The following is a 230,686-nucleotide window of genomic DNA, read 5'->3' as shown; positions in this document are numbered from 1 at the left end:
CAGCGCCTCCGCATGCTCACGGGCCAGTTCGACGACGAGTTCGCGATAGCTCATGCTTACGCTTCTTCCGGTGCGACCTGCTGCTTCTGGGCGAGCCGGTGTTCGAGATAGTGGATGCTGGTGCCGCCTTCGACGAACTTCGAGTCGATCATCAGCTCGCGGTGCAGCGGGATGTTGGTCTGGATGCCTTCGACGACCATCTCCGACAGCGCGATGCGCATCCGGCGGATCGCCTGGTCGCGCGTCGCGCCGTAGGTGATCAGCTTGCCGATCATCGAATCATAGTTCGGCGGCACGAAATAGCCATTGTAGGCGTGCGAGTCGACGCGCACGCCGGGGCCGCCCGGCGTATGCCACGACGTGATCCGACCCGGCGACGGCGTGAACTTGAACGGATCTTCCGCGTTGATCCGGCATTCGATCGCATGTCCGCGGAACTGGATGTCGCGCTGGCGCAGCGCGATCTTCTCGCCGGCCGCGATGCGGATCTGTTCCTGGACGATGTCGACGCCCGTGATCATCTCCGACACCGGGTGCTCGACCTGCACGCGCGTGTTCATCTCGATGAAGTAGAACTCGTTGTTCTCGTACAGGAATTCGAACGTGCCCGCGCCGAGATAGCCCATCTTCTTGCACGCGTCCGCGCAGCGGTCGCCGATGCGCTCGATCAGGCGGCGCGGAATGCCGGGTGCCGGCGCTTCCTCGATCACCTTCTGGTGACGGCGCTGCATCGAGCAGTCGCGCTCGCCGAGCCAGATCGCATTCTTGTGCGCGTCCGACAGCACCTGGATTTCGATGTGGCGCGGGTTCTCGAGGAACTTCTCCATGTACACCTGCGGGTTGCCGAACGCACGGCCGGCTTCCTCGCGGGTCATGTTGACCGCATTGACCAGCGCGGCCTCGGTGTGCACGACGCGCATCCCGCGCCCGCCGCCGCCGCCCGCTGCCTTGATGATGACCGGATAGCCGATCGCGCGGGCAATCTTCACGATCTCCTTCGGATCGTCCGGCAACGCGCCTTCCGAACCCGGCACGCACGGCACGCCGGTCTTGATCATGGTCTGCTTCGCGGTGACCTTGTCGCCCATCAGGCGGATCGTTTCCGGACGCGGGCCGATGAACGTGAAGCCCGACTGCTCGACGCGTTCCGCGAAGTCGGCGTTCTCCGACAGGAAGCCGTAGCCGGGGTGGATCGCCTCGGCATCGGTGACTTCCGCGGCGCTGATCAGCGCCGGCATGTTCAGGTAGCTCAGGTTCGACGGGGCCGGGCCGATACAAACGGCTTCGTCCGCGAGGCGGACGTACTTGGCTTCCTTGTCGGCTTCCGAGTAGACGACCACCGTCTTGACGCCGAGCTCGCGGCACGCGCGCTGGATGCGCAGCGCGATTTCACCGCGGTTGGCAATGAGGATTTTTTCAAACATAGCGAGTATTCGTCTCTTCGAGGGGCGCGCGAACGGCGCCTGGCGAGCATCGGCGGTGCGCGGCCGGACAGGCCGCGCGGCGGGCTTAGCCGATCACGAAAAGCGGCTGGCCGTATTCGACGGCCTGGCCGTTCTCGACGAGGATTTCCTTGATCACGCCGGCCTTGTCCGACTCGATCTCGTTGAGCAGCTTCATCGCTTCGATGATGCAGATGGTCTGGCCTTCCTTGACCGTGTCACCGACCTGGGTGAACGGGTCCGCGCCCGGCGACGGTGCGCGATAGAACGTGCCGACCATCGGCGACGTCACGACGTGGCCTTGCGGCACGGCGGGCGCGGCAGCGGCGCCTGCGGCCGGCGCGGCAGCCGCGCCTTCGGTCGGCAGCGCGACCGCCGGGGCCGGTGCGCTGACCTGCGGGGCAAATCCGCCCGTCGGCTGGACATAGACCGGCGGCGCGTTCTTGACGATACGCACCTTGCCTTCGCCTTCCGTCACTTCCAGCTCGGAGATGCCGGATTCGGAGACGAGGTCGATCAGAGTTTTCAGCTTACGAAGATCCATCGGGAATTCCCCTTTCAATACGTGAAAGCGCCGGTGGGACCGGCGCTGAATCTAGATCGCGAAATCAGCCGCGCGACGTGCCTTGCAGCTTGTCGAGCGCGTACTCGAGCGCGTACAGATAACCTTTCCAGCCGAGCCCGCAGATCACGCCTTCGGCCTGGTCGGAAAAGTAGGAGTGGTGCCTGAACGCTTCGCGGCGGTGCACGTTCGACAGATGAACCTCGACGAACGGGATGCCAACACCGGCGATCGCGTCCCGGATCGCGACGCTCGTGTGCGTATACGCGGCGGGATTGATCAGGATGAAATCGGTCTGTTCCTCCCGCGCGGCCTGGATGCGGTCGACGAGCGCGCCTTCATGGTTGCTCTGGAACGACGACAGTTCGGCGCCGGCTTCCTGCGCCCGCGCGGCAAGCGCCTGATCGATCTGCGCGAGCGTGACGCGGCCGTACACCTCCGGTTCCCGGGTGCCGAGAAGGTTCAGGTTGGGGCCGTGCAGCACCAGCAATCGTGTCATGGTCGCTTCTATTTCTGCGGAATTGCGCGAACTTTAGCGCTATTTAGAGAAATTTGTCTAGTTTTGCCGAACGGCCGCGCGCGCCGGACCTGCAAGAATTACCGGTGCGGCCGCAAAGTATCAGCGAATTCCCGTGAAATTGCGCCGATCGACGCATAAATCGCCGCCAACGCGCAGGCAGCCGTTCAGGGCGATCACAACGCGTCGAGGGTCTTTTTCAGCTCGGCCGGTTGGATTTGTCCCAATTTTGTCTCGCGAATCTTGCCGGTTTCGTCGATGACGACCGTAAACGGCAGCGCGCCGGCGGTATTTCCAAAATTGCGGGCCAGATCAGCGCCCGCATAACCGCTGACGAAAACCGGATAGTCGACCTTCACCTTCTGCAGAAAGTTCTTCACGTTCTGGTCGGAATCGACGCCGATCCCGATGAAACGAATGCCCTTCTGCTTGTATTGGTGCGACAGCGCGACGAGTTCCGGCATCTCTTCGACGCACGGGCCGCACCACGACGCCCAGAAATTGACCACGACCTTCTGGCCCTTGAAGGAAGCGAGCGTCGCCGGCTTGCCGTCGACGCCGGTCAGCGACGCGGCCCACAGCTGGTCGACCGGGCTGCCTTTCGCTGTGGAGGCGGCGACGGCGACGCCGTCATCGGCGCCGCCGCCGCGGAACCAATGGCCGGCGGCGAGCCCGCCGGCGACGGCGGCGGCCGCGACCACCGCGAGCGCCAACATGCGTTTCATCATCATCGTTGAATCATTCCGGTTCGGAAGGGGCGTTGCTGGCCTCGAGCAGCGCGCGCAACACGGTGGCGTCGGCGCGGGCGACCCGGCCGCGGGCGTCGGCCTTGACCGCGCCGCGCAGGTCGTCGCTCGCGTAGAGCGCGACGTGAATGCCGATCGCGTCCACGTCGCGCCGCGGGCGCCACAGGAAGCTGAGCGTCTCGACGTCGGCGCGACCGGCGAAATGCCGCGTTTCGGACACGTCGTACTGAACGTTCTGGTTCAGCAGGTAGATCGCGACGTCCTTCGGGTTGTCGGTGAATATCTGCAAATGGATGTCCGAATGCGCGTTCGCGGTGCCGTTCAGCACCGCGCCCGTCACGTACGGATTGAACTCGGCGAGCCGGCGCATCCAGTCGAGCGCGATCTCGCGCAGGCGGCGCAGTTCGTCCGGCTGCGTGTCGCCCTGGAACAGGGCGAGGTACTCGCGCAGTTCTTCCTCGATCAGGTCGTTATCCGGCAGCCATTCGCCGGCAACGCGCGTATCGCCGAACAGCTGGCGCGCGGCCTTGCGTTTCGCGCCGGCGTAATCGAGGCCGTCTTCCGCGATCAGGCGGGCGGCGGACTGGGCAATTTCCTCGCGGGCGCGCCGCGGGTCGACAAGAGGTTTGCGAGACATGATCCGGCAATCATACTCGATCGCCGCCGCGGCCGAACGCGGTGCGGCCGGGTGCCGCCCGCCGCGCCGCGCGGCGTTCGGATCCATCGTTCGGGCCGCCGGGCAGGGCGGGCCGTCAGTTACAATGACGGTCTTTGTGTCGCGGCGAAAGTCGTTGGCCGGGCGGCCTGTCCGGCGTGCCGCAGACCTTCCTTTCCGAATCGACGGCGCCCGGCGGCGCGAAAGCATTCATCTATGCACATCCACATTCTTGGCATCTGCGGCACCTTCATGGGCGGTCTCGCCGTGCTCGCGCGCGAGGCGGGCCACACGGTGACGGGTTGCGACGCGGGCGTCTATCCGCCGATGAGCACGCAGCTCGAAGCCCAGGGCATCACGCTGATCGAGGGCTACGGCGCCGAGCAGATCGACCTGAAGCCCGACCTGTTCGTGATCGGCAACGTCGTCACGCGCGGCAACCCGCTGATGGAGGCGATCCTCGATCGCGGCCTGCCGTATGTATCGGGCCCGCAATGGCTCGGCGAGCACGTGCTGGCCGGCAAATGGGTGCTGGCGGTCGCGGGCACGCACGGCAAGACGACCACGTCGTCGATGCTCGCGTGGCTGCTGGAAGATGCAGGCCTGAACCCGGGCTTCCTGATCGGCGGCGTGCCGCTGAACTTCGGCGTGTCGGCGCGGCTGACCGATTCGAGTTTCTTCGTGATCGAGGCCGACGAATACGACACGGCGTTCTTCGACAAGCGCTCGAAGTTCGTCCACTACCGGCCGCGCACCGCGGTGCTCAACAATCTCGAATTCGATCACGCCGACATCTTCCCGGATCTCGCCGCGATCGAAACGCAATTCCATCACCTCGTGCGCACCGTGCCGGGCGTCGGCCGGATCGTGACCAACGGCCGCTCGGACGCGCTGGAGCGCGTGCTCGCGCGCGGCTGCTGGAGCGAGGTCGAGCGCTTCGGCGTCGACGGCGGCTGGCAGGCGCTGCCTGCCGAGGACGGCGTGCCGGTCGACGAGCGTTTCGCGGTGTATTTGCAGGCCGAGCGCGTCGGTGAGGTCGCGTGGCAGGTGCAGGGCGACCACAACCGGATGAACGCGCTCGCGGCGATCGCCGCCGCGCGCCACGTCGGCGTACCGCCCGCGCAGGCCGCCGAATCCCTCGCATCGTTCCGCAACGTGAAGCGGCGCATGGAAGTGCGCGGCAGCGTGGACGGCGTGACCGTCTACGACGACTTCGCGCACCATCCGACCGCGATCGAAACGACGATCGCCGGTCTTCGTGCGCGCATCGGCCGTCAAAGTTCCCGCATTCTCGCCGTGCTCGAGCCGCGTTCGAACACGATGAAGCTCGGCGTGATGAAGGCGCAACTGCCGGCAAGCCTCGCCGACGCCGACCTGGTGTTCGGCTACGGTGCCCCGACCGGGCGCGACGCGCTCGGCTGGAACCTCGCCGACGCGCTCGCGCCGCTCGGCGACAAGGCCCGCGCGTTCGACGATCTCCACCTGCTGGTGAAGTCGGTCGTCGAGGCCGCGCGCCCGGGCGACCACGTGCTCGTGATGAGCAATGGCGGCTTCGGCGGCGTGCACCAGAAGCTGCTCGACGCGCTCGGGAGCCGCGCGTGATCCTGTACCTGCACGGATTCCGGTCGTCGCCGGAGTCGCAGAAGTCGCGGCTCCTCGCCGCGCGCATGGCCGAACTCGGCCGCACGCACGAGTGGCGCTGCCCGTCGCTGTCGGTGTCGCCGCTCGAGGCGATCGCCGTCGCGGAAGCCGAGGTGGCCGGTGCGCGCGACGTGACGGTGATCGGCAGCTCGCTCGGCGGCTACTACGCGACCTGGCTCGCCGAAAAGCACGGCTGGAAGGCGGTGGTGCTGAATCCGGCGATCGTGCCGCAACGCGATCTCGAGCAGTATCTGGGCGAACAGCCGCTGTGGCACGGCGGCGGGTCGATCGTCGTCGAACGCCATCACCTGCACGAGCTCGATGCGCTGCGCGTGCCGGCGATTTCGCGGCCCGAACGCTACTATCTGTTCGCGGCGACGGGCGACGAAGTGCTGGACTATCGCGAGATGCTCGCCCATTACCCGGGCGCGAAAACGCGCGTGATCGAAGGCAGCGATCATGGAATCAGCGAATTTGCCGACTATGTCGACGACGTTCTCGCCTTTTGCGACGAAAGAACGTCATGAACCCGGCGTCATGCCGATCGAATTCCCATCATCATGCGGCGCCGCCGATGCGGCGCCCGGCAGTCTGAACGAGAGTACTGAGTGAACGTTTTCTTCGAGGAATCGGGCAGTTTCAAGGCGGGCAGCGTGCTGTCGCGCCAGGGCGACGCATTTCAGGTCGAGTTGCCCGGCGGGCGGCGTGCGAAGGTCCGTGCAAAGGACGTGCTGATCGAATTCGAGAAGCCGGCCGCGAGCGAGCTGATGCAAGAAGCCGATACGGCCGCGCAACAGATCGACCTGGACTTCCTGTGGGAATGCGCGCCGGCCGAGGAATTCGCATATACGGCGCTCGCCTCGGAATATTTCGGCGCGACCTACGGCCCGGTCGAGCGCGCGGCGCTGGTGCTGCGGCTGCACGGCTCGCCCGTCTACTTCCGACGCAAGGGGCGCGGCCAGTATCAGCGCGCGCCGGAAGAGCAGCTCAAGATGGCGCTCGCGTCGCTCGAGCGCAAGCGCCAGCAGGCGCTCGTCCAGGCGCAGTATGAAGAGGAACTGAAGGCCGGCAAGCTGCCGGAGGCATTCGCGGGCAAGGTGCTCGGGCTGCTGACGCGGCCGGACAAGAACGCGATCGAATACAAGGCGATGGAAGCGGCCGCCGGGGCGCGCGGCGTGTCGCCGGCGCGGCTGATGCTCGACTGCGGCGGCATCGCGTCGCCGCGCGCGCTGCACGAGGCGCGCTTCCTCGCGGAATTCTTCCCGCACGGCACGGGCTTTCCCGCCGTCACGGTCGGCCCGCTGCCGGACGACCTGCCGCGCGCGGACGTCGAGGCGTTCTCGATCGACGACATCACGACGACCGAAATCGACGACGCGTTCTCGGTCGAACACCTGTCCGACGGTCGTGTGCGGGTCGGCGTGCACATCGCGGCGCCGGCGCTCGGCATCGTGCGCGGCGACGCGGTCGACGCGATCGCGCGCGCGCGCCTGTCGACCGTCTACATGCCGGGCGACAAGATCACGATGCTGCCGGACGACGTCGTCGACGTGTTCACGCTGAAGGAAGGCGATTACCGCCCGGCGCTGTCGCTGTACATCATCGTCAACCGCGAGACGCAGGAGATCGTCGCGAACGAGACGCGTGCCGAACTCGTGTTCGTGAAGAACAACCTGCGCCACAACACGCTCGACGAGCTCGTCAACGAAGAGACGCTCGCGGCCGGCACCGGCGACTACCCGCACAAGGACGACATCGCCGTGCTGTGGCCGCTCGCGCAGGCGCTGTTCGAGAAGCGCCAGGTCGCGCGCGCGGGCTACGGCCTGAAGCGCGAAGTGCAGCGCAACACCGACTACAACTTCTACGTCGAAGGCGAGCACGTGACGATCACGCCGCGTCGCCGCGGGTCGCCGCTCGACCTGATCGTGTCGGAGCTCGCGATCCTCGCGAACTCGACGTGGGGCGCGTTCCTGCACGATCACACGGTGCCCGGCATCTATCGCTCGCAGCGCGGTTTCGGCGCGCCGGGCCCGAAGCGCACGCGGATGCAGACGACGGCCGCGCCGCACGAAGGCCTCGGCGTCGCGCAGTACGCGTGGAGCACGTCGCCGCTGCGCCGCTACGTCGACCTCGTGAACCAGTGGCAACTGCTCGCGTGCGTGCAGCACGGCGTCACCGCGAAGCTCGCCGCGCCGTTCAAGCCGAAGGACGCCGACCTGTACGCGGTCGTGCAGGGCTTCGACGACACCTATACCGCCTACGCCGATTACCAGCGCCGGATGGAGTACTTCTGGTGCCTGCGCTGGCTCGCGCAGGAGCAGAAGAAGCAGGTCGTCGCGAGCGTCGTGAAGGGCGACCTGGTGCGCCTCGAGGAAATTCCGCTGCTGCTGCACGTGCCGGGGCTCGGCGTGCATGCGCGCGGCACGCGCGTGCTGCTCGACGTGATGTCGCTCGACGAGCTGACGATCGAGGCGTCGGTGCGGCTGCTGAACGTGCTCGACGCGCCGACCGTGACGAGCGGCGACGCGGCTGACGACGAAGACGAGACCGAAGGCGGCGACGACACGCTGGTCGATGCGGAAGACGCGTCGGCGGAGGCCGAGGCCGAGGCACTGGCCGAAGCGGACGGCGCGGCGGTCGAAGGCGGCGAGGCTGCGAGCGGCAACGGCCAGGAAAGCGAAGAGAGCGAAGAGGGACGCGCATCATGAACGCAGCCGCGTCGACGAGCGGCGCCGACCGCTACGTGGTGTTCGGCAATCCGGTGGCGCACAGCAAGTCGCCGTTCATCCACGCGCAGTTCGCCGCGCAGACGGGCGAGGCGATCGTCTACGAGCACAGGCTCGCGCCGCTCGACGGTTTTGAGGCCGCCGTGCGCGCATTCATCGCCGAAGGCGGGCGCGGCGCGAACGTGACGGTGCCGTTCAAGCTCGACGCGCACGCGCTCGCCGACACGCTGTCGCCGCGCGCGGCGGCGGCGGGCGCGGTCAACACGCTGCGCATCGAAGCCGACGGCCGCATCTACGGCGACAACACGGACGGCGTCGGCCTCGTGCGCGACATCGAATCGAATCTCGGCGTGTCGCTCGCGGGCGCGCGCATCCTGCTGCTCGGCGCGGGCGGTGCGGCGCGTGGCGTCGTGTTGCCGATGCTCGAGCGCGCGCCGCTGTCGATCACGATCGTGAACCGCACCGCGAGCAAGGCCGAGGCGCTCGTCGGTCAGTTCACGCAGGCCGCGCACGATGCGGGCTGCGTGCTGTCGGGCGGCGGCCCGGACACCGTGCGTGCGGAACCGTACGACGTGATCGTCAACGCGACGGCCGGCAGCCTCGACGCGGCGCTGCCGGAGTGCGACGCGGCCGCGTTCGGCGCGGGCACGCTCGCGTACGACATGATGTACGGCGCGCAGCCGACCGTGTTCATGCAGCATGCGGCGTCGCTCGGCGCACGCACGGCCGACGGGCTCGGGATGCTGGTCGAGCAGGCGGCCGAATCGTTCTTCATCTGGCGCGGCGTGCGGCCGGACGGCGCACCGGTGCTGGCCGCGCTGCGCCAGGCGCTCGCGGCGGCCTGACCGGAGCGCGGCAGGTGGTGGCGGTAAGCGGTACGCAGCGCACGCGGACGATCAGCCCGACCCGCTGGATCGTCTATGCGGGTTCGGTGTTCGCGGGCGCGTGGCTCGCGACGCAGCTGTTCTATCTCGTGCAGATCGCGCTGTGGTCGTTCATCAATCCGGGTTCCACCGCGTTCATGCGGACCGACGCGTGGTGGCTGTCGCGCGACAATCCGCCCGCGCGGATCCAGCACCAGTGGGTGCCGTACGACCAGATCTCGCGCAACCTGAAGCGCGCGCTGATCGCGTCGGAGGATTCGACCTTCGCGACCAACAACGGCTACGACGTCGACGCGATCCTGCAGGCGTGGGAGAAGAACAAGGCGCGCGGCCGGATCGTCGCGGGCGGTTCGACGATCACGCAGCAACTCGCGCGCAATCTGTTCCTGTCGCGCGAGAAGAGCTACATCCGCAAGGGGCAGGAGCTGATCATCACGTGGATGCTCGAGACGGTGCTCGACAAGGAGCGAATCTTCGAGATCTACCTGAATTCCGTCGAATGGGGCCGCGGCGTGTACGGTGCCGAGGCCGCCGCCCGCTATTACTACAGGATTCCCGCGAGCCGGCTCGGCGCGTGGCAGTCGGCGCGCCTCGCGGTGATGCTGCCGAAGCCGCGCTGGTTCGACGCGCACCGCGGCTCGGCGTACCAGGCGCAGCGCGCGGCCGTGATCGCCCGCCGGATGGGCGCGGCCGAACTTCCGCAATCGCAGTGAGCGGCGCGCCCGCGCCGTCACATTGTCCGTTCCGTCGCCGGCGCGCCATTGGTGCGCTGCAGCGCATTCATGTCGCCCGCATTTCGGGACATATCCATTAGACGAATTCGTCTATTTCGCTTTACTGAGCAATGCCCGCCCGCGCGGGATTTTGTTTGCTGATATGGCACGAAATCCGCGCGGTTTTAGTGTTTCCGGGTAAACGCGAAAGCAGTTGAAAGGCTGCCGAAAAACAATGGTTCGGCAATCGAAGCATTCCTGAAAGGTGTGCACCGCACCGCGCGTCGCTCGAATATTTCCAAATTTTTCAAAGCCGACCCGCTCACGTATATTGGCCAGCGCCTCGGCTTATCGGCCGCAATCGAGGCGGGGGGCGGCTTACCCGGCTGCTCGACACAAAAAACATTCGAGAGAAGGAAAGCAACGATGCCAGCGAGCAAAGCGAAGCTGTTGTTGGGAGTTGTGTTCTCTTCGCTGATTCTGACGGCCTGCAACGACGACGTGACGTCGTCCTCGGCAGCAGGTACCGACAATTCAGCCGATCCCGCCGCTCAGGTGGACAAGCCGTACAACGATCCCAACAGTTATTCGTCGAGCGCGACCGCGTCGCTCGACGCGTCCGCCGCGGTCGAAAAGGCCGCCGTCACCCATCACCAGATCACGCTGAACGGCAAGACGATTCGCTACACGGCCACCGCCGGCCACCTCGTCGCGCGCAATCCGCAGACGGGCGCGCCCGAAGCATCGTTCTTCTACGTCGCGTACACCGCCGACAACCAGCCCGCGGCGAAACGGCCCGTCACGTTCCTGTACAACGGCGGCCCCGGCTCCGCATCGGTGTGGCTCCATCTCGGCTCGTTCGGTCCGAAGCGGATCCAGACGGGCGACCCGAACGCGAACGCGTCGACGTTCCCGTTCGTCGACAACGCGGAAAGCCTGCTCGATACGACCGACCTCGTGTTCGTCGATGCGATCGGCACCGGCTTCTCGGAGGCGATCGCGCCGAACACGAACCAGACGTTCTGGGGCGTCGACCAGGACGGCGGCGCGTTCCGCGACTTCGTGACGCGCTACATCGCCGTGAACCAGCGCGACACTTCGCCGAAATACCTGTTCGGCGAGTCGTACGGCACACCGCGCACCGACGTGCTCGCGAACCTGCTCGAGACGGCCGGCGTGAAGCTCGACGGCATCGTGCTGCAGTCGTCGATCCTGAACTACAACGCGAACTGCGACATGGCGAGCGACTATGTCGGCAACTCGAACAACGGGGCGAGCCCCGTGAGTTGCGCGGGCTTCGTGCCGTCCTACGGCACCGTCGGCGCGTACTACCAGTTCGACAACCCGAACCCGTCGAGCCTGCCGCAATATGCGGACCAGATGCGCCAGCTGACGGCCGGCAGTTACGTGCCCGCCGTGAACGCGTACCTCGCGAGCCACACGCCGCCCCCGCCGACGCTCGTCACGACGATGGTGAATTCGACCGGCGTGAAGCAGTCGCTGTGGAACGCGGACTTCAACGTCGTCCCGACCTTCTTCGACAACAGCTTCCAGGTGTCGCTGATCCCGGGCACGCTGATCGGCCGCTACGACGCGCGCGTGAACGTGCCGTCGTCGAGCCCGCTCGCGGCGGACGGCGACCCGTCGAGCACGTTCATCACGAAGCCGTTCACCGACACGATCGGCAGCTACCTGCCGAACGTGCTGAAGTACAGCGCGCAGTCGGCGTATTCGCTCAGCAGCAATGCGATCCAGACCTGGGACTGGACGCACGACGGCCTCGCGATGCCCGACACGATTCCCGATCTCGCGGCTGCGCTGACGCTGAATCCGTCGCTGAAGGTGCTGTCGCTGAACGGGTATCACGACATCGCGACGCCGTTCTACCAGACCGAGCTCGACCTCGCGCGGCTCGGCTCGCAACCGAACCTGACGATCAAGGACTATCAGGGTGGACACATGGTCTATCTCGACGATACGTCGCGTCCGCAGGAGAAAGCCGACCTCGTGACTTTCTACAACGCGGCCGCGCACTGATGCGATGTGCGGGCCTGGCGACGCGCGCCCGTGGCGGCGCCGTTCGCCGGCTGTCGACGACCTCATTCCAGACTGGAGCCTGACATGAAGAAACGTTTCATCGTCGTTGCCGCCGCGCTCGCGTGCGCCGGCGTTGCAGCATCCGCATCGGTGTCCGCGTTCGCGCAGGCGAGCGACGCCGCCACCCCGGCGCGCGCGCGCCAGGCGCAGCTCGGCGATCCGTACGTGCCGCCGGCCGCGCGCAAGCCGACCGCCGGCACGCAGACGACGGGCGCCGCGCTGCACGCGCAGGTGGTGCGCAAGCTCGCGCGGCAGTTCGGCGCGGCCGATACGCAGAACACCGGCTCGATCACCGAAGCGCAGGCGCGCGCGGCCGGCCTCGGCTATGTCGCGAATCACTTCCGGCAGATCGACGCGAGCGGTAGCGGTCGCGTGTCGTTCTCCGACGTGCAGCGCTACATGCAGGCGCGCAGCACGAACCAGCAGTAAGCGCGGCGCGCGTGACCAACACGGGGGCGGAACCCGCGACGTGTCGGGTTCCGCCCCCGTGCGCATGGCGCGGCCGTTTCGCGACGGCCGCCGCAGCACTTTGCCGGTTTATCTCATTATCTGGACAACGCATTCAAATATTGGAGGCGAATGCGTGCGCTCCTACAATCCGAAGCACATCGACAGCTTCGGACCCACGCACCGCGCGGCGCCCGACGCATACGGAGACACATTCCATGAAGTTCGCCGGGCGCTTTCCTCGGTGCATCGACCGCCGCGTTGCCGCGACGCCCGACCTCGTTCCGGCGTCGCGACAGCGGCTTCACCGATTCCGCTGAAGAAGCACGTTCCATGACCAAGATGCCCGATTCCCTTGCTCTCGAGGCCCGGCGCGCGACGCCGGACGATGCGCCGCTCACCGACACCATCGGCGCGACCAGCACGCCGCTCGACCTCGCCGCGCAGCAGGCCGGCACGCAGACGCTGTTGCGCGGCCTCGCGATCCTCGAAGCGATCGCGAACGGCGCGCGCGACATGCGTGCGATCGGCGCCGCGCTCGGCACGACGCGCAGCACGACGCACCGTCTCGTCAGCAGCCTCGTGCAGGCGCGCTACCTGCGCCAGGTGCAGGGCGGCTATCTGCTCGGACCGAAGCTGATCGAGCTCGGCACGATCGCGCTCGAGCAGATGCCGCTCACGGCGGTCGCGCGGCCGCACCTCGAGGCGCTCGCCGAAGCGACGCTCGACACGATCCACCTCGGCGTGCGCGACGGCGACGACGTGCTGTACATCGACAAGATCCCCGGCACGCGCGGCCTCGAGATGCGCTCGCGTGTCGGCCACCGGATGCCGCTCGCGTCGACCGGCATCGGCAAGGCGATGATGCTCGACCTCGATCCGGACCTGTGGCGCTCGTTGTTCGAAGCCGCGCGGCGCGCGCTGGCCGGCGTCAACTTCAAGCCGGACAACCGGCCCGAGACGAGCGCGTTCCTGCAGCGCATGGCGCATTACGCGGCCGGCGGCTACACGTTCGACCTCGAGGAAAACGAGGCGTCGATCCGCTGCGTGGCCGCGCCGATCCGCGACGCGTCGGGCGCGATCGTCGCGGCCGTATCGGTCGCGAGCACGATTCCGTACATGCCGCACGACCGGATGGACGAACTGATTCCGCTCGTGCAGCGCGAAGCGCGAGCGATTTCCGCGGAACTGGGCTGGAGCCCGCCGCAGGGTACCCGCAGGATCAAACGATGACCAATTCGACCCGGACCGCTCCGGACGCCTCCTGCGCCGCACCGTCGCTGATCGCGCTCGACTGGGGCACGACGTCGCTGCGCGCGTATCTGTTCGACGCGCACGGTGCGCTGCTCGACACGCGCAGCCGTGCCGCGGGCGTGATGCACGTGCCGGCCGGCGGCGCGCGTGCGTTCGACGTCGTGTTCGAGGAAGCGTGCGGCGACTGGCTCGACCGCGCGCCGGGCGTGCCGGTGCTGGCAGCGGGGATGGTCGGCAGCGCGCAGGGCTGGCGCGAGGCGCCGTACGTCCAGGTGCCGGCCGGCGCCGACGCGCTCGTCGCGGGGCTCGTCACGGTGACGACGTCGCGCGGCACGACGGTGTCGATCGTGCCGGGCGTGATCGCGACGGGCGACTTGCCCGACGTGATGCGCGGCGAAGAAACGCAGATATTCGGCGCACTCGCGAACGATCCCTTGCTTGATGCAGATCGTTCAGGCGTACTGATCGGCTTGCCGGGCACGCATGCGAAATGGGCATGGGTGAAGGACGGGCTCATCGAGCGCTTCCAGACTTTCATGACCGGCGAGCTGTTCGCGGCGCTGCGCGATCACACGATCCTCGGCCGCACGATGCGCGCGAGCGAATCGCCCGACCGCGTGGCATTCGCGCGCGGTGTCGCGGTGGCTCGCGGCGCGCAGCGCGCGGGGCTGCTCGCGACGATCTTCAGCACCCGCACGCTCGGCCTGACCGACCGGCTCGCGCCCGATGCGCAGGGCGATTACCTGTCCGGCCTGCTGATCGGCCATGAGCTGAACGCGCTCGACGCGATGCTCGCGGAACGCGGCGTCGCGCTCGCGAACCAGCCGCTGCTGCTGATCGGCGACGACGGATTGTGCGCGCGCTACGTCGACGCGTTGAGCGTGTTCGGCTGCACGCACGCGCGCGTCGTCGCGCAGGCTACGGAGCGCGGCTTGTGGTGGATCGCGTCGCGCGCCGGGCTCGTGCGCGCGGACGGCGAGCCCGTCTGCGCCGACCAGTGAACCGATTGAAGAGGAACCGTCGATGTCGTCCGACCTTACGCTGCCCGCACCGTACACGCCGCACGCCGCGCTGATGCGCGCGTTCGACGCGTGTCCGCTGATCGCGATCATGCGCGGCATCACGCCCGCCGAAGCGGCCGACCACGGCCTTGCGCTGCACGAAGCGGGCTTCCGGATCGTCGAGGTGCCGCTCAACTCGCCGGATCCGTTCGGCAGCATCGCCGCGCTGCGCCGCGCGCTGCCCGACGACATGATCGTCGGCGCCGGCACCGTGCTGCGCGCCGAGCATGTCGACCGCGTGCAGGACGCGGGCGGCACGCTGATCGTGATGCCGCACAGCGACGCGGCCGTGATCCGCCGTGCACGCGAGCGCGGGCTCGCGAGCGCACCGGGCGTCGCGACGCCGACCGAGGCGTTCGCCGCGCTCGCGAACGGCGCCGACGTGCTGAAGATGTTCCCGGCCGAGCAGCTCGGCGTGGCCGTCGTGAAGGCGTGGCGCGCGGTGATCGACCGCGCGGTGCCGCTGATTCCGGTCGGCGGAATTTCCCCGGACAACATGCAGCCGTTTCTCGCGGCCGGCGCCAACGGCTTCGGGCTCGGTTCGGCGCTGTACCGGCCCGGCCAGTCGGCGAACGAGACCGCGGCGAACGCGCGCGCGTTCCAGGCCGGCCTGCGCGCGGCGCGCGGCGGAGCCGCATGATGGGACGTCTCGCGGGCAAGGTCGCGATGGTGACGGGCGCGGGCCGCGGGATCGGCGCCGCGATCGCGCGGGCGTTCGCGCGCGAGGGTGCGGCCGTCGCGCTCGTCGACCTCGACTTCCCGCAAGCGCAGCGCACGGCCGCGGCGATCGCCGACGACATCGACGGCGCGCGCGTGCTGCCGCTGCTTGCGGACGTCACGCGGCAGGATTCGGTGCGCGACGCGCTCGCGCAGACCGAGGCCGCATTCGGCCCGCTCGACGTGCTGGTGAACAACGCCGGCATCAACGTGTTCGCCGATCCGCTGACGATGACGGACGAAGACTGGCGCCGCTGCTTCGCGGTCGACCTCGACGGCGTGTGGCACGGCTGCCGTGCGGCGCTGCCGGGGATGGTCGAGCGCGGTCGCGGCAGCATCGTGAACATCGCGTCGACGCATGCGTTCCGGATCATCCCGGGCTGCTTTCCGTACCCGGTCGCGAAGCACGGCGTGCTGGGCCTCACGCGTGCGCTGGGCATCGAATACGCGGCGCGCAACGTGCGCGTGAACGCGATCGCGCCCGGCTACATCGAGACGCAGCTCACGCGCGACTGGTGGGATGCGCAGGCCGACCCGGCCGCGGCGCGCGCCGAGACGCTCGCGCTGCAGCCGATGAAGCGGATCGGCAAACCGGAGGAAGTCGCGATGACGGCCGTGTTCCTCGCCTCCGACGAGGCGCCGTTCATCAATGCCGCGTGCATCACCGTCGACGGCGGGCGCGCGGCGCTGTACCACGACTGACGCAACGATTCGACAGACCGCACGTGCGACGGCCGCGCGCACGCTGCGTCGAAACCAACAAGCGGCTGCATTCCGTTCGATGAAGACAAGGAGACACTGGAGATGAAACGCAGAACCTTCGTAACGCTGGCCGCGGTGGCGGCAGTGGTGATCGGCAGCCCGGTCGCGCATGCGGCCGACCCGGTCAAGATCGGCTTCCTGGTGAAGCAGCCGGAAGAGCCGTGGTTCCAGGACGAGTGGAAGTTCGCCGAGATCGCGGCGAAGAACAAGGGCTTCACGCTCGTGAAGATCGGCGCGCCGTCGGGCGAGAAGGTGATGAGCGCGATCGACAACCTGTCCGCGCAGAAGGCGCAGGGCTTCATCATCTGCACGCCCGACGTGAAGCTCGGGCCGGGCATCGTCGCGAAGGCGAAGTCGCACAACCTGAAGATGATGACGGTCGACGACCGCCTCGTCGACGGCGCGGGCAAGCCGATCGATGCGGTGCCGCACATGGGGATCTCCGCGTACAACATCGGCAAGCAGGTCGGCGACGGCATCGCGGCCGAGATCAAGAAGCGCGGCTGGGACATGAAGGACGTCGGCGCGATCGACATCACCTACGAGCAGCTGCCGACCGCGCACGACCGCACGAGCGGCGCGACCGACGCGCTGGTGGCGGCCGGCTTCCCGAAGGCGAACGTGATCGCGGCGCCGCAGGCGAAGACCGACACCGAGAACGCGTTCAACGCGGCGAACATCGCGCTCACCAAGAATCCGCAGTTCAAGCACTGGGTCGCGTACGGCCTGAACGACGAGGCCGTGCTCGGCGCGGTGCGCGCGGCGGAAGGACGCGGCTTCAAGGCGGACAACATGATCGGCATCGGCATCGGCGGTTCCGATTCGGCGCTGAACGAGTTCAAGAAGCCGCAGCCGACGGGCTTCTACGGCACCGTGATCATCAGCCCGAAGCGCCACGGCGAGGAAACCTCGGACCTGATGTACGCGTGGATCACGCAGGGCAAGGCACCGCCGGCGCTGACGCTGACGACGGGCATGCTCGCGACGCGCGACAACGTGTCGAAGGTGCGCGAGGAGATGGGGCTCGCATCGAAGTAAGCGGCCCGCCGGCTGCCGCGGCGATGCGGCGGCCGGCGATCGATGGAACTGGAAGCAGGGAGACGACGTGTCAGCGGCACTGCGTTTTGACAATATCGGCAAGGTATTTCCCGGCGTGCGCGCACTCGACGGCATCTCGTTCGACGTGCACGCGGGCGAGGTGCATGGCCTGATGGGCGAGAACGGCGCGGGCAAGTCGACGCTGCTGAAGATTCTCGGCGGCGAATACCAGCCCGATGCGGGCAGCGTGCTGGTCGACGGCCAGCCCGTGCATTTTTCGAGTGCGGCCGCGTCGATCGCGGCCGGCATTGCGGTGATTCACCAGGAGCTGCAGTACGTGCCCGACCTGACGGTCGCGGAGAACCTGCTGCTCGGCCGCCTGCCGAATGCGCTCGGCTGGGTGAGGAAGGGCGAGGCGAAGCGCCATGTGCGCGAGCGGCTTGCCGCGATGGGCGTCGATCTCGATCCCGACGCGAAACTCGGGCGGCTGTCGATCGCGCAGCGGCAGATGGTCGAGATCTGCAAGGCGCTGATGCGCAACGCGCGCGTGATCGCGCTCGACGAACCGACGAGCTCGCTGTCGCATCGCGAGACCGAGGTGCTGTTCAAGCTCGTCGACGACCTGCGCGCGCAGGGCCGCGCGCTGATCTACATCTCGCACCGGATGGACGAGATCTACCGGCTGTGCGATGCGTGCACGATCTTTCGCGACGGGCGCAAGATCGCGTCGCACGAATCGCTCGCCGACGTGCCGCGCGAGCGGCTGGTCGCCGAGATGGTCGGACGCGAGATCGCGGACATTTATCACTACGCGCCGCGTGCGCTCGGCGACGTGCGGTTTTCGGCCGAAGGCGTCGACGGCCCCGCGTTGCGCGAACCCGCGAGCTTCTCGGTGCGCGCGGGCGAGATCGTCGGCTTCTTCGGGCTGGTCGGCGCGGGGCGCAGCGAACTGATGCGGCTCGTGTATGGCGCGGACCGTCGGCGCGCGGGCGCGCTGACGCTCGACGGCAAGCGCATCGACGTGAAGCGCACCGGCGACGCGATCCGTCACGGCATCGTGCTGTGCCCGGAAGACCGCAAGGAGGAAGGGATCATCGCGATGGCGTCGGTCGCGGAGAACATCAACATCAGCTGCCGCCGCCATTCGCTGCGCGCGGGCCTGTTCATCGACCGCAAGACCGAAAGCGAAACGGCCGACCGCTTCATCCAGCGGCTGAAGATCAAGACGCCGAACCGGCGGCAGAAGATCCGCTTCCTGTCCGGCGGCAACCAGCAGAAGGCGATCCTGTCGCGCTGGCTCGCGGAGCCCGACCTCAAGGTCGTGATCCTCGACGAGCCGACGCGCGGCATCGACGTCGGCGCGAAGCACGAGATCTACGACGTGATCTACCGGCTCGCGGAGCGCGGCTGCGCGATCGTGATGGTGTCGTCGGAACTGCCGGAAGTGCTCGGCGTGTCCGACCGCATCGTCGTGATGCGCGAAGGCCGCATCGCGGGCGAGCTGCCGCGCGAGCAGGCGAACGAGCATGCGGTGCTGAGCCTCGCGCTGCCGCAGACGAGCGTCGTCGAGGCGGCTGACGCAGCGTGAGGTCGCCACGGGCGGCGCACGACATTCGAATCGATCAAGCGCGGCGCGGGCCGCGCGATGCAGGAGCAGGAGATACAACCATGCAAGTCAGGGAAAACCTCGCCAGCGCAGCCGTGAAGCCGTCGGCCGACGCGCTGGTCCCCCAGCAGAGCGACCGCCAGAAGTGGTGGCAGCACCTCACCGAATACAGCCTGATCGCGATCTTCGCGGTGATGTTCTTGACGATGTCGCTGACGGTCGATCACTTCTTCTCGATCGACAACATGCTCGGCCTCGCGCTGTCGATCTCGCAGATCGGGATGGTCGCGTGCACGATGATGTTCTGTCTGGCCTCGCGCGACTTCGACCTGTCGATCGGCTCGACCGTCGCGTTCTCGGGCGTGCTGTGCGCGATGGTGCTGAATGCGACCGACAACACGTTCGTCGCGATCGTCGCGGCGGTCGCGGCCGGGGCGGCGATCGGCTTCGTGAACGGCGCGGTGATCGCGTACCTGCGCATCAACGCGCTGATCACGACGCTCGCGACGATGGAAATCGTGCGCGGGCTCGGCTTCATCGTGTCGAAGGGGCAGGCGGTCGGCGTGTCGTCGGATACGTTCATCGCGCTCGGCGGGCTGTCGCTCTTCGGCGTCTCGCTGCCGATCTGGGTCACGCTCATGTGCTTCATCGTGTTCGGCGTGCTGCTGAACCAGACCGTGTACGGCCGCAACACGCTCGCGATCGGCGGCAATCCCGAGGCGTCGCGCCTCGCGGGGATCAACGTCGAACGCACGCGCGTGTACATCTTCCTGATCCAGGGCGCGGTGACGGCGCTCGCCGGCGTGATCCTCGCATCGCGCATCACGTCGGGCCAGCCGAACGCGGCGCAGGGCTTCGAGCTGAACGTGATCTCCGCGTGCGTGCTCGGCGGCGTGTCGCTGATGGGCGGCCGCGCGACGATCTCGGGCGTCGTGATCGGCGTGCTGATCATGGGCACCGTCGAGAACGTGATGAACCTGTTGAACATCGACGCGTTCTACCAGTATCTGGTGCGCGGCGCGATCCTGCTCGCGGCCGTGCTGCTCGACCAGCTGAAGAACCGCGGCGTTCGCGACTGACCGATTCCACGGAGACGATTCGCATGACCAACGAAACTTCCGCGCAGGATCCGCGCGCCGCGAGCGACGCGCGCTATGCGCGCTACCCGAGCCTGGAGGATCGCGCGGTGCTGATCACGGGCGGCGCGACCGGAATCGGCGCGGCGTTCGTCGAGCACTTTGCGCGGCAGGGCGCGCGCGTGGCGTTCGTCGATCTCGACGCGCACGCGGGCCAGGCGCTTGCGGAAAACCTCGCGCAGGCGCCGGACGTGCGCCACGCGCCGCTGTTCATCCCGTGCGATCTGACCGACATCGACGCGCTGCGCCATGCGATCGACGCGATCCGCGCGCGCATCGGCGCGATCGCGGTGCTCGTGAACAACGCGGCGAACGACACGCGCCACGCGATCGGCGACGTGACGCCCGAATCGTTCGACGCGGGCATCGCGGTGAACCTGCGCCATCAGTTCTTCGCCGCGCAGGCGGTGATCGACGACATGAAGCAGCGCGGCGGCGGCGCGATTGTCAATCTCGGTTCGATCAGCTGGATGCTGAAGAACGGCGGCTACCCCGTCTACGTGATGGCGAAGGCGGCCGTGCAGGGCCTCACGCGCGGGCTCGCGCGCGATCTCGGCCCGTTCGGGATCCGCGTGAATTCGCTGGTGCCCGGCTGGGTGATGACCGACAAGCAGCGCAGGCTGTGGCTCGACGATGCGGGCCGCGCGGCGATCAAGGCCGGCCAGTGCATCGACGCCGAGCTGCTGCCGGACGATCTCGCGCGCATGGCGCTGTTTCTCGCGGCCGACGACAGCCGGATGATCACCGCGCAGGACGTGGTGGTCGACGGCGGCTGGGCCTGATTGCCGACGTTCGTGTTCGCGCGGCACCGCGCGACGACCCGTATCGCTTCATCGACGAAGGAAAGGAGCTCACCATGACCGCCACGTCCTCGCGCGCATCGTCGTCGTCCACGAGCCAGTCGCGCCGCGCGCGCCTGGCTGCCGCCGCGCAGCCGGTCAGCGCCGGCCCGCAGACCGCCGCGTTCGCGCAGGGCGTCGGCGCCGCGCATGCGGCGGCCGTCACGCTGTCGAACGCGTCGCTGCGGCTCGACGTGCTGCCGCACCTGGGCGGCGGCATCGCGCGCTTCGACTGGCGCGGCGACCACGGCGCGCTGGTGCCGGTGTTCCGGCGGTGCGAGCACCCGGAAACGGCGACGGATCCGAACGCGCTCGCGTGCTATCCGCTGCTGCCGTACTCGAACCGGATCGGCAACGGCCGCTTCGAATGCGACGGACGCAGCGTCGCGGTGCCGCGCAACCGCCGCGACGAGCCGCTGCCGATTCACGGCGACGGCTGGCTCGCACCGTGGCAGGTGGACGACGCGACCGACACGACGCTGCAGCTGTCGCTCGATCGCGCGAGCGGCGCGCCGTACGCGTTTCGCGCGATCCAGTCGTTCGCGCTCGACGACACGACGCTGTCGATCGCGCTGACGATCGAAAACGCGGGGCGTGCACGGCTGCCGTTCGGGCTCGGCCTGCATCCGTTCCTCGTGCGCGACGACGCGACCGAGCTGGCCGCGGCCGCGGGCGGCCTGTGGCTGTCGGGCACGGATTTTCTGCCGGTGCGGCACGTGAGCGTGCCGCCGGCCTGGCAGTTCGGCGTCGCGTATCCGTTGCCGGCGACGCTCGTCAATCATGCGTTCACCGGCTGGGGCGGCCACGCGACGGTAAGCTGGCCGCGCCGCGGGCTGTTGCTGACGATCGCGGCCGACGCCGATGCGTACGTGCTCTATACGCCGCCCGGCGAGCATTTCTTCTGCTTCGAGCCGGTCGATCATCCGATCAATGCGGTGAACCTGCCGGGCGGCGCGGCCGCGCACGGGATGACGCTGCTCGCGCCGGGCGAGCGGCTCACGCGGCGTTTCGCGTTCACCGTCGAACGGTCCGATGCGCGCATCGACGCCGCCGCGCGCGAAGGACGCCGGCGACGCGGGTAAAATACGCGGTCTACCAACGGTTTGCCGCGAGTATCCGCCATGTCTTCCCCGCTTACTTTCATCGAATCGCTGCGCGCCGCGTGGCAGCGCACGAATTCGCTGCTGTGCGTCGGCCTCGATCCCGAGCCGTCGCGCTTTCCCGTGCAGTTCGACGGCCAGCCCGACGCGATCTTCGAATTCTGCCGGCAGATCGTCGACGCGACCGCGCAGTATGCGAGCGCGTTCAAACCGCAGATCGCGTACTTTGCCGCGCATCGTGCGGAAGATCAGCTCGAGCGCCTGATCGCGCACATCCACCTCCAGCATCCGGGCCTGCCCGTGATCCTCGACGCGAAGCGCGGCGACATCGGCAGCACGGCCGAGCAGTACGCGCGCGAGGCGTTCGAGCGCTATCGCGCGGACGCGGTCACCGTGAACCCGTACATGGGCTACGACTCGGTGGAGCCGTACTTCGAGCATGAAGGCAAGGGCGTGATCGTGCTGTGCCGCACGTCGAACCCGGGCGGGTCGGACCTGCAGTTTCTCGACACCAACGGCCGGCCGCTGTACCAGGTCGTGGCCGACCTCGCGGCGAACAAGTGGAATGCGAAGAACGGCCAGCTCGGCCTGGTGGTCGGCGCGACGTTCCCGAAGGAAATCGAGATCGTGCGCGGGATCGTCGGCGACATGCCGCTCCTGATCCCCGGCATCGGCGCGCAGGGCGGCGACGTGCAGGCGACCGTCAACGCGGGCCGCACCGCCGACGGCACCGGGATGATGATCAACTCGTCGCGCGCGATCCTGTACGCGAGCAAGGGCGAGGATTTCGCCGAAGCCGCCGCGCTCGCCGCGCAGAAGACGCGCGATACGATCAACGCGTATCGCTGAAATATCGCCGAAACACGGGCCGCCTGCGCGGGCGGAGGCCGCCCCTGCCGCTGCGCCGGCAAATCAGCGTTCGCGTTCGTCGAGCAGCTTCAGCAGTCCGCGCAGCGCATGCGTGGCCGCCTGCGTGCGGATCTGCTCGCGGTCGCCCTTGAACACGAGGGTCTCGACGTCGGTATGCAGCCGGTTGCTCCACGCGAACGACACGGTGCCGACTGGCTTCTTCTCGCTGCCGCCCGCCGGGCCGGCGATGCCGGTGACGGACAGCGCGACCTGCGCGCGGCTGTTGCGCAGCGCGCCTTCGGCCATCGCGCGCGCGACCGGCTCGCTGACGGCGCCGTGTTTCTCGATCAGGTCGGACGGCACGCCGATCATGTCGATCTTCGCCTGGTTCGAGTAGGTGACGAAGCCGCGCTCGAACCACTGGCTGCTGCCGGAGATGTCGGTGATCGCGGCGGCGATCATGCCGCCCGTGCAGGATTCGGCGGTGGCGAGCGACAGGTGCTCGTCACGCAGCTTGTTGCCTGCGCGGATCGCAAGCTGATGGACGACGGAATCGGTTGGCATGCGCGTCGGGAAACGGGAGTCGGGAAATCGGTCAGCCGACGACGGAGCGCCAGAACGCGATCACGAGCAGCGTCATGAACGCGGCGATCAGGTCGTCGACCATGATGCCGAGCCCGCCTTTCACGCGACGGTCGAAATAGCGGATCGGCGGCGGCTTGAGCATGTCGAAGAAGCGGAACACGACGAACGCCCACAACTGGCCGATGAAGGTCGCGGGCGTGACGAACAGCATCACGAGCCAGATCGCGACGATCTCGTCCCAGACGACGGCGCCCGGATCGGACGTGCCCATCTTCCGCGCGGTGAAACCGGTGATACACGTGCCCGCCGCGAAACCGACCGCGATCAGCGCCCACCATTCGGGCACCGTCAGGTAGCGGTTGAACACCACGAACGTGAGCCAGCCGAACAGCGAGCCGAACGTGCCGGGCATGAACGGCGCGAGCCCGCTGCCGAAGCCGAGCGACACGATGTGCGCCGGGTGCGACAGCATGAAGCGCGCGGTGGCGCGCTGCGGCACGTGTCGGGCGGCGCCGGGCGCGGCCGCGGATTGCGCGGTCGGATCAGTCTGCATGGAAGTGGTCGAAACCGTGCAACGTGAGAGTCAGGGGGGCGCCGGCGGCGTCGCGCCACGCGATCGCGGGCTGCTCCGACGGCGAGGACAACGCGTGTATTGTACCGACTCGCGTCACCCGAACGCCGGCGCTCGCGCCCGCTGCCTCGATCGCCGCGCGGGCCGCGGCCGGCGCGGTGAAGCATAGTTCGTAATCGTCGCCGCCGGCGAGCGTGCAGCGTCGCTGCACGTCGGGCGGCAGCGTCGCGAGCGCGGCCGAGCGTGGCACCGCGTCCGCGTCGATCTCGGCGCGCACGTTCGAGCGGGTCAGGATGTGCTGCAAGTCGCCGGCGAGGCCGTCCGAGATGTCCAGCGCCGCATGCGCGACGCCGGCGAGCGCAAGCCCGAGCGCGATGCGCGGCTCGGGACGCTCGAGCGCCTGCCGGAACGCGGCGGCTTCGTTCGCGCCGGCGGTCCATTCGCCGCGCGCGAGCCCGAGCCCCGCGCGGGCGTCGCCGAGCGTGCCGGACACCCAGACGTCGTCGCCGTCGCGCGCGGCGTCGCGCCGCAGCGCCGCGTCCGGCGAGACTTCGCCGAACACGGTCACGCACAGGTTCAGCGGCCCGCTCGTCGTGTCGCCGCCGATCAGTTCGCAGCCGAACCGCTCGGCGAGCGCGAAGAGCCCGTTGCTGAACGCCTCGAGCCAAGCCGCGTCGGCCCGCGGCAGCGCGCACGCGAGCGTGAACGCGCGCGGCTCGGCGCCCATCGCCGCGAGATCCGACAGGTTGACCGCGAGCGTCTTGTGGCCGAGCGCGTCGGGCGCGACATCGGGGAAGAAATGGCGGCCTTCGACCAGCATGTCCGTCGAAATGGCCAGCAATTTGCCGGATCGAGGCGCGATCAGCGCGCAATCGTCGCCGATGCCGAGCGTCGACGCACGCGCCCCCCGGGCCGCGCGGCGCGCGAAGAAGCGATCGATCAGCGAAAACTCGGACAAGGCGGCTGGCACGGCGGACGAACCCGGAAGCGGTGAAGGGAACGGCATTGTACGCAGCGAACGGCGCCGTTCCTGCACCGTTCAGTACATTTTTGTCGCGGCTGTTGCACCCGAATCGCCGGTCTGGCGGCCTTCGATTGGCGCTACAATGCCGTCGAACAGTTATTCTAATCCGCACGTCAAGAGACACATGTCGACCCAAGCCTCCTCCAAAGCCAAGCTCCGCGAAGCCGCTCTCGACTATCACGAATTCCCGACCCCGGGGAAAATCGCGATCGCCCCGACCAAGCAGATGATCAACCAGCGCGACCTCGCGCTCGCGTATTCGCCGGGCGTCGCGTACGCGTGCGAGGAGATCGTCGAGAACCCGCTGAACGCCGCGCGCTTCACGGCGCGCAGCAACCTGGTCGGCGTCGTCACGAACGGCACGGCGGTGCTCGGGCTCGGCAACATCGGCCCGCTCGCGTCGAAGCCGGTGATGGAAGGCAAGGCCGTACTGTTCAAGAAGTTTGCCGGCATCGACGTGTTCGACATCGAGCTGAACGAGTCGGACCCGCACAAGCTGGTCGACGTGATCGCCGCGCTGGAGCCGACCTTCGGCGGGATCAACCTGGAAGACATCAAGGCGCCGGACTGCTTCATCGTCGAGCGCGAAGCGCGCAAGCGGATGAAGATTCCGGTGTTCCACGACGACCAGCACGGCACCGCGATCGTCGTGGCCGCGGCCGTCACGAACGGCCTGAAGGTCGTCGGCAAGGACATCAAGAAGGTGAAGCTCGTCGCGTCCGGCGCGGGTGCGGCCGCGCTCGCGTGCCTGGACCTGCTGGTCGACATCGGCCTGCCGCTCGAGAACATCACGGTGACCGACCTGGCCGGCGTGGTCTACAAGGGCCGCACCGAGCTGATGGATCCGGACAAGGAGCGTTTCGCCCGCGAAACCGAAGCCCGCACGCTGGCCGAGGTGATCGACGGCGCGGACATCTTCCTCGGCCTGTCGGCCGCCGGCGTGCTGAAGCCGGAGATGGTGAAGGGCATGGCCGAGCGCCCGCTGATCCTCGCGCTCGCGAACCCGACGCCGGAAATCCTGCCGGAAGCGGCGCTCGAAGTGCGCCCCGACGCGATTCTCGCGACCGGCCGCACCGACTATCCGAACCAGGTCAACAACGTCCTGTGCTTCCCGTTCATCTTCCGCGGCGCGCTCGACGTCGGCGCGACGACGATCACGCGTGAAATGGAGATCGCGGCCGTCAACGCGATCGCCGAACTGGCGCAGCACGAGCAGAGCGACATCGTCGCGACCGCATACGGGATCCAGGACCTGTCGTTCGGGCCCGAATACCTGATTCCGAAGCCGTTCGATCCGCGCCTGATCGTCAAGATCGCGCCGGCCGTCGCGCAGGCCGCGATGGACGGCGGCGTCGCGACGCGCCCGATCGAGGACATGGAGGCGTACCGCGTTCACCTCCAGCAGTTCGTGTACCACAGCGGCACGACGATGAAGCCGATCTTCCAGCTCGCGCGCAGCGCGCCGGCGGAGAAGAAGCGCGTCGTGTTCGCGGAGGGCGAGGAAGAGCGCGTGCTGCGCGCCGTTCAGATCATCGTCGACGAGAAGCTCGCCAAGCCGATCCTGATCGGCCGTCCGTCGGTGATCGAACACCGTATCCAGCGCTACGGCCTGCGTCTCACGCCGGGCACCGACTTCACGGTCGTCAACACCGAGCACGACGAGCGCTACCGCGATTTCTGGCAAACGTACTACAAGATGATGGCGCGCAAGGGCATCAGCGAGCAGCTGGCCCGTGTGGAGATGCGCCGCCGCACGACGCTGATCGGCTCGATGCTGGTGAAGAAGGGCGAAGCGGACGGGATGATCTGCGGCACGATCAGCACCACGCACCGCCACCTGCACTTCATCGACCAGGTGATCGGCAAGCGCCCGGGCTGCAGCGTGTATGCGGCGATGAACGGCCTCGTGCTGCCGGGCCGCCAGATCTTCCTGGTCGACACGCATGTGAACGTCGATCCGACCCCGGAGCAACTTGCCGAGATCACGATCATGGCCGCGGAAGAAGTGCGCCGGTTCGGTATCGAGCCGAAGGTCGCGCTGCTGTCGCACTCGAATTTCGGCACGAGCAACGCGCCTTCGGCGCAGAAGATGCGCGATACGCTCGCGATCCTGCAGGAGCGTGCGCCGGAATTGAAGGTCGACGGCGAAATGCACGGCGACGTCGCGCTCGACGCCGCGCTGCGCAAGGAAATCCTGCCGGAATCGACGCTGGAAGGCGACGCGAACCTGCTGATCCTCCCGAACATCGATGCCGCGAACATCGCGTACAACCTGCTGAAGACGGCGGCCGGCAACAACATCGCGATCGGGCCGATCCTGCTCGGCGCGGCCCAGCCGGTGCACGTGCTGACCGAATCGGCGACCGTTCGCCGCATCGTCAACATGGCGGCGCTGCTGGTCGCCGATGTGAACGCCGCCCGCTGAGCCGGAAAGAATCGCGCGGCAACGGTCGAACCGGTGCCGCGCGGCGGGCGAAATTGTAAACAAAAGCAAAAAGAGGCGTGCCCGCAATGGGCACGCCGTCGGGCAGGGCGCAAACGCGCTTCCCATAAGCAGCAGCAACATCCCTCCACTCCAGGTAGCGAGCGTGGCAAGGAGGCAAAGTCTTGCCATACGAGAGATGCCGCCAATATTCTATCTCATGTAAGATAAATGTAGCCTTATTTCGGTAAAAAATGCGCGATTCCGGGCGGGGCCAGCCTTTCGATTCCCAAACGAACATTGATTCGCGCGGACAATAGCGCTACGCTAACGCCTTTGGTTGGTCGTCAACTACTTGATTTAACAGCGGGAACCCTGGTTCATGGCACGCAAGTGGCTCCGCAACGGCGCGCTCGCGTCCGTCTTCGCGATGTTCGCGATGGGTATCGTCGGTACACCGACGGGCAGTCTGGTTTCCGCAGCTTACGCACGGCAGGCCGCGTCGGCCGACTTGGCCGTCGGCGGGGTCGATACGATCCCGACCGCCCGTCTGCCACGCGAGGCCGTGACCACGCTTGGCCTGATCGGCGCCGGTGGCCCCTATCCGTACGAGAAAGACGGCGTCGTCTTCGGCAACCGCGAGCGGATCCTGCCGAAGGCGAAGCGCGGCTACTACCACGAGTACACGGTGCCGACGCCGCGCGCACGCAATCGCGGCGCGCGCCGGATCGTCTGCGGCGGGCCATTGCGCCGGATCGACAACTGTTATTACACGGACGACCACTACAACAGTTTTAAACGTATTGTTGAATGACTTCGGGATGAACGGAATGAGCGACTCCATCTACGCGCACGATACGGCGGCGGCGGAACTGTTCGCGGCCGGCGACGGCAATCTGTTTCAGCGCGTGATGCAACTCCACGCGGCGGCACAGGCCGGCGGCGCGCCGGAGCAACAGGAAGCCGAGCCCGGGCTTTCATCGAACGAGGAGCCTATGAGCCTTTTCACGACCGTGCGACCCAATCTCGTGCAGTCGATCCGCGCGTTCCGCGTGCAGGATCTCGCCGACGAAGCCAACCGGCTCGGCCAGCATTTCCTGTACGCGCATTGCGGCGCCGCGCAGTCGAAGCAGGAAGTGATGGAGACGATCGCGACGTCGTTCCTGTTTCCGAAACATTTCGGGAAGAACTACGATGCGCTGTACGACTGCCTGACCGACCTGGTCGCAAAGGCCGGCGCGCAGCCTGGTTTCGTGATCGTCCTCGAAGGGCTGCCGATCGCGCAGAAATTCGACAAGGAAGGGCGCGAAACGCTGCTCGACGTGTTCCGCGAAGCCGCCGAATTCTGGGCCGAGCGCAAGGTCGCGTTCCGCGTGTTCTATTCGTTCGCGTAAAGCGCGAACCCGTCGGCCGCCCGAACGCGGCCGATCCGGCAAAAGGCCCGCCTCGCGCGGGCTTTTTTGCGTCCGCGCGACGCATTCGCGTGGCGACCCCGAGAGCCGGCGCGCCGCGTGTCGCGACGCGTCGGGTTCGTCACCAGCCGCCCCAGCGCGCGGCCAGCGCCGCGAGCACAGCCGCGCCGGCCGTCTCCGTGCGCAGCACGCGCGGGCCGAGCGACAACGCGGTGAACCCGCGTGCGCGTGCCGCGTTTTCCTCGTCCGGCGACAGCCCGCCTTCAGGGCCGATCAGCAGCGTGACGGCCGCCGTAGGCGGCGCGTCGGGCAGCGACGCGAACGGAATGCTCGCGCGCGGCGACAGCAGCAGCCGCAGCTCGCCGTCGGCCGGCGTGGCCGACAGCCCATCGAGCCAGGCGCCGAAGCCGCGTACCGGCGCGACGTCGGGCACGCGGTTGCGCCCGCATTGTTCGCACGACGCGCGCACGACGCCGCGCCAGTGCGCGACGCGCTTGTCCGCGCGCTCGCCGGACAGCTTCACGACGCCGCGCGCGGTCGACAGCGGCACGACCGCCGCGACGCCGAGCTCGACGGCCTTCTCGATCACCCAATCCATCTTGTCGCCGCCGGCGATGCCTTGCGCGAGCGTCACGCGATAAGGCGGCTCGGCCTCGGCCGGGTCGAACGCCTCGATCTGCGCGAGCGCGCTGCGCTTGTCGATCTCGACGAGCCGCGCGCGGTACTGGCCGCCGCTGCCGTCGAACAGCGCCAGCGCGTCGCCGGGCTGCAGCCGCAGCACTTGCGCGTGACGCGCGACGTCGGCCGGCAACGCGAGCGTCGCGTCGGTGCGCAGCGCCGCCTCGACGAAAAAGCGCGGCACGGCCGCGGTGGTGGTGGCTTCACTCATGCGTATCGCAGCTCCGTTCATGCGCTCAGACGGCGCGCGAGCGCCCAGCGGTAGCCGTCGAGATCCTCGATCTGCGCGAAGCGGTCGCCCCAGAACTGGTCTTGCGGCGCGGTCAGCGATTTTGCGCCCGCGTCGAGCGCGCGCTGCCAGGTCGCGTCGACGTCGTCGACATACAAATAGAACGATTGCGGGGCGGTTGCGCCCGCACTCTTCGGCGTGAGCGCGGTGGAGCCGAATGCACCTTCGGGCGCGAACATCACGATCAGTTGCCCGCGGTAGGTCATCTCGACGTGCATGATCGCGCCGTCCTCGTCGAGGACGTCGCGCAGCTCGAAGCCGAATGCGGCCTGGAAGAACTCGATGGCCGCATGCGCATTGCGCACGGCCAGGTAAGGCGTCAACCAAGGCACGTTGGCCGGACGTGGATCGGTCATGAAATCTCCTGTCGAACGGTGTTGGCGCTTGAGCGGTTGCTCCGGTCCCATGCTTGGCAGTCCAACGGATATTGGCGCGCGAGTGCCCGGTGCGGTCCCGCGGACATGCCGGCGGGCCGCGTGCATCGTTCCGGGCGTGGGCGTCGCGGGTCGGGCGCGGGAGAACGCGCGACCAACCCGCAGAACGATGCGTCCGCCCGGGACGCTCAGCGACGAACGCCCAGTGTATCGCGCAGCGCGCGCGGCAGGGCAAAGAGGGCCGCATGTAGCCGCGCATCGTAGTAGCGCAGGCCCTGCACGCGGCGCGCGGAGAGACGCTCGTCGATGTCGTGCGCGAACAGCGCGGCGGCATCGAGCGTGTCGCTCGCGATCGCCATCAGCCATTGGGATCCGTACAGCGGCACGTGCGCGGACAACGGATCGACGAACGCGAAGCTCGCGCGCAGGTCGGCGAGCAGCGCGGCAATGCGCGCCGCGTGGAACACCGGCGAGCCGAGATGCAGCGAGATCGCGCCGCACGGCGTGAGGATCCGCTTGAGTCGCGCGTAGAACTCGCGCGTATAGAGGCCGGCCGCCGGCGAATCGGGCGGCGTGAGGTCGAACACGACGAGATCGAAATGCTCGACGGTCGACGTGACGAAATGCGCGGCGTCGCCGATCACGACCTCGACGCGCGGGTCGTCGAGCGCGCCCTGGTGCACGTCGTCGAGATAGCGGCGCGCCATGCCGACCACTTCATCGTCGAGTTCGGCGACGACGATCCGCTCGATGCACGCGTGCTTGAGCAGCTGGCGCGCCGCGCCGCCGTCGCCGCCGCCGAGCACGAGCGCCTTGCGCGGGCACGGATGCGTGAGCGCGGCCGGGTGCGTCATGCACTCGTGGTACACGTATTCGTCGCCGACCGACGTCATCGGCCGTCCGTCCAGCGTGAACAGTCGGCCGAGCTGCGGGGTTTCCCAGACTTCGATGTGCTGGTGCGGCGACGCGACGTGCGCGAGCCGGCGTGCGTTCGGGAAGCCGTACGCGGCGTCGGGCGTGGGATGGAAGAGAAGGGTCGTGTTCACGGGCGGGCCGCTCGGGGCGGGCAGTTCCGACGCCTGAATTATAGGAGGCGTGCGGTTCCGCGGAAAAGCGTGCCGGAACACCGCGCGCCGACAAGGGAAATGTCAGCCCATCTGTTAAAATGTCGAGCTTTGCAGCCCCGTCCGTAGGCTCCGTCCGCTTCGCGTCCGTCAGGCGCCGCACCGCGCGCCGGGAACGATTGACGCTCGAGCTTCCGGATCCGCCGTGCCCCCGTTTCCTCGACTCGTTCTCCGGACTCGACATGACGACTTCGTCTCCCGCCTCCACCACCCTGATGGCCAACGCGATCCGTGCGCTCGCGATGGACGCCGTCCAGCAAGCGAACTCCGGCCACCCCGGCATGCCGATGGGCATGGCCGAAATCGGCGTTGCGCTCTGGTCGCGCCACCTGAAGCACAACCCGACGAACCCGCACTGGGCAGACCGCGACCGCTTCGTGCTGTCGAACGGCCATGGCTCGATGCTGCTGTACTCGCTGCTGCACCTGACCGGCTACGACCTGCCGATGGAAGAGCTGAAGAACTTCCGCCAGCTGCACTCGAAGACGCCGGGCCACCCGGAATACGGCATCACGCCGGGCGTCGAGACGACCACCGGCCCGCTCGGCCAGGGTCTGGCGAACGCGGTCGGCATGGCGCTCGGCGAAGCGTTGATGGCCGACGAGTTCAACCGCGACGGCGCGAAGATCGTCGATCACCACACGTACGTGTTCCTCGGCGACGGCTGCCTGATGGAAGGCATCTCGCACGAAGCCTGCTCGCTCGCGGGCACGCTGAAGCTGAACAAGCTGATCGCGCTGTACGACGACAACGGCATTTCGATCGACGGCGACGTCGTCAACTGGTTCCACGACGACACCCCGAAGCGCTTCGAAGCCTACGGCTGGAACGTGATTCCGAACGTGAACGGCCATGACGTCGACGCGGTCGACGCGGCGATCGCGAAGGCGAAGCTGTCGGACAAGCCGACGCTGATCTGCTGCAAGACGGTGATCGGCAAGGGCGCGGCGACCAAGGCCGGCGGCCACGACGTGCACGGCGCGGCGCTCGGCGCGGAAGAAATCGCGAAGACGCGCGCAGCGCTCGGCTGGAAGTGGGAACCGTTCGTGATCCCGCAGGAAGTCTATGCGGCATGGGACGCGAAGGAAGCCGGCAAGCGTGCCGAATCCGAGTGGGACGCATCGTTCGCGCAATATCGCGCGAAGTTCCCGGCAGAAGCCGCTGAATTCGAGCGCCGGATGGCCAACAAGCTGCCGGCCGACTGGGCCGAGAAGGCCGCGGCGATCATCGCCGGCGCGAACGAGCGCGCCGAGACGGTCGCGACCCGCAAGGCATCGCAGCAGGCGATCGAAGGGCTGGCTGCCGCACTGCCGGAACTGCTCGGCGGCTCGGCCGACCTGACCGGCTCGAACCTGACCAACTGGAAGGCATCGAAGGCGGTCCGCGCGAACCCGGAAGGCGCGGGCGTGCTGCTCGGCAACCACATCAACTACGGCGTGCGCGAATTCGGCATGAGCGCCGCGATCAACGGCCTCGCGCTGCACGGCGGCCACAAGCCGTTCGGCGGCACCTTCCTGACGTTCTCCGACTACAGCCGCAACGCGCTGCGCGTCGCGTCGCTGATGAAGGTCCCGTCGATCTTCGTGTTCACGCACGATTCGATCGGCCTCGGCGAAGACGGCCCGACGCACCAGTCGATCGAGCACGTGTCGAGCCTGCGCCTGATCCCGAACCACGACGTATGGCGTCCGGCCGACACGGTCGAGACGGCCGTCGCATGGACCCACGCGGTTGCCGCAGACCGTCCGTCGAGCCTGATCTTCAGCCGCCAGAACCTCGCGTTCAACCCGCGCACCGACGCGCAGATCGCGAACATCGAGAAGGGCGGCTACGTGCTGAAGGACTGGGACGAAGAGATCGTCGCGCGCAAGATCATCCTGATCGCGACGGGCTCGGAAGTCGAACTCGCGATGAAGGCCGTCGAGCCGCTCGCGCAGCAGGGCATCGCGGCCCGCGTCGTGTCGATGCCGTCGACCAACGTGTTCGACCGCCAGGACGCCGAATACCGTGAACGCGTGCTGCCGCACGGCGTGCGCCGCGTCGCGATCGAAGCGGGCGTGACCGCGTTCTGGCACAAGTACGTCGGCCTCGAAGGCGGCGTCGTCGGGATCGACACGTTCGGCGAATCGGCCCCGGCCGGCGTGCTGTTCAAGTACTTCGGCTTCACCGTCGAGCACGTCGTCGAGACCGCGAAGGCCGTGCTGGCCTAAAAGCATTCGCGACGCGCGCCACCCCCGCGCGCGTCGCACCGTGAAGCTGCACGAAACGAATTTTTTCAGCCATCAGGAGATAGACCATGACGATTCGCGTCGCAATCAACGGCTACGGCCGTATCGGCCGCAATACGCTGCGCGCGTTTTATGAAAACGGCAAGAAGCACGATCTCGAGATCGTCGCGATCAACGACCTGGGCGATGCGAAGACCAACGCGCACCTGACCCAGTACGACACCGCGCACGGCAAGTTCCCGGGCGAAGTGTCGGTCGACGGCGACTACCTCGTCGTGAACGGCGACAAGATCCGCGTGCTGGCCAACCGCAACCCGGCGGAACTGCCGTGGGGCGAGCTGGGCGTCGACGTCGTGATGGAATGCACGGGCTTCTTCACGACGAAGGAAAAGGCGAGCGCGCACCTGAAGGGCGGCGCGAAGAAGGTGATCATCTCGGCGCCGGGCGGCAAGGACGTCGACGCGACGATCGTCTACGGCGTGAACCACGACGTGCTGAAGGCCGAGCACACCGTCATCTCGAACGCATCGTGCACGACGAACTGCCTCGCGCCGCTCGTCAAGCCGCTGAACGACAAGATCGGCCTCGAAACCGGCCTGATGACGACGATCCACGCGTACACGAACGACCAGGTGCTGACGGACGTCTATCACGAAGACCTGCGCCGCGCGCGTTCGGCCACCCACAGCCAGATTCCGACGAAGACGGGTGCTGCATCGGCCGTCGGCCTCGTGCTGCCGGAACTGAACGGCAAGCTCGACGGTTACGCGATCCGCGTCCCGACGATCAACGTGTCGATCGTCGACCTGTCGTTCATCGCGAAGCGCGACACGACGGTCGAGGAAGTCAACGCGATCATGAAGGAAGCATCGGAAGGCGCGCTGAAGGGCATCCTCGGCTACAACGACGCACCGCTGGTGTCGATCGACTTCAACCACAACCCGGCTTCGTCGACGTTCGACGCGACGCTGACCAAGGTGTCGGGCCGCCTCGTCAAGGTGTCGAGCTGGTACGACAACGAGTGGGGTTTCTCGAACCGCATGCTGGATACGGCAATCGCATTCGCGAACGCGAAGTAATCCCGCACGTCGCGCGGCCGCCGCAAGGCGGTCTGCGTGGCGAACGAGCCCGGCCCGGTTTTTCCGGCCGGGCTTTTTTATTGCCCGGCGTTCGCCGTCACGTGTTCGAGCGCGTCGACGAACGCACGCTTCAGCGGGCTGTCGAGGTCGGTCCACGCGAGGCCGATGCCGGTCCGGTGCCCGGCCAGGTCGAGCGGCCGCGCGAGCACGTTCGGCGGCAGGGCGCTCGCGGCTTCCGCCGGGATCAGCCCGATCCCCATCCCGGCCGCGACGAGCGCGAGCATCGTCGTGAATTCGCCGAATTCCTGCGCGATCTCGAGCGTCGTGCCCGCGCGGCTCAGCGCGAGCAGCATGTCGTCGTGAAAGCCGGGCGCGTAGCGGCGCGCGAGCACGAACGCGGGCTGGCCGCGCAACGCTGCCGGCGCGATCGTCTCGTGCGCGGCGAGCGGATGGTCGATCGGCAGCGCGACGACGAAGCCCTCCTCGAGCACCACGCGCGTGTCGATGCCCGCATACGCGGCCGGCAGCCGGATCATTCCGAAATCGATGCGCCGGTCGCGCAGCGCGGCAATCTGGTCGGGTGTCGGCAGATCCTTCAGTTCGAGCGCGATCAGCGGATAGCGCTCGCGCATCATGCGCAGCACGGCCGGCAGCAGCGCCGGCAGCACCGACGACACGAACGCGATGCGCAGCGTGCCGATCTCGCCGCGGCTCGACAGCCGCGCCATCTGCTCCGCACGCGCGGCCTGCTGCAGCGTCGCCCGCGCCTCGGGCAGGAACACGCGCCCGGTATCGCTGAGTTCGACCTTGTGGCGGTCGCGCTCGAACAGGCGCGCGCCCAGATCTTCCTCGAGCGCCTTGATCTGCATGCTCAGCGCGGATTGCACGATGAACAGGCGCCGCGCGGCGCGCCCGAAATGCAGCTCTTCCGCGAGCGTGACGAAGGCGCGCAATTGCTTGAGTTCCATGGTGGGCGGGCGGCAGCAGACGGTGATCGGATTTCATGATAACCGGATCAAAAAAGACCATTGGCGCGACCCCGGCCGAGCGCCGAAGATAAGCTCATCGCGAGACCGGCCGCGACTGGCGGTCGGCTCGATGGCACGAGGAGACACGCATGAGCAACGCGCTTGACCGGTTCCGCCTGGAAGGCCGCCGCGCACTGATTACCGGTTCCGGACGCGGCATCGGGCTGACGCTCGCCCGCGGGCTCGCGGAGGCCGGTGCGGCGATCGTGATCAACGATCGCAATGAGGAGAAGGCCGCGACGCTCGCGCGCCATTTCCGCGACGAAGGTTTCGCGGCCGATCACGCGGTGTTCGACGTCGCCGAGCACGCGCAGGTGCGTGCGGCGATCGACGATGTCGAGGCGCGCGTCGGCGCGATCGACATCCTCGTGAACAACGCGGGCATCCAGCGCCGCGCACCGCTCGATGCATTCGATCCGGACGACTGGCATGCGCTGATGCGCGTGAATCTCGACGGCGTGTTCAACGTCGCGCAGGCGGTGGCGCGCCACATGATCGCGCGCGGTCGCGGCAAGATCATCAACATCTGTTCGGTGCAGAGCGAGCTTGCGCGGCCGACGATCGCGCCGTATGCGGCGACCAAGGGCGCGGTGCGGATGCTGACGAAAGGGATGTGCGCCGACTGGGCGCGTCACGGCATCCAGGCGAACGCCCTCGCGCCAGGCTATTTCGAGACGGAGCTGAACCGCGCGCTGGTCGACGACGCGGCGTTCTCCGACTGGCTGTGCAAGCGCACGCCGGCCGGCCGTTGGGGGCGCGTCGACGAGCTGTGCGGCGCGGCGATCTTCCTGGCGTCGGCCGCATCCGATTTCGTGAACGGCCAGACGCTGTTCGTCGACGGCGGCCTGACCAGCGCGGTATAGGAGAACGTCATGCGTATGCGTTGCATGTGTCTCGTGATCCACGGGCCGAACGACCTGCGGCTCGAAGAGCAGGACGCGGGCGAGATCGGCCCGGGCCAGGTGCGCGTCGATGTCGCGATGGGCGGCATCTGCGGCTCCGATCTCCATTATTTCCGGCATGGCGGCTTCGGCGCGATCCGGCTGCAGCAGCCGATGGTGCTCGGCCATGAAGTGGCCGGCACGGTGGCGGCGGTCGCGCCGGACGTGACGTCGGTGAAGGTCGGCGATCGCGTCGCGGTGAATCCGAGCCGCCCATGCGGCGCGTGCCGCTACTGCCTGGAAGGGCTCCCGAACCAGTGTCTCGACATGCGCTTCTACGGCAGCGCGATGCGCATGCCGCACGTGCAGGGCGCATTTCGCAACGCGCTCGTGTGCGATGCCGCGCAGTGCGTGAAGGTGGCGGACCATGTGCCGCTGTCGCTCGCGGCGCTCGCCGAGCCGTTCGCGGTCGGGCTGCATGCGGTGTCGCGCGCCGGCCCGCTGATCGGCCGCCGCGTGCTCGTGTCGGGGTGCGGGCCCATCGGCGTGCTGGCGGTCGCGGCGGCGCGCGTGCACGGCGCGGCGGAGATCGTCGCGACCGACGTGGTCGATGCGCCGCTCGAGGTTGCCCGCGCGCTTGGCGCGGATCGCGCGATCAACGCGTCGACGGACACCGGCTGGGTCGCGCGCTACGGCGCCGACAAGGGGACGTTCGACGTGATGATCGAGTGTTCGGGCAATGCGCGCGCATTGCGCGACGGCCTCGACGTGATGCGGCCGCGCGGCGTCGTCGTGCAGCTCGGGCTCGGCGGCGACGTCAGCCTGCCGCAGAACGTCGTGGTCGCCAAGGAGCTGTCGATCTGCGGTTCGTTCCGCTTCCATGCGGAATTCGCGCTCGCGGTGCAGTTGATCAATGCGCGGCGCGTCGACCTGAGCCCGGCCGTGACGGGCGTGTTCCCGATGCGCGACGCGAATCGCGCGTTCGAGCTGGCCGGTGACCGGCAGCGTGCGATGAAGGTGCTGATCGATTTCGCGCACGAGGGGGCATGATCGTCTGCTGATGGCGCGGCGGCGCGCATGCAGAAAAGGCACGCCCGCGATTTGCGGAGCGTGCCTTTTTCATTGGCCGGGGCGAAAGCGGGCTATTGCGTGACTTGCCGCGCGCCGACGCGCTGCGACACGAGCCACAGGGCGATCAGCACGCCCGAGAGCGCCGCGCCCGCGATGCAGACGCCACGCCAGCCGTCGACGCCGTACGCGACGCTCGCCGCGAACGACCCGAATGCGCCGCCGATGAAGTAGCTCGTCAGGTAGATCGTCGTCACGCGGCTGCGCGCGTGGCCGGCGAGCGTGTAGATCACGCTCTGGTTCGAGATGTGCATGCCCTGCACGCCCACGTCGAGCAGCAGGATGCCCGCGATCAGCGCGACGAGCGAATGCGCGCCGGCCGCGATCAGTGCGAACGAGGCGAGCACGGCCGCCGCGAACAGGCCGGTCGCCGCGTTGCCGTGGCCGCGATCGACGAGGCGGCCGGCCGACGTCGCCGCGAGCGCGCCCACCGCGCCGACGATCCCGAACAGGCCGATCTGCCCTTCGGAATAGCTGTACGGCGGCTGGCTCAACAGGAACGTGAGGCCGGTCCACAGCAGGCTGAAGCATGCGAACACGAGCGCGCCGTAGGTCGAGCGCAGCGCGATCAGCGGCTGCGCGCGCACCAGTGCGACGAGCGACTTCATCAGCGCCGCGTAGTCGAGCCGTGCGTGGCGGCGATCCTTCGGCAGCTTCGCGGCGAGCACGCCGGTCAGCGCGAGGATCATCGCCGCGGCGATTCCGTACACCGCGCGCCAGCCGAACCCGTCGGCGATCGCGCCGGCCGCGACGCGCGCGAGCAGGATGCCGAGCAGCAGCCCGCTCATCACGGTGCCGACCGCGCGGCCGCGCGTGCGCGCATCGGCGAGCGAGGCGGCGAACGGCACGAGCAGCTGCGTCGAGCACGTGACGAAGCCGAGCGCGACGTTCGCGACGACGAACATCGTGAAGTTCGTGCTGAACGCGACGGCGACCAGCGCGATCACATTGAGCGCGAGCAGCCGCACGATCAGCGTGTGGCGATTGACCGCGTCGCCAAGCGGGACGATCAGCAGCAGGCTCGCCGCATAGCCGAGCTGGGTCAGCGTGACGAGATAGCCGAGTTCGGCGGGCGGGCGGCCGAAGCTGTGCGCGATCGCCGCGAGCAGCGGCTGCGCGTAATAGATGTTGCCGATGACGATGCCGCACGCGCAGGCGAACAGCAGCGTCATCGCGCGGGTCAGGGGAGGATGGTTGTCGTGATGCGGTTCCATGGTCGCGAAAAAACAGCGGCGCCGGCCGGCGGCACGGGCCGTCGGCAACGCGGGGTTGCGGAAGTCGGGGCCGGCTTCAACGGCTCGGCGATGCGCCGATACGCGCCGGGCGGAGCGTGGCCGGCGTCCGGATGAGGTTGGCGGCGGCGCGTCGTGCGGCGGGCGAAGGGAGGGCGGGCCCGGGTGGGCCGCTCCGGTGCGGCGGCCAGGCGCCGTGGGCGGGAGCGGATGTGCGTATGATGCGGAAATCGAACCATAGCGTCCAAGACTGGATTCTTATGGTATTCATTGGCGTTACCAATACATCGCCCACGATGCTACTCCGCCACATCCGCTATTTCCTGGCCGTCGCCGAGCAGCGCAGCTTCACGCGCGCGGCCGATGTGCTGCACGTGTCGCAGCCGACGCTGTCGCAGCAGGTCCGCCAGCTCGAAGACATGCTCGGCGTGCAGTTGTTCGACCGCTCGGGCCGCGCGGTGCAGCTCACCGAATTCGGCGAGGTCTACGCGCGTCACGCGCGCGCGGCGCTGCACGAGCTCGATGCGGGGCAGCGCGCGCTGCACGACGTCGCCGATCTCGGCAGCGGTTCGCTGCGGCTCGCGATGATGCCGACCTTCGCGGCCTACTTGAGCGGCTCGCTGATCGACGCGTTCCATGCGGATTTCCCGAACGTCGCGCTGACGATCGACGCGATGCCGCAGGAGCGCATCGAGGCGCTGCTCGCCGACGACCGGCTCGATGCGGGTTTCGCGTTCGTGCCGCCGCGCGCGCCGGACATCGACGCGCTGCCGCTGTGGGACGAACCGCTCGCGCTCGTGACGGGCCGCACGCACCGCCTTGCCCGCCGCCGGCGCGCGCTGAGCCCGGCCGAGCTCGTCGGCGAGCCGCTGGTGCTGCTGAGCCGCGCGTTCGCGACGCGGGAAAGCATCGACCGGTATTTCATCGAACAGGGCGCGCGGCCGACGATCGCGATCGAGACGAACACGGTCAGCGCGGTGCTGGAGCTCGTGCGCCGCGGGCGGCTCGCGACGGTGCTGCCGGACGCGGTCGCGCGCGAGAGCGGCGACCTGTGCGCGCTGGCGCTCGATCCGCCGCTGCCGTCGCGCACGGCGGCGCTGCTCACGCGCAAGGGCGCGTACCGCAGCGTCGCGGCGCGCGCGTTCATCGCGCGTGCGCTCGCGTATCGCGATCCTTCGGGGGGATGACCGGTACGACCGGCGAATGGCTGCCGCGGCGGCCGGAACCGCCGGCCGACGGCGGCGTCAGGCGCCCGGCGTCGGGAAGAAGATGCCCGCGCGTTGCGCGGCGTTCGCGATGTGCGTCTCGATCGCCGTGCCGGCCGCGGCCGCATCGCGGGCGATCAACGCGTCGACGATCGCGCGGTGCTCGTGCCACGTCGACAGCAGCAGCTCGCGCCGGTAGAACGGCATGCGCTGGCTTTCCTTCATGATGTCCGCGCTGCTGCGCAGCACCGACTCGATCGCCGCGTTGCCCGCGAGATGGATGATCCGCATGTGGAAGTCGAAGTCGAGCCGCGACGCTTCGTCGAGTGCGCTTTCGGTCAGCGCGACGTGCAGGTCGGCAAGGTTGTCCTCGAACCATGCGATGTCGTCGTCGGTGACGACGTGCGCGGCCATCCGCGCGGCGAACCCTTCGAGCGCATAGCGCATCTGGTACGTGTCGGGCGGCGACGACTGCTCGGCGAACTGCCACGGATGGGCGGCCGTCGCCTGGGCGCTTTCGACATACACGCCCTTGCCGGCGCGGATGCGCAGCATCCCGAGCGCCTCGAGCGTGGAGAGCGCCTCACGCAGCGACGCGCGGCTGATTTCCAGCTCCTCGGAGAGCTGGCGCTGGGCCGGCAGCAGGCTGCCGACCGGATACACGCCTGCCTCGATCCGGTCGCGGATCGTCGCGATGGCAGCGTCGGTCACGGTGTGCGGAACGTTTTTCATGATGTGAACGATGGCCGGTCTGACCGGCATTGTAATCCGCCCGCGCGCGATGCATGACCGGCCTACGGGAAAGCCACGATCCGCCCCCGCATGCGCGGGAAATCCCTATTTTGTTCGTCCTTGACGCGACTATATCGGCTTCCTACTATCCACCATAACATCACTGGTCTTACCAGTATGAACAGACGAAACTGCAACCGTTGGATCGGGAGAGCGCCGTGTCGAAATTCCTCAATTCGCTGTTTGGCCGGGTAGTCGTCGCATTAATCCTGGGGGTCGCGCTCGGCGCGTTCTTCCCGCATTTCGCCGAATCGCTGCGACCGCTCGGCGACGGCTTCCTGAAGCTCATCAAGATGGTCATCGGCCCGATCGTGTTCTGCGTCGTGGTCAGCGGGATGGCCAATGCGGGCGACCTGAAGAAGGTCGGCCGGGTCGGCCTGAAGGCGGTCGTCTACTTCGAGGTGATGACGACGATCGCGCTCGGCATCGGGCTCGTCCTCGCGTGGCTGACGCGCCCGGGCGTCGGGATGAATATCGACCTGCGCTCGCTCGACGCGGCCTCGCTCTCGTCGTACGCGAAGAACGCCGAAAGCCTGAAGGACACGGCCGGCTACCTGATGAAGATCATCCCTGAGACCGCGATCGACGCGTTCGCGAAGGGCGACATCCTGCAGATCCTCGTGTTCGCGGTGCTGTTCGGCTCCGCGCTGTCGCTGCTCGGCGACAAGGCGCAGCGCGTGAACAGCCTGATCGAGGAGCTGTCGCACGTGTTCTTCCGCATCATCGGCTTCATCATCAAGCTCGCGCCGCTCGGCGTGCTCGGCGCGATCGCGTTCACGACCGGCAAGTACGGCGTCGCGTCGCTCAAGCAGCTCGGCTACCTCGTCGCCGTGTTCTACCTGAGCTGCATCGTGTTCGTCACGGTCGTGCTCGGCATCGTGATGCGCATCGCGGGCTTCTCGGTGTTCAAGCTGATCCGCTACCTGCGCGAGGAGCTGTCGATCGTGCTCGGCACGGCGTCGTCGGACGCGGTGCTGCCGCAGGTGATGAGCAAGCTCGAATACATGGGCATCAAGGATTCGACGGTCGGCCTGGTGATCCCGACCGGCTATTCGTTCAACCTCGACGGCTTCTCGATCTACCTGACGCTCGCCGTGCTGTTCATCGCGCAGGCCACCAACACGCCGCTGTCCACGCATGACCTGATCGTCGTGCTGCTGGTATCGCTCGTCACGTCGAAGGGTGCGCACGGGATTCCGGGGTCGGCGATCGTGATCCTCGCGGCGACGCTGTCGGCGATTCCCGCGATTCCGGTGCTCGGTCTCGTGCTGATCCTGCCGGTCGACTGGTTCGTGGGCATCGCCCGCGCGCTGACCAACCTGATCGGCAACTGCGTCGCGACGGTGGTCGTCGCCGTGTGGGAGAACGACATCGACCGGGCCCGCGCGACGCGCGTGCTGAACCGCGAACTGCGCTACGTGGCCGACGAGCAGGGCAGCGCCGCACCGGTCGCCGGCGACCAGGCCCACGCGCTCTGAGCGTCCTCGCGCGAAGCGGCTTCCCCGACCGCTTCGCGCGAACGAATTTCCTGCGGCCGGCGCCACGATGCGCCGGCCCTCATCAAGATAATGGAGACGACATGGCAGCCCCCATCCTCGATCCGAACGCGCCGGCCTTCACGCGGCGCTACATGAACCTCGCCGATCCGCGCCTGGGCGCGCAGGCGCTCTTCGCCAGCGACGAATTCTTCGCGCCGAAGGAGCGCATGCTGAATCCCGAGCCGGCCGTTTTCATTCCCGGCAAGTACGACGACCACGGCAAGTGGATGGACGGCTGGGAAACGCGCCGCAAGCGCACCACCGGCCACGACTTCTGCGTGGTCCGGCTCGCGCGGCCGGGCGTGATTCACGGCGTCGATCTCGATACGAGCCACTTCACCGGCAACTTCCCGCCGGCCGCGTCGATCGAGGCATGCGCGGTGGACGGCGACACGCCGCCGGACGACGCCGAATGGCGCACGATCGTGCCCGCGACGACGCTGCAGGGCAATTCGCACCACTACGTGAGCGTCGACGATGCGCAGCCGGTCACGCACCTGCGCGTGAACCTGTATCCGGACGGCGGGCTCGCGCGACTGCGCGTATACGGCCAGCCGCAGCGCGACTGGCGCCACGTGCCGGCCGGCGAACTCGTCGATCTCGCGGCGATCGAGAACGGCGGCTACCTGGTGGCCGCGAACAACCAGCACTTCGGTCCGGCGTCGCAGATGCTGATGCCGGGGCGCGGTGCGAACATGGGCGACGGCTGGGAAACGCGGCGCCGCCGCGAGCCCGGCAACGACTGGGCGATCGTCGCGCTGGCGCGGCCGGGGATCATCCGGCGCGTCGAGGTCGACACGGCGTTCTTCAAGGGCAACTTCCCCGACCGCTGTTCGCTTCAGGCCGCGCGGGTCGCGGGCGGCACCGACGATTCGCTCGTCACGCAGGCGATGTTCTGGGCCGAACTGCTCGGCGAGCAGAAGCTGCAGATGGACCACGTGCATACGTTCGACCAGCTCGCGGCGCTCGGCCCCGTCACGCACGTGCGCTTCAACATCTTCCCGGACGGCGGCGTGTCGCGCCTGCGTCTGTGGGGCGAGCCGGCTTGAGGGAGGAATCGGCATGAGCGGACCACACATCCTGCGCGTCGAGCGCCTGACCCGCGAGGCGTTCGCGCCGTTCGGCGACGTGATCGCGCTCGAAGGCGCGCGGCACTTCCCGATCAACGGCGGCACGACCGAGCGCTTCCACGATCTCGCGACGATCGACGTCTGCGCGGACGGCGGCCGGCCGCTCGTCAGCGTGTTTCGCGCGCAGCCGCGCGCGCTGCCGGTCGCGATCACGCTGATGGAGCGCCATCCGCACGGCAGCCAGGCGTTCATTCCGCTCGCGGCCGTGTCGCGCTACGCGATCGTCGTCGCGCCGGCCGGCGAGTTTCGGCCCGACGCGATGCGTGCGTTTCTCGCCGAAGGCTGGCAGGGCGTGAACTACGCGAAGGGCGTCTGGCACCATCCGCTGCTCGCGCTCGACGCGGTCAGCGACTTCGTGATCGTCGACCGCGGCGGCCCGCAGCCGAACTGCGACGAGATTCCGCTCGACGACGCGTGGGCGCTCGAGTTCGCGCCGGCGTGCGCGAGCGCGGCCTGACGCGCGGCGAAGGCGTCGGGCGTCGCGCACCGCTCACCGCGCGGCGGCGGCACGGCTCGCCGCTCACGATCGGAAACATTCCCGAACCGGCCTGCACGCAACGTGCGGGCCTTTTCCATTCCGATCCCGAAAACGACACGGCCCGGACGGCGAGATGCCGGCCGGGCCGTGGCGCAGGCGTGAAGCGTGCGGATCAGTGCTTGCGGTGCGGGCAGTTCTCGGTCGTGCAGGAGCCGTACATCGCGAGCGAGTGTTCCTGGAGCCGGAAGCCGCGTTCCTTCGCGATCGCCTGCTGGCGGCTTTCGATCTCGGCATCGAAGAATTCCTCGACGCGGCCGCAATCGAGGCAGACGAGGTGATCGTGGTGCGAGCCTTCGTTCAGTTCGAACACGGCCTTGCCGGATTCGAAGTTGCTGCGCGTGAGCAGGCCGGCCTGCTCGAACTGCGTCAGCACGCGGTAAACGGTGGCGAGCCCGATGTCGAGCTGCTCGTTGAGCAGGTTGCGGTAGACGTCTTCGGCCGTCAGGTGACGCACCGGGCTTTGCTGGAAGATCTCGAGAATCTTGAGGCGCGGTAGGGTGGCCTTTAGCCCGATATTCTTGAGATCCGTCGGATTGGTCATGGCTAGGCATCCCTAGAGTACAATGCAGGGCTTCAATGTTACCGGCTTTTCGCCGTTCCAGAAACACGCGCGGCCCGCGACGCGGGCCTGCACGGTGACGGAAATGTTCCCGGAATCTCTTTCGCACCTTCAGAGGAGTCGCATGCGGAGTGCCATCATCGCTGCCGCCGCCGTTGCCGCGCTGGCTGGTTGTTCGTCGTACGACAGCGTGACGCAGCGCATCGCGCAGAGCATCACGCCCTATCGGATCACTGTCGTGCAGGGCAACTTCGTGTCGCAGGAGAAGGCCGCGCAGCTGCAGGCCGGAATGACGCGCGAGCAGGTCCGCGCGCTGCTCGGCACGCCGCTGCTGTCGGACATGTTCCATGCCGACCGCTGGGATTACCTCTTTTACTTCAAGCGCGGCTCGACGTCCGTCGTCCAGCAGCGCGACCTCGTGCTGACGTTCGCGGGCGACCGCCTCGCGAGCTGGACGGGCGCCGAGAACCTGCCGTCCGAACTCGACCTGCTGGCCGATATCGACGGCGATCGCGGCGGCAAGAAGGCGAAGGCCGCGGCCGCGGCGAAGAAGGCGTCAGAAGCCGCTGCTGCCGCGAGCGCCGCGCAGGCGGCCGCTGCCGCGAGCCCGTCCGCCGAGCCGGTTTCGGGCGCGGTCGTCGACCAGGATGCCAATGCCCAGGCGGCGCGCGCGGCGAACCGCGCGACCAACCAGGTGTCGGGGCAGGGCACGACCGCCCGCCGCTTCACGCCGTCCGCGCAGGCCTCGGGTGGCGCGCCGGTGCCGGGCGGCCAGCCGCCGGGCGCCGCGCCGGCGATCCAGCCGCAATTCCAGTTCCATCGCCCGCCGCAGCCGAACGTGTCGAACGAGGCGTCGCCGCCGGTCGGCCCGCGGGGTTCGGACAACCTGCAGAACCAGCCGCTCACCGCGCCGGCCCAGTCGCAGTAAGCGGCCGGCGAGCGGAAACAGGGCGGCATGCGCCGCCCGCCTTTAGACCTGTCGTGTAGAAAGCCATGAAGATTGCGATTGCCGGTGCATCAGGCCGTATGGGCCGGATGCTGATCGAAGCCGTTCTCAACGATTCCGACGCGCAGCTCGTCGGCGCGCTCGACCGCGCCGATTCGCCGTTCCTCGGCCAGGACGCGGGCGCGTTCCTCGGCAAGGAAACCGGGATCAAGCTGACCGACGATCTCGACGCCGTCTTCGCGCAGGCCGACTACCTGATCGACTTCACGCGGCCGGAAGGCACGATCGCGCACGTCGCGGCCGCGCTGCGCCACGACGTGAAGCTCGTGATCGGCACGACCGGCTTCACCGCCGAGCAGAAGGCGGAGCTGCAGGCCGCGGCAGGCAAGATCGGCATCGTGTTCGCGGCGAACATGAGCGTCGGCGTGAACGTCACGCTGAAGCTGCTCGAATTCGCGGCGAAGCATTTCTCGCATGGCTACGACATCGAAATCATCGAGGCGCACCATCGTCACAAGGTCGACGCGCCGTCGGGCACCGCGCTGATGATGGGCGAGGCCGTTGCCGGCGCGCTCGGGCGCTCGCTCGACGAATGCGCGGTGTACGGCCGCCACGGCGTGACGGGCGAACGCGATCCGTCGACGATCGGCTTTGCGGCCGTGCGCGGCGGCGACATCGTCGGCGATCACACCGTGCTGTTCGCCGGGATCGGCGAACGGATCGAGATCACGCACAAGTCGTCGAGCCGCGTGTCGTACGCGCAGGGCGCGCTGCGTGCGGTCCGCTTCCTGTCGGCGCGCGGCGCCGGCCTGTTCGACATGCAGGACGTGCTCGGCCTGCGCTGACCCTCACGGGGAAACTCCGATGGCGATTCCCACCGGCGTTGTCCACTACCTCGAAAGCGGCGATGCGATCACGCACGCCGTCGCCTATGTGCTGCTGGCGATGTCCGTCGCCAGCTGGTGCTTCCTCCTCATGAAAGCCTGGCTGCTGGTCCGCGCGAAGCGGCAGGGGCCGCGGGCGCTCGCCTCGTTCTGGCGCGCGGCGTCGCTCGACGCCGGCATCGCCGCGCTCGCCGATGCCGACCGCGAGCGCGTGTTCGTACCGCTCGCCGAAGCCGCGCGCGATGCGGCCGACGAACACGATCCGGCCGCGCTCGCCGCGCGTGTGGAGCGCAGCGAACGCGTGCTGCGCGCGCTGCGTCACGCGATGCTGCGCTCGCAGCGGCGTCTCGAATTCGGTCAGGTGCTGCTCGCGTCGATCGGCAGCACCGCGCCGTTCGTCGGGCTGCTCGGCACCGTCTGGGGCATCTACCACGCGCTCGGCAGCATCGCCGCGAGCGGGCAGGCGCAGATCGAGAACGTCGCGGGGCCGGTCGGCGAGGCGCTGATCATGACCGCGTTCGGGCTCGTCGTCGCGATCCCCGCGGTGCTCGCCTACAACATCCTCGGGCGGCTCGTGCGCCAGCTCGCGGAGGAACTCGACGGCTTCGCGCGCGACCTTCACGTATTCGTGTGCGCGCAGGGCGCCTGACGCGCGGCCGGGAGGAACGACCATGGCATTCGGCGGACTGGAGCACCACAAGACGTCCGCGCCGATGGCGGAGATCAACATGACGCCGCTGATCGACGTGATGCTCGTGCTGCTCGTCATCTTCATCATCACCGCGCCGCTGATGACGCACGCGATCCGGCTCGACCTGCCGAAGGTCGCGGCCAGCGTTGCGCGCGACACGCCGCAGTCGGTCACGCTGTCGATCGACGACGCCGGCAAACTTTACTGGGACGACGCGCCCGTCGCACTCGACGCGCTGCCGGCGCGTTTCCGGGCCGCCGCCGCGGGCGCTGCGCCGCCCGAGCTGCGGCTGCGCGCATCGCGCGCGACCCGCTACGACGTGATCGCGCAGGTGATGGGCGCCGCGCAGGCCGCGGGCCTCACGCGGATCGGCTTCGTCACCGACATGCCGCCGGCGGGCACCGCCGCGCCGGCTGCCGCGGGCGCGGCACGCTGACGCGCAGGCCGCCCGCGTGCCCGGGCGGGCAAGAATGCATGGCCGGCCCGCGAGACCGGCCGTCCCGCCCGCCACGGACGGTATAATCGTCGTTTCCGCCCGGTTGGCAGGGTTTCGCCGGGTAACCTGGAGACCTTCCGGGTTACCCGGCGAATATCCGGAACCATGAGGCAGGCCCGAGAACCGTGAGCCTGCTCCCGCCGCCGGGCTGCCCGATTTCGTCCACTTCCGCGTGCCCGCCCCGTGGCGCGCCGCTTAAAGCCTAGTCCGAACCACACCATGCACGAGAGATACGTACCCGCCGACGTCGAAGCCGCCGCTCAGGGCGACTGGCGCGCAGCCGATGCCTACAAGACGAAGGAAGATTCGCAGAAGCCGAAGTTCTACTGCGTGTCGATGCTGCCGTACCCGTCCGGCAAGCTGCACATGGGTCACGTGCGCAACTACACGATCAACGACGTGATGTACCGCTATCTGCGGATGAACGGCTACAACACGCTGATGCCGATGGGCTGGGACGCGTTCGGGATGCCGGCCGAGAACGCCGCGATGGCGAACGGCGTGCCGCCCGCGAAGTGGACCTACGACAACATCGACTACATGAAGGGCCAGATGCAGTCGATGGGCCTCGCGATCGACTGGTCGCGCGAGATCGCGACGTGCAAGCCCGACTACTACAAGTGGAACCAGTGGCTGTTCCTGAAGATGCTCGAGAAGGGCATCGCGTACAAGAAGACGGGCACCGTGAACTGGGACCCGGTCGACCAGACCGTGCTCGCGAACGAGCAGGTGATCGACGGCCGCGGCTGGCGCTCGGGCGCGCTCGTCGAGAAGCGCGAGATCCCGATGTACTACCTGCGCATCACGCAGTACGCGGACGAGCTGCTGAACGACCTCGACGGCCTCGGCTGGCCGGAGCGCGTGAAGATCATGCAGCAGAACTGGATCGGCAAGAGCTTCGGCGTGAACTTCGGCTTTCCGTACGAACTCGATGGCGAGAAGGCGCTCCTGCGCGTGTTCACGACGCGTGCCGACACGATCATGGGCGTCACGTTCTGCGCGATCGCGGCCGAGCACCCGCTCGCCACGCGCCTTGCGCAGGGCAAGCCGGAACTGCAGGCGTTCATCGACGAATGCAAGCGCGGCGGCGTCGCCGAGGCCGATGTCGCGACGATGGAGAAGAAGGGCGTCGCGACGGGCTTCACGGTATCGCATCCGCTGACGGGCGAGCCGGTCGAGGTGTGGATCGGCAACTACGTGCTGATGAGCTATGGCGAAGGCGCGGTGATGGGCGTGCCGGCGCACGACGAGCGCGATTTCGCGTTCGCGAAGAAATACGACCTGCCGATCAAGCAGGTGATCGCGGCCGAAGGCCAGACGTACTCGCTGGACGCATGGCAGGAGTGGTACGGCGACAAGGAAGTGGCGGTCTGCGTCAACAGCGGCAAGTACGACGGCATGGCATACGGCGCGGCGGTCGATGCGATCGCGGCCGACCTGAAGGCCGGCGGCTTCGGCGACAAGCAGGTCACGTGGCGCCTGCGTGACTGGGGCGTATCGCGCCAGCGCTACTGGGGCACGCCGATCCCGATCATCCACTGCCCGTCGTGCGGCGACGTGCCGGTGCCGGAGCAGGACCTGCCGGTCGTGCTGCCGGAAGACCTCGTGCCGGACGGCTCGGGCAACCCGCTCGCGAAGTCGGAAGCGTTCCTGAACTGCACGTGCCCGAAGTGCGGCGCGGCCGCGAAGCGCGAAACCGACACGATGGACACGTTCGTCGATTCGTCGTGGTACTTCTCGCGCTACACGGCGCCGGACGCCGAGACGATGGTCGACGCGCGCACCGATTACTGGATGCCGATGGATCAGTACATCGGCGGCATCGAGCACGCGATCCTGCACCTGCTGTATTCGCGCTTCTGGACCAAGGTGATGCGTGACCTCGGCCTCGTGAAGTTCGGCGAGCCGGCGAAGAACCTGCTGACGCAGGGCATGGTGCTGAACGAGACGTTCTACCGCGAAGACGCGGCGGGCAAGAAGACCTGGTACAACCCGGCCGACGTGACGGTCACGCACGACGACAAGGGCCGCCCGGTCGGCGCGACGCTGAACACCGACGGCCAGCCGGTGGTGCTCGGCGGCATCGAGAAGATGTCGAAGTCGAAGAACAACGGCGTCGATCCGCAGGTGCTGATCGACCAGTACGGCGCCGATACCGCGCGCCTGTTCACGATGTTCGCCGCACCGCCCGAGCAGCAGCTCGAGTGGTCGGGCGCGGGCGTCGAAGGCGCGAGCCGCTTCCTGCGTCGCGTGTGGAGCTTCGGCGCGACGAACCGCGAAGCGCTCGCCGCGCGCGCGGGCTTCGACGCGGCCGCGCTCGGCGACGCCGACAAGGCACTGCGCCGCGAGATCTACAGCGTGCTGAAGCAGGCTGATTTCGACTACCAGCGTTTGCAGTACAACACGGTCGTATCGGCCGCGATGAAGATGCTGAACGCGATCGACGGCGCGAAGGGCGCGACGCCCGGCGTGCTGCGCGAGACGTACGGCGTGCTGCTGCGCGTGCTGTACCCTGTCGTGCCGCACGTCACGTTCGAGCTGTGGAAGGCGCTCGGCTACGCGGACGAATTCGGCCCGCTGCTCGACGCCCCGTGGCCGAAGGTCGACGAGGCCGCGCTCGAGCAGGCCGAGATCGAACTCGTGCTGCAGGTGAACGGCAAGGTGCGCGGCGCGCTGAAGGTGGCGAAGGACGCGAGCCGCGAGGCGATCGAAGCGGCGGCGGTGGCCGACGAAGCATTCGCGAAGTTCAGCGACGGCAAGCCGGCGAAGAAGATCGTCGTCGTGCCGGGCCGCCTCGTGAACATCGTCGTCTGACGGCCGCCGGCCGTCGGGCGTACACAGAAGGAGCGAAGGTGATCCGCAGATCGTTTTTGATGCTCGCCGTCGGCAGCGCGGTCGCGTTGTCGGCATGCGGCTTCCAGCTGCGCGGCCAGCAGGACTACGCGTTCAAGCACCTGCTGGTGGCCGGTGCGCCGGCGCCCGTCGAGGCGCGTCTCACGCGCCTCGTCGAGGCCGGCAGCGACACGAAGATCGTCAAGTCGGCGGACGACGCCGACGCCGTGCTGCACATGTGGGAGTCGCGTGGCCAGAACACGCTGACGCTCAACAAGTTCGGCTCGGCGCAGGAATACGCGTTGTTCTATACGCTGAACTACACGCTGACGAGCAAGGACGGCACCGTGCTGATCCCGCCGAGCGCGATCGCGCTGAACCGCGCGATGACATACAGCGATCAGTACACGAACGCGAAGGCGCAGGAAGCCGACATCCTGTACGGCGACATGCAGAACGATGCGGTCGACCAGCTGATGCGGCGTCTCGCGATCGTCCACTCGCTGACGCCGGCGCCGGAGGACGTGGTGCCGGGCGTTGCGCCGCGCGCGCCGCTGCCGCCGCCGCCGCTCTGATCGCCCGCGCACGCACCGATGCAATTGCGACTTGATGCGCTGGAGCCGCACCTCGCGAAGGGGATGGCCGGGCTCTACACCGTCTACGGCGACGAGCCGCTGCTCGCGCAGGAAGCGTGCGACCGCATTCGTGCGGCCGCGCGCGCGGCCGGCTTCACCGAACGTTCGGTGCATACGGTCGAGCGCGGCTTCGACTGGAGCGTGCTGCTCGGCGCGACCCAGGCGATGTCGCTGTTCGGCGAGCGTCAGCTGATCGAGCTGCGCATTCCGTCGGGCAAGCCCGGCAAGGAAGGCGCCGACGCGCTCAAGACGCTCGCGGCGACGCCCAATCCCGACGCGCTGCTGCTCGTCACGTTGCCGCGCCTCGACGCGGCAACGCAGAAATCCGCGTGGTTTACCGCGCTGCAGAACGGCGGCGTCGCGCTGAAGATCGATCCGGTCGACCGCGCGCAGTTGCCGAACTGGATCGGCCAGCGTCTGTCGATGCAGGGCCAGCGCACCGCGCCGGGCGACGATGGCCGGCGCGCGCTGCAGTTCATCGCGGAGCGCGTCGAGGGCAACCTGCTCGCCGCGCACCAGGAAATCCAGAAGCTCGGGCTGCTCTATCCGCAGGGCGTGCTGTCGTTCGAGCAGGTGCACGATGCGGTGTTGAACGTCGCGCGCTACGACGTCTTCAAGCTGAACGAGGCGATGCTCGCGGGCGACGCAGCGCGGCTCGCGCGGATGATCGACGGGTTGAAGGGCGAGGGCGAGGCGATCGTGCTCGTGATGTGGGCCGTCGTCGAGGAGTTGCGCACGCTGTTGCGGATCAAGCGCGGCGCGACGGCCGGCAAGCCGCTCGCCACGCTGCTGCGCGAGAACCGCGTGTGGGGCCCGCGCGAGCGGTTGGTCGGCCCCGCGCTGAACCGCGTGTCGGAAGCGGTTCTCGAGAAAGCGCTCGCGTTCGCCGCGAAGCTCGACCGGCAGGTGAAGGGGCTGTCGGCCGTCACGCCGGGCCGCCGCACGCAGGACGATCCGCCGCCCGATCCGTGGGACGGCCTGTTCCAGCTCGCGATGACGGTGGCGGGCGCCCGCGGCGAGCGACCGCCGACCGCGGGTCGCGTGCGTCGTTAAGCCCTGTCCGGGCCTTCAGCGCACGCATCGCAACCCGCTTACAATGTTTCGATAGCTGGCGCGGCGCGCTTGCCGCCGCGCTCCACGCTTCCCACGAATTCACGCCGCGCCAAGCGGCTCGCTTTTCGAGTCACACGATGGATATCGACCAGTACATGACGGACCTGGGCCGCCGTGCCCGGCACGCTTCCCGCGCGATGGCACGCGCCAGCACGGCCGCGAAGAACGCCGCGCTCGACGCCGTGGCACGCGCGATCGAGCGCGACGCGCAGGCGCTGAAGGATGCGAATGCACGCGACGTCGCCCGTGCCCGTGAAAAGGGGCTCGATGCGGCGTTCATCGACCGCCTGACGCTGTCGGACAAAGCGCTGAAGACGATGGTCGAAGGCCTGCGTCAGGTTGCGTCGCTGGCCGATCCGATCGGCGAGATCAGCAATCTCAAGTACCGCCCGAGCGGGATCCAGGTCGGCCAGATGCGCGTGCCGCTCGGCGTGATCGGCATCATCTACGAGTCGCGCCCGAACGTGACGATCGACGCGGCCGCGCTGTGCCTGAAGTCGGGCAACGCGACGATCCTGCGCGGCGGCTCCGAGGCGCTCGAATCGAACGCGGCGCTCGCGAAGCTGATCGGCGAAGGGCTCGAGGCGGCCGGCCTGCCGCAGGATGCCGTGCAGGTCGTCGCAACAGCCGATCGCGCGGCGGTCGGCAAGCTGATCACGATGACCGAATACGTCGACGTGATCGTGCCGCGCGGCGGCAAGAGCCTGATCGAGCGCCTGATCAACGAGGCGCGCGTGCCGATGATCAAGCACCTCGACGGCATCTGCCACGTGTACGTCGACGATCGTGCCGATCTCGCCAAGGCGCTGACGGTGTGCGACAACGCGAAGACGCACCGCTACGGCACCTGCAACACGATGGAAACGCTGCTCGTTGCGAGCGGCATCGCGGCGTCGCTGTTGCCGCCGCTCGGCAAGCTGTATCGCGACAAGCAGGTCGAGCTGCGCGTCGATGCGGCCGCGCGCGCGGTGCTCGCCGAGGCCGGTATCGGGCCGCTGGTCGACGCCACCGACGAAGACTGGCACACCGAATATCTCGCGCCGGTGCTCGCGATCAAGGTCGTCGACGGCCTCGACGCCGCGATCGAGCACATCAACCACTACGGCTCGCACCACACCGATGCGATCGTCACCGAGGATCACGACCGCGCGATGCGCTTCCTGCGCGAAGTCGACTCGGCGAGCGTGATGGTCAATGCGTCGACGCGCTTCGCGGATGGCTTCGAATTCGGCCTCGGCGCGGAAATCGGTATCTCGAACGACAAGCTGCACGCACGCGGCCCCGTCGGCCTGGAAGGGCTCACGTCGCTGAAGTACGTCGTGCTCGGGCACGGCGAAGGCCGTCAGTAAAGCGAGGCGCACAACCGATGGCAATGCTCTGGGTCAAGACGTTCCATATCGTTCTGATCGCCGCGTGGTTCGCGGGGCTGTTCTACCTGCCGCGCATTTACGTTAACCTGGCCATGGAAACCGATCCGGCCGCGGTGCGGCGCCTGTTGCTGATGGCGCGCAAGCTGTTTCGCTTCATGACGATGATCGCCGTGCCGGCGCTCGCATGCGGGCTGTGGCTCTGGCTCGTGATCGGCATCGGCCAGGGGCAGGGCTGGATCCACGCGAAGGTGACGGTCGTGCTGCTGCTCGTGATCTATCACGCGTACTGCGGGCACCTGCTGAAGGTGTTCGAGCGCGGAGAGAACAAGCGCTCCGACAAGTGGTATCGCGTGTTCAACGAACTGCCGGTGCTCGGCATGCTCGCGGCGGTCGCGCTGGTCGTGATCAAGCCGTTCTGAACTTTCCGGCGGCATGCCGGCAGTCGATCGATGCGCGACGGCGCCCCTCGGGGCGCCGTTTTCATGTGCGCGTCGTACGCGTCATTCCTTCGTCGGGTCGTCGATCCGGCGGCGCGTGATCGCTTCCTTCGCGCGGCCGACGCGTTCCATCAGCGCGGGCCCGCGCGACAGCGCAACGCCGACCGCGAGGATGTCGCCGATCGCGAGATGCGACATCCGCGACGTCATCGGCGAGAACACGTCGGTTTCCTCGGCCACGTTCGACGCGAGGCTCACCGTCGCGAGCTTCGCGAGCGGCGAGTGGCTCTGCGTGATCGCGACGACTTTCGCGCCGCACGCGAGCGCCGAGCGCGCGGCATCGACGATATCGCGCGTGCGGCCGGTATTCGAGATCGCGACGACGACGTCGTGCGGCCCGAGCAGCGCCGACGACATCGAGAACGTGTGCGGGTCCGAATACGCGACGCTCGGCACGCCGAGCCGGAAGAACTTGTGCTGGATATCCTGCGCGGCGATGCCCGAGCCGCCGGCGCCGTAGAACTCGATGCGCGACGCGTTCGACAGCAGCGCGATCGCCTCGGCGACGCTGCCGGCCGACAGGCTGTTGCGCACTTCGATCAGCGCGCCGATCGTGCGGTCGAACACCTTGCCGATGATGCCGGGCGCGGGCTCGTCGGGCTCGACGTCGCGATAGACCGACGACACGCCCGGCGCGACGCTCTGCGCGAGCCGGATCTTGAATTCGCGAAAGCCGCTGCAACCGAGCGCCTGGCAGAAGCGCGCGATGGTCGGCTGGCTGACGCCCGCGCGGGTCGACAGCTCGGTCATCGCGAGGTCGAGCACCTCGCGCGGCGCGGCGAGAATGTAGTCGGCGAGCTTGCGCTCGGACGGGCGCAGGTCGGCGCGGATCGCTTCAATGCGAGGCAGCATGGGACGGCGAATGAAAATCGGGTTCGGATGAGCGAGTGTATCGCAATCGAATTGTAGAAAATCTACATGAAAATGCTAGCTCCATCGCCAAAGATTTCCGCGGCGGCAAATGCTGAAGATTAGGGTTTTCACTAGGTAAAGCCTTGCTGGTGGCGGGAATAAGGGTTGCGCGCATGTGAATCCGCATTGCACGCTTGTAGTTTTTCTACTAGACTGGCTTCGTTCGTTCGACGCACTCGACCGTCCCCACGATTCCAACCGCCGGTGTCGTCCGGCATACAGGAGCGCCCAGCATGACGTCGCTGCACCCCACCCTGGCGAAAGTCACCGAACGCGTGATCGCCCGCAGCCAATCGACCCGTTCCGCCTATCTGCAGCGCATCGACGGCGCGCAGGGCAAGTTCCCGGCGCGTGGCGCGCTGTCGTGCGCGAACCTCGCGCACGGCTTCGCGGGTCTCGAAGGCAGCGACAAATTCCAGATCAAGGCGATCCGCGAGCCGAACATCGGCATCGTGTCCTCGTACAACGAGATGCTGTCCGCGCACGCGCCGTACAAGGATTTCCCCGACATCATCAAGGCCGCCGCACGCGAGAACGGCGGCGTCGCGCAGTTCGCGGGCGGCGTACCCGCGATGTGCGACGGCGTCACGCAGGGCAACCCGGGGATGGAGCTGTCGCTGTTCTCGCGCGAGGCGATCGCGATGGGCACGGCGATCGCGCTCACGCACAACATGTTCGACGCGGCGCTCTGCCTCGGCATCTGCGACAAGATCGTGCCGGGCCTGCTGATCGGCGCGCTGCAGTTCGGCCACCTGCCGACCATATTCGTGCCGGCCGGCCCGATGACGAGCGGCCTGTCGAACGACGACAAGGCGAAGATCCGCCAGCAGTTCGCGACCGGTCAGGTCGGCCGCGACGCACTGCTCGAAGCCGAATCGGCCGCGTATCACGGCCATGGCACCTGCACGTTCTACGGCACCGCGAACAGCAACCAGATGCTGATGGAACTGATGGGCCTGCACCTGCCGGGTTCGGCGTTCGTTCATCCGCACACGCCGCTGCGTACCGCACTGACGGCCGAAGCCGCGCGCCGCGTGCTCGACCTGACGGCCGAGCGCGGCCAGTACACGCCGATCGGCCATGTGATCGACGAGAAGGCGATCGTCAACGGGATCGTCGCGCTGCTCGCGACGGGCGGCTCGACCAACCACACGCTGCACCTCGTCGCGATCGCGCGCGCGGCCGGCATCCTGATCGACTGGAACGATTTCGACGAACTGTCGGCGGTCGTGCCGCTGCTCGCGAAGATCTACCCGAACGGCAAGGCCGACGTGAACCATTTCCACGCGGCCGGCGGCGTCGCGTTCCTGGTGCGCAACCTGCTCGAAGGCGGGCTGCTGCACGAAGACGTGACGACCGTCGCGGGCAAGGGGCTGTCGCACTACACGAAGGAGCCGAAGCTGATCGACGGCAAGCTGACGTGGGTCGACGGCGCGGCCGAGAGCCACGACACGAAGGTGCTGCGCGGCATTCGCGACCCGTTCCAGCCGGACGGCGGCCTGCGCCTGATGCAGGGCCGGCTCGGCCGCGGCGTGATCAAGATTTCGGCGGTCGCGCCCGAGCACCGCAAGGTGACCGCGCCCGCGATCGTGTTCGATTCGCAGGAAGCCGTGCAGGAAGCCTTCGATCGCGGCGAGCTGAAGCGCGATTTCGTCGCGGTCGTGCGCTTCCAGGGCGCGCGCGCCAACGGGATGCCCGAGCTGCACCGTTTGACGCCGCTGCTCGGCGTGCTGCAGGATCAGGGCTTCCACGTCGCGCTCGTGACCGACGGCCGCATGTCCGGTGCGTCGGGCAAGGTGCCGGCCGTGATCCACGTGTCGCCGGAAGCGCTGCTGGCGGGCCCGCTCGGCAAGGTGAAGACGGGCGACACGCTCGTGATCGACGCGGAGGCCGGCATCCTCGACATCGAGGTCGACGACGCCGAGTGGCAGGCTCGCCCGGTCGCGCAGCCGCTGCATCAGGCGGAGAACGAAGTCGGTTTCGGTCGCGAACTGTTCGGCGTGTTCCGCGCGGCGGCCGCGCCGGCCGAGCAGGGCGCATCGGTTTTCGGGGCGCTGGTCGGCGAAGCGGCCGTCCGCGTCTCTGCATGAATTTCAAGGAGCGAATTTGATGAAGACGATTGCTGAAATCGTGAAGCTGGGCCCGGTGATTCCGGTGCTCGCATTCGACTCGGTCGAGCAGGGCGAACACGTGTCGCGCGCGTTGCACGCGGGCGGCGTCAAGGTGCTCGAGATCACGCTGCGTACGCCGGCGGGCCTCGAGGCGATCCAGCGCGCGAGCCAGCTCGCGGACGACATCGTCGTCGGCGTGGGCACGATCACGAAGCCCGAGCACTGCGAGCAGGCGAAGCGCGCGGGGGCGAAGTTCGGCGTGTCGCCGGGCCTGACGAAGGATCTGCACCTCGCGTCGCTCGACGCCGGCCTGCCGCTGCTGCCGGGCGTGATGACGCCGAGCGACATCATTCAGGCGCTCGAATTCGGCTACGAAATCGTCAAGTTCTTCCCCGCGCAGCAGGCCGGCGGCGTGCCGATGCTGCAGGCGTTCCACGGCCCGTTCCCGGCGCTGAAGTTCTGTCCGACGGGCGGCATCACGGTCGACACCGCGCCGAATTTCCTCAAGCTGCCGAACGTCGTGTGCGTCGGCGGTTCGTGGCTCACGCCGAAGGCCGCGCTCGCCGCGCAGGACTGGGCCGAGGTCACGCGTCTCGCGCAAGCCGCAAGCCAGCTTCACCGTTAATACTTGTACGAAATGAAGGTTTGACCCTCGGCAAGCAAGCGCTTAGTGCTTGTTTTACCGAGGGTTTTTGCTGATGGAACCGGTTCTATCCGCGGACCCTAAAGATAAGTAAAATTCAGCGTCCTCACGGGGTGGGTACCCCCCGTGTTTCGGAGACCTGCATAGCCGGGCATACTCGCAACAGCTCGCCCGGTTTCGAACAATTCAAGGAGGAGTGCCACATGGGGGCTGTCCAAGGCAGCATGCTGCTCGTATTCACGCTGATCGCGATCGCCGCGCTGATCCTGATGATCGCGCGCTACAAGATCTACCCGTTCCTGGTGCTGATCATCGTTTCGCTGGGCCTGGGTCTCGTCGTCGGCATGCCGATGGACAAGATCGTCAAGTCGTTCGAAACGGGCACGGGCGGCACGCTCGGCCACATCGCGATCGTCGTCGGTCTCGGCACGATGCTCGGCAAGATGATGGCCGAATCGGGCGGCGCCGAACGGATCGCGACCACGCTGATCGACTGGTTCGGTGAAAAGAACATCCACTGGGCGATGATGTTCGTCGCGATCATCGTCGGTTTGCCGGTGTTCTTCGAAGTCGGCTTCGTGCTGCTGATCCCGATCGCGTTCAACGTCGCGAAGCGCACCGGCAAGTCGCTGCTCGTCGTCGGTCTGCCGATGGTGGCCGGCCTGTCCGTCGTGCACGGGCTGATCCCGCCGCACCCGGCCGCGCTGCTGGCCGTTCAGCAATACGGCGCCGATATCGGCAAGACGATCGCGTTCGGCCTGATCGTCGGTGTGCCGACCGCGATCATCGCCGGTCCGCTGTTCGCGCTGATGATCTCGAAGTTCGTGAAGCTGCCGGAAAACAACCCGCTCGCGGCGCAGTTCGTCGATACGCACACGGACGGTCGCAAGCGCGAACTGCCGAGTTTCGGCATCACGCTGTTCACGATCCTGCTGCCCGTCGTGCTGATGCTCGTCGGCAGCTGGGCCGACCTGGTGTTCGCACCGAAGTCGCTGCCGAACAACCTGCTGCGCTTTGCCGGCAACTCCGACGTCGCGCTGCTGATCGCCGTGCTCGTGAGCTTCTTCACGTTCGGCAAGCTGCAGGGCTTCAACCGCGACCAGATCCAGAAGTTCTGCGGCGAGTGCCTGGCGCCGATCGCCGGCATCACGCTGATCGTCGGTGCGGGCGGCGGCTTCGGCGGCGTCCTGCGCGACAGCGGGATCTCGCAGCAGATCGTCGAGACCGCGAAGCACGCGCACCTGTCGCCGTTGCTGCTCGGCTGGTTCGTCGCGGCGCTGATGCGTCTGGCGACGGGTTCGGCGACGGTCGCGATGACGACGGCCTGCGGCATCGTCGCGCCGATCGCCGCGGCGTCGGGCGCGGCGGTTCGTCCGGAACTGCTCGTGCTCGCGACCGGCTCGGGCTCGCTGATCTTCTCGCACGTGAACGACGGCGGCTTCTGGCTGATCAAGGAATATTTCGGGATGACGGTCGGCCAGACGTTCAAGACCTGGTCGCTGCTTGAAACCATCATCTCGGTGCTCGGTCTGAGCTTTACGCTGTTGCTGAGCGTGGTTTTGTAACAAGGGGTAGTCAATGATTCTGATCGCAATGGGCGTGTCGGGCGCGGGCAAATCGCGAATCGGCGAAATGCTGGCAGAACGCCTGTCGTGCAGCTATACCGACGGCGACGCGTTTCACAGCGCGGCGAACAAGGAAAAGATGCACAACGGCATTCCGCTGACCGACGACGACCGCTGGCCGTGGCTGCGCACGATCCGCGCGGCCATCGAAGAGAAGCAGCGTGCCGGCGAGACCGCCGTGTTCACCTGCTCGTCGCTGAAGCGGTCGTACCGCGACGTGCTGCGCGGCTCCGACACCGACGTGCGGTTCGTGTATCTGAAGGGTTCGTTCGAGGTGTTACACGAGCGCCTGAAGACCCGCACCGGCCATTTCTTCGATCCGTCGCTGCTGAAGAGCCAGCTCGACACGCTCGAGGAACCGGGCCCGGATGAAGCGATCGTGGTCAGCATCGAGCTGACGCCCGAACAGATCGTCGATCAGGTCATGCTGAAGATCGGTATCGCGCAGCAGCACTGAGCGCGGTTCGCGGCAATCGTCATGCAGCAGTGAAAAAGGCGCCCCACGGGGCGCCTTTTTTCGTTCGCGGTGCGTCGCGCCGCTCAGGTCGCGCGGGCGTGCTGCGCGATGCCGTCGAGCAGCACGTCCAGCATCATGTTGTGCACGGCGGCCGGATCGAGCTGCGCATAGAGCGGGGCGGCCGATTTGACGAGCGGGTGCGCGGTATCGGACAACGCATGCATTTCCGCGAGCTCGACCTCGTTCGCGGGCCGCGTGAGGCCGCCGGCCTCGGCGGCGGCGAGTCCGATCACGCTCGCATACCAGCCCACGCACACGGACGGCAGCGCGGTGCGTGGGATGCCGGCATCGGCCAGTGCACGATGCACGGTCTCGATGTGCGCGAGATCGGCCGGCCCGGTGCTCATGTGACGCTGCAGCAGCGCGAACGCGGCGGGGTGGCGCAGCGCGAGCGCGCGATACTGGCGTGCGAGATCGCGCAGCCGCTCGCGCCACGGCAGCGAAGGATCGACCGGCACGAGCGAGCGCGACAGCGCGTTCGCGATCGCACGGCTCAGGCCCTCTTTCGACTTGAAGTGATAGAGCACGCTCATCGGGTCGCAGCCGACCGACTGCGCGAGCTTGCGCACGCTGAATGCGGCTTCGCCGACCTCTTCGAGCAGCGCGAGCGCCGCCGCGACGATCGCATCCTTGTCGAGGCCGCGCGGGCCTTGAGCGGGTTTGTCTTTCATGGAAGCAGGATGACAGCAACTGTAATCTTGACGAAAGCGTATTCTACGCTGTAGAATTATTTCTGCGGTGTAGAAATTGGGTGTCCCGGCACCTTTCAATGCGTGCTTTCGCACGGTCCGGGATCCTGGCAGGCACGAGTGTGTCTGCCGTCAACACGGGCCATCGCGCCCTTTATCTCGTTGACACCCAAGTGGAACCGGCTGCCCCACCCGCGAAGCCAGAACGGCTCTTCGACAGGCGGCCCAAGACCATGCAAGTGCAATCATGACTTCCAATCACAAACCCCTGATCCAGGGCGAATCGCGTTTCGACCGGACGCAACTGAACATCGAAAAGGACAACTGGAACTGGTGCGACCCGTCGCGCTACGACGGCGAGCGTCCGGCCAACTGGTACGAGGCGTCGTTGTCGCGCCATGAAAACGGCGCGCCGCTCGCGCACGACACGGTGTGCGACGTGCTGGTGATCGGCGCGGGGCTGCTCGGTGCATCGGCCGCGCTGCATCTCGCGGAAGCGGGCGTCGACACGATTCTCGTCGACAAGCATCACGTCGGCTCCGCGGCGTCGGGCCGCAACGGCGGCCAGCTCACGCCGGGCCTCGCGCGCTGGGAAGCGGCCGACATGATCGACCATCTGTCGCACGACGACGCGAAGCGGCTGTGGCGTTTCGCGTCGGCCGAATCGATGGACCTGATCGACGCGATCGGCGCGCGTTACGCGCTCGACCTCGACCGCAAGCGCGGCCACATCACGGCGGCGGTGCACCCGGGCCACATGAGCGCGCTGCTCGACGGCGCGGACGCACGCCGCCATCTCGGCGACGCTGGCGTGACGCTCGTCGGTCGCCATCAGCTGCATGACGAATACGTGCGCTCGGGGCTGTATCACGGCGCGGCGATCGACGCGACCGGCGGCCAGCTTCATCCGCTCGCGCTGGTGCGCGGCCTCGTGCACGGCTTCCGGCTGAACGGCGGTGCGCTGTACGAGGGGACCGAGGTGCTGGAGCTCGACGAGACGCCGGCGGGCGTCGTCGCGACGACGCCGGGCGGCACGATTACGGCACGCCGTGGCGTCGTGCTCGCGCTGCACAACACGACGTTCCGGCTGCTGGACGACGGCGGCGCCACCACCGTGCCGTTCTTCACGTACGTGAGCGTGACGGCGCCGCTCGACGTCGACGTCGCGACGCTGATGCCGGCCGGCATGCCGGTGTACGACACGCAGTTCCAGATCGACTATTACCGGCCCGTGCGCGGCAACCGCCTGCTGTTCGGCGGGCAGGGCACCGGCACGTGCTGGGCGCAGCCCGACGTCAACGCGTATCTGCTGACGCGGCTGAACACGGTATTTCCGCAGCACGACGGCCGCTTCGCGCTCGACTACTGCTGGAGCGGCGTCAGCGATTTCACGCTGAACGGCGCGACCGACAGCCGCAAGACCGACGGCCGTGTGCCGATGTACATGGTGCAGGGCTGGAGCGGGCATGGCGTCGCGCAGACGGTGCGGATCGGCAAGGCGATCTGCGACGACTTCGTAGGCCGCAACGACGATTTTTCGATGCTGACCGGCATCGACCACCGCGAGATTCCGCTCGGCCGGCAACTGTCGCCGATCGCGATTCCTGCCGCGAAAGCGGCGATGAGCGTGATGAGCGCGCTCAATCCGGGGCGGATGATTTCGTTCTGATCGCCGGCGCTCCCGCGTTCCGACCGCGCGCGAGCCGCCAATGAAAAAGCCCGATGCGATTGCTCGCATCGGGCTTTTTTCCGTCCGGCGACGGCGGCGCTTACGCGATCCGCTTCGCGAGCTCGACGGCCTTGCCGATGTACGACGCAGGCGTCATCGCGAGCAGGCGGTCCTTCGCGTCCTGCGGGATCGCCAGCGTGCCGACGAATTCCTGCAGCGCTTCGCGCGTGATGCCCTTGCCGCGCGTCAGTTCCTTCAGCTGCTCGTACGGGTTCTCGATGCCGTAGCGGCGCATCACCGTCTGCACCGGCTCCGCGAGCACTTCCCAGCAGTTGTCGAGGTCTTCGTTCAGGCGCAGCGGGTTCACTTCGAGCTTGTCGAGGCCGCGGATCAGCGAGTCGTACGCGAGCAGCGAATAACCGAGTGCCACGCCCATGTTGCGCAGCACCGTCGAGTCGGTCAGGTCGCGCTGCCAGCGCGACACCGGCAGCTTGTCGGCGAGGTGGCGCAGCGTCGCGTTCGCGAGGCCGAGGTTGCCTTCCGAGTTCTCGAAGTCGATCGGGTTGACCTTGTGCGGCATCGTCGACGAACCGATCTCGCCGGCCTTCGTCTTCTGCTTGAAGTAGCCGACCGAGATGTAGCCCCACACGTCGCGGTCGAGGTCGAGCAGGATCGTGTTCGCGCGCGCGACCGCATCGAACAGCTCGGCCATGTAGTCGTGCGGCTCGATCTGGATCGTGTACGGGTTGAAGGTGAGCTTCAGGCGGTTCTCGATCACGTCGCGCGAGAACGCTTCCCAGTCGAATTCCGGATACGCGGAAAGATGCGCGTTGAAGTTGCCGACCGCGCCGTTCATCTTGCCGAGGATCTCGACCTTCTCGATGCGCGTGATCGCGCGCGCGAGGCGGGCGGCGACGTTCGCGAGTTCCTTGCCGAGCGTCGTCGGGCTGGCCGGCTGGCCGTGCGTGCGCGACAGCATCGGCTGCTCGGCAAGCGCGTGCGACAGCGCGACGAGGCGCTGGTGGACCGTGCGCAGCGCCGGCACGATCACGTGCTCGCGCGCGCCGGCGAGCATCATCCCGTGCGACGTGTTGTTGATGTCCTCGGACGTGCACGCGAAGTGGATGAATTCGCTGGCCTTCTCGAGTTCGGCCTGGCCCTTGACCGATTCCTTCAGCCAGTATTCGACGGCCTTCACGTCGTGGTTCGTCACGCGCTCGATTTCCTTGATGCGCGCGGCGTCGTGCGCGGTGAAGCGCTCGGCGAGCTGCAGCAGGAATTGTTCGGAGGCGTCCGAGAAGCGCGGAACTTCCGCGAAGCCGGCGCGCGACAGCGCGATCAGCCAGTGCACCTCGACGGTGACGCGGTGGCGCATGAAGGCGGCTTCGGAGAGCCAGTCGCGCAGCGCTTCGGTCTTGCTGGCGTAGCGGCCGTCGATGGGCGAGAGCGCGGTGAGGGCGAAAAGCGTATCGGGACGAGTGTCGGACATGATCGGGCGTGGCCTTTGGGGCCGGTGCGAACGAGGGGAGGAGAATCCGGCATTTTACCATTGGCGCGGGGCGATTCCGGCCGAACCGGTCCGGCCGCCGCCGCCGTGGGCGATCGGCACGCATGCGGGCGCCCGGGCGGCGCGCAAGCCGTCCGCCGGTCGGCGCCCGGGCCGGCTCGCCGGCTGGCCGCCGCGCCGCCGGGCCGGCCCGCCCGCCGGTAGAATGCAGGCTTCCTCCCGACCGCCGCCCGTCGCGCCCGCCTGCATGGAACTGAAATGGCTCGAAGACTTCGTCTCGCTCGCGGAAACGCGCAGCTTTAGCCGGTCCGCCGAACTGCGGCACGTGTCGCAGCCCGCGTTCTCGCGGCGCATCCAGGCGCTCGAGGCGTGGCTCGCGACCGAACTGATCGATCGTTCGGTTTATCCGACGCGGCTCACGCAGGCCGGCCAGATCTTCTACGAGCAGGCGCTGACGATGCTGTCGCAGGCGCACGAGGCGCGCACGCTGCTGCGCGGCCACGTCGGCGCGCCGGTGCCGACCATCGAGTTCGCGGTGCCGCATACGCTGTCGCTCACGTATTTTCCGCGCTGGCTGCAGCGGATCGAAGCGAAGATGGGGCAGGTCCACACGCGGCTGCGCGCGCTGAACGTGCACGACGCCGTGCTGTCGCTGGTCGAGGGCGGCTGCGATCTCGTGATGGGCTACCACCACCCGAGCCACCCCGTCGCGCTCGATCCGGCCCGCTACGACATGCTGGTCCTCGGCAGCGAGCCGATCAGCGCATTTTCGGCGCCGGGCCGCGCGGGCCGGCCGCGCTACACGCTGCCGGGCACGGCCGAGGCGCGCGTGCCGTACTTGTCGTATACGCCGAACGCGTATCTCGGCCGGATGACCGAAGTCATCGTTGCGAACGCACCGACGTCGCTGTTCCTCGATCGCGTGTACGAAACTGACATGGCCGAAGGACTGAAGGCGATGGCGCTCGCGGGCCACGGCGTCGCGTTCCTGCCGCACAGCGCCGTCGAGGATGCGGTGGCCAGCGGCCGCCTGATCCGGCTCGACCGGTCCGCGCGCGGCGGCACGCACCCGTTCACGCTGACGATGGAGATCCGCCTGTACTGCGACAAGCTCGCGCTGCAGGGCGACGACCCGCATCAGAAGCTCGTGCGCGCGCTGTGGGAAGTCGTGCGCGACGAGTTGCGCGAAACCGCCGGTTAACCGTGGGCGGTTAACCGCGCCAGCCGAGCGCGCGCCGCCGACGACGCGCTTGCCGCACCCGTCCGACGCTTGTCCGGCGGGCGTTCCGCGCATTTTCCCGCCGATTTTTCGCCGACGCGATGCACGACCGATCGCGGGCGTTCTTGCGCAAATCGACCGCGGATTTGCGAAAAATCGCGATCATGCAAGAAACGCATAATCGAATAAGCAAACGGCATTGGATAAAAAAAACGGGTTTTTCGACAATGTGCGCAATCCGTTGAACGTTGGAGCGTCCATGTCTTCGCAACTGCAGTCCATCCCGTCCTACCTTCATGCCGACGATCTCGGCCCGTGGGGCAACTACCTTCAGCAGGTCGATCGCGTCGCACCGTACCTCGGTTCGCTGTCGCGCTGGCTGGAAACGCTGAAGCGTCCGAAGCGCATCCTGATCGTCGACGTGCCCATCGAGCTCGACAACGGTACCGTCGCGCACTTCGAGGGCTATCGCGTGCAGCACAACGTGTCGCGCGGTCCGGGCAAGGGCGGCGTGCGCTACCACCAGGACGTGACGCTGTCGGAAGTGATGGCGCTGTCGGCATGGATGTCGGTGAAGAACGCGGCCGTGAACGTGCCGTACGGCGGTGCGAAGGGCGGCATCCGCGTCGACCCGCGCAAGCTGTCGCGCGGTGAGCTCGAACGCGTGACGCGTCGCTACACCAGCGAAATCGGCATCATCATCGGCCCGAACACCGACATTCCGGCACCGGACGTCAACACCAACGAACAGGTGATGGCGTGGATGATGGACACGTTCTCGATGAACCAGGGCCAGACGTCGACCGGCGTCGTGACCGGCAAGCCGATCTCGCTCGGCGGTTCGCTCGGCCGCAAGGAAGCGACGGGCCGCGGCGTGTTCGTCGTCGGTTGCGAGGCGGCGAAGAAGAAGGGCCTCGAGATCGAAGGCGCGCGCATCGCGGTGCAGGGCTTCGGCAACGTCGGCGGCATCGCGGCGAAGCTGTTCCAGGAAGCGGGTTCGAAGGTGATCGCGGTGCAGGATCACACGGGCACGATCTACCAGCCGGCCGGCCTCGATTCGAACAAGCTGCTCGACCACGTCGCACGCACGGGCGGCGTCGCGGGCTTCGAAGGCGCCGAACCGATGCCGAACGACGAGTTCTGGACGGTCGAGACCGACATCCTGATCCCGGCGGCACTGGAAAACCAGATCACCGAGAAGAACGCATCGAAGATCCGCACGAAGATCATCGTCGAAGGCGCGAACGGCCCGACGACGACGGCGGCCGACGACATCCTGAGCGCGAACGGCGTGCTCGTGATCCCCGACGTGATCGCGAACGCGGGCGGCGTGACCGTGTCGTACTTCGAGTGGGTGCAGGACTTCTCGAGCTTCTTCTGGACGGAAGACGAGATCAACCACCGTCTCGAGCGCGTGATGCGCGAAGCGTTCGCCGGCGTGTGGGCGGTCGCGGAAGAGCACAAGGTGTCGGTGCGTACGGCGGCGTTCATCGTCGCGTGCAAGCGCATCCTGATGGCGCGCGAAATGCGCGGCCTGTATCCCTGATCGGTCATTTCCGAGTCGATCGGATGACTATGACAAAAGCATGACGCAATCCACCCGATTGTGTGCATGAACCCTCGCGGGCGGTGCCGAATCCGGCACCGCCCGCGTGTGCATTCAGGCGCTGCAGGAGGCGCGCGAAGCCGGGAGGACGGCTTCGTACAGGACGATTCGTAGTACGGTAAACAACCAGTACTTTCAAAAATATTACTTTGATACACTGGCGCGGGTTTTAGCCAAGGAGATGACCAAAATGAAATACCAGAAGGCAGTCCTGATGGTCGCGGCGCTGTGCGCGTTCGCGAGCGGCGCGCATGCACAGGAGACCGGCACGCTGAAGAAGATCAAGGACACGGGCGTGATCGCGCTGGGCCACCGCGAATCGTCGATTCCGTTCTCCTACTATGACCAGAACCAGCAGGTCGTCGGTTATTCGCGCGACTTCCAGATGAAGGTCGTGGACGCGGTGAAGAAGAAGCTGAACCTGCCGAACCTGCAGGTCAAGAACATCCCGGTGACGTCGCAGAACCGCATCCCGCTCGTGCAGAACGGCACGGTGGACATCGAGTGCGGCTCGACGACCAACAACACGGAGCGTCAGCAGCAGGCCGCATTCTCCGACACGATCTTCGTGATCGGCACGCGCCTGATGACAAAGAAGGATTCCGGCGTGAAGGACTTCGCGGACCTGAAGGGCAAGACGGTCGTGACCACCGCCGGCACGACGTCCGAGCGCCTGCTGCGCAAGATGAACAACGACAAGCAGCTGGGCATGAACATCATCAGCGCGAAGGACCACGGCGACTCGTTCAACACGCTCGAGTCGGGCCGCGCGGTCGCGTTCATGATGGACGACGCGCTGCTCGCGGGCGAACGCGCGAAGGCGAAGCAGCCGGGCGAGTGGGTGATCGTCGGCACGCCGCAGTCGGAAGAGGCGTACGGCTGCATGATGCGCAAGGGCGATGCGGACTTCAAGAAGGTCGTCGACGACGCGATCTCGCAAGTCGAGAAATCGGGCGAAGCCGCGAAGATCTACGCGAAGTGGTTCGAGAACCCGATCCCGCCGAAGGGGCTGAACCTGAACTTCCCGCTGTCCGATTCGATGAAGAAGCTGTACGCGAACCCGAACGACAAGGCGCTCGACTGACCACGCAGCCGTTGACGCAGAAATGACGCTACTGAAACGGAAGAGGCCTCGCTTCTTCCGTTTCTTTTTGCTGGAGTCTTGCCTATGTCTTACCACTGGAACTGGGGCATCTTCCTGAGCCCCGTCTCGACCGGCGAGCCGACGACTTACTTCGGATGGCTGATGTCCGGATTCTGGGTGACGATCGAGGTGTCGCTCGTCGCCTGGGTCGTCGCGCTGATCGTCGGTTCGCTGTTCGGCGTGCTGCGCACGGTGCCGAACAAATGGCTGTCCGCGATCGGCACCGTCTACGTGTCGATCTTCCGGAACATCCCGCTGATCGTGCAGTTCTTCGTCTGGTACCTCGTCGTGCCCGAACTGCTGCCCGCGTCGATCGGCACCTGGATCAAGCAGTTGCCGCCCGGCACGCAGTTCTTCACCGCGTCGATCATCTGTCTCGGCCTGTTCACGGGCGCGCGCGTGTGCGAACAGGTGCGCTCGGGGATCAACGCGCTGCCGAAGGGCCAGCGCGCGGCCGGCCTCGCGATGGGCTTCACGCAATGGCAGACGTACCGCTACGTGCTGCTGCCGGTTGCATACCGGATCATCGTGCCGCCGCTCACGTCCGAGTTTCTGAACATCTTCAAGAACTCGGCGGTCGCGTCGACGATCGGCCTGCTCGACCTGTCCGCGCAGGCCCGACAGCTCGTCGACTACACCGCGCAGACCTACGAGTCGTTCATCGCGGTGACGCTCGCGTACGTGCTCATCAACCTCGTCGTGATGGCGTTCATGCGCTGGATCGAAGGCCGCACGCGGCTGCCCGGCTACATCGGAGGCAAGTGATGCATCAGTTCGACTGGAGTAGTATTCCCGGCGCGATCCCGACGCTGTGGACGGGGGCGATCGTCACGTTCAAGATCACGCTGATCGCGATCGTCATCGGCATCGTCTGGGGCACGCTGCTGGCGCTGCTGCGGCTGTCCGGCGTGAAGCCGCTCGAGTGGTTCGCGAAGGCATACGTGACGGTGTTCCGCTCCATCCCGCTCGTGATGGTGCTGTTGTGGTTCTTCCTGATCGTGCCGCAGGTGCTGCAGGGCGTGCTCGGGCTGTCGCCGACGATCGACATCCGGCTTGCGTCGGCAATGGTCGCGTTCTCGCTGTTCGAAGCCGCGTATTATTCCGAGATCATCCGCGCCGGTATCCAGGCGGTGCCGCGCGGGCAGGTGAACGCCGCGTTCGCGCTCGGCATGAACTACGCGCAGGCCATGCGCCTCGTGATCCTGCCGCAGGCGTTCCGCGCGATGGTGCCGCTGCTGCTCACGCAGGCGATCGTCCTGTTCCAGGACACGTCGCTCGTGTACGTGATCAGCCTCGCGGACTTCTTCCGCACGGCCGCCAACATCGGCGATCGCGACGGCACGACCGTCGAGATGGTCCTGTTCGCGGGTGCATGCTATTTCGTGATTTGCTCGGTGGCGTCTGCCCTCGTCAAAGGTCTCCAGAAAAAGGTCACAAGATGATTTCCATCAAGAACGTTTCGAAGTGGTACGGCCAGTTTCAGGTCCTCGCCGATTGCACGACCGAGGTGAAGAAAGGCGAAGTGGTCGTGGTGTGCGGCCCGTCGGGCTCGGGCAAGTCGACGCTGATCAAGACCGTGAACGGCCTCGAGCCGTTCCAGCAGGGCGAGATCCTCGTGAACGGCCAGTCGGTCGGCGACAAGAAGACGAACCTGTCGAAGCTGCGCTCGAAGGTCGGGATGGTGTTCCAGCATTTCGAGCTGTTTCCGCATCTGTCGATTACCGAGAACCTGACGCTCGCGCAGATCAAGGTGCTCGGCCGCGGCAAGGACGAAGCGACCGAGAAGGGCATGAAGCTGCTCGATCGCGTCGGCCTGAAGGCGCATGCGCACAAGTTTCCGGGCCAGCTGTCGGGCGGCCAGCAGCAGCGGGTCGCGATCGCGCGCGCGCTGTCGATGGACCCGATCGCGATGCTGTTCGACGAACCGACGTCCGCGCTCGATCCGGAAATGATCAACGAAGTGCTCGACGTGATGGTCGAACTCGCGCAGGAAGGCATGACGATGATGGTCGTCACGCACGAAATGGGCTTCGCGAAGAAGGTCGCCCATCGCGTGATCTTCATGGACAAGGGCGCGATCGTCGAGGACGACCGCAAGGACGATTTCTTCTCGAATCCGAAGTCGGATCGCGCGAAGGACTTCCTCGCGAAGATCCTGCACTGAGCGCTCGTGCGTCGCGCGCTTCGCGCGCGCGGCATGCGCAAACCGCCCGGCCGAACGCCGGGCGGTTTTTTTTCGCCGGTTGCCCGTCGGCCGCCGCCGGCGACGGACGGATTCCGGCAGCGGGCGTCACCAGCTGTAGCGGTAACCGACCTGCCCGGTGACGCCGCGCCGGTAATCGCCGCCGATGTTGCGCGCATATTTCACGTTCGCGTACAACTCGCCCGACTTGCCGAAGCCCGCGGTCACGCCAAGGCCGAGCTCGTACCACGTGCGGCCCAGGTGCGTCGCGAACGGCGTGCCGCCGACGACGGTCTGGCCCGGCGACAGGAAGTCGTGCAGCACGTCGGCCGTGAAATACGGCGTCGCGGCGCCGCCGCCCGCGTTCGCGTCGAGGTTCGGCCGGAAGATGCGCACGCCGACGCGTCCGCGCAACGCACTGGTCGTCGTGCCCGACACGGCCGACACGTTGTCGTTGAACCCGTTCAGCTTCAGGTACTGGTACATCAGCTGCGCCTGCGGCTCGACCGCGATCGGCGTGCCGCCGATCCCGAACGGCTTGCCGACCTCCTGCGACAGTGCGATGCCGAAGCCGTTCTGCGATGCCTCGTTGCCGTAGCTGTCGCGATAGCGGTTGCCGTAGTGCGTGACCTGGCCGACGCTGTCGAAGTAGGTGCCGTCGGACAGGTAGCGCGTCCAGTAGCCGCCGATGCTCTGCGCGTGCATCTCGACCGAGCCCGTCGACGTCGACAGGCCCGCCGTGCCGGCGCGTGCCATGTCGCTGAAGCTCGCGTTCGCGACGCCGATGCTCGCCGTCACGCCCGCATGCGTGCTGCCGCCGGCCGGCGCCTGGTCGAGCGTCCAGTCCTTGCCGAACTGCGCGAAGAACGTGCGCTCGTCGGCCGCGAAGCGGCCCGCGTTCGCATCGAGGCTCTGTCCGCCCACGCGGCCCCAGACGCCGTCGCGGTTGCCCGGCGCCTGCTTCTCGAGGTTGTAGATGTCGCCGACGCGCTCGTGCAGCTTGCCGAGCGTCGAGAAGCCGTAATCCGCGTTCAGCAGCGGCGTCATCGCATAGCCTGCAACGCCCGGACGGTACGCGAGATTGCCGCCGCCGTCGATGACGTTCGGGCCGACCGGATCGCCCGGGTCCGTCGGGTCGAGTTGCGAGCGCAGATACCAGCCGTTCGCATCGCTCTGGCCGCCGCGGTAGAGCCGATATTCGTATGCGCCTGCCTGCACCGGGCCCGCGAGATGGAACGCCGATGCGGAGGTCGTGCCGCCGTTGGTCGTGACGACCACCGGAATACCGTCGCCCGTCGTCTGCGCGCCGGTGCCGGCCGTGTTCGCGACCTTCAGCCCCGTCGTGCCCGTCGCGGCGCCGCCGTTCACGATCAGCCGGTCGGTCGGCGACGCATCGGCACCGAGATAGGTGTTCAGCGCGATCGTGCCGCCGTTGCCGACATAACTGCCCGTCGTCAGTGTGCGGTAGCTGCCTGCCGCCGTCGGTGCGCCGGACGGCGCGGCGAACGCGACCAGACCCGCGTTGTTCAGGCTGCTCAGCACGGAGCTGCCGGTCATGTGCCACGTGCTCGTGCCGTCGACGGTCAGCGCGACCGGGTCGATCTTGCCGGTGAGGGTCGTGCCGTTCGTCAGGAACACGTTGCCGGTGCTCGACGCGTCCGACACGATGTCGCCGGCGAGATTCACGGCCGATGCGTTGAAGGTCGCGGTGCTGCCGTTCGCGAGGTCCAGCAGCGTGCCGTTGCCGGCCGTCACGACGGTGCCGTTGCGCACCGCGATGTCGACCGTGCCGCCGCGCGCGGCGAACGCCGGCCCGGCGACGGACGCGACGCTGCCGCCGTCGACGAGCACGGCGCTGGTCGCGCCGGTCGCGAGCGTGTCGGTGCTCAGCACGCCGGCCGTCGCGCCCTTGAGCGTCGTGCCGGTCAGCGCGAGCACGCCGCCGCCGTCGACCGTCGCGCCGTTGCCGGCCGCGCTCGCGATCGACGAACCCGTGTCGCCGATGCGGCCGCCGTTCCGTGCGACGAGGCCGTCGGCCGCCGTGCCCGCCGTGGACACCTTCGCGCCCGACAGCAGCGCGGTCGCGCCGCTGCCCGCGACGATCGCGTGCGCGCCGGCACCCGTCGTCGCGACGGTCGTACCGTCGGCCGCGAGCGTCGAATCCGCGCCCGTCACGAAGAGGCCGCGCGCGTCGTCGCCGGCGGTGCGCACGACGGTCGCCGCATCGGTCGCGATGCGCGCGCCGGCGCCGGTCGACGACAGCCCGTCGGCGCCGTTGCCGGTCGTGCCGATCTGCGTGCCCGACAGCACGATCGTCGTGTTCGCGCCGAGGTTGTCGATGCCCTTGCCGGCGCCGCCCACCGCGATCGACGTCGCGCCGGCCGCGATCCCGCCGCCCGACACGGTCGAGTCGATCAGCACGCCGTCGGCGCTGCCGTTCGCGACGACGGTGCCCGCGCCCGACAGCGCGACCGACGCGCCGGACCCCGTCAGGTGCACGCCGGCGATGCCGTCGTCCGCCTCGATCGTGCCCGCGTTGGCGAGCGTGGCCGACGCGCCCTGCACGAGCGCGCCGGTGCCGTTCGATACGCGGATCGCCGATGCGTTGTTCACCGTGCCGAGCGTGCCGGCCACGACCCCCGTCGAGCCGGCGCCGGTCAGCAGCACCGTATTGCGGTTCTCGAGCGTGCCGAGGTTTTGCGCGACGAAGCCGGTCACGCCGGCCGTCGACGACGCGACCGCCGCGTTGTTGGTCAGCGTCGTCGCCACCGGCGTACCGGCGTTCGCGCCGCTGAGCGCGTGTGCCTGGCCGTCGACGGTGCCCGCGATCGCGCCGGCCGCATTCAGGTCGATGGTCGCGCCCGAGTCGATCGTGCCCTTCGCACCGCCTTCGACCGCGACCGCGATGCCGTTCGCGCCGTTGACGTTGTAGGTGGCATGGCCGGTGGACAGCGTCGTGCCGGCGCCCGTCGCGAGCACGCCGCGCGCGCGCTGGCCGTTCACGTCGGTCGTCAGCGTGCCGGCCGCCGACGCGCCCGTGTAGGCCGCGCCGCCCGCGATGCGGAACAGCGTCGAATCGTCGGTATCGACGCTCAGATGCTGCGCGGCGACATTGATCTTCGAGCCGGCGCCGTATGCGTAGAAGCCGGTCTGGTTCGTGCCCGACATGAAGGCCGGCACGGCGTTGGCGTCGACGTTGATCGTCGCGCCCGAGCGTGCATGGACGCCGATCGCGCCGTTGCCGGTCAGGTTGAGCGCGCCGTCGACCGTGGCCTTCGCGTGCGGCCCTTCGGCCCACACGCCGTAGTTGCGCGTGTCCGACGCCGGATCGAGCCCGCCGGCCACGTTGATCGTGCCGGTCGACGTCGCGGCCGTCGCGGTCGCACCGGTGCCGACCACCATGATGCCGATGCCGTTCACGCCATTCAGCGTGATCGTGCCCGTGTTGGTCACGGTCGCGGCCGTATTGGCCGCGAGCATGCCGACGTTGGCGAACGGCGTGCCGGGTGCCGCGCCGTTCACGACGATCGTGCCCGCGTTGCGCAGCGTGCCGGACGTCGAGTCGATGCTCGCCATCCCGGCGCCGTTTTGCGTCTGCGAGCCGATCGCGATCGAGCCGAGGTTGCTGGCGGTGCCCGATACGCCGAGCAGGATCCCGTAGGAATGCGCGGACAGCGCGACGTCGTTCGCCGCTGCCCCGGGCCCGTACTGGGCCGCGCGGCCGAGATAGATCGTGCCGCCGGCCGCGTTCGTGAAGGTGCCGCCGGCCGCGAGGCCGCCGATCACCTGGCTGTCGAGCGTCGTCGCGTTGACGCCGACGTTGATCGTGCCGGCGTTCGACGCGTTCGCACCGCTCGTCACGGCCACCGCGTAGTTCTTCAGGTCGGGGCGGTTGCCGTCGAGCGTCCATGCGCCGACGTTCATCACGCCGTTGTTGACGAACGAGGTGCCCGTGCCGCTTGCGTACACGCCGTTGCCCTCGGTGTACGCGTGGAAGCCGAAGTTGTCGGGCGGCGCGCTGCCGCTCGTGTCGAAATTGTCGCCGGACGCGTAGCCGGACGAGATCGTGCCGTTGTTGACGCCGCTCGCGCCGCTCAGCAGGCGCACCAGCGTGAAGTCGCCCGACAGGCGGCCGTCGTTGACGAAGTGCGCGCCGTTTTCCGCGAGGACGGCCGAACTCGACGCGATCGTGTTGGTGCCGCGGAAGTCGATCTGGCCGTCCTTGCCGATCTGCAGCGTCGCGTTCGCGCCGGTGCCGTGCATGGCCGACAGGTGATCGATCGGCAGCGTGTTCTTGTCGCCGGCGGACACGTTGTTCGCATACTGGAAGGTTTCCTTCGAGAACGTGACGGCCTGGCCGAACGCCGTGTCGTAGGCAGCCTGCGAGCCGAGCGCGCCGCTCTGGACCGAGCGCACCAGGAAGTCGTTGTACGCGGCGAGCGACGCCGCGTCGGTGACGGTCCATGTGCTGCCGTCGAATGCGGTGAAGGTGCCCGCGTAGGCCGGGACGTCGAGCTGGAGATTGCCGACGGCACCGCCGCTCGCGAGATAGTCGCCGGTGCCGAGCCAGACCTGGTTGCGCGAATTCCAGTTGACGACGCTTTTTGCCGAGCCGGTGCCGTCCGCGAAGGTCAGGTCGGTCTGCTTCGGCGCGATCGAGATCGCGTTTCCGGCCGCGTCGGGCGCGTTCGCGGGGTTGCCGATCGACACGTTCAGCGTGCCGCCGGTGTTGTCGACGGTGCCGATCCGCAGGTTCACGTACTGGTTGCCGTTCACGTCATGGTAGACGGGCACGTTGGTCGAGCCGGCCGTCGACGCGGCGAACGCGGACGAGTTGTACGTGGCGATCGACGTATGGGTGCCCGTGATCGTGTCGGGCGTGCTGACGCTCTGCGTCTTGCCGCCGAGCGACAGCAGCGGCTGGTTCGGGTTGCCCGACACGATGGACGTATTGCCGATCGGCGTGAGCGTATAGCCGGGGTCGCCGGCGGCGCCCGTCCATGCACCCGTCACGCCGACCGTGTCGCCGCCCGACACGGTCGTGGCGCCGGCCCGGTTGTCGTTGACGGTCGGGCTGACGCTGCCGAGCGCGCAACTGCCGCCGCTTGCGACCGCCGAACCGTTACCGCAGGTCGATGCGTATGCGGAGCCGGCCGACAGCGCGGCCAGCGCGGCACCGAGCGCGGCGACGCGCAACGGCGAGCGGCGGATGGCCGTGCGGCCGGTACGGCGGCTTGCGGCCGATTGGCTGCCCGAAGGCTTGCCGCGCGCCCGGGCCGTTTCCGCAACCGCGACCCAGCAGCCGGCGGGCTCGCTCCATATCGATCGAAATGAGTGATTCACGACAAGCCCCTCTCTCTTTATTTGAACTGGTATTCGCCGTATGCGGCGAATGCGCATTCCACGGTGACGTGTATTTCGAATGGGCGTGCGGCAGCCGGGGCTGCGTCGAGTGCCAATCAGGATGCGTTACACCGAAGATGGAGCGAGTCTACTAATCGACGGGGCGGTCGATTGTCGGAAAATCAAGATATGTAGGGATGGTAACGGTATGGGGTGGTATTTCTGAATTGTGTGGTTAATCGAACTGAAAGCCTTGGTGGGGAAGGATTTGGCAGGTTTTTCTACAGGCTGGCCGGAATCGTCCGGTCGGTGGGATAACGCACGGTCGGTATTTTGTTTGTGTTTTATTCTATGGTTTCCGGATTATCCGTTTTCGATTCGCTCTTGTTTTGTTTTTTCGTCGATGAATTATTTTTACTCGAAAATTAATAAAATAAAAGCGAATGTTGCATGTCGTTGATCGTGTGTATCTAATGGCGATCTGAAGGAAACGTGTAACGTCATCGGGCGCAGACTTTCACTGCCGGCGATCGCCGGGCCGTGACGTTCGCACACACGCGGAAGGCGGGAAAGGCGGGCGCCGGACGGCGCGGCGCACTCAGAAGTCGATCGGGTCGTCGGCGTCGTCCGCGGCGCCGGCCGCCAGCGCCTCGCGCCGCACACCGCCGCACGGCGCGGACGCCGATGCGTCGAGCGCCGGGTTGCGCAGCTTCTCGAGCACGCGTTCGGGCACCGGAATCTGCATCCGCGCGGCGACGTCGCCGCACTGGAACATGATCAGCTCGCCCGGTTCGAACGAGGTCCAGATTTCGTTGTCGGTCAACGGCTGCGTGGCGATCACCGCGACGCGATCCTCGGGCGTCGTGTATTTCGCGAAGTCGATCGACAGGTCTTCGTCGACCAGATGCGCGGTCGAGAACGGCCAGCGCCGCACGAGGTAGTGCAGCCGCGTCGAGCAGTGCGCGAAGAGCGCCTGGCCGTTCGACATCAGGAAGTTGAACACGCCGTGATCGGTGATGCCGCGCGTCAGCTCGCCGACGCGCTCGAACAGCTCCGGCAACGGCGGCTGCGCGCCGGGGAACGCTTCGCGCAGCCCCTGCATCAGCACGCAGAACGCCTTTTCGCTGTCGGTCGTGCCGACCGGATGGTAGACGCTGCCGTCGAGATCGGGTTCGTAGTCCTGCAGATCGCCGTTATGCGCGAAGATCCAGTGCCGGCCCCACAGCTCACGCATGAACGGATGGCTGTTCTCGAGCAGGATGTGGCCCTGCGTGGCCTTGCGGATGTGCGCGATCGTGTTCTTGGACTTGATCGGGTAGCGCTTCACCATTTCGGCGATCGGCGACGTGGCCGACGCCTGCTGGTCGATGAACAGGCGACACGCCTTGTCCTCGAAGAACGCGATCCCCCAGCCGTCGGCATGGTGATCGGTGAGGCCGCCCCGGGCCGCGAAACCTGTGAAGGAGAATGTGACGTCCGTCGGCGCGGCGCAGTTCATTCCTAGGAGTTGGCACATTTTACTTGGGGCGGGGGCGGAAGCGGGGTAACCAACCGGGTGAACCCCGGTACAATGTGGCTTCTAGCATATCACCGAGCCTTGAGCGGTAAAAAGCGGATTCCGCCGGCCGAAGGCCTCGTGTTGCGGTTTGCCGTCAGTCGGCCCGCGCACGCGCGTTCCGGCCCCGCAGATGGCCAGCCCGTTCCTCACGACGCCTCCTATGACTGCCTCGAACGCTTCCTCTCCGGCGACGCTCACGCTCGCCCGTCCCGACGACCTGCACCTGCACCTGCGCGACGGCGACATGCTGGCCGCGGTGCTGCCGCATACGGCGCGCCAGTTCGCCCGCGCGATCGTCATGCCGAACCTGAAGCCGCCCGTCACGACCACCGCGCAGGCGCAGGCCTATCGCGAGCGGATCCTGGCCGCGCTGCCGGCGGGCATGGCGTTCGAGCCGCTGATGACGCTGTACCTGACCGACAACACGGCGCCCGACGAAGTCCGCCGCGCGCGCGACAGCGGCTTCGTGCACGGCGTGAAGCTGTATCCGGCCGGCGCGACGACGAACTCCGATCACGGCGTCAGCGATCTCGCGAAGTGCGCGAAGACGCTCGAGGTCATGCAGGAAACCGGCATGCCGCTGCTCGTGCACGGCGAGGTGACCGATCCGGCGATCGACATGTTCGATCGCGAGAAGGTGTTCATCGACCGCGTGATGACGCCGCTGCGCCGCGATTTCCCCGGCCTGAAGGTCGTGTTCGAGCACATCACGACGAAGGACGCGGCCGACTACGTGCGCGACGCCGACGCGGCGCCGGGCCTGCTCGGCGCGACGATCACGCCGCAGCACATGCTGTACAGCCGCAACGCGCTGTTCGTCGGCGGGATTCGCCCGCATTACTACTGCCTGCCGGTGCTGAAGCGCGAAACGCACCGCGTCGCGCTCGTCGAAGCGGCGACGTCGGGCAACCCGCGCTTCTTCCTCGGTACCGACAGCGCGCCGCACGCGCGCGGCGCGAAGGAAACCGCGTGCGGGTGCGCGGGCTGCTACACGGCGCTGCACGCGCTCGAGCTGTATGCGGAAGCGTTCGACCAGGCCGGCGCGCTCGACAAGCTGGAGAATTTCGCGAGCCGCTTCGGCGCTGATTTCTACGGGCTGCCGCGCAGTATCGAGACGATCACGCTGCGCCGCGAGACCTGGGAACTGCCGCGCGAGGTCTTCGCGGGCGATACGCCGGTCGTCCCGCTGCGCGCCGGCGAAACGATCGGCTGGAAGTTCGCGTGACCGGCACGCCGCCGCGCGGGGCCGGCCTGACGGCTGGCGGCGGGGCGGCGGTATTCGCGCAGATCGACTGGTCGGCGCCGTGGCTCGCGTCTTACGCGGCGCCCGGTCGTACGCTGCAGGCGGCGGCGCTCACGGGCGAGACCGCGCTGCTCGATGCGTTGAACGGCGCGCTGCGCGGCGGTACGCGGGCGAGCGGCCGAGGCCGGCCGCTGCGCTTCGTGCCCCAGGCGGAGCTGCCGCCAGGCATCGCATACGAAACGCATATCGCCGACACGGGCGGCGTCCCGACCCGCCACAATCTTCACGACTTCTTCAATGCGCTCGTCTGGTTCGCGTACCCGCGCACCAAGGCCGCGCTGAACGCACGCCAGGCCGCGGCGATCGACGCCGCGGGCGGCGTCGGTCCCGTGCGCGGCACGCTGCGCGATGCGCTCACGCTGTTCGACGAGAACGCCGCGCTGTTCGTGACGGCCGACCGCGCGCTCGCCGACGCGCTGCGCGGCTTCAACTGGCAGCAACTGATGGTGGCGGCGCGCGACGCGTGGGGCACGCGCTGCGAGGCGCGGCTCGTCGGCCATGCGCTGCTCGAGAAGCTCGTCGTGCCGTACAAGTCCTGCACCGCGCACACGTGGATCGTCGAAGTGAGTGACGACTATTTCTCGTGGCCCGACGCGCAGCGTGCCGCGCACGTCGATGAGCGGATCGCCGGCGAACTTGCGACCCGTGACCTGACGAGCCGCGATTTCGCGCCGCTCCCGGTGCTCGGCGTGCCGGGCTGGTGTGACGCGAATGCCGTGCCCGCGTTCTACGACGATCCGGCGGTTTTCCGCAGCGGCCGTCGTTCGCGCGCTGCCGGCGGCGGCGCGCAGTGCTAGAATGCGCGTCGCAAAGCAGGCTAGGCAGTCGCGGCTTCGCCGCCTTCGGGCAGGCGAGGGCGAGGAAAGTCCGGACTCCACAGGGCAGGGTGATGGCTAACGGCCATCCGTGGCGACACGCGGAACAGGGCAACAGAAAGCAAACCGCCGATGGCCCGGCGCAAGCCGGGATCAGGTAAGGGTGAAACGGTGCGGTAAGAGCGCACCGCGGCGACGGCGACGTCCGCCGGCACGGTAACCTCCACCCGGAGCAATTCCAAGTAGGCAGGCGCGCATTTTCGGATGCAGGACGGTGCCCCCGTCTCGTCTGCGGGTAGGAAGCTTGAGCGCGTCAGCAATGGCGCGCCTAGAGGAATGGCTGCCACGCGCCGTGCGCTTCGGCGTGCAGCGTGCACAGAATCCGGCTTATCGGCCTGCTTTGCCGCTCGAATGCGAAAGGGCCGGCGCTCCGTCAGGAGCGCCGGCCCTTTTTTTCATGCGTGGCTGCCAGGCGTTCAGGCCGCGACGATGTCGAACGAATGCGTGAGCTCGGCCGTCTTCGCGATCATGATCGACGCGGAGCAGTACTTGTCGTGCGACAGGTTGATCGCGCGCTCGACCGTGGCCGGGTTCAGGTTGCGGCCCGTGACGGTGAAGTGGAAGTGGACCTTCGTGAACACCTTCGGATCTTCGCTCGCGCGTTCGGCCTTCAGCGTGACCGAGCAGCCGGTGACTTCCTGGCGGCTCTTCTTCAGGATCAGCACGACGTCGTACGCGGTGCAGCCGCCGGTGCCGACCAGCACCATTTCCATCGGGCGCGGCGCGAGATTATGGCCACCGCCTTCCGGTGCGCCGTCCATCGCGACGAGGTGCCCGCTTCCGGTCTGAGCGGAAAACGCCATGCCATCCTGTCCCATCCAGCTTACTTTGCATTCCATGCTTGCACTCCAGCGTTGCCTGATTCGAATTCGATCATGCATTGTAGCCCGCAGTGCAACGGTCGGCTGATGCGCTGCACGACGCGTAACGTCGCGCCGCCGCACGCGGCGCCTGGCGGCGCGCCGAACGTCGATTTCCCTGCCCGGTTTAGGGGTTTTGTTCTAGATGTGGCGGACTTCCGGTTGCGTCCTTGTTTCCCAATCGATTGATTTCAAAAGAGAAAACGCGATTTTTCGGCGAAATCCATCATATTCCGCATTATGGTTGTGGATTTCGTAATGCAAATTTTCTTGTGAAGTCGCCGGGGCATTCGTATAATGAGCCTCATTGGTTGTCGCGCTGCGGCGACCTCCGCATGTCTCCTCCACCCTCCTCCTAAGGTGGATTAAGCCCGAACCAGCCGTTCGGGCTTTTTTTCGTCCCATGCAAGCATCGACGCGCAGTTTGCGCGCTTCGATGTCGGTCGTTGATTCCCTGTCTTTGACTCCGTTTACGCGGGCTGTCGTGCGGCCGCGTGCGATGCCGCGCCGGTTGGCGTGTCGGTCGAGCCGGCGGCAGGGGGCGAAACCTGCGCGGCCGATGCGTGGCCATGACCGCGCGCGCAGAAATGGCGTACGCGTTCGCGTACCGCGCGCAGGCGGGCGATGCGCTCTTCGGCGTGGGCGCCGCGGGCGTCGGCGATGCGAGCGTCGAGTGCGTCGAGCTTGGCCTCGCAGCCGGCCCGGGCGGCGACGGCGGGCGCCGCGGCGGCCAGCAATGCGGCCGCGAGAAGGGGCGTAAGTCCTTGTTTCATCATGCTTGTTTGTTGTTTTTCCGTTGTCGGCCGGTCTGGCGCGGCAAGGTCAGGTGCCGCGCGTCGATGGGTGCCTCCCCGGGCGCTCGGTTCGCCTGGCATATCGGGGCACGACCGGATTTTGGCCCATTTCGGGCGCCGCCGGCGCGGGACGTGGATTCTTTTTGACCGCGCTGCCATATTTCCTTTATAATTCAGGGCTTTTCCGCATTCATGCCCACGGAAAAAGAACAGGGAGAGCCTGCACCGCGCCTCGAAGCGCACACAGACAAGCAGGAAGAACACATCGGGCAAAGCATTTTTTTGGATCGATCATGAAGACGTTTTCCGCAAAAGCCCATGAGGTGACGCGCGAATGGTACGTGATTGACGCGACGGATAAGGTTCTCGGCCGTGTTGCCAGCGAAGTGGCACGCCGTCTGCGCGGCAAGCACAAGCCTGAGTTCACCCCGCACGTCGACACTGGTGATTTCATCATCATCATCAACGCAAGCAAGTTGAAGGTCACGGGCAACAAGACTCTGGACAAGAAGTACTACCGTCACTCGGGCTACCCGGGCGGTATCTATGAAACGACGTTCGGCAAGATGCAAGAACGCTTCCCGGGCCGTGCGCTCGAGAAGGCGGTCAAGGGCATGCTGCCGAAGGGCCCGCTCGGCTACGCGATGATCAAGAAGCTGAAGGTCTACGCTGAAGCGACGCATCCGCACTCGGCTCAACAGCCGAAAGCGCTCGAGATCTAAGGGGAGCCCACATGATCGGTAACTGGAACTACGGTACGGGCCGCCGCAAGAGCGCAGTCGCACGTGTCTTCATCAAGGCTGGCAAGGGCGACATCATCGTCAACGGCAAGCCCATCGCTGACTACTTCTCGCGCGAAACGTCGCTGATGATCGTGCGTCAACCGCTGGAACTCACGAACCACGGCCAGACGTTCGACATCAAGGTGAACGTGAACGGCGGCGGCGAAACGGGTCAGGCAGGCGCAGTGCGCCACGGCATCACCCGCGCGCTGATCGACTACGATGCGACGCTGAAGCCGTCGCTGTCGAACGCAGGCTTCGTCACGCGCGATGCACGTGAAGTCGAGCGTAAGAAGGTTGGTCTGCGCAAGGCACGTCGCGCAAAGCAGTTCTCGAAGCGTTAATTCCGCTTCATGGCCGCGCCGCTTCCGGGCGGCGTCCGCCGGAAAAACCGCCAGCTTTCACGCTGGCGGTTTTTTTATGCCCGCGCGGCGGGGCTCCGCGGGCCGTTTCCTTTACGGAAATCAACAAGAACCTATTGATTTCATGGACATCAGCACGATCTTCTGATCGGCCCTACAATAGCGGCTAAAGCTTTTTGGAGAGTTCGCATGAACGCTGTTACCGAATCCGCAGCAACGACCACCGAAATGCCGGTACCGTTCGTCTTCACCGACGCCGCGGCCGACAAGGTCAAGCAACTGATCGACGAAGAGGGCAATCCCGACCTGAAGCTGCGCGTATTCGTGCAAGGCGGCGGCTGCTCGGGCTTCCAGTATGGCTTCACGTTCGACGAGGAAGTCAACGAGGACGACACCGTGATGAACAAGAACGGCGTCCAGCTCCTGATCGACTCGATGAGCTACCAGTATCTGGTCGGCGCCGAGATCGACTACAAGGACGACCTCAACGGCGCCCAGTTCGTGATCAAGAACCCGAACGCAACGACCACCTGCGGGTGCGGCTCGTCGTTCTCGGTCTGAGCGCACGACGGAATCTGTCCGGTTCGCCGGAATGAAAAACGGGGCTTCATGCCCCGTTTTTTGTGCCCATGCGCGGCGCGAACCGCTTCCTTCGGCCTTCCGTCAGCGCGGATAAAGCGCGCCTAGCACGCGCGCATCCGCGGCCCCCGTCACGCTCGCGAGGTTGCCGGGCTGACGCGCGGTGAAGCGATACGCGAGCCACGCGAACGCGAGCGCTTCGACCTGTTGCGGCGGCACGCCGAGCGCGGCCGTCGTCTCCACCGTCGCCGGCACGCCGGCCTCGCGCAGCGCTTCCGCGAGCGCGGCGAGCAGCACCGGATTGCGGGCGCCGCCGCCGCAGACGAATACGGCTTTGCAATCCGTCGCGTGCTGCGCGACTTCGCGGGCGACGGAGACGGCGGTGAGCGCCGTCAGCGTTGCCTGCACGTGTTCCGGCGCGACCTGCGCGAACGCGGCGAGCTTCGCGTCGAGCCACGCGGGATTGAACAGGTCGCGGCCGGTGCTTTTCGGCGGCAGCGCGGCGAAGTAGGGCTCGTCGAGCAGCGCGTCGAGCAGCGGCGCGTGCACCGTGCCGCGCGCGGCGAACTTGCCGCCGTCGTCGTACGGCTTGCCGAGGTGGCGAGTCGCCCATGCGTCGAGCAGCGCGTTCGCGGGCCCGCAGTCGAAGCCGCGCACGTCGCCGCCATCACCGGGCAGGATCGTGATGTTGCTGATGCCGCCGAGGTTGCAGACGACCCGCGTCTCGCCCGGCGCGCCGAACATCGTCGCGTGGAACGCAGGCGCGAGCGGCGCGCCGTGGCCGCCGGCCGCGACGTCGCGGCTGCGGAAATCGGCGATCACGTCGATATGGGCCAGCTCCGCGAGCAGTGCCGGATTGTTGAGCTGGCGCGTGTAGCCGCGCTCGGGACGGTGGCGGACCGTCTGGCCGTGCACGCCGATCGCGCGGATCTCGTCGCGCGACAGGCCGGCGGTGCGCTGCAACTCGTGACAGCACACCGCGTAGCGCGCGACGAGCGCGTTCGCCGCGAGCGATTCGCGGTCGATCTCGTTGTCGCCGGGCTGCTGCAGCGCGAACAGCGCGTCGCGTAGCGATTGCGCGAAGCCGACGAACGCTTCCGCGAGCACGACCGGCGCGCGGCCGGTCTCGAAACGCACGGCGACGCCGTCGACGCCGTCCATGCTGGTTCCCGACATCAGCCCGAAGTAGATGCCGTCGGCCGGATGGGCGGGTTGCGGATGTCGTTGCGGCACGTTGGGTTCTCCTGGATCGAGCGGCGCGGGCCGGTGCCGCGCGCCTTGCGCCCGATTATCCGCGCAACCTGACGCATCGTTAAGCGATGCACGCGCAAGTTATGGGAAAATCCCTGTCTTTGCGACATTCTTCCTGGCACCGATGAGCACCGAACCCAGTTCCAAGCCTGTTTTCCCGATCACCGACGAAGTCCGCCATGCGCTCGCCGTCACGAAGCGCGGCGTCGACGAACTGCTGATCGAGGAAGAGTTCGCGCAGAAGCTCGCGCGCAGCGCGGCCACCGGCACGCCGCTGCGCATCAAGCTCGGCCTCGATCCGACCGCGCCCGACATCCACATCGGCCATACGGTCGTCTTGAACAAGATGCGTCAGCTGCAGGATCTCGGCCACACCGTGATCTTCCTGATCGGCGATTTCACGTCGCTGATCGGCGACCCGTCGGGCCGCAATGCGACGCGTCCGCCGCTCACGCGCGAACAGATCGAGTCGAATGCGAAGACCTACTTCGAACAGGCCGCGCTCGTGCTCGACCGCGCGAAGACCGAAATTCGCTACAACAGCGAATGGTCGATGCCGCTCGGCGCGGACGGGATGATCAAGCTCGCGTCGCGCTACACGGTCGCGCGGATCCTCGAGCGCGAGGATTTCACGAAGCGCTTCCAGAGCGGCGTGCCGATCTCGATCCACGAATTCCTGTACCCGCTGATGCAGGGTTACGACTCGGTCGCGCTGAACGCCGACCTCGAACTCGGCGGCACCGACCAGAAGTTCAACCTGCTCGTCGGCCGCGAACTGCAGAAGCAGTATGGCCAGGAACAGCAGTGCATTCTGACGATGCCGCTGCTCGAAGGCCTCGACGGCGTCGAGAAGATGTCGAAGTCGAAGGGCAACTACGTCGGCATCAGCGAGAAGCCGACCGACATGTTCGGCAAGCTGATGAGCATCTCGGACACGCTGATGTGGCGTTACTTCGAGCTGCTGTCGTTCCGCGGCCTCGACGAAATCGCCGGCTTCAAGCGCGACGCCGAAGGCGGCCGCAATCCGCGCGACTTCAAGGTGCTGCTCGCGCAGGAAATCGTCGCGCGCTTCCATTCGCAGGCCGACGCGGAGCGTGCGCTCGAAGATTTCAATCATCGCGCGAAGGGCGGCGTGCCGGACGACATCCCGTCGGTCACGCTCGCGGGCGCGCCGCTCGCGATCGGCCAGCTGTTGAAGCAGGCGGGCCTCGTGCCGTCGACGAGCGAAGCGCTGCGCAACATCGAGCAGGGCGGCGTGAAGATCGACGGTGCGACGGTGTCCGACAAGGGCCTGAAGGTCGAGGCCGGCGAGTTCGTCGTTCAGGTCGGCAAGCGCCGCTTCGCGCGCGTCACGCTGACCGCATGATCGCGCTGATCCAGCGCGTGAAGCGCGCCGACGTGCGCGTCGGCGACCGCACGACGGGCGAGATCGGCGCAGGACTGCTCGCGCTCGTCTGCGCGGAGCGCGGCGACACCGAGGCTGCGGCCGACAAGCTGCTCGCGAAGCTGCTCGGCTATCGCGTGTTCAGCGACGCGGCCGGCAAGATGAACCTGCCGGTGTCGAACATCGACGGCGCGGGCGGCGCCGGCGGCCTGCTGCTCGTGTCGCAGTTCACGCTCGCGGCCGATACCAACAGCGGGCTGCGGCCGAGCTTCACGCCGGCCGCGCCGCCCGACGAAGGCGCGCGCCTGTTCGACTATTTCGTCGCGGCCGCGCGCGAGCGTCATCCGGTCGTCGAGACGGGCGAATTCGGCGCCGACATGCAGGTGTCGCTCGTCAACGACGGCCCCGTGACGTTCTGGCTGCAAGTGCGGCCCTGATTCTTTCCCGGAGACGCGCCGCGATGGCCACCACGCAGATTCTCTTCATTCGTCATGGCGAGACGGCCTGGAACCGCATCAAGCGCATCCAGGGCCATATCGATATTCCGCTGGCCGACACGGGGCTCGCGCAGGCGCAGCGGCTGGCCGTCCGGCTCGCGCGGGATGCGCATGAAGGGCAGCGCATCGACGCGATCTATTCGAGCGACCTGATGCGCGCGCAGCAGACCGCGCAACCCTTTGCCGATGCGCTCGGGCTGCCGCTGCGGTTGCGCGAAGGGCTGCGCGAACGTGCGTACGGCGTGTTCCAGGGGCATGACAGCACCGAGATCGAGACGCTGTTTCCGGACGCCTACGCCGCGTGGCAGACGCGCGACCCGGGTTTCGCGCCCGACGGCGGCGAGTCGCAGCGCGAGTTCTATCATCGCGTGCTGCATGCACTCGAGCCGATCGTCGCCGCGCATCCGGGCGGGCGCATCGCCTGCGTCGCGCACGGCGGCGTGCTCGATTGCGTGTATCGCTTTGCCAACGGTCTCGACCTGTCGGCGCCGCGCAGCTATCAGTTGCTCAACACCAGCATCAACGTCGTCGATTACGTCGATGGCCGTGCGCAGGTCGTGCAATGGGCCGACGTGTCGCACCTGGATACCGCGAGCGACGACGACGGGTATCGCAAGGTACTTTGATGCGGTCATGCCGGTGCTGCCGGCGTGATCGGCCGGGGGCGGCCTTCCATTTCAGGTTTGGGTGTGGCGGTGCTTGGCGTGTCCCGTAGCCGAGCGCGTACGCGATCCTGCCGGGCTTGTCGGCCGTAATCGGCTGGCGCAGCTTCTCGAATTCTCCTTTCGGATACTTCTTGCCGCCATTGATCGCATCGACGCGGCGGTCACGGGAATATCACGGTCACGGCAAATTGAAATGATCCGGAGAAACGGATCGTCAGGCGGGCGGGGTACCGTCGGGCGGCGTCGCCGTCGCGCGTCGGCGTGCGCGTTTCGAGGCGCCGTTGACGAGCGCCCAGCGCAGCACGGGCGCGACCGCCCTGACACCTGGCCGGACCACCGCGCGTCGCAACGGCGCGAACGTCGACACGCCGAGCATGCGCTGCGCCCAGTTCGGCAGCAGGTCTATGCCCGCATGCATGATCAGTGACGCGGCCGGCCGCAGCGCGGGCGTAGAGATCGGCACATTCAGCAGGATGTCCATGACGTCGAAGGTGCGTGGCCCTGCTTCGAGTTCGGGCTGCATGCGCGTGAAATAGGCCGCGACTTCCGCACGCGAACGGGGAACATCCCGGGCGCCGAGCAGCTCGGCGATCAATGCCGTCTCGGCGTAGTAGACGTCCTGCTGCTCGCCCGATAGCGACGGATTCACATAGCGCAAATGTGCAGCGAGGAAGCTCGATACTTCCGCGACATGCACCCAGGTCAGCAACGCCGGATCGTCGGCTCGGTACGGCCTGCCGTCGGGCGCGGAACCCGAGACGCGCGCGTGGATCGTTTTTACGCGTTCGATCAGCGCGAGTGCGTCCGCGCGGCTGCCGAACGTCGTGCCCGTGATGAACGTTGCGGTGCGCCGCAAGCGGCCGAGGATGTCGGTGCGAAACGACGAGTGATCCCAGACGCCCGCCAGCGCGAGCGGATGGAGCGCCTGCAGCAGCAGTGCAGCAATGCCGCCCGTCATCATCGACGTGAAATCGGCATGCACGCGCCAGCAGACGGCGTCGGGGCCGAACAGCCCCGGGTCTCCGGGTGGCGACGACAGGTCGATCGACGGGCCGCCGCCGCCCGTCGTCAGGTGCGTGATGCCGGCCACGAGCCGCTTGCGGATCGGTTCGACCCAGCGCGGACCCGGCGTGGGCGTGGCGGGATGCGGGCTGGGCGGCGTGGTCATGGCAGGTGTGACGTGGGCGGCGGGTTACTTCCCGTCGGCGGTATCCCACATTCCGCGTTCGGTATTGCCGGCATCGGGCGCGGAGAGCCCGAAGTGGCGGTACGTGAGCAGTGTCGCGACGCGCCCGCGCGGCGTGCGCTGCAGGAAACCCTGCTGGATCAGGTATGGTTCGAGCACGTCCTCGATCGTGTCGCGCTCCTCGCCGATCGCTGCCGCGAGGTTGTCGATACCGACCGGGCCGCCGTCGAACTTGTGCAGGATCGCCTCGAGCAGCTTGCGGTCCATCAGGTCGAAGCCGACCGGATCGACGTCGAGCATCGCGAGCGCGGCGTCGGCCACGGCCGCGGTGATCTGGCCGTCGGCCTTCACTTCCGCATAGTCGCGCACGCGGCGCAGCAGCCGGTTCGCGATCCGCGGCGTGCCGCGCGAGCGCTTCGCGATTTCCAGCGCGCCGTTCGGATCGATCTGTGCGTTCAGCAGCGACGCCGAGCGCCGCACGATGCGCGACAGCTGGTCGGCATCGTAGAACTCGAGGCGCGCGACGATCCCGAAGCGATCGCGCAGCGGGTTGGTCAGCATCCCCGCACGCGTGGTCGCGCCGACCAGCGTGAACGGCTGCAGGTCGAGCTTCACGCTGCGCGCGGCCGGCCCTTCGCCGATCATGATGTCGATCTGGTAATCCTCGAGCGCCGGATACAGGATTTCCTCGACGACCGGCGACAACCGGTGGATTTCGTCGATGAACAGCACGTCGTTCGCTTCGAGGTTGGTCAGCAGCGCGGCGAGATCGCCTGCGCGCTCGAGCACGGGGCCCGAGGTCTGGCGCAGGTTTACACCCATCTCGCGCGCGATGATGTGCGCGAGAGTGGTCTTGCCGAGGCCCGGCGGCCCGAACAGCAGCACGTGGTCGAGCGGCTCGGAGCGGCGCTTCGCGGCCTCGATGAAGATCTCGAGCTGACCGCGCACCTTTTCCTGGCCGACGTAGTCGTCGAGCTGGCGCGGCCGCAGCGCGCGTTCGAACACCTCCTCGTGCGACGAGGCGGGCGTGGCGGCGATGATCCGCTCGGCGGCGAGTTTGTCGGTTTCAATCATGCGGCCATTGTACCGCGCGCGGTCACGCGGTCGAACTGGCCGAACGGCCGACTGGCGCGCGCCGCACGGCGGCGCGACACTGGCTCCGAAAGCCGGTGCGGGCGGGTGTTACGCCTTCGACAATGCCTTGAGCGCGAGCTTGATGCCCTCGGACACGCCGGTGCCGGCCGGCACGTTCTTGATCGCGGCGAGGCCTTCCTTTTCCGAGTAGCCGAGCGCGAGCAGCGCGTTGAGGATGTCGGTCGCGTGATCGGACTGGGATGCGGCGCCGGCGAGCGCACCGAGGTCCGCGCCGAGCTTGCCCTTCAGCTCGAGCAGCAGGCGCTCGGCGGTCTTCTTGCCGATGCCGGGCAGGCGCGTGAGACGTGCGGCGTCCTGCATCGTCACCGCCTGCGCGAGCTCCTGCACGCTCATGCCGGACAGCACGGCCAGCGCCATGCGGGCGCCGATACCGGTGATCTTCAGCAGTTCGCGGAAGGTCGTGCGCTCCTGTGGCGTCAGGAAGCCGTACAGCAGGTGCGCGTCCTCGCGCACGATCTGCTGCGTGAGCAGCACGACGCGCTCGCCGGTCTGCGGCAGGTTGTAGAAGGTGCTCATCGGCACGTCGATCTCGTAGCCGACGCCGTTGCAGTCGACGAGCAGGTGGGGCGGGTTCTTTTCGAGCAGGATGCCGGCGATGCGACCGATCATGGATGGCGGGAAGCGAGGAAGAAAGCGCGAGTGTAGCGCAGGTGCGGCGCGATGCCGATGGGTTGGCCTTTAGGTCGGGGCGATGCGACACGCGTGCGTGATGCAGGGCGATGAGGCGATCGGGCGGGCAGGGCGGTCGCAGGCGCAATGCGCGACGCGCCGCAGACATGCGTGCCGTTTGCGTCAGCCGACGAGCCGCCCACGCCGCACCCGCAGCCCCTTTTTCGCGAGCGCCGGCGCGAGGCCGCTGATCGTGCCGAGCGTATTACCGCTGTGCGCGTGGCAGATCGCCATCCCGAGCGCGTCGGCCGCATCGCTGCCGGGCTGGCCCGTGAGATTGAGCAGCCGCGTGACCATCTCCTGCATCTGCGACTTGGTCGCGCGGCCGTAACCGACGACGGCCTGCTTCAGTTGCAGCGCGGTGTATTCGGCCACCGGCAAGCCGCCGGCGACGAGCCCGCAGATCGCGGCGCCGCGCGCCTGACCGAGCAGCAGTGTCGACTGCGGGTTCACGTTGACGAACACCTGCTCGATCGCGGCCTGGTCGGGCGCGTGTTCGCGCACGAGCGTCGATACGCCCTGGAAGATCGTGCCGAGTCGGGTGGCCAGGTCGGCCGTTGGCGTGCGGATCACGCCGCTCGCGACATAGGCGAGCCGATGGCCGCTGACGTCGATGATGCCGAAGCCGGTGACGCGCAGGCCGGGGTCGATGCCGAGAATTCGCATGAGTGAGGAGAAAAACCTGATGCAGCGATACTACAACGAATGGTGTGCTGTGCCGGCCGCACGGTCGTGTGCGCCGGCGCCGCGCAATAAAAAACCCGGCGGGTGCGATGCCGCCGGGTTTGCATGCAGCGGCCGCGCGGGCCGCGTGCGATCAGTGACGGAAGTGACGCACGCCCGTCAGGACCATCGCGATGCCGTGTTCGTCGGCCGCCGCGATCACTTCGTCGTCGCGCATCGAGCCGCCCGGCTGGATCACGCAGGTCGCGCCAGCCGCCACGACGACGTCGAGACCGTCGCGGAACGGGAAGAACGCATCCGACGCAACGGCCGAGCCGGCCAGAGTAAGGCCCGCGTTCTGTGCCTTGATGCTCGCGATGCGCGCGGAATCGACGCGGCTCATCTGGCCGGCGCCGACGCCGAGCGTCATGCCGTTGCCGCAGAACACGATCGCGTTCGACTTCACGTACTTCGCGACGCGCCATGCGAACAGCAGGTCGTCCATTTCCTTCGCGGTCGGTTGACGCTTCGTGACGACGCGCAGCTCGCTCGGCTGCACGTTCTTCGAATCGAGCGACTGCACGAGCAGGCCGCCGCCCACGCGCTTCAGGTCGAACGCGTTATGACCATCGCCCAGCGCGATTTCGAGCAGGCGCACGTTCTGCTTCGCGGCGAACACCTGCTTCGCGGCGTCCGAGAACGACGGCGCGATCAGCACTTCGACGAACTGCTTCGCCACCGCCTGCGCGGCCGTCTCGTCGACTTCGCGGTTGAACGCGATGATGCCGCCGAACGCCGACGTCGGGTCGGTCTGGAATGCCTTCGCGTATGCATCGGCCGAGTCGTTGCCGACCGCGACGCCGCACGGGTTCGCATGCTTGATGATCACGCAGGCCGGCGCGTCGAACGTCTTCACGCATTCCCACGCCGCGTCCGAATCCGCGATGTTGTTGTACGACAGTTCCTTGCCCTGCAGCTGGCGGTAGTTCGCCAGTGCGCCGGCCGGTGCCGCGAGGTCGCGGTAGAACGCTGCGCTCTGGTGCGGGTTCTCGCCGTAGCGCAGGTCCTGCACCTTGTCGAACGCCATGTTCAGCGTGGCCGGGTACGCGCTGCGCGATGCGTGCTGCAGCTCGTCGGTCAGGCTCGTCAGGTAGTTCGTGATCGCGCCGTCGTATTGCGCCGTGTGCGCGAACACCTTGGTCGCGAGGCGGAAGTTGGTCGCGTAGCCGATCGCGTTGCCGTTCGCCTTCATTTCGTCGAGCACGACCGCGTAGTCGGCCGGATCGACGACGACCGTCACGTCGCGGTGGTTCTTCGCGGCCGAGCGCAGCATCGTCGGGCCGCCGATGTCGATGTTCTCGATCGCGTCGGCGAGCGTGCAGTCGTCCTTCGCGATCGTCGCGACGAACGGATACAGGTTCACGACCAGCAGGTCGATCGTCGGGATGCCGTGCTGCTCCAGCGCCTGCATGTGCTCGGGCAGGTCGCGGCGGGCGAGGATGCCGCCGTGCACCTTCGGGTGGAGCGTCTTCACGCGCCCATCGAGCATTTCCGGAAAGTCCGTGTAGTCGGCCACTTCGGTAACGGGCAGGCCCGCGTCGGCGAGGAGTTTCGCGGTGCCGCCGGTCGACAGCAGCTTGACGCCGAGGTCGGACAGCGACTTCGCGAAGTCGACGATGCCGGTCTTGTCGGAAACGGAAATGAGCGCTTGCTTGATCATGATGGAACCACCAATAGCCAGGGAAACGGGGACGGGACGGCTGCCTACAGCAGGCCGTGCTGCTGCAGCTTCTTGCGCAGCGTATTGCGATTGATGCCGAGGTACTCGGCGGCGAGCGACTGGTTGCCGCCGGCCTGTACGAGCACGACCTCGAGCATCGGCTTTTCGACGCAGGACATCACCATTTCATAGACGTCGTGCGGATTGGAGCCGTCTAGATCCCGGAAATACACGTCCAGGCTCTCGCGGACACATTGTTCGATGTTGTGCTTGCTCATGCTGCTAACTGGTTATGGTCGTCCGACTCGCCCTGGCCGTTTTCCTCTTCGTCATCGACGTAGACGAGGTGGTCCGACAGCGCTTTTTGCGCCTCGAAGAATGCATTGACGGCGGCGAGCTGCTCGCGGGTGGAATCGAGCGTGTTCATCCTGTGCCGGAACCCGTTGGCACCGGAAAGGCCGCGAGTGTACCAGCCGATGTGCTTGCGCGCAGTACGGACGCCGGTGAATTCACCATAGAACGCGTAGTGGTCTTCCAGGTGTTCGTTCATCACGTGCTGGATCTCGTCGATCCGCGGCGGGGGCAGCAGCTCGCCGGTTTGCAGGAAATGATCGATTTCACGGAACAGCCATGGCCGGCCTTGCGCGGCACGACCGATCATCAGTGCGTCGGCGCCGGTTGCGTCGAGCACGGCCTTCGCTTTCGCCGGCGACGTGATGTCGCCGTTCGCGACGACCGGGATGTGCACGGCCGCCTTCACGGCCGCGATGGTGTCGTATTCCGCGTCGCCGCGGTAGAGGTCGGCGCGCGTGCGGCCGTGCACGGTCAGCATCGAGATGCCGGCCGCCTCGGCGAGGCGCGCGACCGTGATTGCGTTCTTGTGCTCGCGATCCCAGCCGGTGCGGATCTTCAACGTGACGGGCACCGCATCCGGCCCCGTGCCGACCGCCGCGACGACGGCCTCGACGATCCGCTGCACGAGCGGCTCGTTCTGCAGCAGCGCGGAGCCGGCCGCGACGTTGCAGACCTTCTTCGCCGGGCAGCCCATGTTGATGTCGATGATCTGCGCGCCGTTGTCGACGTTGTAGCGGGCGGCTTCAGCCATCATCGCCGGATCGGCGCCGGCGATCTGCACCGCGATCGGCTCGACTTCGCCTTCGTGGTTCGCTCGCCGCATCGTCTTCGCGCTCTTCCACAGCTGCGCATTGGACGCGACCATCTCGGACACGGCGTATCCGGCCCCCAGCCGCTTGCACAGCTGGCGAAACGGGCGATCCGTCACCCCGGCCATCGGGGCGACGAACAGGTTGTTGCGCAATACGTGAGGGCCGATAACGGGCATCGCAATGGCACCGCCCGCGAGCGCCGGGCGTCGCGGGCAAAAAAGGGCGGAGGGAAAACGCGCATTTTACCGTATTCCCATGCCCCGCCGATTTGACCCGGTTTGCACGGCGCCGACGACATGCAACGCGCGCCGCGCCGCGCGTCAGTTGCGCTGGCCGAACATCATCTGGCGCGCGATCGCCTTCTTCAGCGGCGGGACGAATTCGAGCGCGGTGAGCGCCGCGCCGCGCAACAGCGGAAGGGGACCTGTGTCGACCGTGAACAACCGCGCGAGCGTGTCGGTCGCGCCGATCGTGAAGCGGCGGTCGAGTGCACGCCGCGCGTTGAAGGTTGCGAGCGCGGTCGGTTCGAAGCCTTGGGTGGACAGCGCGTCGACGAGCGTATGCGCATCGCGCAGCCCGAGATTGAGCCCCTGGCCGGCGACCGGATGCAGCGTTTGCGCGGCGTTGCCGACGATCGCGATGCGCCCGCTGACGAGCGTTTGTGCCGCGTTCAGTCCGAGCGGGAACGAGGCGCGCCCCGCGATCGCGACGAACTGCCCCATCCGCTCGCCAAAGGCAGCGCCGAGTTCGCGCAGGAACGCGTCGTCGGGAAGGGCGGCGCGGCGGGCCGCTTCGTCGGGAGTGCAGCACCATACGAGCGAATACTCGGCCTGGCGCGGCCCCCCGAGCGGCAGCAGCGCGAGCGGGCCTTCGTGCGTGAAGCGTTCCCATGCGACGTTCGGGCGCGGCGCCGAGACCGTGACCGTGCCGACGATCGCGGTCTGACCGTAGTCGCGGCGATGCTTGCCGGTATCGGCCTGCTGTTCGTGGAACAGCCCGCCTTCGGCGTTGATGACGATGCGCGCGCGCAGCGTACGCTCGCCTTGCGGACCGTCGAGCGTCAGCGTGACGCCGTCGGCGTCCTGTTGCGGCGTGCGCGCGGTGGTCGATGTGAGCCAGTCGACGCGCGTGCCGCGCACGGCCTGCGCGAGCGCCTGCACGATCGAACCGTAGCGTACGACGTAGCCGAGCGCGGCGAGGTCGTGCTCGTCGCGGTCGATCAGCGTGCGGCCGAAATGGCCGCGCTGCGACACGTGGATGTGTTCGATCGGCGTCGCGTCGCCCGGCCATCCGAGCGTGTCGAGCAGCACGCGGCTGCCGTGCGATACGGCGATCGCGCGCGGGTCGTTCGCGCTCGCGGCCGGCTCGCGCGCGTCGATCAGCGCGATCGACGCGTGCTGCGTCGCGCTGCGGCGGGCGAGCCAGCCGGCGAGCGCGAGCCCGACGGGGCCGGCGCCGACGATGGCGAGATCGTAGTCCGGCGTGGCCGGGGAGGAAGCGGTCGTCATCAGTGTTCGTGAAACGGGGTAACGGTCAACGGCGGTCAACAGCGAGACAACGGTGGCTCGACAGCGGGGCGAGGGCAACCTGCGGCACGCTCACGCGCCGTGCGCCGCGCCCGCGCGCATCAGCGCCTCGATCTCGGCGGCCGCCACCGGCACGTCGCGCGTGATCAGCTCGCAACCGTGCTCGCGCACGATCGCGTCGTCCTCGATGCGGATGCCGATGTTCCAGTATTCGTACGGCACGTCGTCGGCTGCGCGCACGTACAGGCCCGGCTCGACGGTAAGCGTCATGCCGGGTTTCAGCGTGCGCCACGGCAACGCGCCGTCGGCGTCGCGCGCGGCGAGCCGTTCGCGGTAGTCGCCGCAATCGTGCACGTCCATGCCGATCCAATGGCCGGTGCGGTGCATGTAGAAGCGTGCGTACGCGCGCTCGGCGATCACGTCGTCGACGTTCGAGAAGCGCGCCTTCGGGATGATGCCCGTATCGAGCAGCCCTTGCGCCAGCACGCGCACGGCCGCGTCGTGCGGCGCCTCGAACGACACGCCCGCGCGCGTCGCGTCGATTGCGGCCTGCTGCGCGGCGAGCACGATGTCGTACAGCGTGCGCTGCGCGGGCGAGAAGCGCCCGTTGGCCGGGAACGTGCGCGTGATGTCCGACGCGTAGCCGTCGAGTTCGCACGCGGCATCGATCAGGATCAGGTCGCCGTCGCGCGCGGCCGCGTTGCCGGCCGGGTAGTGCAGCACGCACGCGTTCGCGCCGGCCGCGACGATCGAGCCGTACGCGGGCGCCTGCGCGCCATGCTTGCGGAACGTGTACAGCAGCTCGGCCTCGAGTTCGTATTCGCGGATCCCCGGGCGGCACACCTGCATCGCACGACGGTGCGCGAGCGCGGAGATGTGCGCGGCGCGCATCATGATCGCGAGCTCGTGTTCGTCCTTCACGAGCCGCATGTCGTCGACGAGCGGCGTGAGGTCGAGCAGCGCGTCCGGCGCGGCGACACCCGTGCGCGCCTGCGCGCGCACCGCATCGATCCAGCCGGCGAGCTGGCGGTCGAACTCGGCCGAGGCACCGAACCGATAGTGCACGGTGCCCGCATCGGCGAGCAGGCGCGGCATTTCGGTGTCGATCACGTCGACCGCGTAGGCCGCGTCGAAGCCGAACGCGTCGCGCGCGGCCTCGGGCCCGTAATGGAAACCTTCCCAGATCTCGCGATCGGCATTCTTCGCGCGGCAGAACAGGATCGATTCCGGCGTGCCTTGCGACCCGGCGGCGTTCAGCACGAGCACGGCGTCCGGCTCGGTGAAGCCCGTCAGGTAGTGGAAGTAGCTGTCATGCCGGTACGGGAAGGCCGTATCGCGGTTGCGCAGCATTTCCGGCGCGGTGGGAACGATGGCGACGCCGCCGCCCGCGGCGCGCAGTGCGGCAAGCACGCGTTCGCGGCGCTGGCGGTAGACGTCGACGGCGATGGCGGTATCGAGGGGCGCATTCATCGTGCGATTGTAGCGCCGCCGGACGCGGTGTGTGAGAGGCGCGGCTGCAAGCCGCGCCGGACGGGGCTCGGCGACGGCTGTTGCAAACCATCCACAGGCCGGACGGGCAGATTTTCTGCCCGGCCACGCCGGCCGGTTATGATCGGCGACAACGTATACTCTCGGCGGTTCCCTTAAAAAGGCAGATGATGAAATTAATCGGTTCGCTCAGCAGCCCGTACGTCCGAAAGGCGCGGATCGTGCTTGCTGAAAAGAAGATCGACTACAAGCTGGAGCTCGAGAACGTGTGGGCGCCGGATACGAACATTCATGCATCGAATCCGCTCGGCAAGGTCCCGTGTCTCGTGATGGAGGATGGTGCCGCGGTGTTCGATTCCCGCGTGATCTGCGAATACGTCGATACGCTGTCGCCGGTCGGCAAGCTGATTCCGCCGTCGGGGCGCGAACGTGTCGAAGTGCGGTGCTGGGAAGCGCTGGGTGACGGCGTGCTCGACGCGGCCGTGGCGATTCGTCTCGAACACACGCTGCGCGACGAAGCGCAGCGCAGCGCGAGCTGGATCGCGCGTCAGCAGCGCAAGATCGACGACGCGCTCGTCGCGATGTCGCAGGGCATCGGCGGCAAGACGTGGTGCGTCGGCAATCATTACACGCTCGCCGACATCGCACTCGGCTGCGCGCTCGGCTACCTCGACTTCCGGATGCCCGAACTCAACTGGCGCGATCGCCATCCGAACCTCGACAAGCATTTCGTGAAGCTGTCGCAGCGGCAGACGTTCGTCGACACGCTGCCGCAGGGCTGACCGACCGCCGGCGGCGGATCGGGCAGACAAAAGAAAAGCGCCCCACGGGGCGCTTTTCTCATGGCGAGCCGCCCGGCGGCTGGCGATCGCGTCACTCGATCGACGCGTAAACGGTTTCGCCGAGCACGAACGAATCGCTGCGCGCGATCGGCCACCACTTGTCGTACAGCGTATAGCCGCAGGTCTGGCCGTCGAGCAGCGCGCCGGGCTTCAGGTACTTCAGCAGCTGCGACATCAGCCGCACCTCGTGCGGCGCGACCCGCTGCACGATGTGATGCGCGCGCAGCTCGGACGGATGGCCGAGGCCGGCCGCCTGCACGAGTTCCTGCAGCGCATGCAGCGTATTGCGGTGGAAGTTGTACACGCGCTCGGCCTTGTCGGGCACGACGATGGCGCGCTGGCGCACCGGGTCCTGCGTGGCGACGCCGGTCGGGCAGCGGTCGGTGTGACAGTGCTGCGCCTGGATGCAGCCGACCGCGAACATGAAGCCGCGCGCCGAATTCACCCAGTCCGCGCCGATCGCGAGCGTGCGCGCGATGTCGAACGCGGTGATGATCTTGCCGCTCGCGCCGATCTTCACGCGGTCGCGCACGCCGATGCCGACGAGCGTGTTGTGCACCAGCAGCAGCCCTTCCTGCAGCGGCACGCCGACGTGGTCGGTGAATTCGAGCGGCGCCGCGCCGGTGCCGCCTTCCGCGCCGTCGACGACGATGAAGTCCGGCACGATGCCCGTCTCGACCATCGCCTTCGCGATCCCGAAGAATTCCCACGGGTGGCCGATGCACAGCTTGAAGCCGGTCGGCTTGCCGCCGGACAGCGTGCGCAGCCGCTCGACGAATTCGAGCAGCCCGCGCGGCGTCGAGAATTCCGAGTGCGTCGCGGGCGAGATGCAGTCCTTGCCCATCGGCACGCCGCGTGTCTCGGCGATCTCGGGCGTGATCTTCGCGGCCGGCAGCACGCCGCCGTGGCCCGGCTTCGCGCCTTGCGACAGCTTGATCTCGATCATCTTGACCTGCGGATCGGCGGCCTGCTTCGCGAACTTGTCCGGATTGAACGTGCCGTCGTCGTTGCGGCAGCCGAAGTAGCCGGATGCGATTTCCCAGATGATGTCGCCGCCGTTCTCGCGGTGGTACTTCGACAGCGAGCCTTCGCCGGTGTCGTGCGCGAATCCGCCTTTCTTCGCGCCGAGGTTCAGCGAGCGGATCGCGTTCGCGGACAGCGAGCCGAAGCTCATCGCCGAGATGTTGAAGATCGAGATGTCGTACGGCTGCGCGCGGTTCGCGCCGACCCGGATGCGGAAGTCATGGTTCGGCAGCTTCGTCGGCGCGAGCGAGTGGCTGATCCATTCGTGCGCGACGGCCTTCACGTTCAGCTCGGTACCGTACGGGCGATTGTCGGCGACGTTCTTCGCGCGCTGGTAGACGAGGCTGCGCTGCGCGCGCGAGAACGGCTTCTCGTCGGTGTCGTCCTCGACGAAATACTGGCGGATCTCGGGGCGGATGAACTCGAACAGGAAGCGGAAATGGCCCCAGAGCGGGTAATTGCGCAGGATCGCGTGGCGGTCCTGGTTCAGGTCGTACAGGCCGAGGGCGACGAGGGCGACGGGGAGGATGATCCACAGCCAGGAAAGCACGTGGATCGACGCGAGTGCGGCCGCGGCAACGAGCAGCAGGACGGCACACCACATCGCGAGGTAGCGTCGTGAAAGCATGGGGGCTCCGTAAGCATCTTGAAATGCCGCCATGCGTACGCTGCGCGGCGGCGCACCGGCCGCGGCGGAATCGTGTTCCGCCGGGCGCGGCGTGCCGCAAGTCTAAACCGAATGGATGTCAGCGTGCTTCCGCGAGCGCGCCCGCGTGCGTTGCCGACGGCGCCGTCTGGCCGGGCTGGCCGGTGGCCGCGAACTCGATGATGCCGCCGCCGAGGCAGATCTCGCCGTCGTACAGCACGGCCGACTGGCCCGGCGTGACCGCCCATTGCGCGTCGTCGAACGCGAGCGAGAAGCGCTCGCCGTCGGCCTGATCGAGCGCGGCCCGGCCGAACGCGGCCCGGCCGAACGTGCAGGCCGCATCGGCCTGCCGGTAGCGCGTCTTCGCCCCGCACGAGAAGCCTTCGGCCGGCGGCTCGCCCGCGACCCAGCTCACGTTGCCGGCGACGAGCTCGCGCGACAGCAGCCACGGGTGGTCGTGGCCCTGCACGACGTACAGCGTGTTCGACGCGATGTCCTTCGCCGCGACGAACCACGGTTCGCCGCTGCCGTCCTTGCTGCCGCCGAGGCCGATGCCCTTGCGCTGGCCGAACGTGTAGAACGCGAGGCCGATGTGCTCGCCGACGACCTTGCCGTCGGGCGTCTTCATCGGGCCGGGTTTCGTCGGAAGATAGCGGTTCAGGAAGTCGCGGAACGGCCGTTCGCCGATGAAGCAGATGCCGGTCGAGTCCTTCTTCTTCGCGTTCGGCAGGCCGATCTGCGCGGCGATCTCGCGCACCTTCGTCTTCGGGATCTCGCCGAGCGGGAACATCGTCTTCGACAGCTGCGCCTGGTTCAGCCGGTGCAGGAAGTACGACTGGTCCTTCGTATGATCGAATGCCTTCAGCAGTTCGAAGCGACCGTCGCGCTCGCGCACGCGCGCGTAGTGGCCGGTTGCGATCATTTCCGCATCGAGCGACATCGCGTGGTCGAGGAACGCCTTGAACTTGATCTCGGCGTTGCACAGCACGTCCGGGTTCGGCGTGCGGCCGGCCGAATATTCGCGCAGGAATTCGGCGAACACGCGGTCCTTGTATTCGGCCGCGAAGTTCACGGCTTCCACGTCGATGCCGATCAGGTCGGCCACCGACACCACGTCGATCCAGTCCTGGCGCGTCGAGCAGTATTCGCCGTCGTCGTCGTCTTCCCAGTTCTTCATGAACAGGCCGACCACGTCGTACCCCTGTTCCTTCAGCAGCCACGCGGTCACCGACGAATCGACGCCGCCCGACATGCCCACTACTACACGGCGCTTGCTCATTTGTTTACCGCCTGACGGTCGAGTGCTTCCGGGCGCGGCGCGACCGAATGCGTGTGCACGAAATCGAGCGGAATGCGCCGCCCGGCGAGATAGTCGTCGACGCAGCGCATCACCGCCGGCGAGCGGTGGCGCTCGCTGCACGCGCGCAATTCGTCGGCGCTCATCCACAGCGTGCGGACGATGCCGTCGTCGAGCATGTGGCCCGGCAGCGGCTCGCCGGCCGTGCCGCAGAACGTGAAGCGCAGGTAGGTCGCACCGGCGCTGTCGGGGCGGTCGTAGTGCGCGAGATAGACGCCGACGAGCGCGTCGGGCACGAACGGATGCGCGGTTTCCTCGAGCGTCTCGCGGATCACGGCGTCGGCGAGCGTCTCGCCGGCTTCGAGATGACCGGCCGGCTGGTTGATGCGCAGGCCCGTCGAGGTTTCTTCCTCGATCACGAGAAAGCGACCGGCACGCTCGACGAGCGCCGCGACGGTCACATGCGGGGTCCAGATTTCGGGTTTCATGGTTCGGCATTTTACCGGTTGCGCCCGGACGCTGCCGGCCGTCAGGTTAGACGAATCCGACCCCGGTCGTTCTTGTGGCGGCAACGGGTCTGCCCGATCGCCGCGACGCGTTCCGGCGGCGCCGCCTGCCCAGGCGGGCGGCCAGCCAGGGCGGTCCGACCGTCACGCGCCGAATCGCGCCCCGTTTTTCACGGCGCGACGATGGTCGCGACGCAGGCGGCGATCGTATCCCGCACGCGCACGATCGCCGGGTCGCGCTGCGTGCTCGTGCGCCAGCCGATTTCCACCGGATAGCGCGGCAGCTCGACCGGGCACGCGAGCGCGCGCAGCGACGTCGCCTGCGCGATCGCGCGAGCCGCGTGCGCCGGAATCGTCGCCACCGCGTCGGAGCCGGCGAGCAGGTACGGCAGCGCCGCGAAATGCGTGGTCGACGCCGCGACGCGCCGTTTGTGGCCGAGCGCGGCCAGCGCTTCGTCGACGATCCCGATCACGCCGCCCGACGACACGAGCAGATGGTCGCGCTGCACGAAATCGGCGAGCGCGAGCGTGCTCGGCGCGTGCGCGCGGCCGGCCGGATCGATCAGGCACGCGTAGCCGCCTGTCGCGACCGCGCGCCGGCTCAGCCCGTTCGCCGAGAACCCGCCCGACGCGATCGCGAGATCGACGCCGTGCCGCAGCAGCGCGTCGCCCGCGATGCCGCTGTGCGTCTGCCGGAAGATCAGCCGGATGCCCGCGGCTTCGCGGGCGACCGCGTCGATCAGCGCGCGGCCGAGCGCGATCTCGAAGTCGTCCGACAGCCCGATCGAGATCGTACGGCCGACCCGCTCGCCGCCGTCGGCCGCGATCGCGAGGCTTGCGCGGCAGCGGTCGAGCGCGTCGGAGAGGATCGGCTTCAGTTCGTCCGCGCGCGGCGTCGGCGCGAGCCCGCGGCCGGTGCGCACGAACAGCGGATCGGCGTAGATCACGCGCAGCCGCGCGAGCGCCGCGCTCGCCGCCGATTGCGTGAGGCCGAGCCGCAGCGCCGCGCGGCTCGCGCCGCCTTCCTCGTACAGCGCCTCGAACACCTTCAGCAGATTCAGGTCGAGCGCGGCGATATCATCCGTATTCATGTCAGTTATCGTTTTATCGATTTGATCGATGAAATGATATCGATAAAGATGGCGTCACCCACTCACCGGAGACGCCTTCATGTCCACCTCAGTCATCGCCGCGCTGCAGATCGGCGCATCGCCCGCCGGCACGCGCGCCACGCTCGACACGATCCTCGGCTACGAAGCCGCGATCCGCGACAGCGGCGCGTCGCTCGTCGTGCTGCCCGAGGCCGTGCTCGGCGGCTATCCGAAGGGCGAGATCTTCGGCACGCGGCTCGGCTACCGGCTGCCCGAGGGCCGCGACGCGTATGCGCGTTACGCCGCGCAGGCGATCGACGTGCCGGGGCCCGAAACCGACGAACTGGCCGCGCTGTCGCAGCGCACGGGCGCGAGCCTCGTGATCGGCGTGATCGAGCGTGGCGGCAGCACGCTTTACTGCACGGCGCTGTTCTTCGATCCGCGCGACGGGCTCGTCGCGAAGCACCGCAAGCTGATGCCGACCGGCACCGAGCGGCTGATCTGGGGGCAGGGCGACGGCTCGACACTGCCGGTGATCGACACGGCCGCGGGCCGTGCGGGCGCCGCGATCTGCTGGGAGAACCACATGCCGCTGCTGCGCTGCGCGATGTATGCGAAAGGCGTGCAGATCTGGTGCGCGCCGACCGTGGACGAACGCGACCTGTGGCAAAGCTCGATGCGGCACATCGCGCACGAAGGGCGCTGCTTCGTCGTGAGCGCGTGCCAGGTGCAGCCGTCGCCGCGCGCGCTCGGCATCGACGTGCCGGGCTGGGATCCCGAGCGGCCGCTGATCCGCGGCGGCAGCGTGATCGTCGGGCCGCTCGGCGACCTGCTGACGGAGCCGCTGATCGGCGAGGCCGGGCTGGTGACCGCGCGCATCGATACGGACGAGCTCGTGCGTGCGCGTTACGACTTCGACGTGGTCGGGCACTATGCGCGCCCCGACGTGTTTTCGCTGCACGTCGACGAGCGGCCGAAGCGGTCGGTCGTGTTCGGAGAATGACGGGCGTTGCCGGGGCGCGGACGCCCCGGCATGCGAGTGGCGGCGGCGCGCGTCAGCGCATCGGCGCTTCCGCGATCCGCATGTAGTCGGCGATGCGCCGGCCTTCCATGTCTGGAAACTGCTCGTGCACGGTGATGTCGCCCATCCGCGCGATGTCGAAGGTGCGGAAGTCGTCGCGCAGCTCGCACCACGCGCCGATCGTCCAGCGTCCGCCCCAGTAGACGAGCCCGAGCGGCCACACGCGGCGCTTCGTGTGCGCGCCGAGCCGGTCGCGGTAGTCGAAGCTGACGATGTGGTGCGTGTCGACCGCCTGGTGGATCGCGTCGACCTTCGCGCAGAACGTCTCGTCGATGTGGAACGACGGCGCGAACACCGGCAGGCGATCGAGCGCGGTGCGCTTGTCGGCCGGCATCGCCGACGCGATCTTCGCGAGCGCCGAACGCGCGCCGCCCGCGAAGCGCGCGCCGCCCCAGGTCTCGAGCATCCGCGCGCCGGCCGCGAGCGCCGCGAGCTCCTCGGCCGTGAACGTGAGCGGCGGCAGGCTCGCGTTGCGGTTCAGCCGGTAGCCGATGCCGGCTTCGCCTTCGATCGGCACCCCTGACAGTTGCAGGTCGCGCACGTCGCGATAGACCGTGCGCGGCGATACCGACAGCCAGTCGGCGAGCTGCTGCGCGGTCGTGAGACGACGCCCGCGCAGCAGCTCGGCGATCTGGAACAGGCGGTCGGCACGGCGCGTCATGGCTGAACCTCGACTCCAACGGCTACGGGGACTTCGCGATGATAGCGCCGTGCCGGCCGGCTCGTGGATGCACTCAGTGGCATTTCGGTGCGTGCAGGCCGACGCGGTTGCCTTCGGTATCGATCAGGTAGCCGATGTAGCCGTAGTTGTTCGGCAGCTCGACGACCGAGCCCTGCACGACGCCGCCTGCGCGCTTCGCGCGTTCGAGCGCCGCCACGACCGATTCCCCGGCGTTCAGGTACACGAGCACGCCGTTCGCGCTCGGCTTCATCTGCTGCGGATCGAACACGATGCTGCCGCCCGTGCTCGACGCTTCGTGATCGAACACGGCCATCGGCACGCCGCCGATGACTTCGCGCTGCAGCGTCGTCTGCAGCACGGTTTCGTAGAAACGGATCGCCCGGTCGAAATCGAGGGACGGGATGTCGAACCACGCGATCGCGCGTTCCAGGGTTGCGGTTTCGGTTGCAGTTGCAGTTGCAGTTGCGGACGTCATGACGAGCTCCTTGTTGTTCGGGTTCTTGATGGAAACCAGCCTTGCATTGCGCCGGGATTGCAGTGTGATCGGGGGCTGCTGACAGCGTGCTGTCAGTAGTCGTGGCGGTGCTGACAAAAGGGCGAACCTGACGGCCTGGGCGGGTAAGGGCGGTGCGGGAAGCGCATCGGCGCGCGGGTGGCGGGGCGGCACGCGGGGCGTCCGCCCGCGTGGGTGCGGCGGAAAGAAAAACGCCCGGCACAGGCCGGGCGTCGTGGGGTGTCAGCAGGCGGCCGCGGCGGCCGTCTCGCGTGTCAGGCGTCGCCTTCCGGCGCGGCCGGGCGTGCCTTCACGCTGCCGGCGATCAGGTCGAAGCGGAACAGCCGGCATTCGAGCGCGCCGTTGAACAGCGGCGTCTTCGCCGATTCGCGCAGGCGCAACTGGCCCGGCAGCGACCGGTCCGACGTCAGCAGGAACGCCTGCCAGCCCGTGAAGCGCTGCTTGAGCGCATCGCCCAGCGCGTTGAAGAATTCGCTGTCCGGCGCGTCGGTGTGCGTGCGGCGGAAGGCGTCGTCGTTGCCGCGGTTGCGGCCGGTCTCGCGCACCTCGCCGCGCGCGCTGCGGCCGCGTACCTCGATCCGCTCGCCGTACGGCGGGTTCGCGAGGATGATGCCCGGGCCGTCGCACGGCGGCGTCATCCCGCGCGCGTCGACCTGCTTGAGCCACACCGACGGCACGCCCGCACGCTCGAGGTTCGCGCGCGCCTTCTCGAGCATGTCGCCCGAGATGTCGCTGCCGTACACGCCGAGCGAATCGCGCTTGCCGCGCGCCGCGCGCTTCGCGTCGAGCGCCGCGACCTTCAGGCCCTGCCATGCGGTGATGTCGTACTGCTTGAGCTTTTCGAAGCCGAACCGGCGCTCGACGCCCGGTGCGACGCCGAGCGCGATCTGCGCGGCTTCCGCGAGGAAGGTGCCGCTGCCGCACATCGGGTCGTACAGCGGCGTGCCGGGCGTCCAGCCCGTCAGGCGCAGGATGCCGGCCGCGAGGTTCTCGCGCAACGGCGCCGCGCCCTTGTCGAGGCGCCAGCCGCGCTTGAACAGCGGCTCGCCCGACGTATCGAGGTACAGCGTGCACTCGGTGGCGGTCAGGAACGCGAACACGCGCACGTCCGGCGCGCCGGTGTCGATGCTCGGGCGTGCGCCGGTCTTGTCGCGCATCCGGTCGCAGATCGCGTCCTTCACGCGCAGCGTCGCGAATTCGAGGCTCTTCAGCGGCGACTTGATCGCGGTGATGTCGACGCGCAGCGTCTGCGTCGATGCGAACCAGCGTTCCCATGGCTGCTCGAGCGCGAGCGCGTAGACGTCCTGCTCGGTGCGGTACGGGCGGTGCGCGATCTTCAGCAGGATCCGGCTCGCGATCCGCGAATGGAGGTTCGCGGCCATGCCGGCGGCCCAGCCGCCGCGGAAATGAACGCCGCCCGGCACCTGCGCGCCCGCGGTGAACGGCGCGCCGTCCAGATGTCGGCCGGCGATTTCGGCCAGCTCGGCGGCAAGCGCCGCTTCGAGGCCGCGCGGGCAGGGAGCGAAGAATTCGTACAGGGTGGGCGAGGACATAAGGCGGGTGAGGACGTGCAAAAGTCCACTATTGTACGCGGCGCGAGCGGCCGGAGCCGGCGTTGCATCCGATTCGGGACGCCGGCGCCGGCGCGCCGGCCGCGACGGCGAGCCGGCGGGCCCGTGCGGCGGCGCGCGCCCGGATGGCCCGCCGCCGTCGAAGGATCAGTGCGAGCCCGGCTGGCTGGCACGCGCGGCCGGGGTGCCGGCCGGCCAGAACAGCGCGGACGGCTTCGACAGCACCGTGCGGACGATCGCGCCGACCAGCGCGCGCACCTTGGTGCGGCGCAGGCTGCGCGAGCGCACGGCCATCGTGAACGCGAGCGCGAAGCTCACGAGCACGTTGAGGATCGCCATGCTCAGGACGCCGGCGCAGGCCCACCACAGCTCGGGCGTGCCGAGCGCGCCCTTGCCGAGCACGCCGAGCGCGATCCCGATCGACCCGGCCGACAGCGTCACGTGGCGCACCTCGAACGGGAACAGGAACACGGTGACGATCGCCGGAACCAGGCCGAGCATCAGGCCGAGACCCACGTTGGCGACCACGCCCGCGACGTTCGAGCGACAGAAGTGCGCGAGTTTCGCGGCACCCGACGCACCGAGCGTGAGCCGCAGCCGTCGGTTGTACGTCAGCGCGTCGCCGACCCGATGCAGCACGAACCAGTTGTCGGCCCAGCCCGCGAGCAGGCTCGACGCCCACAGCAGCACGCCGGTCAGCGCCGCGTAGAGCGGCGTCGGGCCGAGCAGCGAGAACGAGTGCAGCGTCGCGTGCGCCTTCTCCGGCGAGATCAGGTTCGCGTGCATCAGGTTGGCCGCGAACAGCTGCACCAGCAGGCACACGGGCAGCACGACGAGCACGTTGCCGGAAATGGCCGCGGCCTGCGTGCGGATCAGCGCGATCACCGATGCCACGAACGCCTTCACGCCTGCCTCGTGACCGGTGTCGTCGAGCTCGCGCGCGAGCGTCGGCGCGGTCATCGCGGGTTGCTTGGTCGCGAGCGTGAAGTGCAGGAAGTGCATCAGCATGAAGCTCGCCGCGTAGTTGACGCCCGCGAGCAGCCCTTCGAGCATCGACTGCAGGTGCGCGCCGGTGATCGCGAACTTCACGCACACCGTCACGACGGTGACGAGCCCGCCGCCCGCGGCCATCCGCAGCATCTTCAGGTACTCGGCGCGGCCGCGCGAGATGTAGTGCTCGCCGGTGTCCGCATTGGTCTCGACGAGCTTGCGCGCGAACAGCGAGAAGTTGCTGCGCACGAGGTGCGACACGCTCTGGCTGTTCTGGTTCGCGTCGACGAGCTCGGCCGTCAGGCGCGCCATCCCGCGCAGGTCGTCGCGTGCCATCCACGCGTTGAGCAGCATTTCCGCGCGCAGGATGCGCATGCGCATGCGTTCGACCTGGAACACGATGTCGACCGACACGCCGTTGCGGTACAGGTGCGCGAACACGTCGTCGACGGCGATCCGGCATTCGTCGAGCAGCACGCGCAGGTAGTTCACCTCGTGCAGCAGCTTGCTCGGGTCGCCGCCGTCCTCGACGGCCGCGTGCGCGGTCTCGACCGCGAGCATCGCGCGCGTGAGCCGATAGAACGGCTGCGTTTCGAGCGGCTTGCGTGCGTCGTCGTCGGACAGGCGGCTGCGCACTGTCTGCGACAGGCCGGTCGAGCTGATCTGGCAGGTCAGGTTGTGCAGGGCGGCGAGCAGATCGCGCGAGAACGAGCCGGGCTCGTGGCGCTCTTCGTCGGTGACGTCGAACGAGATCAGCTCGGCGAGGCGCGCGAGCAGGTCGTCGGGCAGCGCGTCGATCCATTGCACGTCTTCGGGCGTCGGGAACATCAGCGTGAACAGCGCCGTCAGTTCGCGGCGGTTCGGCGCGGGCGGGATCAGCGACGTATCGATGCGCTCGAACAGCGCGCCGAAGAAGCCGGAATGCACGGGCATGCCCGCGTCGCAGAGCAGCGAGATGCCGTCGCATTCGCGCAGGATCCCGCGCAGGATGCGTGCGGCGTGCGATTTCCATGCCGGATTGCGGTCGAGCACGTGGAACAGGTAGCGCAGCCGCGCGTGCGCCGGATACGCGCGCGCGTCGGCGTCGCGTTCGGCCGGCGCGTCGTGCGCGACCTGCATCGCGCCGTTGCGGCGCAGCCAGTGCGCGAGCTCGATCAGCCATTCGCTGCGCTCGGCGTACGGCGCGTCCGCGTCGGCATGCGCGAGCAGCGCATCGAGCTGGTGGCCCGCATTGCGCGACGCGCGCCACTTCTTGATCAGGGTCGTCAGGGAACGAAACATAAACGGAATAGCGAAAGCCCTGGACGGGCGGGTTCGGGATGCCGGCCGGAACACGGCGCGGCGCCGGGGAGAACGGTGAGGCTGGCCGGGTGGCCGGACAATGCGCGGCGACCCGCGATGCGGCTGCCCCGGTGCGGTGCACGCGGACACGCATGCGCGCCCCGGGAGACGCGGCGATCGGACCGGACACGACGGGCGGATCGCCGCCGGCGGGCGCGCACGACGAGCGGCGCGAGCCGGAAAGTGCGTAGGATCGTCAATCGGGCGCGAAAACGCAAGCCGACCGTGTTGCGTGGTGCCGGTTCCGGCGGATTTTGACAAACAGTGCAAACCCGCCGTCCGGCCGATGGATGCCGGGCAGCGTCGGCCGAAGCGGCAAGGGCGGCGAGGGCGGCAGGTTCGCGTGCGCGGTTGCGTGCGCACGCGGATCGATGCCGGCGACGTCTATCGGGCGGCGCGTGCCGAGTGCAGGCGCACCGCGCGCATGCGTCGGACGCCGGCCCGCGCGTCGCGCTTACGCGCCGGACTTGCCGGTCGCGCCCGCGTCGTCGCCGGGTGTCGGACCGGCCGGGCAGGGCACGGCGGGCGCGGCGGCGGTTGTCTTGCCGGATGCGGTCGTCGAGGTGGTCGACGCAGCCGCGGCGCCGCGCCGCGCGGCCATCGCGCGCACGCCGGACGCGGCCTGCGATGCGATCACGTCGAGCGCGCGCCGGTGGCCCGCGACGAGCGCGTCGTAGCCGTCGGCGACCGGCTCCGCGACGCTCGTGCGACACGTCATCACGGCCTGCGTGCCGAGCGCGCGCACGCTCCACACCGCATCGATCGCCGCGCGTTTGCCGGGCCACGACTCGAAGCGCTGCACGTTCACGCTGATCCGATAGACGGGCACGCCGGCCGGATACGCGGAATTCGCGACGTCGATCGTGCCGAGCTGCGCGGCGAGGTCGTCGGACAACGCGCGGCGGATTTCGTCGGCGGGCGGCGCGGCCCAGCGCTCCTGCTCGAGCACGTCGACCTGCGCGGCGTTCTTCTGCACGACGAGCTGGTTCTTCGCGATCTGCTCGGGCACGCCGACGGACGGCACCTCGATCAGGAACGACGGGTTGGCGGGCGCGGTGCGCACGGGCGCGGCGGCGTCGGCCGGGCTCAGCGTATAGAACCGCGCGGGCGGCGAGCTGCACGCGGCGAGCGCGAGCGCGGCGAAGACTGCCGCCGCGCCGCTCGCGAGGATGTTCACGCGTGTCGTCGTCATTATTGATCTCCTGGCTTGCCCTTGAGCAGCGATTCGGGATGGCGCTCCAGATAGTCGGCGAGCGCGTTCAGCGATTGCAGCGTGCGCGTGAGTTCCTTCAACGCGCCGCGCACGTCGGACTGCAGCGGCGAATCCTGCTGCAGCGTCGCCTCGGCGGTCGAGAAGGTCTGCTTTGCGGCCGACAGCGTGTCGCGCGCTTCCGGCGCGACCTGCGTGTCGAGCTGCTTGAACAGCTTGTCGGCGTTCGACAGCGCGCTGTTCAGGTTCGCGCCGATCTGGTCGAACGGCACCTTGTCGAGCTTCTTCGCGATGTCGGCGACCTGCAGCTGCAGTTCGTCGAGCGTGTTCGGCACGGTCGGCAGCTCGAGCGGCTGGCGTGCCGCGTCGATCTTCACGACCGGCGCCTTCGGGAAGAAGTCGAGCGCGACGTACAACTGGCTCGTCAGCAGGTTGCCGGTACGCAGCTGGCCGCGCAGCCCGTGCCTGACGAGGCGCTCGACGATCTCGCGGCGGCCCGCTTCGCCCTTGCTCTCGATCGTTTCGCGGAAGCGCGGGCCGAGCCGCTCCGGATACACGTTCATCGTCACCGGCATCAGGAAGTTCTTGGTCTTCGGATCGAAGTCGATGCCGATGTTCGTCACTTCGCCGAGCACGATGCCGCGGAAGTCGACCGGCGCGCCGACCGCGAGCCCGCGCAGCGACTGGTTGAAGTTCATCACGACCTGCAGCGGCTGGCCGTCCGGATCGCGCATCGCGTCCGTCTCGTCGGAGCCGAGGCGGAAGGTCGTGTTGTTCGGCGCCGTCGCGCCGCTGTCCTGGTTCGGCGGCGTCTGGAACGCGATGCCGCCGAGGATCACCGTCGCGAGCGACTGCGTGTTCAGCTTCAGGCCGCTCGAATCGAGCCGCAGGTCGACGCCGCTCGCCTGCCACCAGCGCGAGTTCACGCCGACGTACTGGTCGTACGGCGCATTGACGAACACGTTGAACGTGACGCCCGTGCCGTCCTTGTCGAGCGAGAAGCCGACCACCTGGCCGACCGGCACGCGGCGGTAGTAGACCGGCGAGCCGATGTCGACCGAGCCGAGCGAATCGCCGCGCAGCACGTACTGCGTGCCCTTCTGGTCGCCGGTCACGGCCGGCGGTGTCTCGAGGCCGGTGAAGTCGGTCTGCGTGTCCTGCCCGTGGCCGGCATCGACGCCGATGTACGCACCCGACAGCAGCGTGCCGAGGCCCGACACGCCGGTCGCGCCGACGCGCGGACGCACGATCCAGAAGCGCGAGCCCTTGACCGCGAAGTCCTCGGCCTCCTTCTTCAGCTGCACCTGGACGAGCACGCGCGACAGGTCCTTCGACAGCTTGATCGTCTTGACCATGCCGATCTCGACGTCCTTGTACTTGACCTGCGTCTTGCCCGGCTCGAGCCCTTCCGCGCTGTGGAAGCTGATCGAGACTTCCGGGCCGCGCTCGCGCACGGACTTGATCACGAGGCCGATACCGATCAGCGCGGCGATCAGCGGCACGAGCCAGACGAGCGACGGCAGCCAGCCGCTTTTCGTCGAGATCGCCGGATCGGGCGGCCGGGACGCGTCTTGCTGCGGGCCTTGCGGACTATTCATGGTGTTTCCCTGAGGTTTCGACTGGATCCCAGATCAGGCGGGGATCGAACTGCATCGACGCGAGCATCGTCAGGATCACGACCGAGCCGAACGCGAGCGCGCCGGGTCCGGCCGTGATGACGGCGAGCGAACGGAAATGGACGAGCGCGACGGTGAGCGTCACGACGAAGATGTCGAGCATCGACCAGCGGCCGATCCGCTCGACGATCCGGTACAGGCGCGTGCGCTGCAGCGGCCGCCACACGGTGCGCCGCTGCGCGGTGCCGACGAGGAGCGTCAGCACGCCGAGCTTGAGCATCGGCACGAGGATGCTGGCGACGAACACGACGACCGCGAGCGGCCAGTCGCCGGACGTCCAGAAATAGATGACGCCGCTCATGATCGTGTCCTCCTGCGAGCCGACGATCGACGACGTGCGCATGATCGGCAGCAGGTTCGCCGGAATATAGAGGATCGCGGCCGCGATCAGCAGTGCCCACGTGCGCATGATGCTGTTCGGCGTGCGGAAATGAAGCGTGCTGCCGCAGCGCGCGCAATGCGCGTGCGGACGGTCGATCGTCTGCACGAGCCCGCATGCGTGGCAGCTGGCGTAGCCCTCGCGGGCGGCGGTCGGCATCGTCATTGGCGGGGCGCTTGCGGCGGCGGAGTGGTGCCGTCGGGCGAGGCGGGCGAGCGCCCGGCGCGCAGGTCGTCGGCGATGTCCCACAGCGTGCGTGGATCGAACATCAGCACGACGGCGGTCATCAGCGTGAGCGCGCCGAACGCGAACAGCGCGGCGTCGGGCACGACGCGCGCGAGGCTCACCATCTTGACGATCGTCACGACGATCCCGAGCATGAACACCTCGATCATCCCCCACGGCCGCACGAGCTGGATCGTGCGCAGCACGAAGTTGAGGCCCGGCGGCACGACGCCACGCCGGATCGGCAGCAGCACGTAAAGCAGCGCGGCCATCTCGACGAGCGGGAACAGCACGGTCGAGCAGAACACCATCACGCCGACGGCCTCCATGCCCTGATGCCACAGCGCGTCGATCGCGCCGATCAGCGTCGTCTGCACACGGGTGCCGTTGAGGTCCATTTCGAGGATCGGGAACGCCTGCGCGATGACGAACGTGACGAGCGCCGCGACCGCAAGCGCGCTGATGCGCTCGATCTGCGTGGTGCTGTTGCGATAGAGCAGCGCGTCGCAGCGCGGGCAGCGCGCGATTTCGCGACCGCTCAGGCGCGGTTTATGCAACAGTGCGTCGCATTCGTGGCAGGCAATCAGGTCGTGTCGTTGCATGGAAAAGGCGGTGGTGCGACGGGCGGGGGAACGCGTCGACGGGGCCGGAACCCGCGCCAATCTTACCAAAACGGCTTTTTCGGCGTGTCAACGCCCGGTTGCCGGGTGACCGGGCGGTAACATGGCGCAAACCTGACAGCGGGCTGGCGCGCCTGTCCTCGGAGTCCGCGCGTGACAAAAGGTTGCGGTAGCATGGCGGCCTTGACAAGCGTCGGACGAATTTACCGGCGCAGCCGTTCGCTCAACTGAGGAATCCATGATGGCATCGAAATCGCCGCCGGCCGCGCCGGCACGCTACGCGCACACCGCGATCGCGCTGCACTGGCTGATCGCGCTGCTGATCGTCTGCGGCTTCGCACTCGGCTGGGTGATGACCGACATCCCCGGCTTCACGCCGACGAAGCTCAAGTACTTCTCGTGGCACAAGTGGATCGGCGTGACGGTGTTCGCGCTGGCCGTCGTGCGCGTGCTGTGGCGCGCGACCCACGTGCCGCCGCCGCTGCCGGGCGGCACGCCGGCGTGGCAGCGTGCGGTGTCGCACGGCGTGCACATGCTGCTGTACGCGCTGATGATCGTGATTCCGGTGACGGGCTACCTGTACAGCTCCGCGTCGAACATCCCGGTCGTCTATCTCGGCATCGTGCCGCTGCCGCGCCTGATCGATCCCGATCCTGCGCTGAAGGAAACCTTCAAGACGCTGCACGTGTCTTTGAATTACATTCTGCTTGCGCTCGTCGCCATGCACGTGCTCGCGGCGTTCAAGCACCAGTTGTTGGACCGCGACGGCCTGCTGTCGCGGATGCTTCCCTCCGCCAAATGAAGGATCCCATGAAAGTGTCTTTCTCCCGCTCCATGCTGACCGCGTTCGCCGCGGTGTCACTTGTCGCGTCGGCCGCGGCGCACGCCGACGTCGATCTCGCGAAGAGCAAGGTGTCCGCCGTGTCGAAGCAGATGAACGTGCCGACCGAAGGCGCATTCAAGAAGTTCTCCGCGCAGGTGAAGTTCGACCCGGCCAAGGCCGCGCAGGGCAGCGCGCAAATGACGATCGACATCGCGAGCTTCGACCTCGGCGACAAGATGTACAACGACCAGGTCGCGGGCAAGGACTGGTTCGACGCGAAGGCGTATCCGCAGGCGACCTTCGCGTCGTCGGCGATCGCGCCGGCGGGCGGCAACAAGTACAACGTGACCGGCAAGCTGACGATCAAGGGCAAGTCCGAGACCGTCACGGTGCCCGTCACGGTCACGCAGAGCGGCGCGACGCAGACCTTCGACGGCGTGCTGCCGATCAAGCGTTCGGCGTTCAACGTCGGCACCGGCGAGTGGAAGGACACGTCGATCGTCGCCGATGAAGTGCAGATCAAGTTCCATCTCGTCGCCACGAAGTAAGCGGCGGGCTGTCGCATCACCCCGAATGCCGCGCGAGGGCGCGGCGCTGTTCCAAGGAGAAATCGTTTGAAAAAGCATCTGATCATCGCCGCGGGCGCGCTGGCCGCTTCGCTGTCGTTCTCGGCATTCGCCGACAGCGCGACGTACCAGTTCGACCCGAGCCATACGTACCCGAGCTTCGAGGCCGACCACTTCGGCGGCCTGTCGGTCTGGCGCGGCAAGTTTGACAAGTCGAGCGGCACCGTGACGCTCGACCGCGCGGCGAAGACCGGTACGGTCGACGTGACGACCGACATCGCGTCGATCCACACGGGCAGCGCGAAGCTCGACGAGCACCTGCAGACGGCCGAGTTCTTCGACGTCTCCAAGTTCCCGCAGGCGAACTACAAGGGCGCCATCAAGTTCGACGGCGACAAGCCGGTGTCGGTGGTCGGTAACCTGACGCTGCACGGCGTCACGAAGCCGGTCACGCTGAAGATCGATTCGTTCAAGTGCATGCCGCATCCGATGCTCAAGCGCGAAGTGTGCGGCGTCGACGCGGTCGGCGAATTCAGCCGCGACGATTTCGGCCTCGACTACGGCAAGCAGTACGGCTTCAAGATGAAGACGAAGCTGCTGATCACGGCCGAAGCCGTCAAGCAGCAGTAACGCGCCCGACCGGGCCGGCCGCCGCGTCACGCCGCCGGCCCGTCGCGAGCCAGCCGCCGCGCTCCCGTTTTCAGGGGGCGCGGCGGTTTTTTTTGCGCGCCTATAATCGTCGGCGCAGCTCGCGGCGCGAGAACCGGCGCGCCGGATACAACGTACAACGACAAGGAGATCGCCGATGCACGCCGTCACGCAGTCCAGCTCCATTGCCTCGTCGCCGCGCGTGTGGCGCGCGGTGGTCGCCGCGTCGATCGGCAACGCGCTCGAGTGGTTCGACCTCGTCGTCTACGGCTTCTTCGCGGTGACGATCTCGAAGCTGTTCTTCCCGGCCGGCAACGACACCGTGTCGCTGCTGCTCACGCTCGGCACGTTCGGCGTGTCGTTCTTCATGCGCCCGCTCGGCGCGATCGTGCTCGGCGCGTACGCCGACCGCGCGGGCCGCAAGGCCGCGCTCACGCTGTCGATCCTGTTGATGATGGCCGGCACGCTGGTGATCGCGGTGCTGCCGACCTACCAGACGATCGGCGTTGCCGCGCCGCTGATCCTCGTCGCCGCGCGGCTGATGCAAGGTTTCTCGGCCGGCGGCGAATTCGGCAGCGCGACCGCGTTCCTGGCCGAGCACGTGCCGGGCCGGCGCGGCTTCTTCGCAAGCTGGCAGGTCGCGAGCCAGGGGCTCACGACGCTGCTCGCCGCCGGGTTCGGCACCGTGCTGAACGCACAGCTCACGGCCGACCAGATGGCCGCGTGGGGCTGGCGCATCCCGTTCTTCTTCGGGCTGCTGCTCGGGCCCGTCGCGTACTACATCCGCTCGAAGGTCGACGAGACGCCCGAATTCCTCGCCGCCGAAAGCACCGCGAGCCCGCTGCGCGACACGTTCGCGTCGCACAAGGCACGGCTCGTCGCCGCGATGGGCGTGGTGGTGCTCGGCACCGTCGCGACCTATCTCGTGCTGTTCATGCCGACCTACGGCGTGAAGCAGCTTGGCCTTGCGCCGTCGGCCGCGTTCGCCGCGATCCTCGTCGTCGGCGTGATCCAGATGGCGTTCGCGCCGCTCGTCGGCCACTGGTCGGATCGGTACGGACGCGTGCGCGTGATGCTCGCGCCGGCCGTCGGCATCCTCGTGCTGATCTATCCGGCGTTCGCGTACCTGGTCGTGCATCCGGGCTTCGGCACGCTGATCGCGCTGCAGGTGCTGCTCGCGTTCCTGATGACCGGTTATTTCGCGGCGCTGCCGGGGCTGCTGTCCGAAGTGTTTCCGGTGCAGACGCGCACGACCGGGATGTCGCTTGCGTATAACGTCGCGGTGACGATCTTCGGCGGCTTCGGGCCGTTCATCATCGCGTGGCTGATCCGCGCGACCGGGATGAAGACCGCGCCGAGCTTCTACCTGATGTTCGCGGCCGTGCTGAGCCTTGTGGCGCTGGTCGTGCTGCGCCGGCGGTTCGGCTTCCGGTGACGCGGGGCGCGCGGCGGCGCGTCAGTCGCTGACGCGCTCGCATACCGGCTGCGCCGGCATCAGTTGCGCGGGCGCGGCGACGGTCCGCACCGGCCGGCCGGCGAGCGCGTCAAGCGCCTGCCGGAGCTGCCAGTCGGCATCCGTGCCGAATTCCCGCTGCGGCAGCGCCGCGCTCTTCGACGTATCGATTTTTTCGCGCACGCGTGCTTCGCGCAGTGCTTGCCGTGCCTTGCGGACCTGCGCGAACGGATCGGGCGCCAGCCGGTCCGCATACGGCGCGCGGGCGAGATCGACTTCGCGGTACCAGAGCAGCACGCCGTCGACGTCCGAGTCGCGGCGCGGCGGCACCAGCCAGTCCGGCACGACGCCATAGCCGTCCATCGGGCAGCCGTTCGGCCGCAGGTTGCGCGCGAACGTGAAATTGACGCGCGTGCCGTCGATCAGGTCGACGCCGGTCTGCGCGAGTCCCTTTCCGTAGGTCGGCATCCCGAGCAGCCGCGCGCGGCCGAGATCCTTCAGTGCCGCCGCGGTCGCTTCGGCGGCCGACGCGCTCTGTCCGTCGACGAGCACGACGAGCGGCACGGTGCGCCACCAGTCGTCCGTCTGCAGCGGCGCGAGCGGATCCTGGCCGTGCATGACCGGCAGTTCGTAGTCGGGCCAGTCGGTCGTGAAGCGGCGGCGCTTCGTGCCGTCGCGCTCGAGCGTCGTCATCGCGGTGCGGTCGCGCCCGGCGAACAGCGCGGTGATGCCGATCGCCGCATTCAATGCGCCGCCGCCGTTGATGCGCAGGTCGAGGATCACGCCTTTCACCGGCGGCCCCGCGCGGCGCGCGGCCTGCACCGCGTCGATATAGTTGCCGACCGCCGGCTCCGGGAAGCTCGACAGCCGCGTGTACAGGATGTCGCCGGCGAGCCGCCTTGCGGTCGCCGGGTGCGGCCGGACGATCGCGCGGACCGGCGCGAAGGTCAGCGTCGCAGGGTTCGGACCACGCCGGACCGTGAGCTTCAGCGGCACGCCCGCGTCGCCCTTCGCGAGTTTCACGACCTCGCTGCTGTCGATGCCGACGACGCTTCGGTCGTTCATCGCGACGACGAGATCGTCGGGCCGCACGCCGGCCTGTTCGGCGGGCGCGTCCGGGATCACGTCGATGATGTGCAGCCCGTCGGGCCGCGTCTCGAACACGATGCCGATGCCCGGCGTGCCGTCGCGTGCGCGGCGCTCGTCGTCGCGCCGTTCCTGCTCTTCCTTTGCGTTGAAGAAGCGCGCGTACGGCAGCGTCTTGATGCCGTCGTGCACGGTGGCGTCGAGCAACGCGCCGATGTCGACGTCGGTCAGGTGCTGCTTCTTCAGCACTTCGACCGCGGCCTTCAGTTCGCAGAGCTGCGGTTCCCAGTCGGGCGGGCAGGGTGACGGTTGTGACGCCGCCGCAGCAGCAGCGGCGCGCGGGGCGGACGCGGATTGCGCGCGGGCGGCCGATGCGCATGCAACGAACGCAGCCGCGGCGGCGGCACCGGTGCTCCAGGCGACGATGCGATGAAGGACACGCGAGGCAGGCATCATGAGGGACCGCGGCTTCGACGGGTGGCGGGGCGGGATGGTGGAGCGATTGTAGCCGACGGTCCGTGCGGCCGCGCCGGAGGAAGCGGCCGCGGCTCGCGCATGAAAAAAGGCCGGTCCAACAGGACCGGCCTTCGGGTATCAGCCGAAACGACGCGGCGCTTAAACCTGCGCGCCCGCGTTCGGATCGTCCGGATCGTGCGCCGTCTTCTTTTCCTTGATCAGGTCTTCGCGCTTGATGCCGAGCCACATTGCGAGCGAGCCCGCGACGAACACCGACGAGTAGATGCCGAACATGATGCCGACCGTCAGTGCGAGCGCGAAGTAGTGCAGCGTCGGGCCGCCGAAGAAGAACATCGACAACACCATCATTTCCGTCGACGTGTGCGTGATGATCGTCCGCGACATCGTGGTCGTGATCGCGTGGTTGATCACCTCCGACACGCTCATCTTGCGTTCGCGGCGGAACGTTTCGCGGATCCGGTCGAAGATGACGACCGACTCGTTGACCGAGTAGCCGAGCACCGCGAGGATCGCCGCGAGCACCGCCAGCGAGAACTCCCACTGGAAGAACGCGAAGAAGCCGAGAATGATCACGACGTCGTGCAGGTTCGCGATGATGCCGGCGACCGCGTACTTCCATTCGAAGCGGATCGACAGGTAGATCACGATGCCGATCACCACGCACGCGAGCGCGAGGAGACCGTCGGTCGCGAGCTCGCGGCCGACCTGCGGGCCGACGAACTCGACGCGCTGCAGCGTCACGTCGGGGCTCTGCGCCTTCAGCGCGGTCATCACCTGGTCGCTCTGCTGCGCGGACGTGAGGCCTTCCTTCAACTGCAGGCGGATCAGCACGTTGCGCGACGTGCCGAAGTTCTGCACCTGCGCGTCGGCGTAGCCGAGCTTGCCGAGCGTGTCGCGCACGGGTTCGAGCTGCGCGGCCTGCTGGTACTGCACCTCGATCACCGTGCCGCCGGTGAATTCGACGGACAGGTGCAGCCCGCGGTGGAACAGGAAGAACACGGCGGCGAGGAACGTGACCAGCGAGATCACGTTGAACACCAGCGCGTGCCGCATGAACGGAATGTCTTTACGGATGCGGAAAAATTCCATGGCTTCGTCTCCGGGGCCTTATTGGGTCGAGCCCGGTTTCTTCGGCGACACGCCTTGCTGCGCGCGGTTGCGCAACTGCGGCTTGCCGGCACGCGGTGCGTTGCCCTTCGCGGGTGCGGCGAGCTTCGCGGCGCGCGCGGTGTCGGTCGATTCGTCGGCCGCGGCGAACGAGGCGCCGGCCGTGGCGCCTTCCGGCTTCCACACCTGGCCGATCGCGAGCGACTTCAGCTTCTTGCGGCCGCCGTACCAGAGGTTGACGATCCCGCGCGAGAAGAACACCGCGGAGAACATCGACGTCAGGATGCCGAGGCAGTGCACGATCGCGAACGCGCGAACCGGGCCCGAGCCGAAGGCGAGCAGCGCGAGGCCGGCGATCAGCGTCGTGACGTTCGAGTCGAGAATCGTCGCCCATGCGTGCGCGTAGCCGGCCTGGATCGCGGTCTGCGGCGGCTGGCCGGCGCGCAGTTCTTCACGCACGCGCTCGTTGATCAGCACGTTCGAGTCGATCGCCATGCCGAGCGCGAGCGCGATTGCCGCGATACCCGGCAGCGTCAGCGTCGCCTGCATCAGCGACAGCACCGCGACGAGCAGCAGCAGGTTCACCGACAGGCCGATCACCGAGATCACGCCGAACAGCATGTAGTACGCGATCATGAACACGGCGATCGCGCAGAAGCCCCAGATCACCGAGTGGACGCCCATCTTGATGTTGTCCGCGCCGAGGCTCGGGCCGATCGTGCGTTCCTCGATGATGTCCATCGGTGCGGCGAGCGAACCGGCGCGCAGCAGCAGCGCGAGATCGGCCGCGGCCTGCGGCGTCGGCTGGCCCGTGATCTGGAAGCGGTCGCCGAGTTCGGACTGGATCGTCGCGACCGTCAGCACCTCGCCCTTGCCCTTCTCGAACAGCACCATCGCCATCGGCTTGCCGATGTTCTCGCGCGACACCGCGCGCACCGAGCGGCCGCCCGCCGAGTCGAGGCGGATGTTGACCGACGGACGCTGGTGTTCGTCGAAGCCGGCCGACGCGTCGATGATGCGGTCGCCGGTGAAGATCACGTCCTTCTTCAGCAGCACGGGCGCCTGGTTGCCCTGCGTGAACAGCTCCTCGCCCGGCGGCACGGGGTCGTTCGGGTTCGGGTGCGTGTTGATCGGATCGGCGAGGCGCGCCTCGAGCGTCGCGGTGCGGCCGATGATGTCCTTCGCCTTCGCGGTGTCCTGCACGCCCGGCAGTTCGACGACGATGCGGTCGCTGCCTTGCTGCTGCAGGATCGGCTCGGACACGCCGAGTTCGTTCACGCGGTTGTGGAGCGTCGTCAGGTTCTGCTTGAGCGCGGCGTCCTCGACGGCTTTCTGCACGGCCGGCGTGAACGTGCCGACGACTTGCGTGCCGCCGCCGCCGGGCTGGGTCGCCCATTGCAGTTCGGTGACCGACGCGGCGAGCACCTTGCGGGCGTCTTCCGCCGTCTGCGCGTCGCTGAAGTTGACGACGACGGACTGGTCGACGCGGCTCACGCCGCCGTCGCGGATGTTCTTGTCGCGCAGCAGCGTGCGCGCGTCGGACGCGTCGGAGTCGAGCTTCTTCGTGAGCGCGCCCGTCATGTCGACCTGGAGCAGGAAGTGGACACCGCCGCGCAGGTCGAGGCCGAGATACATCGGCAGTGCGTGCAGCGCGGTCAGCCAGCGCGGCGACGCGCTTTGCAGGTTCAGTGCGACGACGTACTGCGGATCGTTCGGATCGGCGTTCAGCGACTTCTGCAGCAGGTCCTTGACGCGCAGCTGCGTATCGGTGTCCTTCAGGCGCACGCGGATGTTCGCGTTGGACGCCGTGTTCTCGAAGGTGACGTCGTCCGGCGTGATCTGCGCGGAGGCGAGCGCGGATTCGACCTGGGTCAGCGTGGTCGAGTCGAGCTTGACCGTGGCCTTGCCGCTCGACACCTGCACCGCCGGCGCTTCGCCGAAGAAGTTGGGCAATGTGTACAGAAGGCCGATGGCGAGCGCCACGACCATCACGACATATTTCCAGAGTGGATAACGATTCATGAGGGGGCCGAACGGGTGGTTGGCGTGAAAGCGTCGCGTCCGGCGCCGCGGCGGCCCGCTCTCTCAGGCGGGCACGACGCGGGGAGCCGGACGCTCGGTAAAAGCCTTACAGCGACTTGATCGTGCCCTTCGGCAGAATGGTCGTGACGGCAGCCTTCTGCACGGTGATTTCGGTGCCTTCGGCGATTTCGACGCCGATGTAGCCTTCGGTGACCTTCGTCACCTTGCCGACGAGGCCGCCGCTCGTGACGACTTCGTCGCCCTTCGCCATGGCCGCGAGCATGTTGCGGTGTTCCTTCTGGCGCTTCATCTGCGGACGGATCATGATGAAGTACAGCACCGCGAACATCAGGATGAGCGGCAGGAAGCTCATCAGGCTCGATTCGGCGCCACCGGCACCTTGCGCGAAGGCATTGGAAATGAACGGCACGTTGGTCTCTCCGTAGGGGAAGATCGAAAATTAAGCCGGTTATTCTACCACCGGCCCCATGTGCAAACGGCGCAGCAAATGCGCTTTCGGATCAAGCTGTTAAAGCATGAAACGGCACCGTTGCGGCTCGTTTGGAAAGGCGATTGTAATATTCGGCGGCCACGACCGGCGGTCGGGACGCGATATTTAGTACATGTCTTATGTGACGTGGCGCGGTGCGGGCAGCGGTGCGGGCAGCGGTGCGCAGCCACGCGGGCCGCCGCCCCCGGTCAGTCGACCCCTCTCGCGCGATCCTCCGCGAAGCGCTGGCGGAACGCGTCGAACGTATGGGTCTCGATCGCGTCGCGGATCTCGCTCATCAGCTGCAGGTAGTAGTGCAGGTTGTGAATCGTGTTGAGCTGCGCGCCGAGGATTTCGCCGACGCGGTGCAGGTGGTGCAGGTAGCCGCGCGAGAAGTTCCGGCACGTGTAGCACGTGCAGCTCGCGTCGAGCGGCTTCAGCGAATTCTTGTGCGTCGCGTTGCGGATCTTCACGTCGCCGAAGCGCGTGAAGAGCCAGCCGTTGCGTGCGTTGCGGGTCGGCATCACGCAGTCGAACATGTCGACGCCGTTCGCGACGCCCTCGACCAGATCCTCCGGCGTGCCGACGCCCATCAGGTAGTGCGGCTTGTTGGCCGGCAGCTTCGGGCCGACGTGCCGCAGCACGCGCATCATGTCTTCCTTCGGCTCGCCGACCGACAGCCCGCCGATCGCGAGGCCGTGGAAGCCGAGCTCCGACAGGCCCGCGAGCGACTCGTCGCGCAGGTCCTCGAACATCCCGCCCTGGACGATTCCGAACAGCGCGTTCGGGTTGCCGAGCCGGTCGAACTCGTCGAGCGAGCGTTTCGCCCAGCGCAGCGACATGCGCATCGAGTCGGCCGCTTCCTTGTGCGTGGTCGGCACGCCGTTGGTCGCGTACGGCGTGCATTCGTCGAACTGCATCACGATGTCGGAGTTCAGCACCTTCTGGATCTGCATCGACACTTCCGGCGACAGGAACAGCTTGTCGCCGTTGATCGGCGATGCGAACGTCACGCCGTCCTCGGTGATCTTGCGCAGGTCGCCGAGCGAGAACACCTGGAAGCCGCCCGAGTCGGTCAGGATCGGCTTGTTCCAGCCCATGAAGCCGTGCAGGCCGCCGTGCGCGTCGATCGTCTCGAGGCCGGGGCGCAGCCACAGGTGGAACGTGTTGCCGAGGATGATCTGCGCGTTGATCTCGTGCAGCTCGCGCGGCTGGATCGCCTTCACGGTGCCGTACGTGCCGACCGGCATGAAGATCGGCGTCTCGACCACGCCGTGGTTGAGCTTCACGCGGCCGCGGCGCGCATGGCCGTCGGTCGTCAGCAGTTCGAATTCGAGCCCGTTGGCCGGGCGGTCCTGCACGGGAGCGTGCGTATCGTGGGATGAACCTTCGGTCATCGCGTCATTCTCCTTGCCACCGAAGAAGCCTTGCATGGGACCGGAGTATGCGCTGAAGCGCTGACTCCGGACCGCAAGTCCGGCGCATGTTGGAAACGCCGCCGGCAAGCCGGCGGCCGGGAAAAGCGGGGCGCGCGCCATCGGAGCGCGCGCTGCGGGACAACGGTGCAACGGCGGCTGCGCGGTCGCGGGCCGGTGCGTCTTCGCACCTGCCGCGCTCACGCGCGCGGCGTCTCCGGCGTGTCGCGCCGCGTGAGCAGCATCGCATCGCCGTAGCTGAAGAAGCGGTAGCGTTCGTCGATCGCGTGCCGGTACCCGGCGCGGATCGTCTCGACACCCGCGAACGCCGACACCAGCATCAGCAGCGTCGACTTCGGCAGGTGGAAGTTCGTCACGAGCCGGTCGACGACGCGGAAACGGTAGCCCGGCGTGATGAAGATGTCGGTCTCGGCCTGCGTCGCCCCGAGCGGGCGGCCCGCTTCGTCGGCGCTGCGCGCCGCGGCTTCGAGCGCGCGCATCGACGTCGTGCCGACCGCGATCACGTTGCCGCCGCGCGCGCGGGTCGCGGCGATCTTGTCGACGAGCGATTGCGGCAGGTCGTACCACTCGCTGTGCATCCGGTGCTCGGCGAGGTTCTCGACGCGCACCGGCTGGAACGTGCCGGCGCCCACGTGCAGCGTCAGCGTCGCGCGCTCGACGCCCATCGCGTCGAGCTTCTCGAGCAGCGGCTGGTCGAAATGGAGCCCGGCCGTGGGCGCCGCGACCGCACCCGGGTTGCTCGCATAGACGGTCTGGTAGCGCGTCTCGTCGTTCGCGTCGGCGTCGTGCTCGATGTACGGCGGCAGCGGCAGGCGGCCGTGCTGCTCGATCAGCGCGAGGCACGGCTCCGGGAAATGCAGCGTGAAGAACGGCTCGACGCGCTCGCCGACCGTCACGTCGAACGCGTCGGCGAGACGCAGCGTCGTGCCGGCGCCCGGCGACTTGCTCGCGCGGATCTGCGCGAGCGCGGTGTGCGTGCCGGTCACGCGCTCGATCAGCACCTCGATCTTGCCGCCGCTGGCCTTCTGGCCGAAGAAACGCGCCTTCAGCACCTTGGTATCGTTGAACACGAGCAGGTCGCCGGGCGCGATGCACGACGGCAGCTCGGCGAAGCGGCGGTCGACGAGGCGCGCGGGCTCGACGGTGCCGTCGACCTCGAGCAGGCGGCTCGCGGTGCGGTCGGGCAGTGCGGTCTGCGCAATCAGCTCGGGGGGCAGATTGAAATCGAAATCGGAAAGCGTGAACATGCGGGCTGGTTCGAAACGGCCGGCGGGCGCCGCCGACGGGGCGGAAACGCATGAATGGGGCGCGCGAGCCGCTATGATGGCGGGATGCGCGGCCTGGCCGGCGTCGTTCGTTCGGACGACGTGAAAGCCGCTATTGTACTTGCCTTGCGAAGCACCCAGACGATCCGATGCCAGTGTCACCACGCCGTTCCTCCGCCGCCGTTGCCGATTCCGCCGATCCGTTCGACGCGGACGATGCCGCGTTACCCGCGCAAAGCGCGGAGCCGCGCGGTGGCGCGCCGCGCCGCGCGGGCCCGAAGCGCGGCGCCGACGGGCGGCTCGCGCAGCCGGCCGCCGCCGCGCCCGACGTCGACCCGGGCGCGGACGGCGACGAGGCGGGGGCAGCCGGCACGTCCGGCGCGAAGCGCAAGAAGAAGCCGGCCGCCGACAAACCCGTGAAGACCGCCGACAAGCTCGCGAAGCTCGGCCTCACGCGCTCGATCGATCTCGTGCTGCATCTGCCGATGCGCTACGAGGACGAAACCACGCTCACGCCGATCGGCGAACTGCTGCCGGGCGGCATCGCGCAGACCGAGGGCGTGGTGTTCGACAACGAAGTCGCATACCGGCCGCGGCGCCAGCTCGTCGTGAAGATCCAGGATGACGACGGCGAGCAGCTCGTGCTGCGCTTCCTCAATTTCTACGGCTCGCAGGTCAAGCAGATGGCCGTCGGCCAGCGGCTGCGCGTGCGCGGCGACGTGCGCGGCGGCTTCTTCGGAATGGAGATGGTGCATCCCGCCGTGCGCGTCGTCGAAGCCGACGCGCCGCTGCCGCAGGTGCTCACGCCCGTCTATCCGAGCACGGCCGGCGTGTCGCAGGCGTATCTGCGCAAGGCGATCGAGAACGCGGTCGAGCGCACGCCGCTGCCCGAGCTGCTGCCGCCCGAGATCGAACGCGACTACCTGAAGCCGCTCGGCGTGCCGACGCTCGCGCAGGCCGTGCGGATCCTGCACCACCCGGCTGTCGATTCCGACGAAGCCGCGCTGATGGACGGCTCGCATCCGGCGTGGACACGCATCAAGTTCGAGGAGCTGCTCGCGCAGCAGCTGTCGCTCAAGCGTGCGCACGAGGAGCGCCGCACGCGCGCGGCGCCGGCGATGCCGCGCCGCACCGCGGCCGATGCCGACGCGCTGACGACGCGTCTCTACGCGGCGCTGCCGTTCACGCTGACGGGCGCGCAGTCGCGCGTCGTCGACGAGATCGCGCACGACCTCACGCTCGCGCATCCGATGCAGCGGCTGCTGCAGGGCGACGTCGGCAGCGGCAAGACGGTCGTCGCGGCGCTGGCGGCCACGCAGGCGATCGACGCCGGCTACCAGGCCGCCCTGATGGCGCCGACCGAAATCCTCGCGGAGCAGCACGCACGCAAGCTGCGCGCGTGGCTCGAACCGCTCGGCGTCTCGGTCGCATGGCTCGCGGGCAGCCTGAAGGCGAAGGAAAAGCGCGCGGCGATCGAAGCCGCGGCGCTCGGCACCGCGCAGCTCGTGATCGGCACGCACGCGATCATCCAGGACACGGTCGAATTCGCGCGGCTCGGCCTCGTGATCGTCGACGAACAGCACCGTTTCGGCGTCGAGCAGCGTCTCGCGCTGCGCGCGAAGGCTGCGAACGCGGCCAACGGCGCGCGCGATTTCCAGCCGCACCAGCTGATGATGTCGGCCACGCCGATTCCGCGCACGCTCGCGATGACGTATTACGCGGATCTCGAGGTGTCGACGATCGACGAGCTGCCGCCGGGCCGCACGCCGGTGTTGACGCGCCTCGTCGGCGATGCGCGGCGCGAAGAGGTGATTGCCCGCGTGCGCGAGGCCGCGCTGACCGGCCGCCAGGTGTACTGGGTGTGTCCGCTGATCGAGGAGAGCGAGACGCTGCAGCTGCAGACGGCCGTCGAGACTTACGAGACGCTGGCCGAGGCGTTGCCCGAGCTGAAGGTCGGGCTCGTGCACGGGCGGCTGTCGCCGGCCGACAAGGCGGCCGTGATGGAAGCCTTCACGCGCAACGAGGTGCAGTTGCTCGTCGCGACGACCGTGATCGAGGTCGGCGTCGACGTGCCGAACGCGTCGCTGATGGTGATCGAGCACGCGGAGCGCTTCGGCCTCGCGCAGCTGCATCAGTTGCGCGGCCGCGTCGGTCGCGGCACCGCGGCGTCGGTCTGCGTGCTGCTTTACACGGGCCCGCTGTCGCTGACCGGCCGCGAGCGGCTGAAGACGATGCGCGAGACGACCGACGGCTTCGAGATCGCGCGGCGCGACCTCGAAATCCGTGGCCCCGGCGAATTCCTCGGCGCGCGCCAGTCCGGCGCCGCGATGCTGCGCTTCGCGAACCTCGAGACCGACGGCTGGCTGATCGACCCGGCCCGCGACGCGGCAGCGCGACTGATCGCCGCGTATCCCGACGTGGTCACGCAGCATCTCGCACGCTGGCTCGGCGCGCGGGAGCAGTACCTGAAGGCCTGATCCGCGCATTCGGGGACGGATTTAAAACCGCCATTCGGCGGCGATTCGGCGCATCGTGATGCAGAGAAACTTGGCGAATCGGTGCCAACGGGTGTATAAATTAAACCTATCGCCTGTATAACCCTGATTGACCCACAATGACCCTGACTGAATTGAAGTACATCGTCGCGGTCGCGCGCGAGCGGCATTTCGGTCGCGCGGCCGAAGCATGCTTCGTGAGCCAGCCGACGCTATCGGTGGCGATCAAGAAGCTGGAAGACGAGCTCAACGTGCAGATTTTCGAGCGCGGCGCGAGCGAAGTGAGCGTGACCCCGATCGGCGACCAGATCGTCACGCAGGCGCAGCGCGTGCTCGAGCAGACCTTCGCGATCAAGGAGATCGCGAAGCAGGGCAAGGACCCGCTCGTCGGCCCGTTCCGGCTCGGCGTGATCTACACGATCGGGCCGTACCTGCTGCCGACGCTCGTCAAGCAGATGATCCAGCGCGTGCCGCAGATGCCGCTGATGCTGCAGGAGAATTACACGCTGAAGCTGCTCGAGCTGCTGAAGCAGGGCGAAATCGACGCCGCGATCATGGCGCTGCCGTTCCCCGAAACCGGCCTGATGGTGCGGCCGCTGTACGACGAGCCGTTCGTCGTCGCGCTGCCGGCCGGCCATCCGTGGGAAAAGCGCAACGAGATCGACGCCGAGGATCTGAAGCAGGAAACCATGCTGCTGCTCGGCAACGGTCACTGCTTCCGCGACCACGTGCTCGGCGTGTGCCCGGAACTGATGCGCTTCTCGCAGACGGCCGACGGCATCCAGAAGACCTTCGAAGGCTCGTCGCTCGAAACGATTCGCCATATGGTCGCGAGCGGTGTCGGCATCACGGTGCTGCCGCGGATGTCGGTCGCCGAGATCGGCCCGCGCGCGAACGGTCCCGACGCCGAGTTGCTGTCGTACGTGCCGTTCAACGAGCCGGTGCCGGATCGCCGCGTCGTGCTGGTGTGGCGCAAGAGCTTCACGCGGATGCCGGCGATCGACGCGATCAGCGAGGCGATCGCCGCGTGCGAACTGCCGGGCGTCGCGAAGCTCGACATGCCCGCGACGATGAATTGAGCAGGGTGCGGTGCAACTGAGGCAGGCAGTCAACGGGGTCTTGCGACCCCGTTTATTTTTGCCTATCGGATAGATGAAATTTATCAAATTCAAATAAACGATAGAAATACATAGAATCCTTTCCATGGATCGCACCGGATCGGCGGTCCGATTTGCACGTTGAGTGCAGGTGTCAAAGGAGGATGTCATGATGCGGTCGGTATTGCAGCACGCGCAGCGGAACATCCCGTCGCGCGACGAGGTCGTAAATCGCGCGAGGGCCGCGGCCCGGAGCCTCCGCCCGATTGCGTTCGCGTATCTGGCGGACCGTGTGTATGGCGGATGAGTGCCGCGGCATGCCGGTTCCGTGTTCCCCGACTCACTGCCGTTCAGCCATGAGGGAGCATTGCATGTCCGAAGTCCCGCAGCCCGCATCGCAGGCCACGCCGCCTGCCACCCCGTAGCACGACAGGACCAACCTGTTCCGTTTCATCCCCCCGCAATGCTCCACGAACCGCGCCAGGCAAGTGGGGGCTTACGAGCAAGCAAAGGAGAAAAAAGCATGTCGACCGAATCGAAATGTCCGTTCAACCATACGGCGGCCGGCGGCACGTCGAACAAGGACTGGTGGCCGAACCAGCTCAATCTCAACATCCTGCATCGGCATTCGGCGCTGTCCGATCCGATGGACAAGGACTTCGACTACGCGGAAGCGTTCAAGAAGCTCGACCTCGCGGCGGTGAAGCGCGACCTGCAGGCGCTGATGACGACGTCGCAGGACTGGTGGCCGGCCGACTTCGGCCACTACGGCGGCCTGTTCATCCGGATGGCCTGGCACAGCGCCGGCACGTACCGGACCGCCGACGGCCGTGGCGGCGCGGGCGGCGGGCAACAGCGCTTCGCTCCGCTGAACAGCTGGCCGGACAACGGCAACCTCGACAAGGCGCGCCGGCTGCTGTGGCCGATCAAGCAGAAATACGGCCGCAACATCTCGTGGGCCGACCTGATGATCCTGACCGGCAACGTCGCGCTCGAGTCGATGGGCTTCAAGACTTTCGGCTTCGCCGGCGGCCGCGTCGACACGTGGGAACCGGACGACGTCTACTGGGGTTCGGAAAAGATCTGGCTGGAACTGAGCGGCGGCCCGAACAGCCGTTACTCGGGCGACCGTGACCTCGAGAATCCGCTCGCGGCCGTGCAGATGGGTCTCATCTACGTGAACCCGGAAGGCCCGGACGGCAACCCCGACCCGGTCGCGGCGGCACGCGACATCCGCGAGACGTTCGCGCGGATGGCGATGAACGACGAAGAGACGGTTGCACTGATCGCCGGCGGCCACACGTTCGGCAAGACGCACGGCGCGGGCCCCGCATCGAACGTCGGTCCGGAACCGGAAGCGGCCGGCATCGAGCAGCAGGGTCTCGGCTGGAAGAGCACGTACGCATCGGGCAAGGGCCGCGACGCGATCACGAGCGGCCTCGAAGTCACGTGGACGTCGACCCCGACGAAGTGGAGCAACGACTTCTTCAAGCACCTGTTCAGCTACGAATGGGAACTGACGAAGAGCCCGGCCGGCGCGCACCAGTGGGTCGCGAAGGGCGCCGACGCGGTGATTCCGGATGCGTTCGATCCGGCGAAGAAGCATCGCCCGACGATGCTGACGACCGACCTGTCGCTGCGTTTCGACCCGGCCTACGAGAAGATCTCGCGCCGCTTCTACGAGAACCCGGCCGAGTTCGCCGACGCGTTCGCGCGCGCCTGGTTCAAGCTCACGCACCGCGACATGGGTCCGCGCGCCCGCTATCTCGGCCCGGAAGTGCCGGCCGAGCAACTGCTGTGGCAGGACCCGATCCCGGCTGTCGATCACAAGCTGATCGATGACGCCGACGTCGCGGCGCTGAAGGCGAAGGTGCTTGCATCGGGCCTGTCGGTCGCGCAGCTCGTGTCGACCGCATGGGCATCGGCCTCGACGTTCCGCGGTTCGGACAAGCGCGGCGGCGCGAACGGTGCGCGCATCCGCCTGGCGCCGCAGAAGGACTGGGAAGTGAACCAGCCGGCCGCGCTTGCGACGGTGCTCGAGACGCTGGAAGGTGTGCAGAAGGCGTTCAACGATGCGCAGACGGGCGGCAAGAAGGTGTCGCTCGCCGACCTGATCGTGCTGGCCGGTGCGGCCGGCGTCGAACAGGCCGCGAAGAACGCGGGTGTCGCGGTGACGGTGCCGTTCGCACCGGGCCGGATGGACGCGTCGCAGGAGCAGACCGATATCGAAGCGATGGCCGTGCTCGAGCCGGTTGCGGACGGTTTCCGCAATTATCTGAAGAGCGCGTACAAGACGCCGGCCGAGGCGCTGCTGGTCGACAAGGCCCAGCTGCTGACGCTGAGCGGGCCGGAGCTGACGGTGCTCGTCGGCGGCCTGCGTGTGCTCGGCGCGAACGTCGGTGACTCAACGCACGGCGTGTTCACCGATCGTCCGGGCTCGCTGACCAACGACTTCTTCGTGAACCTGCTCGACATGGGCACGGAGTGGAAGCCGGTGTCGGCCGCGAACGACGTGTTCGAAGGGCGCGATCGTGCGTCGGGCCAGCTCAAGTGGACGGGTACGCGCGTCGATCTGATCTTCGGTTCGCACTCGCAGTTGCGTGCGCTGGCCGAGGTGTACGGCAGCGCGGACGCGAACGAGAAGTTCGTGCGCGATTTCGTCGCGGCCTGGAACAAGGTGATGAACCTCGACCGCTTCGACCTCAAGTGAATGTCGCGATGCGGTAACGCAGTTGCGCTGTAACGTGAAACGGCCGGTCGCACGACCGGCCGTTTTTTCTTCCAGGATCGTGTCGAAGGAGTGACGATCATGACGCAATTGATGCTGAACATGCGCACCGCGTTCACGCCGGCCGAGTGGGCGCGGCGTATCGTCGGTTTCGCGATCGTCGTCGGCGGCGCGGCCGAGCTGGTCGCGCAGGCGCTGCACGCGCTCGCGCCGCGCGTGTCGGGCGCCGGCGGCTGAGCGCGCGAATCGCTCGCCGCACCAGACGGGCGAGGCGTGAACGGATGCCGTGCGATGCGGCATGCGGATTGCTCGACGCATTTTCTCCGGTTCAACATTTCGAATGAGGAGTTCCGAAGATGGCCAGGAAAGGCAACGCCACGCAGATCAACATCGGCATCAGCGACAAGGACCGCAGGAAAATCGCGGACGGCCTGTCGCGTCTGCTTGCCGATACGTTCTCGCTTTACCTGAAGACCCACAATTTCCACTGGAACGTCACGGGTCCGATGTTCAACACGCTGCACCTGATGTTCGAAGAGCAGTACAACGAACTGTGGCTCGCGGTCGACTCGGTCGCCGAGCGCATTCGCACGCTCGGCGTCGTCGCGCCGGGTACCTTCGCGGATTTCGCGAAGCTGTCGTCGGTGCCGGAAGCGAACGGCGTGCCGGCGGCCGAAGAGATGATCCGTCAGCTCGTGGAAGGGCACGAGACGGTCGTGCGCACGGCGCGCGAAATCTTCCCGATCGCCGATGCGGCGAGCGACGAGCCGACCGCCGACCTGCTGACGCAACGCCTGCAGACGCATGAAAAGACCGCGTGGATGCTGCGGTCGCTGCTCGCGTAAGTTCGACGCGGCCAGTTGCCCGTCGTGCGACCGGCATCGGCGGGCAGTCCGACCGCAAATCGGGGCCGGGTCGCCTGCAGAGGATCGAATTCTGCCTTGGCCGCCGGTGCATGTTTACCGCGCATCTGTCCCTTGATTGGCGGCCAGGACTGCTTCGGCCGCTTGCAGCGGGCCGGCGTGGCCGACGCGCGTACCGCGGCACGCGGGCGCGGGCCATCCCGACATGACGCGAACCGCGCCTCGGCTCTAAAATGCCGGGATTATCTTCCCGGTGCTTCGCCATGCTTGCCCGCTTTCCCCTGTATCTGCGGCTCGTCCGGATGGACAAGCCGATCGGCAGCCTGCTGCTGCTCTGGCCGACGCTCAACGCACTGTGGATCGCATCGGACGGCCATCCGCGCTGGCCGCTGCTCGTGATCTTCGCGCTCGGCACGCTGCTGATGCGCTCGGCCGGCTGCGCGATGAACGACTATGCCGACCGCGATTTCGACCGTCACGTGAAGCGCACGGCCGACCGGCCGCTGACGTCGGGCAAGATCCGCGCATGGGAAGCCGTCGCGATCGCGGTGGTGCTGTCGTTCATCGCGTTCCTGCTGATCCTGCCGCTCAACACGCTGACGAAGGAGTTGTCGGTCGTCGCCTTGTTCGTCGCCGGTTCGTATCCGTTCATGAAGCGATTCTTCGCGATTCCGCAGGCATATCTCGGCATCGCGTTCGGCTTCGGCATCCCGATGGCGTTCGCGGCCGTGCAGGATACGGTGCCGATGCTCGCGTGGGTGATGCTGATCGCGAACGTCTTCTGGTCGGTCGCGTACGACACCGAATACGCGATGGTCGACCGCGACGACGACATCAAGATCGGCATTCGCACGTCCGCGCTGACGTTCGGCCGCTTCGACGTCGCGGCCGTGATGGCGTGCTATGCGGTGACGCTCGGCATCTACGTATGGATCGGCGTGACGCTCGGCTTCGGTCTCGCGTACTGGGCCGGCTGGGCGGCGGCGGTCGGCTGCGCGCTGTATCACTTCACGCTGATCAAGGGGCGCGAGCGGATGCCATGCTTCGCGGCGTTCCGGCACAACAACTGGCTCGGCGGCGTGCTGTTCGCGGGAATCGCCGCGCATTACCTGCTGGCGGGTGCGGGCGCCAACTGAAGTGGCCGCGCGCCGACGCGCGATGCCAGCAAAAAAGCGGCCGAGGCCGCTTTTTTGTTGCCGGTGCCGGAAACCCGCCGGCGGTCGCGGCGCTTATGCGCGGCCGAGCTCGTCGCCCATTTCCTTCGCGCGTGCCTCGGCTGCGAGCGCGCCGCGCACGATCGCTTCCTTCACGCCCTGCGCGTCGAACGACGCGAGCGCGGCGGCCGTCGTGCCGCCCTTCGACGTCACGCGCTCGCGCAGCACGCTTGCCGGCTCGCCCGATTGCGCGGCGAGTTGCGCGGCGCCCGCGAACGTCGCGACCGCAAGCGCGCGGCCCTGTTCGTCGTTCATGCCGAGGCGGCGCGCGGCTTCCTGCAGCGCTTCGATGAAATAGAACACGTAGGCCGGGCCGCTGCCCGAGATTGCCGTGACCGCATCGAGCTGCGCTTCGTCGTCGAACCACACGATCTCGCCGACCGCGCCGAGCACGTTCGACGCGAGCTCGCGACCGGCCGCGTCGACGCCCGGCAGCGCGGCGAGACCCGTCACGCCCATGCCGACCAGCGCGGGCGTGTTCGGCATCGTGCGCACGACGCGCGCGTAGTCGCCGAGCCAGCGGGCGAGGTCGGTGCCGCGGATGCCCGCCGCGATGCTGATCACGAGCTGCGATTTCAAATGCGGCGCGAGCGCTTGCGCGACGTCCTTCAGCACCTGCGGTTTCACCGCGAGCACGATCGCGTCGTAGGCCGCGAGCGTCGTGTCGATGGCCGCGCCGGTGCGGATGCCGAACTGCTGCGCCGTGCGCGCGCGGGCGTCCTCGTTGACGTCGATGGCGTACAGGCCGTCAGCGGCGACGCCGCGCTTGATCAGGCCGCCGATGAGGGCCGCGGCCATGTTGCCGCCGCCGATGAATGCGATTTTCATGATGTCCGATTGAGCAGATGAGTGAACGGAAAGGCGGAAAAGGGCAGCGCTCAGTGCGAATAGTCGCGCGCGCCGAAGATCGCGGTGCCGACGCGCACGATCGTCGCGCCTTCGAGCACCGCGGCTTCGAGATCGGCGGACATGCCCATCGACAACGTGTCGAGCGGCAGGCCCTCGGCGCGCAATGCATCGAACAGCGCGCGCAGCGCGCGATGCGGCACGCGTTGCGCGTCGGTATCGCCGGCCGGTTCGGGAATCGCCATCAGGCCGCGCAGCCGCAGCGCCGGCAGCGCGGCGACCGCGCGCGCGAAATCGGCCACGTCGGCCGGCGCGACGCCGCTCTTCGACGCCTCGCCGCTGATGTTCACCTGCACGCACACGTTGAGCGGCGGCAGGTGCGCGGGGCGCTGTTCGGCGAGGCGCTGCGCGATCTTCAGCCGGTCGACCGAATGGACCCAGTCGAACCGTTCGGCGACCGGGCGCGTCTTGTTCGATTGCAGCGGCCCGATGAAATGCCATTCGAGGTCCGCGCGCAGGTCGGCGAGCGCGTCGATCTTGTCGATCGATTCCTGCACGTAGTTCTCGCCGAACGCGCGTTGTCCGGCCGCATGCGCGGCGCGCACGTCGTCGGCGGGAAACGTCTTCGACACGGCGAGCAGCGAGACGGTGGCGGGATCGCGGCCGGCCGCGTGGGCGGCGTCGGCGATGCGGCGGTGAACGGAATCGAGACGGGCGGTGAAGTCGGACATGACGGGCACGGAAGCAGGCACGGGGAAGCGATTACGGCGGCGAGTACGGTGACGAATGCGGCACGGCACGCGCCGCTTCGATTCGCCCATTATACGGACGCCGCCGCGGGTGCCGCGCTAGCCGTACAGCAGATGCTCGACGAGCTGAATCCAGTGCGTGACCGGAATCTGCGTGCCGCTTTGCAGGTGCGCGATGCAGCCGACGTTGCCGGACACGATCATCTGCGGCTCGAGCGCCTGCAGCTTCAGCAGCTTCTGCTTGCGCAGCCGGTACGACAGCGACGGCTGCGTCAGCGAATAGGTGCCGGCCGACCCGCAGCACAGATGACTGTCGGCCGGCAGCCGCACGTCGATGCCGAGCGTCTCGAGCAGGCGCTCGACCTTGCCGCGCGACTGCTGGCCGTGCTGCAGCGTGCACGGCGGGTGATACGCGACGGTATGGATCGCGCGGCGCCGCGCGAGCGTCGAGAGCTCGGCCTCGAACGCGAGCAGCACGTCGGAGATGTCGCGCGTCAGCGCGACGATGCGCTGTGCCTTCTCCGCATACGCCGGATCGTCGCGCAGCAGGTGCGCGTATTCGAGCACCGTCGCGCCGCAGCCCGATGCGTTCATCACGATCGCCTCGGCGCCTTGCTCGACGTACGGCCACCACGCGTCGATGTTGCGGCGCGCGTCGTCGAGCGCTTCGTCGTGATAGTTCAGGTGCAGGCGGATCGCGCCGCAGCACCCCGCGTCGGGCGCGACGATCGTCTCGACGCCGAGCGCATCGAGCACGCGCGCGGTCGCGATGTTGATGTTCGGCAGCATCGACGGCTGCACGCAGCCGGCGAGCATCAGCATCTTGCGCGGATGCGTGCGCTGCGGCCATTCGAGCAGCCGCGTGCGCGGCGGCACCTTGTCGCGCAGCCGTTTCGGCAAGAGCGGCCGCACGTGCTGGCCGAGCCGCATGATCGGCGAGAACAGCGCCTCGTTCGGCACGAGGCTGGCGAGCACGCGGCGCACGAGCCGCTGCTGCACGGGGCGCTGCACTTGCGCCTCGACGTGCTTGCGGCCGATCTCGACGAGCCGGCCGTACTGGACACCCGACGGGCAGGTCGTTTCGCAGCTGCGGCAGGTGAGGCAGCGGTCGAGGTGCTGCTGCGTGCTGCGCGTGACGGGCGCGCCTTCGACCATCTGCTTGATCAGGTAGATGCGGCCGCGCGGGCCGTCGAGTTCGTCGCCGAGCAGCTGGTAGGTCGGGCACGTCGCGGTGCAGAAGCCGCAATGCACGCACTTGCGCAGGATCGCGTCGGCCTCGTCGCCGTCGGGCGTATTGCGGATGAAATCGGCGAGGTTCGTTTGCATCGAGCCCTCAGAGATCGGGGTAGAGCCGGCCGCGGTTGAAGATGCGCGCGGGATCGAACGCCGTCTTCAGCCCGCGGTGAATCTTCATCAGCGGCGCGGGCAGCGGCGTGAACACGCCCGCGCTGCGGTCGTAGGATTCGCCCGCGCGGAACAGCGTCGCATGGCCGCCGGCCTGCTTCGCGCTCATGCGCACCGTCTGCGCGTCGGCGTCGGTGATCCACCAGCGCTGCGCACCGCCCCATTCCATCAGCTGGGTGCCGGGCAGGTGCATCGGTTCGGTGATCGACGGCAGCGCGAGGCGCCACAGCGCGTAGCCGGGCGGAATGCCGTTGAAGAACGGATCGGTGTGCTCGCGCAGGCCGGCCCAGAAGCGCTCGGCCTCGACCGCGTCGACGACTTCGCCGCCGAGCAGCGTCTTCGCCGATTTCACGGCGGCCTCGGCGCCCGACAGCCGCAGCACCAGCGTGCCGTTGCGCCAGGCGCTCGCGCTGACGGGCAGCGGATGGCCACCCCATTCGTTGAGCTTGCGCACCGCGTCGGTCGCGGTCATCTCGAACTTCAGCGTGACTTCGGCGACCGGCACCGGCAGCACCTTGATCGACAGGTCGAGCATCAGCCCGAGCGTGCCGAGCGAGCCGGCCATCAGCCGCGACACGTCGTAGCCGGCGACGTTCTTCACGACCTGCCCGCCGAAGCGCAGCACTTCGCCGCGCCCGTTCATCAGCGTGACGCCGAGCACGAAATCGCGCGGCGCGCCGCAGGTCGCGCGGCGCGGGCCGGCGAGGCCCGCCGCGATGCAGCCGCCGACGGTGGCCGCGCGGCCGAAATGCGGCGGCTCGAACGCCAGCATCTGGCCGCGCTCGGCGAGGACGGTTTCAAGCTGCGCGAGCGGCGTGCCCGCGCGGACCGTGACGACGAGCTCGGCCGGGTCGTACGACACGATGCCCTGAAACGAGCGCGTGTCGAGTATTTCGCCGTCCAGCGCCTGGCCGTACCAGTCCTTGGTGCCGCCGCCGCGAATCCGCAGCGGCCGGCCGTCGGCACTGGCGGCACGGATGCGCTCGGCCCATCCGGCGACGATGTCGTCCTCTTCCATGTTCTGTTGCTGCCTCGTTGTTGTCCGGTCGATTGTACCGGGGTGGCGCGAATCCACATCGCGACTATCCCTAAGCCCCGTCTGACGAAGGCATGCCGCCGCCACGCGCGCGGCCGGCACGGGCCGCGCGACTGCGCGGCGCTCAGAAGCGCGGCAGGTCGGGGTGCGGCAGCAGCCCCCCGCGCACGTGCTGGCGGCCGTACTCGGCGCAACGCGCGCGGGTCGGGATGCCCTTGTCGGGATTGAGCAGCCCGGCCGGATCGAACGCGCGCTTGACCGCGAAGAACGCATCGCGCTCCTGCGGCGAGAACTGTACGCACATCGAATTGAGCTTTTCGATGCCGACGCCGTGCTCGCCCGTCACGCTGCCGCCGAATTCCACGCAGCATTCGAGGATTTCCGCGCCGAACTGTTCGGCGCGGTGCAGCTCGTCCGGATCGTTCGCGTTGTAGAGGATCAGCGGATGCATGTTGCCGTCGCCGGCATGGAACACGTTGATGCAGCGCAGCCCGTAGCGCGTCTCGAGTTGCTCGATGCGCGCGAGCAAGGGGCCGATCGCGCGGCGCGGCACGGTGCCGTCCATGCAGTAATAGTCGGCGGAAATGCGCCCGGCGGCCGGAAACGCGTTCTTGCGGCCGGACCAGAAGCGCAGCCGCTCGCTTTCGTTGCGCGATACCTGGATCCGCGTTGCGCCATGTTCGCGCAGCACGGCCGTCATGCGGACGATTTCCTCCGCGACTTCCTCGGGCGTGCCGTCCGATTCGCACAGCAGGATCGCCTTCGCGTCGAGGTCGTAGCCCGCATGCGTGAACGCCTCGACGGCCTGGGTGGCCGGCTTGTCCATCATCTCCAGCCCGGCCGGGATGATGCCCGACGCGATGATCGCGGCGACCGCCTCGCCGCCCTTCACGACATCGTCGAAGCTCGCCATCACGAGCTGCGCGGTCTGTGGTTTCGGGATCAGCTTCACCGTGATCTCGGTGACGATCGCGAACATCCCTTCGCTGCCGATCATCACCGCGAGCAGGTCGAGGCCCGGCGTGTCGAGGCCGAGCGAGCCGAATTCGACGATCTCGCCGTCGATCGTGACCGCGCGCACGCGCATCACATTGTGCACCGTCAGCCCGTATTTCAGGCAGTGGACGCCGCCGGAATTCTCCGCCACGTTGCCGCCGATCGTGCAGGCGATCTGCGACGAAGGATCGGGCGCGTAGTACAGCCCGTACGGCGCGGCGGCTTCCGAAATCGCGAGGTTGCGCACGCCGGGCTGCACGGTGGCCGTGCGCGCGTACGGATCGACCTCGACGATGCGCGTGAAGCGCGCGAGCGACAGCACGACGCCGTTCGCGATCGGCAGCGCGCCGCCGGACAGGCTCGTGCCCGCGCCGCGCGGCACGATCGGCACCTCCATGCGGCGGCAGATCTGCACGATCCGCTGCACCTGCGATTCGGTTTCGGGCAGCGCGACCGCGAGCGGCAGCCGGCGGTACGCCGACAGGCCGTCGCATTCGTACGGCGCGGTGTCTTCGTCGCGGAACAGCAGGCAATGCGTCGGCAGCACGGCCATCAGCGCCTGCACGACTTCGCGCTGGCGCTGCGCGCGGGTGGCGCTCGACAGTTCGACGGAAGCGTTCATCGGGTCTCCTGCGGGCGGCGCGGCGGCGCGCCGCCATGTCAGCACGTGAAGATCTTGCCGGGATTCATCAGATTGCGCGGATCGAGCGCGAGCTTGATCGCGCGCATCGCGTCGATCGCATTGTCGCCGTGCTCTTTCGGCAGGAAGCGCATCTTGTGCAGGCCGACGCCATGCTCGCCGGTGCAGGTCCCGCCGAGGCGCAGCGCGCGTTCGACGATCCGGTCGTTGATGCGTTCGGCTTCGTCGATTTCCTCGGGCTTGTCGGGATCGATCAGGATCGCGACGTGGAAATTGCCGTCGCCGACGTGGCCGACGATCGGGCAGGGCAGCGACGACGCGCGCAGGTCGACTTCGGTTTCCTCGACGCACGCGGCGAGTTGCGAGATCGGCACGCACACGTCGGTCGTCACCGCGCGGCAGCCGGGTTTCAGCTGCAGCATCGCGAAGTACGCGTTGTGGCGCGCGGCCCAGAGCCGCGTGCGATCCTCGGGGCGGGTCGCCCATTCGAAGCCCTGGCCGTTGTTCTGGCCCGCGAGCGTCTGCACGAGCTCGGCCTGTTCCTTCACGCCGGCTTCGGTGCCGTGGAATTCGAAGAACAGCGTCGGCGCTTCGGCGAGCGTCAGGTTCGAGTGGCGGTTGATCGAGCGTACCGCGAGCGAGTCGACGAACTCGACGCGCGCGATCGGCACGCCGATCTGGATCGTCTCGATCACGGTGCGCACGGCGTCGCCCATCGACGGGAACGTGCAGATCGCGGCCGACACGGCTTCGGGCAGCGGATGCAGGCGCAGCGTGATCTCGGTGATCACGCCGAGCGTGCCTTCGGAGCCGACGAACAGCCGCGTGAGGTCGTAGCCGGCCGACGACTTGCGCGCGCGCGAGCCCGTCTTCACGACACGGCCGTCGGCGAGCACGGCGGTGAGGCCGAGCACGTTCTCGCGCATGGTTCCGTAGCGCACGGCGTTGGTGCCCGATGCGCGGGTCGCGGTCATGCCGCCGATGCTGGCGTCGGCGCCCGGATCGATCGGGAAGAACAGGCCGGTGTCGCGCAGCGCTTCGTTGAGCGCCTTGCGCGTGATGCCCGGCTCGACCGTGACGGTCAGGTCTTCCGCGTTGATCGACAGCACGCGGTTCATTTCCGACAGGTCGAGCGAGACGCCGCCGCGCACGGCGAGCAGATGGCCTTCGAGCGACGAGCCGGCGCCGTACGGGATCAGCGGCACGCCGTAGAGCGCGCACAGCGACACGACTTCGCGAACTTCATCGGCGTTGTGGGCGAATACGACGGCGTCGGGCAGTTGCGGATCGAACGGCGATTCGTCGCGGCCGTGATGGGCGCGGACGGCGTCGGCGGTCGACACGCGCTCGCCGAAGGCGGCGCGCAGCGCATCGAGCATGGCGGAGGGCAGCGGGCGGCGCGCGGTGGCCGGCGGGGCAGGGTGATTCACGAATGTCTCCTGACGACTGCTTGTCAAACTTTCGGCCCATTCTACGCTGTAACGCCCGCTGCGCCCGCCGCCGCGGGCTGCGATAATCGCGTTCCTGGGCAACCGGGCCGCATCGCGGCCGCGCACGAGAGGACATTCGCATGGGTAACCGCTTGAGCAAGATCGCGACGCGCACGGGCGACGACGGCACCACGGGCCTCGGCGACGGACGGCGCATCGGCAAGGACGATGCGCGGATCGCCGCGATCGGCGACGTCGACGAACTGAACTCGAACCTCGGCGTGCTGCTCGCCGAGCCGCTGCCGGACGACGTGCGCACCGCGCTCGTCACGATCCAGCACGACCTGTTCGATCTCGGCGGCGAGCTGTGCATTCCCGGCCATGCGGTGCTCGACGACACGCACCTCGCGCGCCTCGACCGTTGGCTCGCCGACTACAACGCGACGCTGCCGCCGCTGAAGGAATTCATCCTGCCGGCCGGCTCGCGCGCGGCGTCGCTCGCGCACGTATGCCGGACGGTGTGCCGCCGCGCGGAGCGCTCGATCGTCGCGCTCGGGCGGAACGACGCGCTCAATGATGCGCCGCGGCGTTACGTGAACCGGCTGTCGGACCTGCTGTTCGTGCTGGCGCGCGTGCTGAACCGCGCGGGTGGCGGTTCGGACGTGCTGTGGGAGCGCGGGCGCGTTCGCTGACGCGCGGCAGCGTTGTTGCGCGCTGCGACAATTTGCCCGGGGGGCCGTCGATTTTTAAAGATGTATCGTGTGAGCATGTTTAACGGAGAATACGAACATGACCCACATCACTGCTGACCAGATGGCTCGTGTGAAGGCCACTGCCCCTGTCCTCGCCGTGCACGGCGCGACGATCACGAAGCACTTCTACCAGCGCATGTTCGCGCGCCATCCGGAACTGAAGAACCTGTTCAACCAGACGCACCAGAAGACCGGCAGCCAGCCGGAAACGCTCGCGAAGGCGGTCTATGCATATGCGGCGAACATCGACAACCTCGGCGCGCTCGGCGGCGCGGTGTCGCATATCGCGCACAAGCATGCGAGCCTGAACATCCGGCCCGAGCATTACCCGATCGTCGGCGAGAACCTGCTTGCGTCGATCGTCGAAGTGCTCGGCGACGCGGTCGATGCTCCGACGCTCGAGGCATGGCGTGTCGCGTACGGCCAGCTCGCGCAGATCCTGATCGGCGCCGAGGCCGATCTGTACGCGGGCGCCGCGTGGAGCGGCTTCCGTCCGTTCAAGGTCGCCCGCAAGGTGCGTGAAAGCGACGAGATCACGTCGTTCTACCTGACGCCCGCCGACGGCGGCGAGGCGCCGACCTTCGCACCGGGCCAGTACGTCACGGTGAAGCGTTTCGTCGGCGACCTCGGCGTCGACCAGCCGCGCCAGTACAGCCTGTCAGACGCGCCGCACGGCAAGTGGCTGCGCATCTCGGTGAAGCGCGAGGCCGGCCAGCCGGAAGCGATTCCGGCCGGCAAGGTGTCGACGCTGCTGCATGACGGCGTGGAGGAGGGCGCGATCGTCGAAGTGACCGCGCCGATGGGCGAATTCTCGCTGAAGCGCGGCGTCGATACGCCGGTCGTGCTGATCTCCGGCGGCGTCGGCCTGACGCCGATGGTGTCGATGGCATCGACGCTGGCTGGCGAAGGCAGTGCGCGCGAGGTGCGGTTCGTCCACGCATGCCGGTCGGGCGCGGTGCATGCGTTCCGCGATTGGTTGAACGATACGGTGCGCGAACACGCGAACGTGAAGCGCACGGTGCTGTACGAGCTGGTCGGCCCGAACGACCGGGGCGGCGTCGATCACGACCTCGAAGGGCGCCTGACGCCGGAACGCGTGAAGCAATACGCGCTGGTGCCGGATGCCGACTACTACGTCTGCGGCCCGATCGCGTTCATGAAGGCGCAGCGCGACGCGCTGGTCGCGCTCGGCGTCGCGCCGGCGCGCATCAATACCGAGATCTTCGGCTCGGGCGCGCTCGAGTGAGATCCTGACGGCGGCTGCCCGTCAACGAAAAAAGCCCGGCGCGAGCCGGGCTTTTTCTCGCGGCGCGGGCGGCACGCGCCGCCTCGGGCCTGTCGGTGATCAGTTGCCGCTGCCGCGCGCGACGCGCCGTGCCTTCACCGATTCCGCGAGACCTTCGAGCACCTTCACGCTGTCGTCCCACGCGATGCACGCGTCGGTGATGCTCTGGCCGTAGGTCAGCGGGCAGCCTTCCTTCAGGTCCTGGCGCCCCTCGACGAGGTGCGACTCGATCATCACGCCGACGATGCGCTCGTCGCCGGCCGCCACCTGGCGGCCGATGTCCGCGCACACGGGGATCTGGTTCTCGTGCTTCTTCGAGCTGTTCGCGTGGCTCGCGTCGATCATCAGGCGTGCGGCGAGGCCGGCCTTGCCGATGTCCGCGCACGCGGCGTTCACGCTGTCCGCGTCGTAGTTCGGCGCCTTGCCGCCGCGCAGGATCACGTGGCAGTCCTCGTTGCCGGCCGTCGACACGATCGCCGAGTGGCCGCCCTTGGTCACCGACAGGAAATGGTGCGGCTGCGATGCGGCCTTGATCGCGTCGACCGCGATCTTCACGTTGCCGTCGGTGCCGTTCTTGAAACCGACCGGGCACGACAGCCCCGACGCGAGCTCGCGGTGCACCTGCGACTCGGTCGTGCGCGCGCCGATCGCGCCCCACGAGATCAGGTCGGCGATGTACTGCGGGCTGATCATGTCGAGGTATTCGGTCGCGGCCGGCAGCCCCATCTCGTTGATCTGCAGCAGCAGTTCGCGCGCGGTGCGCAGCCCTTCGTTGATCTTGAAGCTGTTGTCGAGGTGCGGATCGTTGATGAGCCCCTTCCAGCCGACCGTCGTGCGTGGCTTCTCGAAGTACACCCGCATCACGATTTCCAGCTCGCCCTTGAAGCGCTCGCGCTCCTTCACGAGCCGCCCCGCGTACTCGATCGCCGCCTTCGTATCGTGGATCGAACACGGCCCGATCACGACGATCAGCCGGTCGTCCATCCCGTGCAGGATGCGGTGCATCGACTGGCGCGAGTTGTAGATCAGCTCGGACGCGGCCTCGGAGCACGCGAATTCGCGGATCAGGTGGGCGGGCGGCGTCAGTTCCTTGAGTTCGCGAATGCGGACGTCGTCGGTGTTGTGCGGGGGCATGCTGTTTCTCCTAATTTTGCGGGCGCCGTTCGGTCAGTGCGCGTGCGGCAGATTCATCAATTCAAGCGATTCAGTGATTTCGGTCGGGGCCGCGGGATGCGCTGCGGCGGCGACCGGGTGGCGAAGGGCGAAAAAAAACCGCCGGGTTCGCCGGCGGTTTTTTCGGGAATTTCGGTTGCGCTTTACGCGCCATCAACCCTCTCGATCCGCCAGCGGTCTGAGATGCCAAAAAAAGTAAAAATAAAACTTGGCGGACATGACGGAGATTCGGTTCGTCAAAAAAGTTGATTCGGAATTTATACCCGGTCGCCGGGCCGCTGGCAACCGGGGACGCTCGAAAATGCGGACAATCCGCGCGCTTTCGTCAAAATGCGCGGATTGTCTGCGCCGCGATGCGGTTATGCCGTACCGCCGACCGTCATCTTGTCGATCCGCAGGGTCGGCTGGCCGACGCCGACCGGCACGCTCTGGCCTTCCTTGCCGCACACGCCGACGCCCGAGTCGAGCGACATGTCGTTGCCGATCATGCTCACGTACTTCAGCGATTCCGGGCCGCTGCCGATCAGCGTCGCGCCCTTCACCGGGTAGGTGATCTTGCCGTTCTCGATCATGTACGCCTCGGACGCCGAAAACACGAACTTGCCGTTCGTGATGTCGACCTGGCCGCCGCCGAAGTTCACCGCGTACAGGCCGTTCTTGACCGACGCGATGATTTCCTGCGGATCCTTGTCGCCGTTCAGCATGTACGTGTTGGTCATGCGCGGCATCGGCAGCGCCGCATACGACTCGCGCCGCGCGTTGCCGGTGACGGGCATCTTCATCAGGCGCGCGTTCAGCGTGTCCTGGATGTAGCCCTTCAGGATGCCGTCCTCGATCAGCGTCGTGCACTGCGTCGGGTTGCCTTCGTCGTCGATGTTCAGCGAGCCGCGGCGATTCGGCAGCGTGCCGTCGTCGACCACCGTCACGCCCTTCGCGGCGACCTGCTCGCCGATCCGGCCGGCGAACGCCGACGAACCCTTGCGATTGAAGTCGCCCTCGAGGCCGTGGCCGATCGCCTCGTGCAGCAGCACGCCCGGCCAGCCCGGCCCGAGCACGACCGTCATCGCGCCGGCCGGGGCGGGGCGCGCGTCGAGGTTCACGAGCGCCGCGTGCACGGCGTCGTCGACGTAGCGCGACAGCACTTCGTCGGTGAAGTAGCCGTAGTCGAAGCGGCCACCGCCGCCGCCGGAGCCGATTTCGCGGCGGCCGTTCTGTTCGGCGATCACCGTGACCGACACGCGCACGAGCGGGCGGATGTCGGCGGCGAGCGCGCCGTCGCTGCGCGCGACCAGCACGACGTCGTATTCGCCGGCGAGCCCCGCCATCACCTGCGTGACGCGCGGGTCGCGACCGCGCGCCATCTGCTCGATGCGCTCGAGCAGCTTGACCTTGGCCGTCGCGTCGAGCGACGCGAGCGGATCGGACGGCAGGTACAGGTCGCGGCCCGAGATGCCCTTCAGCGACGTCGCCGCCTTGATCTTCTGGCGGCCGCCGCCGGCCGCCGCGATCGCCTTGGTGGCCGCGGCCGCCTGGGCGATGGCTTCCGGCGACAGGTCGTCCGAGTAGGCGAACGCGGTGCGGTCGCCCGCGACCGCGCGCACGCCGACGCCCTGGTCGATGCTGAAGCTGCCCGACTTCACGATGCCTTCCTCGAGGCTCCACGCTTCGCTGCGGGTCGCCTGGAAGTACAGGTCCGCGTAGTCGACGCGATGCGTGAAGATGTCGGCGATCGTGCGCGTGAGCAGGCTCTCGTCGAGGCCGTACGGCGTGAGGAGGATGTCCTTCGCCAGCGCAAGATTGCGGATGCCGGGTTCGATGATGTTCATGCGGGTATCGAGGGTTCTCAAAAAGTTGTCGGGTGCGTGCTGGGCAGATGGGTTGGCCGGGCGGCGTTTCAAGCGCCAGGGCGGATCGGATGTTCAGGCCAGCACGCGATGCCGCCACGCGGGCAGGCTCTGGCGCACGTCGGCGATGCGCTGCGGATCGAGCGCGCCGGTCACGACGCTCGCGCCTTCGTCGCGGACCGCGACGATTTCGCCCCACGGGTCGATCAGCATGCTGTGGCCCCAGGTGCGCCGGCCGTTCTCGTGCTTGCCGCCTTGCGCGGCCGCGAGCACGTAACACTGGTTCTCGACGGCCCGCGCGCGCAGCAGCATTTCCCAGTGCGCGCGGCCCGTCGTATACGTAAACGCCGACGGCACGACGATCAGCGCGCAGTCGCCCATCCTGCGATACAGCTCCGGAAAGCGCAGATCGTAACAGACCGACAGGCCGACCCGCCCGAACGGCGCGTCGAACGCGACGACCGTGTCGCCCGCGCGGATCGTGCGCGCCTCGTCGAACGATTCGTCGCCTTTCTCGAAGTTGAACAGATGGATCTTGTCGTAGCGGGCCGCTTCGTGGCCGCTCGGGTCGAACACGAGCGTCGTGTTCAGCACGCGATCGGGTTCGGGCGCCTTCAGCGGCAGCGTGCCGCCGATCACCCAGACGCCGTGACGGTGCGCCGCCTCCGAAAGGAAGCGCTGAATCGGACCGTCGCGGTAGGGTTCGGCGAGCGCGAGCTTGTCGGTGTCGCGATGGCCCATGAAGCAGAAATACTCGGGCAGCAGCACGAGCTCCGCGTCGTCGCCGGCCGCTTCCGCGATCAGGCGGCCGGCTTCGGCGAGATTGCGTGCGACGTCCGGCGTGCTCACCATCTGCAGCGCGGCGACCCGAAAGGGCGTGGCGGAACGGGTGTGATCGGTCATCGCTGGATCGGTTGCATCATAAATGGGGTGCGGCCCGGCACCTTGCGCGCGTCAGTGGCTCGCCGCATCGGCCGGACCGTGATTCATCTTACCCTGATCGCCCCGCACCCGCTCGATGTGCGGATGCGCCCACGAGCCGGTGATCGCGTAATCGAGCGCGAACGCGTGCGACAGCGTCTCCGACAGCGCGTAGTTCGCCGCCAGCACGCCGACGCCGAGCAGCGGATTGATGATCGCGGCCGCGATCGCGGCCGTGCCGGCGCCGATCTTCGGCGCGACGTGCGCGTGCAGGTCCTGCGTCTCGGTGCCGAGGTCGACCGCGCCGCGCACGGTCACGTTGGCCGGCGCAGTCGTCATCGAGAAGTCGTCGGTGCGTGCGATCCCGTTCGAGATCCGGCTGGTGCCCGTGATCTTGTCGAACGGCAGTCCCTTGCCGATCACGTCGCGGAAATTCAGCGTCAGGAAGCGCGCGAGACTCTGCAGGCTCAGCACGCCGAGCAGTTTCGCGGCGCCCGGATCGACCTTCAGGATCTGGCCGTGCTCCAGGTCGAGCGCGATCTGGCCGCCGAGCGACGGCAGATCGACCGCGGTCGGGCCGCCGCGCCAGCCGACCTTGCCGGTCACCGTGCCGTGGCCGTCCGCCAGCGTGCGCGGCAGGCCGACGAGGTCGAGCAGCGCGCCCGCGTTGCCGACGTCGAGCTTGAAGTCGAACACGCTGCGGCGCGGCGCATCGTTCTCGTCGACGCCGCGGGCCAGCGCGCGGCGCGACGTGCGCCAGTTGCCGGTCGCCGTCAGCTTCGCGGCCGGGTTCGCCAGCTCGAGCTTGTCGAGCTGCCACACCGGCGCGCCGTCTTCCTCGATGTTGCGCGCATTGACGACGAGCCGGCCGATGTCGTGATCGCGTGCAACGACCTGGTCGACGATCAGGTCGACCGACGGCATCGGCCGGTCGGTCGGCGTCGGCAGGTTCATCGCGCGGCCGACGAGGTCGTGCTGCGCGCTCTGCGGAATCACGAGCTTCGCGAGCCGCGCATTCAGCACGCCCGCGCCGTTGTGGCCGCCGCCCGGCGCCCACGACAGGTAGCCGGAGACCTGGTTCGACGCGATGTTCGCCTGCCACAGCTCGTCGATGTGCGACGCGCCGATGATCACGTTTTCCCAGTTGCGCTTGAGCAGCTTCAGCGTGCCGAAGTGGAGCGCGAAGCGCTTCGGCGTGAAGCTCGCGACGTCGATGCGCGGCGCGGTTTGCGGTTCCGGCGCGCGCGGCGCGTCGTGCTGCAGCGTGCGGGCCAGCGCGAGCCAGGCGTCGGCATCGAGTTCGTCGACGTCGACGGCGGCGCTCACGCCGTCCTGCGGCAGGTCGGGCATCCGGTGGATGCCCATCGCGCCGCGCACCGCGCGCAGCGGCTGGCCAGGCGTCGCGTCGAGCAGGTAGGTCGCGGCCACGGGGCCGAGCGTCAGGTCGGCATGCTCGAGGCGCTTGCCGCCCGCCTGGGCGGCCGGCTGCAGCGTGAAGCGGAACGGCATCGGCGTGCCGGCCGGTTTCGCGAACGGCGCCGGAAAGTTGAGCGCGACGCCCGTCAGGTCGGAACGCGCGGTGACCTCCGGCAGGCGGCCCGGCGCACCGCGCACGGCGAGCTGGTACGGTGCGTCGCCGACCACGTGCTCGAGCAGCGCCGCGGCCGTGCCGCGCAGGTTCAGGCCGCGCGCGGCGTCGAGCGCGAGCTTGCCGTCGACGTCCACCGCGTACGGGCCGTGCGACTGGAAGTTGCCGTTCGCACGCACCGGGCCGCCGAGGAAGCGCCCCGACAGGCCCTGCAGCGACGCGCCAGTCTCGGAAAAACGCACGCTGCCGCGCAGCGCGGACAGCGGCGGCACGCCGTCGGCCGACACCGTGTTGCCGCCGAACGCGAGTGCGCCTTCGACATGGGTATGCGGATGCGGAACGTGTTGCGGAATCGTGATCTTGAGCGCGAGCGCCGCGGGCCCCTGCGCATCGATCCGCCGGCCGATGTGCCCGCTCATCGCGCCGAGCGAGCTGTTGTCCGCGTAGTCGATCAGGTCCGCGAGCGGGCCTTGCGCATGGCCGTCGATGATGAGCGGCGACTTCGACGGGTTGCCGAGATCGTCGATCCGGCCGGCAACCTTCGTCAGCGCGACGCGTTTGTAGCGCGCGCGCGCGATGTCGAAATGCAGCTTGTTCTGCGCGAGCTCGAACACGCCGTCGATTCCGTCGAGTGCGGGCCAGACGCTCGGCGTGCCGTTCGCGAGCTTGCGCGGCGGGTACGGCGTCGGCTCGAAGCGCCCGCCGGTGAACGGCGCGACGATATGGAACACGCCGGCATCCGGCTCGTGTTCGAACGGGAATTTCTCGAGCGGGCCGCGGGCGACGATCGACGCGCCCTTGGTCACCTGGCCGTCCTGCAGCGCATGGCCGAGATAGTCGCGCAGGTGCTCGGACATCCCGGTCGGCAGGTAGCGCGGAATGCGCGCCACCGACGCGCGCGCGAAATCCGCGCGCAGGTCGAGCGAGCCGCGGCCGTGGCCGGGGTTCGTGTACGAGCCCGACACCGCGATTTCCGCATCCGGGTTCGCGACGAACAGGTCGGGCAGCGTCACGTCGACGCGCGCGTGCTTCTCGCCCGGCGCCGGCGTGATCACCCATTTCGCGTTGCCGCGCAGCCGGTCGAAGGTGAGGCGCGGCTCGTCGAATTCGCCCGGCACCGTGACCGCCGCGTTGACGGTATCGAAGTGCGCGGCGCCGCCCGTCTCGTTCGCGTCGACGCGGCCCCACAGGTTCTCGACGCCCGGCCAGCCGGCGCGCGGATGGCCGCGCGGCGAGAGGCCGGGAGGCGGCTCCTGCGCGGCGAAGCTGATGCCCTGCAGGTCGCCGAGGAAGCGGTAGCGGACGATCGGCGCGGCGCCGGTGCGACGCTCTTCGTCGGCGAGCTCGGCCCGCGCCGGCTTCGCGCGTTCGACCTCGATGTGATAATTCGACACCATCCCGCGCGGGTCGAGCTTGATCAGTTCGTTGCGCAGCCGCGCCGGCAGCGGCAGCCCGCGGATGAACTCGCTGAGGATGCCGAGATCGACGCGGTCGCCGACGACGCTCAGGAGCTGCCCCTGGTCGGCGGCCGGCACGCGGTAGCGGGCGGTCAGCGTCGACAGCGCGAGCGAGCGGGCGAGCGGCGTGCCGTCCGGCAGCGGCGGCTGGCCGAGCTCCGCGTTGAAGCGCGTCAGGTGCAGCGTGTAGTCGCGGCCGGTGTCGAGCGCCATGTCCCAGCCGAAGCCGACCGTCGGCACGTCGAGGCGCGGCTGGGTCGGCCGCACGCGCAGCACGACGTCGGCGCCCTGCAGGTCGCCGCCGGCGGAGCGCAGGTGGCCGTTCTCGAAAGTCGCCCAGATTGCATTGTCGATCCGGCCCGCGTGCATCGTGAGCGGGATGTCGAGATAGCGGCCGAGCGTCTGCAGGTCGACGGGGCCGGTCGACAGATACGCGTCGCCAGTCCAGTTCGTCGGCTTGCCGATCGGCGCGAGCGGCTTGTGCCGGAAGCGCGCGCGGAAATCGAGCGGACCGAGCAGCAGGGTGCCGTTCGCGGGCGCCTGCAGCGCGGCCTTGTGCTCGCGGCCGTGGTTGAGCACCGCGAGGCGGATGCCGGACAGCGCGAGCTCCGGTGCGTCGTGCTGCGCGTCGCGCCAGCGCAGCGTGCCGTTGCGCAGCACGATCGCTTCCTGCTTCAGCAGCCACGTGCTGAACGTGTCGTTGCCGCCATGGGTGGTCGCGACGCCGACGCCCGCGATGCTCAGCGAGCCGTCGGCCGCGCGCGCGACGACGAGGTCCGGATGGTCGACGATCAGGCTCGACAGCGCGGGCGACAGCCGCAGCAGCGACATCCACGACAACGCGGCCGTCGCGTGCGGGACCGACAGCGCGATCTGGCCGTCACGGCCGCGAATGGTGAGGTTGGCGACTTCGACGCCCGGCTGCATGCCGGACCAGTGGGGGGACAGTTTGCCGATCGAAAGCTGCGCGTGAAGCTTGTCGGACACCGCGCGCTCGATGCGCGGGCGAAATTCGTCGATGCGCGGCAGCACCACGTAGCGCAGCCCGAGGAACGCGCCGGCCGCGACGAAGTACGTGCCGATCCCGACCGCCAGCGTCACCCTGAACACGCGACGCAGGACTGGATGATCGTGCTTCGGAGGTCCCGCTTCGGGCTCAGCTAAGGCGGATTCCTGACGGTCGGACATGCGGCGGAAGGGCGGCGATATGGTAGTTTTGCAGACTGACGTTGAAATGTATCACAGGGGTTCGTGCCGGCGGCCGTTGCGGCGGCGCGGCACGGGCTTTCCGGCGCGCGGTTTTCGCGGCGGCGCATCCGCGTCGCGACACCGCGCCGAGTCCACGGGGCCTGTCGGCGGCGGGGCGCGCAAGCGTTCTCCCGCGGCGGCGGGCCTTACCGCCAGGCCCGCTTTTCGATGACCGACGCTTCCGCCCTGATCAGCCCGTCCTACTCCCGATATATCGCCCGCGCGGTGGCCGCGCGTCCCGCGCTGTCCGACCAGATCGCCGCGTGGGCCGCCGCGCCGCTCGCCCGCGCGCAGCTCGACGCGCGCCTGACCGAACTGCTCGCATCGCCGGCCGGCGCGGCCGCGCCGGGCGACGAGCAACTGAAGCGCGCGCTGCGGCAGTTGCGTGTCGAGGTGTTCGGCGCGGTCGCGGAGCGCGACCTGCGCGGCGTCGCGAATGTCGCCGAGGTGACGTCCGCGATGACCGATCTCGCCGAGGTGGCCGTGCAGCGCTCGCTCGCCCTGCTGTCGGCCGAACTCGAGGCGATGTACGGCGAGCCGCGCGGCGCCGACGGCCAGCGCGTCGTGCTGGGCGTGGTCGGGATGGGCAAGCTCGGCGGCCGCGAGCTGAACGTGTCGTCCGACATCGACCTGATCTTCGTCTACGAGGACGACGGCGAGACGGCCGGCGGCACGCGCTCGCCGCTGTCCACCCAGGAATACTTCACGCGGCTCGGCCGGCGCCTGATCGGCGTGCTGTCCGAAGTCACGGCCGACGGCTACGTGTTTCGCGTCGACATGCGGCTGCGCCCGAACGGCGATTCGGGGCCGCTCGTGTGCAGCCTCGGGATGCTCGAGGAATATTTCTACGTGCAGGGGCGCGAATGGGAGCGCTACGCGTGGATCAAGGGGCGGCTCGTGTCGGAAGGCGACAGCGACGCGGCGCGGCGGCTCGAGTCGCAGCTCGAATCGATCGTCAAGCCGTTCGTGTACCGCCGCTATCTCGACTTCGGCGTGATCGGCGCGATCCGTTCGCTGCACCAGCAGATTCGCCAGGAAGCCGCGCGCCGCGCGTCGATGCGGCCCGACAAGGCCGACGACATCAAGCTCGGGCGCGGCGGGATCCGCGAGATCGAATTCAGCGCGCAGGTGTTCCAGCTGATCCGCGGCGGCCAGGATGCGGAATTCCGCGTGCGGCCGACGCTCGCGGTGCTGCGCCATGCGCAGGCGCGTGGGCTGATCGGCGAGGACGTGCGCGAGCGCCTGACCGACGCCTACAACTTCCTGCGCACGCTCGAGCATCGGCTGCAGTACCGCGACGACGCGCAGACGCACGCGATGCCGGTCGATCCGAACGAGCGCGCGGCGCTGGCCGCGTCGCTCGGCTTTGCCGACTACGCGGCGCTGATGACGGTGCTCGACGGCTACCGCACCTTCGTCGAGGCGCAGTTCGACCAGATCTTTGCCGACAAGGCGAACGGCGGCCCCTGCGCGGCGGGCGAGGACACCACCGCATCGTGGATCTGGAGCGGGGCGCTCGCCGACGACGGCGAAGACGACGCGCTGCGCGCGCGCCTCGACGGCCTCGGCTTCAGCGATCCGGCGACCGTGCTCGCGCGGCTGCGCGCGATCTGGCAGTCGTCGCGCTATGCGGGCCTGCCGGAAAAGAGCCGGCAACGCTTCGACAGCGTTGCGCAACGCGCGCTCGAGGCCGCGCCGCGGATCGACGCCGCGCGCCGCGACGACACCATCGTGCGGCTGTTCGACCTGCTCGAGACGGTCAGCCGGCGCGGCGTCTATCTCGCGCTGCTGACCGAGTATCCGGCCGCGCTCGATCGCGTACTGTCGGTGCTCGGCGCGACGCGCTGGGGCGGCGGCTACCTGATCCGCCATCCACAACTGCTCGACGAACTGCTCGACGACGAAGCGATCGCGAGCCCGTTCGACTGGCCGGCGTTCAAGGACGCATTGCGTGCGCGCCTGGCGGCCGCCGACGGCCCCGAGCAGCAGATGGACCTGCTGCGGCATGCGCAGCACGCGGAGGTGTTCCGCATCCTGCTGATCGATCTGGCGGGCCAGCTGTCGGTCGAGCACGTGAGCGATCGTCTGTCGGAGCTCGCCGACGCGGTGCTCGACGTGACGATCGAGGTGGTCTGGTCGCAGCTCGCGAAGCGCCACCGCGACGTGCCGAAGTTCGCGGTGATCGCGTACGGCAAGCTCGGCGGCAAGGAGCTCGGCTACGCGTCGGATCTCGACCTGATCTTTCTGTACGACGACCCCGACGAGCGCTCGGCGGACGTCTACACGACGTTCACGCGACGGCTGATCACGTGGCTCACGACCGCGACCGGCGCGGGCGCGCTGTTCGACATCGACCTGCGGCTGCGGCCGAACGGCGAGGCCGGACTGCTCGTGACCGATCTCGACGCGTTCCGCCGCTACCAACTGCGCGAGGGCGACGCCGCGAACACCGCGTGGGTGTGGGAGCACCAGGCGCTGACGCGTGCCCGCTACAGCGCGGGCGACACGCAGATCGGCGCGGACTTCGAGGCGATCCGCCAGCAGGTGCTGACGACGCCGCGCGACGGGGCGGTGCTCGCGAAGGAGATCGTCGACATGCGCGGCAAGGTGTTCGCCGGCCACCCGAACCAGACGGACCTGTTCGACCTGAAGCACGATCGCGGCGGGATGGTCGACATCGAATTCATCGTTCAGTACTGGGTGCTGCTGCATGCGTCGAGCGATGCCGAGCTGATCCGCAACACCGGCAATATCGCACTGCTGCGCGAGGTGGCCCGGTTCGGGCTGATGGGCGAGGACGAAGCCGAACGTGTCGGCGCCGCGTACCGCAAGTACCGGAAGCTGCAGCACAAGCTGCGGCTCGACGGGATGGAAAAGGCGCGGGTCGATCCGGCGCTGGTGGCCGACGAGCGGGCGGCCGTGACGGCGTTGTGGGAGCGGGTGTTCGGCGCGGTCGAAACGGGTGTTTGAGTCGAGCGTTCGAATCGAGCGTTCGGATTATCGGGGCAGGGCGGGCGCGATCGGGCGGCCGCTGCTGCCGATGAAACAAGACCGGCGCATGCGCCGGTCTTGTTTCATTCGCGACCCGGGTGCCCGCGTCAGGCCGCCAGCATTTCCTTTGCGTGCTTGCGCGTCGTCGCGGTGATCTCGAGCCCACCGAGCATGCGGGCGACTTCCTCGACCCGGCTCGCCTTGTCGAGCGGGACGACCGACGAGACGGTGCCGCCGCGGTCGTCGGCACCCTTCGCGACCTGGAAGTGATGGTCGCCGCGCGCGGCGACCTGCGGCAGGTGCGTCACGCACAGTACCTGGCGGTCACGCCCGAGCTGATGCAGCAGGCGGCCGACCACCTCGGCGACGCCGCCGCCGATGCCCGTGTCGACTTCGTCGAAAATCAGCGTCGGCGTCGGGCTGGCGGCGCTCGCGATCACAGCGAGCGCAAGGCTGATCCGTGCGAGTTCGCCGCCCGACGCGACTTTCGCGAGCGGCCGCAGCGGCACGCCGGGGTGTCCGGCGACCCGGAATTCGACCTGCTCGAGCCCGTGCGGGCCGCCGTCGGCGAGCGGCACGAGCGCGACTTCGAAGCTGCCGCCCGCCATCGACAGTTCCTGCATGCCCGCCGTGACGGCCGTGCCGAGCGCCTTCGCGGCCTGCGCGCGCGCCTTCGACAGGTGTTTCGCGTCGGTGAGATAGGCTTCCCATGCCTTGGCCTGCGCGGCTTCGAGCGCGCCGAGATCGGCGGCTGCGTCGAGCGCGGCGAGCTGCGCGCGGCGTGCCGCATGTTCCTCGTGCAGCGTGTCGGGCGGCAGCCGGAACTTGCGGGCGGTCGAGTGCAGCGCGTCGAGGCGCGTCTCGACCTGCGCGAGCCGGGCCGGGTCGAGATCGAGGCGCTGCGCGTAGTGCGACAGCGAATAGACGGCTTCCTGCAGCTGGATCTCGGCCGGTTCGAGCGATGCGAGCGCGTCGCCGAGCCCCGAGTCGTAGTCGGCCAGGCTGCGCAGTTTCGACACGATCGCGCCGAGCTGCGGGAGCATCGCGTCGTCGGCCTCGGACAGCGCGTTGAGCGCACCCTGCACGCCGGCGATCAGGTTCGCCGAATGCGACAGGCGCTTGTGCTCGCTGCCGACTTCGTCCCATTCGCCCGGTTGCGGTGCGAGCTTGTCGAGCTCGGCGAGCTGCCATGCGAGCTTCTCGCGTTCGAGCTGCAGTTCGCGCTCGTGCGCCTTCGCGGCGTCGATCGCCTGCGTCGCGTCGCGCCAGACGCGCCACGCGCGTGCGACGTTCGCGGCATCGGCGACGAGCCCCGCGTGCGTATCGAACAGCTCGCGCTGCGCATCGGGGCGCATCAGCAACTGGTGCGCGTGCTGGCCGTGGATGTCGACCAGCATCTCGCCGAGCTCGCGCAGCTGCGCGAGCGTCGCACTGGTGCCGTTGATGAATGCGCGCGAGCGGCCGTTCGCGTCGATCACGCGGCGCAGCATCACGGTGTCCTCGGCGTCGAATGCGTGTTCGTCGAGCCAGCGCGCGACGCGGTCGTGCGGCGTGAATTCGGCGGTGATGTCGGCGCGGCCGCAGCCGGCGCGCACGACGCTGGCGTCGGCGCGTTCGCCGAGCGCGAGGGCGAGGGCGTCGATCAGGATCGATTTGCCGGCGCCGGTTTCGCCGGAAAAGACGGTGAAGCCGCTGTCGAATTCGAGATCGAGCGCGGCGACGATGACGAAGTCGCGAATCGAGAGGTGGCGAAGCATGGTGTCGGGCTCGGGTGCGTCAGGACGCCTTGTCGTCTTCGTTCGATGCGTGTTCGTTCCAGTGCAGCTTCTTGCGCAGCGTCGCGTAATAGCTGTAGCCGACCGGATGCAGGAACGGCACCGTGTGCTTCGAGCGGCGCACCTCGATCGTGTCGTTCAGCTCCAGTGCGGTAAACGATTGCATGTCGAAGTTCACGTTGACGTCGCGGCCGCCGACGATCTGGATTGCGATCTTCGAATCGTCGGGCAGCACGATCGGCCGGTTCGACAGCGCATGCGGCGCGATCGGCACGAGCACGATGCCCTGGAGTTGCGGGTGCAGGATCGGCCCGGCGGACGACAGCGCGTACGCGGTCGAGCCGGTCGGCGTGGCGACGATCAGGCCGTCCGAACGCTGGTTGTACATGTACCGGCCGTCGACCGACGCACGCAATTCGACCATCCCGGAAAAGCCGCTGCGGTTCACGACGACGTCGTTGAACGCGAGTGCGTGGTAGATCGGTTCGCCGTCGCGCACGATCCGGGCCTCGAGCAGCGAGCGCTCCTCGCGCTCGAACTTGCCCGACAGGATCACCGGGACGCGCGCCTGCATGTCGGCCGCCGCGATGTCCGTGATGAAGCCGAGCCGCCCGTGGTTGATCCCGATCAGCGGTGTCTTGTACGGCGCGAGCTGGCGGCCGATGCCGAGCATTGTGCCGTCGCCGCCGAGCACGACCGCCACGTCCGCGCGCGCGCCGATTTCAGCCGGAGTGAGCGCCGGATAGCCGGAGATGCCGATCTCGCGCGCGGTTTCGGCTTCGAACACGACCTCGAAGCCGAGCTTCGCGATGCAGCCAGCCAGCGTGGCGAGCGGCTCGGCGATGCCGGGCGTGTTGCTCCGGCCCACGAGCGCGACAGTATTGAACTGATTACCGGTTTTCATGCCGGCATTACACCATAGCTCGTTGACGAAAAGAACCGGCTGTGTGAAGACGGGGCCGGATCGGTCAGCCCACGCGACAGTGGCCGCGGCCACTCGCCGTGCTCGCGCGGTTGCGCTAAAATTTTCCACCATGCTAGATCCTCGCGCACGAACCCTCCTGAAAACCCTGATCGAACGGTATATCGCCGACGGTCAGCCGGTCGGCTCGCGCACGTTGTCCCGTTACTCGGGGCTCGAGCTGAGCCCGGCAACGATCCGCAACGTGATGTCCGACCTGGAGGAGCTCGGCCTCGTGTCGAGCCCACACACGTCGGCCGGCCGCGTGCCGACGCCGCGCGGCTATCGCCTGTTCGTCGACACGATGCTGACGGTCGAGGCGCCGATCGATGCCGAGGCGGTCGCGCGCCAGGTGCAGAACACGCTGCAGGCCGGCGAACCGCAGCAGCGGGTGGTGGCCGCCGCGGCGAGCGTGCTGTCCAACCTTTCGCAGTTCGCGGGTGTCGTGCTGACGCCGCGCCGCAGCCACGTGTTCAAGCAGATCGAGTTCATGCGGCTGTCGGACAAGCGCATCCTGCTGATCATCGTCACGCCCGAGGGCGACGTGCAGAACCGGATGCTCGCGACGCCGCGCGACTATTCGCCGTCGCAGCTCACCGAGGCGTCCAACTACATCAATGCGCATTTCGCCGGGCTGTCGTTCGACGAGGTGCGCCGCCGCCTGCGTGACGAGATCGACCAGCTGCGCGGCGACATGACCACGCTGATGCATGCGGCCGTGACGGCCAGCACCGAGGTGCCCGACACCGAGGACACCGTGCTTATTTCCGGCGAGCGCAACCTGCTCGAAGTGGCGGATCTGTCGTCCGACATGGCGCGGCTGCGCAAGCTGTTCGACGTGTTTGACCAAAAGACGGGCCTCCTGCAATTGCTCGACGTGTCGAGCCACGCCCAGGGCGTGCAGATCTTCATCGGCGGCGAATCGACGCTGGTGCCGATCGAGGAAATGAGCGTCGTGACCGCGCCCTACGAGGTGAACGGCCAGATCGTCGGCACGCTCGGCGTGATCGGCCCGACCCGCATGGCGTACAACCGCGTGATCCCGATCGTCGACATCACGGCGCGGCTGCTGTCGCTCACGCTGAGCCAGCAATAACCCGACCGATACCGTTCCGCCATCGTGCCGCGACGCCGCGTGCGCCGCCAGTCGGCCGAACGGCCAGCCGACCCGAGCGAGGCGGCCCGCTATAATTGAGGGCCGTCCGACTGCGTGCCCCGAGCACGTTCCTGCCCATGCGTTTCGATCTTGAACCGCCTTCGAGCGTTGCGGCCGCCCATCGCATCGGCGTGCTGCTGATCAATCTCGGCACGCCCGACGCTCCGACGCCGCGCGCGGTGCGGCGCTATCTGGCCGAATTCCTGTCGGATCCCCGCGTCGTCGAAATCCCGCAGGTCGTCTGGCAGGTGCTGCTGCGCACGCTGATCCTGCCGCTGCGCGGCCGCTTGTCCGCGAAGAAATACGCGGCCGTCTGGATGCCCGAGGGCTCGCCGCTGCGCGTGTACACCGAGCGCCAGACCGAAGGCGTGCGCCACCTACTCGCATCGAACGACTACCAGGTGACGGTCGATTACGCGATGCGCTACGGCAGCCCGGGCATTGCGCAGGCACTCGCGCAGTTCAAGCGCGCGGGCGTCGAGCGCGTGCTGCTGATGCCGATGTATCCGCAATATTCGGCGTCCACCACCGCGACCGCGTTCGATGCCGCATTCGCCGCGCTCGCGCGGATGCGCAACCAGCCGGAAGTGCGCACGGTGCGGCAATATGCCGACCATCCCGCCTACATCCATGCGCTCGCCGAGCAGGTGCGCCAGTACTGGGCGCAGCACGGCCGGCCCGACTTCGCGGCCGGCGACAAGCTCGTGCTGAGCTTTCACGGGGTGCCGAAACGCACGCTCGACCTGGGCGACCCCTATCATGAACAGTGCCAGCAGACGGGCGCGCTGCTGATGGCTGCGCTCGGGCTGTCGACGCTCGAGTGCCGTGTGACGTTCCAGTCACGCTTCGGCAAGGCCGAGTGGCTGCAGCCGTACACGGCGCCGACGCTGCGCGAACTCGGTGAGGCCGGCGTGCGGCGAGCGGACGTGTTCTGTCCCGGTTTTACGGCCGATTGTCTGGAGACGATCGAGGAGATCGGGATGGAGGTGCGCGACGAATTCATCGCAGGCGGCGGTCAGGCCTTCCACCGGATTCCGTGCCTGAACGGCGCGCCCGCGTGGATCGGCGCGGTGGGCGAGATTGTCGCCGAGAATCTGCAGGGCTGGCCGGTGAAGGCCGCGCAGCCCGAAACGGTGAGTTGAGCGCGATGAACTACAAGATTTCGACGGAACCCGGCGCGAAGCTGCGCATCGACAAATGGCTATGGGCAGCGCGCTTCTTCAAGACGCGCTCGCTCGCGTCCGACGCGGTCGACAAGGGCCACGTGAAGATCGGCGGCGCGGCGGTCAAGCCGGCGAAGGACGTGCGCGTCGGCGACGAGGTCGAGATTGCGATCGACGGTGTCGTCTGGCACATTGCCGTGCTGGGCATTTGCGACGTGCGCGGGCCCGCGAGCATCGCGCAGACGCTTTACGAGGAAACGGAAGCGGGGCGCGTCGCACGGCTCGCCGAACTGGAGCGGCGCCGCACGTATCGCGAGCCGGCGGCGGAACTGCACGGCCGGCCGACCAAGCGCGACCGGCGCATCATCGACAGATTTTCTGGTGGGAGCTGAACATCTGGTCGAAGGTCGCCCGCGCGCTTCCGTATTCGGTCGTGCGGTCGGTCACGGCTCCGGACAGGCAGATGGTGGTGGTGCCGGCAATCAGTACCAGCGCGACCACCGATATGGCAAAGGTCAGTTTCACGGTACTCGCCTCGATGGGACGGTGAATGCAGCGCCAGGTGGATGTCAGGCGGCGGTAAGCTAGGGTAAACGCGCTTTCTCGACGCTTGAGTGGAGTGTAGTGCAGCCCCCTGTGCCGGGCTAGTACTTGCCTGGTAAGCGTTGTTACAGGCCGTTTCGTCCAATCTGGCGACAAATGCGCGCAATCGGGCGACGCGCAGCGCGGTTGTTTCGCGGTATTGGCGAATGCCGGCGAATAACCCTCTTGAAATCGCAGTTTTCGCCCTTATTTGCACCAACAATGTGCGGTGCCGTCGGCATACGGTCCGGCGGTTGCCGATTTGGCTTCAACCTCTAATCGACTTTCAGCGACATGGAAAACACGCAAGAGAACCCGGCTACCCAATCGGCCGAAGACATCGGCAGCGAGAAGCAGGCGGCGCAAGGCGCTGCTCCCGCCGCCGAAGCAGCCGACGCGGCGCTCGCGGAGGCTCAAGCCAAGGTCGCCGAGCTGCAGGAGAGCTTCCTCCGGGCGAAGGCCGAGACCGAGAACGTCCGCCGCCGTGCGCAGGAAGATGTCTCGAAGGCGCACAAGTTTGCGATCGAAGGCTTCGCGGAGCACCTGCTGCCCGTGCTGGACAGCCTCGAGGCCGCCGTCAGCGACACGTCCGGTGACATCACGAAGGTGCGCGAAGGCGTCGAGCTGACGCTGCGCCAGTTGACGAGCGCGCTCGAGAAGGGCCGCGTCGTCGCGATCAACCCGGTCGGCGAGAAGTTCGATCCGCACCAGCACCAGGCGATTTCGATGGTGCCGGCCGATCAGGAGCCGAATACCGTCGTGACCGTCCTCCAAAAGGGCTACACGATCGCGGACCGCGTGCTGCGCCCGGCGCTCGTCACGGTCGCCCAGCCGAAGTAAGGCTGCCGCGATGGTTCCCGCCGGCGTCGATCCGGCCGCGTTCGAAGCGTTCGACATGCAGGCGCTGGCGACCGACACGTTCGACGCCGGGATCGCCGGCGCCGGCGATGCGCTCGCGGTGATGTTCTTCTGGGGCGTCGACTGCTTCAACTGCGAGATCGCGAAGAAGGCGATGCTCGCCCAGCCGGACGCGATCCGCGCGCTGGACCTGAAGTGGTTCCATTGCAACGTGTACGAACATCATGAGCTAGGGCGCCGCTTCGGCCTGCACGGCGTGCCGACGTGGGTCTTTTTCCACCGCGGCAAGCGGCTCGGCCGCGCGACCGGCTGGCATGGCCTCGCGCAGTTCCAGGCGGCGGTGTCGGCGGCGCGCGCGAAGATCGCAGCGGCGGCCGGCGCGCCGTCGGACCGCGACGATGGTCCGCACGATCCAGCTACCGGCGTCGATTGAAAAAATTTAATATCCGCATCGCTCGGCGGGTCTTGAAAACGGATCGGCCGGACGCATTTCGGGAACAGAGTTGAATTCTGGCGCGCGAAACTGCCCAAAAACGCGGGGTTTCGCGCAGCAAACAGGCATTTCTGGAGATTAGGAAAAATGGGAAAGATCATCGGTATTGACCTCGGCACCACGAACTCGTGCGTCGCCATCATGGAAGGCAACCAGGTCAAGGTCATCGAGAACTCGGAAGGCACGCGCACGACGCCGTCGATCATCGCCTACATGGACGACAACGAAGTGCTCGTCGGCGCACCGGCCAAGCGTCAGTCCGTGACCAACCCGAAGAACACGCTGTTCGCGGTGAAGCGCCTGATCGGCCGCCGTTTCGAAGAGAAGGAAGTCCAGAAGGACATCGGCCTGATGCCGTACGCGATCATCAAGGCCGACAACGGCGACGCATGGGTCGAAGCGCACGGCGAGAAGCTGGCGCCGCCGCAGGTTTCGGCGGAAGTGCTGCGCAAGATGAAGAAGACGGCCGAAGACTACCTCGGCGAGCCGGTCACGGAAGCCGTGATCACGGTGCCGGCGTACTTCAACGACAGCCAGCGTCAGGCAACCAAGGACGCCGGCCGTATCGCGGGCCTCGAAGTCAAGCGGATCATCAACGAGCCGACCGCGGCCGCGCTCGCGTTCGGCCTCGACAAGGCCGAGAAGGGCGACCGCAAGATCGCCGTGTATGACCTCGGCGGCGGCACGTTCGACGTGTCGATCATCGAGATCGCGGACGTCGACGGCGAAATGCAGTTCGAAGTGCTGTCGACCAACGGCGACACGTTCCTCGGCGGCGAGGACTTCGACCAGCGCATCATCGATTACATCATCGGCGAGTTCAAGAAGGAGCAGGGCGTCGACCTGTCGAAGGACGTGCTCGCGCTGCAGCGCCTGAAGGAAGCCGCTGAAAAGGCGAAGATCGAGCTGTCGTCGAGCCAGCAGACCGAAATCAACCTGCCGTACATCACGGCAGACGCATCGGGTCCGAAGCACTTGAACCTGAAGATCACCCGCGCGAAGCTGGAAGCGCTGGTCGAGGATCTGGTCGAGCGCACGATCGAACCGTGCCGTATCGCGATCAAGGACGCCGGTGTCAAGGTGTCGGACATCGACGACGTGATCCTGGTCGGCGGCCAGACCCGCATGCCGAAGGTGCAGGAGAAGGTGAAGGAGTTCTTCGGCAAGGATCCGCGCCGTGACGTGAACCCGGACGAAGCCGTCGCAGTCGGCGCGGCGATCCAGGGCCAGGTCCTGTCGGGCGACCGCAAGGACGTCCTGCTGCTCGACGTGACCCCGCTGTCGCTCGGCATCGAGACGCTCGGCGGCGTGATGACGAAGATGATCAACAAGAACACGACGATCCCGACGAAGCACGCACAGGTGTATTCGACGGCGGACGACAACCAGTCGGCCGTGACGATCAAGGTGTTCCAGGGCGAACGCGAGATGGCGGCAGGCAACAAGCTGCTCGGCGAGTTCAACCTCGAAGGCATCCCGCCGTCGCCGCGCGGCGTGCCGCAGATCGAAGTGACCTTCGACATCGACGCGAACGGCATCCTGCACGTCGGCGCGAAGGACAAGGCGACCGGCAAGGAAAACAAGATCACGATCAAGGCGAACTCGGGCCTGTCCGACGCTGAAATCGACCAGATGATCAAGGACGCGGAAGCGAACGCAGCGGAAGACCACAAGCTGCGCGAGCTGGCCGATTCGCGCAACCAGGGCGACGCGCTGGTCCACAGCACGAAGAAGGCGCTCACCGAGTACGGCGACAAGCTGGACGCGGGCGAGAAGGAAAAGATCGAAGCGGCGCTGAAGTCGCTCGAGGACGTGCTGAAGGATACGTCGGCCGACAAGGCGGCGATCGACGCGAAGGTCGAGGAACTCGGTCAGGCTTCGCAGAAGCTCGGCGAAAAGATGTACGCCGACATGCAGGCGCAGCAGGCCGGTGCGGCCGGCGCGGCGGGTGCAGCGGAAGGCGCGGCCCACGCGGGCGGTGCGCAGCAGGCTGCGGACGACGTCGTCGACGCCGAGTTCAAGGAAGTGAAGAAGGACTAAGCCGGGTTGCCATGGCACCGCACGCCGCGCGCGACACGCGCGCGGCGCGGCTGAACAGCGGTCTGTCTTTCCTTCCGGATGGCCGGATCGACTCCACGCCTGGCGGGCTTCGCGGCCCTCCGGGCACATTTGTTTTTTGGCGGGTGCTGCGCGAGCCGTCCGCGGACGGCGCAGCGCCAGACGAGTCGAGAGACTTTACTGCGGGCGAAAGGAGCCGCCGCGTGCGTGACGCGCGACGGCACAGCGAATCGATATGGCGAAACGGGATTACTACGAGGTTCTGGGCGTCGCGAAGAATGCGAGCGACGACGAAATCAAGAAGGCGTATCGCAAGCTTGCGATGAAGTATCACCCTGACCGCAATCCGGACAGCAAGGATGCGGAAGAGCATTTCAAGGAAGCGAAGGAAGCCTATGAAATGCTGTCGGACGACCAGAAGCGCGCGGCGTACGACCAGTACGGCCACGCGGGCGTCGATCCGAACATGGGTGGTGCGGGCGGACAGGGTTTCGGCGGCTTCGCGGATGCGTTCGGCGACATCTTCGGCGACATCTTCGGTCAGGCCGCGGGCGGTGCCGCGCGTGGCGGCCGCGGCGGTCCGCAGGTGTATCGCGGTGCCGACCTGCGCTACAGCATGGAAATCACGCTCGAGCAGGCCGCGCACGGCTACGACACGCAGATCCGCGTGCCGAGCTGGGTGTCGTGCGAAGTCTGTCACGGGTCGGGCGCGAAGCCCGGCACGAAGCCGGAAACCTGCCCGACTTGCCACGGCCAGGGCACGGTGCGCATGTCGCAGGGCTTCTTCAGCATCCAGCAGACTTGCCCGAAGTGTCACGGCACCGGCACCTACATTCCCGAACCGTGCGCGCACTGCCACGGGTCGGGCAAGGTGAAGGAAACCAAGACGCTCGAAGTGAAGATCCCGGCCGGCATCGACGACGGGATGCGGATCCGCTCGGCCGGCAACGGCGAGCCGGGCATCAACGGCGGGCCGCCGGGCGACCTGTACGTCGAGATCCACATCAAGCCGCACTCGGTGTTCGAGCGCGACGGCGACGATCTTCACTGCCAGATGCCGATTCCGTTCACGACCGCCGCACTCGGCGGCGAGATCGAGGTGCCGACGCTGGCCGGCCGTGCGACGTTCCCGGTGCCGGAAGGCACGCAGTCGGGCAAGACGTTCCGCCTGCGCGGCAAGGGGATCAAGGGTCTGCGTTCGAGCATCGCGGGTGATCTGTACGTACACGTGCAGGTCGAGACGCCCGTGAAGCTGACCGACCAGCAGCGCGACCTGCTCAAGCAGTTCGAGAAGTCGCTGGCCGAGGGCGGTGCGCGTCACAGCCCGCAGAGCAAGAGCTGGTTCGACCGGGTGAAGAGCTTCTTCGAGTAACGGCATGACTGAAGGCAACGAGAGCGCGTCGTTCGCGCTCTTGGACGATTGCGACTCGACCGCGTCCGCGCGGTCGAGTCGTTTGTATTCCGGTTTCGTGCGCGAACGCGTGTGCACGGATCCGGCACGGCTCGACGAGCTCGATGCGGCAGTGGCGCAGGATCTGCGCGACGGGCTGCATGCGGTCGTCGTCGGCGATTACGAATTCGGACGCAACCTCGAAAGAGCGCAGCCGGGCCATGCCCCGCTGCGCTTTTTGCTGTATGCGCGCTGCGAGCGCCTGTCGCGCGACGAAGTCGACGCGTGGCTCGCGCAGCAGGACGGCGGCGGCCCGCCGTCGATCGCGGGCGTCGCGCATGTCGCGAAGAGCGTGTCGCGCGACGCGTTCGACGCGGCGATCGCCGCGGTGCACGACGCGCTGCGCGCGGGCGATTCGTACCAGATCAACTACACGTACCGGCTGAATTTCGACATGTTCGGCACGCCGCTCGCGCTGTACCGGCGCCTGCGCGCGCGTCAGCCCGTGCGTTATGGCGCGCTGATCGCGCTGCCCGACGGTGCGTGGGTCGTGTCGTGCTCGCCGGAGCTGTTCGTCGAGAGGCACGGCGACGTGCTGCGCGCGCGGCCGATGAAAGGCACGGCGCCGCGCTCGGCCGATCCGCGCGACGACGCGGCGGCCGCCGCGTTCCTCGCGAACGATCCGAAGAACCGCGCGGAAAACGTGATGATCGTCGACCTGCTGCGCAACGACGTGTCGCGGATCGCGCGCACGGGCACGGTCAAGGTGCCGGCGCTGTTCTCGGTCGAACCGTACGCGTCGGTATGGCAGATGACGTCGACGGTCGAAGCCGGCTGGCGTGACGGCACCACGTTCGCGCAGATGCTGCGCGCGCTGTTTCCGTGCGGATCGATCACCGGTGCGCCGAAGCACAAGACGATGGAACTGATCGACGCGATCGAATCGACGCCGCGCGGGCTCTATACGGGCGCGATCGGCTGGCTCGACGCACCGACGGAACGCGCATCGGCAGGCGATGCGTCGCCCGACGAGGCGGCCGGCTGCGGCGATTTCTGCCTGTCGGTCGCGATCCGGACGCTGACGCTCGAGACGGTCGATGCCGCCGCAACGATCGACACGCGTGACGCGGCAACGGCCGCCGCCGGCCGGCGGCGCGGCACGATGGGTGTCGGCGCGGGCATCGTGCTCGACAGCGTCGCCGCCGACGAATATGCGGAGTGCGAATTGAAAGCGCGATTCCTGACCGACGCCGATCCCGGCTTCCAGTTGTTCGAAACCACCGCCGCGACGCGTGCGGACGGCATCCGGCATCTCGAGCGCCATCTCGCGCGGCTGCGGCGCAGCGCGGACGCATTCGGCTTCCGCCTCGACGCCGATGCGTTGCGCCGCGAGATCGACGCGCGCTGCGCGGCGCTCGACGGCGACGGTCCGTACCGGATGAAGCTCGCGCTCGCGAAGGATGGCACCGTCGACATCACGACCCCGACGCTGAAACCGCTGCCCCCCGGGCCGGTCGGCGTGATGCTCGCGTCCGCGCACGGCTTCGCACCGACCCGCACGGACGACGCGCTGCTGCTGCACAAGACGACGCGCCGCGCCGAATACGACCGCGCATGGCAGGCGGCGGAGGCGCTTGGCGGCTTCGACATGCTGTTCGTCAACGAGCGCGGCGAGGTGACGGAAGGCGGGCGCTCGAACCTGTTCGTGAAGCTCGGCGGCCGGTGGGTGACCCCGCCGCTGTCGAGCGGCGTGCTGCCGGGCGTGATGCGCGGCGTGCTGCTCGACGACCGCACATTCGGCGCCGAGGAGCGCGTCGTCACGCTCGACGATCTGGCGCGCGCCGAGGCGCTGCTGCTGACCAATGCACTGCGCGGCGCGCTCGATGCGGTATTGAAATGACGCGATGAACGACGGGGCCGCGTGCCGGAAGAACCGGCACCGCTGACCTTCGGCAACACGGCATCCAAAGAAAAAGCGCGGCGCCCCGCAAAGGGTGCCGCGCTTTTTTCGTATCGAACGGGCGCCGGCCGCGCGTCAGAACGAGTGTTCCGGGCCCGGGAACGTGCCGTCCTTCACCGCGCTCACGTACGCCTCGACGGCCGCCTGGATGTTCGGCTGGCCCTGCATGAAATCCTTCACGAAACGCGGGCGCTTGCCGGGGAAAATACCGAGCATGTCGTGCAGCACCAGTACCTGGCCCGAGCATTCGAGGCCCGCGCCGATGCCGATCGTCGGGATCTTCAGCATGTGCGTGACTTCGGACGCGACGAGCGTCGGCACCGCTTCGAGCACCACGAGCTGCGCGCCCGCGTCCTCGACCGCGCGCGCATCGCGCAGCAGCTGCGCGGCGCCGGCTTCCGTGCGGCCCTGCACCTTGAAGCCGCCGAACGCGTGAACCGACTGCGGCGTGAGGCCGAGGTGCGCGCACACCGGCACCGAGCGTTCGACGAGGAAGCGGATCGTGTCGGCGAGCCATTCGCCGCCTTCGAGCTTGACCATCTGCGCGCCGGCGCGCATCAGCGTGACCGCGTTTGCGAACGCCTCCGCCGGCGTGCCGTACGTGCCGAACGGCAGATCGGCAACGACGAGCGCGCGCGGCTGCGCACGCGCGACGCATGCGGTGTGGTACGCGATGTCGTCGATCGACACGGGGAGCGTGGTGGTGTGGCCCTGCAGCACGTTGCCGAGCGAGTCGCCGATCAGCAGCACGTCGGTGCCGGCGCGATCGAGCAGCGCGGAAAAGCTCGCGTCGTAGCAGGTGAGCATCGCGATCTTCTCGCCGGCTTCGCGCATTGCCTGCAGCTTGGGCACAGTGACGGCAGGCCGGCTCGATTCCTGGAGATAGGTCATGGGAAATCCGGTTCGATGGGGGAGGAACGACGGGCGAGGACGCGTCAGCGCGTCGTTTCGCCCTTGACGAAGAATTCCTTGCGGCCGCGCATCGTGTCGATGCGCTCGATCAGCAGCGCGAGGTCTTCGGGGGAGTCTTGCGGGTTCAGATGTTCGGCTGCGACCGTGAGCACCGGCGTGCGGTCGTAGTGATAGAAGAATTCGTTGTACGCATCGACGAGCGAGCGCAGGTACGCGTCGCTGATCTGCAGCTCCATCGGCAGCCCGCGCTTCTGGATGCGCGAGAACAGCACTTCGGGGCTCGCCTGCAGATAGACGACGAGATCGGGCGCGGGGGCCTGCGGGACGTCGAGGTGTGTCGCGATCGACCGGTACAACTGCCATTCGTCTTCCGGCAGGTTCAGCCGCGCGAAGATGTCGTTCTTCTGCGGCATGAAATCGGCGACGACGGGCCGGCCCGTATCGAGTGCGCCGATCAGTTCGCGTGCCTGCTGCGCGCGCTGCAGCGCGAACGACAGCTGCGCGGGCAGCGCGTAGCGCGCGGTGTCGCGATAGAAGCGTTCGAGGAACGGGTTGTCCTGCGGGCGCTCGAGCAGCGTCTGCATCGACCAGCGCTCGGCGAACAGGCGCGCGAGCGTCGTCTTGCCGACGCCGATCGGCCCTTCGATCACCAGATAGCGATGCGGGGCGCGCAGGTCGGGCGCGGTGACGGTCAGCGGAGTGATGTTCATCGGCAGCGGTTCTTGTCGGCGTCAGCGCCGGCGGCAAGGGCCTTCTGCATCAGGCACTGACAGGTCTGCACCTTCTCGACGCGCTGATCCGCGACGGAGGCGAGGTACGCATCGGCGCGGCCGCGCGCGGGGATGTCGAGCGCGGGCTCGATCTCGACGAGCGGCACGAGCGCGAATGCGCGATCGGTGAGGCGCGGATGCGGGACGATCAGGTCGGGTTCGTCGATCGAATCCGTGCCGAACAGCAGGATGTCGAGGTCGAGCGTGCGCGGCGCGTTGCGATACGGGCGCTCGCGCCCGAAGTGATGTTCGATCTTCTGGCAGAGCGCGAGCAACTCACGGGCCGACAGCGTCGTGTCGAGCTTGACGACGCAATTGTAGTAATCGTCGCCGCCCGCTTCGAAGGGCGCCGTGCGATACAGGCTCGATTTGCCGAGGATCGAGATGGTGCGCTGCTGCGCGAGGCACACCACCGCGTCCTTCAGGGTCTGGCGCGCATCGCCGAGATTCGCCCCCAGTCCGATATATGCAACCGTCATGGCATCACTTCCTACGTCGTTCGCCGGCGAGCGCGTCAGTCGTCGGAACCGCCCGCGGTGTCCGGCGCCTGCTCGGCGGCGCCTTCGCCCGGCTTGCGATTTCGCGCACCGCCGCGGCGGCGCCGCTTGCGGGGCGATTTTTCCTTCGAGCCGCCCTGCGTGAGGAGTGCCTCGCGCGCGGCCGCGTCGCCTTCGATGAAATCCGTCCACCACTGTCCGACTTCCGCATCGAGCTCGCCGGATTCGCAGCGTAACAGGAGGAAATCATACCCCGCTCTAAACCTTTGGTGTTCCAGCAGCCGCATCGCGCTGCGGCCCGAGCGTTTTTCGAGGCGCAGCTGCAGGCCCCAGATCTCGCGCATGTCGGCCGAGTAGCGCTTGTGGATCGCGAGTTTCTCGGTCTGCATGTCGATCACGTCGTCCATCGCGCGATGGAGCGCCGGCACCGGGAATTCGCCTTCCGCCGAGTATTGCTCGAAGCGCTGGCGCATGTCGTGCCACAGCAGCGTCGCGAACAGGAAGCCCGGCGACACCGTCTTGCCGGCGCGCACGCGCGCGTCGGTGTTGTTCAGCGCGAGCGTGATGAACTTCTCGCCCTGCGGTTGTTCGAGCACGACGTCGAGGAGCGGCAGCAGCCCATGGTGCAGGCCTTCCTTGCGCAGCTGCTTCAGGCATGCGAGCGCGTGGCCCGACAGCAGCAGCTTCAGCATTTCGTCGAACAGGCGCGCGGCCGGCACGTTGTTGATCAGGTCGGCGAGCGCGTTGATCGGCTCGCGCGTGTGCGGCTCGATCTCGAAGCCGAGCTTCGCCGCGAAACGCACGACGCGCAGCATCCGCACCGGATCCTCGCGATAGCGCGTGGCCGGGTCGCCGATCATCCGCAGCAGACGGGCGCGCATGTCGGCCATCCCGTCGTGGTAGTCGAGCACCGTCTGCGTCGACGGGTCGTAATACATCGCGTTGATCGTGAAGTCGCGGCGCGCGGCGTCTTCGTGCTGTTCGCCCCACACGTTGTCGCGCAGCACGCGGCCGCTGGCGTCCACCGCATGCGTGCGGCGATCGAGTTCGTCGCGCTTCAGGCGCTTCGGCGGCTCGGCCGCGGCGGCTTCGGGCGGGGCGTCGACCAGGGCGCGGAACGTCGACACCTCGATCAGTTCCTGGCCGAACTGCACGTGGACGATCTGGAAGCGGCGGCCGATCAGGCGCGCGCGGCGGAACAGGCGCTGCACCTCGGTCGGCGTCGCGTCGGTCGCGACGTCGAAGTCCTTCGGTGCGATGCCGAGCAGCAGGTCGCGCACCGCGCCGCCGACGATGAACGCGCGAAAGCCCGCCTGCTGCAGCGTGTCGGTCACGCGTACGGCATTGCGCGAGATCAGCGACGGATCGATCTGGTGCACGCTGGCCGGCACGACGGTCGGTTCGTGATTGCTGCGCGGCTTCCTGGCGGTGCTGCCGCGGCTACCCTTCGCGGGGCGCTGGGCAGGGGCCGTGTCGGCGGCGGGCGCCTCGACGGGCGACGTTTGTTCGGCGCCGTCCTGGCCGAGCAGCTTGCGAATGAATTTTTTGATCACGACGTTCAGAAGAGATCGAGGATGCGCCAGCCGCGGTCGCTTGCATGCGCACGCAGCGTGTCGTCGGGGTTGGTCGCGATCGGGTCGGTGACTTTCTCGAGCAACGGGATGTCGTTGTGCGAGTCGCTGTAGAAGTAGCTGTGTTCGAAGTCGTCCCAGTGCTTGCCGAGCGACGCGAGCCACGCTTCGGTGCGCACGATCTTGCCCTCGCGATAGCTCGGCGTGCCGGTCGGCCGGCCCGTGTACGGCGAGTCGGGGTGCCCGTCGGTCGTTTCGACCTCGCACGCGATCAGCGTGTCGACGCCGAACGCGGTCGCGATCGGACGCGTGATGAACTCGTTGGTCGCGGTCACGACGCAGCACAGGTCGCCGGCATCGATGTGCTTGCGCACGAGTTCGAGCGCGGCGGGCGTCATCGCGGGGCGGATCACCTCGTGCATGTACTGCTCGTGCCATTCGGCGAGCTGCGCGCGCGAATACTTCGCGAGCGGCGTGAGCATCGCGCACAGGTACGCATGGATGTCGAGCTTGCCGGCCTTGTAGTCGGCGAAGAACTGATCGTTCTGACGCGAGAAGCTTTCCGCGTCGACGATGCCGAGCTTCACCATGAAGCGGCCCCATTCGTGGTCGCTATCGGTCGGGATCAGCGTGTGATCGAGGTCAAAGAGTGCCAGATTAGTCATGGATGCGCATTTTACTCGAAGCGGTTCGGGCCTGTGCCCGGTGGTGCGATGTCGTCGCCGGGGCGGGCCAGCATCCGGCGCAGCAGGGGCAGCGTGACGGCGCGCTTCTGCTCGAGCGAGAAGCGGTCGAGCGCGTCGAGCAGCGCCATCAGGCTCGGCATGTCGCGGCGGAAATGGGTCAGCAGGTAGGCGGCGATGTCGTCGGTGAGCGCGATCCCGCGCTCCTTCGCCGCGAGCTTCAGCACGGCGATCTTGCCGGCATCGGACGGCGGCGACAGGTGAAACACGAGCCCCCAGCCGAGGCGCGTGCGCAGATCCTCGCGCACGTCGAGCGCGAGCGGCGCCGCGGGGCCCGCCGCGACGAACGCGCTCGACGGGTGCGCGCGGACCTCGTTGAACAGGTTGAACAGCGCGACCTGCTGCGTGTCGCTCATCCGGTCGCAGTCGTCGATCGCGTAGATGCCGATGCGCGGGTCGAACGTGAACGCGCCGAGCGGGCTTTGCGGCGTCAGGTAGCGCGCGTAGCCGTACGACGCGTCGCTCACGAGCGCCTGCAGCAGGTGGGTGCGGCCGCTGCCGGGCTCGCCCCAGATATAGAACGACCGGTCCGGCACGGGCCCCGCCGCGAGCGCGAGGTCGAGCTTCTGGAGCCGCGAGATGAGCTCGTCGTTCTCCTCATTCATGATGAAGTTGTCGAACGTGGCGGGCGGCGGCGTGCCGAGATCGAGCGTCAGTTGACGGGACACAACAGTCACAATGCGGGTCGGTTGATGAAACGCGCGCCGTACGCCGGGCACGCGCGGGGGGCTGCTCCGGTGCCTGCACACGCGGCCGCACGCACCGCGGCGCGCGGGTTTCGGCGCGGCTCGCGTGGCGATGAAAACGGGGACGTGTCGACCAAGATGCAATCCCTGACGATTCGGTGCTGGGAATTCCGGCCAACGGGCCGGCTTCGGGTAAAATCGCATTTTACCGACCTTCTCGCATTCCCCCATGAATCCTCCGAAATCCGCTCCCGACGCTCAGGGTCTGTCCTACCGCGACGCAGGCGTCGACATCGACGCAGGCGACGCGCTCATCGACAAGATCAAGCCTTTTGCGAAGAAAACCCTGCGCGACGGCGTGCTCGGCGGCATCGGCGGGTTCGGCGCGCTGTTCGAAGTGCCGAAGAAGTACAAGGAGCCCGTGCTCGTGTCGGGCACCGACGGCGTGGGCACCAAGCTCAAGCTGGCCTTTCATCTGAACAAACACGACACCGTCGGCCAGGACCTGGTGGCGATGAGCGTGAACGACATCCTCGTGCAGGGTGCCGAGCCGCTGTTCTTCCTCGACTACTTCGCGTGCGGCAAGCTCGATGTCGACACGGCCGCAACGGTCGTCAAGGGCATCGCGCACGGCTGCGAACTGTCGGGCTGCGCGCTGATCGGCGGCGAGACGGCCGAAATGCCGGGCATGTACCCGGACGGCGAATACGATCTGGCCGGTTTCGCGGTCGGCGCGGTCGAGAAGAGCAAGATCATCGACGGCAGCACGATCGCCGAAGGCGACGTGGTGCTCGGCCTTGCCTCGAGCGGCATCCACTCGAACGGCTTCTCGCTCGTGCGCAAGATCATCGAGCGCGCGAACCCCGACCTGTCCGCCGATTTCCACGGCCGTTCGCTGGCCGACACGCTGATGGCGCCCACGCGCATCTACGTGAAGCCGCTGCTCGCGCTGATGCAGAAGGTGTCGGTGAAGGGCATGGCCCACATCACCGGTGGCGGCCTCGTCGAGAACATTCCGCGCGTGCTGCGCGAAGGCCTCACGGCCGAGCTCGACCAGAACGCGTGGCCGCTGCCGCCGCTGTTCAAGTGGCTGCAGGAGCACGGCGGCGTCGCCGACGCCGAAATGCACCGCGTGTTCAACTGCGGGATCGGGATGGCCGTGATCGTCGCGGCGGCCGATGCCGACGCAGCGATCGCCGATCTGACGGCCGCCGGCGAGCAGGTATGGAAGATCGGCACCGTGCGTGCAAGCCGTGAAGGCGAGGCGCAGACGGTCGTGGTCTGACGCACCGCACGCAAGATGCAGCAAGGAAAGCCGCCCGGAGTCGATCCGGGCGGCTTTTTTTTCGGTTCTTCGAGGATTCCCGGAGGACGCGACGCGAATCTCCGGGGAGAAGGACTCCCCGTCCGGATACCCTTAAGCCCGACGCTCGATGACGTTGATGGCGTTGTTGATGCTTCCAGCCATGGCCAGTTCAGCCATCAACCGAAGCCGAAGCGGATGATGAAGCTGCGTGTGCCAGCGTCACTGCCTGTTCGCGCGCAGCCTCTCTGCCCGCGTGATCGACTTCAGGTCCAAACAGCGTTTTCTCGACGATGATCGATTCGATGTCGGTGATACCGATGAAGCGCAGCCACGCTTCAAGAAACGGCCGCTGAAAGTCGAACGACTCGGCGGGCGTGCTCGATTGCCTCGAATAGTCGAGGCCTCTCGCGTAGATCACGACTGCTTTCTTGCCGTTCAGCAATCCCGCTAACCCACGCTCGTCGAATGAGAAGAGGAGGCCGCGGTGGGACACGGCGTCGATGAAATGCTTGAGCTTGTAGGGGATGGAGAAATTCCACAGCGGCACGGAGAACAGCAGCGTATCCGCGTCGTGCATCCGCTGCGCGAGTTGCCGGAAACCTGCCCACGCTTGTTGCTGGCCTTCACTGAGCGGCGTGCCGCTCAAGTCCGCGTATTTGGCATCGAGCGCATCGCCGTCGAGTTCCGGCAATGGCGTCGCCCAGAGGTCGAGCACGTCGACCCGATGCTTCGGATGCGCGTCGCGCCAGGCTTCCAGATACGCGTGCGCAACGTCGCGTGATGCGGACCGCGACTTGCGCGGAGAAGATTCGATATGCAGCAAGGTCGACATGGAACGGCTCCTGACGGGTTGACGGCCCTCATCAGAACATAGTTCGATTCGAAATATAAACGAAGTATCATCGCGCTATTCAGTAGCATTCGCACTGTATTGCGGGACATCTCATGTTCGATACCGTTTTGTTGCGCTCTTTCGTGGCCGTCGTCCAGGAAGGCGGATTCACGCATGCCGCGGCCCGTCTGAATCTGACGCAGTCCGCCGTCAGCGCGCATCTTCGGCGCCTGGAAAAACAGATCGGCCGTGACCTGCTCGTGCGCACCACGCGCTCGGTCACGCTCACGGTGGACGGCGAACTGCTGCTGGGTTACGCGCGCGCCATCCTCGCGCTCAATCAGGACGCGCGGGCGCAACTGCTGCGCGAACCGAGTGCGGGCGCGATCCGCGTGGGTCTGTCGGAAGACCTCGCCAATGTCAGGCTGATGCATGTGATGCAGGCGTTTGCCGCGCGGTACCCGCGCATCGCGTTCAGCATCCGGGTCGGTATCCCGGGCGAACTGCTCCAGGCGCTGGATCACGGCGAGCTGGATGTGGTGATGGGTGGACGCTGCCACGGCGGGCCCACCGGACGCGTGCTCTGGCGCGAGCCGCTTGTGTGGGCCGGTGCGGATTGGGCGCCGCTCACGCCTGGCGTACCGGTGCCGATCGCGCTGCTGCCGGAACCGTGCCCGTATCGTGAGGCCTCGCTGGCAGCATTGGCCCGCGCGGGCGTGGATTACCGGATCGTGCTCGTGTGTCCGAGCGGCGCAGGCCTGTGCGCTGCCGCGCACGCGGGCTTTGCGGTGACGCCAATCGTGCATACACAACTGGCGCACGGCTTGCGTGCGATCCCCCCGGATGCCGGCCTGCCGGCCCTGCCCGATGTCGAGTTCACGATGTTCGCGGCCCCGGGTGCGTCGGACCGGGTTGTTGATGAACTGGGCAACGCGATCGTGCTGGCATTCGCGCACAACGGATGACCGCGGTCATCGCGGCGACAGAGCCGGGATCTTCGCGGCCAGAGGCACACGCATCGTCATCGGTTCATGAAATTCCGCGAAGAGCTTCTTTTCGGGGCAGGGGCGATGCGGGCCGATGGGGCTCCGTTAGCGATCCTCGATACGGCCGTCCAGCACGCGCTCGAGCGCGTCAACCGCGCGGTCGGTCGAATCCGGCGCGACGCAGTCGACGACGATCCGCTCGGGTATCGCGCGCAGCCAAGTGATCTGCCGTTTGCACAGCTGGCGCGTCGCGAAGATGCCTTTGTCGCGCATGGTCCGGTAATCGGTGTCGCCGTCGAGGAATTCCCATGCCTGCCGGTAGCCGACGCAGCGCATCGACGGCAGGCCGAGATGCAGATCCTCGCGGCGGCGCAGCCGTTCGACTTCGTCGATGAAGCCCGCGTCGAGCATCGCGTCGAAACGTTGCGCGATGCGCGCGTGCAGCACCGCGCGGTCCGACGGCTCGAGCGCCACCGGGACGAAGCGGTACGCGGCGGCTGCATCGTCCGCGCGGCGCGGCGCGGCGAGCAGCGCCGACATTGGCTGCCCGCTCAGCAGGAACACTTCGAGCGCGCGCTGGATCCGCTGCGAATCGTTCGGCGCGAGCCGTGCGGCCGTCGCCGGGTCGACCTGCGCGAGCCGCGCATGGAGTGCCGGCCAGCCGTCGCGCGCGGCGTCGGCATCGAGCTCCGCGCGCACGGCCGGATCGGCGGTCGGCAGATCGTTGAGGCCCTGCGTCAGCGCCTTGTAGTACAGCATCGTGCCGCCCGCGAGCAGCGGCGTGCGGCCGCGCGCGGCGATCTCGCCGATCACGCGCAGCGCGTCCGCGCGGAATTCGGCCGCCGAATAGGCGTCGGCCGGGTCGATGATGTCGATCAGGTGGTGCGGCACGCTCGCGCGCTCGTCGCGCGTCGGTTTCGCGGTGCCGATATCCATGTCGCGGTAGACGAGCGCCGAATCGACGCTGACGATCTCGATCGGACGGCGCGCGGCAAGCGCCAGCGCCGCGGCCGTCTTGCCCGATGCGGTGGGGCCGAGCAGGCAGGCGATCGTCGTTGGGCGGGACTGCGGTGAAGCGTTCATTGGCCGCGCATGAAGAGACGGTCGAGATCGTTCAGCGTGAGCTGATACCACGTCGGCCGGCCGTGATTGCACTGGTCCGCGCGTTCGGTCGCTTCCATCTGGCGCAGCAGCGCGTTCATCTCGTCGAGCGTCAGGCGCCGGTTCGCGCGCACCGCGTGGTGACACGCGAGCGTGCCGAGCAGCTCATGCTGGCGCTCGGTGAGCACGCGCGAGCCGCCGAACGCGTGCAGGTCGGCGAGTACCGCGCGCGCGAGCGACTGCAAGTCGGCGTCCTTCAGCAGCGCGGGCACCGCGCGGATCGCGAGCGTCGTCGGCGACAGCACCGCGAGGTCGAAGCCGAGCGATTCGAGCGTGTCGCGTTCTTCCTCGACCGTGCCGATCTCGACCGGCGTCGCCGTCATCGATATCGGCAGCAGCAGCGATTGCACCGCGACCGTGCGGTCGGCGAGCGCGTTCTTGAACTGTTCGTAGAGGATCCGTTCGTGCGCGGCGTGCATGTCGACGATCACGAGGCCGTGCGCGTTCTGCGCGAGCACGTAAATCCCGTGGATCTGGCCGAGCGCGAAGCCGAGCGGCTGCTCGTCGTGTACGGCGGCGCCAAGCGACGACGCGGCGAAGCCCGGCAGCGGCGCAGCTGGCGCATTGGCCGCCTCGGCCGAATCGCGCGCGACGATCGTCGTGCCGTCCGGTGTGCCCGCACCCGTGTCCTTGCGGCCGAACAGCGCATCGTAGAGCGCGAGCGGTTGCGCGACCGGCAGCGTGCCCTGCGTCATGCGCGCCTGGCGCATCCACGTGTTGCCCGACGAAGACGATGACGGCGGCGACGAGAAGCCGCTACCGCCCGTGCCGGTGGCCGCGCCCTGGCCGAGCGGCGTATTCAGGAACGACGCGGGGCCGCTCGGCGCCGGCGAGAGTTGCGCGGCATGGCCGCCCGCGGTGGTTTCCGGCGACGCGCCCGCGTGGCGAGCGAGTGCGCGCTGCACCGCGTGGAACACGTACTGGTGGATCGAGCGCGAATCGCGGAACCGCACCTCGATCTTCGACGGATGCACGTTCACGTCGACGGCTTCCGGCGGCAGGTCGAGGAACAGCACGTACGACGGGTAGCGATCGCCGTGGAGGACGTCCTCGTACGCCGCGCGCACCGCGTGCGTGAGCAGCTTGTCGCGCACGAAGCGGCCGTTGACGAAGAAGTATTGCTGGTCGGCGCGGCCGCGGCTCGCGGTCGGCAGGCCCGCGCAGCCGTAGACGGCGAGCGGCCCGGCCTGCTCGTCGAGCGGCAGGTGCGCGGTCGCGAAGCCGTCGCCGAGAATCTTCGCGACCCGCAGTGCGGGCTCGGTCGCGTTCCAGTGCTCGACGGCCTTGCCGTTGTGCAGCACCGAGATCGCGACGTCCGGCCGCGCGAGCGCCGCGCGGCGGATCATTTCGAGGCAGTGGCCGAACTCGGTCTGCTCGCTTTTCAGGAACTTGCGGCGCGCGGGCGTGTTGAAGTACAGCTCGCGCACCTCGATCGTCGTGCCGACCGCGCCGGCGGCCGGCGACAGCGCGCCCGTGGTCGCGTCGATCTTCGTCGCATGCGCGACGTCGGCCGTGCGGCTCGTGATCGACATTTCGGCGACCGACGCGATCGACGCGAGGGCTTCGCCGCGAAAACCCAGCGTCGCGACCGCCTCGAGCTCCTCGAGCGAGCGGATCTTGCTCGTCGCGTGACGCATCAGCGCGAGCGGCAGTTCGTCGGGCGGGATTCCGCAGCCGTCGTCGGTGATCGAGATGCGCTTGACGCCGCCTTCCTCGAGCACGATGCGCAGCGTCGTCGCGCCGGCGTCCATCGCGTTTTCGAGCAGCTCCTTGACGACCGACGCCGGGCGTTCGACGACCTCGCCGGCCGCGATCTGGCTGATCAGCTGGTCGGGCAGGGGCTGGATCGCGCGCAGCGGGCGCGGAGCAGGGGCGGGCGCGGCGCCCGCGGCCGTTTCGGTGATTTCGGACATGGCCGAATTATAGCGAGGCGGCGGGGGCGTGCCGGGCCGCGGCCGGTTACGTTTTTTCACGGAGCCTTAAGGTAGTTTCGGTATGATGGCTCCGTTCCGCGCGCCGCCTTGTCCGGCGGGCATTTCCGCTTTTTCGGCCGTTCCGGCCCTTTCGCCTTCGAGGAATCGCATTTGGATACGCTGCTTCATTTCGTCAACCTGGTCCTGCATATCGACGCGTTCCTCGGCGACTTCATCCGGCAGTACGGTGCGTGGGTGTATCTGGTGCTGTTCCTGATCGTGTTCTGCGAGACGGGGCTCGTCGTGCTGCCGTTCCTGCCGGGCGATTCGCTGCTGTTCATCGGCGGCGCGTTCGCGGCGACGGGCGACATGAACGTCGGCGGGCTGATCGTGCTGCTGCTGGTCGCGGCAATTGCCGGCAATACCGTGAACTACCTGATCGGCCGCTGGATCGGGCCGAAGGTGTTCAATACGCATATCCCGGTGCTCGAGCGTTTCCTCGATCGCGCGGCGCTGCAGAAGACCCACACGTTCTACGACAAGCATGGCGGCAAGACGATCGTGCTCGCGCGCTTCATCCCGGTCGTGCGCACGTTCGCGCCGTTCGTCGCCGGCGCGTCGTCGATGAGCGTCGCGCGCTTCCAGTTGTTCAACGTGATCGGCGCGCTGGTCTGGGTGTTGCTGCTGGTGCTGCTCGGCTACTTCTTCGGCAATATTCCGTTCATCCGCCAGTATCTGAACGTGATCGTGCTGGCCGGGATCGGTGCGGCGATCGTGCCGGTTGCGCTGGGCGCGCTGTGGAAGCTGGTGCGCGGGCGGCGATCGGGCGATACGCCGAACACGGGCGGCCACTGAGCCGAACGTTTTCGCTTCGGCGCAATAAAAAAGCGTGGCGGCTGCCACGCTTTTTTTTCGTCCGTGCGGTCCGGCCGATTGCCGAGTGGCGGTATCGGCCGTTCCGGCTGCTCGACGCAGGCTGCTTCAGCCAGAATCCGGCGGCCGTCGGGCGCCATCGTTCCGTCAGGTCGTGCGATGAAAGATCGGCGTTTCGGGCGTCGGGTATTGCGCGTCGCGGAACGTCTCGAGAATCGCGCGATTGGTATCGCAGTACACCTGCCAGTAGTTCTCCGGCTGCGTCGACGGACGCACGAACAGCAGCGGGCCTTCCGGCGTGAACTGCAGCACGCCGACGTCCGGCGCCGGCTGAGGCAGCACGTTCGGGATCTGCTGGATCTGCGACTTCAGGCGGTTGATCGCATCGACCGCATCCACGCCGTTCGCGATCTTGGCGGTCAGGTCGACGCGGCGATGCGGCGTCGCGCTGTAGTTCGAGATGTTGTCCGAGAAGATCTTGTTGTTGCCGACGATCGTCACGATGTTGTCGGCGGTGATGATCGTCGTGCCGAACAGACCGAGTTCCTTCACCGTGCCGGTGACGCCGCCCGCGCTGACCACGTCGCCGATCTTGAACGGCCGCAGCACCTGCATGAACACGCCGGCGGCGAAGTGGGCGAGCAGGCCGCCCCAGGCGGTGCCGATCGCGAGGCCGAGGCCGGCGAGCAGCGCGGCGAACGACGTGGTCTGCACGCCGAAGATCTGCAGGATCGCGAGGATCAGCAGGATCGTCAGCAGCACGCTGACGACCGAGGTCAGATAGTCGGTGAGCGTCGGGTCGACCTTGCCGCTGCGGCGCACGACCTTGCCGAGCAGGCGCGTGGCGATGCGGATCGCCCAGCGGCCGACGAACCACAACACGATCGCGGCGAGGAGATTGAGGCCAAAGTCGAGGCCGCGGGTCATCAGGAATTGCTGGGCGGATTCCAGGTTCGGCATGAGGGCTCCAAGACGGGTTTAAAGAACGGCCTGAGGCCGATATTCGTCGCACGGTTATAACCGACCTGTGAGACCGAGACAACCGTCGCGCCTGCCTGGACGCCGGTATCGAAAACGTTTCAATCAGCGCGACGCACGCCGTTTGCCGCGACACGGGCATTGTTAATTCCGGAGTGCAATCCGAGTTAATTACCGCTTATTACCGTGAGACCGCGGATGCGGACTGATCCTATGGTTTTCGGACTGAATTCGGATATGTCCTACTTCCATGCGATAATGCCGGCGTTTGGGAGACCTGCGCTGTAAGTTGCGAGAACCTGAGCGGACAGTGCGATTGCCGGAGCGGGATCGACCACCCCGATAACAGGCGCAGACGGCCGGCTGGCAAGGCAGGGCGCGGTTTTAAGACGTGCCGTCGTTTCGGTTATTTCCCATGAATTTCTGAAGTTCGTTCGCCATCGAGCCTGAATCCGTGGCGGAAATTGACATGCAGTAACCATTTCTTCTGCTGTCACAGAGGGTGGGTTTGTTGCTTTTTCGGTCGCCAATGGCCGAAAGAATGCAAATTTAAGTGAAGAATTTTTGAGAGGTCGATGGCCTGATCGAGCCAATCGACTGATGAAAAAGCGGCCGGGTGTTCGGGGGGATGCGTTGATTGAACGCCCGGGAAATGACGCTGGCAAATCAATAGTAAAAAGTCTTGACCTCAAGATCCATGAAAAAGAGTTTATTGGCAATCTCCGTCCTTGCCGCTTTGGCGCTTTCGGGGTGTGGGACCTATCCGGATTGGATACCCGCTTCCGGTGCGTCTCGCCAGAAGGTGCAGCAGGCACCCGAGACCGGCGGGCGCATCGAAGGTATTCAACTGGTGGACGTCAACGACACGTTGGCGAGGAAGCTTGCCGATAGCAAGAAGCTGGGCCAGTTCGCGACCATCTTTCCGAGTGCGGTTACCAATAACTACTTGATCGGCCCAGGCGACGTCATCGAGGTGACGATCTGGGAGGCGCCGCCGGCGATGCTGTTCAGCACGCTGGCGCCCGCGCAGCCGATGACGACGGCCACGGCCACGGCCAATAGCGTCACGTTGCCCAACCAGATGGTGGCCTCGGACGGCACGATCACCATCCCGTTCGCGGGGCGGATCGCCGTCAAGGGGCGGACGACCGAGCAGATCGAGGCGAGCATCGTCAGCCATCTCAAGGGCAAGGCAAATCTGCCGCAGGTGCTCGTCAGCGTCACCAAGAACAATGCATCGAACATCACGGTCGTGGGTGAGGTCAACACGAGCGCGCTGATGCCGTTGACCCCGAAGGGCGAGCGTCTGCTCGATGCGCTGGCATTCGCCGGCGGCGTGAAGCAGTCGGTCAGCCGCATGGCGGTGCAGCTTTCGCGAGGCAGTGTCACTGCAACGATGCCGCTCGATTCGGTCATTCGCGATCCGCGCCAGAACATCGTGCTCAAGCCGGGCGATGTCGTGACGGCGCTCTTCCAGTCGCAAAGCTTCTCGGTGTTGGGCGCGACGGGCAAGAACGACGAGATTCCGTTCGAGGCGCAAGGCATTTCGCTGGCCCAGGCGCTCGCGCGTTCGGGTGGTCTCAACGACAACCGTGCCGACGCGCGTGGCGTGTTCGTGTTCCGGTTCGAAGACGCGAAGCTGGTCGATGCGCAGGACAAGACGGTGCGGGCTGTCAATGGCACGGTGCCGGTGGTCTACGAGATCAACCTGCGGGATCCCGCCGCGTTCTTCGTGACGCAGAATTTCCCGATTCAGAATCATGACGTGATTTACGTCTCGAACTCGCCCGAGGTCGAGTTCAAGAAGTTCCTGACGCTCGTCGTGATGGTGGCCAGCCCGACGGCGACCATCAACCGGGAACTGGAGTAAGGCGCGATGGTGGGAAAGGTGCGTACTCCGTTCGAGGTCACGGTCTCCGTCTGGAGAGCCATGTTCCTGCGCGAGGCGCTGGATCGGTTGTTCGAGGCGCGTGCGGCGTGGTTGTGGTTGCTGATGGAGCCCGTGATTTATATCGCGATACACGCTTTCGGATATACGACTTTCCGGATCCACGAAGTCGGAGGAATTGCGATAACGATGTGGATCATCGCGGGATTCATTGGCTTCCTGCTCTGGCGGCGTACGTGGATTCAGGTGTTGCACGGGATCGATTGCAACTACGCATTCTTTGTTTACCGGCAGGTAAAGCCGTTTGACGCGGCGATCGTGAGAGCGGTGCTGGAGCTTTTTTTGATGGTCCCGATCTCGATCATCATAATCGCGGCGGCGCTTGCTGCGGGGCGCGTGATAACACCTGACCTGCTCAATCCGATTTTGCTTCCGGCGGATCCGCTATTGGCTATCGCCAGTCTTCTGGGGTTGTGGTTGTTTGGCTTGGGGCTCGGCCTGGTAACGTCGGTGGCGATGAATTTCGTCCCTGAAGTGGATCACATTTTCAAGTTGTTTTATTTGCCGCTTTATTACATTTCCGGGGCTTTGTTTCCGATCATGTCGATACCGAATCCATATCGGGACATTCTGCTGATCAACCCGGTCGTGCATGGTCTGGAACTGGTGCGGATCGGTTTTTTGCCGTCGTATCACACGGCACCCGGAATCAGTCTGACTTATCTCTATGGGTGGGCTCTTGGCGCCATGTTATTGGGACTGGCGCTTTACCGTCGCTTTTCTAATAAGTTGGTGACGCGATGATCTGCATCGAGGACGTCCACAAGCGTTACATGACCGAGCACGGCGTCGGGAAATGGGTGCTGCGCGGGATTGACATGACGATCCCGCCAAAACAAAGCGTTGCACTGATCGGCGTGAACGGAGCAGGGAAGTCGACGTTGTTGCGCATCATCGGTGGCGTCGACCATCCCACCAAGGGGCGCGTCGAGCGGCTGTGCCGTGTGTCCTGGCCGATGGGAGCGGGCGGGCTTGAGGGAACGCTGACCGGACGGCAGAACGCAAAATTCGTCTGCCGGATTCACGGTCGGCAGGACGAACTTCGGGATCGGCTCGCCTTTATTCAGGATTTCGCCGAGCTGGGCGAGGCTTTCGACAGACCGGTTCAAACCTATTCGTCGGGGATGAGATCGCGCTTGCAATTTGCATTGTCGCTCGCATTCGACTTCGACGTATATATATCAGATGAGGTCACGGCTGCGGGGGACGCGAAGTTCCGAAAAAAAGCTGCTGACGCATTCAAGGGAAAAACAAGTCAGGCGAGCGTGATCATGGTTTCTCATGATGAAAGCACGCTTCGGCAGTTCTGTCAGTCCGGAATTTGGATAAACGAAGGTCGCGCTTCCTGGTTCGATGATCTCGACGAGGCATTGCGAGCGTACAAGGAAAGTATTTTTGCATGAAAAAGCAGCTATCCATTGGGGAAGAGGGCGGCGTCGCTCGGCTGGTGGCCGTTTTCCGGAGGGCCAAGGATGTCGTGTGCTCTGTCAGGATTTTTAAGCTGGTTATCAAGCTGATTTTTATTTACGCGGTGCTGTCCATTCCGTACTGGTTGTTGATTGCGTCTGATCGTTACGTGTCCGAGGCTAACGTCATTATTCAGACAACCGATCAAATCAGTAATCCGGGCGTGGACGTATCTGCAATCGTCCCGGGTGCCGGTGGCCCGAATCGTGCCGATCAGTTGCTGCTGCGGGAGTATCTCTTGTCGCTCGATATGCTCAAGAAGCTTGATGCTTCTCTGGATTTGCGCTCGCATTTCAGCAACTGGCGCCGGGATCCCATTTCACGGATGTGGTTCAAGAATGCACCGACCGAATGGTTCTATCAGTATTGGTTGTCGCGCGTCGACGTTCAGTACGATGACTATAGCGGGGTATTGCATATTCGAGCGCAGGCATACGATCCCGATATGTCGCAGGCGATCGTCAAACTGATGGTTCGCGAGGGCGAGGCCCACATGAATCAGATCGGTCATCAACTGGCGCAATCGCAAGTCGACTTCCTGTCGAGGCAAGTGACCGCAGCGCACGACCGGCTTCTGGATGCAACGCATACCGTAATCGACTTTCAGAACCGCAAAGGCCTGGTCGCTCCGCAGGCAACGGTGGAGAGTCTGAACGCGATCATCGACAAGCTCGAAGCGCAAAAGACCGATGTTCAGACTCAGCTGTCGGCACTGCCGGCATCCCTGAGTCCGAATCAGCCTACGGTCGTGATGCTCAGGAATACGCTCAATGCGCTTGAGCAGCAGATCGCGCAGAAGCGCGCCGAACTTGCTTCTCCGTCGAGGAAAACGCTCAACTACACCGTCGAGGAGTTCCAGCGCCTCCAAATGCAGGTTGGATTCGCTCAGGATCTGTACAAGACGGCCTTGTCCGCATTGGAGAAGGGGCGAATGGATGCTGCCCGGACCTTGAAAATGGTTTCGATCATTCAGACGCCGACCAAGCCGGGTTATCCGACGGAGCCGGGGCGGCTCTACAACGCCTTTGTCACGTTGCTGGTTGCGGCCGCGCTGGCCGGAGTGGTGAAGCTGCTGGAAAGCATCATCATGGATCACGTGGATTGAGATCGGGGACGGCGATGAGAACCTTGATCGTGCTCGGAACGCGACCGGAAGCGATAAAGATGGCGCCGTTGGTCAACGTGCTGAAGAAGGATCCGGAGATCGAAACGAAAGTCTGCGTGACTGCGCAGCATCGGCAGATGCTCGACTCGATGCTCGGGTTCTTTCGTGTTCGTCCCGACTACGATCTGGACGTCATGGCACCCGATCAATCCCTTCTGGGGATGACGAGCAAGGCATTGGCAGGCCTTGATTCCGTGTTGAGCGATGCTCGTCCGGACCTCGTGCTGGTACAGGGCGACACGTCGACGACGCTCGCCGCGGCGCTATCGGCGCATTATCGGCAAATCTGCGTGGGTCACGTGGAGGCAGGACTGCGCACCGGGAATTTGTCAGCTCCGTGGCCGGAGGAGGCGAATCGACGTCTTACGAGCGTTCTGGCGAAGTATCACTTCGCTCCGACATCGTCTGCGCGTGACAATCTTTTGCGAGAGGGTGTTTCGAAAGATCGCATCCACATCACGGGCAATACGGTTGTCGATGCCCTGTTGGAAACCGTGGCCGGCATGCGCGAGGATGTCGCTCAGCGCAAAGCGCTGGATACCCGATTCGCCTTCCTCAATCCGGAAAAGCGCTTGATTCTTGTGACTGGCCATCGCCGGGAAAATCTGGGCGAAGGGCACGAGGCCGTTTGTCTCGCGCTGCTGGAAATTGCACAGCGGGGCGACGTCGAAATCGTTTTCCCGGTGCACCTCAATCCCAAGGTCAAGCAGCCGGTACATCGACTTCTTGCACATGCTCCTGGCGTGTTCCTGATCGAACCGCAGGATTACCTGCCGTTCGTTTACTTGATGAACCGGGCAGCACTGGTCATTACGGATTCCGGTGGCATTCAGGAAGAAGCACCGGCCTTGGGCAAGCCAGTACTTGTGACACGCGAGACGACGGAACGCCCCGAAGCCGTTGCGGCCGGTACGGCAAAGATCGTCGGGACCGATTCAGCCATGATAGTTGCGGAAGCAACCAGATTGCTCGACGACCCGGCGAGCTATGCCGCGATGGCGCGAGCGGCGAATCCGTATGGGGACGGCAAGGCTGCGCAACGCATCCGCGATATTCTAGTGAGTACACGTTGAACACCATTTCAATCATCGGTCTCGGCTATATCGGCTTGCCGACCGCAACGCTATTCGCTTCACGCAAACTGCGGGTGATTGGCGTCGATGTATCGCCGTACGTCGTCGATACGATCAACCGTGGCGATATCCACATCGTCGAGCCTGAACTGGACATCTTGGTTCAGGCGGCGGTGGGCGCCGGCTATCTGAGAGCGGCTGCGCACGCCGAGCCGGCGGATGCATTCGTCATTGCCGTACCGACGCCGTTGACACCGGATCACCGGCCCGATTTGAACTGCATCGAGTCGGCGGCGAAGTCGATCGCTCCCGTGCTTTCCAAAGGCAACCTCGTCATTCTCGAATCGACGTCGCCGGTTGGCACGACGGAAATGCTGGCCAACTGGCTGGCAGAGATGCGCCCCGATCTCAGTTTTCCGCAGCAGGTGGGTGACGAATCCGATATTCGAATTGCCTACTGTCCTGAACGGGTTCTCCCCGGGCGCATCGTCCATGAGCTGGTCGTCAACGATCGTGTGATCGGCGGTATGACGCGCGGATGTTCCGACGCAGCCGTCGCACTCTACAAGTCATTTGTGCAGGGTGATTGCATTGTCACGGACGTGCGCACCGCGGAAATGTGCAAGCTGACCGAGAACAGCTTTCGTGATGTCAACATTGCTTTTGCCAACGAGCTTTCGATGATCTGCGACAAGCAGGGAATCGATGTCTGGGAACTCATCAAGCTGGCAAATCGGCATCCTCGCGTGAATATCCTGCAACCCAGTTGTGGGGTGGGTGGGCACTGCATCGCCGTCGATCCGTGGTTCATCGTGGACAGCGCGCCGGATGAATCGACGTTGATCCAGGCCGCTCGTCACGTCAACGACGCCAAGCCGCAGTGGGTCATTCGCAGGGTGAACGAGGCCATTGTCGAGATGACGACGTCCGGCGCCACGCGTGGCGATATCCGCATCGCGTGCCTGGGCGTTACATACAAGGCGGATATCGACGATTTGCGCGAAAGTCCGGCGCTACAAATCGCCGGGATTCTTGCCGAAAGCCATCCCGGCAAGATCATGATAGTTGAGCCGAATCTCGAAGAAATGCCGGAACACTTGGCGACTTCGGGAATGAATCTGGTGACGCTTGATGAGGCACTTTCGCGAGCCGACATATTGGTTTTGCTGGTTGACCACACTGAATTCAAAAGTGTGAAACCTGACCGGATCGATGGAAAGGTACTCATCGATACACGTGGCATTTGGAAGGGCATAAAACAATGATCGAACAAGAAAATTCGACCATCCGGGTCAATGTTGAATCTCGTCTTGAGGCAATGAAAGAGGAGAACGAGATTCTGCTATTGCAGCTTCACCAGGTGCAGGAAGAACTCGAACACCGTTATCGGCAGGAGAGAGCTGCAGAAGACGAGTGGTCGAGCGGGGCATTGGGAAATCGCGGATCGAGCGCGAGCAAGGTCGATGACGAGTTGCACAATGCCTTGGCCGAAAATCAGCGCTTGCGTGCGTTGGTGAACGCGCAGAGAAAGGTCCATCGGCTTGAGAGGGAAAACGCCCTGAATATCAAGCTCGGGAATCTTTTGATTCAAGGCGTCGATTCGCCGAAGACGCTGTTCTCCGTACCTGGTGCACTTGGGAGGATCTGGCGCAACTATCGTCGCCAGTCGCCCCCCGAAGTGCTCGGCGGGAAGGACTTTACGAAGGTCATTGTCGCGTATGGTGCCGGAGGCTTCGAGGCGGTGGAAAAGCTGATGGCTCGCGACTCGATTTCTCCGGTCACTCGGGCGAACGGCTATACGACGCTCGGGCGTCATCTGATGAATAGCGATCGCGCCAGCGCGGCAGAGGCGGCGCGACGAGCGTACGCGTTGGAGCCGAAGTCCTTTCGACTGAAATGGCTCGCCTTCAGGCTTCATGAGGCGGGCAGTCTCGTCGAAGCGGAAGCCTTGCTGGACATCCTGCCATCGGATACCAAATTCAGCGATTCGGAGGCTCGCCAAGCCAGCCAGTTGCGCCATGAAGCCAAGCAAGCTCGCCAACGCGAAGCGAAGCAGGGTGCCGGATTTTCCGAGCGTCGGGACGAGATCGAGAAGCAACTGGCCAGTCTGGCTCGAGCGCGTGACGAGAGCGCGCAGTTGCTTGCAGAACGCACGCGCGAGGTCGAGGCGCTGACGCGGGTCAATGCGCAACTGATGCAGGAAAAGTCCGCGTTGGTAAAGCATCAGGAAACGGCGCTGAAGCATTCTGGCGCCCGAGACCAGGAAGTCGATGCGCTTAAACAGGCCAACGCGCGCCTCGAGCGGGAAAAATCTGATCTCGAACGAACGAAATCTGACCTCGAGCGAGAAAAATCCGAACTTGTGGCTCGTCACGAAAATGCTGTCAGACAGGTCGCCGAGCGTACGCGGGAAGTTGAAACCCTGAAGCAGGCCGAAATGCGACTGGGGCAAGAGCGCTCCGAGCTCGTCGAGCAGCACGAGAGAAACGTCGAGCATGTCGGCGAACTCTGTCAGGACGTCACCGACCTGACGGAGGCAAAAACTCAACTGGAAGAAGAACTTCTTGCCTCGATCGCAATGCACGAGGAGGTGATCGAGCAGTTGATCGCTTGTAGCCTGGAAGTCGAGTCGATGAAGCAGGCGTGGGCTCAACTGGAACAGGAGAAGTTGTCGGCGTTGGCGCAACACGACGAGATCAGCGCTCAGGTGGTCGAGCGTACAAGGCAGGTCGGAGCGCTGGAGCGGGTCGTGATGCACCTCAAACAGGAAAAGGTGGCACTGGAGGGGCGGCATGAGGCGACGCTCAGGCAGTCGACCGAGCAGGCGCGGCGTGTCGTGGATCTCGAGCGGATGGTCGCGCGGCTGGAGCACGAAGTAAGGGGGCTGACCACGCGGCATCAAGCGGAGATTGCGACGCAGGTGGCCGAACGCGCGCGCGAGGTCGATGTTCTTGCGGAGGACCGGGCACGTCTCGAGCGCGAAAATCTGGCGCTGGTCGCGCAATACGACGACGTCGTCAGGCATGCGATCGATCGCGATCGTGAAATCGAACTGCTCACGCAAGTCAAAGCAGAACTGGAACAACAAAACTCGGCATTGACTACCCAACTCGAAGGTGTCAGCGAGCATGCGGCCGAGCGCTCGCGTGAGCTCGACGCGCTGAAGCAAGCCAATGCCGTATCCGAGCGTGAACGGCAGACGTTGGCGGCGCGGTATGAGGATGCCGTCAAACAGGAGGGCGAACGCAGACGAGAGATCGAACTTCTGGTTGCAGCCAAAAAGCAGCTGGAAAGTGAAAAGTCGACCTTGATGAGTCAGCATGGCGAGTCCTCCCGACTGGTGACGGAGCACATCGAGCACATCAACGCGTTACAACAGCAGCTCGAAAATCAGCAGGAGAGCGATGCGGAGTTGAAGGCGCGTCAGAGGATGGTGCAGGAAGAAATGATTCGCGCGGAAGCACAGCTTGAGCTGATCAAGGACATCCTGCTTCGAGAGCCAGAGCTATGAGAAAGAAGTCGGTGAACTTGCGCTACAGGGCACTGGCAAGTCAACGTGTGCGGCCGAACGAAATCGTCGAGATTCGGTCCGAGCAGACCGTCGTGCCTTACGACGAAAATCTGCTCGAACGAGCACGTACCCAGTGGCAGTTTGGCGATTGGCAAAGCCTCGCCCGACTGGAGCGCGCCACCCTGCAACACCATCCCGAGCGTGCAAAGCTGGCCTTGCTCGCGGCATCGGGGCGTCTGCAACTCGGAAGATTCGCCGAGGCCAAACTCTATGTGCGTCTCGCTCGGGACTGGGGCGTCAGCGAGCGTCATCTTTGTCAGATTCTCGTCGCTGGCGTGCATAACAGTCTGGGACGTGCCGCTGTCGTAGCAGGGAGCTTCCCCCGGGCATTGAAACATTTCGAGTCGTCGATCAGGGTCGGCGCGCCCGGGTCGGACAAGGTGTTGTTGACCAAAGCGCGAATCAGTCAACAATGTCAGGAGCTTGGCATGACGTCGACCCATCTCGAAAGCGACGCAAGCGCGGCATTGCGCGGACTGGCTCATTCGAGTTCCGCTTTCGACGTTGTCACGCTGTCAAAGCTCCATCTCGGTGATGCGTGGGCAGGTAACACCATCAATACCGTTATTTTCAGGCATCACGGGATACTGACCCATCTGGACTGGCAGGTTACTGCGTTCTATGTCGATTCACGGACGCTGCGCATTGTTCGGCGCAATCTGAAGACGGATGCGATCGAGAGCCATGACGTAGAAGGTTCGTACGATCTGAACGACGCGCACAATAGTATTAGCCTCGGCGTTGACCGGAATGGTCATATCCACCTGTGCTACGGGCATCACGCTACGCGATTGCGTTATCGCCGAAGCATCACGGCCAACGATATTAACGAGTGGACGGATGAGCTTCCGATGACGGGCACGTCCGAAGAACGGGTGACCTATCCGACCTTCATTCAGCCGCATCATGGATTTCCGCTCGTCCTGCTTTATCGTGACGGCGTGCACGATAGCGGAAACGCTCGCCTCAAGGCGTACGACGAAGAGACCGAGAGCTGGACGGATCGCCCCTTGCCGATTCTCAGCGGCAGTGAGTCGAAGCCCTGGACGAGCAACGCTTACTGGAACCATCCGGCCATCGGCAACGACGGAAGCTTGCATCTCAGCTTCGTATGGCGCACGCATACGCTCGGCGAAGACGATCTCATCAACAATGTGAATATCGGATATGCATGTTCATTCGATAATGGCGCCAGTTGGCAGACGTCAAAGGGGCGAGACTATCAACTTCCGATCACCCAGGTTAATGCTGAAATAATTTGCCCGATCTCGCCCGGAAGTAATTTGATCAATCAGTGCAGCATGGCATTGGACAGCCGAAACCGTCCGCATATTGTTTTCTATGCGGACGATCCGGATGGCGTTCCGCAGTATCAGCATTTGTACTTCGATGGCGCGAAGTGGCGGCATCAGACCATTTCTGCGCGCACTCAGCCTTTTGCATTGCGAGGGAAGGGGACGCTGCAAATTCCGATAAGTCGCCCGGAGGTGGTCATCGATCGATTCGACAATGTATATGTCATCGCTCGCGGAGATCATAGCCGCGGTCGAATGGCCGCGACTTTGCTTGCGGCACCCGATTACATGTGGTCGGAGAAAAACACGCGATTCATTCTGGATGAGGATCTCGGCTTTGCCGAACCAATCATCGATCGAACTCGCTGGGAAAATGAGAGTGTTCTCAGCCTGTTGTTGCAGCGTAACGAGCAGCCGGCGCATGACCTTGACTGCCAGGTTGTGAGCTCTGCAGTCACGTTGTTGGACATCAAATTCACAAATAACTAAATGTGATGAACAAGAATATGAAAACGCCTCTCGCACTTGGCAACGAATACATGCGTTCGGGGAAGTACGAAGACGCCATTCGGAAATATGCCGAGGTGTTGATCACCACACCCGGGCTCGCCCGGATCGCGTCGACGAACCTCGCTCTCGCGAAGCAAAGATATCGAAAGAGCCGCGAAGAGGCCGGTAGGCCGCGAGTGGGCGTCTGCAGTTGGGAACTCGCACATAATTCGGCGGGGCGAGCCTACACGCTGGCGATGGTGTATGAGCGATTTGCCGACGTGGAGATCATCGGCAGCCTCTTTCCACAGTTCGGGCGGGAGATCTGGGGGCCGATTCAGGAAACCGAAATTGCGAAGCACGCAATCCTGGTAGAGGACGAGTCGCGATTTGTCGAGCAGGCTATCGAACTGGTTGTCGCGCATCCCTACGATATCGTGCATCTCTCGAAGCCGCGCGGGCCCAATGTCTTGTTCGGCGCGCTGTACAAGCTGATCTGGGATGCGAAGGTATTGATGGACATCGACGACGAGGAGTTGGCGTTTGTCCAGGCAGAGTCCCCTATCGGCATCGGGGAGTATCTGGACAAGCACCATCAGTTCCCCAGGGTGAACCTGGCCGGCCAGGACTGGACGCGCATCGCCGTTGGCCTGGTGAATTTGTTCGATGGTGTCACCGTTTCGAACCCCGCACTGCAGAATCGATATGGTGGCCTGATTATTCGTCACGCTCGCGACGAAAAGGCCTTTGTTTCGTCGCCGGGGTTGAAGAGCAAGAGCAGAAAAAAATACGGCCTGCCCGCGGACAAGAAAATCGTGCTGTTTTTTGGTACCCCCCGGCCGCACAAGGGGCTGGTCGAAACCGCCGAGGCAATCGCCGAGCTCGGGCGGGATGACGTCCTGTTCGCAATCGTAGGAGACTTCCCGGATCAGTCGCTGAAGGAGACGCTCAAGCAGGTTCGCGGTTGCCAAACGGCATTCATCGCCAACAAACCATTCGCCGAAATTCCGGCCGTCGTCTCGATGGCTGACGTCTGCGTTTTCCTGCACGACGGTGGGCCGGCTGCGCAGTTTCAGGTTCCGGCAAAGCTCACCGATGCTGTCGGGATGGGGGTCCCGGTACTGGCTTGCGACTCGCCGGCAATGGCGGATCTGTTCAAGTATGACGAAGTCTCGATGGTTTCTATCGACAAGCTTGCACCTGCGCTCGGAGCCGTGTTGGATGCCGTCGACGGAAACTCGCAGCAGGGCAACAGGCGCAGCACGCTGTTTCAAGACATCCTGTCCGTGGGGGCTAACGCCGAGGAATTGCGAAACTGGGTGGCGGCCCTTCGTTGTTCGAACGATTCGGAAATCGTTCGACTCTTTGGTCATTTGATCAATCGCGGGCGCGAGCGCGAAGCAACCGTCGATACGATTCGGGTGGACCAAGCGGCCAACGACGTGGTGGCGAAGTCGAACGTCAGCCATCGGACCGATCAACCGATGTTCAGGTTGGGAAAGGACGCGTTCATGTTGCGCGGACTACGTCCGATGGCCTCGATCGCGATCGTGGCAAACGTGATGAACGACGAAGCGTGGGAGCGTGTGAGAAGGACGCTTCCCGTTCTGGGCCACCGACACGATTTGTTTGTACTTGGGTTCTCCGATGTCGAGCACGTCAATTTCGGCAACTTGACCGCATCCGTGACGATCGTTGGTGACGGCGATGGCGAAGGGAACGCCCAGAATTTTCTGCGAGTGGCCGGATCGAATGTATTCGATGACTATCAGGCCGTACTGTGGCTTGCGCCCGGCGAGGGTGACGACGAATTGTCGGACGTGGCGAGCCGGGCAGTCGAATTTACGGCGGATTCTGACTGGGGAATACGTGCGAAACGGTTCGTCTCGCTTTCCAAGGAGGGCGGCAATCATCGTGTGATCGACGGCGTGAAGATTGCACTGTCCCGCATGGGGCTGAGCCTTTCGGACGAGACGGTCACGGTGCCGGTCGGCGCCGAAGTGTGGCTCAAACCTTTGCTGTTGAGAGGGCTGGCTTCGGCGCTCTGGGCGAGTGAGCTTGTCGGCGACAAGAATGCTGCCAACGGGTTTCCGGGACGGCCCACTGTTCTGGGCGTGTTGTCCGTACTGGCAAAACTCGGGAATCTGTCGGTTCAGTCAGAAGCGAGAAAAGGTGCTCAAGCGATTCAGCCCGCTCGTCCTCGGACGTTGAAGACGATCGCGTTCTATCTCCCGCAGTTTCATCCGATCCCGGAAAACGATTTGTGGTGGGGGAAAGGTTTCACGGAGTGGACCAACGTCACGCGGGCTCGACAGTTGTTCAGAGGCCATTATCAGCCGCGAGTGCCGACCGAGCTCGGATACTACGATCTGCGTCTCGAGGAAACACAGGTCGCGCAAGCCAAACTGGCCAGCGAGTTCGGGATTCACGGGTTCTGCTACTACTATTACTGGTTCGACGGCAAGAAACTGCTGAATCATCCAATCGAGCAGATGGCTCGATCCAAGAGCGTCGACACGGGCTTCTGCGTTTGCTGGGCCAACGAGAACTGGTCACGGAACTGGGATGGGCAGAACCGGCATGTGCTGATGGAGCAGACCTATACGCTCGAGAGCAATGTCGCGTTGATTCGGGAACTGATCCCGATGATGAAGGACCCGCGCTGGATTCGGTACGACGGCAAGCCGGTGATGATGGTATATCGAATCTCGATCATTCCGAACTGGCTGGAAACCGCCGCTGCGTGGCGCGAGGAGTGCCGGAAGGCGGGGCTGGGTGAGATTCACCTGTGCGCTGTTCGGTTCGGGCTGGAAACGCTGCAAGGTTCCCCGGAGGACTACCGGCTCGATAGTTATGTCCTGTTTCCGCCTCACGAAGCGGAGCGCGTCGATCTGCGTGACAAGGTGCACGACCTGCACAAGAATTTTGGCGGCCAGATCTTCGATTACTCGGCAGTGGTCGAGGGTGATATCGCGAAGTTTGAGGATGGCTATTCGTGGCCGGTTCACCGAGGAACCATGCTGGGTTGGGACAATACCGCTCGCCGCCTGACGGATGCGCGAGTGTTCCACGGAGCGACGCCATATGGCTTCCGTCGCTGGATGCAGCGCATCCTCGAGCAAGAGCAGCGTTTCAACCAAGGCAACGAGTCGCTCGTCTTCATCAACGCGTGGAATGAGTGGGCGGAGGGCACCTATCTTGAGCCAGATCAGCGGTGGGGTCGTTCGTATCTGAAGGCCTTCGCTTCGGCCGCTGAATCTGTCGCTGGAGTTACGCCGCAAGTATTGCCTGCGGGGATCGCCGCTAGTTCGAAAGAAGCGGACGTACTCAAGCTGCCGGAAAATTCGCTTGCGGATACGAAAGACGCCATCACGGACGGAAAGCCGCTGCCTTCGGTTGCCTGGCATGAAGGACAGAGGCAGCCGAACCCGGACTGGCCGACAGTGATGCTCTGTGCGCACATCTCCGGCCATCATCTGTTTGGCGGAGAGCGGAGTCTCCTGGATGTGCTGAGCGCGTTCGCCGAACAATCCGTCAACGTCGTGATGACCCTGCCGTCCGGCGGAAACAAGGCCTATATTCGCGAAATATGTGAGCGCAGCCTCGGTGTGTATTGCTTTCCCTATCCGCAATGGAAGAACAACCGTGCCAGCAAGGCCTGGTTGACGGTGACCTTTGCAGACATCATCGCGCGTCACGCTGTCGATGTCGTGCATGCGAACACAATCGTGCTGCTTGAGCCGTTGGAGGCCGCAACGCGCATGGGCAGGACCCGGGTCGTTCACTCGCGCGAACTGATTTCGCTGGATGACCCTTTGCGTGAACAACTTGGTTTGTCGATCAGCGAAATCATCGGGCGCGTATTCGAACGTTCGGATTGGGTGATCGGGAACAGTCGCGCCACGAGTCAATTGTTTTCGCGTCCGGAAAAGACGCTTTACGTACCCAATGCGGTGACGCTGAGCGATTTCGAACTGGGAAACAAGTTCGGTAACACCATCAAGTTCGGCATTGTCAGTTCGAATATTCCGAAGAAGGGTGTTGAGGATTTCGTCGAGGTGGCGCGGCGAGCCGCGGAACGCACACCGCGAGCCCGCTTCGTGGTGGTTGGTCCGGTGAATGCCCAGGTCAAGAAGTGGCAGGAAGAGGTCGCGTCCGGTGCGCGTCCCGACAATCTGATCATTGCCGGCTATGCCGAACATCCGCGCAAGGCGATGTCGGAATTGAACGTGCTGCTCAATCTCTCGCACTTTGCCGAGAGTTTCGGCCGTACGGTTGCCGAGGGAATGGCCGCCCGCCGCCCGGTTATTGCCTATGACTGGGGTGCGCTGAGCGAGCTGGTGCAGCACGGGAAGACGGGCTTTCTTGTGCCTTACCGCGATATCGACGGAGTCGTGGACGCGGTGGTGCGTTTCTGCGAAAAAGACAAGCTCGTTTCCGAAATGGGGCAGGCCGGACGCATGTTTGTCGAGCAGCATTTCACTCAAGACAATTTGAAGGCCGCGCTTTCCGATGGCTATGCAAAGATCTTCGAACGGGAGGGTTTGATCGCGACGGGTAACGCACCAGCCGCTGTCGCGGCGCGCGCGATCGGCTATGCAAAGCCGACGACCGTGATTGTGCCGGTCTATAACGCGGTCACTGCCGTTCGCGACTGCCTGCGATCGGTGCTCCAGCATACCGATCTGACTCGGGACCGATTGATCGTGATCGACGACGGGAGTCCGGATCCGGGCATCACGCCGATGCTGGAAGAGTTCGACGGCGTGCCGGGTGTTCTTATTCTCAAGAACAACGTGAATATCGGCTATACCAAGACGATAAATCGCGGGATTCGCGAGGCGGGCGACAACGACGTCGTATTGCTGAACTCGGATACGGTCGTAACGCCGCGCTGGCTCGAGGGGTTGCGGGCCGCCGCCTATAGTCGCGAGAAGGTGGCGACCGTTACCGCGATGAGTGATAACGCAGGGGCGTTTTCATTCCCTAAGTTCAACGAATATTGTCCGCGTCCGCCGCATCTGAGCCATGACGAATACGCACTCCTCGTGACCCAAGCAACACAGGCATGTGTTCCACCGGAAGTGCCGACCGGGTCGGGATTCTGTATGTATATTCGCCGAGCGCTCATTGACGAATGCGGGGCGTTTGACGAGGAGGGCTTCCCGCGCGGCTACGGCGAGGAGAACGACTTCTGCATGCGTGCTTATAAGGCTGGTTGGCGCAACCTGATTTCTCCCTGGTCGTTTGTCTATCACATTCGAACGGCCAGCTTCAAGGGCGAAAAAACGGCATTGGTCAAAGCGGGCGTCGACGTGGTCACCCGACGATATCCGGAATACGCGGGGCTCGTGAAGGCGGCCTTTGCCGGAGTTGAAATGGGACGCGTGCGCGAAGCGGCCGGGGCTGTGATGAGGCGCTGAGTGAGCTGCGGTGGCCGCCGACGAAACGTGCGGCTAAGGGTGAGCGCCGCTTCAGGTGGATTCTTTGTACGGTGCGGCTTGGGGTAATTCGGAGAGGAGGTGGCCTTGGAAACGAAGCAGTTTGCCGTTCGATTGCTGGTCTTGCTGAGTGTCGCGGCAGCTTCGGCATCGTGGGCGGCCGAGGCCACTGATGCGAAGTGTGCGGGGATGTCACCGGATCTGACGATAGATCGGGTGTGGGGCGCTTCGCGTGTCAAATTCGATGCGCTGGAAGACAAGAAATTTATTTATGTTTCGTACTACGACGCGGATCGATGGTTGTCGGTTGCACAGGTCAACAAATGCACCGGGGAGGTGGCGAAGACGAGGGTTGCATCGCGCTTTGGCGGGTGGGATGCCCACAACTCGATCGTCCTTGCGCTCGACAAGTCGAATCGCCTTCATGTTTCCGGGAATATGCACGCCTCACCGCTTGTATATGCACGAATGGACGCTCCGGACAAGTTGGCGGGCCTTGAAGCGGTGCGGCCGATGATCGGATCAGACGAGGTGCAGGCGACGTATCCCTATTTTTTCCGGTTCATGGATGGTGCATTGGGATTTTCGTACCGCTCCGGGCACAGCGGAGACGGCGAGGAATTTATCAACCGGTTCGATAACGCCGGTTGGGTGCGTTGGACAAATCGCCCGATTTTTGCCCCCACTTCCGAAAAGAAGCCCGTGAATGCGTACCATACGAATTACGTTTGCGGTCCGGATGGCTTCTTCCACGTTGCGTGGGTCTGGCGGGAAAATTACTTCGTCGAAACGAACTTCAACGTGAATTACGCGAAGAGTCGTGACCTCAAGACGTGGCAAAACAGTGCGGGCGACGTCATTCCTTTGCCGATTACACCCAGGACGGCGGAAGTCGTGGACGAGATCCCAGAAAGAAGCGGCCTGTTGAATAACATCCGGCTGGGGTTCGATGAGGCCGGGCGGCCCGTCATCTCATACTTGAAGTTCGATTCAAAGGGGGCGACGCAACTGTTCCATGCCCGCCTTGAAAACGGAATCTGGAAAACGGCGCCGGCAACGCAATGGACCTTCCGTTGGGATCCGAGGGGCGGAGGCACCATCAAGGGTGAAATCAACTTCTCGGGCGTGAAGGTGAGTGATGGCCACCTGATCGAACAGGTCAGCCAGCCGGAAATCGGCGCCAAGACACTCGTCTACGACGATAAATCGATGAAGGTGGCGGAGGCGCTTTCTCCCAATGTATGGAGTCCGTCTCCGGCTGTCCGGAAGGTGAAGGCACCTAATGGCGCAGTGCCCAACGTCCAGGTGGTGAGATTCGAGAATATGGCGGCACATGAATCGAAGGAAAGTCATGTCGTGACGTGGTTCAGCTTGCCGGCCGATAACCGGGACAAGCCGCGAAACTGTGATAACGCCGCCGTCCCGTGCAATTTCACTTCAGATCTGATCTTGCATACGGACCGTAGGTCGCCTTGATGGAGTTTTGGTCTGTCGTGGGTGTCGGATCGGCACGATGCTCGCCCGATCCGGAGCTCGGGATTCGTTATTTTCGGCTGCTCATATCAAGCAGCCAATGAAATTAAAGGTAGATATAAGAGATGAAAGTTCCTGTGTTTGCCTGTGAGAAACACGCATGAAAATCGCTATCGCCGGCACAGGCTACGTCGGCCTGTCCAACGCCGTCCTGCTGTCGCAGCACAATGAAGTCGTGGCTCTCGACATCGTCCCCGAGAAGGTGGCGATGCTCAACCGCAAGGAGTCGCCGATCGAGGATGCCGAGATCGAGGACTACCTGCGCCACAAGAACCTGAACTTCCGCGCGACGCTGGACAAGGAAGACGCGTACGCCGGCGCCGACTACGTGGTGATCGCCACGCCGACCGACTACGATCCGGACACGAACTACTTCAACACCCGCTCGATCGAGGTCGTCATCCGCGACGTGATGGCGATCAACCCGCGGGCGGTGATGGTGATCAAGTCGACCATTCCGGTCGGCTACACCGAGCGTACGCGCGCGGCACTCGGCACCGACAACCTGATCTTCTCACCCGAATTCCTTCGCGAAGGCCGGGCGCTGTACGACAACCTGCACCCTTCGCGGATCGTGATCGGCGAACGTTCCGAGCGAGCCGAAGCGTTTGCCGGTCTGCTGAAGCAGGGGGCGATCAAGCAGGATATTCCGACGCTGTTCACGGGCAGCACGGAAGCCGAGGCGATCAAGCTCTTCGCGAATACGTACCTGGCGATGCGCGTGGCCTATTTCAACGAACTGGACACCTATGCCGCGCAGCACGGTCTCGACACGCACCAGATCGTCGACGGCGTATGTCTCGATCCACGCATCGGCGCGCACTACAACAACCCGAGCTTCGGCTACGGCGGCTACTGTCTGCCCAAGGATACGAAGCAGCTGCTGGCCAACTATCGCGACGTCCCGCAGAACCTGATTCGTGCGATCGTCGAGTCGAACAGCACACGCAAGGACTTCATCGCCGAGAGCATTCTCAAGCGCAAGCCGAAGGTCGTCGGCATTTACCGCCTCGTGATGAAGGCCGGGTCCGACAATTTCCGCGCGTCCAGCATCCAGGGCGTCATGAAGCGCATCAAGGCCAAGGGCGTCGAGGTCATCGTCTACGAGCCGGCATTGCACGAATCGACGTTCTTCAACTCGTCGGTCGTCCACGACCTGGCTGAATTCAAGCGCTCCGCCGACGTGATCGTTGCCAACCGCCTGACCGACGATCTGACCGACGTCGCAGGCAAGGTCTACACGCGCGACCTGTTCGGCGGGGACGCATGATCGGCCAGGAGTCCGGTCACCCGGCGCGCGCGGCGAGCGCGTTGCCGCGCATCCTGTTCTTCAACGTGAACGGCTCGGGCATGGGCCATCTGAACCGTTGCCTCGCGTACGCGCGTCGCCTGCGGGGCCGCGCGCGCCCGTTCTTCTTTTCGCTGGCGTCGGCGATCGAGATCATCGAGGAGATGGGATTCGAGGCGGACTATTTCGTTTCCCATTACTGGTCGTCGAGCTCGACGTTCGGCTGGAACAGCGAACTGGCCGTGCGGCTGGGCCTGATGCTGGAGCGGGTTCGCCCGGATGCGGTCGTATTTGACGGAACGTGGCCCTTCAAGGGTTTGCTGACGGCATGCGAAATGTATGGATCGCCCGTCCTCGTGTGGTCCAATCGCGGGCTGCTCAAGGCCGATACCAAGACGGTGCCGGTGGACGAAGCGCTGTTCGATCTCGTGATCCAGCCGGGTGAACTGGGTGCGACCGAAGCACGCGCGTCGCTGACGAACGGCGGCACGCGGCTGTCGGTGCCACCGGTCTGCCTGCTGGAGGACGACGAGTTGCTCGACCGCGCAGCGGCGAGAAACGCGCTCGGCCTGCCGCAGGCCGGCCGCTTCGTCCTCTTTTCTCTCGGCCCGGGCAACCTGAAGGATGTCGCCGGCATCGGGCACGGACTGATCGCCGCGTTCGAGGCGGCCGGGTTCCAGGTGGTCTGGGCGCGGGCGCCCATCTCGGTGCGCGACGTCGAATTGCCGGCCGGTGTGCTGCCGATCTCGGTCTACCCGTTGGCGCGCTATCTGCGTGCGTTCGATGCCTTTGTCGGCGCCGCGGGCTACAACACCTGCTGCGAACTGGTGCAGTCGGGCGTGCCCGCGCTGCTGGTGCCCAACGCGCAACTGGTGGACGATCAGGTTCGCCGCGCGCGGATGGTCGCCGACGCGATGCCGGCTGTCGTGTCGGCTTGCGAGACCGAACAGGAGCGCAAGGCGGCTGTCGACGCGCTGCTGGGCATGTTGCACGAAGCGGCGCCCGCGCGGTGCGCGGTGCCGATGAACGGCGCATCGCTCGCGGCGGACGAGATCATGGCCAGGATTGCTGACAAGAGGCGAACGCATTGAGCATCATCGACCAAACCCGGGCCTTGAGGCACGAATTGCGCATGCTGGCGGCGAAGCCCGACTGGACGTTGCTGACGCGCCATGACCTGCTCGCCGGGAAGCCGCCTGCCACGCTGAAGGAGCGCGCGTGGCGCGGCATCAGGCGCGTGCTGGCCACGTTGGGTGTGATTACGCCTCACGTGACGAACTATCCGTGGCTGCCGACCCTGAAGCACGCGCCGGTTTCGGCCGAAGCGAACACGCTGCTGATCTGGGCGCCGGGTACGGAGCGCGATGCACTGCGCCGTGCGTGCGAAGGCTTTTCCGCGCGCCTGAAAGGCAACGATGCGCTGGCGCCGGTACTGGTGACCGACGTGGCCGATTTCGCCTTCTATTCGCGACTGGGCTGGCTGGTGGAATACCTGCCGGAATTGAGCGGCGACGATCGTTCGTATCGCGAAAGAAAGCGCGCCTATCTCGCGTGGCGTTATCGCGATGCGCGGATCGTGCCGCCGGCCGCGGCGCAGGCCAGCGACGCCGACTGGAAGGCATTGGTGGAAGTGAACTGAACATGATGGATAGAAATCGCTATGCCATGTTGACGGTGGATACCGAGGCGCTGCCCAAGCGCGCCACGGAGGATCACGTCAAACGGCTGATGTGGGGTGTGCACGAGAAGGGGCGGGCAGGGGTTGCCGAAATGGCTTCCATCGGCGACGAGTTCGGCGTCAAGCACGTGTTCTTCGTGGACCAGTGCGGCGCGTATGCGTATCTCGACGAAACGAAGGAGGTCGTGCGCCGGCTGGATGCCGCGGGGCAGGACGTTCAACTGCATACGCATCCGGAATACCTGCCGGACTCGTTCTGGGCCGAGCACGGCCTTGCGCGGCGGCCGCAATACATGAATCAATACACGGACGATGCGCGCGCGGAGTTCGTGATTCGTCACTTCGGCGGGCTGATTTCGGCGGAAACGGGCAAGCCGGTGCTGGCGCACCGTGCCGGTTCGTTTCGCTGGAACGCGTCGACGATCCGGGCGCTGAAGTCCACCGGCGTACAACTTTCGTTCAACAATTCCCTGTGCGCGGTCCATGCCGGGCAGTGCAACTACAGCGAGCCCACGAATCTGCCGTTCCAGTGGTCGAACGGCGTGATCGAAGTGCCGATGACGGAAAAGAAGATCCTGCCGAAGGTCGGCAAGGAAGAATGGTGGGCACGCCTGACTTATCCTGAATCGCCGTATTTCCGGTTTCGTCCGTGGTGGGGCAAGCTGCTGCTCGACGCGTTCAGCGGCAGTCCGACGTTCTCGATTTTCCTGCTTCATTCGTGGTCGCTGCTGTATTGGGACGAGAACGGGCATGCGACCTATCGGGACGACCAGCGTGTCGAAGGCTACCGGAAACTCCTGGCGCGCCTGACGAAGGACTACGACGTGATCACGACGTCGGAATTCCTGGACTTGCAGGCCCGCGGCAGGATCCGGACCACGCATACGACCGATCTCGCCCGTGCCGAACTGAAGGCGGCCAGGGCGGCGAAAGCATGAGCACGATGCTCGATTCGTTGCAGACGGCGTTGACCGAGCCGCTGCTCGCGATGAGCCGTCGACTGACGGCGCATGTGCTCGAGCGCAAGTTGAAGCAGCGTTCGCGCGGCGTGCCGTTCGTCGGCGATCCGGACAGCATGCTGTACGTGGCGGCGAGCGCATTGCCGTATCACACGAGCGGCTATACGACGCGCACGCACGAAGTCGTGCGCGCATTGGCGGCTGCGGGCGGTCGTGTGCATCCGCTGACGCGGCCCGGCTATCCCGGCGATCGCGCGGATCGCCTGACCGACGCCGCCGGCAGCGAGACGCAGGTGAGCGAGGTCCGGTATCTGCATGCGAGCGCGCCGTTCAACAACCGGCCGGTGCTGATGTATGCGTTGCAGGCGGCGCCCGTCATCGCGCGCGTGGCCGTGCAGCATCGCGCGTCGGTGATCCACGCGGCGTCGAATCACGTGAACGCGTTGCCGGCCCTGCTGGCGGCACGGCAACTGGGCATTCCGTTCCAGTACGAGATGCGCGGGTTGTGGGAATTGACGCGCATCTCGCGCATGCCGGAATACGAAAGGCGGCAGGGGTTCGCGCAGGGGCTGCAGCTGGAGGGGCTGGTGGCCCGGCACGCGGACAAGCTTTTCGTGATCTCGGCGCAACTGGGCCGGTTCGCGCGCGATCGCTGGGGGATTGCCGGCGATCGGATGCATCTGCTGCCGAATTGTGTGGATCCCGAACGGTTTACACCCGCGGCGCCCGAGGAGATCGACGCCGACACGATTGGATATGCAGGCTCGCTGATCGGCTATGAAGGACTCGACACGTTGATCGATGCGGTCGGCCGGTTGAGCGGGCAAGGACGCGCGGTGCGGGTCGAGATCGTCGGAGAAGGCGAGGCACGGCCGGCACTGGAGGCGCAGGTGCGGCGCCTCGGATTGTCGGAGCAGATTCGCTTTCTGGGCCGGACCTCGCCCGAGCAGGCGCGCCGGACGCTCGGTCGTTGCGCACTGGTGTGCATCCCGCGCAAGCCGTTCAAGGTTTGCGAGATCGTGCCGCCGATCAAGCTCGTGGAAGCGCTCGCGATGGGCAAGCCGGTGATCGTGCCGGATCTGCCGGTGTTTCGCGACGAAATGGGTCCGAGCCCGGCTGGCTGGTTTTTCAAGGCCGGCGATGGGATCGACCTGGCACGGGTGATCGATGCGGCGCTGTCCGATCGCGGTACGCTCGCGGCGCTCCGTGGCCAGGCGAGAGAATACGCGGCCACACAGCGCCGCTGGCGCGAATTTGTCATGAACGCACTGCCAATGTCGCAGGGTGAGGGGTTAAATGGTCGGCAGGGTCATTAGAAAACTGGGTTCGTTGGTCTACGACTATCCGACGGTTGCGGAGGATGTGGAGCAGGCCGGACGCTTCGGGCGCCTGAAGATTGCGCTCGTCACCGATTACTTCACGGCGGACTGCCTGTCGGCGGAATGTCGCGTGCGCACCATGACGCCTGCCAACTACGCGGACGTGATCGGCAACTGGAAACCGGATCTCGTGCTCGTGGAATCGGCGTTTCACGGCGTGGACGGGAGCTGGCGCTACGAGCTGGCGCGACAGTCGCCGCCGATGCGGCTGAGCAAGCCGACGGCGATCTTTCGCCTGGTCGACTTCGCCAGGCGCGCGGGCGTTCCGACCGTATTCTGGAACAAGGACGACGGCGCGTTCTTCGACACGTTCATCGACGTGGCGAAGGTGTTCGACTACGTGTTCACGACCGACGAGGCATGTCTTGCCCGATATCGGCAGCAGGTGCCCGCGCACGTGCCGGTCAACACGCTGGTGATGCCGTATCAGCCGGCGTCGCACAATTTCTCGGGCTTCAATTTCGTTCGCAACGAAGCGTGCTTCACGGGCAGCTATTACCGGCGCATCCTGAACGAACGTCGCCGTTTTCTCGACATGGTGTTCGACACCTGCGAGCAGAGCGATCTGCAGCTCAACGTATTCGATCGCAATCACGATCGCCTGTCGCGCTTCTTCGAGTTCCGCTATCCGAAGCGGAACGGGCTGCGCGTGCACGGCAAGGTGCCGCATCGGGAAACCGCGCAGGTGTACAAGTCCCATGCGATCTCGATCAACGTGAATTCGGTGACGGGCTCCGAGACGATGTTCTCGCGGCGCCTGCTCGAGATTCTCGCGTGCGGCGGCATCGCGGTGACCAACGCGAGCTGCGCGGTCGACCGGTATTTCCGTGAGTTCTGCCACGTGATCGATACGCATGACGAGGCGCGGGAGTTGTTTTCGCGGCTTCGGCACGGCCCGTCGCAGGATGATCTGGACCGGGCCGAGGCAGGCGCACGCTACGTACGGCAGAACCATACGTGGGCGCACCGGCTGGAAGAAATCTGCGCCGTCGTGAAGATTTGAGGGGAAGTGGTCACGATGCTCGCGCTGCTTTCCTACGCTGCCCAGCTGGTCTTCCTGCTGGTGGTGCTCTACTTTGCGCTGTACGTGCTGCTCGAATTGCGCGTGCTGCTGATTTCCCGCAAGGTCGAACGGCGCAAGCTGACCGACCTGGCGCAGCCCGTCCGGATCTCCGAAGATGGGTTTCATCCTCGGGTCAGCGTGCTGCTGCCGATCTGCAACGAGTCCGAGATGGTCGAGCGGCTCATCGACGCGGCCTGCCGCCTGACCTATCCGTCCAACGAGATCGAGATCCTGGTGCTCGACGACTCGTCGGATGCGACGACGAAGCTCGCGCGGGCGAAGGTCGATCGCTACGCCGCCGACGGAATCGACATCCGGCTCATCAAGCGTCAGTCGCGAACGGGCTACAAGGCCGGCAACCTGGTCAACGGCATCCAGCAGTCGTCCGGCGAGTTCTTTGCGATCTTCGATGCGGACTTCGTGCCGCCTGCGGATTTCCTGCTGAAGACCATTCCGTGTTTCACCGATCCGAAGCTCGGCTTCCTTCAGACCGGCATCGGCTACGAGAATCGCGACGCGTCGTTCCTGACACGCTTCCAGGCCATGGAAATGGGCCACCAGCAATACGTGACGGTGGGGCTGAGCGAGGACGGCGACATGGCGTCGCTGAGCGGCAGTTCGTGTGTGTGGCGCAAGGAGTGCGTCGATGCGCTGGGCGGCTGGAATGCGTCGACGGTCACCGAAGACGTGGACCTGGGCTATCGCGCGCAGTTCGGCGAATGGAAGTATGCGTATCTGCGAGAGGTCGTTTCCATGTCAGTGCTGCCGGAGACCATCAGCGCGTTTCGCATTCAGCGCGAACGCTGGGGGCGCGGCCTGATCCACAGCGGGTTCAAGCATGTCGGACAAATGCTGTCGCAAAGCATGCCGCTGATGAAGCGGATGCACGCGATCTCGGTGATGTTCTCGTCCGTGCTGCTGGCTTCGATCTATGTGCTGATACTGCTCAGCATGCCGTTGACTTGTCTGGTGCATTTCGACGGCGAGGGGATTCATCTCGGCGCATTCGCCTTTTTCGTTCTGGTGGCAATCTGGGCGCTTGCGAATGCGTTCGGTTCGCGCAAGGGCGCGAGATTCGACGACAAGCCGAGTGTTCTGAAAACGGTATGGGATACCTACCTTTATATCGCGATGTTTTTGCCGATGGCCTGGTATTACTTCGCGGGGGGCGTGCGTGCGGTTTTCGGCGTGTATAGCGGCTTTCATCGCACGCCAAAAGGCAAGGAAGCCTATCGCTCGACGAAGCCTCGCATCAATGCCGTTCTGCTGGCCGGGGAAATCGCCACGTTCGCCTATTCACTCATGACGGTTTTTCTGGCGATTCAGAAGAAGAACTATGTTTTGATTCCGCTCAACGTAACGGTTTGCGTCGGCTTCGGTATGGTTCTCTTTTGGTCGTGGCAAGAGCATCGTGCCCGCGTGCAATCGTGATTTCCGCGTGAGCGCAGTCCAATCGACCCGAATGGCGGGCACGGATTGCCGATTTGTTAAGGGTGCCTTCCTTTCTCGCATATGGTCCGTAAAGCTGATTGTCAGCATCGAAAGAAACGCAGGTATTTGCACGACGAGGGAGCGCAAGATCACGAACGATGTTGTGTGACGAATGCCGCAGGCCGTCGACGCGTTGACCGGCGGTGCTCGCTCGATCGAATCGGGGCGTGCGTTCACTTTTACCGATGGCGCGGCCGCCTGGCTTCGCTCCCGTCTCCGGTCCGGCGCCGATCTGGAGGTGTCGCCTGACGATTTGCATACGTGACCCGGCGAATCAAGCGAGTCGAAGGATCATCAAGATTTGCAAAGAAGATTCGAGGAATTCTGTCCGTCCCAATTGGACGGGGCAGAATGCCACCAGACAGTCTCTCATCGAACCCGCCAAGTCGGAGATTCATGTCTGACGAATGGCCAGGCAACTTTAACAACGGCTTGCAGGATTGCCGCATGCAGCCGGCCGAACGGTGATGCGATCATCGGCATTCGACGCGACTAAAACGTCGTGCGAATGGACCGCTACCGGACGGTCAAGTGAAAAGGTTCGGCAGTTTTTTCCGATGTTTGCACTTCGCGGATCGGCGTGCGACCGGTGCCTGACGATTGCAAGCAATGCGAGTTTCGTGTTTTGCATGGTCCCGATCGGCGAGAGCGTGTGCGGCGTAAGCGGTCGTAACATGCAAGGTATTACTCGAATATTAATATTGATGTATGATCGCGTCGGCGCGTTGTAAGCTTGTGGCCAACAACCTTTCGCGTCACGCAAATTTCCATGCGGTGTCGTTTCGCAGCATGGCCCGCACATTTTTTCGCAACCCTGATTCGGGCGGTCGCACATCGCTACATCGATGTTCCGTGCCAATGCGTGATGTGTCGCGGACGTAGTCAAATCATACGAAATAATCGAACGCAATAAATCGATAATGTTGTCTGCTGCTTGATCGAAATATCAGGCAGCGCTTCGCGCTTGAAGATCGATAACCAGACACCGCTGAAAAACAAAGTCTGTTTAAAACGATGGAAAGCAGCAATATTCGCAACCGGGGAGGGCAGGTGAGCGCAAGCGGGCCACGAGCAATCGTGATAACCGGCAGCAGTGCCGGGCTTGGACGTGCGCTGGCATTGAGTTATGCCGCGCCCGATACCACGCTGGGGTTGATCGGCAGAAATTCGGCGCGGCTGGAATCCGTCGCCGCGGAGTGCCGTGCGCGCGGCGCCCGCGTCGTGATCGGCTGCATGGACGTGCGCGACTCGGCCACCGTCCAGGACTGGATGATCGATTTCGATACGCGGTATCCAATCGAATTGATGATTGCGAATGCAGGCGTGGCCAGCACGCTGCAGTCCGCGGACGACTGGGAGCACATGGCGCGCACCGCCGATGTCGTCGATACCAACCTGTACGGCGCGTTGCATGCGGTGCTGCCGGCCATCGACCGGATGCGCATGCGCCGGTGCGGGCAGATCGCGGTCGTCAGTTCGCTCGCCGCGTTGCGGGGTATGGCCATCTCGCCCGCCTACTGCGCGAGCAAGGCGGCGCTGGTCGCTTACTGCGATTCCGTGCGCCCGATCCTCGCACGCGAGGGCATCGGCCTGTCGGTCGTGATGCCGGGCTTTGTCCGCACGGCGATGAGCGACGTCTTCCCGGGCAGCAAGCCGTTCATGTGGAGTGCGGACAAGGCTGCCGGTTACATCAAGAAGCGCCTCGCGCGACGCCGCGTGGAAATTGCCTTTCCGTTCAGTCTTGCCTTCGGCATCAAGTTGCTGCGCCTGCTGCCGGCCACGCTGGCGGATGCCATTCTCGGTCGTCTGTCCTATCTCCCGCGCGGGAAGGCGTGACGTGCTGCCCGGATTCGCGTTCGCGGCTGCGGCAGCCGCACTCTCGTTTCTCGTAGAGGCCATCGCGTATCCGCGCGCGTCGTTCGTCCGTTCGCCGGCGGCGATCGCTCTGCATGTCTGCGCGTTCGCGATCGTGGCGGGCGCGACTTTCGCCGTGACGGCACGGCCGCTTTTCTCGGCATCCGTCGCCCTCGTGCTAATCGCGTTGCTGGCCGTCATCAGCAACGCAAAATACGAATCCCTGCGCGAGCCCTTCGTCTTTACGGACCTGAGCCTGTTCAGCCAGGTTTTCGCTCATCCGCGTCTCTATCTGCCGTTTCTGAGTGCGGGCAAGGTGTTCGGCATCGTTGCCACCGTGGCGGTCGCGACGGTCGGGTTTCTGCTCGAACAACCGGCCGGCATGATGGCGCGTGGCGCCGCCGCACTGATCGCGGTCGCTTGCGCGCCGGTCTGTGTCGCGCTGTCGCGTCGCGTGCCGCTGACGCTCGACCCGATGACGGACCAGCGTCGGACGGGTTTCTTCGCGACATTCGTCGCTTACCTCGTCAACGGGCTGCGGCGTGCGGAGCGCAACGCGTTCTTTCGCGCGGTCGACGCAGGGCCGTTCGCCGGTGGCCGTCCGCACAGCACGCCGGACGTGATCGTCATCCAGAGCGAATCCTATTTCGACGCGCGTCGCCTCGGCGCATGCGTGTCGGCGGAGCCGTACGCGAATTTCGATCGCGCCCGCCGCGAGGCATTCACGCAGGGCAGCCTGGACGTTCCCGCCTGGGGCGCCAATACGATGCGCAGCGAATTCGCGATGCTGACGGGATTGCCGTCGGCGGCGCTCGGCTATTCGCGCTTTTATCCGTACATGTATGTGCGCCGCGCATGTGCATCGCTGGCGGGCTGGTTCAAGCGAGGCGGATATCGCACGCTCGCGATTCATCCGTATCACGCCGATTTCTTCGGGCGCAACCGGGCATTCCGGTTCATGCATTTCGACCGTTTTCTGGATATTCGGGATTTCGGCGGTGCGGCGCGAGTCGGGCCTTATATCGGAGACGGCCCGGTGGCCGATGCCATCATCGCGGCCCTCCAGGAGGACGGCGACGGGCCGGTGTTCGCGTTTGCGATCACGATGGAGAACCACGGCCCGCTGCATCTGGAACCGGTCGGGCCGGGCGAATCCGACGCGCGGCATACGCTCGGCGACGACGCGCGCTGGCGCGACCTGACCGCCTATCTTCGACACGTCGAGAATGCCGACGGCATGATCGGCAAGCTGACTGATTATCTCCGCAAGCGGGAGCGTCCGACCGTGCTGTGCTTTTACGGCGATCACGTTCCCGCGCTGACTTCGGTGTTCGACGCGCTCGAAACCGAACCGACCAATAGCGATTACTTTATTTGGCGCAACTTCGCGAACGATTTCGGCGAGCACCGAAACCTTCGCGTCGAGAGTCTCGGTGCCGCGATACAGCGCGCGATGGTGCACGTCGATTGCACTCGCGCCGCTTCGCCGACCGGGATGCTTCAGACGCCAGCGTGATGATGGAAAAGAAAATTGCAATCGTTGGGATGGCTTGCCGCTTTCCCGGTGGGGTTGAGGGACCCGACGACTTCTGGCAACTGCTGCGTGACGAGCGCGATGCCGTGACCGCCATTCCGCCGGACCGGTTCGGCACGGCGTTCTATCGGCACCCGTCGAAACGGGAGCCGGGAAAAAGCTACACGTTCGCGGCGGGCGTCGTCGACGACGTCGCGGGCTTCGACGCCGAATTCTTCGGCATCTCGCCGCGTGAGGCGGCGCAAATGGATCCGCAGCAGCGGCTGCTGCTCGAACTCGCGTGGGAGGCGTTCGAAGACGCCGGCGTGCGTCCGGCCGCGATGCGCGGACGCGACTGCGGCGTGTTCGTCGGCGTGGCGGGCATGGATTACGGCAACCGCAATATGGACGACATGAACACGATCGATCCGTATTCGGCAACCGGCAACACGCTCAGCATCGCGTCGAACCGCGTGTCTTACCTGTTCGACCTGCGCGGCCCGAGCATGTCGGTCGACACCGCTTGCTCGTCGTCGCTCGTCGCGCTGCATCAGGCGGTCCGCGCGTTGCAGTCCGGCGAGACGGCGATGGCGCTTGCCGGCGGGGTCAACCTGCTGCTGCATCCGTTCGGATTCGTCAGTTTTTCGAAGGCGTCGATGCTGTCGCCGCGCGGCCGCTGCCGCGCGTTCGACGCGACCGGCGACGGCTACGTGCGCGCCGAAGGCGGGGCGTTCGTGCTGCTCAAGCCGCTCGACCAGGCGGTGGCAGACGGCGATACGATCCACGCGGTCATCGCCGGATCGGGCGTGAATTCGGATGGCCATTCGCACGGCGGCATCAACGTGCCGGCAGCCGCGACGCAGGCAGACCTGCTGCGCGCCGTGTATCGGCGCGCGGGCATCGATCCGCGCACGCTCGCGTATCTCGAGGCGCACGGCACGGGCACCGCGGTCGGCGATCCGATCGAGGCGCGCGCGTTGATCGACGCGGTGTCGGGCGGCCGGCCGGAATCCGATCCGCTGCTGATCGGTTCGGTCAAGACCAACATCGGACACCTCGAAACGGCATCGGGCATGGCCGGTCTGCTGAAGGCCGTGCTGTGCCTGAAGCACCGCGCGGTGCCGCGTTCGCTGCATTTCGACACGCCCAACCCCGGCATCGATTTCGAAGGCGGCCGCTTGCGCGTGGTCGATCGGTTCACGCCGCTCGCGCGCGGCGATGCACCGCTGACCATCGGCATCAATTCATTCGGCTTTGGCGGCACGAATGCGCACGTCGTCGTCACCGAAGCGGCGGCGCCGGCGCCAGTCGCGCATTCGGCGGCAAGGGTCGATGCTCCGTTGCCGCCGCTCGTCCTCACCGCACGGTCGCCGGCCGCGCTGGCAGCCGTCGCCGCACGCCATCTCGCGCGCCTGCAGTCGGGTGCCGACTGGGCCGCACTCGCGGCGGCCGCCGCACGGCGTCGCCAGTGGCTCGAGCATCGCGCGGTCGTCGCGCCGGCGGATCAGGCTGAAGGCCTGGCGGCGCTCGCCGCGCTTGCGGAGCCGTCGGAGCAAGGGTTGCCGGCATGCGCCGTGCAGGGGCAGGCCATCGAAGGCGACGCGCCTGTCGCGTTCGTCTACGCGGGCAACGGCTGTCAATGGGCCGGGATGGGCAAGCGGCTCTATGCCGAGGATGCGGTGTTTCGCGCGGCGCTCGACGAAGTCGATGCGCTGTGGCGCGCGGACGGCAACGCATCGCTCGTCGACGTCATGTGCGAAGGTGTCGACGCTGAATGGCTCGCCGCGACCGAGAACGCGCAGCCGCTGCTGTTCGCGATGCAGGTCGGCATCACGCGTGTGCTGACCGCGCGCGGCATCCGCTTCGATGCGGCGGTCGGCCACAGTGTCGGCGAGATCGCGGCGGCCTGGGTGTCGGGCGCGCTCACGCTCGCCGAGGCCGTGCGCGTGATCCGGATTCGCAGCGGTGCCCAGGGCCTGACGCGCGGCGCGGGCAGGATGGCGGCGGCCGGCATCGGCGAAGCCGCGGCGCGCGACTGGATCGCGCGTCTCGATCTCGCCGCGGCCATTGAAATCGCGGGCACCAACAGCCCCGACTCGGTGACGCTCGCAGGTTCGCAAGCCGCGCTCGAAACAATCGGTGCGGCGCTCGCGGACGCCGGTCATTTCTATCAGATGCTCGGTCTCGATTACGCGTTCCACAGCAGCCGCATGGATGCGATCGAGCCGGTCGTACGCGACGGGCTGGCCGATCTCGCGCCGCGCGATACGCACACGCGATTCGTGTCGACGGTGACCGGTGACACGTTGCCGGGGACCGCGCTCGACGCGGGTTACTGGTGGCGCAACATTCGCGAGCCGGTCCGTTTCGGCGACGCCATTGCGCGCCTGGCCGACGACCGCGTGCGCGTGTTCGTCGAGATCGCCCCGCATTCGATCCTGCGCACTTACGTGAAGCAGACGCTTGCCGCACGTGTCGCGCCGGGCGTCGTCGTGCCGACGCTCAAGCGTCAGCACGACAGCGCGGACATGCTCGCTCATGCGATCCTGTCGGCGGTCGCGCAGGGGGCGCGCGTCGATCTCGACCGCCTCGTTCCCGATGTCCCGCACGCCGCGCTGCCGACTTATCCGTGGCAGCGCGAGCGTTACTGGCTCGTGCCGAGCGTCGAGGGCTACGGGCTCGTGAATCGTCGCGTCGATCATCCGCTGCTCGGCTATCGCCTGCACGAGCATGCGTTCGCGTGGGAGAACCAGCTCGATCCGCAGCGCGTGCCGATGCTTGCCGATCACGTGGTCGACGGCGGCGTCGCGTTCCCGGGCGCCGGTTATGTCGAAATGGCGCTCGCGGCGGCGCGCAGGTTCTTCGGCACACCGGATGCGGCCATCGAGAACGTCGAGATCCGCATGCCGGTCGTGTTCCAGCCGCAGCACGCGAAGTTGTTCCGGTTCGCGATCGACGTGCGCACCGCGTCGTTTACGATCGAGACACGCGACCGGATGTCGGACGGCCCGTGGAACCTGAACGTGACGGGACGCCTGCTCGAAAGCGGCAATACGCTCGATGCGTGCAGCATGCCGGATGCGTCCGTCGTCACCCGTCTGCAGTCGCGTCCGGCGCTTTCCGGAGACGCGCTGTATGCGGGCACGACGGCGATCGGCCTGAGCTACGGGCCCGCGTTCCGGTGGGTGCGGTCGCTGCGCGTGTCGGGCGACGATGCGCTTGCCGAGCTCGATGTGCCGTCGGTTCTTGCCGATGAGCATGCGCGATCGGACTATCTGTTGCATCCCGCGCTGATGGACAGCGGCTTCCATCCGCTGTTCGCGGTGCTGGCGCAGGTCGGTGCCGCGCCGGACGATGCGCATTCGGCGTTTGTCCCCGTGCAGATCGGTCGTGTCGATTTCCTGAGCGGCGAAGCGATTCGTCGCGTGCTGGCGCGCATTCATCGCCGCAGCCCGCATTCGATCGTCGCGTCGTTCGAATTCATCGATGCAAACGGCAACATCGTCGCGCGCCTTTCCGCGTGCCGCTTCCGTCGCGTCGATCTCGCCGGGCGCCGTCAAGGCGCGCCCGCGCGCTTTGCCTACGTGCTCGAGGCACGGCCGCTGCCGGCCGGTTACACGGCCGACGCGTTGCCGCCGCCGGGCGTGCTCGTCGAGCGTGCGAACGCGCATGTCATGGCGCGTGAGGACCTCGCGCGCCGCACGCAGCATCTGACCGAAACGTTGCCGCTGCTCGACGTGCTTGCCGGTCTGCATGCGCTCGACGCGCTGGATGCGCTCGGCGTGTTCGCCCAGCCGGCGCTGCTGACGAACACGCATCCGCAACAGGTCGCGCGACTGGCGGAAATCGTCGTCGAGGACGGGCTGGCGCGCTTCGAAGGCGATCGCCTGGTTCGCGACGACGAAGCCTGCGCGTCGATGCCCGCGCGTGACGCGCTGTGGCGCGACGTGCTGGCCGCATCGCCGGCCCATGTCGCCGAGTTGACGCTGCTGGCGCACGTCGGCGCGGCGCTGCCGCGCGTGCTGCGCGACACGTCGCCCGAGGGCGCGCTGCTGTCGTCGACCGGGCGCAGTCTGGTCGAGCAGTTCTTCGATGCATCGCCGACCTGGGCGCATGCGCGCGCGCTGCTCGCCGCCTGCGTGACGCAGGCCGTCGCGGCGTGGCCGGACGCACGCCGCTTGCGTGTCCTGGAGTTCGGTGCCGCGAGCGGCGACGTGTTGCAGCCGCTCGACGTGGACGTGCCGGCCGGTCGCTGCGAATACCTGCTGGCGGGTACGGCGCAGCAGCTCGCCGGGTTCGATGCGGAAGCGCATGCGCACGTACGGACGCTGGTGTTCGCGACCGACGCGCCGTTGTTCTCGCAATGCCGCGATACCACGCCGTTCGACGTGGTGATCGTCAACCGGATGCTGGGCGATCATCCGGATCCGCTCGCCGCGCTGACGGCGATCGCCGAACGGCTCGCGCCGGGCGGGCTCGTCGTCATCGCCGATGCGCGCCGCAGCCGCTTCTCCGACATCGTGTTCGGCACGGCGGGTGGCGCGGGCGCTGCCTGCGCGTACGGCACGCTGGCGCCTGGCGCGATCGAGTCGATGTGCGAACGCGCCGGACTAGTCGACGTGGTGCGTGATACCGAACAAGGCCTCGATCTCGAGGGCATGCCGACGTTCGTCGTCGCGCGCAAGCCGGCTGCCCGCGAGCAGGCGGCCGGCACATCGCGGGACGAGGATCGAGCGCGCATGGTGCAGCATGGCGGCGCGCACTGGCTGATCGTGCAGGACGATGACGATGCATTCGGCATCGCCCTGGCGGGCGAACTCGAGCGGCTGGGCTGCCGCGTCGAGGCGGCAGCGGTGCGTGACGCCGCGGCATGGTCGGCGCGTCAGCCGGCCGGGCAGCCGGCGCATGTCGTGTTCGTGGCGCCGCTTGCATCGCTCGACACCGCCGACGGTGCGGCCATGATGCGCGCGCAGCACGGTGGCGCGCTCGCGCTGGCATCGATCGTGCGCGATCTCGATGCCGCCGGCGCGACGGAGCGCGGGCGACTGTGTGTCGTGACGCGTGGCGGCGCGCCGTTCGCCGCAGGCGCGTCGTCACACCCCGAGCATGGAACGTTGTGGGGCCTCGGCCGCGTGATCGCAAACGAGTATCCCACGCTGCCGCTCCGGTTGATCGACGTCGATCGCGCCGTCGAACAACCGGCGTCGCAGCTTGCGATGGCGCTGCTTGGCGACGATGGCGAGGAAGAAGTGCTGCTTGCGCCGCAGGGCCGCTACGTGCCGCGCATGCTGCCGGCCGCGCAGGCGGCCGAGCGCGACGATGCGCCGTCGAGCGCATCGGACCGGACGGGGGCGCGGCTCGCATTCGACATGCCGGGTTCGTTGCGCAACCTCGCATGGTTCGCGATGCCGGCACGCGATCTCGCCGCCGGCGAGGTCGAGATCGAGCCGATGGCGACGGGGCTCAATTTCCGCGACGTGATGTACGCGATGGGGCTGCTGTCCGACGAAGCCGTCGAGACGGGCTTCGCGGGCGCGACGATCGGCATGGAAATGTCGGGGCGCGTCGCGCGGGTCGGCGCGGACGTCGAAGGGTTTGCACCGGGCGACGCGGTGCTGGGTTTCGCACCGGCATCGTTCGCGACGCGTGTGGTCACGCGCGCGACAGCGATCGCACGCAAGCCCGACACGATGTCGTTCGAGGAGGCCGCCACGGTTCCGACGACTTTCTTCACCGCGTACTACGCGTTGTGCGAACTGGCGCGACTGCGACGCGGAGAGCGCGTGCTCGTGCACGGCGGCGCGGGCGGGGTCGGCATCGCGGCGATCCAGATCGCGCGGCATCTCGGCGCGGAAGTCTTCGCCACTGCGGGCAGCGACGAGAAGCGCGAGTTCATTCGCCTGCTCGGCGTCGACCGCGTGTTCGATTCGCGCAGCCTCGCGTTCGCCGACGAGATCCGTGCGCGCACGCACGGCGAAGGCGTCGACGTCGTGCTCAATTCGCTCGCGGGCGAAGCGATGGTGCGAAGCATCGATACGCTGCGTCCGTTCGGCCGCTTCCTCGAACTCGGCAAGCGCGACTTCTACGAGAACAGCCAGATCGGCCTGCGGCCGTTCCGCAACAACATCAGCTATTTCGGCATCGACGCGGATCAGCTGATGGGCGTGCTGCCGTCGCTGACGACGCGACTGTTCGAGGAAGTGATGAGCCTGTTCTCCACCGGCGTGCTGCATCCGTTGCCATACCGCGCGTTCCCGGCCGCACGTGCGGAGGAAGCATTCCGCTACATGCAGCAGGCGCGCCAGATCGGCAAGGTGCTGGTCACCTATCCGTCGGGCACGCCGGCGCCGACGCGTGGCGTCGCGGTGCCGACGCTGCGGCTCGACCCGCGGGCGGCATACCTGATCGTCGGTGGCACCGGCGGGCTGGGCTTCGCGACCGCGCGCCGGATGATCGAGCGCGGCGCGCGGCACCTGACGCTCGCGAGTCGCGGCGGCGCGCTGGGCGCGGCAATGCAGGCCGAAGCCGACCGCTGGCGAGACACGCTCGGCGCCGACGTGTCGGTCGCGCGATGCGACGTGACCGACGCCACGACGCTCGACGGCCTCGTCGACGAGATCGAGCGTCGCGGAACGCCGCTCAAGGGCGTGCTGCATTCGGCGATGCAGATCGACGACGGGCTGCTGCGCAACGTCGACGACGCACGCTTCGCAGCGGTGCTCGAACCGAAGGTGGCGGGCGCATGGAACCTGCATCGCGCGACGCAGCGTTGCACGCTCGATTTCTTCGTCGTGTATTCGTCGGCGACGACCTGTCTCGGCAACCCGGGGCAGGGTGCGTACGTCGCCGCCAACGGCTTTCTCGAAGCGCTGGTCGCGCATCGTCGCGCGGCCGGCCAGCCGGGCCTGTTCATGGCGTGGGGGCCGATCGAGGACGTCGGCTTCCTCGCGCGCAACGCCGGCACGCGCGAGGCGTTGCAGTCGCGGATCGGCGGTGCGTCGATCACGTCGGACGAAGCGATGGCCGCGCTCGAGCGCGCGCTTGCCCAAGGGACTGCCGGCGAAGCCGTCGTGCGCCTCGATTGGGGCGCCATCTCGCGCGGCATGCCGGCCGCGCACGCTCGCCGTTACACGGCGTTGCAGACGGGGGGAGCGGCCGAGACGTCGAGCGAGGATCGCGTGTTGCTGGAACAGTTGCGTGCGCTGCCGCCTGCCGAGGCGGTCGCGCTCGTCGAGACGGCGCTGCGCGGCCAGATCGCGCGGATTCTGCACATGTCGCCGGAGCGCGTCGATGCCGGCCGGTCGGTCCTCGATCTCGGGATGGATTCGCTGATGGGCATGGAGCTCGGCATGGCCGTCGAGGAGGCCTTCGGCGTCAAGCTGTCGATCATGGCGATCGCGGAAGGCGCGACGGTGCACACGCTGGCCGAGCGCATCGTCGAGTTGCTCGACGATCGGCACGGCGACGGAAAGGCCGCGGCATCGGACGAGCTGGCGCAAGCGCTGGTCGCGCGGCATGCATTGGGCGATGAGGCGCGGGCGACGCTCGCACGTCATCAGGATCACGAAAAAAACCAGGGGGCAGCAACATGCAAGTCGACGCCGGTGCATGCCGGGTGAAAGCACCGCAGGGGTGGCAGGCGAGCGAAGGCACGGTCGCCCGGCCGGTGACGATGACCGGACATGGTCTGCACACCGGGCGCCGGGTCCAGGTGCGGATCCTGCCCGCGACGCCGTCGGACGAACGGCACGGGATCGTGTTTCGCCGCATGCGCGGCGATCATCAACTGGGGATGCTTGCCGCTGGCCCGGCGGTGCGTCGCGCGCAGCCGCTCTGCACGATGCTGCGTGCCGACGACGGCATGGGCGTGCGTACGGTCGAGCACCTGCTTGCATCGCTGCTGACCTGCGAGATCGATCACGCGATCGTCGAACTCGATGCGGAAGAAGTGCCGATTCTCGACGGCAGCGCGCGGCCGTGGATCGACGCGATCGCGGCCGGCGGCCGTGCCGAACTGCGGCGTTCGAAGCGCTTTCTCCGGGTGCTGAAGGCGGTAAGCGTGGCCGACGGCGAGGGCGCGTCACGGCGCGAATTGCGCGTCGAGCCCGCCGAGCGATACGAATTCAGCGTGCGCGACGATCTCAAGGGGTTCGGCGACATGCAGTGGGACGGCGAGCTCACGCCGGGGACGTTCGCCAGCGAGATTTCGTCGTCGCGTTCGTACGGGCGGATCAAGTGGGCCGTGCCGGCGATCGCCGTCGGCTACCTGACGGGCACGCCGATCCTGCGCGGCGCGAGGCCGTCGTGCACGGCGTCGATCATCGGCAATCACGTGATCGGCGGACTGCGCGCGCCCGACGAATTCGTGCGTCACCGCGTGCTCGATCTCGTCGGCGATCTGGCGCTCTCGGGCTCGCCGCTGCTTGGGCGCGTCACCGCGCATCGCCCCACCCACGAAATGAACTACCGACTCCTCAGCGCGTTGCTCGGTACGCCCGACGCGTACGAATGGGTCGACGTATCCGCGTAACGCGGACGCAATGACGTAACGGACGGACTGCCCGGAACCCAAGACATGGCACTCGGAGAACACCTTCGCCAGCAACTGGCGGCGAAAGCCCTGAAACGGCAACTCGAGCGCGCGACGGAAGCCGCCGCGGCGCCCGGCGTGCCCGGTACGCCGGCGGCGCAGGCCGCGTCGGCGCGCAGCCGTTTCGAATCGATGCCGCAATATCAGCAGGTCAGGATCATGCGCGAGATGGGCGAGAAGCTGCGCGTCGACTCGCCGTTCTTCCGCGTGCACGATGGCGTTGCAGGCGCGACCACGCAGATCGGCGGTCGCGAATACGTGAACTTCGCGAACTACAACTACCTCGGTCTCGCCGGCGATCCGACCGTATCCGAGCGTGCGAAGGCCGCGATCGACCGCTATGGCACGTCGGCGTCCGCGAGCCGGATGGTCGCGGGCGAGCGTCCGGTGCAGCGCGACCTCGAGCGGGCGCTGGCCGCGTTTTACGAGACTGACGATTGTGTCGCGTTCGTGAGTGGCCACGCGACCAACGTGACTGTGATCGGCGCGCTGTTCGGCCCCGGCGACCTGATCGTCCACGACGCGCTCGCGCACAACAGCATCGTGCAGGGTGCGCAGCTGAGCGGCGCGAAACGGCTGAGCTTCGCGCACAACGACTGGCAGGCGCTCGACGAACTGCTGTCACGCGTGCGTCGCGAATACCGGCACGTGCTGATCGCGACCGAGGGGCTGTACAGCATGGATGGCGATTTCCCGGACCTCCAGCGTTTCGTCGACGTGAAGACGCGCCACGGCGCGTTCCTGCTGGTCGACGAAGCGCATTCGCTCGGCGTGCTCGGCGCGACGGGCAAGGGCATCCGCGAACATTGCGCGGTCGCGCCCGATCAGGTCGACATGTGGATGGGCACGATGAGCAAGACGCTGGCCGGTTGCGGCGGCTTCATCGCCGGCTGTCAGCCGCTCGTGGACATGCTGCGCCATCTCGCGCCGGGCTTTCTCTATAGCGTTGGGCTCGCGCCGACGCTGGCCGAAGCGTCGCTGGCCGCGCTCGAACGCCTGCAGGCCGAACCGGAGCGGGTTGCGCAACTGCAGGCGCGCGGGCGGCAGTTCCTGACCGAGGCACGCGCGGCGGGGCTGAACACCGGCACGAGCGCGGGGTATGCGGTCGTGCCGGTCATCACCGGAAGTTCGCTGAAAGCCGCGCAGTGGGCCAACGCGATGTTCGACAAAGGGATCAACGTGCAGCCGATCTTCTATCCGGCCGTCGAGGAGAAGGCCGCGCGCCTGCGGTTCTTCATCTGCTCGACGCACGAGCCCGGGCAGATCAGCCGGACGGTCGATGTGCTGGCCCGCCTGGCGGGGCGGGCGGCATGATGTCCGCCGCGGCGCTCGCGCCGTCCTTCGACGTGCCGCAAGCCGGTGCGTCGACGCCGTTTCGCGCCGCATGCGCGGACGATGCGGCGGCATGTGCGCCGCTCGTGTTTGCGTCCGGCGTCGGCGAATTCGGTTTCTTCCTCGGTGAAAGCGACGCGCGCTGCATTGCGTTCCTGCAACAGGCGTTCCGGTCGCGTCACGGCCGGTTCTCGTGGCGCAGGCATCGGGTCGCGGTCGGCGCCGACGGCACCGTGCATGCCGTGATGGCCATCCATGACGGGCGCCGGACGATGTTCGACGACGTTCACGTCGTGTGGGCCCTGACGCGCTTTTTCGGCGTGCGCCGCACGATCGGCCAGCTGCTGCGCGGGCTGGTGCTCGAAACGGAGATTCCGGCGCCCAAGCGCGCGCAGATCCTGATTGCGCATTGCGCGACGGACGAGCGGCGGCGCGGCGCGGGCATCTTCACCGCACTGCTGCGCGACGCGCTCGAGAGCGGTGCGTTGCCGGACGACGACGGCCGTGACATCGTGCTCGACGTGCTGACCCGCAACGCGCGCGCCCGCGCGCTGTACGAGCGGCTCGGCTTCGTCGCGCTGACGCGGTCGCGTCAGCGCTCGCGACAGTTGCCGGCCGAGCTGGATTCGGTACGCATGCGGCTCATGCGTCGCGGCTGACGGCGCGCATCACATCTCTTTCATGCACAGTTCGAGCGCGGCTTCCCAGTGCGGCGCGCACAAGCCGAAGTGCTCCGCCAGTTTTGCATTCGACATGCGGGAATTGGCCGGGCGCGACGCGGGTGTCGGATAAGCGCTGGCCGGAATGGGCGACAGCGACGGCTTTTTCGACAGATTCGAAAGACGGAAGATCGCCTCGGCGAATCCATGCCATGAAGTTGAGCCGGCCGCACACAGGTGATAGACGCCCGAATGCGTGTTCCACCATTCGTGCTGTCCGTCCCGTTCGTTCATGGCGGCACCGATAGCTTGCGCGGCGACGTTCGCGCTCAGCGCGGCGATCGTCTTCGACCAGGTTGGCGCACCGATCTGGTCCGCGACGATTTTCAGTTCGTCACGCTCGGCGCCGAGGCGCAGCATGGTCAACAGAAAGTTCTTGCCGCGCGTGCCGTACACCCAACTCGTACGGAAAATCAGGTGCGCGCATCCCGATGCCGCGATCGCCTGCTCGCCCGCGAGCTTGGTCGCGCCGTACACGTTTTGCGGATCGACCGGATCGTCCTCGGTGTACGGGCCGTTCTTCGTCCCGGCAAACACGTAGTCCGTCGAGTAGTGAATCAGCGCCGCACCGATGCGCTTCGCTTCTTCGGCGAGCACGGCCGGTGCCTCCGCATTCAGGCGCGTGGCCAACGCGATGTCGTTCTGCGCCTGATCCACGGCCGTATAGGCGGCCGGGTTGACGATGATGTCCGGCCCGACGTTGCGCACGACGTCGCGCACCTGATCAAGGCGCGACAAGTCGAGCTCCCCACGATCGAGCGCGACCACCTTGCCGAGACCCTGCAGGCTGCGCGCCAGTTCGAATCCCACCTGGCCATTGATGCCGGTGAGCAGGATGGTCCGTTGCTCGGGCGATTTTTTCTGTCCCACAGTGCCGCTCACTCGTAGTGCTCGGCTTCGGCGAGCCGCTTGCCAGCCACATCCTTGGCCGCGAGCACCGGCTCGCCGTCGAGCGGCCAATCGATGCCGATCTCCGGATCGTTCCACAGCAAGCTGCGCTCGTGCTCCGGGAACCAGTAGTCGGTGGTCTTGTAGAGGAATTGCGCCGTCTCCGACAGCACCACGAAGCCGTGCGCGAAGCCGGGGGGCACCCAGAGCTGGCGATGGTTGTCGGCCGACAGTGTCACGCCGGCCCATTTGCCGAAATTCGGCGAACTGCGCCGGATGTCGACCGCGACGTCGAACACCTCGCCCTCGACCACGCGCACGAGTTTGCCTTGCGCGTGCTCGATCTGGTAGTGGAGCCCGCGCAGTACGCCTTTTACGGAGCGCGAGTGGTTGTCCTGGACGAACTCGACGTCAGCCTCGACGAGCGCAGCGAATTCCCGCGCGTTGAAGCTCTCATAGAAATAGCCGCGCGCGTCGCCGAATACCTTCGGCTCGACGATCTTGACTTCGGGGAGCGCCGTAGCAGTTACCGTGATGGCCATGCAACCTGATCCGTAAGAATGTTCAGCAAATATTTGCCGTAGCCGTTTTTCGACAGCGGCTGCGCGAGCTTCTGTACCTGCTCGGCATCGATCCAGTGCCGGCGGTACGCGATCTCCTCGGGGCAGGCGACGACCAGGCCTTGCCGCTTCTGCAACGTCGCGATGAAGCTCGCGGCCTCGATCAGCGAATCGTGGGTACCGGTGTCGAGCCATGCATAACCGCGGCCCATGATCTCGACGTTCAACGCACCGTCCGCGAGATAGCGGGAATTGACGTCGGTGATTTCGAGCTCGCCGCGCGGCGACGGCTCGATGTCGGCGGCGATGTCGCACACGCGGTTGTCGTAGAAGTAGAGACCGGTCACGGCGTAGTTCGAACGCGGCTTGGCCGGCTTCTCTTCGATCGATACGGCACGGAAGTCCTGATCGAATTCGACGACGCCGTAACGTTCCGGATCATGCACGTGATAGGCGAACACCGTCGCGCCCGCGTCTTGCGCGTCTGCGTGCTCGAGCTGTTTGGCGAGGTCATGACCATAGAAGATGTTGTCGCCAAGGATGAGCGCCGACGGATCGTTGCCCACGAATTCGCGACCGATGATGAAGGCCTGTGCAAGGCCGTCGGGCGACGGCTGCACCGCATACCGGATGTTCATCCCCCACTGGCCGCCGTCGCCGAGCATGGCTTCGAAGCGTGGGGTGTCCTGCGGTGTCGAGATGATCAGGACGTCGCGAATGCCCGCGACCATCAGCGTCGAGAGCGGGTAATAGATCATCGGCTTGTCGTAGACCGGAAGCAGTTGCTTCGAGACCGCATGCGTGATCGGATAGAGCCGTGTGCCGGAACCGCCGGCGAGAATGATGCCCTTGCGCGCCATGTCCGTTCCTCTTACGCGCGGTGCGCGTAGTTCGTTGCGACCCACTTCCGGTAGTCGCCCGAAGCGACTTCGTCGACCCATTCCTGATGGTCCAGATACCAGCGCACCGTTTTCGCGAGACCGGTTTCGAACGTTTCGGCGGGCTTCCAGCCGAGTTCGCGCTCGAGCTTGCGTGCGTCGATCGCATAGCGGCGATCGTGGCCCGGCCGGTCGGTCACGTAAGTGATCTGGTCGCGATACGAACCCGCCGATTTCGGTCGCAGTTCGTCAAGCAGGTCGCACAGCGTGTGCACGACCTCGAGATTCGTTTTCTCGTTCCAGCCGCCGACGTTGTACGTCTCGCCGGTCTGGCCGCGCGCGAGTACCTCGCGGATCGCACTGCAGTGATCGCCCACATACAGCCAGTCCCGAACATTCTGGCCGTCGCCGTACACGGGCAACGGCTTTCCGGCGAGCGCGTTGGCGATCATCAGCGGAATGAGTTTCTCGGGGAACTGGTACGGGCCGTAGTTGTTCGAGCAGTTCGTGGTGAGCGTGGGCAGGCCGTAAGTATGCTGATACGCGCGCACGAGATGGTCGGAACCGGCCTTGGTCGCCGAATAGGGGCTGTTCGGTGCGTACGGAGTCGTTTCGGAGAATTGCGGATCGGCAGGCGACAGCGAACCGAATACTTCGTCCGTGGAAACGTGCAGAAAGCGAAATGCGGCCTTGTCCGTCTCTGGCAGCATATTCCAGTATTGGCGTGCTGCTTCGAGCAGCGTAAATGTTCCGACGACATTGGTCTGAACAAAATCCGCCGGCCCGTGAATCGAGCGATCGACATGGCTTTCCGCAGCGAAATGCAGGACTGCGCGAGGCTTGTATTCGGCGAACAATGCATCGAGCGCCGCTCGGTCGCAAATATCGGCCTGCGCGAACACGTGCTTCGGGTTTCCGTGCAGCGCCTTTAATGTTCCGAGATTGCCCGCATAGGTCAATTTGTCGACGTTCAGAACCGATTCGTCAGATTGACGCAGCCAATCCAGCACAAAATTGGCCCCGATAAAGCCGGCGCCACCTGTAACCAATATCATGTAGCCTCTTTTTTTATGTTAATGGCAGTGAATCCTGCCTTGCTCTCGTTCGTGCGCGTAGCCCTCGATTGACGCTGGACGAGGAATTGCCAAGAAATCATGCGGCCGGGACAGATCTGGGGCTGGGTTGCACGCATATTCTAGGGTATTCCTTCGAGGCGACGCATGTATCAACCGGACAGTCTGCTTTGAAAGACTATTAATTCTCTATACCGCGGGACTCGGATGATGACGGTTGTGAGCGGTGTATCTCGGTTTTCCGTGTGCTTGCGCGGGATTCATCAGACGTCTATCACACGCAAACATTTGCGGAAAACAGCGGCAAGACGAGTGCACGCAGAAGTCGGCGCCGAATGCAGTGATGGTCTTTTGGATACTAAAAATCGATGGCAACTATATCATGCGCGATTCGATCCGTGCGAATCGGTCGTTTTATATCGGGATTTGGAGTCGCAATATTTTTACTTTACTGTCATGGTGGGGCGCCGCGGCCATTGACGTCCCTGTCGTATTACTCGTTAAATACGGTTCGATTCGGACTCATTTCCCCGCTGCGGCGGGGAATTTAGACGCGCTTCAACCTACTTGTGCCGCGGATTGAACGGCCGCTGCTGCACATCCGCCCCATGCGCGACGATCGCCGTGCTTTCGGGCACTTCCTCCCATGCGCTGCGCAGGTCGACGAGCGGTTCCGACACGACCATGAACGCGTCGTCGCCCGCTTCGACGATGCGCGGATTGTGTGGGTAAAGTTCGTGCAGATGCTTGAATGACGTGCTGTGGAACAGCGAGCGCGATTGCCGTTCGCTCGAGTAGCGCACCGCGATGATCCGGTCGCCGTCCGTCGCGCAGATCGTCATGTTGAGCGGCTCGGCGACGCGGTAGCGCGCGGCTGTGTCCTCGATCACGCCGACCATGCGTTCGAGCGCCGGCAGCGGCATCTGCTCGAGGCCGTAGGTCAACGCGAGACGGAACATCACCTCGGAGTCGGTCGACCCTTCGAGCGTAGCGAACAGCGCCGGGTCGACCTTCATGGTCAGGTCGCGGCGCAGCTTGTGGAAATCGCGGATCAGCCCGTTGTGCGCGAACAGCCAGCGGCCATGGCGGAACGGGTGACAGTTGGTTTCCTGGACGGGCGTGTCGGTTGCCGCACGGATGTGCGCGATGAACATCCGCGAGCGGATCGCGCGCGCGGCTTCGCGCAGGTTGCGGTCGTTCCATGCGGGATGCACGGAGCGGTAGCGGAACGGCAGTTCATCGGGGCGGCCGTACCAGCCGATGCCGAACCCGTCGCCGTTGGTGGTCGTGGCGCCCAGTTCCGAATGCAGGCTCTGGTCGATCAGCGAATGCTTCGCGCGAAACAGTACGGTCTCGAGATGGATCGGATTACCCGTATAGGCGAGCCAGCGGCACATGGAGCGCTCCTTCGCGATGAATCCTCTCGCGCATGGTAGCCGACTTCGCGGCGCCGCTATACGCGGCTGCCGCGCGCTCGCCGGTTGGCGGACTGCGCTGGGCGATCGTCGATGAAGGATGCGGCGGGTGCCGCATCCTTCGTGCACGCGTCAGTCGCCGAGCGCGTCCATCACGCGGGCGGAGTAGACGAGCGCCGCGCCCGCATTCAGTGCGATCGCGACACCGAGCGCTTCGGCCACTTCCTCTTTGGTCGCGCCATGCTTCGCGGCTTCCGCCGTGTGCACGGCGATACAGCCGTCGCAGCGCGTCGTGACGGCCACCGCGAGCGCGATCAGTTCGCGCGTCTTCGCGTCGAGATGACCCGTCTTGGCACCGGCGCCGGACAGCGCCTTGTAGCCGGCCAGCGTGTCGGGCGAGAGCTTCGCGATTTCGCCGATGCGCGTCGTGAGTTCCTTCCGGTATTCGTTCCAGTTCAGCATGATGCGTCCTTTCGAGAAGAAGTGGATCGGGCGGCGGATGCCGCGATCTCGGGCGATGCAGCACTTATTCTGATCGCCTATGCTGAGGGTTTCGATACGCTAGAGTGTCAATTTTTAGCGCAAACGTCTCATGGACGCGTTGAGTCAATTGTTGTCGCTGGGTCGCAGTCATGTCGAACTCGACGTGCGCTGCCTGCTCGATGGCCCGTTCGCGATGCCGCACGATCCGTTGCCGCCCGGCGAGGCGGCGTTTCACCTGCTGCTGTCCGGTACGTGCCAGCTGCGCACGGCCGACGGGCGCACGCTGCGGCTGTCCGACGGCGATTTCGTGCTGTTGCCGGCGGGGGACGCGCACGACTTGTCCGATGTCGAGGGCGGCGGTGTGCGGTCGGTCGCGTCGCTGCGCGAACCAGGCGCGGCCGGCGGTGCAGTGCTGCCGGTCAAGTCGAATCGCGATCCCGCGGCCCCGGCCGATGCAAGTGTCGACCTGCTCTGCGGGCGCTTCGTCTACGCGCGCGGCGCCGGTGATTTGTTGATGCGCACGCTGCCGCGCGTGCTGCATGTCGGGCTGCGCGAGGCGTCGGGGCCTGCGTCGCTGCAACTGCTGACGAGCGTGCTGCGCGCGGAGGCATCGAACGCGCAGCCGGGTGCGCGTGCAATCGTGAATGCGCTCGGACAGGCGCTGCTCGCCTACGCGTTGCGCGCGTACGGCCGCGATGCGCGCGTGCCGGCCGGCTGGCTCGCATTGGCCGCCGACGCGCGGCTCGGCCCGTCGGTCCAGGCCGTGCTGCAGGCGCCGGCGCAATCGTGGACGGTCGAGTCGCTCGGTGCGGCATCCGCGATGTCGCGTGCGACCTATGCGCGGCATTTCCGAGCGAAGGCGGGGATGAGCGTCGGCGCATTCGTCGCGCGGATCCGGATGATGCATGCATGCGCGCTGCTTCAGGATACGCAGCGCGGCCAGGCGGAAATCGGGCAGGCGGTCGGCTATCAGTCGGAGGCGGCGTTCGGCAAGGCGTTTCGCGCGGTGCTCGGCACGACGCCGGGGCGCTGGCGGCGCGCGCAGCGCGGCACGTGAGGTTGCCCGCGGGATCGTCGTGCTCGACGATGAATCGTTGGCGAAAAACGAGGAGGGGAGAAGTGTCTGCCTGCCGCGGCGCACACCCGCTTGCGAGGCAACGACAATGAAAAAGGGGCTTCCGGTTTCCCGGAAGCCCCTTCTTGACATCTTGGTAGGCCGTGCGTGACTCGAACACGCGACCAACGGATTAAAAGTCCGCTGCTCTACCAACTGAGCTAACGACCCAAAGAGCAAAAAATTATAGCGGCGGATCGCTGGTCTGTCAACAACCCGTCACCATGATTTATTTGATGCTTTCGATCTTGCCCTGTGCCGTCTGCGCAGCGTTCGATCCGGCGTATTGCGATACGACCTGCTCGAACGTCTTCTTCGCGGCCGCCTTCTGGCCTTGCTCGAGCTGGTTCGTACCGATCGCGACGAGCGCGTCGGCCGCGCGCGGATGCTGCGGATACTTGCTCACGATCGCTTGCCACGTCGCGGTCGAGCCGCGGTAGTCGCGTAGCGCGTATTGCGCGTTGCCAAGCCAGTACTGCGCGGTCGGCTGGTACGGGCTCTGCGGATACTTCGCGATGAAACTGCGAAACGACGCGGCGGCAGCCTTGAAGTTGCCGTTGCGGAATTGCTGCTGCGCCGCACTGAGCGCATCCGTTTCACCCGGCTGCACGGTGCCTTCGACACCATCGATCGTCGCCTGTTGCGGCTCGAACTTCTTGAGCCGCGTGTCGAGATCCTGGTAGTACTCCTTCTGCTGCCGCTCGAGCGTCGTCAGCCGGTTCGTCAGATCTTCGTTCTCGCCGCGCAGCGTCGCGACCTGCTGGTTCAGCTGGTCGATACGACCGGATTGATCGAGGATCGTACGCTGGGCGGCCGACAACTGGCTGGACAGGTTGTCGCTCTTGCTGCGCAGATCGAGCACGGCGCGGCGCGCCTCGTTGTCGTCGAACATGCCGGCGTGCGCCGGCGCGGCCGACCACGCCGCGCCGACGACGCAGATTGCTGCGGTGATCCGCAGCCAGGATACACGGTGCGTCATACGGCAACTCTTCCGTTACTTACTGTTGGTAGACGAGGTCGGCGCGACGGTTCTGCGCCCACGATGCTTCGTCGTGACCCGATGCTTGCGGCTTTTCCTTGCCGAGGCTCACGGCTTCCATCTGCGAGTCGTTCACGCCGAGCAGCGCCATCGCGCGGCGGACAGCCTCCGCACGCTTCTGGCCCAGCGCGAGGTTGTACTCGCTCGTGCCGCGTTCGTCGGTGTTGCCCTGGATCAGCACGTGGCGCTGCGGGTGGCTCTTCAGGTACTGCGTGTGTTGCTGCAGCAGCGGCTGGTATTCGTCCTTCACCGAATAGCTGTCGAAGTCGAAGTAGATGCTGCGCTTCGCGAGCGGGCTGTTCGGGTCGTTCAGCGGATCGACGTTCACTTGTGCGACGTTGTCGGCGCTCGGTTGCGTGCTCATCGCGCCCGCGTTGGCCTTGTCGTCGAGCTTCACGCCCGACTTACACGCTGCGAGCGCGCTGATCATCATCACGGCCAGGGCCAGACGAGCTTTGTTCGACATCATGGTTACTCTCCTTGTGGTCATTGCATGAAGGGCCCCCACGACGGCTCACGAACGGAGCCGCCCTGGACGGACAGGATCTGCGGCGGCGCGCTGCCGTCGGAGGGCACTGCTGCCAGCACGTTGCGACCACCCGACTGGGTAGCGTAAAGAAGGTACTGGCCGTTTGCCGCGAAGCTCGGCGATTCGTCGCGATTGGTATTCGTGATGGCGTTCGCCGCGCCGGTTTGCAGATCCTGAACGTACAGCTTGAACCCCCCACCCGTGCGGGAGATGTAGGCGAGCAGCTTGCCGTCCGGGCTGATGCGCGGGCTGGTGTTGTAGCTGCCGGTGAAGGTCACGCGTTGCGCGGAGCCGGCGCTTTCGCCTTGCGCGGGCATCCGGTAGATCTGCGGCGCGCCGCCGCGATCGCTCGTGAAATAGATCCAGCGGCCGTCCGGCGAGTAGAACGGCTCGGTATCGATCGAGCTGCTCTGCGTGAGCCGGCGCAGACCGCCGCCGTTCGCATTGACCGTATAGATTTGCGTATTGCCCGTCAGCGACAGCGCAACGGCCAGCGTGTTGCTGTCCGGCGACCACGCCGGCGCACTGTTGTTGCCCTTCTGGTCGGAGACGATGTAGCGGCGGCCGGTCGGCAGGTCGTGGATGTAGACGATCGGCTTCTTGCGCTCGAACGATACGTACGCGACCTTCGTGCCGTTTGGCGACCAGGCCGGCGAGATGATCGGCTCGCTGCTGGTCAGTGCGCTAATGGCGTTTTGGCCGTCGGAATCGGAGACCTGCAACTTGTACTTGTTGCCGATCTTGACCACATACGACAGGCGCGTGGCGAACACGCCGCGCGTGCCGAGTAGCTTCTGGTAGATGTAGTCAGCGATCTGATGACCGGCCTTGCGCAGCGAGCTATCGTTTGCTGCCGTCAGCGACAGGCCGCCGAGGCTTTGCTGCTTCACGGTGTCGTACAGGATGAAGTTCACCTTGTACTGGCCGTTGGCTTCGCGGTTCACGCTGCCGGCGACGAACGCGTTCGCGCCCTTGGCCTTCCATGCGCCGAGATCGACCGATGCGGTCTCGGGCACGGGCGTGCTGCCCGCGTCGATATTGGTGAATTTGCCGCTGCGGGCGAGGTCGGCGCGGACGATCGACGTGACCTGCTGCGGCAGGCCCGCCTCGTTCGCGAAGTTCGCGGTGGCAATGGGGAACTGGGTCGAACCGACGCCGGTGATCAGCACGTTGACCTGCGCGTTAGCGGCGCCGCCGGCCGCAATCAGACACGAGGCCACGAGTGCCCTGAAACCTAGTTTCGTCATCAAACTCATGCTTCTTGCTTCCCATGTGACTTGGATCGCTGCGCAACCGCAGAGACAGTAAAAATACCCGATTCGTTCCCGTCCGGCAGCGACGCACGGAGTGTAAGCGCATTTGCGATCACTCTGCCGCCTTGAAGGTAATCGTAATGTCGGACGGGGTACGACCGTTGGAATCGGGCGGCAATGGGACCGACGCCTGAATCGCATTGACCACGGCTTGATCCCACCCCGAATTTCCGCTCGAACGGCGGATCGAAACGCTCAGCACGTCGCCCGACGGCGTGCAGCGGATCGCGACGACCGTCGTCAGGCCCGCGCGCTCGCCGCCCCAGACGATGTTCGGCTTCACACGGCGACGCACCTTGTCGGGATAGCCGGGCGACGCGGCGTTGCCGCCGGAGCCCGTCCCAGTACCGCTTTTCGCGAGGCCTTCACCGCCGCCTTCGCCGGCCCCGGACATGCCTTGCATCTGCGCGAGACGCGCGCTGCGCTCGCGGTCGAGCTTCGCCTTCGCCGCCGCGTCGGCCTTCGCGCGCGCCGTCGCTTCGGCCTTCGCCTTGGCCTGGGCTTCCGCCTTCGCCTTCGCGGCCGCGTCGGCCTTGGCCTTCGCCGCTTGCTGCGCTTCAAGCTGCGCCTGCTTCTGTTGCTGCAGTTTCTGCTGCTGGAGTTTCTGCTGTTCGAGCTTCTGCTGCTCCACAAGCTGTTGTTGCTTGAGCTTGTCCGCCTGCTTCTGCTTTTCGCGCTCGGCGGCCTTCTGCGCCGCGAGGGCAGCAGCCTGCTGGGCCGCCAATTGCTCGCGCCGCGCTTCTTCTTGCTGGGCCTTCAGTTGCTGCGCGCGACGCTGCTGCTCGAGCAGCGCTTCGCGCGCGGCCGCTTCCTGTTGCCGTTTCTTCTGCTGCAGCGCGATGTCCGCCTGCTCGTCCCGCACCGGGGGAGGGGGCGGAGCGAGCTTCGCGGGCGGCGTCGGCGTGACGACGGGCCGCGGCGCGGGCACGTCGGGCACCTCGGTCCACAGTTCGGCTTCGGCGCCGGCCGGCGTGCTGTTCTGCCACTGCACGCCGTGATAGAGGAACAACGCGAGCAGCACGTGCATCAGCGCGGCGAGCGCGAACGCGCGCCAGGTGCCGCGTTCGCGAGGGGGCTGAGACGGATAGGCGTTGCCGCGCGTGGATTGCTGCCGGTTCATTGCGATTTGACGAGGAGGCCGACGCGCTTGACGCCACGCGCCTTCAGGTCCGACATCACGGTCATGACGGCATCGTACCGCACGGTCTTGTCGGCCGCGATCACGACGGGCTGGTCGGGATGGTCAGCCTGCCGGGCCAGGATGAAGCTGTCGAGCTCGGCCTTGGTCATCGTGTCTTCCTGCGTCGCGCCGGAGTCGCCCTTGTACTTGACGCTCATCGTGCGGTCGGCCTTGATGTTGACGACGACCGGCGGCGTCTGTTCCTGGGGTGCGGCATTGCCGACGGTCGGCAGATTGATGATCGACGGGGCGACGAGCGGTGCCGTGACCATGAAGATCACGAGCAGCACCAGCATCACGTCGATGTACGGCACGACGTTGATGTCGGCCATCGCGCGGCGCGAGCGGCCGCCGCGCATGCTGGATCGAATGGGACTTCCTGCCATGGCGCGCTCCTTACTGGGCCTGACGCTGCAGGATGTTCGAGAACTCTTCGATGAAGGTCTCGAAGCGGATCGCGAGGCGGTCGATGTCGTGCGCGTAGCGGTTGTACGCAACCACCGCCGGAATCGCGGCGAACAGGCCGATCGCGGTGGCGACGAGCGCCTCGGCAATGCCCGGTGCGACGTTCGCGAGCGTCGCCTGCTGCACGTTCGCCAGGCCGCGGAACGAGTTCATGATCCCCCAGACGGTGCCGAACAGACCGATGTACGGACTGACCGAGCCGACCGACGCGAGGAACGCGAGGTTCGCTTCGAGCACGTCCATTTCGCGCTGGAACGACGCGCGCATCGCACGGCGCGCGCCGTCGAGCACGAGGCCCGGGTCGCTGATGCGCTTTTCCTTCGCCTTCAGAAACTCACGCATCCCCGATTCGAAAATCCGCTCGAGCGCGCCGATCGTGTGGCGATTGTTGGCCGCGCTCTGATACAGCGCCTGCAGGTCACCGCCCGACCAGAAATCTCTTTCGAAGCGTTCGGTCTGCGCGCGTGCGCGGCGGATCGCGAACCACTTGCGGAAGATGAAGGTCCACGACATCAGCGACAGAAGCAGCAGCAGCCCCATCACGGCCTGGGCCAGCACGCTCGCGTTGAGGACGAGGGAAATGATCGACAGGTCTTGAGAAGTGTTCATAGAGGTTTGAGTAACGTCCCTTCGGGGGTGTCCGGCGAGGGGGCACGGTATGCGTGTGGCGCGGCGCGCTGGCCTGGCCTGGCGCCGAACCTTGCTTAGTATCGATTCAGGAAGGCAAGTTCATAGGTTTTGTCTAAACGGTGCTCATCCGAGCTGCGTTGACAATACAGTCTGCCCGGTGTCGATGACGGGCCCGCGTTGCAGCGCGTCGAGCACGACCGGCGGGATTGCCGCGGGCCGGATGCCGGTTCGGTCGACGCAGCCGAGGCGGATGTGTCCGGCGACGAGCAGCGTGTCGCCACGCCAGGCTTCCTGCGTAAATTCCACGGATGCGCGGCCGATGCGTCCGGGCCGGCTCGTGATCGTCAGCGCGTCGTCGAGTCGCGCCGGCGCGCGGTAGTCGAGCGAGGTACTGCGGACGATGAAGATCGCGCCCGTGTCGTCGGCGAGCCGACGCTGGTCGATGCCGCACGCGCGCAGCCATTCTGTGCGGGCGCGCTCGAAGAATTTCAGGTAGTTGGCATAGAAGACGATGCCGCCTGCGTCGGTGTCCTCGTAGTACACGCGTACCGGCCAGGTGAAGCCGGAGTGCGCGTCCGGGGAGCGGGTAGGCTGAGTCATGGCGCGCATTTTACCGGAAGGCCGAGGCCCGATTCGTAACCGATTCGTAACGGAATGTAGTACGTCGCAGCACACCGCGGGCCGGCCGGAACCGGGCCCGCTGCTGCGCTCGCCGTGTCAGCCGCGATGGATCGCGAGGCCGGCCGGGGCTTGGGCGACCGGCATCATTTCGATCGTATTGATGTTGACGTGCGCGGGGCGCGTCGCGATCCAGTAGATCGTGTCGGCGATGTCCTCGGCCGTGAGCGGCTGGACGTTCTGGTAGACGTTCGCCGCCTTCGCATCGTCGCCGCGGAAGCGGACGTTCGAGAATTCCGTGCCGCCGCACAGGCCCGGCTCGATATCGGTGACGCGCAACGGCGTGCCGATCAGGTCGGCGCGCAGGTTCAGGCTGAATTGTCGGACGAAAGCCTTGGTCGCACCGTATACGTTCCCGCCCGGATACGGATAGGTGCCGGCCACCGAACCCAGGTTGAAGATGTGACCGCGCCCGCGCTCAATCATGCCGGGCAGCAACGCATGGGTGACGGTCACGAGGCCTGAGCAGTTCGTGTCGATCATGGTCTGCCACTCGTCGAGGCTGGCCTTGTGCGCAGGCTCGACGCCGAGCGCGAGACCGGCGTTGTTGACGAGGACGTCGAGCGCCGCGAATTCGGCGGGAAGGGCGGCCGGCACGGCTTCGACGGCGGCGCGGTCGCGCACGTCGAGCTCGAACGGCAGCAGTGCGTCGCCGAGTTCGGCCGCGAGCGCATCGAGACGATCCTTGCGGCGCGCGGTTGCGACGACACGGTGGCCGCCCTTGACGAAGGCACGGGCGATGGCGGCGCCGAAGCCGGCGGACGCGCCTGTGACGAACACGATCATTGCTGCTCCTGGTCGGTAACAAAGTAGCGGATGGTATCCCGCAAGCCTACTGAGATTGCGGCACCGCGGCAAGGCGCCAAAGCGTGTCGGCACGGGCGCGTAAAGTCTGGCCCCTATTATTTCCGGGCGACTGCCGCGCGGTTGCCTATTCATGACGCATCCAATACACTAACGCGCTCATCACCCCTGCGTGACTGGCGATAGAACCCTTCGGGTTCAAGGTGGAGCATCCCACCGTGAAGCGCGGGGCGCCGTTTTTGCCGTTCGCCTGGGCAGCCGTTGTGCGCCGTCGCGTGCATCGCCGGTGGCTGTCCTGCCTCGCGTCATACGGATTCTTCCGCCACGTCGGGCTGGTTCCGCCAGCAGCGCAATGTACTCGGCCACTCCGGTCAACCTGTACACACTTAACGGAAACCGTATGTTTGACAGAGCCCAAAGCACCATCGCGAACGTCGATCCCGAAATCTTTGCTGCGATCGAGCAGGAAAACCGCCGCCAGGAAGAGCACATCGAGCTGATCGCGTCGGAAAACTACACGAGCCCGGCCGTGATGGCCGCCCAGGGCTCGCAGCTCACGAACAAGTACGCGGAAGGGTATCCGGGCAAGCGTTACTACGGCGGCTGTGAATACGTCGA

Annotated in this window: 195 protein-coding genes, 1 tRNA gene, 1 other RNA gene, 2 pseudogenes and 1 riboswitch (1 of these 200 cut by a window edge); of the genes and pseudogenes, 109 read left to right on the top strand and 90 right to left on the bottom strand. The window is 66.6% G+C overall.

The window, feature by feature from the left end; translation table 11 throughout:
* The 6 genes from prmA to WS45_RS16000 all read right to left on the bottom strand — a co-directional run.
* Positions 1–54 carry the beginning of a 50S ribosomal protein L11 methyltransferase gene (gene prmA / locus WS45_RS16025; protein WP_059535223.1) on the bottom strand. The gene continues 849 nt to the left of window position 1, outside the view, so the window shows 54 of its 903 coding nt (coding positions 1–54); its start codon is at positions 52–54; its stop codon lies off the left edge, out of view.
* Between the two features lie 2 nt (positions 55–56).
* Complete coding sequence (accC, locus tag WS45_RS16020; protein WP_059535225.1) at positions 57–1,424, bottom strand: acetyl-CoA carboxylase biotin carboxylase subunit; 1,368 nt, start codon at positions 1,422–1,424, stop codon at positions 57–59.
* Positions 1,425–1,509: 85 nt separating this feature from the next.
* Positions 1,510–1,986, bottom strand: a complete 477-nt coding sequence (gene accB, locus WS45_RS16015; RefSeq protein WP_059535226.1) for an acetyl-CoA carboxylase biotin carboxyl carrier protein — start codon at positions 1,984–1,986, stop codon at positions 1,510–1,512.
* Between the two features lie 64 nt (positions 1,987–2,050).
* The gene (aroQ, locus tag WS45_RS16010) at positions 2,051–2,503 is read right to left on the bottom strand and encodes a type II 3-dehydroquinate dehydratase (protein ID WP_057926821.1); all 453 of its coding nucleotides are present in this window, start codon (positions 2,501–2,503) and stop codon (positions 2,051–2,053) included.
* Positions 2,504–2,697: 194 nt separating this feature from the next.
* A complete protein-coding gene (locus WS45_RS16005) occupies positions 2,698–3,252 on the bottom strand; it encodes a TlpA family protein disulfide reductase (protein ID WP_059700723.1) in 555 nt (184 codons plus the stop codon).
* A gap of 7 nt (positions 3,253–3,259) precedes the next feature.
* The gene (locus WS45_RS16000; RefSeq protein ID WP_059700747.1) at positions 3,260–3,904 is read right to left on the bottom strand and encodes a hypothetical protein; all 645 of its coding nucleotides are present in this window, start codon (positions 3,902–3,904) and stop codon (positions 3,260–3,262) included.
* Between the two features lie 234 nt (positions 3,905–4,138).
* Between WS45_RS16000 and mpl the strand changes: the two genes are divergently transcribed.
* The 17 genes from mpl (at position 4,139) to pyrF (ending at position 22,792) form a co-directional block, all read left to right on the top strand.
* A complete protein-coding gene (gene mpl / locus WS45_RS15995; RefSeq protein WP_059700722.1) occupies positions 4,139–5,524 on the top strand; it encodes a UDP-N-acetylmuramate:L-alanyl-gamma-D-glutamyl-meso-diaminopimelate ligase in 1,386 nt (461 codons plus the stop codon).
* The gene (locus tag WS45_RS15990) at positions 5,521–6,090 is read left to right on the top strand and encodes a YqiA/YcfP family alpha/beta fold hydrolase (protein ID WP_059700721.1); all 570 of its coding nucleotides are present in this window, start codon (positions 5,521–5,523) and stop codon (positions 6,088–6,090) included. The genes mpl and WS45_RS15990 overlap by 4 nt, the downstream gene beginning before the upstream one ends.
* Positions 6,091–6,171: 81 nt before the next feature.
* Positions 6,172–8,271 (top strand): RNB domain-containing ribonuclease, encoded by a 2,100-nt coding sequence (locus WS45_RS15985; protein WP_059535235.1) that lies wholly within the window; start codon positions 6,172–6,174, stop codon positions 8,269–8,271.
* Positions 8,268–9,134, top strand: coding sequence for a shikimate dehydrogenase (aroE, locus tag WS45_RS15980; RefSeq protein WP_059689097.1), 867 nt, complete (start codon positions 8,268–8,270; stop codon positions 9,132–9,134). The genes WS45_RS15985 and aroE overlap by 4 nt, the downstream gene beginning before the upstream one ends.
* Positions 9,135–9,148: 14 nt before the next feature.
* On the top strand, positions 9,149–9,886 hold the full coding sequence (gene mtgA, locus WS45_RS15975) for a monofunctional biosynthetic peptidoglycan transglycosylase (RefSeq protein ID WP_059681846.1): 738 nt from the start codon (positions 9,149–9,151) through the stop codon (positions 9,884–9,886).
* 426 nt (positions 9,887–10,312) lie between these two features.
* Complete coding sequence (locus WS45_RS15970) at positions 10,313–11,923, top strand: S10 family peptidase (protein ID WP_059700720.1); 1,611 nt, start codon at positions 10,313–10,315, stop codon at positions 11,921–11,923.
* Between the two features lie 84 nt (positions 11,924–12,007).
* Entirely contained in the window at positions 12,008–12,412 is a 405-nt protein-coding gene (locus WS45_RS15965; protein WP_059535242.1) for a hypothetical protein, read from the top strand.
* Between the two features lie 351 nt (positions 12,413–12,763).
* Positions 12,764–13,663, top strand: a complete 900-nt coding sequence (locus tag WS45_RS15960) for an IclR family transcriptional regulator (protein WP_059700719.1) — start codon at positions 12,764–12,766, stop codon at positions 13,661–13,663.
* On the top strand, positions 13,660–14,685 hold the full coding sequence (locus tag WS45_RS15955) for a 2-dehydro-3-deoxygalactonokinase (RefSeq protein WP_059700718.1): 1,026 nt from the start codon (positions 13,660–13,662) through the stop codon (positions 14,683–14,685). The genes WS45_RS15960 and WS45_RS15955 overlap by 4 nt, the downstream gene beginning before the upstream one ends.
* Before the next feature lie 22 nt (positions 14,686–14,707).
* On the top strand, positions 14,708–15,385 hold the full coding sequence (locus tag WS45_RS15950; protein WP_059700717.1) for a 2-dehydro-3-deoxy-6-phosphogalactonate aldolase: 678 nt from the start codon (positions 14,708–14,710) through the stop codon (positions 15,383–15,385).
* Entirely contained in the window at positions 15,385–16,164 is a 780-nt protein-coding gene (locus WS45_RS15945; RefSeq protein WP_059700746.1) for an SDR family oxidoreductase, read from the top strand. The genes WS45_RS15950 and WS45_RS15945 overlap by 1 nt, the downstream gene beginning before the upstream one ends.
* A 102-nt stretch (positions 16,165–16,266) precedes the next feature.
* Entirely contained in the window at positions 16,267–17,262 is a 996-nt protein-coding gene (locus WS45_RS15940) for an arabinose ABC transporter substrate-binding protein (protein WP_059700716.1), read from the top strand.
* A gap of 67 nt (positions 17,263–17,329) precedes the next feature.
* Entirely contained in the window at positions 17,330–18,850 is a 1,521-nt protein-coding gene (gene araG / locus WS45_RS15935; RefSeq protein ID WP_059535249.1) for an L-arabinose ABC transporter ATP-binding protein AraG, read from the top strand.
* Between the two features lie 80 nt (positions 18,851–18,930).
* Positions 18,931–19,947: an L-arabinose ABC transporter permease AraH gene (gene araH / locus WS45_RS15930; protein WP_059510986.1), complete on the top strand. Its 1,017-nt coding sequence runs from the start codon at positions 18,931–18,933 to the stop codon at positions 19,945–19,947.
* 23 nt (positions 19,948–19,970) lie between these two features.
* Positions 19,971–20,786 carry an SDR family NAD(P)-dependent oxidoreductase gene (locus tag WS45_RS15925; protein WP_059700715.1) on the top strand — a complete coding sequence of 272 codons (816 nt, stop codon included), beginning with the start codon at positions 19,971–19,973 and terminating at the stop codon, positions 20,784–20,786.
* A 74-nt stretch (positions 20,787–20,860) separates the two neighbouring features.
* Positions 20,861–21,925, top strand: coding sequence for an aldose 1-epimerase (locus tag WS45_RS15920; protein ID WP_059700714.1), 1,065 nt, complete (start codon positions 20,861–20,863; stop codon positions 21,923–21,925).
* Between the two features lie 39 nt (positions 21,926–21,964).
* The gene (gene pyrF, locus WS45_RS15915; RefSeq protein WP_059535255.1) at positions 21,965–22,792 is read left to right on the top strand and encodes an orotidine-5'-phosphate decarboxylase; all 828 of its coding nucleotides are present in this window, start codon (positions 21,965–21,967) and stop codon (positions 22,790–22,792) included.
* A 63-nt stretch (positions 22,793–22,855) separates the two neighbouring features.
* Here the strand turns inward: pyrF and WS45_RS15910 are convergent, their stop codons facing one another.
* Genes WS45_RS15910 through thiL form a run of 3 tightly spaced genes read right to left on the bottom strand, consistent with a single transcriptional unit; the run spans position 22,856 to position 24,954 of the window.
* Positions 22,856–23,356 carry a CinA family protein gene (locus tag WS45_RS15910; RefSeq protein WP_059700713.1) on the bottom strand — a complete coding sequence of 167 codons (501 nt, stop codon included), beginning with the start codon at positions 23,354–23,356 and terminating at the stop codon, positions 22,856–22,858.
* Positions 23,357–23,387: 31 nt separating this feature from the next.
* On the bottom strand, positions 23,388–23,930 hold the full coding sequence (locus WS45_RS15905; RefSeq protein ID WP_059700712.1) for a phosphatidylglycerophosphatase A family protein: 543 nt from the start codon (positions 23,928–23,930) through the stop codon (positions 23,388–23,390).
* Entirely contained in the window at positions 23,920–24,954 is a 1,035-nt protein-coding gene (gene thiL, locus WS45_RS15900; protein WP_156437185.1) for a thiamine-phosphate kinase, read from the bottom strand. The genes WS45_RS15905 and thiL overlap by 11 nt, the downstream gene beginning before the upstream one ends.
* A gap of 100 nt (positions 24,955–25,054) precedes the next feature.
* Here thiL and WS45_RS15895 point away from each other — a divergent pair, with 100 nt between their 5' ends.
* From WS45_RS15895 to WS45_RS15885, 3 genes are all read left to right on the top strand, one after another.
* Positions 25,055–27,397, top strand: coding sequence for an NADP-dependent malic enzyme (locus WS45_RS15895; RefSeq protein ID WP_269467394.1), 2,343 nt, complete (start codon positions 25,055–25,057; stop codon positions 27,395–27,397).
* Between the two features lie 379 nt (positions 27,398–27,776).
* Entirely contained in the window at positions 27,777–28,208 is a 432-nt protein-coding gene (locus tag WS45_RS15890) for a ribonuclease (RefSeq protein ID WP_014898117.1), read from the top strand.
* Between the two features lie 16 nt (positions 28,209–28,224).
* Positions 28,225–28,788: a barstar family protein gene (locus WS45_RS15885; protein ID WP_059700745.1), complete on the top strand. Its 564-nt coding sequence runs from the start codon at positions 28,225–28,227 to the stop codon at positions 28,786–28,788.
* 139 nt (positions 28,789–28,927) lie between these two features.
* Here WS45_RS15885 and WS45_RS15880 read toward each other — a convergent pair whose 3' ends face one another.
* The 3 genes from WS45_RS15880 to speE form a co-directional block, all read right to left on the bottom strand.
* Positions 28,928–29,695, bottom strand: coding sequence for a 16S rRNA (uracil(1498)-N(3))-methyltransferase (locus WS45_RS15880; protein WP_059700711.1), 768 nt, complete (start codon positions 29,693–29,695; stop codon positions 28,928–28,930).
* Positions 29,696–29,712: 17 nt separating this feature from the next.
* Positions 29,713–30,129, bottom strand: a complete 417-nt coding sequence (locus WS45_RS15875; RefSeq protein WP_059535265.1) for a VOC family protein — start codon at positions 30,127–30,129, stop codon at positions 29,713–29,715.
* Positions 30,130–30,335: 206 nt separating this feature from the next.
* The gene (speE, locus tag WS45_RS15870; RefSeq protein ID WP_059535267.1) at positions 30,336–31,193 is read right to left on the bottom strand and encodes a polyamine aminopropyltransferase; all 858 of its coding nucleotides are present in this window, start codon (positions 31,191–31,193) and stop codon (positions 30,336–30,338) included.
* 260 nt (positions 31,194–31,453) lie between these two features.
* Here speE and tkt point away from each other — a divergent pair, with 260 nt between their 5' ends.
* Entirely contained in the window at positions 31,454–33,481 is a 2,028-nt protein-coding gene (gene tkt / locus WS45_RS15865) for a transketolase (RefSeq protein WP_059535506.1), read from the top strand.
* An 86-nt stretch (positions 33,482–33,567) separates the two neighbouring features.
* Positions 33,568–34,578 carry a type I glyceraldehyde-3-phosphate dehydrogenase gene (gap, locus tag WS45_RS15860; protein WP_006476940.1) on the top strand — a complete coding sequence of 337 codons (1,011 nt, stop codon included), beginning with the start codon at positions 33,568–33,570 and terminating at the stop codon, positions 34,576–34,578.
* 77 nt (positions 34,579–34,655) lie between these two features.
* On the opposite strand, the gene WS45_RS15855 is transcribed toward gap, so the two are convergent.
* Entirely contained in the window at positions 34,656–35,546 is an 891-nt protein-coding gene (locus tag WS45_RS15855) for a LysR substrate-binding domain-containing protein (protein ID WP_059700710.1), read from the bottom strand.
* Between the two features lie 149 nt (positions 35,547–35,695).
* On the opposite strand from WS45_RS15855, the gene WS45_RS15850 reads away from it, so the two are divergent.
* Positions 35,696–36,469, top strand: a complete 774-nt coding sequence (locus WS45_RS15850) for an SDR family NAD(P)-dependent oxidoreductase (protein ID WP_059700709.1) — start codon at positions 35,696–35,698, stop codon at positions 36,467–36,469.
* Between the two features lie 9 nt (positions 36,470–36,478).
* Entirely contained in the window at positions 36,479–37,537 is a 1,059-nt protein-coding gene (locus tag WS45_RS15845; RefSeq protein ID WP_059700708.1) for an L-idonate 5-dehydrogenase, read from the top strand.
* Between the two features lie 92 nt (positions 37,538–37,629).
* Here the strand turns inward: WS45_RS15845 and WS45_RS15840 are convergent, their stop codons facing one another.
* Positions 37,630–38,829 (bottom strand): MFS transporter, encoded by a 1,200-nt coding sequence (locus tag WS45_RS15840; protein WP_059700707.1) that lies wholly within the window; start codon positions 38,827–38,829, stop codon positions 37,630–37,632.
* Between the two features lie 314 nt (positions 38,830–39,143).
* On the opposite strand from WS45_RS15840, the gene cynR reads away from it, so the two are divergent.
* Positions 39,144–40,034 (top strand): transcriptional regulator CynR, encoded by an 891-nt coding sequence (gene cynR, locus WS45_RS15835; protein WP_059689081.1) that lies wholly within the window; start codon positions 39,144–39,146, stop codon positions 40,032–40,034.
* Between the two features lie 57 nt (positions 40,035–40,091).
* On the opposite strand, the gene WS45_RS15830 is transcribed toward cynR, so the two are convergent.
* Positions 40,092–40,814, bottom strand: coding sequence for a FadR/GntR family transcriptional regulator (locus WS45_RS15830; RefSeq protein WP_175911119.1), 723 nt, complete (start codon positions 40,812–40,814; stop codon positions 40,092–40,094).
* A 188-nt stretch (positions 40,815–41,002) separates the two neighbouring features.
* On the opposite strand from WS45_RS15830, the gene WS45_RS15825 reads away from it, so the two are divergent.
* The 3 genes from WS45_RS15825 to WS45_RS15815 all read left to right on the top strand — a co-directional run bounded on the left by WS45_RS15825 (position 41,003) and on the right by WS45_RS15815 (position 43,969).
* Positions 41,003–42,322 carry a C4-dicarboxylate transporter DctA gene (locus tag WS45_RS15825; protein ID WP_059535511.1) on the top strand — a complete coding sequence of 440 codons (1,320 nt, stop codon included), beginning with the start codon at positions 41,003–41,005 and terminating at the stop codon, positions 42,320–42,322.
* Positions 42,323–42,423: 101 nt separating this feature from the next.
* Entirely contained in the window at positions 42,424–43,431 is a 1,008-nt protein-coding gene (gene alc, locus WS45_RS15820; RefSeq protein ID WP_059689080.1) for an allantoicase, read from the top strand.
* 13 nt (positions 43,432–43,444) lie between these two features.
* Positions 43,445–43,969 (top strand): ureidoglycolate lyase, encoded by a 525-nt coding sequence (locus tag WS45_RS15815; RefSeq protein WP_059535280.1) that lies wholly within the window; start codon positions 43,445–43,447, stop codon positions 43,967–43,969.
* Positions 43,970–44,162: 193 nt separating this feature from the next.
* Here the strand turns inward: WS45_RS15815 and fur are convergent, their stop codons facing one another.
* Positions 44,163–44,591, bottom strand: a complete 429-nt coding sequence (fur, locus tag WS45_RS15810) for a ferric iron uptake transcriptional regulator (RefSeq protein ID WP_006753314.1) — start codon at positions 44,589–44,591, stop codon at positions 44,163–44,165.
* A 142-nt stretch (positions 44,592–44,733) separates the two neighbouring features.
* Here fur and WS45_RS15805 point away from each other — a divergent pair, with 142 nt between their 5' ends.
* The 9 genes from WS45_RS15805 (at position 44,734) to WS45_RS15765 (ending at position 53,995) form a co-directional block, all read left to right on the top strand.
* Entirely contained in the window at positions 44,734–45,537 is an 804-nt protein-coding gene (locus WS45_RS15805; protein ID WP_059535282.1) for an outer membrane protein assembly factor BamE, read from the top strand.
* Between the two features lie 65 nt (positions 45,538–45,602).
* Positions 45,603–46,400: a 4-hydroxy-tetrahydrodipicolinate reductase gene (gene dapB, locus WS45_RS15800; RefSeq protein WP_059535284.1), complete on the top strand. Its 798-nt coding sequence runs from the start codon at positions 45,603–45,605 to the stop codon at positions 46,398–46,400.
* A 19-nt stretch (positions 46,401–46,419) separates the two neighbouring features.
* Positions 46,420–47,088 (top strand): MotA/TolQ/ExbB proton channel family protein, encoded by a 669-nt coding sequence (locus WS45_RS15795; protein WP_059535286.1) that lies wholly within the window; start codon positions 46,420–46,422, stop codon positions 47,086–47,088.
* Positions 47,089–47,110: 22 nt separating this feature from the next.
* On the top strand, positions 47,111–47,566 hold the full coding sequence (locus tag WS45_RS15790; RefSeq protein ID WP_059535288.1) for an ExbD/TolR family protein: 456 nt from the start codon (positions 47,111–47,113) through the stop codon (positions 47,564–47,566).
* Between the two features lie 279 nt (positions 47,567–47,845).
* Positions 47,846–50,440: a leucine--tRNA ligase gene (leuS, locus tag WS45_RS15785; RefSeq protein ID WP_059535290.1), complete on the top strand. Its 2,595-nt coding sequence runs from the start codon at positions 47,846–47,848 to the stop codon at positions 50,438–50,440.
* A gap of 38 nt (positions 50,441–50,478) precedes the next feature.
* A complete protein-coding gene (locus WS45_RS15780) occupies positions 50,479–51,033 on the top strand; it encodes an LPS-assembly lipoprotein LptE (protein ID WP_059689078.1) in 555 nt (184 codons plus the stop codon).
* An 18-nt stretch (positions 51,034–51,051) separates the two neighbouring features.
* The gene (holA, locus tag WS45_RS15775; protein WP_059700706.1) at positions 51,052–52,146 is read left to right on the top strand and encodes a DNA polymerase III subunit delta; all 1,095 of its coding nucleotides are present in this window, start codon (positions 51,052–51,054) and stop codon (positions 52,144–52,146) included.
* Positions 52,147–52,283: 137 nt separating this feature from the next.
* Positions 52,284–53,555, top strand: coding sequence for a glutamate-5-semialdehyde dehydrogenase (locus WS45_RS15770; RefSeq protein ID WP_059700705.1), 1,272 nt, complete (start codon positions 52,284–52,286; stop codon positions 53,553–53,555).
* Between the two features lie 17 nt (positions 53,556–53,572).
* Positions 53,573–53,995, top strand: coding sequence for a CopD family protein (locus WS45_RS15765; protein ID WP_155629692.1), 423 nt, complete (start codon positions 53,573–53,575; stop codon positions 53,993–53,995).
* An 81-nt stretch (positions 53,996–54,076) separates the two neighbouring features.
* On the opposite strand, the gene WS45_RS15760 is transcribed toward WS45_RS15765, so the two are convergent.
* A complete protein-coding gene (locus WS45_RS15760; RefSeq protein ID WP_059535300.1) occupies positions 54,077–54,925 on the bottom strand; it encodes a MurR/RpiR family transcriptional regulator in 849 nt (282 codons plus the stop codon).
* Positions 54,926–55,218: 293 nt separating this feature from the next.
* Between WS45_RS15760 and edd the strand changes: the two genes are divergently transcribed.
* From edd to WS45_RS15740, 4 genes are all read left to right on the top strand, one after another.
* Positions 55,219–57,075: a phosphogluconate dehydratase gene (edd, locus tag WS45_RS15755; protein ID WP_059700704.1), complete on the top strand. Its 1,857-nt coding sequence runs from the start codon at positions 55,219–55,221 to the stop codon at positions 57,073–57,075.
* Between the two features lie 19 nt (positions 57,076–57,094).
* Complete coding sequence (gene eda / locus WS45_RS15750) at positions 57,095–57,721, top strand: bifunctional 4-hydroxy-2-oxoglutarate aldolase/2-dehydro-3-deoxy-phosphogluconate aldolase (RefSeq protein ID WP_059465387.1); 627 nt, start codon at positions 57,095–57,097, stop codon at positions 57,719–57,721.
* Between the two features lie 221 nt (positions 57,722–57,942).
* On the top strand, positions 57,943–59,304 hold the full coding sequence (locus WS45_RS15745) for a GntP family permease (RefSeq protein ID WP_059535304.1): 1,362 nt from the start codon (positions 57,943–57,945) through the stop codon (positions 59,302–59,304).
* A gap of 13 nt (positions 59,305–59,317) precedes the next feature.
* A complete protein-coding gene (locus WS45_RS15740; RefSeq protein ID WP_059535306.1) occupies positions 59,318–59,821 on the top strand; it encodes a gluconokinase in 504 nt (167 codons plus the stop codon).
* An 83-nt stretch (positions 59,822–59,904) separates the two neighbouring features.
* Here the strand turns inward: WS45_RS15740 and WS45_RS15735 are convergent, their stop codons facing one another.
* Positions 59,905–60,552 (bottom strand): TetR/AcrR family transcriptional regulator, encoded by a 648-nt coding sequence (locus tag WS45_RS15735; RefSeq protein WP_059689074.1) that lies wholly within the window; start codon positions 60,550–60,552, stop codon positions 59,905–59,907.
* A 265-nt stretch (positions 60,553–60,817) separates the two neighbouring features.
* Here WS45_RS15735 and WS45_RS15730 point away from each other — a divergent pair, with 265 nt between their 5' ends.
* The gene (locus WS45_RS15730; RefSeq protein ID WP_059700703.1) at positions 60,818–62,239 is read left to right on the top strand and encodes an NAD(P)/FAD-dependent oxidoreductase; all 1,422 of its coding nucleotides are present in this window, start codon (positions 60,818–60,820) and stop codon (positions 62,237–62,239) included.
* Between the two features lie 100 nt (positions 62,240–62,339).
* On the opposite strand, the gene purB is transcribed toward WS45_RS15730, so the two are convergent.
* Positions 62,340–63,728: an adenylosuccinate lyase gene (purB, locus tag WS45_RS15725; RefSeq protein ID WP_059700702.1), complete on the bottom strand. Its 1,389-nt coding sequence runs from the start codon at positions 63,726–63,728 to the stop codon at positions 62,340–62,342.
* Positions 63,729–63,993: 265 nt separating this feature from the next.
* Between purB and WS45_RS15720 the strand changes: the two genes are divergently transcribed.
* From WS45_RS15720 to WS45_RS15695, 6 genes are all read left to right on the top strand, one after another.
* Positions 63,994–64,947 (top strand): LysR substrate-binding domain-containing protein, encoded by a 954-nt coding sequence (locus WS45_RS15720; RefSeq protein WP_059535314.1) that lies wholly within the window; start codon positions 63,994–63,996, stop codon positions 64,945–64,947.
* A gap of 277 nt (positions 64,948–65,224) precedes the next feature.
* The gene (locus WS45_RS15715; RefSeq protein ID WP_059465395.1) at positions 65,225–66,511 is read left to right on the top strand and encodes a Glu/Leu/Phe/Val family dehydrogenase; all 1,287 of its coding nucleotides are present in this window, start codon (positions 65,225–65,227) and stop codon (positions 66,509–66,511) included.
* Positions 66,512–66,761: 250 nt separating this feature from the next.
* A complete protein-coding gene (locus WS45_RS15710; RefSeq protein WP_059689134.1) occupies positions 66,762–67,655 on the top strand; it encodes a glutamate/aspartate ABC transporter substrate-binding protein in 894 nt (297 codons plus the stop codon).
* A gap of 84 nt (positions 67,656–67,739) precedes the next feature.
* Entirely contained in the window at positions 67,740–68,480 is a 741-nt protein-coding gene (locus WS45_RS15705) for an amino acid ABC transporter permease (protein ID WP_059535316.1), read from the top strand.
* Positions 68,480–69,157 (top strand): glutamate/aspartate ABC transporter permease GltK, encoded by a 678-nt coding sequence (gene gltK / locus WS45_RS15700; protein ID WP_059535318.1) that lies wholly within the window; start codon positions 68,480–68,482, stop codon positions 69,155–69,157. Before WS45_RS15705 ends, gltK begins: the two co-directional genes overlap by 1 nt.
* Positions 69,154–69,879, top strand: coding sequence for an amino acid ABC transporter ATP-binding protein (locus tag WS45_RS15695; protein ID WP_059465398.1), 726 nt, complete (start codon positions 69,154–69,156; stop codon positions 69,877–69,879). Before gltK ends, WS45_RS15695 begins: the two co-directional genes overlap by 4 nt.
* 126 nt (positions 69,880–70,005) lie before the next feature.
* Here the strand turns inward: WS45_RS15695 and WS45_RS15690 are convergent, their stop codons facing one another.
* Together WS45_RS15690 and WS45_RS15685 are read right to left on the bottom strand one after the other, a co-directional pair.
* The gene (locus tag WS45_RS15690) at positions 70,006–75,240 is read right to left on the bottom strand and encodes an autotransporter outer membrane beta-barrel domain-containing protein (protein ID WP_059700701.1); all 5,235 of its coding nucleotides are present in this window, start codon (positions 75,238–75,240) and stop codon (positions 70,006–70,008) included.
* A gap of 598 nt (positions 75,241–75,838) precedes the next feature.
* Positions 75,839–76,756, bottom strand: a complete 918-nt coding sequence (locus WS45_RS15685) for a class II glutamine amidotransferase (protein WP_057926768.1) — start codon at positions 76,754–76,756, stop codon at positions 75,839–75,841.
* A 202-nt stretch (positions 76,757–76,958) separates the two neighbouring features.
* Here WS45_RS15685 and pyrC point away from each other — a divergent pair, with 202 nt between their 5' ends.
* The 3 genes from pyrC (at position 76,959) to rnpB (ending at position 79,322) form a co-directional block, all read left to right on the top strand.
* Positions 76,959–78,023, top strand: a complete 1,065-nt coding sequence (pyrC, locus tag WS45_RS15680; RefSeq protein ID WP_059700700.1) for a dihydroorotase — start codon at positions 76,959–76,961, stop codon at positions 78,021–78,023.
* The gene (locus WS45_RS15675; protein WP_059700699.1) at positions 78,020–78,898 is read left to right on the top strand and encodes a DUF3025 domain-containing protein; all 879 of its coding nucleotides are present in this window, start codon (positions 78,020–78,022) and stop codon (positions 78,896–78,898) included. Before pyrC ends, WS45_RS15675 begins: the two co-directional genes overlap by 4 nt.
* A gap of 12 nt (positions 78,899–78,910) precedes the next feature.
* Positions 78,911–79,322: RNase P RNA component class A (gene rnpB / locus WS45_RS15670), an RNA gene on the top strand.
* 70 nt (positions 79,323–79,392) lie between these two features.
* Here rnpB and WS45_RS15665 read toward each other — a convergent pair.
* Together WS45_RS15665 and WS45_RS15660 are read right to left on the bottom strand one after the other, a co-directional pair.
* Positions 79,393–79,857: an OsmC family protein gene (locus WS45_RS15665; RefSeq protein ID WP_082721941.1), complete on the bottom strand. Its 465-nt coding sequence runs from the start codon at positions 79,855–79,857 to the stop codon at positions 79,393–79,395.
* Positions 79,858–80,306: 449 nt separating this feature from the next.
* Positions 80,307–80,612: a DUF1090 family protein gene (locus tag WS45_RS15660; protein ID WP_059700698.1), complete on the bottom strand. Its 306-nt coding sequence runs from the start codon at positions 80,610–80,612 to the stop codon at positions 80,307–80,309.
* Positions 80,613–80,923: 311 nt separating this feature from the next.
* Here WS45_RS15660 and rplM point away from each other — a divergent pair, with 311 nt between their 5' ends.
* From rplM to erpA, 3 genes are all read left to right on the top strand, one after another.
* Entirely contained in the window at positions 80,924–81,352 is a 429-nt protein-coding gene (gene rplM / locus WS45_RS15655) for a 50S ribosomal protein L13 (RefSeq protein ID WP_009687896.1), read from the top strand.
* An 11-nt stretch (positions 81,353–81,363) separates the two neighbouring features.
* On the top strand, positions 81,364–81,756 hold the full coding sequence (gene rpsI, locus WS45_RS15650) for a 30S ribosomal protein S9 (RefSeq protein ID WP_011883283.1): 393 nt from the start codon (positions 81,364–81,366) through the stop codon (positions 81,754–81,756).
* Positions 81,757–81,963: 207 nt separating this feature from the next.
* Positions 81,964–82,335, top strand: a complete 372-nt coding sequence (gene erpA / locus WS45_RS15645; RefSeq protein WP_059451991.1) for an iron-sulfur cluster insertion protein ErpA — start codon at positions 81,964–81,966, stop codon at positions 82,333–82,335.
* 102 nt (positions 82,336–82,437) lie between these two features.
* Here erpA and WS45_RS15640 read toward each other — a convergent pair whose 3' ends face one another.
* A complete protein-coding gene (locus WS45_RS15640; protein WP_059535330.1) occupies positions 82,438–83,586 on the bottom strand; it encodes an anhydro-N-acetylmuramic acid kinase in 1,149 nt (382 codons plus the stop codon).
* A 142-nt stretch (positions 83,587–83,728) separates the two neighbouring features.
* On the opposite strand from WS45_RS15640, the gene tyrS reads away from it, so the two are divergent.
* From tyrS to WS45_RS15625, 3 genes are read left to right on the top strand one after another with little or no spacing between them, the layout of a single operon-like run.
* Positions 83,729–84,970, top strand: a complete 1,242-nt coding sequence (gene tyrS / locus WS45_RS15635) for a tyrosine--tRNA ligase (protein ID WP_059535332.1) — start codon at positions 83,729–83,731, stop codon at positions 84,968–84,970.
* On the top strand, positions 84,967–85,425 hold the full coding sequence (dtd, locus tag WS45_RS15630) for a D-aminoacyl-tRNA deacylase (protein ID WP_006751891.1): 459 nt from the start codon (positions 84,967–84,969) through the stop codon (positions 85,423–85,425). The genes tyrS and dtd overlap by 4 nt, the downstream gene beginning before the upstream one ends.
* Before the next feature lie 23 nt (positions 85,426–85,448).
* Entirely contained in the window at positions 85,449–86,111 is a 663-nt protein-coding gene (locus WS45_RS15625) for a histidine phosphatase family protein (RefSeq protein WP_059535333.1), read from the top strand.
* Between the two features lie 73 nt (positions 86,112–86,184).
* Here WS45_RS15625 and WS45_RS35035 read toward each other — a convergent pair.
* From WS45_RS35035 to WS45_RS15580, 10 genes and pseudogenes are all read right to left on the bottom strand, one after another.
* A pseudogene (locus tag WS45_RS35035) lies at positions 86,185–86,307 on the bottom strand (ParB/Srx family N-terminal domain-containing protein); the annotation flags it as partial.
* A gap of 57 nt (positions 86,308–86,364) precedes the next feature.
* A complete protein-coding gene (locus WS45_RS15620; RefSeq protein ID WP_059700697.1) occupies positions 86,365–87,318 on the bottom strand; it encodes an oxygenase MpaB family protein in 954 nt (317 codons plus the stop codon).
* A 24-nt stretch (positions 87,319–87,342) separates the two neighbouring features.
* Positions 87,343–88,410 carry a Holliday junction branch migration DNA helicase RuvB gene (gene ruvB / locus WS45_RS15615; RefSeq protein WP_059465408.1) on the bottom strand — a complete coding sequence of 356 codons (1,068 nt, stop codon included), beginning with the start codon at positions 88,408–88,410 and terminating at the stop codon, positions 87,343–87,345.
* Between the two features lie 108 nt (positions 88,411–88,518).
* Positions 88,519–89,100, bottom strand: a complete 582-nt coding sequence (ruvA, locus tag WS45_RS15610; protein ID WP_059451998.1) for a Holliday junction branch migration protein RuvA — start codon at positions 89,098–89,100, stop codon at positions 88,519–88,521.
* A gap of 183 nt (positions 89,101–89,283) precedes the next feature.
* On the bottom strand, positions 89,284–89,826 hold the full coding sequence (ruvC, locus tag WS45_RS15605) for a crossover junction endodeoxyribonuclease RuvC (protein ID WP_059465409.1): 543 nt from the start codon (positions 89,824–89,826) through the stop codon (positions 89,284–89,286).
* A gap of 151 nt (positions 89,827–89,977) precedes the next feature.
* Positions 89,978–91,543, bottom strand: coding sequence for a bifunctional phosphoribosylaminoimidazolecarboxamide formyltransferase/IMP cyclohydrolase (gene purH / locus WS45_RS15600; protein WP_059700696.1), 1,566 nt, complete (start codon positions 91,541–91,543; stop codon positions 89,978–89,980).
* A gap of 44 nt (positions 91,544–91,587) precedes the next feature.
* Positions 91,588–91,821, bottom strand: coding sequence for a Fis family transcriptional regulator (locus tag WS45_RS15595; RefSeq protein ID WP_006476892.1), 234 nt, complete (start codon positions 91,819–91,821; stop codon positions 91,588–91,590).
* Positions 91,818–92,885, bottom strand: a complete 1,068-nt coding sequence (gene dusB, locus WS45_RS15590; protein WP_059689065.1) for a tRNA dihydrouridine synthase DusB — start codon at positions 92,883–92,885, stop codon at positions 91,818–91,820. The genes WS45_RS15595 and dusB overlap by 4 nt, the downstream gene beginning before the upstream one ends.
* Positions 92,886–93,029: 144 nt before the next feature.
* Complete coding sequence (locus tag WS45_RS15585; RefSeq protein WP_059700695.1) at positions 93,030–94,217, bottom strand: UbiH/UbiF/VisC/COQ6 family ubiquinone biosynthesis hydroxylase; 1,188 nt, start codon at positions 94,215–94,217, stop codon at positions 93,030–93,032.
* A gap of 90 nt (positions 94,218–94,307) precedes the next feature.
* Positions 94,308–95,705 (bottom strand): aminopeptidase P N-terminal domain-containing protein, encoded by a 1,398-nt coding sequence (locus WS45_RS15580; protein WP_059700694.1) that lies wholly within the window; start codon positions 95,703–95,705, stop codon positions 94,308–94,310.
* A 188-nt stretch (positions 95,706–95,893) separates the two neighbouring features.
* On the opposite strand from WS45_RS15580, the gene WS45_RS15575 reads away from it, so the two are divergent.
* Positions 95,894–96,505 carry a glutathione S-transferase family protein gene (locus WS45_RS15575; RefSeq protein WP_059700743.1) on the top strand — a complete coding sequence of 204 codons (612 nt, stop codon included), beginning with the start codon at positions 95,894–95,896 and terminating at the stop codon, positions 96,503–96,505.
* Between the two features lie 91 nt (positions 96,506–96,596).
* Here WS45_RS15575 and WS45_RS15570 read toward each other — a convergent pair whose 3' ends face one another.
* The 4 genes from WS45_RS15570 to WS45_RS15555 all read right to left on the bottom strand — a co-directional run bounded on the left by WS45_RS15570 (position 96,597) and on the right by WS45_RS15555 (position 101,128).
* Positions 96,597–98,216 (bottom strand): FMN-binding glutamate synthase family protein, encoded by a 1,620-nt coding sequence (locus WS45_RS15570; RefSeq protein ID WP_059689064.1) that lies wholly within the window; start codon positions 98,214–98,216, stop codon positions 96,597–96,599.
* Positions 98,217–98,334: 118 nt separating this feature from the next.
* The gene (mnmA, locus tag WS45_RS15565; protein WP_059700693.1) at positions 98,335–99,513 is read right to left on the bottom strand and encodes a tRNA 2-thiouridine(34) synthase MnmA; all 1,179 of its coding nucleotides are present in this window, start codon (positions 99,511–99,513) and stop codon (positions 98,335–98,337) included.
* Entirely contained in the window at positions 99,510–100,019 is a 510-nt protein-coding gene (locus tag WS45_RS15560; RefSeq protein WP_059700692.1) for an NUDIX hydrolase, read from the bottom strand. The genes mnmA and WS45_RS15560 overlap by 4 nt, the downstream gene beginning before the upstream one ends.
* Positions 100,020–100,207: 188 nt before the next feature.
* The gene (locus WS45_RS15555) at positions 100,208–101,128 is read right to left on the bottom strand and encodes a LysR family transcriptional regulator (protein ID WP_059700691.1); all 921 of its coding nucleotides are present in this window, start codon (positions 101,126–101,128) and stop codon (positions 100,208–100,210) included.
* Positions 101,129–101,207: 79 nt separating this feature from the next.
* Here WS45_RS15555 and WS45_RS15550 point away from each other — a divergent pair, with 79 nt between their 5' ends.
* On the top strand, positions 101,208–102,131 hold the full coding sequence (locus tag WS45_RS15550; RefSeq protein WP_059700690.1) for a carbon-nitrogen hydrolase family protein: 924 nt from the start codon (positions 101,208–101,210) through the stop codon (positions 102,129–102,131).
* 52 nt (positions 102,132–102,183) lie between these two features.
* On the opposite strand, the gene WS45_RS15545 is transcribed toward WS45_RS15550, so the two are convergent.
* From WS45_RS15545 to WS45_RS15510, 8 genes are all read right to left on the bottom strand, one after another.
* Positions 102,184–102,870: a helix-turn-helix transcriptional regulator gene (locus WS45_RS15545; protein WP_059535356.1), complete on the bottom strand. Its 687-nt coding sequence runs from the start codon at positions 102,868–102,870 to the stop codon at positions 102,184–102,186.
* Positions 102,871–102,943: 73 nt separating this feature from the next.
* A complete protein-coding gene (locus WS45_RS15540; protein ID WP_059700689.1) occupies positions 102,944–103,366 on the bottom strand; it encodes a VOC family protein in 423 nt (140 codons plus the stop codon).
* Positions 103,367–103,659: 293 nt separating this feature from the next.
* Positions 103,660–104,958, bottom strand: a complete 1,299-nt coding sequence (locus tag WS45_RS15535; RefSeq protein WP_059535360.1) for a THUMP domain-containing class I SAM-dependent RNA methyltransferase — start codon at positions 104,956–104,958, stop codon at positions 103,660–103,662.
* Positions 104,959–105,123: 165 nt separating this feature from the next.
* Positions 105,124–107,247: a site-specific recombinase gene (locus WS45_RS15530; protein ID WP_059700688.1), complete on the bottom strand. Its 2,124-nt coding sequence runs from the start codon at positions 107,245–107,247 to the stop codon at positions 105,124–105,126.
* A gap of 514 nt (positions 107,248–107,761) precedes the next feature.
* A complete protein-coding gene (locus tag WS45_RS15525) occupies positions 107,762–108,499 on the bottom strand; it encodes a PqiC family protein (RefSeq protein ID WP_059700687.1) in 738 nt (245 codons plus the stop codon).
* The gene (locus tag WS45_RS15520; RefSeq protein ID WP_059535365.1) at positions 108,499–110,115 is read right to left on the bottom strand and encodes a PqiB family protein; all 1,617 of its coding nucleotides are present in this window, start codon (positions 110,113–110,115) and stop codon (positions 108,499–108,501) included. The genes WS45_RS15525 and WS45_RS15520 overlap by 1 nt, the downstream gene beginning before the upstream one ends.
* Positions 110,108–110,737, bottom strand: a complete 630-nt coding sequence (locus WS45_RS15515) for a paraquat-inducible protein A (RefSeq protein WP_059535367.1) — start codon at positions 110,735–110,737, stop codon at positions 110,108–110,110. Before WS45_RS15515 ends, WS45_RS15520 begins: the two co-directional genes overlap by 8 nt.
* Positions 110,734–111,399: a paraquat-inducible protein A gene (locus tag WS45_RS15510; protein ID WP_059535369.1), complete on the bottom strand. Its 666-nt coding sequence runs from the start codon at positions 111,397–111,399 to the stop codon at positions 110,734–110,736. The genes WS45_RS15515 and WS45_RS15510 overlap by 4 nt, the downstream gene beginning before the upstream one ends.
* Before the next feature lie 259 nt (positions 111,400–111,658).
* Between WS45_RS15510 and WS45_RS15505 the strand changes: the two genes are divergently transcribed.
* From WS45_RS15505 to WS45_RS15490, 4 genes are all read left to right on the top strand, one after another.
* Positions 111,659–112,219 (top strand): cytochrome b, encoded by a 561-nt coding sequence (locus WS45_RS15505; protein WP_059535370.1) that lies wholly within the window; start codon positions 111,659–111,661, stop codon positions 112,217–112,219.
* Between the two features lie 8 nt (positions 112,220–112,227).
* Positions 112,228–112,788 carry a YceI family protein gene (locus tag WS45_RS15500; RefSeq protein WP_059535517.1) on the top strand — a complete coding sequence of 187 codons (561 nt, stop codon included), beginning with the start codon at positions 112,228–112,230 and terminating at the stop codon, positions 112,786–112,788.
* Positions 112,789–112,854: 66 nt separating this feature from the next.
* Complete coding sequence (locus WS45_RS15495) at positions 112,855–113,436, top strand: YceI family protein (RefSeq protein WP_059535372.1); 582 nt, start codon at positions 112,855–112,857, stop codon at positions 113,434–113,436.
* A gap of 175 nt (positions 113,437–113,611) precedes the next feature.
* Positions 113,612–114,889 (top strand): MFS transporter, encoded by a 1,278-nt coding sequence (locus WS45_RS15490; protein WP_059700686.1) that lies wholly within the window; start codon positions 113,612–113,614, stop codon positions 114,887–114,889.
* A gap of 21 nt (positions 114,890–114,910) precedes the next feature.
* On the opposite strand, the gene WS45_RS15485 is transcribed toward WS45_RS15490, so the two are convergent.
* From WS45_RS15485 to queA, 6 genes are all read right to left on the bottom strand, one after another.
* Positions 114,911–116,449: a S41 family peptidase gene (locus tag WS45_RS15485; protein ID WP_179950374.1), complete on the bottom strand. Its 1,539-nt coding sequence runs from the start codon at positions 116,447–116,449 to the stop codon at positions 114,911–114,913.
* A gap of 159 nt (positions 116,450–116,608) precedes the next feature.
* Positions 116,609–117,559 carry a protein translocase subunit SecF gene (secF, locus tag WS45_RS15480; RefSeq protein ID WP_059465429.1) on the bottom strand — a complete coding sequence of 317 codons (951 nt, stop codon included), beginning with the start codon at positions 117,557–117,559 and terminating at the stop codon, positions 116,609–116,611.
* Between the two features lie 18 nt (positions 117,560–117,577).
* The gene (secD, locus tag WS45_RS15475) at positions 117,578–119,599 is read right to left on the bottom strand and encodes a protein translocase subunit SecD (protein WP_059535377.1); all 2,022 of its coding nucleotides are present in this window, start codon (positions 119,597–119,599) and stop codon (positions 117,578–117,580) included.
* A gap of 106 nt (positions 119,600–119,705) precedes the next feature.
* Positions 119,706–120,029 carry a preprotein translocase subunit YajC gene (yajC, locus tag WS45_RS15470; protein ID WP_006476868.1) on the bottom strand — a complete coding sequence of 108 codons (324 nt, stop codon included), beginning with the start codon at positions 120,027–120,029 and terminating at the stop codon, positions 119,706–119,708.
* Between the two features lie 269 nt (positions 120,030–120,298).
* Positions 120,299–121,486 carry a tRNA guanosine(34) transglycosylase Tgt gene (gene tgt / locus WS45_RS15465; protein ID WP_059535520.1) on the bottom strand — a complete coding sequence of 396 codons (1,188 nt, stop codon included), beginning with the start codon at positions 121,484–121,486 and terminating at the stop codon, positions 120,299–120,301.
* 218 nt (positions 121,487–121,704) lie between these two features.
* Complete coding sequence (gene queA, locus WS45_RS15460) at positions 121,705–122,772, bottom strand: tRNA preQ1(34) S-adenosylmethionine ribosyltransferase-isomerase QueA (RefSeq protein WP_059700685.1); 1,068 nt, start codon at positions 122,770–122,772, stop codon at positions 121,705–121,707.
* 167 nt (positions 122,773–122,939) lie between these two features.
* On the opposite strand from queA, the gene recG reads away from it, so the two are divergent.
* The 6 genes from recG to ubiA all read left to right on the top strand — a co-directional run bounded on the left by recG (position 122,940) and on the right by ubiA (position 131,109).
* A complete protein-coding gene (gene recG, locus WS45_RS15455; protein ID WP_059700684.1) occupies positions 122,940–125,267 on the top strand; it encodes an ATP-dependent DNA helicase RecG in 2,328 nt (775 codons plus the stop codon).
* A gap of 137 nt (positions 125,268–125,404) precedes the next feature.
* On the top strand, positions 125,405–126,364 hold the full coding sequence (locus WS45_RS15450) for a hydrogen peroxide-inducible genes activator (RefSeq protein WP_059535381.1): 960 nt from the start codon (positions 125,405–125,407) through the stop codon (positions 126,362–126,364).
* A gap of 541 nt (positions 126,365–126,905) precedes the next feature.
* The gene (gene katG, locus WS45_RS15445; RefSeq protein WP_059700683.1) at positions 126,906–129,092 is read left to right on the top strand and encodes a catalase/peroxidase HPI; all 2,187 of its coding nucleotides are present in this window, start codon (positions 126,906–126,908) and stop codon (positions 129,090–129,092) included.
* A gap of 99 nt (positions 129,093–129,191) precedes the next feature.
* Positions 129,192–129,347 carry a hypothetical protein gene (locus WS45_RS35660; protein WP_179950373.1) on the top strand — a complete coding sequence of 52 codons (156 nt, stop codon included), beginning with the start codon at positions 129,192–129,194 and terminating at the stop codon, positions 129,345–129,347.
* A gap of 119 nt (positions 129,348–129,466) precedes the next feature.
* Complete coding sequence (gene dpsA, locus WS45_RS15440; protein WP_059465436.1) at positions 129,467–129,955, top strand: non-specific DNA-binding protein DpsA; 489 nt, start codon at positions 129,467–129,469, stop codon at positions 129,953–129,955.
* Between the two features lie 281 nt (positions 129,956–130,236).
* Positions 130,237–131,109, top strand: coding sequence for a 4-hydroxybenzoate octaprenyltransferase (gene ubiA, locus WS45_RS15435; RefSeq protein ID WP_059700682.1), 873 nt, complete (start codon positions 130,237–130,239; stop codon positions 131,107–131,109).
* A gap of 93 nt (positions 131,110–131,202) precedes the next feature.
* Here ubiA and proC read toward each other — a convergent pair whose 3' ends face one another.
* From proC to WS45_RS15405, 6 genes are all read right to left on the bottom strand, one after another.
* Positions 131,203–132,015, bottom strand: a complete 813-nt coding sequence (proC, locus tag WS45_RS15430; protein WP_059700681.1) for a pyrroline-5-carboxylate reductase — start codon at positions 132,013–132,015, stop codon at positions 131,203–131,205.
* Between the two features lie 50 nt (positions 132,016–132,065).
* Positions 132,066–132,764 (bottom strand): YggS family pyridoxal phosphate-dependent enzyme, encoded by a 699-nt coding sequence (locus WS45_RS15425; RefSeq protein WP_059700680.1) that lies wholly within the window; start codon positions 132,762–132,764, stop codon positions 132,066–132,068.
* Between the two features lie 117 nt (positions 132,765–132,881).
* Entirely contained in the window at positions 132,882–134,108 is a 1,227-nt protein-coding gene (gene glcF, locus WS45_RS15420; protein ID WP_059535389.1) for a glycolate oxidase subunit GlcF, read from the bottom strand.
* A 7-nt stretch (positions 134,109–134,115) separates the two neighbouring features.
* Positions 134,116–135,204 carry a glycolate oxidase subunit GlcE gene (gene glcE / locus WS45_RS15415; protein WP_059689051.1) on the bottom strand — a complete coding sequence of 363 codons (1,089 nt, stop codon included), beginning with the start codon at positions 135,202–135,204 and terminating at the stop codon, positions 134,116–134,118.
* Positions 135,205–135,346: 142 nt separating this feature from the next.
* On the bottom strand, positions 135,347–136,840 hold the full coding sequence (locus WS45_RS15410) for an FAD-linked oxidase C-terminal domain-containing protein (protein ID WP_059535522.1): 1,494 nt from the start codon (positions 136,838–136,840) through the stop codon (positions 135,347–135,349).
* A 38-nt stretch (positions 136,841–136,878) separates the two neighbouring features.
* On the bottom strand, positions 136,879–138,288 hold the full coding sequence (locus tag WS45_RS15405) for an FAD-binding oxidoreductase (protein WP_059535391.1): 1,410 nt from the start codon (positions 138,286–138,288) through the stop codon (positions 136,879–136,881).
* Between the two features lie 140 nt (positions 138,289–138,428).
* Here WS45_RS15405 and WS45_RS15400 point away from each other — a divergent pair, with 140 nt between their 5' ends.
* Together WS45_RS15400 and hmpA are read left to right on the top strand one after the other, a co-directional pair.
* On the top strand, positions 138,429–138,980 hold the full coding sequence (locus WS45_RS15400) for a cob(I)yrinic acid a,c-diamide adenosyltransferase (protein ID WP_059535394.1): 552 nt from the start codon (positions 138,429–138,431) through the stop codon (positions 138,978–138,980).
* 97 nt (positions 138,981–139,077) lie between these two features.
* Entirely contained in the window at positions 139,078–140,286 is a 1,209-nt protein-coding gene (gene hmpA / locus WS45_RS15395) for an NO-inducible flavohemoprotein (protein ID WP_059700679.1), read from the top strand.
* 99 nt (positions 140,287–140,385) lie between these two features.
* Here the strand turns inward: hmpA and aroG are convergent, their stop codons facing one another.
* Entirely contained in the window at positions 140,386–141,459 is a 1,074-nt protein-coding gene (aroG, locus tag WS45_RS15390; protein ID WP_059535397.1) for a 3-deoxy-7-phosphoheptulonate synthase AroG, read from the bottom strand.
* 42 nt (positions 141,460–141,501) lie between these two features.
* Between aroG and WS45_RS35030 the strand changes: the two genes are divergently transcribed.
* A complete protein-coding gene (locus WS45_RS35030; protein ID WP_175909131.1) occupies positions 141,502–141,747 on the top strand; it encodes a hypothetical protein in 246 nt (81 codons plus the stop codon).
* Between the two features lie 110 nt (positions 141,748–141,857).
* On the opposite strand, the gene tldD is transcribed toward WS45_RS35030, so the two are convergent.
* The 3 genes from tldD to WS45_RS15375 all read right to left on the bottom strand — a co-directional run bounded on the left by tldD (position 141,858) and on the right by WS45_RS15375 (position 148,496).
* Positions 141,858–143,324 carry a metalloprotease TldD gene (gene tldD / locus WS45_RS15385; RefSeq protein WP_059451318.1) on the bottom strand — a complete coding sequence of 489 codons (1,467 nt, stop codon included), beginning with the start codon at positions 143,322–143,324 and terminating at the stop codon, positions 141,858–141,860.
* A 93-nt stretch (positions 143,325–143,417) separates the two neighbouring features.
* Positions 143,418–144,245, bottom strand: coding sequence for a carbon-nitrogen hydrolase family protein (locus tag WS45_RS15380; protein WP_059700678.1), 828 nt, complete (start codon positions 144,243–144,245; stop codon positions 143,418–143,420).
* Positions 144,246–144,296: 51 nt separating this feature from the next.
* The gene (locus WS45_RS15375; RefSeq protein WP_059700677.1) at positions 144,297–148,496 is read right to left on the bottom strand and encodes a YhdP family protein; all 4,200 of its coding nucleotides are present in this window, start codon (positions 148,494–148,496) and stop codon (positions 144,297–144,299) included.
* A gap of 228 nt (positions 148,497–148,724) precedes the next feature.
* Between WS45_RS15375 and glnE the strand changes: the two genes are divergently transcribed.
* Positions 148,725–151,526, top strand: a complete 2,802-nt coding sequence (gene glnE / locus WS45_RS15370) for a bifunctional [glutamate--ammonia ligase]-adenylyl-L-tyrosine phosphorylase/[glutamate--ammonia-ligase] adenylyltransferase (RefSeq protein WP_059535403.1) — start codon at positions 148,725–148,727, stop codon at positions 151,524–151,526.
* A gap of 128 nt (positions 151,527–151,654) precedes the next feature.
* On the opposite strand, the gene recN is transcribed toward glnE, so the two are convergent.
* Together recN and WS45_RS15360 are read right to left on the bottom strand one after the other, a co-directional pair.
* On the bottom strand, positions 151,655–153,304 hold the full coding sequence (gene recN / locus WS45_RS15365) for a DNA repair protein RecN (RefSeq protein ID WP_059535406.1): 1,650 nt from the start codon (positions 153,302–153,304) through the stop codon (positions 151,655–151,657).
* Positions 153,305–153,323: 19 nt separating this feature from the next.
* Positions 153,324–154,226 carry an NAD kinase gene (locus tag WS45_RS15360; RefSeq protein ID WP_059535408.1) on the bottom strand — a complete coding sequence of 301 codons (903 nt, stop codon included), beginning with the start codon at positions 154,224–154,226 and terminating at the stop codon, positions 153,324–153,326.
* Positions 154,227–154,356: 130 nt separating this feature from the next.
* On the opposite strand from WS45_RS15360, the gene hrcA reads away from it, so the two are divergent.
* From hrcA to WS45_RS15345, 3 genes are all read left to right on the top strand, one after another.
* A complete protein-coding gene (hrcA, locus tag WS45_RS15355; RefSeq protein ID WP_011544637.1) occupies positions 154,357–155,379 on the top strand; it encodes a heat-inducible transcriptional repressor HrcA in 1,023 nt (340 codons plus the stop codon).
* A 137-nt stretch (positions 155,380–155,516) separates the two neighbouring features.
* Positions 155,517–156,581: a ferrochelatase gene (hemH, locus tag WS45_RS15350; protein WP_059700676.1), complete on the top strand. Its 1,065-nt coding sequence runs from the start codon at positions 155,517–155,519 to the stop codon at positions 156,579–156,581.
* A 5-nt stretch (positions 156,582–156,586) separates the two neighbouring features.
* A complete protein-coding gene (locus WS45_RS15345) occupies positions 156,587–156,994 on the top strand; it encodes an RNA-binding S4 domain-containing protein (RefSeq protein WP_059535412.1) in 408 nt (135 codons plus the stop codon).
* Here the strand turns inward: WS45_RS15345 and WS45_RS35655 are convergent.
* On the bottom strand, positions 156,966–157,127 hold the full coding sequence (locus WS45_RS35655) for a hypothetical protein (protein WP_006476841.1): 162 nt from the start codon (positions 157,125–157,127) through the stop codon (positions 156,966–156,968). The genes WS45_RS15345 and WS45_RS35655 overlap by 29 nt on opposite strands.
* A 351-nt stretch (positions 157,128–157,478) precedes the next feature.
* Between WS45_RS35655 and grpE the strand changes: the two genes are divergently transcribed.
* From grpE to WS45_RS15320, 5 genes are all read left to right on the top strand, one after another.
* On the top strand, positions 157,479–158,024 hold the full coding sequence (gene grpE / locus WS45_RS15340) for a nucleotide exchange factor GrpE (protein WP_059465453.1): 546 nt from the start codon (positions 157,479–157,481) through the stop codon (positions 158,022–158,024).
* A gap of 10 nt (positions 158,025–158,034) precedes the next feature.
* Entirely contained in the window at positions 158,035–158,475 is a 441-nt protein-coding gene (locus WS45_RS15335) for a thioredoxin family protein (protein WP_059700675.1), read from the top strand.
* A 147-nt stretch (positions 158,476–158,622) separates the two neighbouring features.
* Entirely contained in the window at positions 158,623–160,575 is a 1,953-nt protein-coding gene (dnaK, locus tag WS45_RS15330) for a molecular chaperone DnaK (protein ID WP_059535415.1), read from the top strand.
* Between the two features lie 253 nt (positions 160,576–160,828).
* Complete coding sequence (gene dnaJ / locus WS45_RS15325) at positions 160,829–161,965, top strand: molecular chaperone DnaJ (RefSeq protein WP_059535417.1); 1,137 nt, start codon at positions 160,829–160,831, stop codon at positions 161,963–161,965.
* Between the two features lie 4 nt (positions 161,966–161,969).
* On the top strand, positions 161,970–163,883 hold the full coding sequence (locus WS45_RS15320) for a chorismate-binding protein (RefSeq protein WP_059700674.1): 1,914 nt from the start codon (positions 161,970–161,972) through the stop codon (positions 163,881–163,883).
* 135 nt (positions 163,884–164,018) lie between these two features.
* Here the strand turns inward: WS45_RS15320 and panB are convergent, their stop codons facing one another.
* Genes panB through hda form a run of 6 tightly spaced genes read right to left on the bottom strand, consistent with a single transcriptional unit; the run spans position 164,019 to position 169,104 of the window.
* Positions 164,019–164,834 (bottom strand): 3-methyl-2-oxobutanoate hydroxymethyltransferase, encoded by an 816-nt coding sequence (panB, locus tag WS45_RS15315; protein WP_059535421.1) that lies wholly within the window; start codon positions 164,832–164,834, stop codon positions 164,019–164,021.
* Positions 164,835–164,878: 44 nt separating this feature from the next.
* Positions 164,879–165,565: a deoxynucleoside kinase gene (locus tag WS45_RS15310; protein ID WP_059465459.1), complete on the bottom strand. Its 687-nt coding sequence runs from the start codon at positions 165,563–165,565 to the stop codon at positions 164,879–164,881.
* Entirely contained in the window at positions 165,562–166,104 is a 543-nt protein-coding gene (folK, locus tag WS45_RS15305) for a 2-amino-4-hydroxy-6-hydroxymethyldihydropteridine diphosphokinase (protein WP_059535422.1), read from the bottom strand. The genes WS45_RS15310 and folK overlap by 4 nt, the downstream gene beginning before the upstream one ends.
* Before the next feature lie 35 nt (positions 166,105–166,139).
* Positions 166,140–167,675, bottom strand: coding sequence for a polynucleotide adenylyltransferase PcnB (gene pcnB, locus WS45_RS15300; protein ID WP_059535424.1), 1,536 nt, complete (start codon positions 167,673–167,675; stop codon positions 166,140–166,142).
* Positions 167,676–167,680: 5 nt separating this feature from the next.
* Complete coding sequence (locus WS45_RS15295) at positions 167,681–168,358, bottom strand: HAD family hydrolase (RefSeq protein ID WP_059535426.1); 678 nt, start codon at positions 168,356–168,358, stop codon at positions 167,681–167,683.
* Between the two features lie 11 nt (positions 168,359–168,369).
* Complete coding sequence (gene hda / locus WS45_RS15290) at positions 168,370–169,104, bottom strand: DnaA regulatory inactivator Hda (RefSeq protein WP_006760485.1); 735 nt, start codon at positions 169,102–169,104, stop codon at positions 168,370–168,372.
* A 247-nt stretch (positions 169,105–169,351) separates the two neighbouring features.
* On the opposite strand from hda, the gene purM reads away from it, so the two are divergent.
* Positions 169,352–170,407, top strand: coding sequence for a phosphoribosylformylglycinamidine cyclo-ligase (purM, locus tag WS45_RS15285; RefSeq protein WP_059700673.1), 1,056 nt, complete (start codon positions 169,352–169,354; stop codon positions 170,405–170,407).
* 190 nt (positions 170,408–170,597) lie between these two features.
* Here purM and WS45_RS15280 read toward each other — a convergent pair whose 3' ends face one another.
* The gene (locus WS45_RS15280) at positions 170,598–171,260 is read right to left on the bottom strand and encodes an FMN-dependent NADH-azoreductase (RefSeq protein WP_059700672.1); all 663 of its coding nucleotides are present in this window, start codon (positions 171,258–171,260) and stop codon (positions 170,598–170,600) included.
* Positions 171,261–171,373: 113 nt separating this feature from the next.
* Here WS45_RS15280 and WS45_RS15275 point away from each other — a divergent pair, with 113 nt between their 5' ends.
* Positions 171,374–172,225, top strand: coding sequence for a LysR substrate-binding domain-containing protein (locus WS45_RS15275; RefSeq protein WP_059700671.1), 852 nt, complete (start codon positions 171,374–171,376; stop codon positions 172,223–172,225).
* A gap of 126 nt (positions 172,226–172,351) precedes the next feature.
* Here the strand turns inward: WS45_RS15275 and miaA are convergent, their stop codons facing one another.
* Together miaA and mutL are read right to left on the bottom strand one after the other, a co-directional pair.
* Positions 172,352–173,329 carry a tRNA (adenosine(37)-N6)-dimethylallyltransferase MiaA gene (miaA, locus tag WS45_RS15270; protein WP_059700670.1) on the bottom strand — a complete coding sequence of 326 codons (978 nt, stop codon included), beginning with the start codon at positions 173,327–173,329 and terminating at the stop codon, positions 172,352–172,354.
* On the bottom strand, positions 173,326–175,320 hold the full coding sequence (gene mutL, locus WS45_RS15265; protein ID WP_059700669.1) for a DNA mismatch repair endonuclease MutL: 1,995 nt from the start codon (positions 175,318–175,320) through the stop codon (positions 173,326–173,328). Before mutL ends, miaA begins: the two co-directional genes overlap by 4 nt.
* A 171-nt stretch (positions 175,321–175,491) precedes the next feature.
* Here mutL and WS45_RS15260 point away from each other — a divergent pair, with 171 nt between their 5' ends.
* The gene (locus WS45_RS15260) at positions 175,492–176,175 is read left to right on the top strand and encodes a DedA family protein (protein WP_059700741.1); all 684 of its coding nucleotides are present in this window, start codon (positions 175,492–175,494) and stop codon (positions 176,173–176,175) included.
* Positions 176,176–176,340: 165 nt separating this feature from the next.
* Here WS45_RS15260 and WS45_RS15255 read toward each other — a convergent pair whose 3' ends face one another.
* On the bottom strand, positions 176,341–177,153 hold the full coding sequence (locus WS45_RS15255; RefSeq protein ID WP_059700668.1) for a mechanosensitive ion channel family protein: 813 nt from the start codon (positions 177,151–177,153) through the stop codon (positions 176,341–176,343).
* Positions 177,154–177,868: 715 nt separating this feature from the next.
* Here WS45_RS15255 and WS45_RS15250 point away from each other — a divergent pair.
* The 23 genes from WS45_RS15250 (at position 177,869) to WS45_RS15135 (ending at position 216,959) form a co-directional block, all read left to right on the top strand.
* A complete protein-coding gene (locus tag WS45_RS15250; RefSeq protein WP_059700667.1) occupies positions 177,869–179,041 on the top strand; it encodes a polysaccharide biosynthesis/export family protein in 1,173 nt (390 codons plus the stop codon).
* A gap of 6 nt (positions 179,042–179,047) precedes the next feature.
* Entirely contained in the window at positions 179,048–179,863 is an 816-nt protein-coding gene (locus WS45_RS15245) for an ABC transporter permease (protein WP_059700666.1), read from the top strand.
* Complete coding sequence (locus WS45_RS15240; RefSeq protein WP_059689036.1) at positions 179,860–180,522, top strand: ABC transporter ATP-binding protein; 663 nt, start codon at positions 179,860–179,862, stop codon at positions 180,520–180,522. Before WS45_RS15245 ends, WS45_RS15240 begins: the two co-directional genes overlap by 4 nt.
* Complete coding sequence (locus tag WS45_RS15235) at positions 180,519–181,691, top strand: chain-length determining protein (protein ID WP_257140424.1); 1,173 nt, start codon at positions 180,519–180,521, stop codon at positions 181,689–181,691. The genes WS45_RS15240 and WS45_RS15235 overlap by 4 nt, the downstream gene beginning before the upstream one ends.
* Before the next feature lie 14 nt (positions 181,692–181,705).
* Positions 181,706–182,824 carry a non-hydrolyzing UDP-N-acetylglucosamine 2-epimerase gene (gene wecB / locus WS45_RS15230; protein ID WP_059700665.1) on the top strand — a complete coding sequence of 373 codons (1,119 nt, stop codon included), beginning with the start codon at positions 181,706–181,708 and terminating at the stop codon, positions 182,822–182,824.
* Positions 182,821–184,089, top strand: a complete 1,269-nt coding sequence (wecC, locus tag WS45_RS15225; protein WP_059689034.1) for a UDP-N-acetyl-D-mannosamine dehydrogenase — start codon at positions 182,821–182,823, stop codon at positions 184,087–184,089. Before wecB ends, wecC begins: the two co-directional genes overlap by 4 nt.
* Positions 184,086–186,335: a hypothetical protein gene (locus tag WS45_RS35025; RefSeq protein WP_156437181.1), complete on the top strand. Its 2,250-nt coding sequence runs from the start codon at positions 184,086–184,088 to the stop codon at positions 186,333–186,335. Before wecC ends, WS45_RS35025 begins: the two co-directional genes overlap by 4 nt.
* Positions 186,332–188,179 (top strand): BNR repeat-containing protein, encoded by a 1,848-nt coding sequence (locus WS45_RS15210; protein WP_059700662.1) that lies wholly within the window; start codon positions 186,332–186,334, stop codon positions 188,177–188,179. The genes WS45_RS35025 and WS45_RS15210 overlap by 4 nt, the downstream gene beginning before the upstream one ends.
* Before the next feature lie 17 nt (positions 188,180–188,196).
* Complete coding sequence (locus tag WS45_RS15205) at positions 188,197–193,602, top strand: glycoside hydrolase family 99-like domain-containing protein (protein ID WP_179950372.1); 5,406 nt, start codon at positions 188,197–188,199, stop codon at positions 193,600–193,602.
* A gap of 105 nt (positions 193,603–193,707) precedes the next feature.
* Positions 193,708–195,096 carry a BNR repeat-containing protein gene (locus tag WS45_RS15200; RefSeq protein WP_156437180.1) on the top strand — a complete coding sequence of 463 codons (1,389 nt, stop codon included), beginning with the start codon at positions 193,708–193,710 and terminating at the stop codon, positions 195,094–195,096.
* A gap of 157 nt (positions 195,097–195,253) precedes the next feature.
* The gene (locus WS45_RS15195; RefSeq protein ID WP_059689028.1) at positions 195,254–196,423 is read left to right on the top strand and encodes a nucleotide sugar dehydrogenase; all 1,170 of its coding nucleotides are present in this window, start codon (positions 195,254–195,256) and stop codon (positions 196,421–196,423) included.
* Positions 196,420–197,532, top strand: coding sequence for a glycosyltransferase (locus tag WS45_RS15190; protein ID WP_059700659.1), 1,113 nt, complete (start codon positions 196,420–196,422; stop codon positions 197,530–197,532). The genes WS45_RS15195 and WS45_RS15190 overlap by 4 nt, the downstream gene beginning before the upstream one ends.
* Positions 197,533–197,573: 41 nt before the next feature.
* Positions 197,574–198,080 carry a hypothetical protein gene (locus WS45_RS15185; protein ID WP_059700658.1) on the top strand — a complete coding sequence of 169 codons (507 nt, stop codon included), beginning with the start codon at positions 197,574–197,576 and terminating at the stop codon, positions 198,078–198,080.
* A 26-nt stretch (positions 198,081–198,106) separates the two neighbouring features.
* Complete coding sequence (locus tag WS45_RS15180; RefSeq protein ID WP_082721938.1) at positions 198,107–199,057, top strand: polysaccharide deacetylase; 951 nt, start codon at positions 198,107–198,109, stop codon at positions 199,055–199,057.
* On the top strand, positions 199,054–200,394 hold the full coding sequence (locus WS45_RS15175) for a glycosyltransferase (protein ID WP_059700656.1): 1,341 nt from the start codon (positions 199,054–199,056) through the stop codon (positions 200,392–200,394). Before WS45_RS15180 ends, WS45_RS15175 begins: the two co-directional genes overlap by 4 nt.
* Entirely contained in the window at positions 200,375–201,460 is a 1,086-nt protein-coding gene (locus WS45_RS15170; protein ID WP_059700655.1) for a CgeB family protein, read from the top strand. The genes WS45_RS15175 and WS45_RS15170 overlap by 20 nt, the downstream gene beginning before the upstream one ends.
* 15 nt (positions 201,461–201,475) lie before the next feature.
* On the top strand, positions 201,476–202,951 hold the full coding sequence (locus WS45_RS15165) for a glycosyltransferase (RefSeq protein ID WP_059700654.1): 1,476 nt from the start codon (positions 201,476–201,478) through the stop codon (positions 202,949–202,951).
* A gap of 1,074 nt (positions 202,952–204,025) precedes the next feature.
* Positions 204,026–204,847 (top strand): SDR family NAD(P)-dependent oxidoreductase, encoded by an 822-nt coding sequence (locus WS45_RS15160; RefSeq protein ID WP_373558348.1) that lies wholly within the window; start codon positions 204,026–204,028, stop codon positions 204,845–204,847.
* A 1-nt stretch (position 204,848) separates the two neighbouring features.
* Complete coding sequence (locus tag WS45_RS15155) at positions 204,849–206,381, top strand: LTA synthase family protein (RefSeq protein ID WP_059700653.1); 1,533 nt, start codon at positions 204,849–204,851, stop codon at positions 206,379–206,381.
* Positions 206,382–206,383: 2 nt separating this feature from the next.
* Positions 206,384–213,997: a type I polyketide synthase gene (locus tag WS45_RS15150; RefSeq protein ID WP_156437190.1), complete on the top strand. Its 7,614-nt coding sequence runs from the start codon at positions 206,384–206,386 to the stop codon at positions 213,995–213,997.
* Positions 213,994–214,908: a UDP-3-O-acyl N-acetylglycosamine deacetylase gene (locus WS45_RS15145; RefSeq protein ID WP_156437189.1), complete on the top strand. Its 915-nt coding sequence runs from the start codon at positions 213,994–213,996 to the stop codon at positions 214,906–214,908. The genes WS45_RS15150 and WS45_RS15145 overlap by 4 nt, the downstream gene beginning before the upstream one ends.
* A gap of 45 nt (positions 214,909–214,953) precedes the next feature.
* Positions 214,954–216,282: an aminotransferase class I/II-fold pyridoxal phosphate-dependent enzyme gene (locus WS45_RS15140; protein ID WP_059700652.1), complete on the top strand. Its 1,329-nt coding sequence runs from the start codon at positions 214,954–214,956 to the stop codon at positions 216,280–216,282.
* Positions 216,282–216,959: a GNAT family N-acetyltransferase gene (locus WS45_RS15135; RefSeq protein WP_373559428.1), complete on the top strand. Its 678-nt coding sequence runs from the start codon at positions 216,282–216,284 to the stop codon at positions 216,957–216,959. Before WS45_RS15140 ends, WS45_RS15135 begins: the two co-directional genes overlap by 1 nt.
* Before the next feature lie 9 nt (positions 216,960–216,968).
* Here the strand turns inward: WS45_RS15135 and rfbD are convergent, their stop codons facing one another.
* The 6 genes from rfbD to WS45_RS15105 form a co-directional block, all read right to left on the bottom strand.
* Complete coding sequence (gene rfbD, locus WS45_RS15130; protein ID WP_059700650.1) at positions 216,969–217,889, bottom strand: dTDP-4-dehydrorhamnose reductase; 921 nt, start codon at positions 217,887–217,889, stop codon at positions 216,969–216,971.
* Positions 217,890–217,897: 8 nt separating this feature from the next.
* On the bottom strand, positions 217,898–218,449 hold the full coding sequence (rfbC, locus tag WS45_RS15125) for a dTDP-4-dehydrorhamnose 3,5-epimerase (protein WP_059700649.1): 552 nt from the start codon (positions 218,447–218,449) through the stop codon (positions 217,898–217,900).
* Positions 218,434–219,327 carry a glucose-1-phosphate thymidylyltransferase RfbA gene (gene rfbA / locus WS45_RS15120; RefSeq protein WP_059689016.1) on the bottom strand — a complete coding sequence of 298 codons (894 nt, stop codon included), beginning with the start codon at positions 219,325–219,327 and terminating at the stop codon, positions 218,434–218,436. The genes rfbC and rfbA overlap by 16 nt, the downstream gene beginning before the upstream one ends.
* Before the next feature lie 11 nt (positions 219,328–219,338).
* Positions 219,339–220,400, bottom strand: coding sequence for a dTDP-glucose 4,6-dehydratase (gene rfbB, locus WS45_RS15115; protein WP_059700648.1), 1,062 nt, complete (start codon positions 220,398–220,400; stop codon positions 219,339–219,341).
* A 581-nt stretch (positions 220,401–220,981) separates the two neighbouring features.
* Positions 220,982–221,815, bottom strand: coding sequence for a class II glutamine amidotransferase (locus tag WS45_RS15110; RefSeq protein ID WP_059535478.1), 834 nt, complete (start codon positions 221,813–221,815; stop codon positions 220,982–220,984).
* Positions 221,816–221,965: 150 nt separating this feature from the next.
* Positions 221,966–222,295 carry a carboxymuconolactone decarboxylase family protein gene (locus WS45_RS15105; protein WP_059474721.1) on the bottom strand — a complete coding sequence of 110 codons (330 nt, stop codon included), beginning with the start codon at positions 222,293–222,295 and terminating at the stop codon, positions 221,966–221,968.
* A 130-nt stretch (positions 222,296–222,425) separates the two neighbouring features.
* Here WS45_RS15105 and WS45_RS15100 point away from each other — a divergent pair, with 130 nt between their 5' ends.
* Positions 222,426–223,373 (top strand): cupin domain-containing protein, encoded by a 948-nt coding sequence (locus WS45_RS15100; RefSeq protein ID WP_059700647.1) that lies wholly within the window; start codon positions 222,426–222,428, stop codon positions 223,371–223,373.
* 152 nt (positions 223,374–223,525) lie between these two features.
* Here the strand turns inward: WS45_RS15100 and WS45_RS15095 are convergent.
* From WS45_RS15095 to WS45_RS15055, 9 genes are all read right to left on the bottom strand, one after another.
* Positions 223,526–223,601, bottom strand: a tRNA-Lys gene (locus tag WS45_RS15095).
* Between the two features lie 58 nt (positions 223,602–223,659).
* Positions 223,660–224,409 (bottom strand): tol-pal system protein YbgF, encoded by a 750-nt coding sequence (ybgF, locus tag WS45_RS15090; protein ID WP_059535482.1) that lies wholly within the window; start codon positions 224,407–224,409, stop codon positions 223,660–223,662.
* Between the two features lie 19 nt (positions 224,410–224,428).
* Complete coding sequence (pal, locus tag WS45_RS15085; protein ID WP_059535484.1) at positions 224,429–224,938, bottom strand: peptidoglycan-associated lipoprotein Pal; 510 nt, start codon at positions 224,936–224,938, stop codon at positions 224,429–224,431.
* Positions 224,939–224,955: 17 nt separating this feature from the next.
* Positions 224,956–226,254 carry a Tol-Pal system beta propeller repeat protein TolB gene (tolB, locus tag WS45_RS15080; protein ID WP_059535486.1) on the bottom strand — a complete coding sequence of 433 codons (1,299 nt, stop codon included), beginning with the start codon at positions 226,252–226,254 and terminating at the stop codon, positions 224,956–224,958.
* A gap of 109 nt (positions 226,255–226,363) precedes the next feature.
* On the bottom strand, positions 226,364–227,431 hold the full coding sequence (tolA, locus tag WS45_RS15075) for a cell envelope integrity protein TolA (protein ID WP_059535488.1): 1,068 nt from the start codon (positions 227,429–227,431) through the stop codon (positions 226,364–226,366).
* Positions 227,428–227,877 (bottom strand): protein TolR, encoded by a 450-nt coding sequence (gene tolR, locus WS45_RS15070; protein ID WP_059700646.1) that lies wholly within the window; start codon positions 227,875–227,877, stop codon positions 227,428–227,430. Before tolR ends, tolA begins: the two co-directional genes overlap by 4 nt.
* Before the next feature lie 10 nt (positions 227,878–227,887).
* Complete coding sequence (gene tolQ, locus WS45_RS15065) at positions 227,888–228,565, bottom strand: protein TolQ (protein ID WP_010091489.1); 678 nt, start codon at positions 228,563–228,565, stop codon at positions 227,888–227,890.
* 144 nt (positions 228,566–228,709) lie between these two features.
* Positions 228,710–229,195: a tol-pal system-associated acyl-CoA thioesterase gene (ybgC, locus tag WS45_RS15060; RefSeq protein WP_059700645.1), complete on the bottom strand. Its 486-nt coding sequence runs from the start codon at positions 229,193–229,195 to the stop codon at positions 228,710–228,712.
* A 108-nt stretch (positions 229,196–229,303) separates the two neighbouring features.
* Complete coding sequence (locus WS45_RS15055; protein WP_059535494.1) at positions 229,304–230,050, bottom strand: SDR family NAD(P)-dependent oxidoreductase; 747 nt, start codon at positions 230,048–230,050, stop codon at positions 229,304–229,306.
* A 180-nt stretch (positions 230,051–230,230) separates the two neighbouring features.
* Positions 230,231–230,331, top strand: a riboswitch (ZMP/ZTP riboswitch).
* Between the two features lie 137 nt (positions 230,332–230,468).
* Between WS45_RS15055 and glyA the strand changes: the two are divergent.
* Positions 230,469–230,686 (top strand): annotated as a pseudogene (gene glyA, locus WS45_RS15050) (serine hydroxymethyltransferase); the annotation flags it as partial.

Source organism: Burkholderia sp. RF2-non_BP3, assembly GCF_001522185.1.
Taxonomy (GTDB): domain Bacteria; phylum Pseudomonadota; class Gammaproteobacteria; order Burkholderiales; family Burkholderiaceae; genus Burkholderia; species Burkholderia diffusa.
The sequence above is the reverse complement of the archived record's forward strand: the minus strand, read 5'-3'. Positions and strand labels throughout refer to the sequence as shown.

Coding starts and splice junctions, on each gene's coding strand:
- accC (WP_059535225.1), bottom strand. CDS start 1,424: ATGTTTGAAAAAATCCTCATTGCCAACCGCGGTGAAATCGCGCTGCGC.
- accB (WP_059535226.1), bottom strand. CDS start 1,986: ATGGATCTTCGTAAGCTGAAAACTCTGATCGACCTCGTCTCCGAATCC.
- aroQ (WP_057926821.1), bottom strand. CDS start 2,503: ATGACACGATTGCTGGTGCTGCACGGCCCCAACCTGAACCTTCTCGGC.
- WS45_RS16005 (WP_059700723.1), bottom strand. CDS start 3,252: ATGATGATGAAACGCATGTTGGCGCTCGCGGTGGTCGCGGCCGCCGCC.
- WS45_RS16000 (WP_059700747.1), bottom strand. CDS start 3,904: ATGTCTCGCAAACCTCTTGTCGACCCGCGGCGCGCCCGCGAGGAAATT.
- mpl (WP_059700722.1), top strand. CDS start 4,139: ATGCACATCCACATTCTTGGCATCTGCGGCACCTTCATGGGCGGTCTC.
- aroE (WP_059689097.1), top strand. CDS start 8,268: ATGAACGCAGCCGCGTCGACGAGCGGCGCCGACCGCTACGTGGTGTTC.
- WS45_RS15970 (WP_059700720.1), top strand. CDS start 10,313: ATGCCAGCGAGCAAAGCGAAGCTGTTGTTGGGAGTTGTGTTCTCTTCG.
- WS45_RS15965 (WP_059535242.1), top strand. CDS start 12,008: ATGAAGAAACGTTTCATCGTCGTTGCCGCCGCGCTCGCGTGCGCCGGC.
- WS45_RS15960 (WP_059700719.1), top strand. CDS start 12,764: ATGACCAAGATGCCCGATTCCCTTGCTCTCGAGGCCCGGCGCGCGACG.
- WS45_RS15955 (WP_059700718.1), top strand. CDS start 13,660: ATGACCAATTCGACCCGGACCGCTCCGGACGCCTCCTGCGCCGCACCG.
- WS45_RS15950 (WP_059700717.1), top strand. CDS start 14,708: ATGTCGTCCGACCTTACGCTGCCCGCACCGTACACGCCGCACGCCGCG.
- WS45_RS15945 (WP_059700746.1), top strand. CDS start 15,385: ATGGGACGTCTCGCGGGCAAGGTCGCGATGGTGACGGGCGCGGGCCGC.
- WS45_RS15940 (WP_059700716.1), top strand. CDS start 16,267: ATGAAACGCAGAACCTTCGTAACGCTGGCCGCGGTGGCGGCAGTGGTG.
- araH (WP_059510986.1), top strand. CDS start 18,931: ATGCAAGTCAGGGAAAACCTCGCCAGCGCAGCCGTGAAGCCGTCGGCC.
- WS45_RS15925 (WP_059700715.1), top strand. CDS start 19,971: ATGACCAACGAAACTTCCGCGCAGGATCCGCGCGCCGCGAGCGACGCG.
- WS45_RS15920 (WP_059700714.1), top strand. CDS start 20,861: ATGACCGCCACGTCCTCGCGCGCATCGTCGTCGTCCACGAGCCAGTCG.
- pyrF (WP_059535255.1), top strand. CDS start 21,965: ATGTCTTCCCCGCTTACTTTCATCGAATCGCTGCGCGCCGCGTGGCAG.
- WS45_RS15910 (WP_059700713.1), bottom strand. CDS start 23,356: ATGCCAACCGATTCCGTCGTCCATCAGCTTGCGATCCGCGCAGGCAAC.
- WS45_RS15905 (WP_059700712.1), bottom strand. CDS start 23,930: ATGCAGACTGATCCGACCGCGCAATCCGCGGCCGCGCCCGGCGCCGCC.
- thiL (WP_156437185.1), bottom strand. CDS start 24,954: ATGCCGTTCCCTTCACCGCTTCCGGGTTCGTCCGCCGTGCCAGCCGCC.
- WS45_RS15895 (WP_269467394.1), top strand. CDS start 25,055: ATGCCGTCGAACAGTTATTCTAATCCGCACGTCAAGAGACACATGTCG.
- WS45_RS15890 (WP_014898117.1), top strand. CDS start 27,777: ATGGCACGCAAGTGGCTCCGCAACGGCGCGCTCGCGTCCGTCTTCGCG.
- WS45_RS15885 (WP_059700745.1), top strand. CDS start 28,225: ATGAGCGACTCCATCTACGCGCACGATACGGCGGCGGCGGAACTGTTC.
- WS45_RS15880 (WP_059700711.1), bottom strand. CDS start 29,695: ATGAGTGAAGCCACCACCACCGCGGCCGTGCCGCGCTTTTTCGTCGAG.
- WS45_RS15875 (WP_059535265.1), bottom strand. CDS start 30,129: ATGACCGATCCACGTCCGGCCAACGTGCCTTGGTTGACGCCTTACCTG.
- tkt (WP_059535506.1), top strand. CDS start 31,454: ATGACGACTTCGTCTCCCGCCTCCACCACCCTGATGGCCAACGCGATC.
- gap (WP_006476940.1), top strand. CDS start 33,568: ATGACGATTCGCGTCGCAATCAACGGCTACGGCCGTATCGGCCGCAAT.
- WS45_RS15855 (WP_059700710.1), bottom strand. CDS start 35,546: ATGGAACTCAAGCAATTGCGCGCCTTCGTCACGCTCGCGGAAGAGCTG.
- WS45_RS15850 (WP_059700709.1), top strand. CDS start 35,696: ATGAGCAACGCGCTTGACCGGTTCCGCCTGGAAGGCCGCCGCGCACTG.
- WS45_RS15845 (WP_059700708.1), top strand. CDS start 36,479: ATGCGTATGCGTTGCATGTGTCTCGTGATCCACGGGCCGAACGACCTG.
- WS45_RS15840 (WP_059700707.1), bottom strand. CDS start 38,829: ATGGAACCGCATCACGACAACCATCCTCCCCTGACCCGCGCGATGACG.
- cynR (WP_059689081.1), top strand. CDS start 39,144: ATGCTACTCCGCCACATCCGCTATTTCCTGGCCGTCGCCGAGCAGCGC.
- WS45_RS15830 (WP_175911119.1), bottom strand. CDS start 40,814: ATGCCGGTCAGACCGGCCATCGTTCACATCATGAAAAACGTTCCGCAC.
- alc (WP_059689080.1), top strand. CDS start 42,424: ATGGCAGCCCCCATCCTCGATCCGAACGCGCCGGCCTTCACGCGGCGC.
- WS45_RS15815 (WP_059535280.1), top strand. CDS start 43,445: ATGAGCGGACCACACATCCTGCGCGTCGAGCGCCTGACCCGCGAGGCG.
- fur (WP_006753314.1), bottom strand. CDS start 44,591: ATGACCAATCCGACGGATCTCAAGAATATCGGGCTAAAGGCCACCCTA.
- WS45_RS15805 (WP_059535282.1), top strand. CDS start 44,734: ATGCGGAGTGCCATCATCGCTGCCGCCGCCGTTGCCGCGCTGGCTGGT.
- dapB (WP_059535284.1), top strand. CDS start 45,603: ATGAAGATTGCGATTGCCGGTGCATCAGGCCGTATGGGCCGGATGCTG.
- WS45_RS15795 (WP_059535286.1), top strand. CDS start 46,420: ATGGCGATTCCCACCGGCGTTGTCCACTACCTCGAAAGCGGCGATGCG.
- WS45_RS15790 (WP_059535288.1), top strand. CDS start 47,111: ATGGCATTCGGCGGACTGGAGCACCACAAGACGTCCGCGCCGATGGCG.
- leuS (WP_059535290.1), top strand. CDS start 47,846: ATGCACGAGAGATACGTACCCGCCGACGTCGAAGCCGCCGCTCAGGGC.
- holA (WP_059700706.1), top strand. CDS start 51,052: ATGCAATTGCGACTTGATGCGCTGGAGCCGCACCTCGCGAAGGGGATG.
- WS45_RS15770 (WP_059700705.1), top strand. CDS start 52,284: ATGGATATCGACCAGTACATGACGGACCTGGGCCGCCGTGCCCGGCAC.
- WS45_RS15765 (WP_155629692.1), top strand. CDS start 53,573: ATGGCAATGCTCTGGGTCAAGACGTTCCATATCGTTCTGATCGCCGCG.
- WS45_RS15760 (WP_059535300.1), bottom strand. CDS start 54,925: ATGCTGCCTCGCATTGAAGCGATCCGCGCCGACCTGCGCCCGTCCGAG.
- edd (WP_059700704.1), top strand. CDS start 55,219: ATGACGTCGCTGCACCCCACCCTGGCGAAAGTCACCGAACGCGTGATC.
- eda (WP_059465387.1), top strand. CDS start 57,095: ATGAAGACGATTGCTGAAATCGTGAAGCTGGGCCCGGTGATTCCGGTG.
- WS45_RS15745 (WP_059535304.1), top strand. CDS start 57,943: ATGGGGGCTGTCCAAGGCAGCATGCTGCTCGTATTCACGCTGATCGCG.
- WS45_RS15740 (WP_059535306.1), top strand. CDS start 59,318: ATGATTCTGATCGCAATGGGCGTGTCGGGCGCGGGCAAATCGCGAATC.
- WS45_RS15735 (WP_059689074.1), bottom strand. CDS start 60,552: ATGAAAGACAAACCCGCTCAAGGCCCGCGCGGCCTCGACAAGGATGCG.
- WS45_RS15730 (WP_059700703.1), top strand. CDS start 60,818: ATGACTTCCAATCACAAACCCCTGATCCAGGGCGAATCGCGTTTCGAC.
- purB (WP_059700702.1), bottom strand. CDS start 63,728: ATGTCCGACACTCGTCCCGATACGCTTTTCGCCCTCACCGCGCTCTCG.
- WS45_RS15720 (WP_059535314.1), top strand. CDS start 63,994: ATGGAACTGAAATGGCTCGAAGACTTCGTCTCGCTCGCGGAAACGCGC.
- WS45_RS15715 (WP_059465395.1), top strand. CDS start 65,225: ATGTCTTCGCAACTGCAGTCCATCCCGTCCTACCTTCATGCCGACGAT.
- WS45_RS15710 (WP_059689134.1), top strand. CDS start 66,762: ATGAAATACCAGAAGGCAGTCCTGATGGTCGCGGCGCTGTGCGCGTTC.
- WS45_RS15705 (WP_059535316.1), top strand. CDS start 67,740: ATGTCTTACCACTGGAACTGGGGCATCTTCCTGAGCCCCGTCTCGACC.
- gltK (WP_059535318.1), top strand. CDS start 68,480: ATGCATCAGTTCGACTGGAGTAGTATTCCCGGCGCGATCCCGACGCTG.
- WS45_RS15695 (WP_059465398.1), top strand. CDS start 69,154: ATGATTTCCATCAAGAACGTTTCGAAGTGGTACGGCCAGTTTCAGGTC.
- WS45_RS15685 (WP_057926768.1), bottom strand. CDS start 76,756: ATGTGCCAACTCCTAGGAATGAACTGCGCCGCGCCGACGGACGTCACA.
- pyrC (WP_059700700.1), top strand. CDS start 76,959: ATGACTGCCTCGAACGCTTCCTCTCCGGCGACGCTCACGCTCGCCCGT.
- WS45_RS15665 (WP_082721941.1), bottom strand. CDS start 79,857: ATGCATGATCGAATTCGAATCAGGCAACGCTGGAGTGCAAGCATGGAA.
- WS45_RS15660 (WP_059700698.1), bottom strand. CDS start 80,612: ATGATGAAACAAGGACTTACGCCCCTTCTCGCGGCCGCATTGCTGGCC.
- rplM (WP_009687896.1), top strand. CDS start 80,924: ATGAAGACGTTTTCCGCAAAAGCCCATGAGGTGACGCGCGAATGGTAC.
- rpsI (WP_011883283.1), top strand. CDS start 81,364: ATGATCGGTAACTGGAACTACGGTACGGGCCGCCGCAAGAGCGCAGTC.
- erpA (WP_059451991.1), top strand. CDS start 81,964: ATGAACGCTGTTACCGAATCCGCAGCAACGACCACCGAAATGCCGGTA.
- tyrS (WP_059535332.1), top strand. CDS start 83,729: ATGAGCACCGAACCCAGTTCCAAGCCTGTTTTCCCGATCACCGACGAA.
- dtd (WP_006751891.1), top strand. CDS start 84,967: ATGATCGCGCTGATCCAGCGCGTGAAGCGCGCCGACGTGCGCGTCGGC.
- WS45_RS15625 (WP_059535333.1), top strand. CDS start 85,449: ATGGCCACCACGCAGATTCTCTTCATTCGTCATGGCGAGACGGCCTGG.
- WS45_RS15620 (WP_059700697.1), bottom strand. CDS start 87,318: ATGACCACGCCGCCCAGCCCGCATCCCGCCACGCCCACGCCGGGTCCG.
- ruvB (WP_059465408.1), bottom strand. CDS start 88,410: ATGATTGAAACCGACAAACTCGCCGCCGAGCGGATCATCGCCGCCACG.
- ruvA (WP_059451998.1), bottom strand. CDS start 89,100: ATGATCGGTCGCATCGCCGGCATCCTGCTCGAAAAGAACCCGCCCCAC.
- ruvC (WP_059465409.1), bottom strand. CDS start 89,826: ATGCGAATTCTCGGCATCGACCCCGGCCTGCGCGTCACCGGCTTCGGC.
- purH (WP_059700696.1), bottom strand. CDS start 91,543: ATGATCAAGCAAGCGCTCATTTCCGTTTCCGACAAGACCGGCATCGTC.
- WS45_RS15595 (WP_006476892.1), bottom strand. CDS start 91,821: ATGAGCAAGCACAACATCGAACAATGTGTCCGCGAGAGCCTGGACGTG.
- dusB (WP_059689065.1), bottom strand. CDS start 92,885: ATGCCCGTTATCGGCCCTCACGTATTGCGCAACAACCTGTTCGTCGCC.
- WS45_RS15585 (WP_059700695.1), bottom strand. CDS start 94,217: ATGACGACCGCTTCCTCCCCGGCCACGCCGGACTACGATCTCGCCATC.
- WS45_RS15580 (WP_059700694.1), bottom strand. CDS start 95,705: ATGAATGCGCCCCTCGATACCGCCATCGCCGTCGACGTCTACCGCCAG.
- WS45_RS15575 (WP_059700743.1), top strand. CDS start 95,894: ATGAAATTAATCGGTTCGCTCAGCAGCCCGTACGTCCGAAAGGCGCGG.
- WS45_RS15570 (WP_059689064.1), bottom strand. CDS start 98,216: ATGCTTTCACGACGCTACCTCGCGATGTGGTGTGCCGTCCTGCTGCTC.
- mnmA (WP_059700693.1), bottom strand. CDS start 99,513: ATGAGCAAGCGCCGTGTAGTAGTGGGCATGTCGGGCGGCGTCGATTCG.
- WS45_RS15560 (WP_059700692.1), bottom strand. CDS start 100,019: ATGAAACCCGAAATCTGGACCCCGCATGTGACCGTCGCGGCGCTCGTC.
- WS45_RS15555 (WP_059700691.1), bottom strand. CDS start 101,128: ATGAATACGGATGATATCGCCGCGCTCGACCTGAATCTGCTGAAGGTG.
- WS45_RS15550 (WP_059700690.1), top strand. CDS start 101,208: ATGTCCACCTCAGTCATCGCCGCGCTGCAGATCGGCGCATCGCCCGCC.
- WS45_RS15545 (WP_059535356.1), bottom strand. CDS start 102,870: ATGACGCGCCGTGCCGACCGCCTGTTCCAGATCGCCGAGCTGCTGCGC.
- WS45_RS15540 (WP_059700689.1), bottom strand. CDS start 103,366: ATGACGTCCGCAACTGCAACTGCAACTGCAACCGAAACCGCAACCCTG.
- WS45_RS15535 (WP_059535360.1), bottom strand. CDS start 104,958: ATGTCCTCGCCCACCCTGTACGAATTCTTCGCTCCCTGCCCGCGCGGC.
- WS45_RS15530 (WP_059700688.1), bottom strand. CDS start 107,247: ATGTTTCGTTCCCTGACGACCCTGATCAAGAAGTGGCGCGCGTCGCGC.
- WS45_RS15525 (WP_059700687.1), bottom strand. CDS start 108,499: ATGACGACGACACGCGTGAACATCCTCGCGAGCGGCGCGGCGGCAGTC.
- WS45_RS15520 (WP_059535365.1), bottom strand. CDS start 110,115: ATGAATAGTCCGCAAGGCCCGCAGCAAGACGCGTCCCGGCCGCCCGAT.
- WS45_RS15515 (WP_059535367.1), bottom strand. CDS start 110,737: ATGACGATGCCGACCGCCGCCCGCGAGGGCTACGCCAGCTGCCACGCA.
- WS45_RS15510 (WP_059535369.1), bottom strand. CDS start 111,399: ATGCAACGACACGACCTGATTGCCTGCCACGAATGCGACGCACTGTTG.
- WS45_RS15505 (WP_059535370.1), top strand. CDS start 111,659: ATGGCATCGAAATCGCCGCCGGCCGCGCCGGCACGCTACGCGCACACC.
- WS45_RS15500 (WP_059535517.1), top strand. CDS start 112,228: ATGAAAGTGTCTTTCTCCCGCTCCATGCTGACCGCGTTCGCCGCGGTG.
- WS45_RS15490 (WP_059700686.1), top strand. CDS start 113,612: ATGCACGCCGTCACGCAGTCCAGCTCCATTGCCTCGTCGCCGCGCGTG.
- WS45_RS15485 (WP_179950374.1), bottom strand. CDS start 116,449: ATGATGCCTGCCTCGCGTGTCCTTCATCGCATCGTCGCCTGGAGCACC.
- secF (WP_059465429.1), bottom strand. CDS start 117,559: ATGGAATTTTTCCGCATCCGTAAAGACATTCCGTTCATGCGGCACGCG.
- secD (WP_059535377.1), bottom strand. CDS start 119,599: ATGAATCGTTATCCACTCTGGAAATATGTCGTGATGGTCGTGGCGCTC.
- tgt (WP_059535520.1), bottom strand. CDS start 121,486: ATGACCGAAGGTTCATCCCACGATACGCACGCTCCCGTGCAGGACCGC.
- queA (WP_059700685.1), bottom strand. CDS start 122,772: ATGTTCACGCTTTCCGATTTCGATTTCAATCTGCCCCCCGAGCTGATT.
- recG (WP_059700684.1), top strand. CDS start 122,940: ATGCCAGTGTCACCACGCCGTTCCTCCGCCGCCGTTGCCGATTCCGCC.
- WS45_RS15450 (WP_059535381.1), top strand. CDS start 125,405: ATGACCCTGACTGAATTGAAGTACATCGTCGCGGTCGCGCGCGAGCGG.
- katG (WP_059700683.1), top strand. CDS start 126,906: ATGTCGACCGAATCGAAATGTCCGTTCAACCATACGGCGGCCGGCGGC.
- WS45_RS35660 (WP_179950373.1), top strand. CDS start 129,192: ATGACGCAATTGATGCTGAACATGCGCACCGCGTTCACGCCGGCCGAG.
- dpsA (WP_059465436.1), top strand. CDS start 129,467: ATGGCCAGGAAAGGCAACGCCACGCAGATCAACATCGGCATCAGCGAC.
- ubiA (WP_059700682.1), top strand. CDS start 130,237: ATGCTTGCCCGCTTTCCCCTGTATCTGCGGCTCGTCCGGATGGACAAG.
- proC (WP_059700681.1), bottom strand. CDS start 132,015: ATGAAAATCGCATTCATCGGCGGCGGCAACATGGCCGCGGCCCTCATC.
- WS45_RS15425 (WP_059700680.1), bottom strand. CDS start 132,764: ATGTCCGACTTCACCGCCCGTCTCGATTCCGTTCACCGCCGCATCGCC.
- glcF (WP_059535389.1), bottom strand. CDS start 134,108: ATGCAAACGAACCTCGCCGATTTCATCCGCAATACGCCCGACGGCGAC.
- glcE (WP_059689051.1), bottom strand. CDS start 135,204: ATGGAAGAGGACGACATCGTCGCCGGATGGGCCGAGCGCATCCGTGCC.
- WS45_RS15410 (WP_059535522.1), bottom strand. CDS start 136,840: ATGAACGCTTCCGTCGAACTGTCGAGCGCCACCCGCGCGCAGCGCCAG.
- WS45_RS15400 (WP_059535394.1), top strand. CDS start 138,429: ATGGGTAACCGCTTGAGCAAGATCGCGACGCGCACGGGCGACGACGGC.
- hmpA (WP_059700679.1), top strand. CDS start 139,078: ATGACCCACATCACTGCTGACCAGATGGCTCGTGTGAAGGCCACTGCC.
- aroG (WP_059535397.1), bottom strand. CDS start 141,459: ATGCCCCCGCACAACACCGACGACGTCCGCATTCGCGAACTCAAGGAA.
- tldD (WP_059451318.1), bottom strand. CDS start 143,324: ATGAACATCATCGAACCCGGCATCCGCAATCTTGCGCTGGCGAAGGAC.
- WS45_RS15380 (WP_059700678.1), bottom strand. CDS start 144,245: ATGACCGATCACACCCGTTCCGCCACGCCCTTTCGGGTCGCCGCGCTG.
- WS45_RS15375 (WP_059700677.1), bottom strand. CDS start 148,496: ATGTCCGACCGTCAGGAATCCGCCTTAGCTGAGCCCGAAGCGGGACCT.
- glnE (WP_059535403.1), top strand. CDS start 148,725: ATGACCGACGCTTCCGCCCTGATCAGCCCGTCCTACTCCCGATATATC.
- recN (WP_059535406.1), bottom strand. CDS start 153,304: ATGCTTCGCCACCTCTCGATTCGCGACTTCGTCATCGTCGCCGCGCTC.
- WS45_RS15360 (WP_059535408.1), bottom strand. CDS start 154,226: ATGAAAACCGGTAATCAGTTCAATACTGTCGCGCTCGTGGGCCGGAGC.
- hrcA (WP_011544637.1), top strand. CDS start 154,357: ATGCTAGATCCTCGCGCACGAACCCTCCTGAAAACCCTGATCGAACGG.
- hemH (WP_059700676.1), top strand. CDS start 155,517: ATGCGTTTCGATCTTGAACCGCCTTCGAGCGTTGCGGCCGCCCATCGC.
- WS45_RS15345 (WP_059535412.1), top strand. CDS start 156,587: ATGAACTACAAGATTTCGACGGAACCCGGCGCGAAGCTGCGCATCGAC.
- grpE (WP_059465453.1), top strand. CDS start 157,479: ATGGAAAACACGCAAGAGAACCCGGCTACCCAATCGGCCGAAGACATC.
- WS45_RS15335 (WP_059700675.1), top strand. CDS start 158,035: ATGGTTCCCGCCGGCGTCGATCCGGCCGCGTTCGAAGCGTTCGACATG.
- dnaK (WP_059535415.1), top strand. CDS start 158,623: ATGGGAAAGATCATCGGTATTGACCTCGGCACCACGAACTCGTGCGTC.
- dnaJ (WP_059535417.1), top strand. CDS start 160,829: ATGGCGAAACGGGATTACTACGAGGTTCTGGGCGTCGCGAAGAATGCG.
- WS45_RS15320 (WP_059700674.1), top strand. CDS start 161,970: ATGACTGAAGGCAACGAGAGCGCGTCGTTCGCGCTCTTGGACGATTGC.
- panB (WP_059535421.1), bottom strand. CDS start 164,834: ATGACCTATCTCCAGGAATCGAGCCGGCCTGCCGTCACTGTGCCCAAG.
- WS45_RS15310 (WP_059465459.1), bottom strand. CDS start 165,565: ATGAACATCACTCCGCTGACCGTCACCGCGCCCGACCTGCGCGCCCCG.
- folK (WP_059535422.1), bottom strand. CDS start 166,104: ATGACGGTTGCATATATCGGACTGGGGGCGAATCTCGGCGATGCGCGC.
- WS45_RS15295 (WP_059535426.1), bottom strand. CDS start 168,358: ATGACTAATCTGGCACTCTTTGACCTCGATCACACGCTGATCCCGACC.
- purM (WP_059700673.1), top strand. CDS start 169,352: ATGAATCCTCCGAAATCCGCTCCCGACGCTCAGGGTCTGTCCTACCGC.
- WS45_RS15280 (WP_059700672.1), bottom strand. CDS start 171,260: ATGTCGACCTTGCTGCATATCGAATCTTCTCCGCGCAAGTCGCGGTCC.
- WS45_RS15275 (WP_059700671.1), top strand. CDS start 171,374: ATGTTCGATACCGTTTTGTTGCGCTCTTTCGTGGCCGTCGTCCAGGAA.
- miaA (WP_059700670.1), bottom strand. CDS start 173,329: ATGAACGCTTCACCGCAGTCCCGCCCAACGACGATCGCCTGCCTGCTC.
- mutL (WP_059700669.1), bottom strand. CDS start 175,320: ATGTCCGAAATCACCGAAACGGCCGCGGGCGCCGCGCCCGCCCCTGCT.
- WS45_RS15255 (WP_059700668.1), bottom strand. CDS start 177,153: ATGCCGAACCTGGAATCCGCCCAGCAATTCCTGATGACCCGCGGCCTC.
- WS45_RS15250 (WP_059700667.1), top strand. CDS start 177,869: ATGAAAAAGAGTTTATTGGCAATCTCCGTCCTTGCCGCTTTGGCGCTT.
- WS45_RS15245 (WP_059700666.1), top strand. CDS start 179,048: ATGGTGGGAAAGGTGCGTACTCCGTTCGAGGTCACGGTCTCCGTCTGG.
- WS45_RS15240 (WP_059689036.1), top strand. CDS start 179,860: ATGATCTGCATCGAGGACGTCCACAAGCGTTACATGACCGAGCACGGC.
- WS45_RS15235 (WP_257140424.1), top strand. CDS start 180,519: ATGAAAAAGCAGCTATCCATTGGGGAAGAGGGCGGCGTCGCTCGGCTG.
- wecB (WP_059700665.1), top strand. CDS start 181,706: ATGAGAACCTTGATCGTGCTCGGAACGCGACCGGAAGCGATAAAGATG.
- WS45_RS35025 (WP_156437181.1), top strand. CDS start 184,086: ATGATCGAACAAGAAAATTCGACCATCCGGGTCAATGTTGAATCTCGT.
- WS45_RS15210 (WP_059700662.1), top strand. CDS start 186,332: ATGAGAAAGAAGTCGGTGAACTTGCGCTACAGGGCACTGGCAAGTCAA.
- WS45_RS15205 (WP_179950372.1), top strand. CDS start 188,197: ATGAAAACGCCTCTCGCACTTGGCAACGAATACATGCGTTCGGGGAAG.
- WS45_RS15195 (WP_059689028.1), top strand. CDS start 195,254: ATGAAAATCGCTATCGCCGGCACAGGCTACGTCGGCCTGTCCAACGCC.
- WS45_RS15190 (WP_059700659.1), top strand. CDS start 196,420: ATGATCGGCCAGGAGTCCGGTCACCCGGCGCGCGCGGCGAGCGCGTTG.
- WS45_RS15185 (WP_059700658.1), top strand. CDS start 197,574: ATGCTGGCGGCGAAGCCCGACTGGACGTTGCTGACGCGCCATGACCTG.
- WS45_RS15180 (WP_082721938.1), top strand. CDS start 198,107: ATGTTGACGGTGGATACCGAGGCGCTGCCCAAGCGCGCCACGGAGGAT.
- WS45_RS15175 (WP_059700656.1), top strand. CDS start 199,054: ATGAGCACGATGCTCGATTCGTTGCAGACGGCGTTGACCGAGCCGCTG.
- WS45_RS15170 (WP_059700655.1), top strand. CDS start 200,375: ATGGTCGGCAGGGTCATTAGAAAACTGGGTTCGTTGGTCTACGACTAT.
- WS45_RS15165 (WP_059700654.1), top strand. CDS start 201,476: ATGCTCGCGCTGCTTTCCTACGCTGCCCAGCTGGTCTTCCTGCTGGTG.
- WS45_RS15160 (WP_373558348.1), top strand. CDS start 204,026: ATGGAAAGCAGCAATATTCGCAACCGGGGAGGGCAGGTGAGCGCAAGC.
- WS45_RS15150 (WP_156437190.1), top strand. CDS start 206,384: ATGGAAAAGAAAATTGCAATCGTTGGGATGGCTTGCCGCTTTCCCGGT.
- WS45_RS15140 (WP_059700652.1), top strand. CDS start 214,954: ATGGCACTCGGAGAACACCTTCGCCAGCAACTGGCGGCGAAAGCCCTG.
- WS45_RS15135 (WP_373559428.1), top strand. CDS start 216,282: ATGTCCGCCGCGGCGCTCGCGCCGTCCTTCGACGTGCCGCAAGCCGGT.
- rfbC (WP_059700649.1), bottom strand. CDS start 218,449: ATGGCCATCACGGTAACTGCTACGGCGCTCCCCGAAGTCAAGATCGTC.
- rfbA (WP_059689016.1), bottom strand. CDS start 219,327: ATGGCGCGCAAGGGCATCATTCTCGCCGGCGGTTCCGGCACACGGCTC.
- rfbB (WP_059700648.1), bottom strand. CDS start 220,400: ATGATATTGGTTACAGGTGGCGCCGGCTTTATCGGGGCCAATTTTGTG.
- WS45_RS15110 (WP_059535478.1), bottom strand. CDS start 221,815: ATGTGCCGCTGGCTCGCCTATACGGGTAATCCGATCCATCTCGAGACC.
- WS45_RS15105 (WP_059474721.1), bottom strand. CDS start 222,295: ATGCTGAACTGGAACGAATACCGGAAGGAACTCACGACGCGCATCGGC.
- WS45_RS15100 (WP_059700647.1), top strand. CDS start 222,426: ATGGACGCGTTGAGTCAATTGTTGTCGCTGGGTCGCAGTCATGTCGAA.
- ybgF (WP_059535482.1), bottom strand. CDS start 224,409: ATGACGCACCGTGTATCCTGGCTGCGGATCACCGCAGCAATCTGCGTC.
- pal (WP_059535484.1), bottom strand. CDS start 224,938: ATGATGTCGAACAAAGCTCGTCTGGCCCTGGCCGTGATGATGATCAGC.
- tolB (WP_059535486.1), bottom strand. CDS start 226,254: ATGAGTTTGATGACGAAACTAGGTTTCAGGGCACTCGTGGCCTCGTGT.
- tolA (WP_059535488.1), bottom strand. CDS start 227,431: ATGAACCGGCAGCAATCCACGCGCGGCAACGCCTATCCGTCTCAGCCC.
- tolR (WP_059700646.1), bottom strand. CDS start 227,877: ATGGCAGGAAGTCCCATTCGATCCAGCATGCGCGGCGGCCGCTCGCGC.
- tolQ (WP_010091489.1), bottom strand. CDS start 228,565: ATGAACACTTCTCAAGACCTGTCGATCATTTCCCTCGTCCTCAACGCG.
- ybgC (WP_059700645.1), bottom strand. CDS start 229,195: ATGCGCGCCATGACTCAGCCTACCCGCTCCCCGGACGCGCACTCCGGC.
- WS45_RS15055 (WP_059535494.1), bottom strand. CDS start 230,050: ATGATCGTGTTCGTCACAGGCGCGTCCGCCGGCTTCGGCGCCGCCATC.